This window comes from Chryseobacterium proteolyticum, from assembly GCF_046591535.1.
Classification (GTDB): Bacteria; Bacteroidota; Bacteroidia; order Flavobacteriales; family Weeksellaceae; genus Chryseobacterium; species Chryseobacterium proteolyticum.
On record NZ_JBJLWK010000004.1, the window covers coordinates 230,687 to 409,676 of the forward strand.

Consider the following 178,990-nt stretch of genomic DNA (forward strand, 5'->3'; position numbering starts at 1 on the left):
GCAATACCATGCTGATGGATTTTACACAAAGTCTGAAGAAGAGGATAAAAAATCTTTACCAGCGAACAAAAAATGAAAAACTTGTAATTGACGATGTCCTCTTAAATGGAGCCCTGAGAGATGCAGCAGGCAAACTTACAGAAGAATATCTGCAACAGGTTGAACAATTTTTAAATGATGCGATTATCAATAATTTTGATGATTTTCAATACAGGATTAAATCCTTACGAACCGAACTTGAAACCTATAAAGTGGTAGAAGAACCTGCGAGGGCAATAGGTTTTCATCACAATGATGAAGAGGAGGGAGGAAAAGACAAAGGCTAATTACTCATCACCGATGAACAGCATCTGGGAACTTGAAACCTTTTACCGGAGAAGGGATGTTATTATTATTGGATCAGGGTTTACCGGGCTTTGGACAGCTATTTCCATTAAAGAAAAATATCCTGACCTATCTGTTTTAATTATTGAAAGAAATCCGATTCCGCTGGGCGCTTCAACAAGAAATGCCGGCTTTGCCTGCTTTGGGAGCCTGACGGAAATTATTGCCGATCAGGGAAAAATGGGATGGGACAAGACCTTGGAATTGATTAAGATGAGGTTTGAAGGGCTTCTGAAAATTCAGAAGTATTTTAAGAATTCAGAAATTGATTTTGATTTGAGTGGGGGCTTTGAAATCCTGAATAATGAATCTCCCTTAGAAAAGATGCAAGAAGTGAATGAAAAAATGAAGCTCATAACAGGAATTTCAGCCACTTATTCTTTACAACAAGATAAAATCAAAGCATTTGGGTTGGGAAAATCGGACTTTCTGATTGAAAATCCATGTGAAGGAAGTCTCCATTCAGGAAAGCTCTTACAAAAGCTTCTTGAGAAATGTCAGGACCTGAAAGTTGAATTCCTTTTTGGAACACCGGTTACGGATGTAATTGAGGAAAACACCGGAATGGAAGTCAGGTTGTCTGAAGATTTGTCTGTTCATGCAGAACAGGTTATTCACTGTACCAATGCTTTTAGCTCCCAATTTTTAGAAAATGAAGAAATCATTCCTGCCAGAGGTCAGATTTTAGTTACGGAACCCGTTCAAAATTTAAAATTAAAAGGAACTTTCCATTACGATGAGGGATTTTATTATTTCAGAAATGTAGGAAACAGGGTGCTGTTGGGAGGCGGGAGAAACCAGGATTTTAAGACTGAAGAAACCCGTGATTTTCAGACTACTGAATTTTTACAGAATCATCTGGAAAATTTTTTGAAAGAGGTAATTCTGCCTGATCATGATTTTAAAATTGGCCTTCGATGGTCGGGGATCATGGCAATGGGTTCAGAAAAAACTCCCATTGTAAAACAGGTGTCGGAAAGACAGTTTTGTGCTGTAAGACTCTCCGGGATGGGCGTTGCACTGGCCCCAAAAATTGGAGAGATCATTGCGGATAAGATCAATTAAAGATGTTATGAGATATAGATATACGAATCTTTTTGCTGTATTAACAGTTCCTCTTATTTTTTTGTCAGTTTTCTTTGCAGGAGCGGGTCATGGAAATTATGCGCTGATCACAGTTATTTTTCCACTTTGCTTTTTAGGAATTGTATTACCGGATAATATATCCATGTATTTTCTGGTATTTGGCATACTTCAATTTGCCATCTATGGAAATATTATTGATAGGTTTGGAGGTAAGAAGAGTTTGCCATTTATATTAGCAGCACATTTTTTATTTATAATTATTGGCTTTATAGCTACAAATAATAGCTTATTCTGATTAATATCTATTTCCATTGGGTCAAAAAATATTATTGATCTTGTTCAACATTAACTCAGGAAAAAATGATTGCTAATAGCTATGCTCATTGCTCAAAATTTTATCCTTATTTTTGCAAAAAATAAAATTTCGTGATTAACAACGACCATATAAAAGATGTTCAGTCCAGAATTGAAGATCTCCATAAATATCTTCAGATTGAAAAGAAGAAAATAGAAATTTCTAATGACGACGAAAAAACGGCTGCTCCTGAATTTTGGGATCATCCGAAAGAGGCGGAGGCGTTCTTAAAGCAGCTTCGTTCTAAAAAAAGATGGGTGGAAGATTACCAGGAAATTGCTACTCAGTTTGAGGATCTGCAGGTTCTAATGGAATTTGCCAAAGAAGATCCTGATTCTGAAAAAGAGCTGGATGAGACATTTCCAAAACTGGTAGAAAAAATAGAAGACCTTGAATTCAAAAATATGCTTTCCAACGAAGGGGATGAGCTTTCAGCCGTCATACAGATCACGGCAGGGGCAGGAGGTACTGAAAGTTGTGACTGGGCGGCAATGCTGATGAGAATGTACACGATGTGGGCGGAAAAGCAGGGATATAAAATTCGGGAGCTGAATTATCAGGAAGGAGACGTTGCCGGCGTAAAAACAGTGACATTGGAAATGGATGGAGAATACGCTTTCGGCTACCTTAAAGGAGAGAATGGTGTTCACAGGCTCGTAAGAATTTCACCTTTTGACAGTAATGCCAAAAGACACACAAGCTTTGTTTCCGTGTATGTTTATCCATTGGTAGATGATACTATTGAAATTAATATAAACCCTGCGGACATTTCATTTGAAACCATGCGAAGTTCAGGAGCCGGAGGGCAGAACGTTAACAAGGTGGAAACAGCGGTGCGTCTCCGTCACGCGCCAACCGGGATCATTATCGAAAACTCGGAATCAAGATCGCAGCTGCAGAATAAGGAAAAGGCAATGCAATTGCTTCGTTCCAGATTATATGAAATGGAGCTTGAAGAAAGAATGAAAGCCCGAAACGAGATTGAATCCAATAAGATGAAAATCGAGTGGGGAAGTCAGATAAGGAACTATGTGATGCATCCTTACAAACTGGTAAAAGATGTACGTTCTGGTTATGAGACTTCAGATGTGGATTCGGTAATGAACGGAAATCTTACGCCATTCCTGAAAGCTTTTCTCATGGCCGATGGAACCGCGGTTTCTGACGATGATTTAGACCTGTAAAAATTATTCTGGTTTTTTAGTTAAAATCTTATAATTAATTTCTTAATCAGACTTTTTAGACTTATTTTTGTTACTTATCAATATGTATGGAAGATTTCAATAGCTGGAAAGATTTATTAAACCCGGAGTTTTATATTAAAATGGGAGGGTTTTGGCTGATTCTGTTTATTATTTTTGCTGAAACTGGTCTTTTTGTAGGATTTTTTTTTACCAGGAGACTCTTTATTGTTTGTTTCGGGAATTTATGCTGTTGAAATTATCAAAGAGACATTTGGCTCTACAGGGAGCGATCTTCTTGATACTACCATCCTTGCCACTGCTGTAGCATTTGCTGCTGTTGTAGGTAATGAAGTGGGATATTACTTTGGGGTAAAGGCAGGTCCTGCTCTTTATAAAAAACAAGATACCTTTTTGTTTAAGAAAAAATACCTGTACCAGGCTCATGATTTTTTTGAAAAGCATGGAGCTTTAGCCGTTATCATGGCAAGATTTTTACCTGTAGTAAGAACGTTTACTCCTATTGTTGCGGGAATTGTGAAAATGGACAAAAAAGAGTTCCTCAGAGACAATATCATCGGAGCAGTACTATGGTCGTTCATCCTGATCTTTGCAGGTCACTATCTGGATAAATTATTCCAGGAACAATTTGGTATCAATCTTAAAGAAAAGCTCGAACTGATCATTATTGTGATCGTTCTGATCACTACGCTTCCGATCATTATTAAGTTTCTTTTTGGTAAGAAAGTGGATCACAGTAAATACGAAGATAATTCACCTGAATAAAGTGATTTGAATTGTAAAATATAATAACCTGCTTTTTGCAGGTTATTTTTTTATCCATTCCAGGATATTAGGGTAGATGATACTGTCTCTTTTTCGTTTGCTGAAAAATCTTGGGGCATGTCCTGTATTTTTCATGAAAACCAGTTTACGGGTAATGTTCCGGCTTGCTAAAGCCGAATCCAGCGCGAGCCCCTGGCTTTTATTAACCAGAAAATCCTGATTTCCCTGAAAGATCAGCGTAGGGACATTTGTAATATTGGCAATCGGGCTTGCTATTTTAAATTCCTCAGATAGGTTGTGACGGTTAAATCTGGTTCCTACCACCTTTTGTAAGGTAGGTGAGGTATATTTCGAGTAAAATGAGTGTAAAAATTCCGGAGAATAAAAATCAGTAGGACCGCTTAAAGAAATAATCTTTTTGATCTGATCCGGATGCTGGTAACCATAAAGTAAAGCCAAATGTCCACCCGCACTTTCTCCCAGGATAATATAGTTATCAGGTTGGAGTTCCGCTTTTTCCGCTAAAGAATTAAACTTTTCAATTACCGAGCTGATATCCTCCAACTGCTCCCTGTAAGTAATTTTTTTAGATTTTGAAACGAGCCTGTAATTGATATTGATGCTGGGAATATTATTTTTAAAAAGCATTTTTTGGATCTGGATCATATGTTCTTTTCTGCCATACTTCCAGGCCCCTCCATGTACAATAAGAACAACAGGGGATTCTTTAGCATACCCGGACGGAAGGAAAACATCCATCTTCTGTCTTTTATGCTCACCGTATTTTAAATTGTAAATTTTCTGCTGATTGTTATTCCCCACCCAAACTCTGAATCTTGAATTACATGAATTTAATAAAAAGCCGATACATCCTAAAATAAAAAAATGATATCTGAGTATGAGCTTTTTCATAAATCAAATGTAAGAAAAATATGATGATTCTGGGTTAAGGCAGGGCTGTTTTCAAGATCCGGTGCTATCATGTTTATTGGATGTTTCTAAATTTTCAGCGTACTTGTATAATGAATTGTTGTATCGGGGTAAATGCCGGGATAAAGCTTTTAACGCTAAGGATAATGCCTCTTTACTCTCTCCGGCTGAGTACAATGAAAGTGCAAGAAAAGAATCCACTGCATCATCAAGCTCATCAGACTCATTTATTTTTTCTTCTCTGAGGATCCGAATGCTCTCATCGATTTTTCCATTGTTTCTCAGTGTACTTGCAAGCTGAATTCTGGCCCTTCTTCTGCGTAAACCCGATAAGCCATGGTGTAAGGCTGAACGATACAATGGTTCAGCTTCTTTTTCATTTCCTGTTGAATCAAAAGCACAAGCCATTTCAAAATCAGCAATTGCTTTTTTATCGGTTAGATGCTGAACATGATCTTTGATCCGCCTGATAAAATCTTCATTGCTTATTTTCCCTAATTGCTGCCAGATGGATTGCAGTTGTTTTTCCCAGATTTCAGTTTCGTCCATATTGTTAAGGATTTTATACCCTGGCAAATATGAGAAGAATTGTGAGGTTTATTATTAAGTTCAATAAAAAAAATGGATGATATGATCACAAGGCTTCTTCTGATTTATGAATTTTTTCTTTGTTAAATTGATTTTAAAAGAAAATGAGATATAGAATTAAATAGTTATTTTTGTTGTTAAATAATAAATTACATATGGCTTCCGGTTTTTTTGCAATTTTAGATGATCTCGCTGCTCTTATGGATGATGTGGCTGTAACCAGTAAGATAGCAACTCAGAAAACTGCAGGGATTTTGGGAGATGACCTGGCGGTAAATGCCGAAAAGGCTACAGGTTTCATTTCATCACGGGAGATACCTGTGTTATGGGCAATTACCAAAGGTTCTTTTATTAATAAGCTAATTATTCTGCCGATCGCCTTTTTGCTACACTGGCTGTATAAGCCTGCAATAGAAATCATTCTTATTTTAGGAGGTTTTTACCTTGCATTCGAGGGAGTTGAAAAAATCATTGAGTTTTTATTTCATCGGGATAAAAAAGGACATGAAGTCATAGAAGAAAGCACAAAAAATGAAGATGATGAAAATTCAGAAAAATCGAAAATTAAATCAGCAATTACCACAGATTTTATTCTTTCAATCGAAATTGTAATTATCGCTCTTGGAACCGTTCTTGAAGAACAACATCCTCTACTGACACAAATCATTACGGTAAGTTTGGTTTCTTTCCTGGCAACCATAGGAGTGTATGGTATTGTGGCTTTAATTGTAAGGATGGATGATGCCGGCTTTAAGCTGATCAGAAAGAGTAATGATAAAGGCTTTTTCTCCAAACTGGGGCATTTACTGGTGAAAGCATTACCTATTATTATTAAAATGCTGGCAATCGTGGGAACAATAGCCCTCATTTTGGTTTCCGGAGGAATTTTTGTTCATAATATAGCGTATCTTCATCATTTTCTCCCTGACTGGCCATCAGTACTTAAAGAGTTTACGTTTGGAATGATAGGTGGCTTACTTGCCGTGGCACTTTTTACATTAGGCAAAAAAATATATACTCTGGCAACCCGTAAATAGATGTATGCAGGTTCTCTTTTAAAAATAGACAGCAAGACGATTGACTTATCATTCTTGTTTACGCTGTATTATGTTTACGGCTCATGAGGAATCTGTCCATTGATATATTGAAAATTGTCCTTGCATTTTTTGTTGTCTTCCTGCACATGCATTTATTTCAGGATACCCGTCCTGTACTTGGTTTCGTACTTGTTAACGGGGTTTTCAGAATGGCGGTGCCCACATTTTTAATCATTACGGGATATTATTTTTATTACGTAGACAATACACAAAAGCTTAAAAAGTGGCTGATAAGGACATTTTTGCTTTACCTGATCTGGTCGCTGGTTTATATTCCCTTCTGGAAAAAAGAAGATATATTCATAAACATTCTATTTGGATATCATCACTTATGGTATTTGATAGGAACTTTTTTTTTCAGCGATTATTTTATTTTTAATCAGGAAGAAACCGGTAAGGTTTATGCTAGCGCTTATTGTTTTATTATTCAGTATAGGCTACGCATTACAGACGATAGGAAATCTCCATTATTTTGGGGGGCAAAAAGATAAATTAATCAATCTTTATCCGTCTTACAGGAACTTTCTCCTGGTATGCTTTCCTTTTTTAACAATAGGATATCTGATCAATAAGCTTAACCTTGATATGAGATACAGGCCTTCACTGATCACAGTTATTGCTTTGACCGGGCTTGTGATTTCAGAGTCTTTTTTTCAATTTTATCATGATCAGTTCTACAGAAAATATTGACCTGTTGTTTTCTTTATTATTAGCCTGTCCGCTGGTATTTATCTACTGCAAAAATGTGTCTGTAATGATAGATACTAAAATTCTTGCCAGCTTGTCCACTGCAATCTATGTGATACATCCTCTGATTATGAAATGGACACTTGGTTTATATTATCCGTTCGAAATGTTGATTTTCGTGATAACATTACTGACTGCCAGTTTTATTCTTGTATTGGCTAACCGCAAACTGAAATATCTTTTGTAATGGCTTAAAAAGTTTGATCATCTATGGTCTTAGGTGAGAAAATATAAATTCCGGAACATTAAAACAGAACGCCAATAAAAAAAGAGACCTTGCAGGCCTCTTTTTATATTTTAGTTGAAAAGATCTTTTACTTTATCAAAGAATGTCTTCTCCTTCCCGGATGGTTCTGCAACCATTTCTCCGCTGGACATCTGTTTTTCAAAGAAATCTTTCTGATCTTTCGTTAATTTTTGTGGAGTCCATACATTAATGTGTATAAACATATCTCCTTTTCCATAACTGTCAATGCTAGGAAGGCCTTTTCCGGCCAGTCTCAGGATTTTTCCTGATTGCGTACCGGGATCTACAGTGATTTTTACCTTTCCACCTACCGTAGGAACTTCTTTTTTGGTTCCCAATGCAGCTTCTGCAAATGAAATATATAACTCCTGGTGAAGATTGTCTCCTTCTCTTTTGATTGTTTTATCTACTTCTTCCTCTACGATAACAAGCAGATCTCCCGGAACTCCTCCGAAAGGAGCGTCGTTACCTTTTCCTCTTACATTAAGCTGGATTCCGTCTCTTGCTCCTGCAGGAATATTAATGGTAATTTCCTCCTCATCTTTTATAAGTCCCTGTGCATTTGCACCTGCCGGGATTTTATCGGCAACTTTTCCGATACCCTGACAAGTTCCGCACGTAGCCTGTGTCTGCATTTGTCCGAACATGGTGTTCATTACTTTCACCTGAACTCCGGAACCATTACAGGTAGGACACGTTTTAGAAGTGGCACCTTCTGCCATCTTCATTTTTTTTTACTTTAAGAGTCTTTTGGGTACCGTTTACCATTTCCTCAAGATTCAGCTTGATGCGGATTCTTAAATTAGAACCTTTTACCTGCTGACGTCCACCGCCACCGAATCCACCGCCGCCAAAATGACCACCGAAAATATCTCCAAACTGGCTGAAAATATCCTCCATATTCATTCCGCCGCCAAATCCACCGCCGAATCCGCCGTTTCCACCTACACCTGCATGACCGAACTGATCGTATCTTGCACGTTTCTGATCGTCGCTCAATACTTCATAAGCTTCGGCAGCTTCTTTAAATTTTTCTTCAGCCTCTTTATCTCCCGGATTTTTATCAGGGTGATATTTGATGGCCATTTTACGGTATGATTTTTTTATTTCTTCGGTTGAAGCAGATTTGCTTATCTCAAGAACCTCGTAATAATCTCTTTTTGACATGACAATTGTATAATTGATTTCAGATAAATGACAAAAGATGTGTAGAGCATATAAGGGATGTTATCACCGTATATTGCTCACCATTTATCACTTATTAATATTAGTTTCCTGTTACTACTTTAGCAAAACGGATTACCTTATCTCCTAAAGTATATCCCGTTTCGATTACATCTACGATTTTACCTTTTAAATCATCAGATGGAGCAGGAATCTGAGTAATTGCCTCGTGAAGGTCCACATTAAAAGAATCTCCGGCTTTTACTTCCATTGATTTCAACCCCTTCTCTGTAAGTTTATTTTTGAATTTCTGATAGATAAGTTCTACACCCTGCAGATCCGCCGGATTTCCGTTTTTAGCGATTTCTTTTAACGCTCTTTCAAAATCATCCAGTACTCCAAGCATAGAAACCATCATGTCCTGATTAGCATATTGGAAGAACTCCATCTTTTCTTTGGAAGTTCTCTTTTTATAATTTTCGAACTCAGCATAAAGACGAATATAACGGTCTTTCTCTTCTGCCAAAAGTTCTTCCGCAGTCGGAGTATTTGTCACATTTTGTTCAGAAGCATTTTCGCTCTGAATGTTGTCTTCTTGTTGCTTATTGATGTTTTCTTCGTTGATATCCTGATTTTCCATATTCAATAACTATTTTAAAGAGTTGTTTGTCAAAGATTCTGCCAAATAGCAAATATGGACATTAAGGCAGAAAAATTATTCTCCGGAAAATGTTTGATACAACAAATAAAGATTCAGGACAATGATAATGGCTGAGATAACCCAGACACAGATTTTCATGAAAGGCTTATTGACGAAATCGCCCATTTTGGCTTTGTCATTAGTAAACATTACGAGTGGAACTACAGCAAAGCTGAGTTGCATGGATAAGATAACCTGGCTTAAAACCAGAAGATCTGTTGTCCCTTTTTCTCCGTACAGAATCGCAACAATTAAAGCGGGAATAACCGCGATAAGTCTGGTTATCAATCTTCTTAACCAGGGCTTTAATCTGATATTCAGAAAACCTTCCATTACAATTTGTCCGGCCAGTGTCCCTGTTAATGTAGAATTCTGACCTGAGGCAAGCAAAGCGATCGCAAATGCTATACTTGCCATAGAAGCACCCAGGATTGGGGTCAGCATTTTATAAGCGTCATGGATATCTGCAACATGTTTATTTCCTGTGATATGGAAGGTAGCTGCCGCCAGTATTAAAATTGCTCCGTTGATGAAAAAAGCAAGCATTAAGGAGATCGTACTATCTAAAGTGGCAAATTTTATAGCTTCTTTTTTACCTGCGTTATCCCTTGTATAATCCCTCGTCTGTACAATACTGCTGTGTAAATAAAGATTGTGGGGCATTACCGTAGCTCCCAGGATTCCTATAGCAATATAAAGCATAGCAGGATTCTGAATAATTTCTTTTTGCGGAACAAGACCTCCCAGTATTTCATTAACGGCCGGTTTTGAAATAACGATTTCATAAATGAAACATGCGAGAATAATAAAAATAAGTCCTCCTACAATACTTTCGATCCATCTGAATCCTTTAGCCTGGAGCAAAAGGATAAGTAAGACATCTATTGTGGTTATTACGATTCCCCAGGTAAGGGGGATATGAAAAAGCAGGTTGAGTGCGATCGCAGATCCTATAACTTCTGCGAGATCACAGGCGGCAATGGCAATCTCACAAAGGATCCACAAGATAAAATTGGTAGTCGGGCTAAAGTGATCCCTGCATGCTTGTGCAAGGTCTCTCTCTGTAGCTACTCCCAGCTTTACAGATAAATGCTGTAAAACCATTGCGAAAATGTTGGAAATAAGTATAACGGAAAGCAGGGTATAGCCAAATTGAGCTCCTCCCGCGATATCGGTAGCCCAATTTCCGGGGTCCATGTATCCCACTGCAATCATTAAACCGGGACCTGCAAACGCAAGGTATTTCCTCCAGAAAGAACCGTTTTTAGGTACTTTAATGGATGAGTATACTTCTGGTAATGAGTGGAGTGTTTTATCTTTTCGCCAAGCGCCTTTTGTAAAATTCATAAATGTTAGAAATGACTAACAAATTTAATTAAATAAATGTAAATAGAAAATATATAATAAAAAAATCCCGAAAAAACTTTCGGGATCTTATACGTAGTATTTATTTTAAAAGATTATTTCGCAAATCTTATAGCCATTTTTCTGTCTTTGGCTCTTTCAGCGTCAGAAGCTTTTGCGTCTACCGTTGCAAATTTACTTCCATAACCTTCTGCACCTAATACCTGACCACCTAGATTTTGTTTGCCTAACCATTCTTTGATAAAGTTAGCTCTTGCAGTAGAAAGTTTTACATTAGAAGCTTCATTACCTGTTTTGTCAGTATATCCTCCTATTTTAATTTTAGCATCAGGATAAGCTTTTAAAATAGCTGCAAGGTTTTCCAATTGTCCCTGAGAACCTGCTTCCAGTTCTGTAGCGCTTCCTAATTTAAAATTCACATGATCGAAATCGTACCAAGTGTCTTTTAATGCATTATCATCTGCTGCATTTTTGTAGCCGTCAGATTTTAAGAATGCAATCATTCTGTCTTCCATTCCGCCTTTGTACCCTTTAAGCGCTGTACCGTTCAAGTCGATATTTTCGTCAACTTTCGTGGTTGTAGCGGCAGGTGCTGTTGCTGTATCAGACGGAGATACTGCCGTAGCCGTATCAGAGTGTGCTCCTGTAGAATCCGCGCCCATTGTAGTGGTAGTGGTTTCTTTTTTCTCACACTGCTTCCATAAGAAGTATCCTGCAGCAATCAATAGCAGAAGAGGTAATAACCATTTCCAGATAGAACCACCTCCGTCATTTCTGTCCGGGTTGGTACCTGTTGGAGTTGTACTTCTTGTTACTTCAATTTTTGGTTCCTCCTGTACCGGCGTTTTTATAGCGTCGTTATCATTATCAAATTTATATCCTTTAGCCCAGTCACCAATATTTAATGATGCTAAAGAAAGTCCGGCAGGCAGTAAAGTAGAAACAATTCCTTTTTGATCATTCAGTAGCCCTGAAATTCCTGATGCATCCAGATTATTGTCTGCAGCATACTTTCCTATAGTACCTACTGTAGCTCCTGTTACCATATTCAGCAAAGAGCTGGAAGAATTATTACTAATTCCGGCAAAGCTGGCGATGGAATTTACCAAGCCACTCAGTTTATCTCCAAAAATGGACGTCAATAAACCTGAAATCATAGAATTATTAGAAGAGCCTCCTAATAAATTACTTAAAATTCCATTAGATGAAGCACTGGTGATTGCATCTAAAACTCCCGGATTATTAGCATTATTAGCTAATCCACCAACAACGGCAGGCAATAAACCTCCAATTGCTTTTGAAATACCAGACTCACTTTCTCCAAGCTGTGAAGCCGCCTGAGAAACTAAAGCGGGACCCAATTGTCCTTTAATTAAATCAATAACGTTTAAAGACATAATAAATATTTTTTAGATTAATGTTGACATAAAATTAAACAAAAATCTGTCCAAATGTCATATTTTTTAAATATTTATTTGATTTTCAACGTTTTTTTTTGCAAATGATTAAAATTATTAATACGCTTTAGCGAATAGTACGCGTCTCTTAGAAGGCTTTCCGGAGATTAATGAAACACCTTCTTCTATATCATCATCCAAAGGGATACATCTGATGGTCGCTTTCGTTTCTTCCTTGATTTGTTCTTCTTCTTCAGCGGTACCATCCCAATGTGCATAGATGAATCCTCCTTTTTCTTCCAGAACTTTTTTAAATTCTTCGTAAGAATCCACTTTAGTCATATTTTCTTCTCTGAAATTAAGAGCTTTGGTGTAAAGATCTTTCTGGATGGTTTTTAATAATTGATCGATATGGGAATCCAATCCTTCAATAGAAACCGTTTCTTTGGTCAGGTTATCCCTTCTTGCAATTTCAACCGATTTATTTTCCAGATCTTTTGGCCCGATTGCAATTCTCACAGGAACACCTTTTAATTCATATTCCGCAAATTTCCAGCCCGGCTTGTTTTGGGTGTCATTATCAAATTTTACCGAAATACCTTTAGCTCTAAGTTTTGTCTGAATGTCTAAAGCAACCTCACTGATTTGGTTCAGTTGTTCTTCTCCTTTGAAGATCGGAACAATAACCACTTGTATTGGAGCCAAGGTTGGAGGCAATACCAATCCGAAATCGTCAGAGTGTGTCATGATCAACGCTCCCATTAATCGGGTAGAAGTTCCCCATGATGTAGCCCATGCGTGTTCTATTTTTCCTTCTTTATTGGTGAATTTCACATCAAAAGCTTTTGCGAAATTCTGACCCAAAAAGTGAGAAGTACCAGCCTGAAGAGCTTTTCCATCCTGCATTAATGCCTCAATACAATAGGTTTCATCCGCTCCCGCAAACCTTTCGGAAGGGGTCTTTAATCCCTGGACTACAGGCATTGCCATAAAGTTCTCTGCAAAATCTGCATACACTTTATTCATCTTTTCTGCTTCTTCTATGGCCTCATCTTTGGTTGCGTGAGCCGTGTGACCTTCCTGCCATAAGAATTCAGAGGTTCTCAGGAATAGACGGGTTCTCATTTCCCAACGAACAACATTCGCCCACTGATTGATCAATATCGGTAGATCTCTGTATGATTGGATCCAGCTTTTATAAGTATTCCAGATAATAGCTTCCGAGGTAGGACGAACGATAAGTTCTTCCTCCAGCTTGGCATCAGGGTCTACTATCAGCTTGTGAGGATTATCCGGATCGGTTTTTAATCTGTAATGGGTAACAACGGCGCATTCTTTTGCAAAACCTTCTGCATTTTTCTCCTCAGCTTCGAACAGACTTTTGGGCACAAAAAGCGGGAAATAAGCATTAACGTGACCTGTTTCTTTGAATTTTCTATCCATTTCATCACGCATTTGTTCCCAGATCGCATATCCGTATGGTTTTATAACCATGCTTCCACGTACTCCGGAGTTTTCTGCCAGATCTGCTTTTACAACTAACTCGTTATACCACTTGCTGTAATCTTCGCTCCTTGAGGTTAATTTTGCCATTGTTTTTTTAAATTTTTTTTAACTTTTTAACATTATTGTTATCTAAAAATAAAAATCTATTTTTGATAGATTTTTTTACCGATGTTTGGTACATTTTTGGTACACATTGCAAATATAATTTAAATTAAAAATCTTTACGTTATCATGAAAAAAAATATACATAAAAATTTATTTGGTATGCTAAAATCCAAAGGTATTTTAGCCATATCAAGTGGATTGTTATTAATGTCTTGTGGTGCACAGATGGGAGGGTACAGCGAGACCGACGGGGTCTATTATGATCCCAATAAAGATACGCTGCCAGAAGGAGTGATCATTAATGGCGGAAACAGGGTTGGAGAATACTATGATTACTATCAGGATGCAAACAATACCAATCTTATTCAGAATGCGGAAACCAACTCCAAAGATCAGGATAACAAATACAGCACATGGGGAGGCGATTCATGGAATAATACCGCAACAGATTCTGATTGGGGCGCTTTTGCCGGATCTCAGACCAACTATTACGACAACTCATGGGGTTCACCATGGGGCTGGGGTGGATGGTATGGAGGCTATAGCCCATATTGGGGCTGGAACAGAGGCTGGGGCTTCGGAATGTCCTTCGGCTGGGGCTGGGGCGGCTCATGGGGCTGGGGTGGTTACCCTTACTGGGGCTGGAACTATGGAGGATTTTATGATCCTTTCTGGGGCTGGGGCGGCGGCTACTATGGAAACCCATATTGGGGCTGGGGTGGCGGTTACTGGGGTAATGGATATTACAACAGACCGGCTTACAGGAGAAGTGGTGCTGACGGAAGACTTGGATATGGTTTAAGCGGATATAACGGAAGTAACGGATCAGTATACAGAAACAACATCAATAACTCTGCATTCAGAAACAATTCTGCAGGTTCAGGATTCAGAAACAATACGAATGGTTCAGGGTTCAGAAATAACAATGGTGGTTTCAGAAACGGAACAATGACTAATGGTAACAATTCCGGATTCAGAGGCAACAATAACAGTGGTTTCAGAAATAATAATTCAGGATATCGTAATCCTAATATGAATACTCAGCCAAGACCTAATTACGACAGCCAGCCAAGATACAGAAACGATAGTGGTTTCAGATCAAATGACAACGGTGGCTTCAGATCCGGAGGATTCAACTCTGGTGGCGGAGGTGGTTTCCGTGGCGGTTCAGGTGGAGGCGGCGGTGGATTTAGATCCGGCGGCGGAGGCGGCTTCAGATCAGGAGGCAGATAATTTTTAAACATAATAACTAACTATTCAAATAATAATGTTAAAAAAATCTTTAGTAGTACTAGGTATCTCTGCTGCTTACTTTGTGCAGGCACAGGATATTTCTACAATCAGGAATTCGATTGATGTTTATTCTAACACTCCGATGATAGGTTCTTCAAAATTTAATGCGATGGCCGGCTCTAACGGGGCACTTGGAGGTGATGCTACTTCATTGATGACAAACCCTGCCGGATTAGGTGTTGCTATTGCGGGAGATGTATCGGCAACGTTGTTTTTAAGCAATACTAAAAATACCAGCTCTCTGGCTGGATCTTCAACAGATTATAAATTAAATAAATTTACGCTTGGAAATGTTGGTGGTGTTGCAACGATCCAGCTGATGACAGAATCACCATGGAAGTTCATTAATATCGGTGCCAATCTATCAACGCAGTCTCTTGAGAATTATGTTGAGAGCCCGGGGAATTCCAATGTAGTGATCTCCAAAAATTTGTTAGATTCTAATGGAAATCCTGTGGTAGGTAACCTGTCTTACCTTGGGCATGCTTATAACAGATATGGTAATCAGACCAAATTTAACCTGGGTGTAGGTGCGAACTATAACAATTCACTTTATCTGGGAGCAAGCATTAATATGCATTACGCTGAAATCGATCAGTATGACAGTGCTTTATTCGGGCTTAATCTGGATGGATCGGTGAATACTTTTGATAAACAGTATACCCCGTTTTCGGAAAAATCAAATGGTTTTTCAGCAACAGTAGGGGTTATCGGAAAATTAAGCAATCAGTTCAGATTGGGAGCATCTATTGAAACACCGACCTGGTGGAATATCGACAGGGTCTTCCGCGAATATTATGACGGAAGTAACGGGATCAATTATGACAACTATGTGGAAGACAGAAATTTCAGGTCCCCAATGAAGGCTACTGTAAGTGGTGCATTTGTTCCCAATAAGAATTTTGCCATTAACGTAGACTATACTTTAGGACTTACCAAACCTAAATATGAAGTACAAGGTGCTGCGGAAAGAGAATTGAATTCTTTCTTCAGTGACAATTATAAAAACCTATCGGAAGTAAGGGTAGGTGCGGAATACAGAATTAAGGCATTTAGAATAAGAGGTGGGTATTCTTATACGTCAAGTCCTTTTGATGCTTTTACGATCAGTTCTTATTCCAATGCAGGAGTTGCAGGGGATAATAGCTATAGTAATTTGATTTTAGGAGAAAGAAATACGATAGGAGCAGGTATCGGATATGATTTTGGAAACTTCTATGTGGATGCAGCGTATCAGAATGTCAGCTCAAAATATAATAACCCATTCCTGAGAGGGAGTGCTGACCTGGGAACAGGATATTATTCAGGTGATTTTGATGTAAATACACCAACATCCGTTGTTTCCAGTGTGAAAAGCAACAGAGATAACTTCTTTCTTACAGTCGGCTGGAAATTCTAATTTCCGGATTGTGTAGCAAGTGATTAAATTGAGGCTCCGAATTTTTAATTCGGAGCTTTTAATTTATATGCATTGGAGTAAGATCTGATTAATCAGGATTCTGGATCAGATTGGGCTGGATCTGAATCTGCTGTTCAGGGATATATTCAATAATTCTGTTGCTGGTATAAGGAACCGTATAAAAGGGATTATTTCCGTTTAAATGGGTTCCCGGATAATTACGGTCGAGACTTAATTTATTTCTGAAGACATCATATTTTCTATGTGCTTCAAAAGCCATTTCAAGTCTTCTCTCCTGAAGAACCAAGTCTAAAATAGTTTGTCCTGATGGAACTGAAGAATATGCTGGAATTCCCGCTCTTGTTCTGATCGTGTTTACGTCAGCCAGTGCTGAGGCTGAATTTCCCTTTTTAGCATAGCCTTCGGCCCGGTTCAGATACATTTCAGCCAATCTCAGAATAACCGGTGACCATAATTGAGGAACTCCTTCCTGTAATGAACATTTTAAAACATAAAATTTCGGATACCCGTTTCTTTTGTCCATATCATTGTCCAGATTTACATAAACTTTTACGTTATTAGAATTAATAAAGTAATAATTCGTTTTGGTAGGCAAAATTTCTGATTGCACCTGATAGTTAATATTATTCATTGTGAAATAGGTATTCCCTCCCTGCTGGAATGTTTTCTGAAAAGTGTAATTATAAGTTATTCCTCCGGAAGCATTTGTACCTTGTTGTACCCAATAAGCAACAGGAACAGATGGGGTTGCATATTTCGGAGAAATGAACTTCAATCGTGCATCCTGCGGATTTTGATTGATCAGATCCAGATAAGAAGAAGACGCGTACATCTCACCCCAGCCTACATTTTGAATATTGGCATACATGGATCCTATAGTGTACCAGCCATCACTGTAATCACCATCTTTATTGTATTTGAATGCAAAAATGGTCTCTTTGTTGGTTTCAGGAGTTTTCGTGGCATAAGAAGGAAGTTCGGAATTAGACAATAGCATATACTTTCCGGAATTAATCACCTTATCAGCATATTCAATAGCTTTATCATTATTTTCCATATACAGATACACTCTGGATAGCAGTGCTTGAGCAGCTTCTTTAGATGCGTAGGTGTTGTTTTTATCGAGAGTCATCAATTGTTCCGCTTTTCTCAGATCGTTGACTACCTGATCGTAAATTTGACCTACCGTGGCCCTGCCCGGTAATTCGTTTACATCATCCGATGTTTTTAATGGTACTCCCAGATTGCCGGTTCCCTGATTGTAAGGTTTTCCAAATACATTTACCAAAGAAAAATAAACGTAGGCCCTTAGGAAATAATTTTCCCCGATCAGCTGATCGGTATTGGTATCTTTTCCTTCGGCAAATTTGGAAATAACTTTATTGCATCCAATGATAGCCTTATATCCTGCATTCCATATCGTATTGGAGCGGCCATTATTTTTAATACTTCTGTAGTTATAATAATAAAAGAACTGATCGGTGGTCGTACCGCTGATATCAATATTATCTCCGCCATATTCACCCACTCTGTAAAGATTGTTGAAAAATCCTCCTCCGGTTGCATCTCCTTTCAAAAGAGCATAGTTTCCGAGAGTAATGGTCTGTAGCCCTGTTGGATCTGTTAATATGGTATCAGACTCTTTTGAATCATACGGAGACCTGTCTATATTACAGGCTACCGATGTTAGTGCGATAAGTGCTAAAAATATCTTTTTCATGTTTTATAAGTTTTAAAAGGTGAAGGTGAAACCAAGAGAAAATCTTCTTGGGATAGGATAAATTGCGCCCGCTGTTCCGGAATAGGTAGTTTGGTTATCTGCAGGTCCGGCTTCCGGATCTACTCCGGAAAATTTAGTAATGGTAAAGAGATTTTCCCCCATGATATAAATACTTGCCGAAGAGACTTTAAGTTTTTCCGCTAAAGAATCTGGAAAATTGTATCCTAACCTCAGGGATCTTAATTTCATATAGCTTGCATCTTCCAGGTACCTTGAAGAAGGCTTGTTGGTAAGTGTATTATTGTTGAAAATTGCTACAGGATGTGTGGCTATATCTCCAGGTTTTTCCCATCTGTTCCAGCTATCCTTCAGGACCATTTGGTTGTAGTAAGGATAAGCGCCATCAGAATCAAACAGTTCCCGGTAGGAGTTGTAAATCTGTCCTCCCTGCGAAAAATAAATATTGGCATTAAGGTAAAACCTTTTTACGGTAAGATTGGTACTGAAAGATCCATAATAATCGGGTGTAGCAGCGCCTACAATCTGCAGTGTGGCCTGATTGTAATTAGATGTAACACTTTTGGTTCCATCAGCGTTAATCACTTCCCATTGCCCGGCACCATTATCAGGATTTACCCCCATCCATTTTCGCATATAGAATGAAGTAACATCGTTTCCGGCAATAGCGACCTGATTATTGGATAGAAGCTGGATGCTGTTGTTTCTTGTTGAAAGAACCCTGTTGTTGTAGGTACTGATATTGAAACCAATATCCCAGTTCACATTTTCAGATTTAATGACAGCATAATTAACATTGAATTCCCATCCTTTATTTCTTACGTCTCCTACATTCAGGTATTGTCTGTCGACTCCTGTTAATGACGGAAGGGTAACGAGCATCAGAAGATCTTTGGTTTTATTATTAAAATAATCCACGTTCAGGGTCAGACGGTTATCGAATGCCCGGATATCCGTACCAATATTGTTCTGATAAATCGACTCCCAGGTTAGATTAGGATTGCCTAGCTGGTACCATGTTGCTCCTATCTGAGCATTGTACATCTGAGTCAGCGCATACAGGTCCTGCCATCCGTAATTAGGACTTGGGGTATTTCCTACAAGTCCCCTGCTGGCTCTTAATTTCCATTCGTTGATTGGTTTTACTCCGAAAAATTTTTCTTTGTGAATATTCCATCCTAAACTGTATGAATAAAATAATCCATTTCTCTGGCTGGCACCAAATGCAGAAGAAGATTCACTTCTTAAAGAACCCTGAATGAAATATTTTTTATCGTATACATATTCTGCGTTGAAAAGAAATGCATTGTATGCTCTGTCATACTTTGTGCCTGAGGGCTTCCTTCCTGTCGTTGCTCCGTTATCGAAGACGTCTGTTCCCGGAACAATTCCGTATACACCGGCTCTGGAAACCTTATATATTCTGTCGTTATACTCATAGGCTGCTAAAGCATTTACGTTATGAACTCCAAAATCTTTGTCGAATCTCAACATCTGGTTAAAGAATTTGCTTACATCTTTGGAATAGGATTCTGTTAATTCACCTTTGTTACTATCCCCCGCAATGGATCTCGGATCGGTATAATACATATCGTCATAATTTCTGTAGGTGACATTATTGGTAGTAACAAACTTTAAATAATCTGTAAATTTAATTTCAGCATCAAAATTCCCGATCAGATCCAGCTGATTGCTTTTACCATAGTTCCATTGCAAATCGTAAAGGTAATTGGAGTAATCTCTTCCATACCATGTTCCACTATATGAATTAGGGTTTATGAGACTTCCATCCGGGGCTTTTGGATTATCCCAAGGCATATTGAGGTACATCTGATACAGCGAACCCTGACGGTCTTTTCCGCTGGTATATGATAGACTCACTTTGGGTTTTAATATCAGCCAGGGCTTTACGGTATGTTCATGATTGATCCTGAATGACAATCTGTTATAGTCGTATCCTCTTACAGTTCCGGTTTCGTCATAATAGTTTCCGGAAATGTACGTCCTTGAATTTTGAGAGCCTCCTCTGAAATCAATGGTGTAGTTTTGAACTACTCCCGTCTGTGTGCCGTTTTTCAGCCAGTTATATCCAGGATTTCTGAGTTCGGAAGGGATTGAAGGGGCATTTTTTAATGAAGTGAAATAATCATATAATTGGGTACCATCCATCAATTTGAAGCGCCCGTTATTGAATGTATTAAACGAATTGTTTACAGAAACATTCATCGTGCTTTTTCCTGCTGTTCCGGATTTTGTGAAGACCTGTACAATTCCGTTTGCTCCCTTGGAACCATACAAGGCTGTTGATGTCGCATCTTTCAAAATGTTGATGCTTTCGATTTGATTGGGATCCAGATTGGGAGTTCCGTTCATCATTACACCGTCTACGACCCATAATGCCTGGCTTGGACCGTTGATGGTAGCGGTACCCCTGATTTTTACGGTTGCTGAAGATCCCGGACCGCCTCCTCCCTGCATAATTTGTGCTCCTGCGGCTTTTCCTTGTAAGAGACTTGATACATCAGAGGTATTGGCATCTTTTAGTTTTTTGTCAGAAATAATTGAGACAGCTGCTGTAAGACTCGATCTTTTTTGAGTTTTGTATCCTACAATTACAACATCTTCAATGCTTTTTTCCCTCAGGGTGTCTTTTTTTTTTATTCGTTTGGGCGGATAAAATACCGCATAATAAAAAACAGGACACAGCTGTTGTCAAACGTTTAGTTCGTTTATTCATACGTAAGTGATTTAGTGGCGGGGCTAAAGTACAAAAAAAATTACATCAATATTAATTTGATGTAAAAATTATGAATAATTAAAAGAATTAGCTAATTGTTTGATTGTGCGATGTATTATGCACTTTAATTGTTTGTTTTCCGTAATTTTCTCTATAAAAGGAATTATTTTGCTAATTATAAGTTTCCTCTAGTCAGGGATTTATGAATTAAATTGTAGTGATTTTTAAATACAACTAATGCCGGATTTACATAGGGCTGTTCCTAATGACCGGAAATCACCGAATGTGAATGAAACTGGTGCATAATCAGGGCAAGTGATATACCAAGGATTACTAAACCTATTTTCGTCCAGTCAATATTATGGTTTTTATTACTTTCAAAAATAATTACTGATGAAATATGCAGGAAAATTCCTCCGACAATTGCCAGAAAATAAGGCTGTAACTCCGGATTGAAATAATTTCCCAATAACATTCCCATAGGAGAGGCGAGCGCAAATAATGCAATGATCATATAGGTAGGATACGGTGATCTTTTCTCTCCCTCCTTTCTGTTGAATAAAAAGGCTCCCAAAATAAATGAAATAGGAATGTTATGAAAAACGATACCAAGTAGATAGGGTGATAATACTTCTTTTTCATTTCCTAAAGGAATACCTTCTATAAATGCATGGACAAACAATCCGGCCATTAAAGCAACGGGAAGTATATTATGATCATTATGATGATGAAAGTGACCATGCTCAAACCCTTTGGTTAAAGCTTCCAGAATCATTTGTAATAAGACACCCAGAATTACAAAAATACCTATAATATTACTTTTTTCTGAAGTGTAAACCTGTGGGAAAACCTCGTTCAAACAGATGGTAATAAGAAACCCTGCACTCAGAATCAAAAGATTTTTAGCCAGTTTTTCTTTTTTACCAAAATGCTTTCCAAGAAATACTCCTGCGATTACACTTAAAATCAGTAAAAGGACTATGATCATGATTTTTTCTTAAATAAATTGATACAGCGTGGTGACGTTTCTTTATTAAAGCTATTCAATTGATAATCACCCCAGATTTTCAATCGTTCAAAGCCACATTCTGAAGCGTAGGAATTGATTTCTTCCAGTGTATGTAGCTTTACCTTCTCAAAAAAATGATAAGGCTTTCCTTTAGATTCAAACCGGATGTCTTTGATAATATGTCTTCCTTCAATTTTTTTGCAGATTTTAAAATCGATATCACCGCGGTTGATGACTGATTCCGGAACAATTTTACTTCTTACGTACTCTTCGTTCAGATAATCAAGAACAAAATAGCCTCCAGGCTTTAAAACAGAGTAAACAGATTGGAAAACTTTTTTATCATCGCTTTCCTGGTCAAAATATCCGAAACTCGTAAAAAGATTAAAAACGGCATCCACAGGATCTGCATCGATAGGGTTTCGTATGTCATGGACATCGAAAATAAGGGTTTGGTTTTCAAACTGCTTATCAAACTCAATACTTTGTCTTGATAAATCAAGCCCCAAGACATCATATCCCAATTTATTAAGGAATACGGAATGTCTTCCTTTTCCGCAGGCAAGGTCAATAATTTTAGAAGAAGGCGGCAGCTGAAGACTTTGAGTAAGCTTTGTAATAAAGTTTTCAGCTTCCGTATAGTCCCTGTTGCTATAAAGTAAATGATAATAAGGGGTATCAAACCAAGATTCAAACCATTCCATAATGCAAAAATAACTAAATTTGTGCGGTAAAAGGAAAAGTATTTTAAGATTGAAAGATTGAAAAATTCAATTAATCAAAATATTGGAAGGCTAATCTTTTAATTTTTAAATTATTAAATCTTTTAATAACTATTTATGGACATAGAAAATATAAAAATTCAGATAAAAACTTTCTTCGGATTGGAGCAGATCTTAGCTGAAGAGATTAAAAAATTAGGAGGACGAAATGTTGAAGTTAAAAACCGCGCGGTAAACTGTGAAGGAGATTTAGGTTTTCTTTATAAAATCAATTACTCGGCAAGAACGGCATTGAAGATCCTGGTACCGGTTTTTGAATTCAAGGCTTTTAATCAGCATCAGTTTTATGACAAGCTTTTTAAGCTGGAATGGGAACAGTTTATGGATGTGGATCAATCATTTGCAATTGATGCTACCGTAAATTCAGAGACCTTTAAGCATTCACAATTTGTTACATTAAAAATGAAAGATGCTATTGTGGATTACTTTCAGGAAAAATTCAAAAAGCGCCCTAATGTGGAGCCTAAAAGTCCTGATATCAAGTTTCATTTGCATATCGACAGGGAGTTAGTAACAATTTCTCTTGATTCTTCAGGTGATCCTTTATTCAAAAGAGGATACAGAAAAGAACAGGGTGAGGCACCTATTAATGAGGTATTGGCAAGTGGAATGCTTCAGCTTGCCGGATGGGACGGAAAAGGAAATTTTCTGGATCCGATGTGTGGCTCAGGAACTCTTCTGATCGAAGCAGCAATGATTGCTATGGATCTTCCTGCACAGATTTTCAGGAAAAGATTTGCATTCCAAAACTGGAACAATTATGATAATGATCTTTTTACTAAGATCAAGGAATTCAGAATCAATAGAGTGAAAGAATTTCAGGGTAAAATTGTAGGGTACGATATAGACGGAAGAATGCTTAACGCTGCCCGTACCAATATCGAGTCGGCTGAAATGGAAGATGTAATTGAAGTTAAGAGGCAAAACTTTTTTGAGTCTAAAAAAGAACTTTTCCCTTTATTAATGGTTTTCAATCCACCATATGATGAAAGAATCTCTATTAATGATGATGAGTTTTACAAGAAAATCGGAGATACTTTTAAAACCCATTACCCGAATACTTTAGCCTGGCTGATTTCTTCAGACCTTGAAGCGGTAAAGAAAATAGGACTTCGTCCTTCCAGAAAGATTAAGCTCTTCAACGGAAAACTGGAGACAAGATTTTTACAATACGAAATGTACGAGGGAACTAAAAAGGTACATAAACTGGAAAATCAATAAAATGAGATAAAGCCTTCCTTATTGGAAGGCTTTTTATTTATTTCGTAAAATAATCTTCTTCGATAAGATTCCCGTTTTCATAAACATTCATTTTTATGATCTTATTTTTTTCTTTTACAAATTCAAACACAAGATCCTTTTCTTTTGTAAAGAATCTGTTTTCTGTTTCCGGATAAAGTAAAAGCGTTTTACCTCCAACAGTCAGATTCAGGATGGAATTTTTGGGTTCAACGCTAATAATTCCGTTTTTCCTGCTATTGTAATTACCTTGATAGGTTTTCACAATTTGATCCTTTAACGGTATTTCCTTTCTTTCATTTTGGTATGGTGCCGGGCCGTGGTCATAACTTAAAACCCTGGACATTTTCCATTTTCCGTTCTCTAAAATCCAAAGATCAGTGAACTTGGCCAAACCATCCCTGAATTCTTTTTTACCCGTTTCATTGATGTAGAAATAATGATCACCGGAAATAATTAAACCGTACAGCTTATCATCTTTTTTCATTGGGAAAACCCTGACAGTCTTATCAATTGCTTCTCTCCTTAAATGGAAATCCTTATTTCCGCAAAGGTTTTTCTGGAATGTGATTTTTAATGCTTCGTCCCCTTTTGTTATTCCTCCCTTATCGTGATAGAATTCAACATCAGCAGGAATAAAACGCATCATTTCAATCACATTGCATTTGTTGTAGGCTACCCAGAACAAGCTATCACTTTTTACCCCTTCCTTCATTAAAGTTTCAGTATTTTGACCGGGAATTGTCGTCAAGGTAAATATTAAAATAAATAATGTTAGGATATATTTTCTCATTATAGTAGGCTTCTATGTTGTAAGACAAATATGATAAATTTTCCTCTTATATTATCAACTTTAAAACGTTTTAATGTAGTTTGATTTTATATTGATAGCTGTTTTATATTTTCATTGATAAAATAATAGGTGATTTTGATAATTTATTATTAATTAATTGTTAAGGTTTATTTTAGATTCGTAATAAACAGTTAAATACTTTTATTATGAAAAAAATTAGCTTACTATCCCTACTTATTCTGTTGATAGGTGTTTTCAGCGTTATATCATGTAATTCCGATCCTTTGGATGATTCAGTAACGCCACAGGATAATTCCTTATCAGCAAAGAGTAGTTTAACCTCTAAAGTGGCTGCTTTTGGTAAGAATCCACTTTCTGTAATGTATGTTGAGGTCAACAACAATGATATCAGGGAAGTTGGTAAATATAAACTGGCAGACGGAAGACAACTTTTTGATGTGGCAATTATTTTTGCCGCCAACATCAATTATAATACGACAACCCAAAAGGCTTATTTGTATTTTAATCCTCAGGTAACCAACGTGCTCAGCAATAAAAATACCTATATAAAACCTTTGCAGGATAAGGGTATTAAAGTAATGTTATCCATTCTGGGAAATCATCAGGGAGCAGGATTTGCTAACTTTCCCAGCCAGGCTGCTGCACAGGCTTTTGCCCAGGAACTGGCTAATGCTGTAAATACGTACGGATTAGACGGAATTGATTTTGATGATGAATATGCAAATTATGGTGCCAATGGAACAGGGCAGGCTAATCAGTCTTCATTTGTATACCTTGTAACGGCGCTTAGAGACTTACTTCCTGATAAAATTATTTCTTTTTACAATATCGGACCTTCTGCAAGCAACCTTTCCTATAATGGGGTCACTGTTGGGTCAAAGGTAGATTATGCATGGAACCCTTATTACAGTACATACTCAGCACCTAATATCCCAGGCCTTGATAGCGCTCATAAAGGGGCTGCGGCTGTCAACGTAAACTCTTCAACTTCCAGCTATACAAGTACTTCTACGGTTTCAAGTTTTGCACAGAGAACCAAAGATGACGGATATGGCGTATTTTTATATTATGACCTTGAAGCTACCAATATCGCCTCTTATTTTACCAATGCTACAAGTATATTGTATGGGCAAAATACAGTGTATGGAGACGGGACAACAACACCTACGACAGGAATTACTTCGGGGGCCACTTATCAATTGGTTTCTGCGACCAATGGAACAAGCATGCTGGATGTTTTGAATGCAGGTACTACAGATGGAACAAAAGTTCAGCTATGGGCATCCAATGGCAATACGGCACAAAAATGGAAAATTACTGACGTGGGAGGAGGGTATTATAAGCTCCAACCTTTGAATGCACCCACAAAATCTTTAGATGTATCCAATTCCGGGACAACAAACGGAACCCAGGTGCAAATCTATACTGATAATGGAACCAACGCACAGAAATGGAAAATAACATCTGTAGGAAATGATTATTATACTTTGTCACCTGCTCACGCATCAGGCTTTAATCTGGATGTGAATAATGGTTCTTCAGCTAACGGAACAAAAATTCAGATCTGGACGGCAAATACAGGAAATGCACAAAAATGGAAGTTGGTAAAATTATAATCCGGTAATTTACATGTAAAAGGACAGATTTCAACATGGAGTCTGTCCTTTTTATTTTTATCTGATCATGGATGGAGCGTAGCCATATTGCTTTTTGAATGCATAGGAGAAGTGGGATAAATCCTCAAAGCCTACTTCCATAAATATATCTGATGGTTTCTTATGTTTTTCAGCAAGGTGGTAATGAGCTAATTCAAGTCTTTTACGGGTAAGCCACCGCTGAGGTGTGGTTTGAAATGTTTTCCGGAAATCCCGGTTGAAAGTGGACAAACTTCTTCCTGTAAGGTAACCAAATCGTTCCAAAGGCATATTGAACATATAATTTTTCTCCATAAAATCAACGAGATTGATTTTTCCGGGTTCCTCAAAATCAGCTAAAACAGTGTCAATTTCCGGGTTAATTTCCCGTAGAATACTGATTGATTCCATGATTTTCAGTGATGCGATATGTTCCGGGAAAGTTTGGGTCATCTCAAAATAGGGTATTAATGAGGCAAGGCAACTTTGTAATAAAGGATGATTGCTGAAACTGAAGATTTCAGGTTCTTTCCGGATTACAGAATCCTGGATGTCCATATTTGAATAAAACTGCTTTAAACGGTCTGTCGTCAGATGCATTACTACTGCTTTATGGGGGCGGCCGTCTTTAGGATAATTAATAATTGTTGCCAATTGGTTCCTCGGAATAAGAAAAATGTCTCCCGATGTAAAATGATAAGAGCGATCGGCCTGGATGATCTTCGTTTCCCCGGAAATAAACCACACCAGCATATGATATTCAAAAACAGTTTCAGTTTTAAATAATTTATCTTCATAGGAAGAAAGCTTAATATCCGGTGTGATGTATTTGATGTGAAAATCCATTGCTTCTAGTTTTCAATAACAAAATTATTCATTTTCAAGGTATATTTATCCTATATTGAATGGAATTCCAATCATTTCTTCGCTAAGTTTCCAAAGATGCTCAGCATTTTGTTTATCCAGAGAATAAGATTGTACTCCTCGTATAGTGGCAGGGTCATCAAACCGGTGTTCAATTTGTCCGTGATCTATCTCCGCAATATCGCAGTTTTCACAATATACTCCTCCGATGTCATGGAGAAGAGGGCTTGTGGCGCACCATACTGTTGTTGCTGCTCCCTGGGGAATGGTCTTTAATCTGGCTTCCACTTCAGGTTTTATGTTTCCATTCTCGTCATGGGTGCCCATTTGCTTGAACAGGTCAATGGGTTCTTCTCTTCCTAAATCAGTTCCGTATACAGAACCCGGATGGACGGAATAAGCCCTTACATTAAATGCCTTTCCTCTTGCGTCAAGCTCTACAGCGAAAAGATTGCATGCTGTTTTTGACTGACCATATCCGAGTAGGGTTTGATATTCCCGATGCTCAAAATTAGGATCTTCAAAATTAAATGGTGCCATCTGGTGCCCATAAGATGAAACACTGATTACTCTGGCTCCGTTAGCTTTTTTTAGGGTAGGCCATAATCTGGCGGTAAGGTGGAATTGTCCCAGGTAATTGGTGGCGAGTTGTGATTCTATTCCGCGGCTATCTCTACGCAGCGGAACCCACATAATTCCGGCATTATTGATCAGGAGATCCAATTTTTTTCCTGAAGCAATAAATTTTTCTGCAAAAGCATCAATGGATTGAGGATCCATAAGGTCCAGTAATTCAAATTCAATGTTTTGAACTCCTGACAGGTTTTTCCTTGCTTTTTCAATATCCCTGGCAGGAACGATGACTTGCGCACCTGCCGAAACCAGAGTTTTCGTAGTCTCAAGGCCGATTCCTGCATATCCACCGGTAATAATAACCGTTTTTCCAGTAAGATCAATTCCTTTAATAACATCCCAGCTTGTTGATTGTGCATTGAAACCGGAATGGATCGGACTTTGTACATTTTTGTCTTGTATCATGTTTTTATTTTTAATTGATATGACAAAGGTATAGCGTACAGGAATCTGGTAATTTGTTTAAAATGTCAATTTACTTTGTTTAAAATTTCATGCACACTCATCGAAAAATTGCTGTAATGACCTCTTCTTTTGTGATAAAGATCTGTTCTCCATATTGGTGTTAATTTAGGTGAATACCTGTTAAACTGTTTGCGAATTCTTTTATGAATGGTTAATTTTGACAAATTTTCAATTTGAAACCTACTATTTCCATCGTTATCGCTATTTTCAACCGGAAAGATGAGCTTTTCGAGCTGCTGAACTCTCTGACTCAACAAACAGACAGGGAGTTTGAAATTATTATTGTGGATGATGGTTCTATGATTGATCTTAAACCCACGATTAAAAATTTTGATGACATCCTTTCGATCAGGTATTTCAGGAAAGATAATTCAGGACCTGGTTTGTCAAGAAATTACGGAGCTCAGCGAGCTGAAAATGATTGGCTTGTTTTTGTGGATAGTGATGTGATTGTGGAGAATGATTATATAGAAAATATTAAGAAAGATATTCTGGAAATTCCCTGTGATGCATTTGGAGGTGCAGATAAGGCTCATAAAGGATTTAATCTGATGCAAAAGGCGATTTCCTATTCTATGACTTCCGTGTTTACTACCGGAGGGATTCGTGGCAGTAAGAAATCCGTTTCTAAATTTCAGCCTCGTAGCTTTAATATGGGAGTGAAAAAAGAGGTTTTCGATAAAGTTGGAGGATTTTCTGAAATGAGAATCGGGGAGGATCCGGATCTGTCTATGACATTGTGGGAAAACGGCTTTACTACGGCTTTCTTCGATAATATTGCAGTGTATCATAAGCGCAGGGTAGATTTTGGGAAATTTTCCAAACAGGTATTTCAGTTTGGCTGTGCAAGGCCTATTCTGAATCAGCGGCATCCGAATTATGTGAAGATTTCCTTCGCTTTTCCCAGCCTTTTCTTATTAGGATATATTCTTGGTTTTATAGAGTACTTTGTAATGGGAAGAGGGATTATTCTTGCTTTTTATGGATTGTATACTTTTCTGGTTTTCTTTCACGCTTTATGGGTTACCAAGAATATTAGCATTGCCGGTATGGCTGTGATTTCTACGTATGTTCAGATGTTTTCTTATGGATACGGATTTCTGAAATCATGGATTTTACTCAATGTGTTCAGGATGAAGCCCGAAGATGCGTTTCCAAAACATTATCATAAAAAATAAATGCTGTTGAAATTCAACAGCACTTATTACAATGATTGATTAGTATATGGATGTGTTTTCATGGTGGAGAACGCCTGTTTTTACCATGCATTCTTTCATTTTTTGATAGGTTCTTTCAATGTCGTGATCAAGACCTATTGAGAATCTGATCAATCCGTCAGATATTCCCATTGCAATTCTTTCCTCTTCAGGGATTTCAGATGATGTTGAGCTGCCTGAGCAAGAGAATAATGTTTTATAAAAACCGAGACTTACAGCAAGATATCCTAAATTTTCCTGTTGCATCAGTTCCATCAGCTCATTGGCTTTTTCTGTTGTACCTGCATCTAAAGTCATCAAGCCTCCGAATCCGTACTCTTCATGCATCATACTTTTCATGAGTTCATGATTTTTATGAGAGGGCAATCCAGGATAAGAAACTTTTAATCCATCCTGCTCGAATTTTTCAGCAAGATATTGTGCGTTATAGCTATGCTGCTTCATCCGGATGTGAAGTGTTCTCAGATTTTTTAGAATACTGGCCGAACGGAAACTGTCCATTGTTGGTCCCAATAGCATACAAGCTCCGTTATTTACGTTTTTGGTATCGTTGATAAACTCCTGTGATCCGCAATAAACGCCTCCCACAGTATCACTGCTTCCGTTGATGAATTTTGTTAAACTATGAATTACAATATCAGCTCCCAATAAAGTCGGAGAAATTGAAAGAGGGGAGAATGTATTGTCAACGATCAGCTTAAGATTGTGTTTTTTACATATTTGAGAAAGTTTTCTAAGATCTGCAACTTCCAGAAGTGGGTTGCTTACACTTTCACAATAAATAACTTTGGTGTTGGGCTGTATCGACTTTTCGATCCATTCAATATTATTGATATCCAGAAAAGTGGTTTCGATATTAAAAGGAGGAAGGAAGTTTTTCAGAAATGCATAGGTTCCTCCATAAATTGTTCTGCTGGAAATAATATGGTCACCACTTTTACAAACCTGTAAAAGTACGGATGTAATTGCTCCCATTCCTGATGCGGTAACATTGGCGGCTTCCGTGTTTTCCAATTTGGCTAAAGCCTGAGCCAGATAAAGGTTCATTGGAGATGAATGTCTGGAGTATAGATAGCAACCTTCTGCATTTCCTTCGAATGTATCGAACATTGTTTTAGCTGAAAGAAAAGTGTAGGTTGAACTGTCAGAAATTGAAGGATTTACTCCGCCAAATTCTCCAAAGTATTGTAAGTCCTGTATTTCGTTTGCTGCGTTGAAATCTTCCATTGTTTTTGTTTTTAAATTTGAGTTATTTTAAGTTTTATTACAATGATTTTGATAAATATTAGAGTATAAATCTATAAAATTGGATTATTGTAGAAAATATGTTTATTATATTTGTGTGAAATAACTTTTTTCCAAAAAAAAAATCTATGGTCTTTGATGAAACAGATAAGAAACTGCTGTTGTTTTTGCAGGAAGATTCGAAACAAACCACTAAAGAGCTGTCTTATAAGCTTGGTTTATCGGTTACAGCGATATATGAACGAGTACGCAAGCTTGAAAATACAGGGGTCATTTCAAAATATGTAGCGATATTGGATAAGCATAAGATCCAGAAGGATTTTATGGTTTTATGCCACGTTAAACTTACCCAGCATAAAAAGGAATATGTTCTTCAGTTTGAGAAGGAAGTGATGAATCTGCATGAGGTTACAGAATGTTTTCATGTAAGCGGCGATTATGACTATATTCTTAAAATCTGCGTACAGGACATAGCTGATTACAGAAATTTCATGTTAACAAAACTGACAACTTTACAACACATCGCAAGCACTCACAGTTCTTTTATGATCTCTGAGGTGAAGAATACTACGGCTATTATTCTTTAAAAAGATTTGCTAAACAAGGACACCATTCTTTGATGCGATTGGTTCCGGAAGATCTTCTTCTCCCATGATCTGAAGGACATCAATTTCTATTGTTCTGCAGATGGATAACATAGGAATATCAAACATGAGTCCTCCAAAAGGGTTTTCGGAATAATCTCCTACAAGTTCCATTACGATGTAGATCCATCCCACTATTACGCAGAATGGGATGCTTGTCCATATTCCCCAGTCACCCAACTTTGCGAACTCATTCACAAGGCCAAGAGGGAGCAGCATAATAAAGATAACATTGAAAACGAATGCTGTACTTGCAAATTGTCGTGGTGATGGGAATTTTTTAATTCTTTCAGCCTGTCCCTGAAAATCATAAAACTGATTGAGACAGCTTTGTAACTGCATCTGATTGAAATCTGAAATGGTATGGTCGTTTTTCAGTTCGTTGATTTCTTTTGCCTGTTTTGAAATTAGAAAGGTTGCAAAGTTTTTGTAATCCGCTTGGAGGGCAAATTCCTCAGCAGAAAGATATTTATGTAAAAAAATAGGTGTTCTCCCATAATCAGGAAATCCTGCTTTCATCAATCTGTGACGTCTGATATTGATGGCGCCGAAATGTTTTTTAAGACTGATGTGTTCCCATTCGGTGGGAGCAAGGAGCTGTTCGCGGAAAGTATATAACCATGCTATGTGGCGGTAGGCAATTGTTTTTCTTCTTTCCTCGAGATTGGTATGATCAGCATCTTCGGTTTCAAAAGCATAAAGCATTGCCGCAAAAGAACGGCTTGAGTTGACAATAGCACCCCAGATTTTTCTGGCTTCCCATAATCTGTCGTAAGCCTGGTTATTCTTAAATCCTACGTAAAAAGCTTCTGCCGTTCCAATTAATGCCAGCGGTACCCACGGAATGATCATCCATTGCCAGTTGAAGAAATAATAAATTGCTGCTACAAGGGTACACCATGCGGTAAGCCATATTAAATGAGAACCTGCAAGATTAAATATTTGTTTATAGTTGAAATATTTTGTTGTGATCATAGAAGGAGATGTGTTTTTATAAAGATTTTGTTTAGCAAAATAAATACCATAAAAAAAGGTTATGGACTTTATTCTGCACCGATCATAAGCTTCTTTTGTAGTTTTTTAATTTTAATCATCTGTATTCAAGTATATAATGGAAACAAATACTTTTTTAAAATTAGTAAAAAAAGAGCATAAAAAAACCTCTAAATAATTAGAGGTTGTGTTTTATAGATAAAATTTAATATTGTAACATTTCTTCTATTTTCTTCGTGAGCTTTTCGGCATTAGGAAGCATTTCTTTTTCCAGGATCAGATTGATAGGCACTGCCGGGGTATTCAGAGAGCCCATTGTTTCTACCGGTGCATCAAGATATTTAAAACAATTTTTGGAAATTCTGTGCGCAAAAGCTTCAGCAAATGAATTATTAATTTGTTCTTCTGTAAGAACAATACATTTTCCATGGGCTTTTACCCTTTCAAAAACAAGTTCTTCATCAAGAGGGATTAATGTCCTCAGGTCAATCACTTCAATTCTACCGTTGAAATTTTTCGCCGCTTCTTTCGCCCAGTAAACTCCCATACCATAGGTTACCACCAATAGCGTTCTTCCTTTGGATGTTTCACCCTTATCGGCTTCAATAATAACTTTTCCTTTACCAAAAGGAAGTACATAGTCTTCTGCTGGTTCAATTGTTTTAGCATCTTCGGTTCCCGGCACTTTACTCCAGTATAGACCTTTGTGCTCGAGCATGATGACCGGATTCGGATCATAATAAGCTGCTTTTAATAAACCTTTGAAATCCGCTGCATTACTCGGGTACGCAATTTTAATCCCTTTAATATTGGCTAAAATACTTTCAACACTACCGCTGTGGTAAGGTCCGCCACCGCCGTAAGCCCCAATCGGAACACGGATGATATTACTAACCGGAAATTTTCCGTTGCTTAAATAATTTGATTTTGAAATCTCAGTGATAAGCTGGTTGATACCCGGATAAATATAATCTGCAAACTGAACTTCTACAATCGGCTTAAGGCCTACAGCACTCATCCCCGCAGTAGATCCAATAATATAAGCTTCCTGGATTGCCGTATTGAATACTCTTTTGCTTCCGAACTTTTTACCTAATGTAACCGTTTCACGGAAAACACCACCGATTCTCTCTCCTACGTCCTGACCGTAAAGCAATGCTTCAGGATGTTTCCACATCAGTTCCTGAATTGCATGAATGGCAGCGTCTACCATTACGATTTTTTCTCCACCTGCCGGTTCACGGGTTCCTACTTCTTCGGTAATTGGAGTAGGAGCAAAGATATGCTGCATTACGGTTTCCGGTTTCGGGTCTTCTGCTTTTTGAGCTCTGTCAAAAGCTTCTTCAACTTCAAGCCTTGCCTTCTTCGTGATCTGTTTCAGTAATTCTTCATCGACTCCTGTTTCCAGTAATTGTTTTCTCAGGATCTCTCCCGGATCTTTAGCTCTGTGCTTTTCAAGATCTTCATCATCCCTGTAGAACTCTCTTCGCACGCCTGATGTATGGTGTCCGATAAGTACCGTTTTTGCACAAACCACTAATGGTTTTCTTTCGGTCCTTACAAAGTCTACAGCTTTTTTCATCACTTCGAAACTTTCCGCAAAGTCAGTTCCGTCTACTCTCATTCTGCTGAGACCTGTAAATCCTGCAACGAAATCATAAGCATCGCAAGTCCGTGCTTCTTCCTTGGTTACAGAAATTCCCCATTCATTATCCTGAACAAGGAAGATGATCGGAAGCTGATGTAAGGCAGCAAACTGTAATGCTTCGCTTACTTCACCTTCAGTGACCGAATTATCACCCAGGCTGCACACAACAACCGGGTTGTTTTCAAAATTCTGTAAATTAAAATCCTGAATATATTTTATTCCCTGTGCTACACCTGTAGTCGGGATGGTTTGCATTCCTGTCGCTGAGCTCTGGTGAATGATCTTTGGCATTTTTTCATCCCTGCTGGACGGATGGGAGTAGTAAGATCTTCCTCCTGAAAAAGGGTCTTCTGCTTTTGCCAATAGCTGCAACATCAATTGATATGGCTCAAATCCTATCCCCAAAAGAATACTTTCATCCCTGTAATAGGGAGAAACCCAGTCTTCTTTTTTTAACTGATATGCGGTAGCCAGCTGGATTGCTTCATGACCTCTTGAAGTACTATGAACATATTTACAAACATTTCTGTTTTCTTCGTAGATGTCTGCCATGGCTTTGGCAAGCATCATATGGGTATAAGCTTTAAGTAAAATATCCTGAGAAACTTTCTCGTGAAGTGTATTTTCCATAGGAAGCAAATATACATAAAAAAACAAAATACGAACAACTGTTAGTATTTTGTGACCATCTATTTTTCTTTTTAATTTTTCTGCCCTGGGTATTACCTATATTAACTAAGGCGCTATCTTATTTTATGGATTATTTATATCGGCAGAATTGACGTTTATGGATAAAAACTCATTCAGATCAAAAAAAATTGGAGTAACTTTACATTCTCTTTTTTAATTAAAAAGCTAGAAAATACATGTATTTAGTTTTTGACACAGAAACAACAGGGTTACCAAAGAATTTCAATGCTCCACTTTCAGATTCCGATAACTGGCCAAGAATGGTGCAGATTGCATGGCAGTTACATGATGATGATGGAACGCTGATTGAAAATCAGGATTATATTATAAAGCCTGAGGGATACGATATTCCCTTTAATGCAGCCCGTATTCACGGAATTACGACGAAGATTGCCAATGAAGAAGGTAGAGACCTTGAAGAGATTCTTAAAGAGTTTTCTACAGTCTTAGAAAAAGTAAGGGTTGTTTCCGGACACAATGTGGAGTTTGATTACAATATTGTAGGAGCTGAGCTTTTCAGAAAAAATATAAAGGACATTCTTCAGGAAAAACCTAAAGCAGACACGATGATTCTGGGAACGAATTTTTGTGAGCTTGGGGGTGGAAGAGGTGGTAGATTTAAGCCTCCGAAACTTGAAGAACTCTATGAAAAATTATACGGGAATAAGTTTGATGAAGCCCACAATGCAGCTGCCGACGTAAATGCTACTGCTCAGGTTTTCTTTGAAATGATGAGAATAGGAGTGATTCCTTCTGATGTGTTGAAGATTTCGGAAGATCAGCTTGCTTATTTTAAAACTTTACACCCGGATCCTATCAAGCCGTTTGATATCGTAATCAGAAGGCAGGTTGCGGATTTCCATAACAAGAAAAAACAATCTGATTTTGGAAGTATTGAAGAAATTGATCTTGGCAAGTATTTCCATTTTGATAATCACAGTGTATTTTCAACATTATCGGCTACATCAAGTATTTCTGACCTGATCAATAAGGCCACGGAGGATAATTTTCCTGCTGTAGGAATGGTCGACCTGGGAAATATGATGGGGGCATTTAAATTTGTTTCCGCCGTAGAAGCTACCAATTCAGACAGATCGAAAAAACATAAGGAATATCTTGCAAAGAAACAGGAGGCTGAAGAGCAGGGATTGGATTTTAATGAAGAAGAGCCTGTCTCTGACCCGTTGATACCGGTTGTAGGATGTGAATTTTATATCTCCGATCGTTATGAACAGAAACAATTTACAAAAGATGATCCGGACAGACGGACACAGGTGGTTCTGCTAGCTAAGGATTTTAACGGATATAAGAACCTGGCAAAACTTTCAAGTATTGGTTTCCTTAAAGGATTTTACTTTGGGGTTCCAAGGATAAGCAGGGAATTGATTGCAGAGTATAAGGAAGGACTGATTGCTCTTACTTCAGGGATTCTGGGAGATATTCCAAGCGCGATCCTGAACACGGGTGAGCAGAAAGGGGAAGAATTGTTTAAGTGGTGGAAAGATACCTTTGAAGATGATTTCTACGTTCAGCTTCAGAATCACAAACTTCCAGAGGAAGAGCATTTGAATGAAGTATTGTTGTATCTGGCAGATAAATATAATGTTAAAATATTAGCTCAGAACGAAACTTTTTATACCAATAAAGATGATGCTAACATTCAGGATATCGTAAGCTGTATCAAAGATGGTGAAAAGCTTTCAACACCTGTAGGAAAAGGATTTGGTAAGAGAAGAGGTCTTGCGACGGGTGAATATTATATCAAAAATTCCGATGAGGTAAAAGAAGCGTTTCTGGCTTATCCTGATGCTTTTGAGGCTTACGAAGAATTTTTCGCCAAATTCAGTCCGTATACATTAAAAAGGGATGTATTGCTTCCTAAATTTGATATTCCGGAAGAATTTATCCATGCAGAAGATGAAGTAGATGGAGGAAAAAGAGGGGAGATGGCTTATCTTACCCACCTTACTTATGAAGGGGCAAAAAGAAGGTATGTGGATACAGGTATTACGGATGAAATTAAAGAACGTCTTGATTTCGAACTTGAAGTAATTGCCAATACCGGTTATCCGGGATACTTCCTTATTGTACAGGATTTTTGTAATGAAGCCCGTAAAATGGGAGTTTGGGTAGGACCCGGTAGGGGTTCGGCTGCCGGTTCGGCAGTTGCTTATTGTATTGGAATTACTAACGTAGACCCTATCAAATATGATCTCCTGTTTGAGCGATTCCTGAATCCTGAAAGGGTATCCATGCCCGATATTGACATTGACTTTGATGACGAAGGAAGAGATAGGGTGATCAAATGGGTAATCGAAAAATACGGACAAAGCCAGGTGGCTCAGATTATCACCTATTCGGTGCTGGGTGGAAAATCTGCGATTAAGGATGCCGGAAGGGTATTGGATGTTCCGATCCCTGATACGAATAATATAGCCAAGCTTATTCCCTCCACACCAGGAATGAATATTGCCAAAGCTCTGGCGAAATATGATAAATTGAAACCGGAAGAGCAGATGCTTGTTGATGAAATGAGATATGTTCTTCAAAGTCCTGATGATGCCCGTCACAATGTACTTGCGAGTGCGAAAAAGATGGAGGGTTGTATCAGGAATACAGGTATTCACGCCTGCGGGGTGATTATCACTCCGGAAGATGTAAGTAACCTGGTTCCTATAACAATTGCGGCCAAAGATGCTGATATTTTGGTGTCTCAGTTCGATAACTCGGTAGCGGAAAGTGCCGGTCTTTTGAAGATGGACTTCCTTGGGCTGAGAACTCTAACCATTATTAAGGATGCATTGAAGCTTGTAAAGGCTCGTTATAATGTAGATATTGATCCGGATCTTATTCCGCTTGATGATGCTAAGACCTATCAACTATTTAAGGAAGGAAGAACGGTAGGGATTTTCCAATATGAAAGTCCCGGAATGCAAAAGTATATGAGGGAGCTTAAGCCGACGGTTTTTGCCGACCTTATTGCCATGAATGCCTTGTATCGTCCGGGACCAATCAAATACATTCCAAACTTCATTAACAGAAAGCACGGAATAGAAGAGATTGTGTATGACTTACCGGAAACAGAAGAATATTTAAAGGAAACATACGGGATCACCGTTTACCAGGAGCAGGTAATGCTTTTGTCCCAGAAGCTGGCTAATTTTACAAAAGGTGAAGCGGATACTTTGAGAAAAGCGATGGGTAAGAAACAGATCGACGTTCTTAATAAAATGTATCCTAAGTTCATTGAAGGGGGTAGAAAAAATAACCTGAACGAAGAAAGGCTGGAGAAAATCTGGAATGACTGGAAAGCCTTTGCGGAATATGCCTTCAACAAATCTCACTCAACATGCTATGCATTTATTGCTTATCAGACTGCTTATCTGAAAGCCAATTATCCGGCAGAGTATATGGCGAGTGTTATGAGTAATAACATTAACAATACAGACTCCATTACCATGTTCATGGAGGATTGTAAAAGTATGGGAGTTGATGTATTAGGTCCTGACGTTAATGAATCTCAATATAAATTCTCAGTAAACGAAAAAGGACAGATCCGCTTCGGGTTGGGAGCGATCAAAGGAATCGGGGAGGGACCTAGTGAGGCCATAACGCGTGAAAGAGAAAACGGAAGATTCAAGAATATTTATGATTTCTTTGAAAGGATTTTACCTTCACAGATGAACAAGAGAGTGGCTGAAAGTTTGGTTTTGGCCGGTGCATTTGACGAATTGGACACGTTTCACAGGGGACAGTATTTTGACATTGATGCCGCGGGCAAAACAAACCTGGAGCGTTTGATAAGATATGGACAGAGCTTTCAGGAAGGAAAGAATGAAATGGAAAATTCCCTTTTCGCGGATTTTGCGGAAGAGGTTCAGATTGAACAGCCTAAATTAGCACCTTGTCCGGAATGGCCGAATATGCACAAGCTGAACAAAGAAAAAGAAATCATTGGCTTCTATCTTTCCGCACATCCCTTGGATGAATTTAAATATCAGTTCCAGTTTATACAGGGAAGCCTTTCAAAGAAATCTGTTCTGGAAAAAGATGAACATAATAAAGCGGTTGTAGATGAAGCTCCTATTCTTGAAGCAGATTCTCAGGAAGAAACCGTTGACTTAACGGAGATTGTTTCTGATGAGATTTTGGGAGGAGAAGAAATTATTGAAGAGGTAGTTAAAAAGGCAGAACCAAAAGGTAATTTTTTATTCCTGAACCTTGATGAGGTGGATGCATACAAGGAACAAGCCTTCGCTAATAAGCAGGAAGAGCTATTTGAGGAAAAGAAAAAAGACTGGAAAACCTTACAAAAGGAAAGAGAAAATGGAGGTGGCGGAAAAGAATATACTGTGGCCGGTCTGATTACTGAATACAGGGTTCAGGATGGTTTCAGGAGTGGTGAAAAAGTAGCTTTCGTTACCCTTGAGGATTATTCAGGATCATATTCATTCAGATTAGGGGATAGAGATTATATGAAGCTAAAGGAAAAGCTGGAAGTCCAGCGTTTCGTTATTTTTAAAATAAAATTCGCCCAGGTGAAGGACGGACGTGTTTTTGTTAATGTAAATGACGTGATCGAACTTCAGGAAGCATTTGAAAGATTTGCGAAAAGCATCTCTCTGGTCATGGATGTTATGGATTTTAGACCTGAGGATCTGGAATTTTTCAGAAATGTGCTGGATAGGAACCGCGGAGATCAGAAGTTTAAATTTTATATTAAGGATATTGAAGATGATTCACAGATTGAAGTACAGTCCATGAAACATTCCGTTGATCTGAATGGGGACCTCATTAAAGAGATTCAGTTGCTCAATAAATATGAATTTTATTTAAATTAAAAGATAATTGGATTAAAAAAAAAGCGGTTTTTGACCGCTTTTTTTGTGGTATTTAATTTAATATTCAAAAATAGTTTAAAAAAAGTTAATATTTTTTTCTGTGGTATCTCAAGTGGATTTTAACAATGAGTGGTTTCAAAATTAATTTTGTAATTAGTTGATTATTAGTAGTTTAATTTAATTCAATATTTGTTGAGTTTTTAAATAAAATTAAATGATTGTTTGGTTTTGTTTAATAAAATTGGTTAAAAGGCATCTTATTTAATAACGATTTTAAGTTTTTATTGAATTTAATTGAAATATTATTTACATTTACCGTCCAATTTAAATTTTCTACCATATATGAAAAAACTTCTACTCACGTGTATGATGGCTCTTGGTATAGGGGCATCTGCACAGATTTTAGTTACTGAGGGGTTCGAAGGCTCAAGTTTGCCTTCAGGATGGGCCAGTACAACGACCGGATCAGGAACGAGTTCCACACCAGGAGGGTATGGGACAAGTGCGGGTACGGCCTGTGTCGGGAGCAAAGCGGTCTATAAGAATATTTATGGATCTACCTACACAGGTTGGAATTTGACCTATTCTTCCACAACTTCTAATGCAACTGCGCTTACGTATTCTTTCAAATACCTTGCGAAAGGGTATAGTACTTCAGGTGCCGTTAGCGGAAGTGTAGCTGCGGATTACTCTGTAGATGGAGGGACGACATGGGTTGATATCCTAGCGCCTGTGGTTCTTGATAGTCCTAATGGAACCCCGATTCCATGTACGACCGTTTCAGGAACAATTCCTGCGGGAACAATTCCAACAGGGGCAAGCTTTAAGTTCAGACTGAAAAGCACAAGTACATCTACCGGAGACTTCTATATGGGGTTTGATGATGTTCAGCTAGCTCAGACCTTAACAAATGCGCCTTCATGTACTCAGATTTCAGCTCCTGCCGATGCAGCAACAGGAATCTCGGTAACACCAACTATTACCTGGGCTTCTGCTGCCTTTGCAACAGGGTATACATTAAATATCGGAACAACAGCAGGGGGAACTGATGTTGTAAATGGTCTTGATGTAGGTGCAGTAACCAGCTATACCATTCCAAATACTTCAGCGCTGAATTATTCAACGTTGTATTATGTAACAATAATTCCGAAGAATAACATTGGATCGGCATCCGGATGTACAAGTACTTCTTTCACAACACGCGCAGTAGTTTGTCCGACTGTATCTGCACCATCTGCAGGGGCTATCGGACAGCCATTAACTCCTACCATTACATGGGGTGCGGTAAATTCTGCTACAGGATATAAACTTACTGTAGGAACTACACCAGGTGGAACAGATATCCTGAATAATCTGGATTTAGGAAATGTGACTACATATACATTTACTACTCCATTAACATTAAGCAGTACTTATTATTACACTGTAAATTCCTACAGCCCAACCAGTACGTCGTCATCTTGTACAGAAAGAAGTTTCTCTACGATTTGTGGACCAACCAACATTCCTTACTCTCAGAATTTCGAAAGTGTATCGACTCCTGCATTGCCAGCTTGTACTTCTATTGAAAATGCAGGGAATGGTAATAACTGGACAACCTATTCTTCTGCGGGAGGAGGGTTCAATACTAAGGTTCTTAACTACACTTACAATAGTTCAAATGCGGCTAACGCATGGTTTTATACACAAGGTATTAACCTTACAGGGGGAGTATCTTACAGAATAAAATACATCTATGGAAATGCAAGTGGTACTACATATCCTGAAAAACTGAAAGTAGCTTATGGTACTGCTGAATCCAGTGCTTCAATGACTAACGTATTAGCAGATTACCCTAATGTAACCAATGGTACTACACCAATTTCTGCAACTGTAGATTTTGTTCCTGCAGCTTCCGGAGTGTATTATTTTGGATTTAATGCATACTCAGATGCTGATATGAACAGATTGTACGTAGATAATATCGTTATTGATGCTACACCGACTTGTGCTGAGCCTTCTGCATTGGTAGTATCGAATGTAGCGGCTACTACGGCAACGATTTCATGGACTGCTCCTGCTACTGTACCTGCCGGTGGTTATGAGTATTATTATTCTACTTCTAACACGGCTCCAACTGCTACTACTCAAGCATCGGGAACGAGTACTACGGTTACAGCTGATTTAAATAATCTTACTGCAGCTACCGTATATTATGTTTGGGTACGTTCAGTATGTAGTTCTTCAGATAAAAGTGCATGGTCTCAATTGGCAACATTTACAACTGCTTGTATTACATCACAAACATTGACTGAAAACTTTGATTCAACAGCGGAAGGAAGTCTTCCTCCATGCTGGACAAGTATAGGTTCTACCGTTAGTTATGCGAAAGTAATGGCTTATACGAGTGCAAATACTGGTGCTATAATCAGTGGGGCTAATGCATTGTACCTTTATACAAGTGGCTCAAGTACAGGAATGTTAGCGACTCCTGAAATTGCGAATCTACAGTCTAATAACTACATCCTTAAATTTAAGGCAAGAGCAAATTATACTGCCGGAGGAGTTGTTCAGATCGGTTATTTAACAGATCCTGCTAATACTTCAACTTTTGTAGTATTGGGAACGTATACTTCTACAAGTGTAACGGTTGCTGATGATTACCAACTTAGTATTACGGGAGTGCCGGCTGGTGTTAACAAGCTTGTATTTAAACATACAGGAACTCCTGCCAATAGTGTTCTTATAGATGATATCAGCTATATGCTGGATCCGAGTCTGGGAACTTCAGAAGTAGCTAATGCTAAGAATACGATTAAAGTTTATCCTAATCCATTTGCAGATGTGCTGAACATTTCTGATGTTTCTAAAGTGAAATCTGTTTCTGTTTCTGATGTGGCAGGAAGATTAGTAAAAACAATTGCGAACCCTACTTCGGTTCTTCAGTTAGGAGAATTGAATTCAGGAATGTATCTGATTACACTTGAATTGAAAGATGGTTCTAAACAAACGATTAAAGCGATCAAAAAATAGAATTCGATTTAATTTATAAATAATGATGGCAGCTAAGATATTAGCTGCCATTTTTTTATTTTATTCATTATATTATTAGTAAATTAGTATATTAAACACTAAAACTGTTATTTTATGGCAAAATTTTTACTCTCATGTTTCTTGATTGTAAGCATGGCACTAAACGCCCAGATTGATTTGGGCGCTGGAAGCACTGACGTTGGTACAGCTCCGATCAGTAGCTATTACGGATATTCCTATGTTCAGCAGATTTACCCTAAGCAGGAAATCAATGCAAATGCAGCAGGAAACATTACGGGACTTAAGTTCTACCTGGATCCTTCGATGTCTTTGGCAAATTCATCCGACTGGGTGGTATATCTCGGGCATACCTCAAAATCAGGATTTACTTCAGATACAGACTGGATACCGGTTTCTCAGTTGACTCAGGTATATGCAGGAACAATTACCAATGCTAACGGAGTGGTGGAAATTACTTTTACAACACCATTTCCTTATAACAATACGGATAATCTAGTCGTAGCTGCAGAAGAAAATTCGCCGGGATATGATAATAATGATGAGGCAATGTATGTTTATTCCGGTGCCGCAAATTCTACTTTGTTTTATAAAAATGACAGTAACAATCCTGATCCGGCTTCACCTCCGGCAGGAGATTTGGCAGATTATAAATCGGTAATTACATTTCTGGGATTAACAGCAAATCCAATTGCTGCCTGTCCTGTCATAACATATCCTTCAAATAATTCAACCTTCATCCCATTATCACCTACCATCAACTGGAATAATACATCGGGAGCGACAAGTTACAAGGTTTCTATAGGAACAACTCCGGGAGGAACTGATGTGGTGAATCAACAATCTGTAGCGACCAATAGCTTTACTCCAGCTGCACCTTTAAGTGCTAATACCAATTATTATCTACGGGTAGTTTCAGTATCAGCGGCCGGTGAATCTTCAGGATGTACAGAAATTACATTTAAGACTTCTCCGCCAGCTCCATCGAATGACGATTGTGCGGGAGCGATTACTTTAACAGTAAATCCGGATCTTAATTGTGGTGCTGTAACCGCAGGATATACTTTGGGAGCAACAGATTCAGGCTTAATTCCTGATCCATGTTATGGCGATCCTGATGATGATGTATGGTTTAAATTTGTTGCTACTGCTACAACGCATAAAATATCACTCCTGAATGTGGTTTCTGTAGGAACTACCAATGATGATGATACCTATTTCCAGGTGTTTAGCGGTGCCTGTGGTACATTGTCGAGCATTCTATGTTCCGATGATACATCATCAGTTTTAACCGGACTTACTGTTGGAGATACCTATTATGTGAGGGTTTACAGTTATTTCGATACAGGATCCAATCAAAGTTTTGATATCTGCGTAGGTACAATGCCACCGCCACCAGCCAATGATGATTGTTCCGGAGCGTTGACGGCGTCAGCCTTCCCTTATACTTATGTACAATCTGACGGAGGTGGTGCAACAAATAATGGCGGATTTGTTACTGTATGTTCCGATAGTATGAATGATGGTACCTGGTTTACATTTACCGGTGATGGTGCAACATTTGATATTACTGTTACAATGCCGGCAGGTAGTGATTTTGATCCTCAGATCGGTGTTTACAGTGGAACATGTGGAAGTCTTGCATGTGTGGATACGGTAGATAATAATGGCTCCGGAGGAACAGAAACTCTATCAATACCTACTCAGCCTGGTACTACATATTATGTAAATGTGGGTAATTATAGTGGATTCACGGATAACATGGAAGGAACTTTCACGATTAATATAGCAAAAAATAATCTTGGAACCTCTGAAGTAGCAGGAAATAAGAAAGGAATCAGTGTTTATCCGAATCCTTTCTCAGATATTTTGAATATTTCTGACATTGCTAATGTAAAATCCGTTACTGTTACTGATATTTCCGGAAGATGGATAAAAACAATTGATAATCCTGGTCCGGTTATTCATCTGGCTGATATTCAATCAGGTCTATATCTGGTCACATTAACAATGAAAGACGGATCTAAACAAACGATCAAAGCAATTAAAAAATAGAATCAGATTTTATATATAAATATTGATGACAGCTAAATTTTAGCTGTCATTTTTCTTCGATGCTTGCTGTATTATTGGTAAATTAGTGGTCTAATACCAAACATTATATTTATGAAAAAAATTTTACTTTCATGCTTATTGTTTTTAAGCATGGTGTTGAATGCTCAAATCAATTTGGGCTCGGGAAGTACTGATGTAGGACCAGCTCCGATCAGTACATACTATGGATATTCCTATGTGCAGCAGATTTTCTCAAAACAGGAAATTAATGCTGACGCGGCAGGGAATATAACAGGGCTTACATTTTATAGTAATCCGTCGATGTCAATGGTTAACTCTTCAGATTGGGTGGTCTATTTAGGGCTTACCACAAAATCCAGTTTCAACACCGAATCCGATTGGATCCCTGTTTCCGGACTGACTCAGGTGTATGCCGGAACAGTTACTAATGTGAATGGAGTTATCAACATCACTTTTGCGACACCTTTTCATTATAATAATACAGATAACCTTGTGGTTGCTGTTGATGAAAATTCAGCTGATTATGATGATAATGGGGACGAGATCATGCATGTGTATCCTTCAGCACCAAATTCTACTCTTTATTTCAGAAATGATGGGACCAATCCGAATCCTGTTTATCCTCCTGTAGGACATCAGGCTTCCTTTAAATCGGCCATTACAATCAACGGATTAACACCAAAACCTGTTCCCGTTTGTCCGTCAATAACTTATCCGACAAATAACGCCGTGTTTATTCCATTGTTACCTACCATTCTCTGGAGCCCGGTTGCAGGAGCTACAGGATATAAAGTTTCCATAGGTACAACTCCTGGTGGAACACAAATCATCAATCAACAATCTGTAAGTGCTGCTAGTTTTGCTGTTCCTACCTTATTAAGCGTAAATACTACTTATTATTTACGGGTGGTTTCTGTATCAGCGGCCGGTGAATCTTCAGGATGCGCTGAAGTGAAATTTAAAACAGCCCCTCCGGTTCCTCTGAATGATAACTGTATAGGAGCGGTAACTTTAACGGTGAATCCTGATCTCAATTGTGGAACAGTAACATCAGGTTATACACTAGGAGCTACGGCTTCAGGAATTGCTGCTACTCCTTGCTATGGTAATCCTGATGATGATGTGTGGTTTAAATTTGTAGCGACAGGAACAAGCCAGAAAATCTCTCTCCTGAATGTAACTTCTATCGGTACAGAAGATGATGATGATATTTACTTCCAGGTATTTAGCGGATCTTGTGGTACTTTATCCAGCATTCTTTGTTCGGATCCTACGTCAGGTGTTGTTTCCGGGCTAACTATAGGACAAACTTATTACATCAGAGTTTACAGTTACTATGGAACAGGAAGCAATCAAAGCTTTGACATCTGTGTCGGAAGTATTCCACCGGCACCGGCTAATGACGAATGTTTAGGAGCTCTGCTAGCATCTTCTTTCCCTTATACTTATGTGCAGACTGACGGAGGTGGTGCAACAAATAACGGAGGATTTATCAACGCTTGTGAAAGTGGCATGAATGATGGAACATGGTTTACATTTGTTGGTGACGGAGAAACAGTTAATATTACCGTGAGTATGCCTTCAGGAAGTGATTTCGATCCTCAGATTGGTGTTTTCAGTGGAACATGCGGCAGTTTAGTATGTGTGGATACTGTAGATAATATGGCAGATGGAGAGACTGAAACATTGTCTGTTCCAACTATATCCGGAACTGTTTATTATGTGAATGTAGGATATTATAGCGAGTATACAGATGAGCTCGAAGGAGCGTTTACGATCAATATCAATAAAGAGAGTTCAGATAGACATGCTTCAGGTATTTCAACTCCTGCTTTAATTAAAAAAGCCAGTGGAATTTATCCGAATCCGTTTACTGATGTTCTGAACATTGCAGATATTGATAACGTTAAATCTATTTCTGTATCAGATGTTTCAGGAAGATTGGTTAAAATGATCGTTAGCCCAGATACGGTAATTCATTTGGAGGATCTGAAATCAGGATTGTATCTGGTTACTCTTGAAATGAAGGACGGCTCTAAAAAGACGACCAAAGTAATTAAGAAATAAGTAATTTATATTCAACAAAAAAGGTGGCATCAGCCACCTTTTTTATTTATTAGGAACAGGTTGTATATCACCTGTACTCATATGTTCAAAAACAGTAGGGAAGAACATAGCTAGTATAAAATAAATAATAATCATTAATGCAACTAAAGCAAAAAGAATAATAACTAAACTATTGGGCTTGTTTTTCTTTTTTGGTTCCATGATTTTGTGGTATTGGGTTAATAGATTAATTTGATAAATGATATTAAGCTAATTTCTTGCCACACTGTTTGCAATACCTCGCATCATCATCAATATCTTCATTTCCGCAACGTTCGCAGATCTTTTCCAGGTTTTGTCTTTTATTCCTCATCTCTGCCGTTACAATACCGGTGGGTACAGCAATAATAGAGTAGCCGGCAAGCATCAGTATAACTGCAAAAAATTTTCCCATAGGTGTAATGGGTGAAACATCTCCGTAACCTACTGTAGTTACTGTAACCACAGCCCAGTAAATAGATTGGGGAATGGTTTCAAAACCGGTTCTTCCTCCTTCCACCATAAACATCAAAGAACCTACAATCACCGAAAAAATGATAAGGAACAACAGGAAAATATAGATCTTTCTTGAACTGTTTTTCAATGCCCGTACAATGAGATATCCGTCATTCATAAAATCCAGTAAATTGAAAATTCTAAACACCCTTAGCATTCTCAACATTCTGAATATCAGGAAATATTTGGTTACCGGAAAGAAAAAACTGAGGTAGAAAGGAACCAGGGCAAGAAAATCTATAATTCCAAAGAAGCTGAAGATATAATTTTTCTTATTTTTTACGACCATAATACGCAGCAGGTATTCTGCGGAAAAAAATAAAGAAATAATCCATTCAAAAACAATAAATGTAAGATGGAATCTTTGATCCAGCTTCGGAACACTTTCCATCATAATGATAAGTGTGCTGACAAGGATTAATGCCAACAATATAATATCGAAAAGCTTTCCCAATCTGGTATCGGAACGGTAAATAACACGATAAAGAAATCTTTTCCATAATGTATCCTCCGGGACAAGATTGTGTTCTTTTTCCATACTTTGAGTTTTTTCTAATTTAAGAAATTATCCCTATTTTCGTAGCAAACATACATAATAAATGACAATAAGAGAAGTAATTTCGGAAATAGAAAAACGTATTCCCTTACAACAGGCAGAAGACTTTGATAATGTAGGGTTGTTGTGCGGGGTTCCGGAACGGGAGGTGAGTGGTATTTTAGTATGTCACGATGCTTTAGAGAATGTTGTAGAAGAAGCTATTCAAAAGAAATTAAATCTGATCGTATGTTTTCATCCGATTATTTTTTCAGGGTTAAAATCTCTTACCGGGAAAAACTATGTTGAAAGGGCTGTTTTAAAAGCCATCGAGAATAAGGTTGCAATCTATGCAATTCATACTGCGTTTGATAATGATTTTTTTGGGGTTAATGCAGGAATATGCAACCAGTTGGGATTAAAAGAAGTGAAAATCCTTCAGCCGAAGAAAGATAATCTGAAACAACTTACCGTATTTGTTCCTAAAGATCATTCTGAAAAAGTAAAAGAATCTCTTTTCTCTGCCGGTGCAGGAAATATTGGTTTCTATGATGAGTGCAGTTTCAGTATTAATGGCAATGGAACTTTCAGACCAATTGAGGGCTCGAATCCATTTTCAGGAAAGCAGAATATCAGGGAAAATGCAGATGAAAATATGATTTCTGTAATTTTTGAAGGCTATAAACAAAATCAGATTATTTCTGCTATGAAATCTTCACATCCATATGAGGAAGTAGCCTACCAGATCTATAGTCTGGACAATGAAAACCAGTATTCAGGATTGGGAATGTATGGAGAGTTTGAAGAAGCAATGAATGAAGAGGACTTTTTACGTTTTGTTAAGGAGAAATTTAATCTTGAAATGATCAGATATTCAGGGCTTACTAATAAAAAGATTAAAAGAGTTGGCGTTTTAGGAGGCTCAGGAGCGAGTGGAATAAAATCCGCATTATCTAAAAAATGTGATGCCTACCTGACCGGAGACGTTAAATATCACGATTTTTTTTTTAGCAGAATCTAAAATGCTGATTTGTGATATAGGACATTATGAATCAGAACAATGGGTTGTAAAACAATTATTTGAAATTTTGTCACAAAAATTTAGTACATTTGCAATCTCAAAATCCAACGAAAAAACAAACCCAGTAAATTATTTCCTTTAGATATGGCAAAAACCAACGATATTTCAGTTGAAGAGAAATTAAGAGCTTTATACGATTTACAAATCATAGATTCAAGATTGGATGAAATCCGAAATACAAGAGGAGAATTGCCAATTGAGGTTGAAGATCTTGAAATCGAGATAGAAGGGCTTGAAAAAAGAGCTGAAAAATTTCATGCAGAAATTAAGGATCAGGAAGATCAGATCAAAACAAAGCATGAAGTAATTAACCATGCGAAAACTCTAATTGAGAAATACAAATCTCAACAAGATAACGTAAGAAACAATAAAGAGTTTGAAGCTTTAGGTAAGGAGATTGAATTCCAAGATCTTGAAATCCAGCTTGCGGAAAAAAGAATTAAAGAATTTGGGATCAAAATCACTCATAAAAATGAGACTCTGGAAGAACTGAATTCAAAAATTAACGATCTTAAAAACCACCTTAAATTCAAAAAAGAAGAATTAGAAGGTTTAGTTTCTGAAACTCAGAAAGAGGAAGATTATTTAATTGAGCAGTCTAAAGAATTTGCAGGTAAGATTGATGAAAGATTACTAGCTTCTTACAACAGAATCAGAACGAACTCTATCAACGGATTAGCTGTGGTAGGTTTAGAAAGAGGTGCTCCGAAAGGATCTTTCTTTACAATTCCTCCACAAAAACAGATGGAAATCGCTCAGAGAAAGAAAATCATTATCGATGAACATTCAGGAAAAATCCTTGTTGATGATGAATTGGTAATGGAAGAAAACGAAAAAATGAAATCTGTGATTAAATTTTAATCATCGTTTACTTTGATATAAAAGCTGTTTCAGAAATGAAACAGCTTTTTTTATTCTATTTAATCGAAGAATGCGCTTGCTATAGATAAAATATTATTCTGTAACAACAGCATCCCGGTCACCATCTTCTTTTTTTCCTTCGATGATCATTTCTTCAGCCTCAGCCTTTTCTTCGGCGTCAGCAACTTCTATTCTTTCTTCCTGACCCGTATTATGATGATCGATAAAGAATTCGCAATATACCGGTAGGTGGTCCGAGCCAAAATTGTCTAGGGTCTTAAGTTCTTTAATAAAGATGTCTTCACTATGAAACATTAAATCGATAGGGAATCTCAGTAATTGGTATTTGGCGTGGAAGGTTGGAACAAAGGCACGTCCGATTCTCGGATCAATAAGGTGGCTTGTTTTTCTGAACAGTATAGAAGACCTTGACCAGGCAACATTATTAAAATCACCAACGACAAGTACAGGTTCACTGATATCTTTAACACGTTTTGCAATGCTCAGGAGATCGCCGTCCCGCTCCTTTGATGTCGCTTCTTCCGTTGGGCTGGGAGGCGGTGGATGAACCCCGAAAAAAACAAAAGAGAAGCCGTCTTCTGTCTCTAAATGGATTTCAATGCTTGGAATATCTTCAGCTACAAAATAATGTGTAGTGGAATTTTTGATCTGAATTTTAGAATAAAAATGCATCCCATAAGTATTTTCCAAGGTTACCTTATGATGATAGGGGTAGTCTTTTTCTAAAGCTCTTAATGCATTTTCCCAAACTCCATTGCTTTCCATGGTAAGGAACATTTCCGGCTTGTTTCGGTTGATAAGACCGATAAACTTGTCATATTCCGTATTGAACTGATAGACATTGGCAGAAATGAAATGTAATTTTTGAGAGGACCGCTTGCCCCTCTGATGTTTCCTTACTCTGTAGAGAGGAGTATACTTTACAAGAATTACCCCATGATGTACAAATAAGATAAAAAGAGTGCCCTGGAAATACCAGAAATATTCGGCTGATCTAAAGAAAAATCCTAAGAGGAAGGTAAGCACAATAAAGTACGTGATTTGAATTTTTCCAAACTCAGGAACCCGAAATATCCAATGCTGGTTTTGAATTTTAGGTAATAATGTCAATAGAACCAGCAGGCCGGTTAAGATCAAATAAGCACTCCACATGTTATAAAAATAGATGGCTAAAAATAATCCTTTTTTACAAGAATTCAAATGAAATCATCTTTTTTAGTGTGAAATAAATGAAGTTTGAGTCAGATTTTTCTTACTTTTATTCTGTTATATTTTGAATCAATACTATGAATAAAATTTTCGCAGTTGTATGCTTTTTAAGTACATTCTGCTTTGGACAGCAACTCCAGAACCCGGACATTGAGAAACCTATCAGGGATTTGTTCGCAGGTATGAAGAATGCAGATTCGGAACTGGTAAAGTCGGCATTTACTGAAACGGCTATTCTACAGACTATTACAAAAGAAGGAGTAGTGAAAACAGATGATATACCTGGTTTTATATCTGCTGTTTCCAAAGCCGCTAAAGGCGATCTGGATGAAAGGATTACTATAGCATCTGTACTTGTAGACGGCAATATGGCGAGCGTTTTCACTCCTTATCAGTTTTATTACCAGGGAAAGTTTTCACATTGCGGAGCGAACAGCTTTCAGCTGGTTAAGCAGAATAACAGCTGGAAAATTCAGTACATCATTGATACAAGAAGAAAGGAAAATTGCGAGAATAAGAGATAATATACAATGAAAATTCACCATATTGCCATTATAGGCTCCAATTATCAAGTTTCTAAAAAGTTTTACACAGAGATTTTAGGTTTGAATGTGATCCGTGAAGTATACCGTGAAGAAAGGCAATCTTATAAGCTGGACCTTGCTATCGGAGATCATTATGTGATAGAACTTTTTTCATTCCCTGATCCTCCTGCAAGACCTTCCCGTCCCGAAGCGTGCGGATTAAGGCATCTTGCATTTTCCGTTGAAAATGTTGGCGCAAAGCGACAGGAACTTATGGAAAAGGGACTGGAATGTGAGGAGATAAGGATCGACGAATTTACCGGTAAAGAGTTTTTCTTTACACAAGATCCGGATCAGCTTCCTTTGGAGTTTTATGAAATGTAAATGGCCTAATGTGCGTATCCCGTAAAAAAGCTGATTGCCATAATGGCTAAAACAATTGAGGATATGATGACGTAGATGTAATCTTTTTCTTTCAGGTATCCTATTAATGCAAAAACAATTCGCATTAAAGGAGTGAAAATAAGAACCAAGATTCCCAGTTGAATGATGGCCATTCCTTCACCTTTGCAGAGAGATTCCCAAAACTGGCCCCATACTTTTTCCGACGAAGAACCGGTCTCCAGTAAGGAATAGTTTTTGGGCATTTTAAAACCTTCCAGAAACAGCTTTACAAAGCCAATAATGGATATAGCTACGGACAAAATCACTCCAAGTCTCAGGAGATTTCCTACGGAGCGGTTCAAATCAACGTCTGTGAAATTTTTTCTCATCGGAAACTTTGATTTATACCGTTATACATCATATAGATTGAAAGGATTGTAATTACAATAGCAAAAAATACCTTCAGTTTTTTAGTTTTTGAAACCATCAATGTTTTAGACCCAATGAAGCTTCCTACCACAACCCCTACCAAAACAGGAGCTACAATTACCGGGATAATTTCTCCTCTTTGAAAATAGATGAGGGAACTTGCGACAGCCGTAACACCGATCATAAAATTACTCGTGGTTGTAGAAACTTTAAAAGGCAACTTCATCATATTATCCATTGCCAATACTTTCAATGCACCTGAACCGATTCCTAAAAGACCGGACATTGCTCCCGCAAACATCATCATAAAGAATCCAGGAATGGTGTTTCGCGCAGAATATTTTTTAATGACTCCTTTATCCGGAAAGGTTCCGTACAATTTAAGTTTATCTTCTAAACTTCCCTTGATCAGGGGTTCCTGGTGGTCGGGTTTTCCTTTAAGATTTAAAATTACGGTAAGGAGAAGAATACTGGCAAAAATAATCCCGATGGTATTGGGGTTCAGAATTCCGGAAACAAGAGCTCCGGCAATAGCACCTGCTGTAGTTGCTATTTCCAGAAACATTCCGATTCTCATATTGGTAAATCCTTCTTTAACAAAAGCTACGGCGGCACCGGAAGATGTACCCACCACAGATATTAAGGAAGCTCCGATTGCGTAATGCATAGGGACGCCAAAACCCAGCGTCAATAAAGGGATAATGATAACTCCTCCTCCTAAACCTGTAAGTGAGCCCAATAGGCCTGCTGAGATTGCTCCAAGGAAGAGAATAATGATTTCTGACATGAATACAAATATAAAACTATTGCAGTTTTCTGCCAAACTTTCAAAAAGATAAATTTGACGTATTTTTGTATGACTAAAAAAATGAAAATGAAATTATTCTACGTGATCCTAGGTGCCACTCCTCCAGGCAGGAATATCGAACAGCACGATGTGTTTTTTGGAATTGCAGAAAGTTTAAAGGATCTGGTTCCGGATATGAAAGACTTCTGGAAAGAGGCTGATGGTAAAATCCACCTGGACTGCCATCAGGAGGTAAGATTTGCAGATGGATATGAAGTGAAAATTGTTGAGAAAACAGATCAGGTTTCTGAAAACCAACTATTCTTTATTAATTTAGGAGGCTATAAGAGGGGATATTTTGAAGAATTCCATGAGCAACATCTGATGGTTGGAACATCCATGGGCGAAATCATAAAGAGAGTTAAGGAAACGGAATTTTACAAAACAATGGGATTCGAAGGAGCTGTAAGCCATGTTGACGATAAGCACGGTGTGGATATCGATGATATTTTTAACGTTAATGATATCCTTCCTCAAAAAATGAAAGAGAAATACACTATTGTTTTAGAAAAATCTGATGCGGAAAATCAGGAAAACCCAATAGGTCTAGGATATCTTAAAATAGATAAAGTATAAACTTCCCATAATCACTTACGCCGGCTTTTAAGCCGGCGTAACACGTTAAGTACGGAAAGGATCGGAGATGCGAAAATTTAGGTAATCGGCTATAAAATTTTTATCTTTGCAAAGTCTTGGATCAATGATCAGGTGTTGTATTGTAATGTTGAAAAACGTTTGATATTTGCCTATGATCCGGATGGTCTCAATTGAAAATATATCTAATAAAAATATAGAATGAAAATAGGAATTTTAGGAGGTGGTCAGCTGGGAAGAATGCTGATACAGAGCGCATTGAAATATGATGATGAATTTTATACGCTGGATCCTGCCTCTGATGCTCCCTGCAGTACTATTTCAAATTTTACACAGGGAAATTTCAATGACTATGAAACAGTCCTTAACTTTGGAAAAAATAAAGATGTTGTAACAATAGAGATCGAGCATGTAAATGCCGATGCCCTGGCAGAAATTGAAAACCAGGGGATCAAAGTTGTTCCGAATTCTGCAATCATTAAAACCATTCAGCAGAAGATTCTTCAGAAGGAATTCTATAAGGCTCATGATATCCCGAGCCCTGAATTTCAGGCTGTCTGGAATAGTGATGAAAAAATTACAATGACACTTCCTTTTGTACAAAAGATGAATACAGGCGGATATGATGGAAAAGGTGTTCAGGTAATTAAAAATGAAGAAGATCTTCAAAATTTATGGAAGGAGCCTTCTGTGATCGAAAAGCTTGTTGATATCGATAAAGAATTGTCTGTGATTGTTGCAAGAAATGAAAAAGGGGAGACCAAGACTTTTCCCGTTACAGAAATGGTGGCTGATCCTAAGTTAAATTTATTAGATTTTAATATTTGTCCGGTTTTTTTACACGAAGACACCCAAAAGCAAATTGATGTAATTACGGAAAAGTTTCTGAACGCAATAAACTCTCCCGGGCTTTTTGCCATAGAACTGTTTTTGGATAAGGCTGGAAAAGTATGGGTAAATGAGACTGCGCCGAGACTTCATAACTCAGGGCACCAAAGCCAGGAAGGAAACGCGAATTCACAATTTGAGCAAATGTACCGTGTCGTTAAGAACCTTCCATTAGCGGATACGGAAAGTTTAGGTTATAGTGGAATGCTTAACCTTGTAGGAGCAGAAGGATATTCAGGAAAAGTAATTTATGAAGGAATGGAAGAAGTCCTGAAATTGCCTAAAACTTATGTTCACTTATATGGAAAAACCGAAACTAAACCGGGAAGGAAAATGGGGCACATTAATGTGCTGGCTGACTCCAAAGAAGAATTGATGGAAAAGCTCATCAAAGTAAAGACTATGGTAAGAGTAATAGCTTAAAATATTGAGAGAAAGACTGCTGAAAAGCAGTCTTTCTTATTTTTTTATCTCATTTTATCATTGAGTTCATTATGAAGATTTTCTATTTTATCCTTGAGCTCATTACCCAGTTTTGAAGGATAGTCCTTTATTTTCTTCAGATCAAAGGCTAAGATGACAGAAGCTACTCCTACGAAAATAAATGATAAACCGGTAAGGACTACAAGGGACATTCCTGAAAATATAGGATTAGCCAAAAGCATAAACGACAGGATAATTCCGAGGATACTGAATATGGCAAGATTACCCCATCTTAGTACATGGGCGTCTTTCAAATCAAATGAGATACCCAGTAATTGGAAAGAACGGAACATCACTGTAAATCCTACAATAAAGGGTAGAATGGTCATTGAAATCTGAGGATAAGAAACCAGATAGACTCCCATAATAAAGGAAAGTAGTCCCGTTACCAGATATAAGCCCCATCCATTTAATACTTTCGCGTTATTGATCGAGAAAAAGATATCGAAGATCCCCGAGACGATAAAAGAGACACTAAAAAGAAGAGATAATGTCAGATAGGTTTCAAGGGGAGATGAAAATACATATACTCCACATCCAATAAAAAGGATTCCTAGTATAAGCGGGATATACCAGTGCTTTACAGAGTTTCTGAATGATTTTAATAGATTTGGCATAATTAAAAGTATTTTGTTGCCTACTTTGAAATACGGTGTTCGGCGAGTCCGTTTTTATATTTCCATTTTAAATAATTGAATTCTGTTTTAAGGTCTAATTTACTGAAAACAAACAACTAATAAATAGTTGAATTGATTGAATTTATTCTATTGATAGTGGTTGTTACTTGAAAATTTTCTGGATAACATTTCCGATTTCGATGAAATCCCTGTGATTTCCGAATGATCTTTTTTCAGGACTGTTTTTGTCATATTCTGAAAAAGGATAGATCAGAAGATAATTGTTTTCTTTTAGATTTTTGTTGAGAAGTTCCGGCATGAGCCTCATTTGAGGAATATAGGATACCATTCCTCTTTTAGCCATAAACACAATAAGGGCTTCATCCTCTTTTAGTCCCGCAGCTGTTTTTTCACCGTCATGCCAGGTATTCATAATGATAAATTCAGCTTCTATATTGGCTTTTTTGATGATCCTTTGTAAAAGATCAATAATACTTTCAGGAGCATAAAATATCATGGTTGCTCCTGAATTCCGGGCAATGTTCCATACCCTTAAAAGAGCATGAAAAAAGCCGGCTTCTTTATCTGAATTTTCAGGAATCATCACTGCATATTTTTTTATTGTAGAAATAGGCTGGGCAGCATGGTATACCAGTACGTTCACGTGATCATTCTGAAGGTAGCCATTATAAAGATTGTAAACGAAGGAAGGAGAAAAACCTTTTTCATCTTCAAGACCGATAATAAGATCCGTTATTTCCTGCTCTTTGATCACATTATTGACGCCGTTTACAACATCATTATCATATCTTTTCAGAGGTTGTAATTTGACATCGGCCGATGCTGCAGCATCTGTAGCCTGGTGGAGTAATTTTTCGGCATTTTTTACAGAAGACTCATTTTTATCTTCATTGATTACGTTCAAGGCAAAAAAGTCTTCAGTATTGGAATGTGCTTTAATCAGAATACCTAGATTGACCATTCGCTCTACAGTTTCCTGATGATTGATGGCTAATAGCAGGCTTTCCTCCTCATGGCTGTTTCCGGATACCGTATCTTCATTATCCGTTTCTGCGATTTTCTGTGCACTGGCCATAGATATAAATGAAGAAATGGTACATGAAATAAGGATAAGTAATATACTTCCGTTCAATACATGTTCATTCAGTAATCTTACAGGTTCTCCTGTTTCCGTTTCGGAAACAATGATGTTGTATCCTACCATTACTGTAGCTAATGTAGCAGCTGCAGAAGCTGAACTTAAACCAAAGATCAGTTTACCTTCTTCTTTTGTAAACCTGAATGTCTTTTGGGTGATCACGGCTGAAATATATTTACCACCGATTGATGCGACCAACATGATCGCTGCAACTTTAAGGGTTTCAAAACTTTTGAAGAATACGGTAAAATCGATCAGCATTCCCACACTGATCAAGAAGAAAGGGATAAATATCGCATTCCCTACAAATTCCACCCTGTTCATGAGGGAAGATGTATGAGGAATCAGTCTGTTTAATGCAAGCCCGGCAAAGAATGCCCCGATGATGGCTTCAATGCCGGCTAATTCTGCCAATAGTGCCGCCAGATAAATCATCACCAATACAAAAATGTACTGGGATATTTTATCATTTACTTTTTTGAAAAACCATCGTCCAATAATAGGGAATAACAATAGAACGATCAGGCTAAAAAGTATAACAGATACGGATAACTTTACCCAGAAAGAAGTTCCCACGTCTCCCTGGACCATACCTACAACCACAGCAAGTACCAATAATGTGGCAATATCGGTGATCATTGTTCCGCCTACGGTAATATTTACAGCCCGGTTTTTTGCAATTCCAAGTTTACTGATTAAAGGATAAGTGATAAGGGTTTGAGACGAGAACAAACTGGCGAATAAGACGGAAGTCAGTACCGAAAATCCCAATAAATAATACGCTCCGACAAATCCGAGTATAAAAGGAAAAATAAATGCATAAGCTCCATATCCGAGACTCTTCCATTTGTTTTTCTTAAAATCACCCATATCAATTTCCAGTCCTGCGAGAAACATGATATAAAGAAGTCCTGTAGTTCCCGTAACTACAATACTGCTATCCCTCGCCAACAGATTGAATCCATTGGGTCCGATTACTGCACCTGCGATAATAAGGCCTAACAGATGGGGAACTTTAATTTTATTCAGAAGTAATGGAGCTGCCAGAATAATGACCAGGACCAATAAAAATTTTAATACAGGATCTTCAATAGGGAAGCTCAGGTTGTGTATGCTCAGTAAAATCATAAATGTGTTTTATTTGGACGAACGCGTTAATTCTACAGAAAATTTTGCAGTACAATTATTATCTGTTATTACAGTTCTTGTTCCTCTTATCTTAGTGTCGGAAATATCATTGAGAAGAATATTCATTTCTACTTTCTTTTTGGCAGCAGAATCTGTTTTGAAATTCAGTTTGATCTCATTGTTTTCAAACTTTCCGGAATACAACCTGATAAGATTGTTATTGTTGATGATTTTAGTCACCAATTGAGTGGAATCACTGTCGAATTCCCAGGTATCTGTTCGCTGATCTCCAACAACATAATCATTACAATTGGATTCCGTGCAGATCACTTTGCCGCTCCAATCTCCGGAAATTTCTTCCGGCCATGTCATTACTTTGGCAGAGTCCTTTCGGGTAAAGATGCTGTCACGCATTTTAATTAAGGCTTGATATTCAGATTCTTTGTGGGCAAATAGCTTTTCTTTTTCCAAAAGCTGCTGCTCTCTTTCCAGCAGGTCTTTTTCCTTTTGGCGATTATCACAACTTAGAAGAAGCAATGGGACAATAAATAAAATCAGCAGAGTGTTTTTTAGCATATCATAGAAATTGATCTAAACAAGATAGGGAAAAAAAATAAAAAAAGAGATGTGAAAGTGGATAAATAGAGATATATTCTGTTGGATGAATAATGAAAATAGGAAGCAATCATAATATGAAAGTTCCTTAATGTACCGATAAGCAGCGGGTTGAGATAGGTGTCCCGTGTTTATTGAATTCTTTGTTTTTTAAACATGGCTGGGTTGTAGTTAATTATGAACACTCCCAGAATAATTAATATTGCGGCCACAATAAATTTAACAGAAATACTTTCATCAAGGATCAGCCAGCTTAAAAAGATAGAAATAATGGTATTGATATAGGCCAGGATAGAAACCTGAACCGGTGAAACCTTTGTCAAAGCATAATGATAGGCAAAGAAGGCTGCAACAGAGCCGAAGATGGAAAGGTAAAACATGGCTGAAATACTTTTGAAACTCCAGTTTTCGAAGTTATAATCTTCAGAAAATAAGAAGGCAAAAATAATCTGGATAATTCCTGCAAAGGCAAACTGATATAAAAGATTCAACGATATATTTCCGCTTTGAATATTTAGTTTTTTTGTGAAAATGGTACCTGATGCCCAGCCTGCAATCGCGATAAGAAGAAAAACAATTCCCATGGCATAATCTGGATTGGCCAGATCTTTTATACCGTCCCAAAAGATAAAAACAATACCACCGAAAGACATCAGAATTCCTACCACAGCCCTGAGGCTGAATTTTTGTATTCCCACAGCCACACTGCCCAGAAAAACCAAAATAGGAGAGCAGGCGCTTATCAGAGAGGTCACACTGCTTGTTACCGTTTCTTCAGCAACAGTGGTCATTCCATTGGCAATGATCAGCATAAGTGACGAAAAAACAATCTGGTATTTCAGGTTTTTCCATCCGATCCATCGTAATTCTTTTCTGTATAAAAGGACAAGGAGCATAATTAATGCTGCAAGAGATTGTCTTATTCCCGCGACAAACCAGGCTGGAATCGTTTGTACTGCCACCCGAATCGATAAAAAAGTCGTTCCCCAGACAATAGCTACAGTAAGAACAGCAAGTGTAAGTTTATAATCTTTCAAAATGTTAGTGAAATGGTATACAAATATATCTTATTTAAGTATAATTATAAAATGTGATTTTGCATGTTGTTTGTAATCAGTTGATATATTCAGGGTTAGAATTTTTTCAGATCAGATTATCCAGGGATTTATACATAGTGTAATTTTAGAAAACAGATTTTAATTTTTATCTTTGAAAATCTAATAAAATTGAAGATGGTAGGAATTATCATGGGAAGTCAAAGTGACTTACCAATTATGGAACAAGCTGCAGGCTTTTTGAAAACTCTCGAAATCCCTTACGAGCTTACTGTGGTATCTGCTCACAGAACGCCCGAAAGAATGTTTGATTATGCCAAAACAGCAAAAGAAAGAGGTTTGAAAGTTATCATTGCAGGGGCCGGGGGAGCTGCCCATCTACCAGGAATGGTGGCTAGCTGTACTACTTTACCTGTAATCGGAGTTCCTATTTTATCCAGTAATTCTATTGACGGATGGGATTCTGTACTATCCATCCTTCAGATGCCGGGCGGAATCCCTGTAGCAACAGTAGCATTGAACGGAGCTTTAAATGCGGGAATCCTTGCGGCTAAAATTTTAGGAAGCGGAAATGAACAGGTGGCGGAAAAACTACAGAAATATCAGGATTCTTTAAAAGATAAAGTACTAGGAACTGTTGACGATATTAAAGCTCAGCACCCCAACCAGTACGATAAATAAAAATACGCGTTATAAAAAGCCTCACTTTATTACAAGTGAGGCTTTTATTTACTTTTTGATCAGCTTAAACGATTCTGTTTTACTCTTCGTTGTAATCTGTAGTATATAATTTCCTTTTGTCAGTGAGCTTATATTAATCATGTCTGTATTCAGAGCATCCTGTTGTACCAATCTTCCGCTGGTATCCAGGATTTTATAACTTTTGAGTTCGTGAGCATGCCTGATGTGCAGGTTATCTTCTGCCGGGTTAGGATATATTGATAAGTTTTGGCTGTTGGTGTGGATTTCTGAAGTTGACAACAAACAGTTTCCTACTGTATCTCCTGTTATATTCCAGCCCTTACCAATAAGAATATTTCTTTTAGAAGCAGCATTGGAAGCATATTGTAAAGGCGTTACTGAAACAAGAGGAATATTATCAGGAGTAACAGGATTATCTGCCCATCCGGACAGGGTTTTGCTGTAATTATCGCAATTTAATCCTGAACCTGTAAGCATATTGGTAGCATCGGTTAATGAGCTGAGGTTCCAGTTCCCTAAAGACCGGTTAAAGTTTGTGGCGCTTGTTAACATAAATCCCATATGAGTAACCTGGGAAGTTGCCCAGTTAAGAGGTTGATTGAAAACAGTACAGCCGTGAAACATATGAGCCATATTGGTTACAGAGGAAGTATTCCATCCGCCAATGTCTTGATTGAAAACAGGAATAAAATGGAACATAAAAGACATATCTTTTACTTTAGAAGTATCCCAGCTGTCTAAACGCTGATTAAAATTCAGGCAAAGAGCAAACATCCAGCCCATATCTTCCACATTCGAAGTGTTCCAATTATTTAAGGGTTGATTAAATACCTTTCTTCCGGAAAACATATTATTCAGATTTTTAGCTGATGACATATTCCAGGTACTCAAATAAGGGGAATTAAACTGATCTATTGCCTGCACATAATCTCCCATCCTTGCAAACATAAATTTAAAATCCTTTATAGTTGAGGTATTCCAGTTTTGCATTGAACTTGCCCCTAAAAAATCATGGGCATTATAAAACATGAATGAAGCATCCGTTACATTAGTGAGGTTTGGACTGTCGGTAGCCGTGAGCTGAAGCAATCTGCAGTGCGCAAATGCAGTATTCATAGAGGTCCATTGAATATTTCCCCAATTTTCTATTTCAGTTATTTTATCAGAATTTCCGAATATATCCCACATGAGAATATATGAGTCTGCTACATAAATGATCTGGCATTCTCCAAATCGTATCTGTTTAAATATGCCATTTCCGTTGCTTACTTTTACTCGATAAGAAGCGCTTGCCGTATCAGGATTTAATGAAGTTCCAAAGTCAATCAATACCTGCTTCGTAGAGGTAACATTATTCATAACCCCGTTATGCTGAGGATAGTTTACTTCTTCCCAGCTTATTGTGTAATTCTCACCGATTCCCGGAAACCATATCTGATTAGTGGACGCGGCATAAGGAGCATTTACATCAATAAGAGGCATTGTGTCGGGCCTGTTGGGTTGCCAGATCGTAACAAATTCATTTTGTGCTTTTATCATTTGCCCTAAGAGTAAGAATAAACCTAGGAGGATAATTTTTTTATACATACGGATGGATTATGATATTATTTCTTAATAAATTTAAGTGAACGTGCCATGTCTTTCGAAATGATCTGAAGGATATAGTTTCCTTTGATTAATGAGTTAACGTCTATTTTTTGATTATTTATCATACCCTGAAGTATTATTCTTCCTGCCATATCCATTATTCTATAATTACCGGAATCTTTCATATTTCTGATGTAGATAAAGTCCGTTGCGGGATTTGGATAGATACTGATCTCGTTGAGAGGTAACGCATCTGATGTGGATAAAACAGACTGGCATTCTCCGTTGTAAGTATCTCCGCTGATCGTCCATCCTTTATTATTGATAAGATTATTTCTGGCATTGACAGCAAGCGGGTTGGAGTAAACCAAAGGTGAAGTATTTGCAAGGTTGATATTATTAGGGGTTGTGGGCTTCAGGTTCCAGCCGTAAAGGGTATTATCGTAGCTTTGACAATTCAGTCCTGAGTTTTGTAGCATGTTTATGGCTGAGGTAAGAGAGCTGATGTTCCATTGTCCAAGATTTTGATTAAAATGAGTGGCTCCATTGAACATATTGTTCATGTTGGTGACAAGTCCTACATTCCAGTTTCCTATATTCTGATTAAAATTCTTTGCATCTTTAAACATATTGTGCATCCAGACTGCTTTGCTTACATCCCAGTTTCCAATATCCTGATTGAAGCTGGTAGCCCCATTGAACATATCGTTGATATAGACTACATTGCTTATGTTCCAGTTTCCGATGTTTTGATTAAAACTGGAAGCTCCAGCAAACATGCCCTCCATAATGGTGGCACTCGAAGTATCCCAATTGCTGATATCCTGATTGAAATCTTGTGCCTGGTTGAACATACGGTCCATTTCAACTACTTTTGAGGTATTCCAGTTACCAATAGGCTGGTTGAATTTTTTAGCACCGGAAAACATAAATTCGCAATCGATAGTATTGGAAAGATCCCAATTTCCGATCGGTTGATTAAACTCCTTAGCACCACTGAACATGGCGGTCATGTGGTTTACCTTAGAGGTGTTCCAGTTCGCCAGAGATTGGTTGAATACCAAAGCAGAGCTGAATGTTATTCCCATCATGGTAACGTTTGAAGTGTCCCAGTTTCCAACAGGCTGATTGAAAAGAAAACAACCTGCAAATGTACTTAGCAAAGTGGTTACATGGGAGGTGTTCCAATTATTGAAAGAGGGATTTCCTATCAAACTATAATTACCTAAGAACATATTGGACATATCTGTAACGGCTGAGAGGTCTGGAGTGTCTGTGGCAGTTACATCGAAGTCTCTGCAACCCTGAAATGCCTGTCCCATAGAAGACCAGTGGATGTTTCCCCATTGTTCCAATCTTACTATTTTATGCACATCACCTATCAGGCCATCACCATTAAACATATCCCAGTTGGAAAACCGGATCCTATGAAAATTACCAGTGCCATTTGTTATTTTTAAACGATAAGTTGCGTCTGCTGGATTAGGGTTTAAAGGGGTTCCAAAGTCGATCAGTAACTGGTAAGTAGAGTTGAGATTGGTTAATGTGGCATGGTGTGCCGGGAAACCAATTTCTTCCCAGTATACCTGAAAATCGGTTCCTACAGCAGGAAGCCAGATCTGTGTATCTGTAGAAGCTACGGATATCCCGGTATACTGTGTTGCATAACGGGGAAGGCTTGGTTTCCAGACGGTGATAAATTCATTTTGAGCTTTTCCTGACTGAAAGAAAAGAATAAAGAGAAAGAATAGGATTGTTTTTTTTAGCATGAGAATTAGTTTTTGATGAATTTTAAAGATTGGACCTTATCTTTTGTAATTATTTGTAAAATGTAATTTCCTTTAATTAAAGAACTGATATTGATTTTTTCATCGTTTAAGAGGTCCTGAAGTATTATTCTTCCACTCATATCAAAAATTTTATAAGTATTAAAACCTTTTACATTCTTAATATAAATGTAATCCGCTGCCGGATTTGGATAAATACGGATTTCATTTTGAGAAAGAACTTCGGATGTTGATAAACTTACACATTCAGTATTGTAGTAATCACCAGTTATGGTCCATCCTTTTGTATTGATAAGATTATTTCTTGCATTGAGTGCGGGCTGAGATGAGTAAGCCATTGGAGAAACATCTCCGATTATCAGATTGTTGGGAGTTGCCGGATTATTTGCCCAACCCATGAGAGTGTTATTATATTTTTCACAGCTTAGTCCGGAACCGGTAAGCATCCCTGAAGCGAGCACTAAAGAATTCAGATTCCAGTTTCCAAGACTATGATTAAAGTTCGTTGTTTTGCCAAGTATTGCCCTCATATCTGTTACCTTTGAGGTGTCCCAGGAAGAAAGATCCTGGTTAAAGGCATAGCATTCGTGTAGCATATGGATCATAGTAGTTACCTTTGAAGTATTCCAGTTTCCGATAGGCTGATTGAAAAAATCAAGATAATGAAACAGCCAGTTCATATTGGTTACGTTGGCCGTATTCCAGCTTCCGACAGGTTGGTTAAAATTTGTGGCTCCGGCAAACATGTGGCTCATATTGGTAATACCCGAGGTATTCCAGGTGTCAAATGCCGGTGTTCCTGTGAGTGAGGTACAATTGTAAAATAAACCATAAGTACTTGTTATTTGAGACAGGTCAGGTGCATCTGTTGCAGTAACATTCATATGGATACATTCGCTGAATGCCCACTCCATATTTTCCCAGATAATATTTCCCCATTGTGAAACTTCCAGAATTTTTTCTTTGTCACCATTATATTCTAAAAATACGGGCCATAGTGTGGTAGATACATAAACACCCTCAGGAAACCGGATTGCCTGAAAGGTACCATTACCATTACTAATTTTCACTTTATAGGTTGCGTTAGCAGGAGTGGGGTTTTGAGGATCGCCAAAGTCTATTAAAAATTGTTTTAAAGCCGTAACGTTTTGTAAAATTCCATTGTGCTGAGGATACCCTATTTCTTCCCAATAAACGTTGAATTGGTTGCCTTTGCCGGGAAACCATATTTGATTGGACGTTGAAAGTGAAACTCCTGCTATATTGGTACTGGTATTACCAGGTTTCCATATGGTAATGAATTCATTTTGTGCCTTTCCGGATTGAAAGAAAAAGCTGAAGAGAAGGAATAGGATTAGTTTTTTTATCATATAGATCGTTATTTTTTGATGAGTTTTAAAGATTGGATCTTATCCGCGGAAGTAATTTGTAATAGATAATTTCCCTTTATTAAAGAACTTACATCGATTTTTTCATTATTTAAAAGTCCCTGAAGGATCATTCTGCCTGCCATGTCAGTTATCCTGTAACTTCCGGAACCTTTTATATTTTTGATATAAATAAAGTCGCTGGCAGGATTGGGATAAATGGAAAGATTATTGAGAGGTATTTCAGAAATTCCTAATCTGCACTCTCCCTGAGTATCACCATTAAATACCCAACCTTTATTGATAAGTACATTTCTTTCTGGTACTACATCCGAAGAATACATTAATGGTGCAGTAGAAATCAGGTTGATGTTATTCGCCGTATTTGGGTTATTGGCCCATCCTGCGATGGTTCTGCTGTAATTTTCGCATTTTAATCCGGAATTCGTCAGCATCTGGTCTCCAATAGTCAGGGAAGCCAGGTTCCAGTTTTCTAAAGATTGGTCAAAGCTTGTTGCATCACGAAAAGTGAAAAGCATTGTTCCCACTAACCCTGTATTCCAGCTTCCTACAGGTTGATTGAAGGCAGAGGCACCTGTAAATAGCATCTCCATGGTAGTTCCTTTGGCCGTGTTCCAGTTGTCTAGTGGTTGATTAAAAGAAGTACAGTTGTGGAACATGTGGCTGAAATTAGTAACATTGGACGTGTCCCAATTACCGATAGGCTGGTTAAAATCAGGGATAAAATGAAATAAATACGCCATATTGGTGACCTTTGAAGTATTCCAGTTATTCAATGGCTGATTGAATGTGTAACAATTTTCAAATGTATGGGCCATTGTAGTTACGTTCGAAGTGTTCCAGTTGTTTATATTTTGATTAAATGATCTTCTGTGGAAAAACATATAGCTGATGTCTTGTGCCGAAGACATATCCCATGAACCGATGTTGAGATTGAACAGATCAACTGCTGCAGTAGCCGAAGTAGGAGAAGTGTGGCCAAACATGTATGTAAATTTTTTTATTTGGGATGTATTCCATGCCGTCATAGACGGGTGTCCTGTAAAAGCTGAATTTCCATAAAACATGAATGAAGCATCTGTTACACCTGAAAGCTTAGGTGTGTCTGTAGCGGTAACCTGAAGCGCCCTGCAATTACTAAAGGCATTCTCCATAGAAATCCAGTTGATATTTCCCCATTGGGAAACTTCGGTAATTTTATCAATGCTGCCTACGTTGTGCCAGAGAATAGCCATGTAAGCAGTAGGGACATTTAGGATTTCAGGATCACCAAACCGGATCTGCTTAAAAACTCCGTTTCCATTGCTTACTTTTACCCGATAAGCAGCATCAGTGGTATTAGGATTTAATGATGTTCCAAAATCGATAAAGACCTGTTGTGTAGAAGTCACATTGTTCATTACTCCATTGTGCTGGGGAAAACCTATCTCTTCCCAGGTTATCGTATAATTTTCTCCGATTCCCGGGAACCATATCTGGTTATTGCCTGCCGGATAAGGAACAATAACATCCATCTGTGGAATGATTGCTGGAGTATTAGGTTTCCAGATGGTGATAAATTCATTTTGGGCGTTCAGGATGTGAAAAAAATTAATAAATAAAATAAGGGGTAAAAATTTTTTATACATATCAAGATTTTGTGAAATAAAGATAATGAAAATAATAAAATCACAAAATTTTTGAATAGTTTATTGCAGTATTTGATTTATTTTAATTTTTTATTACCTATAAAAGCTAAAATAATAAATAATTTGAATTTTTGAAGATTAAAGGCTTTTATTCCGGAAGCCTGTTTTCCAGGTGTTTTTTGGACTGTTCCTAGCCCCGATAGAAGCGGTTACCCCGGAGCAGGGAATGGTAAGGTTGGGTGCGAGGAGTATGAGCGGATAGCGGGAAGTAGCTCTATAAAAAAACTCTCCTAATGTGGAGAGTTTTATGTTTTTTCAGGGATGAAATTTAATACCAATTTTGTTGGGAAGTATTGTTCATCCGTACTTCAAATTGTTCGGCAGCACCGATTGTATTTCCATTTAAATAGATCCAATCGGTACCGTTCTTTTGATATACCTGAAGGAAATATGTTTTTCCTGCGGAGGTTTTGTCCTTGAAGGCAACGGTATCTCCATTTTCTATGCTTGTAGAAGTGTTTCCGTTTTTCTTTTTCACAAGGACCAGTTCCAGGTTTTTAAGGGATTTGCCAAATTTCGGGAAATAGTAATAAGCTCCTCCGTTCAGATACTCCCAATACCAGAAATTATTAATACGCTCGCTGATCTCTACCCGTACCGGACCTTCTTTGAGATCGAAATAATTGTCCCCAGCCCCAAGGTTAACAAGATTGAACCATGTATTCTGATCAGGAGCAGAAGCGGATACGGTAAGCCAATCATCTGGTTTTGAAAGGTTGCTGGTAATATATTTTCCGGTAGCTACGGATCTTAAAGATACCTTATCATATATTCTGAATTTCATACTCTTTTTGGGAGATGTTTCATCCGTACTGATGGCTCCTTCTACAGGATAATGATCCGAATAATCTGTCCAGTAATAAGTGTCCTGGGTGAGATTGGTATACGTCATAAGGGTATTGCTTACGGGATCAAAAGCTATATTGTGCCAGGATAGAGGTGTAAGGTGTTCGTTGGAAACGAAGATATAATCCAGATATTCCGGCTGATTCTTAGGATAAGGATAATGGTAAGATGGCATGGTGTTCGTCTGGGTATCCCATGTCTGTGAAAGACCTTTGTAGACAGGTGCAGATACATTTAACGTTTGCAGCATGACAGGGTATTCCTGGCTGTTCTTAATAATATTAAAATCTCCGCCATACACAAGCATTTCATCAGCAGGAATTTGAAGCGCATCCACATAAGATTTGATCATTTCCAGCTGGCTTTTTCTGATGCTGACTTCATTTCCCTGGCAGCCGGGTTGTGTAGATTGAAGATGGGTAGAAATACAATGAATCCGTTTTCCGTTTTTAATAATACGTGCGTACACAAAGCCCTTTAAAGAAAGGGCATCGAAATCACATCCTTTGGGAAAGATATATTGATTCATTATTTCAATCGGGTACTTACTGGCAATCATCACTCCACCGTTTTCCAGTCCGCCCGAGACTACTTCTCTCCAGTCTCCGGAAGTGCTATTCCAGCCTTGTTTGGTTTGTCCAAGAATAGGTGTCTGGTAAGGGAATTTTGAAGAAAGTTTTTCTCGAAGTATTGTTGAAGCTGTATTGTCAAAGCATTCCTGCAGGAGTAATACATCATAATTTTTGATAAAGTCTGCCGTCCCGATTTTTTCTGCCCTTTGATTTTGCGACCATTGTGTGGTAGAGGCTACAGCGATATCCCGTAATAAGAATGTGTTGTAAGTGAGTACTTTGAGATCATTATCTCCTAAACGTGAAAATCTATCCTTTTTATTTACCTGATTGGCAATAGAGTCATTTTCTTCAAAAGAGGCTTGTTCACCGCATGAAATAAATGAAAGAAAGCATAATAATGCGAGAAGATAGAATCTCCAGTCGAAATTTTTCATATGTATTTTTTATTTGATGGGCTAAAATACTCTATGAAGAAAAAGTAAATGTTATCTAAGTATTATATGTATATTAAGTTTGTCATAAAATAAAATTGAGAAAATATATCTGCAATTACTTCACAAGATAAAAATAAAAAGTCCCATTATTCAAATAATGGGACCGTATATTGCGTATGATTATATCTTAATATCTGTAGTATTCCGGTTTGAACGGACCTTTTACATCTACACCGATATATTCAGCTTGTTCAGGAGAAAGAGTTTCCAGCTCAACGCTTAATTTTTTAAGGTGAAGGGCAGCTACTTTTTCATCTAAGTGTTTTGGTAGTGTATACACCTCGTTTTTGTATGCTGCAGCATTATTCCATAATTCGATCTGAGCTAAAGTCTGATTAGAGAAAGAATTGGACATTACAAAACTAGGGTGTCCAGTAGCACATCCAAGGTTTACCAGTCTTCCTTCCGCAAGGATGATAATTTCTTTTCCTCCTTCTAAGGTATAAATATCTACTTGTGGCTTAACTTCTGATTTTGTATGACCATAGTTTTTGTTTAACCATGCCATATCAATTTCATTATCGAAGTGACCGATGTTACAAACGATCGCCTTATCTTTCATTTTAAGGAAGTGCTCTGCTCTCACGATATTGAAGTTACCGGTAGTCGTAATGATGATATCTGCATTATCTACAACTGTATCTAATCTTTTTACTTCATAACCATCCATTGCAGCCTGTAAAGCACAGATAGGATCAATTTCAGTAACCGTTACGATAGAACCTGCCCCTCTGAAAGAAGCTGCCGTACCTTTACCTACATCTCCATAACCACAAACTACCACTCTTTTACCTGCTAACATTACGTCTGTAGCTCTTCTTACAGCATCTACTGCAGATTCCTTACAACCGTATTTGTTGTCAAATTTAGACTTGGTAACAGAATCATTCACATTGATAGCCGGCATTACTAAAGTACCGTTCTTCATTCTTTCGTATAATCTGTGTACTCCGGTAGTGGTTTCTTCAGAAAGTCCTTTGATATCTTTTGTTAATTCAGGGTATTTATCAAAAACCATGTTCGTTAAATCTCCACCGTCATCAAGGATCATGTTTAATGGCTTTCTTTCTTCACCGAAGAATAAAGTCTGCTCAATACACCAGTCGAATTCCTCTTCATTTAATCCTTTCCAAGCATAAACAGGAATTCCTGCAGCAGCAATAGCAGCAGCAGCGTGATCTTGTGTAGAGAAAATATTACAAGAAGACCATGTAACTTCAGCACCTAAAGCTACTAAGGTTTCGATAAGCACAGCAGTCTGGATCGTCATGTGTAGACATCCTGCAATTCTTGCTCCTTTTAGAGGTTGAGATGGTCCGTATTCTTCACGGATAGACATCAGGCCAGGCATTTCTGCCTCAGCAAGAGTAATTTCTTTTCTTCCCCATTCTGCAAGAGAAATGTCCTTAACTTTATAAGGAACGTATTGTGTTGTAGTACTCATATGTTAATGAATAAGTTTAAATTCAATTGATAATGAAATGCAAAATTACAATTAATAATTAAGATATAAAAACGATGGATCAAGTTCAATTGATGAGATTATACATGAATTAATATTATTTTTATTTACTCTAAATAAGCTATTTTTGCATCAATAAAATCGTTGTAAGATGAATGATAACCATGCTCAGGATAATGCTCAAAAAAAAGACAAAGCTACTCACTCCCAAAGTAAAAGAGTTAATAAATAGATCTAAAAGTGTGATTTTAGCCACCGTAGATGCCGAAGGAAATTCCCATTCCAGCTATGCTCCTTTTGTAGAGATAGAAAATACATTTTACATTTTGGTATCTTTTATGGCAAAACATACAAAAAATCTTGCAGAGGGAAGGAGTACTTCTGTAATGCTTATAGAAGATGAGATGGCTACCAAGCAGATGTATGCCCGTGAACGGTTAACCTTTGAAGCCAAAACATCACCAATAGAAAGAGATTCTGAAAGCTGGAATAATGCGGTAAGTCAATTAAAAGAATCTCATGGAAAAGTAGTCGATCTTATTTCCGAAATGAAAGATTTTATTCTTATTGCTTTACATCCACTTAAAGGTTCCTATGTGAATGGTTTTGGAAGTGCTTACTTTGTTGATGAGAACCTGGAAATCCTTGAGCATAGAAATGATGTTAACCATCAATCAAAATAAATTGGAAGGTAGGAGAGGAAGAGTGTTTTTTACGATTGCCTTTTTCATTAAAGGATTTCTTTTTAGTAAAACCCGACTTCATCTTCTACAATTATATGATCATTACATTTCTTTTTATTACTTTTATCCAATAAAAAACAATGCCCCTTTACCGAGATTTTTCAGATGAAACCGCTACAATTCTTATTTGGAAATATGATGAGAGCGAAGAATTACATATTAATGATCTTTTAGAACCTGAAAATGCGGAAAAAGTAAAAGATTACCATCCCAAGAAATTACTGGAAGTCTTAATGGTTCGTAAACTTTTAAAAGGATTAAAGCCGGATTCTAAAATACTCTATAAAGAAAGAGAACCTTTTCTTTCCCCAAAAGATGCGGAAATTTCAATCACCCATTCATTTCCTTTTGCAGCTATTGCCATTTCAAAAAGAAAAATCGGAATTGATATTGAAAAATTCAATCCTAAGATCATGAGGGTTATTGATAAGTTTACCTATGAAAATGAAAGAAGATTTATTCCTGAAGATCTCGCCCATACTTATTATACCATTATCTGGAGCGTAAAAGAAAGCATGTATAAGATCCATCATTCCAAATACTGGTCCTTGAAGAAAAACTATGAAGTGAAGCCTTTTCAGCTAAAAAATCTTCATAAAATAAGCTGCCGGGTGTATGACGATCAGTTTTCAGATGAGTTCAAAGCAAGGGTAGAATTTTTTGATGACTACTGCTTTACGATTGTGGAGGAGTAGCCGCTTCGGATTCGTTCTTGTATTTCTCGATCACTTTTCTTTGCTCTTTAGCAACATCATAAATAAGCTCAAGCACATCATGGATGTTTTTCAGTTCTGTAAGATGAGATATCTTATTGGGATCGTTAACTTCTGAAGCTTCATTTTCTTCAAGCTCTGTTTTCCTTTTCAGCATGAGGTCGTCAATAGAAGAATCCTCCGGTTCCAGACGGCTTTCCATTTTAAGGGATTCATTGATTTTTTCACCATTAAGAAGGGCATAGGTCTGCTGTAACTCCGATTCTATTTTCCGGCTCCAGCTGTCAGCATCTATTTCAGGATATTTCTCGTCATTTTTAGCATATTGCGAAAGCGAAGCTGTATAAGCCGTAACAAGATGGGAAGTTGCTACAAACTGGTGAACAACTTCCAGCTTCTTCTGCTGATTTTTGGGTTCTGAGATCATCCTCTGGAAATTGTCGGAAAGATTGGCCAGGGAAATAATCGCATTTTTACGTTTTACCTTATAGTCCTCAAGGTCAAAATTATCTTCAAGGAATTTGGAAATAACACTCTGAAAATAGATGAGGTTACTTTCTGCAGATTTTTTCATCAGATCCAGATTCTGGGTATGCTCCCAGACAGGAAGGACAATATAGGAAACAAGGAACGCAATAATACCTGCAATCATCGTATCCACAATTCTGTCTTTGAAAATAACGTCAACCTTTCCGGGGCTTAAAAAATTAAAGCTCATAAAGACATAGATCGTCATAAATAATACAGCCCAGAAATATTTACCTTTTAGTAAACTGAAGCAAAGGATCATGCTGATCAGAAGTGTGGCAAATAATATAGCATTGATGTGAACAAAGTGGAGTATGATATAGGCTATTGTAGCTCCTACAATAGTGCCGTACAAACGAAGTCCGTTTCTTTGTTTTGTTATGGAATAAGCAGGTTTTAATATAGCGGTAATCGTAATTAATATCCAGTAAGTATGGCCGATTCCTAAAAACTGAAAAAGAGAAAACAGATACCCGATCAGTAAAGCGGTCGTAATGCGAATGGCATGACGAAACTGAGAGGAAGATAGGGATATGTTGTTTCTAAGGACTTTGAAATTCAGCTTTTCTTCATTAGGCATAAACTTTCTTAGGTCTAATCCTGTTGAAAGACTTTTTGCAAGTTTTACATCTTGTGAAAAAACTTTATAGATTTCGTTGATTTCCTTTGTAATCTCGCTGATACGCATCAGGATCTGACGCAGGATCATAAAGTTTTCTAATGTTTCGGGTGTGATCTGCCTGTTCCTTAGTTCAAAATACAGGGTATTCAGTTTCTTAAGTTCCATTTCCAGATCAAAAATAGGTTTTGCACGGGTACCCAACTGTAAGGAAATTCCAATGTTTGTTATTTCTTCTGAAAGCAGGTTGAGGTAATCATGGATATTAACCAATATCATGCTGTCCTTGAAACTTTCCTGCAACTTCTGATAATCACTTTCAGAAGTCATCAGTTTCTCATGAAGGTCCATTGAGTTCAGGAACATCAGCATCAATAATCTGCTGGTCGTCGTAGATTCATTAACAATGGTTCTTGTCTTAAAAACGGTTTCCCGGGTTTCCTCCTGAAGGTTCTTGATTCCTATCTGCTTGGCAATAACCTGGGTGGTCAGTTTATCGAAATCAGGATTCTTTTGATAATAATTTGCTTTTATTTTTAAAAATTCTGCCAACTGGAGATAATTTTCGCCGATCATCTGGCTTGCCAGCTTATAAGGCTGAATAGTCGTAACAATAAGGAAGATCAATAAAAACCATATACAGCCTGACGCAAAGATCAGCAGACTTTTAAAAATATTGTCTCCGGTCAGATGTCCGTCGATAAATATCGCTAATACCACCAGAGATAAAGAACCAACGGCAGCCAGCCTTTGCCCGTATACCCCAATAAGTGAAAAAAACATGGCAAATACGATGATCTCGAGGATCACCAGTACTTTAATATGCATCACCAGGCTGGCAATAAGTGCTACAAACACAAAACAGGCAATGGCAAAAGTAAGGGCATTCCTTCTTCTGATAAACGGTCCCGGCTGGTCAGTAAGGGCTACGAAGCTGGTTCCCAGAGGGAAAAGGAAATATTCTTTTAAAATTCCAAAGTGGGCGAGAACCAAACAAGGTAATACAGTGGCTAATGTAATCCTGATTGCAGAATATACATACTGACTGGTTACAAATTTTTTTTAGTTCCGCCGAATAGTTCATATTACAAAAATAATTATTGACAAACAAAAAAGCCTCATAAATATGAGACTTTTCTAAACTTAAATGTTATATTTTTTTAATTATCAACATTAGAAGTTTCATCTCCGATATTCCAGGTCAAACCGAAACGAAGCGTGTTATCTAAAGCTGTATTAATTTTAGACATATTGATCAGATAAGAAATATCAAGTCCGAAAGAACGGTACTTCAAACCAATACCTGCTGTTGCGAACTCTCTGGCTCCCTGTTCAGGGCTTTCGCGGAAATAACCAGTTCTTACTGCAAAAGCATTATCGTATGAATATTCCAATGCACCACTATACATGATACTGTTCTTGTTTTTGAAAGACTTTCCGATTCCCGCAATAGGTCCCACATTTGGTACCGCATACATAGGCTGTCTGGTATTAGGATCCATTCCTACGAATTCTGATCCCGGAACCAAGATTTTAGAACCTTCTACGCTGATCCCGATTTTATTAAGGTCGTCCAGATACATATCATAACCAACCCCTAATCTTGCCATGGTAGGTAGATAAGATCTTGATTCTTCATTTCCTGTGTAATCCAGTTTCGGACCCAGGTTTTGAATAGCAAAACCGGCATTCACTTTACCATCATATCCTCCGATACTTGAAAATCTTGGAGAGGTATAGTATCCTGAAACGTCTACCGCAAATGAATTGGCAGGTTTTAATGTAGTATCTGTGTTGAACCCTCCGGCTAAATCTGAACGGATGAATCTACCCGTTACAGCCATTGAGTATGAATCTGAAAGCTTTAATCCATAAGCAACATCAATAGAGAATTCATTTGGTTTTGATGTTCCCATTGAAGCTACTTCGCTACCTACTAACTGAGTCAAGTCTACCTGTCCCATGTTGAAGTAATAAATACTTGCTGAGATCGTAGATCTTTCATCCTGACCTAAGAATTTATGGAATGCACCATATAATAGAAATACGTCATTGGTTAATTTTCCCATATAAGGGGTGTAGTTAAGGCCTACGGAAGAACTCGTTCTGCTAAAAGGATATTTCGCTGCATTCCAGAATTGTGAAAATGCATCCGGAGAGGTAACGACACCCTGATCACCCATACCTCCAGATCTTGCATCTGGTGCAATTCTTAGAAATGGAGCTCCGGTCAATACAGGTCTTACCTGCCCCAGATCTTGCGAATAGCCTAAAAAACTAGCACTTAAACCAATTCCTAAAAGCAGTTTAGTAGTTAAATTCATATGTTGTCTTTTATATATTATCAGTTTTTTATTAATATTATTATTATCCTTATTTTATTTTACTTCAAAAGTACCATTTTTTCTACAGCTGTGGCACTTCCTTTGCATTTTTCTTGGTTTTGACTTTTTGCAAATATCTTAAAAATATATGTTCCCTTCCCAACAGTTGCCCCAAAATCGTCTCTTCCATCCCATTCAATTGCCTGACGTGGCGTTCTAAAGCCCTGTAGGAACGGTTCTGCAACTACAGCCTGTGATAAAGTTCTTACCAATTTTCCTGTTATTGTATAGATTTGAACATTTACATTCAGAATATCATCACAATTATGCTCAAACTGAACATACGTTTTATTGGTAAACGGATTCGGCCAGTTAAGAGGTCTGTTGATTACCAGATGCTGATCCGCTTCATCCTTAACTTCAAAGTTTAACGTTGCAGATGTAGAATTATTGTTTATATCCCAAACTTTAAATGATAATTGATGCTGACCTACCGATAAATTCCTGAAAGGGTAGGTTACATTTCCTTTCTGATAATCTGCAAGACTCGGACTCAGACATCCATTTCCTTCTCCCGAAGAATAAAAATCGTTTAAAACAATAGTATTGATGATCTGGCCGTCCAAATATACAGTAATATCATGGCCAATACCGGATCCTGTTGAATTTATACCTGTATCATCTGTAATACAGGCAAGCAACATCGGATTCTGGTCTGTAATACCTCCATCCGCAAAGTTTGTATTGTTCATGTACAGCTTTACCTTAGGGGGCTGGCTGTCATTAATTCCGTTCGGGTTAATATCTCCAACCTGTACCGCCTGATTATTGAATACGTCCGTAGCTTTATTGTCAGCATATCCGAGGATTCTTCCTTCACCTACGGCATAATTAATATCTTTCGGTACATAAAATTCTACAGTGAATACCCCATTCACAGCAGTACCTGAGGCCTTCACAATAGCACTTCCTTCTTCAGTATATTCAAGGATAGGGGTGAGGTTTCCGTCGTTATTCAATGTTTTTTTATTAAGCCTCTTATCGAAGATATTGATAACCACTCTTCCGTTAAAAGAGGTATTAATACTTCCGTTTGTATTGTTGATATGTCCTTTTACTTTTACAAAGTCCAGACCTCTGATCAGTCCCGGTACCGGAGTTTCTATAGCATCGATTACCAATAACCTTTTTGGTCTGCTTAATTTCATAGCAGGATCACCCAGAAGGTTTACTTTCAAGTGGTCTGCTTGCGGACCTTTTTGTCTTTTAGCATTTAAATGGGCAACACCAAGGGTTTCAAAATCATCATTCACAAGTTTGAAAATATCTTTTGTATAAAGGTCTGTAAAATCACGACCATAATCCACACCAATAGCACGGCTTGAGGTGATCATTGTTGCCGGCCCTCCCTGTTTCATTTTTAGAAAACGTTCTCCGGCAGAAAAGGTTTCCGGTTCATCCCAGAGCGTAAATTCACAAGTAATCGTAGACACGAATGGAAATCTGCTGTACACATTAGAAAAGTTATTGGCATTATTGATCTCATCAAGGGTTAGCACTCTTTCCTGAGCCCATCCGCTGATTCCTCCATGCCCGAAATAAAACAGGTACATACTGTTTCCGATATCATTGGAGATTGCCTGGTTTACCTGTGGGTATCTTTGTCCACCTGCTGTACTCTGAGCCTGAAAAGCATCCAGATAGAGTTTTCTTACATTATATTCTTTAAGATTTGTAGATCCCGGCTGCTCGAAAACAGTTGCTAATGTAGTGTTCATTACATCATGGAAAGGACCTCCGCCATCATCATCATCATCTACCACGAAATCAAGTTTCATACGCCATTCCCCAAAAGGAGTCGACTGCCCCGGTAAAGAATTGTAATATGCAAGGGTTTTATCCATCATTACCGCTGCTTCAGTAGCATTTGCCGCAGGAAGTCTTCCTACCGGCACATCAGGTAAGTTATTCGGGATCGAAGCAGAAGTTTGTGGTTTTGTCATTACGATATAATCATCGGTAACAAATGAAGTAATGAAATCTGAAGACTGTTCACTTTCATAGCTGGATACCACATTGGAATTGTTAGGAACCCTGTTTTTATAATCGTAAGAGGTATCACCCAGAATAAATACATATTTTAAACTTCCCAGTGGTGTATTTAATTTGGTTATAAAATCACGGATAGCAGTAAGATCTTTACTTCCGCTTCCAAATTCATTATAGATTTTATTAACATCTACAATCTGTACATTATAATTATTTTTAGTCTGATGGTAGTTGGCAAGCCTTTGAGCCTGGGACATCATTTCAGGGACTGTAATAATCAGATAATCTACATTTTGTAATCCCGAGAGGTTCTGGTTGGCAATTCTCTCTACGAATTGAGGTGAATAAGCGGCATCAGCCTTAAATGCAACAAACTCGTTATTGAAATTTAAATCAGAAGTAATATATCCGAAATTAAAATTACCACTTCCTGTTGCTTTGTTGACTCTTCTGTTGGCATTGGTGATATCCGTGACATCCCAGATCTGTTCCAATCCCGCCGTATTGCTTACGCTGAATCCATAACTGGTGTTGGATCCGCTTACAAGGGAAAAATCCCTGAAATTCATCTGTGACCCGTTATATCTAAGGTCCTCTTTGTATTGAACTTCGGCGTAATCAAAATAAAACAAACCATTAGGATTTGTTGCGATGTTCGGTTTATAGTTGATCGTAAGCTGATTGCCACTTAAATTGGTAACATCTCCAAAATAAACATATGGGACATAATCAGGGTCCGTTGAACCGGATGAAAAAGGCTGAGCATTTTGATTATTAATATCAAAAGTTATACTGTTTCCCTGAGACTTATACCCAATTACCCGTGTTCTGTATTTTACGGGATCGCCGCCCAGGATTGGAGTGGTGAGGTTAAAAGTAACCGATTTGTCGGTGGTAAACGGAGCTTCCTCTGTCCAAACCCTTCCGACTTTCATGATGTTTTTCTGATCATTATTGATCACCTGGTAATTATCAAATCGTGTAATTAGTGGGGAAGCCGGCAGGTTGGCATCTATAGGCTGAACTCTTTTTCCCGCACCTTTATCAAAATTGATGTAGTAATAGGAAAAATCTTCATAAATATTCTTTACGTTTTCACTGCGGTCAATTCTTTCTTCTGCTCTTTTGAATCCTTTACCATTGGAACTATTATACAGATTGTATCCATTAGGTCCCTGAGCATAGAATAGGGCATAATCATTATCGTTCCATATTCCATCATCTTCACCCACTACCTGTATGGCGTTTTCCTGAAGAGCACTGTATTTTACATCCTGGTTATATTCCGGTAACATGATTCCTCCGTTCCCATATATCCTGAAATTTCTTGGATTTACAGATGAAGGATTGATCCCGTTATCCTTTAAAAACTGAGTGGTAATTTTAAAAATACCGGACTTGTCTACTTTAATTTTATAAAAAGCGCCGCTAGCCAAAGGGTTGTTGGTCGTTCCCACCTTAGCTGCATTCATCATCTGATTAGAGCCGTTTCCTTCTGAAATTTCAAATGATGAAAGTCTTTGTATTCTTCCTTTTACATTTTTAAACAGGCCAACATGTACGCTGGCGTATTGTTCCCCTTCTGAGTAATAATAAGAAACATTAGAAACATCATAATCAGGTAATGCGTTTTTGCTTAACTCAAATAGCTCCCGGTTTGAAACTGCTTCCCAAACTAAATTGGAAATTTTTAATTGCTTTTCACCTATTTTTTGTGTGGTTATTATAAAAATGTTATTTTGGCCATATGAAAATCCCTTATTTTTAAAATTGGGAAGATTGATTTTTGTGTCTCCAAAATCTTGAATTTTTGATCCATCCCACTCGATGGTGATTCTTTGAGCATAAATCGTTGATACAGAAGTTAATAGAAGTAAAAACGTAATTATTTGTTTCATGTTTGTTTTTGAAATTACTAAATTACAAAATAAATGAAAATTTTATAATTAAATTGCGATACAATAAAATTAATTTGTTAACGTTTTTCAAAAAAATCAAATGATTACTTGATTTATTGAATAATTTATTTTTTCTTTGTACTTTGAAAATATTTATATCGACTATGAAAAAACTAAAGTTGTTTTCATTAATAGCATTAAGTTCTACACTTGCATTAACCAGTTGTGGTGGATCGGGTACCAACAAAGGTGGAGGTACTAAAAAAATTTATCAGTAAGACGGGTTGGAAACCAAACGAAAAACAAGGTTGGTTTTTTGCAGGAAAGCAACAAAAACAGAAAGGTTGGCCGGGGATGGTATATGTAGAAGGTGGAACTTTTACAATGGGATTAGTGAAAGATGATGTCATGCACGATTGGAATAATTCGCCTCGCAGAATGCAGGTAAGTTCTTTCTTTATCGGTGAAACAGAGATTACTAACTACGAATACCGCGAATACCTTACATGGTTGAAGTATGTGTTCCCACCTAGTGATCCAAGTTTTAAGGAAATCTATAATGGTGCCTTACCAGATACCTTATTATGGGATAACAAACTATCTAGAAATGATTACAACGAGACGTATTTCCGTTCTCCGGAGTTTGATTACTATCCGGTAGTAGGTGTTTCCTGGACTCAGGCAAACAGATATTGCGAATGGTTAACAGACAGAGCTAATGAAAAAGCTTTAATGTCTGCAGGGATCATCGCTAAAGATTTGTATATCAACGAATCCAATAATCAAGGAGGAACTGCATTTAACATGGATAAATTCAAAGCGAATGATCCTGAAATGCAAGGATATATTAACGAACAAAGAATGCAGCAAAAAACGGGTTTGAAAACAACCAACCAAAGATTGCTTGCTGCTAACAGAGCTCCAAACTCTGCAATGGTTCAGAAATTCAGACTTCCTACAGAAGTTGAATGGGAATATGCAGCGCTTGGTATGGCTAAAAACAGAGAATATAATCAATATCTTGGAAAGAAGCCTGAAATTGAGAGATTAAGAGGTACCAAAGGAAGAGACAGAGGAATGTTCCTTGAAAACTTCAAAATGGGTAGAGGAGATTACTCAGGTATCGCAGGTTGGAAGAATGACGGTTCTGCAAGAACTTCAGATGTTAGACAATATCCGTCTAACGATCTTGGAATCTATGGAATGTATGGAAACGTGTCTGAATGGACAGCGGATGTTTACAGACCTATTATTGATGAAGATTTCAGTGACTTCAATTACTATAGAGGAAATATGCCTCAGGCTGTTGTAAAGAATGGAGACGGAACTTACAAAATGGTAGATGAAGGAAGCATTAAATATGATACTTTAGCTGACGGAAGATTAGTTTACAGAAACTTACCTGGACAGTTTGAAAGACAAACAATTGCTGATTACAGAAATTACAGAGACGGTGACAGACAATCTTCTTTAGAGTACTATAAAGCCGGAGATTCTGCAACAGCATATGATATGTACAACTCTCCTAAACAAAGATTCATTGTAGATGGAAGCGGTAAAGTAATACTGCAAAAAGACACCAGAGACAGAACATCTGCTATGTCTAACGACATCAGAGTAGTAAAAGGTGGTTCTTGGCAGGATACTGCATACTGGCTGGATCCGGGACAAAGAAGATATAAAGATCAAAACAGAGCTTATGGCTGGATTGGATTCCGTGTCGCTCAAGATGCCAGAGTTGCTGACAAGAATAGAACTAGAAGATAATATTTATCAAAAAATAATTGAAAAAAACCTTCCTAAATACAGGAAGGTTTTTTTATTTTTGAACTATGAATATAGAACAGTTTTATCCTTTGTTTCTGCAAGCTAATAAAGTTACTATTGACAGCAGAAAAATAGAAAATAATGATATTTTCTTTGCCTTTTCAGGAGATAATTTTAACGCAGCTACTTTGGCAGAAAAGGCTGTTTCCGAAGGCGCTTTGGCAGTAATTGTGGAGGATAAAGAATATGAAAATACAAATGGAAATATCTTCTATGTTCCTTCTACACTGGATTTTTTACAGGCTCTTGCCATACATCACAGAAATAAGCTGAATATTCCATTCATAGGGCTTACTGGGAGTAATGGAAAGACAACTACAAAAGAACTGATCCATGCTGTTCTTTCTGAAAAATATAACGTACAGTGTACCTACGGTAATCTGAATAACCACATTGGAGTTCCTCTTACCATTTTATCCATCAGACCTGAACATGAAATGGCGGTAATAGAAATGGGAGCAAATCACCAGAAAGAAATAGAGCTGTTATGTTCGCTATCGAAACCTGATTTCGGATACATTACCAATTTCGGGAAAGCACACCTGGAGGGATTTGGTGGATTTGAAGGGGTGATCAAAGGAAAATCCGAATTGTATGACTATCTGAAAACATTCCATAAGACTATTATTGTTAACGAGAATGATGAGATACAGCGCGATAAAACAGAAAATTATGATCCTAAAATCACATTCGGAAAACCTGATTCAGATTATTATTTTGAAGCCTTTTCAGAAAATCATTGTGTAGGTTTATCTTATCAGGGGACCAGAGCATTATCTAAGCTTACAGGGAACTATAATTTTACAAACCTTTGTGCAGCAGTTAGTCTGGGGCTTCATTTTGGAATAGAAATGAGCAAAATACAACATGCTATTGAAAGCTATACGCCGACCAATATGCGTTCCCAGATCGTAAAAAAAGAGGGGAGGACACTTGTTCTGGATACTTACAATGCTAATCCAAGCTCAATGATGGCCTCTTTAAATAACTTTGTAACTTTTGAAGGAACCAAGTCCATTATTATTGGTGATATGCTTGAGCTGGGAAATGAAAGTGAACTGGAGCATCAGATCATTTTAAAACAGGCATTAGACTTGGGTTTTGATCAAATTATCACTGTTGGCAGAAATTTTAAACAAATAAATCAAACAACACTATCTTTTGAAAATACCCAGGAATTAATAGAATACCTTAAACTGAATAAAATTCAATCAGAGAATATTCTATTAAAAGCTTCACGGGGTATATCACTGGAAAAAGCGCTGGATTTTATTTAGGCTGGCCGTCCCTGAATTCAGTGACGATCAGGTGAATGTTTTTAAAAGTATTTGGGAAAACTTCATTTTCTATTTGAGTGTTGTTTTTCCATGCTACCTCCGTAATACCTTCTTCAATCTGAGGTTTAGAAGTGTCTTCACCATTAAAGTTCATTTCGAACCAATGGGTACATTTCAGAATTTTTTCACCGTTTCTTTCTACGTAGATATGGTAAGTGGTATTGATGAATTTTACTAATTCAACATCCTTAAGTCCTGTTTCTTCCTCGATTTCTCTTACAGCAGATTCCTCACGGGATTCTCCTTTTTCCATTTTTCCTTTGGGAAGATCCCATTTGCCCAGTCTTTTGATGAAGAGCATTTCACCTTTGCTGTTATTCACAAGCCCGCCTGCTGCCTCAATAATTCTGAAGAGACTCTGAAATTCTTTCCAAATAGTATCAATATCGTCTCCGAATACATTCAATTCTTTTACAGATGTATTTTCAAGAAGATCCAATGCGATTTCAAAAGTTGTGAAGTTCTCATACCTTACATTTTTTTCCAGGTTTTCAGACTGTTTAGACAGCAATAATTTTTTTTCGTTCACAAAAACTTTATACATTTGTAAGAATTTAAATACAAAAATAAAAAATGAATTTAGAAGGACGAAAAATTATTGTCAATAAATCATCTAAAGAGTTGGCGGAACTATTAAAAACACCAGACAACTATAAAGAATTTATGCCGGACGGACTTCAAAAGTTTGAAAGCAGAGAAGATGGATTTAAATTTGGACTGCAGGGGATGCCGGAAATTGCTTTAAAAATAGATGAAGTTACAGACCAAAAAGCTGTTTTGAAATCGGCAAGTTCAAGTCTGGATTTTTCATTAACAGCAACTTTAAACCCTGTCAATGACAGCCAAACGGAAGTACAAATGCTTTTTGAGGGCAAGTTTAATCCATTTATAAAAATGATGGTAGAGAAGCCTCTTCAGAATTTTATCAATACCTTAACGGATAAGATAGAAGCTTACAAGTAATATATAAACCTTCAGAAATGGAGGTTTTTTTATGCAATGATACCGGAGCTGTGATCTTTAAAGCTACCCGTAGCAGAGGATAATACATTCACTTGCTGGTTGAGTCGTAAGATCCCCATAAACGCAAATATCAATGCTTCTTTATAATCTATAAGCTGTTTTTCAGGAATAACAATTTCTGCTTTTGTTTTTGCCTTTATCTTTTCAATCAGATAAGAATTATGGGTTCCGCCACCGGTAAAAAGAATGTTTTTCAAGGCATTCTCATTGATAACTTGAGAAATTTGTTCGGCAATATGCTCAGTGAAGGTTGCCAGGAGATCAAGGGTTTCAATATTTTTAAAACTGTTAAAGATATTTTCATTACACCATTCAATACCTAAGGACTTAGGGTATGGTTGTCTATAGAAATGGATTGAGCTTAGTTTGTCCAGTAAAGCTTTGTTAACAGTTCCTTTTTGGGCAAGTTCACCATTTTTATCAAAGCGTTTACCTGACTGTTCCGCTAATTTATTCAGAACAATATTTACCGGAACGATATCAAATGCTATTCTTCTATGATGAGACTGAAATGAGATATTTGAAAATCCTCCCAGGTTAAGACATGCGTCATATGTTGAGAACAATAGTTCGTCACCAATCGGGACCAGGGGAGCTCCATTTCCACCCATCAAAACGTCCTGTGTCCTGAAATCATAAATAACAGGTAATCCCGTTTCAAGCTTTATGGCTCTTCCATCTCCGATTTGTAGGGTGAACTTTTTCTGAGGCTGATGAAAAACGGTGTGCCCGTGAGAGGCGATAAGGTCAATGTTTTTTAATTGATGAGTTTCTATAAACTGATGAACCTGTTTTCCCAGATAGAAGCCGTATTCAGCATTGAACTCCAGGAGTTCTTCAGCGGATAGATGAATAGAATTCCTCAGTTGCTCTTCCCAGGTCTCAGGGTAGGGAATTGTTTCGGCAATTACAATCTGAAAACTCCACTGCTCCTGCTTTTCAAACCGGACAAAGCAAATATCCAGTCCATCTAAACTGGTACCCGACATTAAACCTATCGCTCGGAAAATCATAGAAATTATTTTTTGGATTCGGACAGTTGTTTAGAGCTGAAATCTCCGGAACTGTTAAAGAAAGTATATTCAGAGAAGTCATCCTTGGCGGTCATTCCGTTGGCGCCTACAAGCGTAGAGCCATCTTCCATCGTTACATATACGGTATCTTTGGTGTAAATACGGTTTTTCCTCTGATCCCAGTAGATGCTTTGCATGGCAAATCTTTGTCCTTCGTTGGTGGTAATTCTCACATTACCTTTTGCTTCATAGAATTTTTTATATTCGAAGATCCGCGCGTATTTGGCAGTAATTTTTCCCGGTACCTTGGGCTTTTTCTTATCAAAAAATTCAATATTGATTCCTTTTCGGGCAACTACATACGGGCTATCTATGAGCTCGTACTTTTCAATAATAGGAGCTAACGCCTTTAGTGTGACGAATCCGGAATCTCTCTGGATGATACGGGCATTATTAATGATCTGTGAAGGGAAATTTTTGCTTTGATTGCCGTTTCGTTTGGTAAGATCCTCTTCACAGGATGTCAATATAAAAAATATAGCACAACTAAAAAGGCATGCTATATTTTTTTTTATATGATAAGTTTTTAAACTTCATTTTAGTTATATAAACTCTTTCTGAACCATTTGTCAGCAAAATTAAATCCTACCCTCAGGTTGATGAAATTCTGGTTGATCAGGTTGTCTTTTAAAGTTCCGCGCTTACCAAGCTCTATACCCAGTTCCAATCCACTCATTCTCGTTATACTACTGGTTTTGAACGGAAGCATTACCCCTGCTGAAATACCAAATTTGTTAATGCTGTTATTACCGATCTTCAAACCTCCTCTTTCATAGAAGGCACCATAACGGTATACTACTCTTGAGAAATAGTTTCTGAAGTTATTGTAGTTAGGTAAATACCAACCACCGGCAGATATTCTGTAGGTATCCTGGAAATCAAATGTTTTTCCAAAATAAGAAATGGTTTCTCCTTTTTTATAATCAATCTGGCCCGAAACGAACCATTGGTTTTCACTTCCATATCCAACCCCTAAAGAGGCTTGTACGGGTAAAAGATTTTTAGAGCTTGTGCTTTTCTGTTCTATAATCTGCTCCTCTTTTTTCACGTCGGCAGCATAGAAATAAGTACTGTTTGTATAATCGGTAGTCATATTACTTGTGTTTCCAAAAGTAGTAGTGGCACCAATGGTTAGTTTTTTATCAGTACGGGTATTCAAATGCTGGTAGCTTGTCCCTAAAGTAAAATTAAAGTTTCGAACATTATTTTTGGTCTCGTATCCATTGATCAATTGACTATCAGCAGTAGTGATCTCGTTAAGATCATACAGATTACCGAAATAATAATTCGCTCTTAAACCTAAAGCAAATTCATTGCTTACTTTATAAGACGCAGCTATCTGTGCTGTATTTAATGTTCCTGTTCCTTTAAACCGGTTGGCAAAAACAGTTCCATCAGTGGTCGTGCTGGTATTAACAATATCATAGCTTTTTGAGCTGTAAGGCTGATAAGATAATCCCATTTTCACCTTTGAGGAGATAGGAAATGCTAATGAAATATTGGATAAATACGTAGAATGTTTGGTAGACTTCGTATTGTTATAATTCGTTTTAAAATAGTTGTTTTCGTTCGTCGCTTCAAGCTTAATACTGGTCAGTTCGAAATTCGTATTGTTTGCAGGATTGGCAAAATTGAAATTACTCGTGAAATCACTTATAAAAGCCGTTGAAATGCCACCCATAGAAGCTGTTTCAATCGTATTATCATATTTTACATCCCCGATTCCGTAAGTTGCATATGGTGAATTACTTAAACTCTGCGCATTAAGGAAATAGCCAACAGAAATGAATGATAGTACAAAGATTTTTTTCATTCTTTATTTTTAAAATAATGCGCAAATATCTTAAATATTAATGAATTGTAAAAATTTCATGAGGTTAAAGTTTGTTAAGGGGAATTATCTTTAAATCAAAAGCTGATTTTTTGTTATAAAAATAAATTTAGCCGAAGTGAGCTTCTTTTTTTTCTAAGGATGGAATTGTCAGGATTCCTGCAACTATACATCTTTCACAATAATAGTTGATTACATTAATGAAAAGAAGAGCTGTGCTGTAAATAGACGTTGCTTAATCTGATTTTTGTAATTGTAAAAGGCAGTTTTCCACAAAGAAAACTGCCTTCCAACTTTTATGTATTGTCAATTATTAATTGAGCTTATAATACTTCCAGAACCGATCTGCTATGGCTGAATGCCTGGAAACTGAACTTTCCGTGATATTTTCCTATTCCGGAAGTTCCTACGCCTCCGAAAGGCAGAAAATGAGAGCCTACATGGATGATGGCGCTGTTGATTTCAGCATCACCACTTGTGGTACGGTTTAAAACATCATTGGCAAATTCTTCACTTTCAGAAAAAACATATAAAGCCAGAGGCTTGGGGCGATTGTTGATTTCTTCCAAAGCGACATCAATGTCAGTATAGGTCATGATGGGCAATATAGGACCGAAAATTTCCTGCTGCATCACCTGATCATCCCAGGTCACCTGATCCATTAAGGTTGCTTCGAAATGACGGGTTTCAGAATCATATGCTCCTCCGTAAATTACTTTTTCTGGTGCAGCGTCCAGATAACCTGCAAGATGTTTGATCTGGTTGGTATTAACGATTTTTCCTATTTTTCCTAAAGATCCTTCAGGATAAGTCGTTTTAAGGTAAGCTATAAATTTATTTATAAAGCTGTCTTTTACAGATTCATGAATGTAAATATAATCAGGGGCGACACAGGTCTGCCCACAATTGATCCATTTTCCATAGGAAATTCTGGACACAGCTTTATCGAGGTCAGCATCTTTGTGTACTATTGTTGGTGATTTGCCTCCCAACTCCAGAGTAAGCGGAATCAGCTGTTCTGCGGCGGCTTTCATGACAATCTTACCTACATTGGGGCTTCCCGTAAAGAATATATAATCGAAAGGAAGACTTAATAGCAATGTATTTTCCTCTATAGCTCCCTGGAATACTTTAACATAGGACTCATCAAAAGATTCATCTATAATTTTCTCGATTACCTTTGCCACATGAGGAGTGTTTTCAGAAGGTTTGATAATTGCTGTATTTCCGGCAATCAATGCACCGATCAAAGGGCTGAAAGTGAGCTGGACAGGATAATTGAAAGGCCCTATAATATAATTTACACCATAAGGTTGATATGTTATTTTGCTCACAATTTTTGCTCCTGAAGGATGAGGTTTGGATTCTACCGGAGTGGGTTTTGCCCATTCATCAATGTTTTCCAGTAAATAATCCAGTTCACTGGATACGATCTGAATTTCTACATATTCTGCCTCTTTTCTGCTTTTTCCCAGGTCAATGTCCAAAGCTTCACATAATGCATCCGTGTGGTTAAGAAATACTTCACGAAATTTTCTTAGCTGCTCCTTTCTGAATTCAATATTTTTGGTCTTATTGGTTTTAAAAAATGCCTTTTGCTTTTCAAAAACCTCCTTAATTTTTTGTTCTGATTCTGGTGTCATAGTACTATTTTATAATGATCTATTAATCTTGGTGAAAGTTTTATCTAAATTATTCATTTTAAACTGATATCAGATAAAGGCTCCACGATTAATTTAAGACTCAGCCGTTGTTACACTTAAATTAACTTCAATATTTCCTCTGGTTGCATTAGAATAAGGACAAACCTGATGTGCTTTTTCAATTAAAGAGCGGGCCTCTTCCATAGATACTCCTGGAATATTAGCATGTAAATCAACCGCGAGACCAAAGCCTCCATTTTCAATCTGTCCAAGACTTACTTTTGCTGTAACGGTAGTTTCTCCTGTTTTTATCCTATTTTGTTTGATGACCAGGTTGAGGGCACTGTCAAAGCATGCCGAATATCCCGCAGCAAATAACATCTCCGGATTAGCGTAATCATCATTTGTACCACCAAGACCCTTTGGCATTCTTACTTCAAGATCCAATACTTCGTTTTCGCTTTTTACATGTCCGTTTCTTCCTCCTGTGGCTGTAGCGCCAATACTATACAATACTTTCATAATGTGAGTTTATTTTTTGTTTTTTGATACAGCAAATGTATTGCTAAAAATTAAATTGCACACAATTTAATTAATGAATTACGTAAATAAGATTATTGACAGAGACTATAATTACGAACTCTTAAGCGGATTGTTCTGTTTTTGAAAATTATTTTAATCAATAGATCATCTTAAATTTCCTTGAATTGAAAGAAGATTTTTTATCTTTGAGGCATGAATTGGGAGAACATTGCCGGACAAGACAATCTGAAAAAACTTCTTAAAGATAGCATTGCAGAAAACAGAGTAAGCCACGCCCAGCTTTTCATTGGAAAGGAAGGATATGGTACATTTCCTCTGGCTTTAGCTTATGCAAAAGAAATCCTGCAGGGCGAAAATGAGCATGCCGCTTCAAAAGTGGAACACCTAAATCATTTGGACCTGCACTTTAGTTTTCCGGTATATACGGATAACAAGAACTCTTTAAGCAAAAATAAGTTTGAGGATTTTCGCGAAATGATACTGGCTTCTCCCTACGCAAGCTATGATGACTGGACTGCTTTTCTGGATTCTGAAAACAAACAGCTTTTTATTTCAGCTGATGAAATAGATGATCAGAACCAGAAATTTTCTCTTAAGAGTTTTGAAGGCGGAACCAAAATTCTCATTGTATGGAGAGCAGATAAAATGAATGTAGCGGCATCCAATAAATTTTTGAAATTCCTGGAAGAGCCACCTGCTAAAACCATTATCCTGCTTACTGCAGAAAATTCAAACGATATTTTACCCACCATACTTTCCAGGACACAGATTGTAGAAGTTCCCAGACTTAACGATACGGATATTGCAACCTATCTTCGGAACAACTTTTCAGTATCTGATGAGCAGTCCAGGGAAATTGTTCATGAAGCTCAGGGAAATCTGAATGACGCTGTAAAACTTTTAAAATCGGGGAATAAAAATGAAGAGTTCGAACGACTTTTCATCCAATGGGTTCGGGATGCATTCCAGGTGAAAAAGAGACCGGAATTTCTTAAAAATATCATCCTTTGGGCAAGAGAGATAGCCGGGTGGAATCGTGAGAAGCAGAAAAACTTTCTGAATTATTGTTCTGAAATATTCAGATTGGCTTTACTGCAAAACTATCAATCTGAGGATCTGGTGTATAAAAAGATCAATGCCAATGGTTTTAACTGGGTTGGATTTTCGAAATTTATCAGTGGTGCCAATATTGAAAATATTCTTGAAGAGGTAAGTACTGCCGATCTGCATTTAACAAGAAACGGGAATCCTAAAATTATCTGGACAGATCTCGGAATAAAGCTATCCAGATATATTCATAAAACAACATAAAATTTTAAAATAAGATATATGAGTCCGGTATAATCCGGACTTTTTTGTTTGAAAAAAGGAATGGTAAAGTGTTTCTTAGATACTTTTATTATAGAATAAAATGAAACAAATAATTATGATAAAAGAAGGAAGGCAGATTTCAATTTTAAATAATTCCAATTATTTACATCATTTTTTGAAGATTCTTTCTTCGGCCAATGCTGTATTTCTGACAATTTTTACCTGAAAAAATTAAATCAAATATTTAAATAGTTAATTAATTATGAATTTATTTATAATAATTAGTATTTTTATTTAATCAAAATGTATTAGTTTACAGTAAGTTATATTAAGTAAAATTAAAAATACATTAAAAAAATCAATCAATCGTTTGATTCTTTACAAAACTTGTGTAAATTTGCAGCCTGAAAAATTAGCAGTGACATGATTTCAAAAGAAGAAAATATATTATTTGCTGCAGAAAAGCTTTTTGCTGAAAAAGGTTTTGACGGGACTTCTACAAGGGAAATCTCAAAGGCAGCGAATGTAAATATTTCTATGATCTCTTATTATTTTGGCTCAAAAGAAAAACTTTACGAGAAATTGGTAGAATACAGAATGAATGAAGGCCAGTTTTTTTCAAAAGATATTCTGGAGAGAACAGATATTAATGAATGGGAAAAAATAGAAAAGATAGTGGACGAGTTTTCAGGAAAGGTAAAAAATAACAAATGCTTTTACCGGATTATGCAGCGTGAGCAGCTCCATGCGGAGAACCCACAAATTGTAGAATTCCTGAAGCAAACAAAAATGGGCTTTCTTTCCATGTACTCACAGATATTAAAGAGTGGTTTGGAAAAAGGCATTTTTACCAAAAACCCCCTTATTTATTTGTTACATACTACAGTTAGCGGGACGTTATTTTACGCTTCCAATGCTAAAGAAATGTATAAAGAATTCCTGAATAACACGGAGGACGAAGAAGCTTTCGATGAAAAATACTACACAGAACTTAATAAACATATAAAATATTTACTAAAAGACCTTTTGGGTTATGAAGAAAATAAATAATTCCGTTATTGCACTTTCACTATTTATAGGAATTGCTAACATAAATGCTCAGGAGAAAAAACAACTCAGCCTTGATGAAGCTGTGAGGTTAGGTATCCAAAACAGCAAGAATCTAAAGATCGATGCCGCTAAAATAGAAGAAGCGACAGCCGACCTTTTAGAAGCAAAAAATAAACAGCTGCCGGATTTTAAGCTTTCGGGGCAGTACATGCGTTTAACGAATGCTAAAGTAGATGTAAAATTTCTGAACGAATCCGGATCAGGTGGTGGAGTAGCCTCACCGAAGTCTGTATTTTTAGGTCAGGCTAATTTATCTATGCCTATTTATGCTGGAGGAAGAATAAAATATGGAATTGAGTCTGCAAAATATCTTGTGGAGGCATCCAAACTAAGCACGGAAAATGATAAAACTGCCATCGCTTACAATGTTGCCCAGGCTTATAATAATTTGTTTAAGGCCAACCAATCGATCAAGGTTTTAGAAGAAAACCTTACAGCTTCCAATCAAAGAGATGAGACTTTTCTTAAAATGGAAAATAATGGATTGATCGCAAGAAATGACCGTTTAAAAGCAAATCTTCAAACCTCAGATATTGAATTGCAGCTATTGGAAGCCAAAAATAACTACAATATTGCAAACATCAATATGGACCTGTTACTAGGAATTCCTGAAACAACAATTATTGAAGTGGATCCCAATTATATAGATGAAGCTGAGGATGCTAAGCCTGTGGATTACTATCTGAATGAGGCTCAGCAAAATCGTAAAGATCTACAAGCCTTAAGCCAGCAAAGAAGAGCTGCAGAGTTGGGAAGTAGAGCTGCAAAAGCTGAAAACTTACCTACCATTGCATTAACGGGAGGGTATATTGCAGCAGATGCACCCAACTTTTTAACGGTTTACAATGCCGTAAACGTAGGCATAGGGATACAGTATAATCTGGCTAATATCTGGAAGAAGAATTCATCTTTGAGACAATCCAAGGCGAGAGAAAAACAACTGGAAGCAAGCAATGAACTTTTAAATGACAATATAAAGCTTGATGTAAACAGAGAATATCAAAATACAAACTATTCTAAGCAAAGAATTGCTGTATTTGAAAAATCTGCGATTCAGGCTAATGAAAACTATAGAATTACTAAAAATAAGTTCGATAATGGTTTAGCCACCATGACCGAACTCCTGGATGCAGATGCTGCTCAGATCTCAGCCAATGTAGGAGTGATCAATGCAAAAGCAGATGCCGCATTAGCTTACAGAAAACTATTACAAACTACAGGAACTTTAACAATTAAATAAAAGAATAATACCACAATGGAAAATAATAAAACAGAACAAGCAGAGAACTTAGAACCAAAAAAGAAGAAAAGTTTAGTTTTCCCTATCATTTTAGCGGTTGTGTTAATCGGAGGTGGAATTTATGGATATAGAACTTATTCTTACGGACAGGTGCATGAAGAAACGGATGACGCCCAGATTGCATCCAATATGAGTCCTGTAATTTCTAAAGTATCAGGATATGTAAAAGAGATAAAAGTAAAAGATAACCAGTTTGTAAAAAAAGGAGATACTCTGGTTATTTTAGATAGCAGAGACCAGAAAATGGCATTAGAGCAAGCTGAAGCAGCATTGGCAACAGCAAAAAGTAATATTTCAACTGCTCAGGCTACTACAACAGCTACTTCTAAAAACATCGGAAGCTCTGAAGCTGCGGTAGCAACAGCAAATGCCCAGATCGAAGCTGCAAAAGTAAATGTCTGGAAAACTTCTTCTGACCTGAAAAGATATGCTAATCTTGTAAAAGATCATTCTATTACAGAACAACAATATGAGCAGGCGCTTGCTGCAAAACAATCCGCAGATAAGCAGTTGCAGGTTTTAGTGGAGCAGAGAAATCAGATCGCTCAGCAGACAGGTATTGCTTCTTCTCAGACTGCAGCCAGTTCTCAACAGATAAGTGTAGCCAATTCAGTGGCACAACAAAGACAGGTAGATGTGGAAAATGCAAGATTAAACTTGTCTTACACAATTATTCTGGCTTCTGAAGACGGATATGTAGGAAAAGTTCCGATTCAGGTTGGACAATACCTTCAGGCAGGTGCACAGTTATTCAGTGTAGTGAAAAATGACCAGAAATGGGTGGTTGCGAACTTTAAAGAAACTCAGGTTGACAAAATGGTTGAGGGACAAAAAGTAAAAATAGAAATTGATGCTTTCCCTGATCAGGAATTTGAAGGGGTTGTAAGCTCTTTCTCACCTGCAACCGGTGCTACATTTTCTATCCTGCCTCCGGATAATGCAAGTGGTAACTTCGTAAAAGTGGTACAAAGACTTCCTGTAAAAATTGATTTTGTAAAACTGGATCCGAATATCGCTAAAAAACTGAGAACAGGAATGAATGTGAAAGCTGAAGTTTCGCTAAAATAAATATGTAAAATGTATTGATGTAGAATGTTTTTATGATTTAGATAAATTACGCAAACATAATAACGGGTTTGTTTTCAATTGAGAAATCTTTAATCTTTAAATTTCTCAATCCTTAAATCAATCATTTCACATTCATACAATTGTACATCACACAAAATTAACTATGCAAGATTCATTAGTAGAATATGGAGCCCGGAGAGTGATCATTACGATCACAGCTATTCTTTGTGCTCTGCTTGAAATTGTGGATTCCACGATTGTAAACGTTGCCCTCAATGAAATGAAAGGTAACCTGGGATCTACACTTTCTGAAGTGGGTTGGGTAATTACGGCTTATGCTATAGGTAACGTAATTATCGTACCAATGACGAGCTGGCTGTCACAGCAGTTCGGACGTCGGAATTATTTTGCAGCCTCTATTATCATCTTTACCATATTTTCATTTTTATGTGGAAATGCAACCAATATCTGGGAACTCGTATTCTTCAGATTATGCCAGGGTATTGGTGGAGGCGCATTATTGGTAACCTCACAGACCATTATCACAGAATCATATCCTGTTGAAAAAAGAAGTATGGCTCAGGCGATTTATGGTTTAGGGGTAATCATTGGTCCAACTTTGGGACCACCGTTAGGAGGATATATTGTAGATAACTTTAGCTGGCCTTATATTTTCTATATCAATATTCCAATTGGTATTGCAGCAACTCTGATGACTTTACAATTTGTAAAAAGTCCCAAATATGCCGAGAAGAGAAAAGCTTCTGATGTCGACTGGCTTGGAATTGCCCTGTTAGCCGTTACTGTGGGTTCTTTACAGTTTATCCTGGAAAGAGGTCATGAAGAAGACTGGTTTGCAAGCGGAATGATCGTTACCTTTACCGTAACCGCCGTATTAGGATTTATATTGTTTCTATGGAGGGAGCTTACCTTTAAATTTCCTATTGTTGAATTAAGGGTTCTGAAGAACAGTAATTTAAGGATCGGAACGGCGATGTCTTTTGTATTAGGATTTGGGCTGTATGGGTCTACATTTATTGTCCCTTTATACACTCAAAGTATCTTAGGCTGGACTGCCCTGCAATCGGGTGCATTGATGATCCCTGCAGCATTAACTACTGCCTTCATGATGCCTATCATCGGGAGATTGCTTTCTAAAGGAGCAAAGCAGCAGATTCTGGTTTCCTTAGGATTATTCATTTTCTTTGTTTACAGTTTCTGGGGATATAAGATCCTTACACCAGACACCAGTAAAGAAGCCTTTTTCTGGATGTTGATTGTAAGAGGGGCCGGATTAGGACTTTTGTTCATACCGATTACTTCCTTGTCGCTAAGTACATTGAAAGGTCAGGAAATTGGGCAGGGTGCAGCTTTTACGGGGATGATGAGACAGTTGGGTGGTTCTTTTGGTATTGCTGCCATTACAACCTTTATTGCCAATGCAAGTCAGAAGTACAGGGTGAATCTTATTACCCATCTCGATAGTGATAGTTTTGAGGTTCAGCAGCGTTTAGCAACACTGAAAGCAAGTTTTATCTCCAAAGGAATGACTCCTGATGCTGCATTGAATGCGGCCTATAAAATGCTTGATCTTTCAGTAACAAAACAGGCAACGGTACTGTCTTATATGGATGTTTTCCTTTATTTAGGGGTAGCCTTCCTGATTTGTATACCATTTATCCTCTTCGTGAAAGAGCGAAAAAGTAAAGAAAAAATAGATTTGAGTGAAGCCATGCACTAAATTTAAATTAAAAATACCTCCGGAATCCGGAGGTATTTTTTTATGCTGAAAAGTTTAAAGATCAGCAATCCATTCAGCTCCGCTGATGTCAATCAGCTTTACGCGATGGATCATATTTCTTTTGTCTGAGATATCTTCAATATTGAATTTGAGATCTGCCTTGGCTCCAAGCGGAATGATCAGACTGTGTTTCCCTGGCTTTACCCTGGCTACATAATGATTCTGAATATTTTCCGATTGCAGTTCCGAAAGTTCTTTCTGGGTCAATGCTTTTAAAATTATCCCGTCTTTATCTAAAATATGAATACCGATCAGAAATGAACCGTAGACGTCAGCACCCTCGGTTCTGTATACCTCAAAATGAATGGTATTACGGTTAAGGGAAAGATTTGAAATCTCAACTTTGGGTTGAACTGATTTATTATGCAAAGTTCCCCAGACTCCTCCATGAAAATATTGATTGGTAAAGAGGGTAAGTCCCATAATAAAAACAGAACCTGTAAGCACAAAATATCTGGGATTCCGGATAGGGAGATGACCTGAGGCGAGCCATGGGAACCATTTTTTAGAAGTGAAACTGATCTTCTTCTTTAAAAAGTAGTCATCCAGGGAAAAAGGACCACTGCCTGTAAGAAATAATGTGAACCCTCCCGCAATTCCCAGAACACCGATTTGCCATTCGTCCAGACATGTTGTTCCCAGCCAGCCTGATCCCAGAAGAATTCCTAAAGCCAGTCCAAAAATTCCAATGCTCATGAGACGGGTAAACAATCCAAAAATGACCGCTAGTCCTACAATCGCTTCTATGATGGTAAAAACTACCATAGAGGTGTGCAATGCATCGGGATGAGTAACAAGGTATTCTATAGCTGGTTTGATCCCCAAAGCATTGGGCAGGAAATGATTGAATTTTTCGCCGATATATCCTTTTACTTCGGGATCCAGTTTATTTTCCAGAACCAGACGCCGCCAAAAAGCTGAAAAGTAAGTCCATCCGATGACCATACGGATAGATAATGTATATAAACCAGCATGATCTTTAAGCTGGCAAGTTGTATTTTTCATTGAATGTATATTTTACTGAATAATTAAAATTAAAAATGACCGGAGGTAATCTCCTGTGCTATATCCAATTTTAATTGTTGAAATAAAATATACCTCGGTGGGCTATTTCCTGAAGTTGTTCCGGAATAGGTATTGAAAATTAGTTTACCCTCTTTTAAAGGACGTAAGCAGATATGCAAATAGAAGAAAAAGCCTTTTACCGATTTGGATTGTATTGATGAAATAAGTGTTTTCTGTGATGAGTTCGTAATCAAACTATCACAGCTGAAAGTGGGATTTGAAGTAACTCTTACCTTATTTAAAGGGCTAATATATTGGATATCGAAAATACCTAACAGGTCCCTTTTTACAGAACAGGGAGATAATGAAAACATCAAAACAAGAATGATAATGATTGTTTTGTAGGTTCTCGTATGTATTTTGTAGTCCTGCATGATTTGCAAAACTAAGTTTTTATAATGGAATGAAAGAATTTAGTGCAGATGCTCAACCATAAATTTTAAAAACTCATCCTGCTGGTCTACAAATAAATAGTGAGAGCAGTTGTCAATAAGATCGAAGTTCTCTTTTCCTACTATTGTTTGAAGATCATTGATCTGTTTTTCAGAAAATATAGCATCATTCTTTCCATAGACCGCAAAGATAGGGACATCCTTCTTTTTTATATTTTTTAAAACACTGATATTATTAAGATTATTCCTGCTTTCATTTTTATAGAATTTCATAGGTGAATCAGGGTTTCTGTAATTCTGTTTATAAAAATCACCTGCTTCGTATTCATTTCTGAGCTGCCGGCTTTTGGGTGTTGGATTGGGCATGGAAAAGAAATTCATATCACCCGCAATATTATAGCAGCTTTTTCTGTACTCTGCGGAGTTTTTCGGTAAACCTTCAATGTCTGTAATCTGCTTTAATTTTGATGGATCATTCTTAAATTTTTCCCTGGCTTCTTTCAGAATATGATCATAGGTTTCCTGTTGCGAAAACAAAGCACCTGCAAGCGTTAATGAGCTTACTTTTTGAGGATATTGATTCGTAAATAAAGTCGCTATGATCCCTCCAAAACTATGTCCCAGAATATTTGCTTTATTCAGACCATACAGTTTGTAAATATTGAGCAAATCATCAAAACTTTCTTTAAAAGTCATTGTTGCCTGGTCATCTTTCGATCGTCCTTCACCACGTCTGTCGTAAACAATTACATAAAACCCTTTATTAGCCAATGCCTCAGCTGTAGTTCCTTCAAATAATGTAGCATTTCCGCTGGGTCCGCCATGAATAAAAATAACGGGTGGATTTTCCTTGTTTCCGTAATCCCTGGAGTAAATTGTCTGTGCATTCAATGAGCATACAAATAAGAGGAAAAGAAGTGAAATAATCTGTTTCATAGAAGTCGGATATAAATATAAGAAGATGGGTAAAGATAAAATAATTAATAATAAAGAAGTATTACATTGTTCTGTCATTTAATTTATGATAAAAAATTCTGTAATTCGTCAAAATAGCTACAACGATACTCAATATGGCTACTTTTAATTTTTAATTTCTAAAGACCTTTGTATCATAAAATCAGAACAATGCAAAAAACAATTTTTATCACAGGAGCTTCATCTGGATTAGGGAAAGCAACAGCTCAGCTATTTCAAAGCCAGGGATGGAATGTCATTGCGACCATGAGAAACCCCGAAAATGAAACTGAACTCACAGCATTAGAAAATGTTTCCGTTATCGGACTGGACGTTACCAATAAAGAACAGCTGGAATCAACGATTGCAAAGGTTCTTTCCGAAACGGAGATTCATGTGGTTGTGAATAATGCCGGATATGGTTTGGTAGGCCCTTTAGAAGCCTTTACAGATGAACAGATTAAAAAACAGATTGAAACCAATCTCATGGGAGTAATCCGGATTACAAAGACTTTTACTCCTTACTTCAGAGAAAGAAAAGAAGGGGTATTGATTAATATCACATCCAGTTTCGGTTTAATGGGTTTTCCTACATGCTCTATTTATAGTGCGACAAAATTTGCAGTAGACGGTTTCTCAGAAAGTATGGGTTACGAGCTGGCTCAATTCGGGGTTCAGGTTAAAGTAGTGGCTCCTGGAGGAATACAAACGGATTTTGCTGGCCGTTCATTAGATGGAGCCCAGCATAGCGCGTATCGCCAATTGACAGAAAAAGTACAGGAAGGCTACAGTCCGGATCAGGTATCCAATTACTCAAAACCGGAAGATATTGCCCACGTTATTTATGAAGCGGCAACTGATGGTAAAGATCAGCTGAGGTATGTTGCCGGCAAAGATGCTAATGCCCTTTACAATGACCGGAATTCCATCGGAGTGGAAAATCATGTTCAGAAAATAAAATCCGGCTTTTTGTTTGGGGAAGAGAAGAAATTAGAGGTTAGAACTTAGATGTTAGATATTAGATGTTAGATGTTAGATGTTAGATGTTGCGGGCTTTACTAATGAATTGCAATTAAATAAGTTAGAGTAAATAGCTGTAATGTTAAATATTCAAAATCTTTATTTTCACAACCTATAATTTACTACCTTCAACTATCAACTATCAACTATCAACTATCAACTATCAACTATCAACTATCAACTATCAACTATCAATTCATCAATTCATCAATTCATCAAATTTCACATTCCTACTGACTAACAGTTGTCACAAACCCACCTTATCTTTGTACTATGAAAACGAATCAGTCACCCGTTCATTTCCGATCTCTGTCAGCTTTACATGAAGCGATGGGACTTTCTGCACCCAAACATCCTCTTATCACAATCATCAATTATGATGAAACGTGCTTCGATCCGAAAACCTTTGAACAGGGGACAAAATCGGATTTTTATAAAATCTCATTTAAAACCAATTTCAACGGTAAAATCCGTTATGGCCAGGGATATTATGACTTTGAGGAAGGAGGCCTTTCTTTTGTATCTCCGGGGCAGGTTCTTATTATGGAACAGGAGGAAAGGAATTATAGTGGCATGTCCCTGCATATTCATCCGGATTTTATAAGACCATATTCTTTAATGAAAAAAATTAAAAATTACGGTTTCTTTTCTTACGCAACTTCGGAAGCATTGTATCTTTCCGAAAATGAAAAGAAAGCAATTCTCGATGTTTTTGAAAGCATTAAGAATGAATTAAATGAAAGGATAGATCAGTTTAGCCAGGATGTTATTATTTCGCAGATTGAGTTGCTGCTTACCTACAGCAATCGCTTTTATAATCGTCAGTTCATTACACGGAAGGCGGTAAATAATGACCTTCTTTCAAGGATGGAGGCTTTACTTGATGATTATTTTGATCGGGAAAAAGGCATAAAAGGACTGCCAACAGTAGAATATATTGCATCACAGCTGAATCTTACACCAAGATACCTGAGTGATATGCTCAGACACCATACAGGGCAGAACGCACAGCAACATATTCACGAAAAGCTTATTGAAAAGGCTAAAGAATATTTGTCCGAAGCTCAATTGTCAGTTTCCGAAACAGCTTATCAATTGGGGTTCGAACATCCGCAGTCATTCAGTAAACTGTTCAAAAATAAGACAAGACAGACACCTAATCAATACAGACAATCCCTTCAAAAATCAGAATAATGGATCAGAATAATTTAGATAAGATCATAGAAAGGGCTCTTGACATCAGAGAGAAATACCACCGTCTTGAAAAGCAGCAGAACGGTAGTGAATGGACCCTGGAACAGGATGCACTTGCCTACCTTACCGATGCCGGCATTGTCGGACGGGATATTATGTCACATGAGAAAACATGGATTAAAAAAGATGCCTCTGCAGAATTGGAACATAAACTAGCGGAAAATATCTGGTGGTTGATTATCTTAGCAGATCGGACAGGTATTGATATCAAAAATGCTTTAGAGAAGTTTTTAACCAAAACAGAAAATATATTTAAATGAGTTATTGTTCAGCCATAGAAAAGATGCAGCCTGAAAGCAGAAAGGCATTACACCAAAAATATCATGACTATCATTATGGATTCCCTATTCATGATGATAATGAATTATTTGGACGCTTGGTAATGGAAATTAATCAGGCAGGATTAAGCTGGGAAACCATTCTGAAAAAAGAAGAAAGTTTCAGAAATGCCTATGATCAGTTTAATATTCAGAAAGTAGCCGCATATAGTGAAAAAGATCGTGAAAGGTTATTAAATGATAGCGGCATCATTAGAAATAAACTTAAGGTGAACGCTGCCATTGAAAATGCCAAAACAATCATTGAGCTGCAAAAAGAATTCGGATCATTGAAAAATGGCTGGAACATCATCATCCCAAAACTTTACAGGAATGGATGAAGCTCTTTAAAAAAAACATTTAAATTCACAGGTGGAGAAATCGTTAATGAATTCCTTATGAGTATTGGTTATCTGGGGGGCGCTCATACAGAAAACTGCTCTGTATACAAAACCATTCTGAAACATAATCCCATGTGGCAAAAAGGTTAAATCAGGAAGCCTGTAAAATCAATATTTTATTTTCGGATAATAACAGAAAACTCTACGAATACCCCTCTTTAGTATAGGCAGAAACTTCGTGTCAATTTAGTCTATCCGAATTTACAATTTCCTTATGCTCCGTTCCCCATTGCTCAAGTTCTTTAATGATAGGCTTTAGCTTATAACCTATTGCTGTAAGTTCATACTCAACACGGGGCGGAACTTCCGCAAAAACGGTTCTTGTAATGATCTTATTTTCTTCCAGCTTCCTGAGTTGTAAGGTAAGCATACGTTCTGTAATATTGGGTAAAAGTTTCCTTAATTCCCCAAATCTCAGTTTCCCGTTAATCAGCCAGCTGCATATAGCCAGTGACCATTGTCCACCGATAATGTTGGAAGCATAAACCTCAGAACATTCATCGGATAACAGTTTTTTATTCTCAAAATTTGTTGATGTTTCCTTTATTTTGCTCATTACTTACTTTTTTTATAGTACCATACATTAGGTTGCTAATGTACGAAATGTAAGTGGATAGGATTATTTTTGTAACTATAAATTGCATTAAAATGAAAACATTGGTAATTGTTACCCATCCTGTAATGAAAGATTCGATGATCAATAAAAGATGGGTGGAAGAGCTCTCTCAGTATCCTGAAAAATATTCCGTTCATGATCTGTATAAGGAATATCCTGATGGTATAATTGATGTTAAGAGAGAACAGGAATTGATTGAAAGTTATGATAAAATAGTTTTTCAGTTTCCCTTTTATTGGTTCAGCAGTCCGCCGCTATTAAAAAAGTGGTTTGATGAAGTTTTAGCTTATGGATGGGCATACGGAAGCAAAAGCGGATTTAAAGTAGGAGGGAAGAAGATTGCTTTGGCTATTACAGCCGGGGTGGAAGAAAAAGATTATTCTGCTTCCGGTAAATATAAATATACAATGAAAGAATTGACCAGACCTTTTGAACTCACTTTTGAATATATAAAAGCAGATTATAAAGATCTTTTTACCTATTACAACTTGGAAATTAATACTTCACAGGAATGGATAGAGAAAAGTGTCCCGGAATATCTGAAGTTTATTGATAAATTATAATAAAAAAGCTGGATCATTTAAATGATTGATGATCCGGCTTTTTCCAACTAGGTTTAAATTTTATTATTTTTTAGAATTTCTTTTATCGTAATTCCATTGTAAAAATCATAGACAAACGGATTCATAAGTATTTTATTTTATAGATATTAGAAATTCTTTAACCCACCGTCTTCGTATCTTCTTCCTTCAGTATTTTTTTCTCCTTCATCGATATCATCATTCTTTCCTTTTTGTATTTTTTCCAGTCGAATCCATTGAGGAAATCCAGTGCGGCTGAAAAACCCGCATTGAAAAGTTGTTCCTTTTCTTCCCTTTTCATAAAGAAATTAAGCCAGCTGCTGGTTCCACAATCTACGGTTTGTATGCTATACAAACGATAAAAAGTATGTTTGGTAAGGAATGATTTATCATTAAAGCCTTTCAGGGTTTCAATGATATTTCCTGCATATGAAAAAGGGGTTTTTAAGATCTGTTCGCTGGTTTTCCCCTTATCGTCATTCCCTTCGGACTTACTCGTAAGCTGTACACCAAACAGAGGCATTCTCGGATAGAATACAACATTGGCATGAAAAAGATCAATAGGGAAATTGGAAATGCTTCCCCCATCTATGAAAACACCCACAGGATAGATATCTTGCGGTTTTGTATTCATCCAGAACCTCCATGCGTATTTTATAGAATCATCATCTTTATTAATCCTCTTTTGAAAAGGTTCAAAAAAGAACGGAACAGACATGGAAGCACGCACAAATTCAGCCGGACTGCTGTGTTTGAGTTCTTCTTCTGACCAGTATAAATTGGCCATCGTAGGCAGTTCCACCTTTATTTTAGCGTTAATATCTGTTGTAACGACAACGTATTCTGATCTTAACTGATAGAAGGGGTTATTTTTATAATGATCATTGCTGACGGCACTGTCATAAAATATTTTATACTGCGTTTCGTCTATATGTTCCAGATTAGCATTTTTTATTTCTTCTATACTTCTTAGTGCTATGGTGTAGTATTCCTGATTATTGCCGTAACGGTAGTTAAGATTGAGTGCACCCTCCCTGGCAGAAAATTTCTGATTAAGGTCAGCGACCGTTTTCACACCGAAACTATCCAGGGCATCTTTCATGGTATTTAAAAATGTGTTTCCGGGATTAATACCGCTGTTTTGTTTACGGAAATCATTATAAAACTTTTTCAGGCAGAAAAATATCAGAATCAAAGGAATAATGGGAATAAGGAAAATAAGCTTTGCCCTCCATACTGTTTCAGAGGATACCGCAAATGGGGTAATCACAAGGATGAGTAAAATAATAATGGCAATAATCGTATTTATCTTCAGGAAGTTTTTGTTATTAAGCATTGCATGGATAGTGGTCCTTACGTAAGGTTTACCATCCATAAAATCTGCAAAATTCCAGTTGAATAAAATTTCTTTGATTACTTCACTTTTAGCTTCTTCTTTTGTTTTATAAGCCGCAATTAACATTGTATTGATAGCCCCGGCACTTGTACCTGCCACTTTCAGAAAACGGACACCGAATATTTCAAGACCATAGAGATAACCTACCAGTGCACTTCCCCAAACACCACCGCCTTCCTGTACAAATTCGACATACTGACGGCCTTCAGCATCCAGTAGATCCGAGAACTCTTTGGTGGAAATATTTTCATGCAGAGCCATAAGTTTGTCCTTAGACTCTTTTGAAAGAACATTATCACCGAGAATTTTATTAAGAAGATCCGGTTTCATGGTGGTTTGGTGTTTTTAGATTTAAAATAAAAAACTGCAGCTTTTGTATAGTCGCTTTAAAGCTCAGTGGTTTTATTGGAGATAAAAATACCAAAAGATATCCAAATTTCACCCCATTTTCAGAGTTAAATACTCAATAAGCATCTGTGCTAAACTGAGTGACCTGTGGGATTAAAAAAAAACTTAGCTCTTAAAAAAAAATTGCAAATTTTATAATCTGTACTAGGTAAGCAAATCTAATCTTTCTCTTAAAAGATTCTATATTTTGACGGTCAATCAATCACCACTGTTTTCTCCTCGCATAAATAAAAGTAACAATGACAATTAAAGCCATTAATCCCAAAGTGAAATAATAACCATGCTTATGATGCAGTTCCGGCATATTATCAAAGTTCATTCCGTAGACTCCCGCTATAAAAGTAATCGGTAAGAAGTAAACAGAATAAATTGCCAATACCTTCATCACCTGGTTGGCTTTTTGATCCGATAGTGCCAGGAACATAGAAATAAGGTTGGTGATCTGGATATTCAGGTGATCAAAATCGGCAACAACGTCTTTGTGCTTATCCTTCAGGTCTACAAATTCCGAATCCCGGAGATTTAAAAGCTTAAATTTATCAACAGCGTCTGTAGAAATAATAAGGACCCTTGAATTTAAACCTGATTTTCTTTTTAATTTATAAAGCCTTCGGATCTGGGTCGTATGATTGGTATTCTTTAAGAAAATTTCATTTTCTATATTATCCATGGTTTCCAGTAAGCTGATTGACTCATCATCAAAGCTTTTCATGATCAATAGGGCGATCATCAGGGCGATATTTTCCGGTGATGAATCTGTGGTGCTGGAAGAAAGTTGTTTTTTTGTTTCGGTGATGCTTCTGGTTTTCATCCTGTGAACTGTAATGATCGTATTTTCCAGAAGAAAAATTCCAATCTTGGTGCTGATATCACTTATCGTATTCAGATTTTTCCTTTCCAGTTCTGTACTTTCCCGCAACAGGAAGAACTTTACGTTCCCATCCTCTTCATATTTCGGAAGGTGATTAGGATCAAGGGTGTCTTCCAGAAGGAGATTATTAATCTCATATCTTTCATGAAGAAACTGTAAATCTTCTGGGGTTGGAGCTTCTACATCCACCCATTCGCAGTGGGAATCTCTGTATATCGTATCGATTGGCATAAAGTAAAAATACTAATATTTTGAAATACTATGGATCAAATAAGTTTATCTTTGCCAAAATTAAAAAACTATATGATTAAAAGTACAATAAAGGGAATCGGATTTTATGTTCCGGATAATGTTGTAACGAATGATGATTTAGCTAAATTAATGACTACGAATGATGAATGGATCACGGAGAGGACAGGCATCAAAGAAAGAAGACACAGGAAAAACAGGAACGATTCACAGGAGACGACAGCCTACCTGGCATTCAAAGCGTCTGAAAAAGCCCTTGAAAAAGCAGGATTAACCGCTAAGGATATCGATTATATTGTTTTTGCCACGCTTTCTCCCGATTATTATTTTCCAGGATGTGGGGTATTGCTTCAGGATATGCTGGGATGCGATACCATCGGAGCATTGGATGTAAGGAATCAATGTTCAGGATTTGTTTACGCGATGAGTGTAGCTAATGCTTTTATTAAAACCGGAGCCTATAAAAATATTTTAGTCGTAGGCGCTGAGGTACATTCCTTTGGTTTGGATTTTTCTGATGAGGGAAGAGGAGTTTCCGTAATTTTCGGGGATGGGGCAGGAGCTGTTATTCTTTCTGCAACTGAAGACGAAAATGCGGGAGATATTTTATCCTTTAATATGCATTCTGAAGGTAAATATGCAGACGAATTATGTACCCAGTTTCCGGGTTCAAAATACGGCTGGAGTGATCGCATGAGAAAGGAGCCTGAAAATGTTACCAATAAAGAAGTATATCCTATTATGAATGGAAACTTCGTCTTCAAACATGCGGTAACAAGATTTCCTGAAACGATGGTGGAAGCATTAAATAAAGCAGGAAAAACAGTTGAAGATCTCGATATGTTTATTCCCCATCAGGCGAATCTGAGAATTGCCCAATTTGTACAGCAGAAGTTCGGATTACCGGATGAAAAAATCTACAACAATATCCAGAAATATGGGAATACAACGGCAGCTTCTATTCCGATTGCTTTAAGCGAAGCGATTGAAGAAGGTAAAATCAAAAGAGGAGACCTGGTGCTTCTTTCCGCTTTCGGAAGTGGATTTACCTGGGGAAGTGTATTGTTTGAATATTAATATCTTGATCGGATATAAATAAATAAGAACCGCAGTTACACTGCGGTTCTTATTTATATATAGAAGTTGTTTAAAGGCTCTTCAATAATTTTTCAGTATCTGAAGCGTCTTCACCGCTACTCTTAGCCAGTGCTACAGACTTTTCAGCCCAGATTTTAGCATTCTTTTTATCCCCAACCTTATTGTAAAGGTTCGCTAAGGTATCTGTATTTGCATAGCTTTCACTTTTCTTTACCGATTCCTGAGCCCAAAGGATTGCTTTTTCAAGAGATGATTTTGTGGTTACATTTTCAAAAAAGTTCCATGCAATAGAATTCAGTTCTTCAGAAGAGGCAGCCGAATAATCTTTATATAAATCTAAAGTTAATGCCTCATAAGTAGCAATGTCCTTATTTTTTAATGCTCTGCTGGATTTTGCTCTTTTAAAGATTTTTTCAGATTCTTCTTTGCTTAGAAACTTCTGGGTTTCGGCTAAAAAGTAACTGTCATTCCATGTTTTGGTGTCGGCATTATAAGACTTTTTAACGATGGTATTCATCTTAATATTCTTATCAACCATATCGTATTTTTCACCAGGAAGGACCTTCACAATGTCCGCTTTTTTATCTTTAAAAATTTTGTACAAAGGACTTTCTGTACTTTGAATTCCGGCAAGTAATATCTGAACATCTTCCTGATTCAGACTGACTTTTCCCTGGAAATAACGATCCAGGACTTTACCCGCAAATTCCGAGTCATTATAAATGGTAAGTCCGGCAAGATTCTTTAAGAATTCAGGATCTTTTTCTCCGTTTTCGAATTTTTGCTTTAATGCAGTCAGTCTTTTATTCGGGTCTTCCGCATCTTTAGCAAACTGAACGAAATCATTTTCTTCTACGTATCCTAACGTTCTGTGTACTTCTTCACCGTTTGCATTAATGAACAAGTAGGTAGGGAAAGCTTTTACATTATATTTTTTGGCAAGGTCAATTCCTTCCCCTTTTTCCATGTCAATTTTGGCATTGATAAAATGAGAATTATAGTAATCTCCCACATTTTTCAATGGGAAAATGTTTTTTGCCATCAGTTTGCATGGTCCACACCATGATGCATAGGCATCGATAAAGATCAGCTTGTTTTCTTTTTTTGCTTTAGCAACAACGCTTGCGAAGCTGGTATCCTCAAATTTGATACCTTGTGCAAAAGCAAATACACCCACGAAGATTGAAGAGAGTATCGTTAACTTTTTCATAAATACTTTTTTATTGATTGCAAATGTAATAAATATGTCAATGCATAAGTCGTACTACAGTGAAAATTGTTACGATATTATCTATTTTAATGATAAATTTTTAATACCAGTTGATTGGGGCTCTTCTTCTATGTAAAAATAAATCCGCAGAATTTCTGCGGATTATTTTATTATTTTGTTTTTGTAGAATCTGTTTTTGCTTTTAAACTGTCCGATGGGCTGGTTTGAGCCGTGTCAGAGTTGGCAACTGCAGAATCTCCCATTGTATTTCTCATGGCATTTTTATCATGCTCATCTTTAAATTCTTCCCGCTTTTCTTTATTCTGGGCGCAGCTGCTCATAATAAATAACCCTAAAACTGTTCCGATCCATAATTTTTTCATAGTAATTTCTTTTAATGTTTGTTGATCAAATATAGAAAAATATTAGTATTAATAGTATATAAGCTAATATTCATTATAAAAATACGAGATAATGTAATTTTTCAGTTATTTTTGAGACCGATTGTATATCAAAGCATTATAAAGAAAAAGACATGGAACTGCAATTGATGAAACCTAAGAATCCCACGCTGGCTAATTTTCTGGAAGGTTATTATTTCCTGAATAAAAGCCGGTATTCAGAGGATATAGAGTATCTCACTTTTCCTAATAACTACAGTATTGTATCAATATCCCGGAATGTAGAGTTGCAGTTTGAAAATAATGAGATACGGGTCATTGAAAAAAATAACGGCGGATTTTCATCAGACTTGATATGCCATTATAAAAGGCCTATAAAAGTATTAATACAAGGCTGCTTAAATGAAATAACCTTTTACTTTAAGCCATTGGGATTAAATGCTTTTTTAGAACGGCCATTGAAAGAATATAACAAGGACTTTTCCAAAATGTTTTTCCCTTATGATGATTTTGAAGCCTCAATGATTCCGATTTTAGAAGAACAGGATCCTGAAAAAAGAGTAGAAATGATTGAAGATTTTTGGATGTCCAGGTATATAGGTTTCAATCATGCATTCCTTAATGAATTGGTGGGTGATGTACTGATGGACCTGGATAAGTCTATAGAAGCTCATGCCTGCGAATATAAAACAACAAGGCAGACGATTAATAAGCTTTTCGATCTTTATTTATGTAAAAGTCCGTCCGATTTCAGGAAAATTCAACGGTTCAGAGAAACTCTCCTGGAGCATGTCGGGAAGAAAACTCTTACCGAACTAAGCTATGATCACTTGTTTTATGATCAATCCCACCTGATAAAAGATTTTAAAGCGCTCACAGGTTTTACCCCAAGAAAATTTTTTGACAAGGTATATTCCGAAGGAAAAGTAAAATGGTTGTTTCTTTAGCCAGGTTTACAATTTTACAATTTTTCATAGAGAGGAATTTGTACTTTTGAAAGCAATACCACTAATCACGAAAACTAAAATTATTATTGCAGTGTTTCCTGTTTAAGGTTCAGGGGCTGTTCAATATGTACACCAAAATCAAAATCTGTACTCCATAAAAAAATCCGTAGCGTTTCAGCTGCGGATTTTCCATATTTAGGTTAAAAATTTATTATCGGGTTGCGGGAGCTTTTACCGTATCCATTTTCATTTTGATACTATCAGGAGGTAATGTCTTTGTTTTGACTGTATCAGTAGTAGAAGGGGCTGTTTTCACAGTTTTATCTACTGCTGTAGAATCTGTAGTTCCTGATGACATTTGGGCCTCCTTGGTTCCGCAACTCACTGCAAATATCCCTAAACCCAGGGTTAGCAATATCAACTTTTTCATAATATTCTGTTTTGGTGTATAACAGACAGTTCAATAATTGTTCCTAACGGGGTGGTCGTATTATTAAAAAACAATAAAAAAATGAAAATTATGTTAATTAAAACTTTATTGCGTTTATTTGAATAATAAAATTTAAGAATTGTATTTAAAATATTTATAATGATGAAATTTTATGTGACTTTATAAGGATGAACAAGAAATATATAAAACATAAAAAACCGCCCTTGTAAGGGCGGTTACTATTTTATTCATGATGCTCATACATTTTATTGTATAAATTAATAAACTTTTCTTTGACCGCTTTTCTCTTGAGTTTAAGAGTAGGCGTTAAAAGACCTCCTTCAATACTCCATACTTCAGGAGTCAATTCAATCTTTTTAATTTTTTCCCAGTTTCCGAGATGTTCATTAATGCCATCAATTTCTTTTTCTATTCTTTCTTTTAATTCAGGGCTTTTTGCAATTTCCTGAGGAGTAGAGCCTACATTCAGATTATTTCTCATAGCCCAGCTTTTGGCAAATTCAAAGTCTGGCTGAATAAGTGCACATGGCATTTTCTCGCCGTCACCGACTACCATAATCTGTTCTATGAATTTAGAAGCTTTTGCCAGGTTTTCTATAATCTGTGGTGCAATATATTTACCTCCGGATGTTTTGAACATTTCTTTCTTACGATCGGTGATTTGTAGAAAGCCGTCAGCATCAATATTTCCAATATCTCCGGTTTTAAAATATCCGTCTTCAGTAAAAACTTCTTTTGTCATTTCTTCATTTTTAAAATAACCTTTAAAAACAGAAGGACCTTTTACTGTTATTTCACCGTCTTCCTGGATTTTTACATGTAAATTATCCAATGGAAGTCCTACGGTTCCGATTTTCATCTTATCAAAACTATTTACGGAGATCACGGGCGATGTTTCCGTTAATCCATATCCTTCCAGAATAGGAATCCCGGCATTCTGAAACATCAGGTTTAATCTTGTGGAAAGTGCTGCAGAACCTGAAACCAAAGTGATGATGTCACCTCCCAGACCTTCTCTCCATTTTGAAAATACAAGTTTATCAGCAATAAGTTCCAAAAGACCGGAAGGCTTTGAAACTTCTTTCTTTTTTGAGATCAGGTTCAGGGCCCAGAAAAAGATTTTTGATTTTAATCCTCCTGCTGAAGATCCGGTGTTGTAAATCTTATCATATACTTTTTCTACCAATCGCGGAACAACACTCATATAATGAGGTTTTACCTCCTTTACATTTTCTCCCATTTTATCAATGCTTTCAGCGAAATAAACGGAGAACCCATTGTATTGGAACAGGTAGAAAAGCATTCTTTCAAAAATATGACAGATCGGCAAAAAGCTTAACACTCTTGTTTCTTTATAGTCAAGGCTTCTTTTCTTGGGAATCCTTGGAACAGAACCCAGAACATTGGAAACGATATTATGGTGGGTAAGCATTACTCCTTTAGGCCTTCCTGTAGTTCCTGAAGTATAAATAATGGTGGCCAGGTCTTCAGAATTAATGGCATTCGAAAGATCTTCCACTTCAATTTGTGTAGAATCATCTTCACCCAGATCCAAAATTTCACGCCAGTTTGGAGCACCACTGATCATATCAAATGTGAAAACCCCTTGTAAAGAAGGAATGTTATGTTTCACCTTCATTACTTTAGCAAGCAATTCTTTATCAGAAACAAAGCAATATTGTATTTCGGCATTATTAAAGATGAATTCGTAATCTTCATGGGATATGCTTGGATATACAGGGACTGAAACAACACCGATCTGGGAGAGTCCCAAATCCATCACCGCCCATTCCGTACGGGTATTGGTGGTAATGAGTGCAATCTTATCTCCGGGTTTTATTCCAAGCTTTAAAAGTCCCCTGGATATTTTGTTTCCCTGATTGATAAATTCCTGTGTAGATGTTTTTTTCCATTCACCCTGATACTTTGTAACGAACATGTCCGTTTTAGGAAATTTCTCCAAAGCATAGTGAGGTATATCGAATAATCTTTTGATCGTCATAATTTTTTATGTAATTTTTAAGGAAATCTAAATATAAGCATTTTTGTGAAAATAGCATAAACCTCACTGGAATTTTCCAATAGTAATTATTTTTTCAGATTTGCTTAAAAAGTGTAAATTTACGACCATCTAATTATTAATTTTTATGGACTTTAATTTATCCGAAGAACAGCTGATGATACAGCAGGCAGCAAGAGATTTTGCACAAAACGAACTATTACCAGGGGTTATTGAAAGAGATCGCGATCAGAAATTCCCGACTGAGCAGGTAAAGAAGATGGGTGAAATGGGGCTTTTAGGGATGATGGTAGATCCGAAGTACGGTGGAGCAGGAATGGATAGTGTTTCTTACGTTTTGGCAATGGAGGAGATCGCAAAAGTAGATGCATCTGCAGCGGTTGTAATGTCTGTAAACAATTCATTAGTTTGTGCAGGTTTGGAAAAATTTGCTTCTGAGGAACAAAAACAAAAATATCTTACCCCTTTGGCAAGTGGACAGGTAATTGGTGCATTTGCTTTATCTGAGCCTGAAGCAGGATCTGATGCGACATCACAAAAGACCACTGCAGAGGATAAGGGAGATTATTACCTTTTGAACGGAATCAAGAACTGGATTACCAACGGAGGTACGGCTACTTATTACATCGTTATTGCACAAACTGACCCTGAGAAAAAGCATAAGGGAATCAATGCGTTTATCGTGGAAAGAGGATGGGAAGGTTTTGAAATTGGACCGAAAGAAGATAAATTGGGAATCAGAGGAAGTGATACACACTCTTTGATCTTTAATAACGTAAAAGTACCAAAAGAGAACAGAATCGGAGAAGATGGATTTGGATTCAATTTTGCTATGGCTGTACTAAATGGAGGAAGAATCGGGATTGCTTCTCAGGCTTTGGGAATTGCTTCCGGAGCTTATGAGCTGGCTTTGAAATATGCTAAAACGAGAAAAGCGTTTAAAACTGAAATTATCAACCACCAGGCTATTGCCTTCAAATTAGCAGACATGGCTACGCAAATTACAGCTGCCAGAATGCTTTGCTTTAAGGCTGCAACTGAAAAAGATGCAGGAAAAGATATCTCTGAAAGTGGAGCGATGGCAAAGTTATATGCTTCCCAGGTAGCAATGGATACTTCTATTGAAGCAGTACAGATCCATGGTGGCTATGGATATGTGAAAGAATATCACGTGGAAAGATTTATGCGTGATGCTAAGATCACCCAGATCTATGAAGGAACTTCTGAAATCCAGAAAATTGTGATTTCAAGAAGTATTTCAAAATAAAAAAACAAACAAACACAACTATTTATGAAAAAAACTTGGTGGATTACTCTCGGAGTCATTGTACTTCTTTTAGGAGTATTTGTATGGTATAAATACTTCTTCGTTTTCGGAGAAGGAGTAAAATCAGGTTATCTGAATTACGCGATTAAGAAAGGATATGTTTTTAAGACGTATGAAGGTAAATTGATTCAGGAAGGCTTCGGCCGGGGAAAAACAGGAAGTATAACAAGCTACGAGTTTGAGTTTTCTGTAAACGATCCTGAAGTTTTTAAACAACTTGAAACCAACAGTGGTAAAAGCTTTGATCTTCATTATAAAGAATATAAAGGAGCCTTACCATGGAGAGGAAATACCAGGTATGTTGTAGATAAAGTAGTGAATATGAAATAATGAAAGGCTCTCGATCGAGAGCCTTTCATATACACGCACCACAAAATATTAAGATATAATATTGTTTCTTTTATATGATCTTCTTTATCTATGTATTGAATAAAGTAAGATTTTATTTAATAATCACCTGACCGGACTTTGGAAATTGGTCTATACTGCCAGGTGTTCGTTTTTTAATTCTGTATCATAAAGTTAGTAAAGAATATTTTCTTTATGACCTTCCGGGCATTAAAAAAAAAATTAAAAATAAAACACCCCCAGGTCTGAAGGTGATTTTGTACTTAATGAGAAGGGCTTTTGGGAATATTTTTGTTTTTTCTTTTGTAAAAATAATATCCGATCCCTCCGATAAGGAATACAGGCCAGAAAGGCAGGAAAAATAAAAAAATACCTGTGATAACATCCCATCCTGAAGAGATGGCAGCGATCGAGCGATTACCAAAAGTTTCAGGTTCTTTATCTTCCGCATACCATGATGTTGTTCCGTACAAAGTAATTTCCAGGTCACACATAGTATTTTCCAGATAATTCTGCCCAGAAACTTCTGTTTCTTTTTTTTTCAACAGAGCCGATACTACTGAGATCAGCCATAAGATATTCAAATTTCTGGATGGGAACCTTTACTCGCAGATAAGCCGTTTTCTTATCATCATTACCCGAAGAAATACTTTCACTTCTTATAAAACCATCATATTTTCTTATTTGCTCGCTTACAAGGTCTTTGGCTGTTTCGGCGTTTTCAACTTTTAATTCCAGGGTACCCGTTTTTATCATTTTGTTTTTAGAAATATTTGCTTCTTCATTTGCCTTGTTGTTTTTATCTTTATAAACAACCCGGGTTTCTCTAATGATCTTTGGAGAAGGAACATTGATCACCATTTTTTCAGCTTTTTTTTCCGTAGAATCTTTCTTTTCTTTTTTTGATTCAAGCCGGGTGGAAGTAATCTGCTGCGAAAGGGAGTCCACACTTTTTGAGGTCGCTTCAATAGTTTCTTTGAGGTTGCTTTGAGCTTGATCAAATTCTTTGATTTTTACATTTGCAGAATCAAATACAGCATCTGCAGTGTTGGCCATCTTATTGATGCCTTCTGATGCGGCAACAACAGAACTGTCAACAGATTGTACAGCTTCTTTCAGCTGAGATTGCGTTGCTTCACTTTTTTTACATGCTATAAAGGAGGTGGATAAAGCAATAAGTAAGATATACTTTTTCATACGATTAATTTTTTTGATGAGGTAAAATTAGCTGGGTGATCAAAGCTTCGCTTGTAAAAAGACTGTATTCTTTCGGTAAAATCTTAAGTGCTATGTAATGAGGCGTTTGTATTGTTTGTAAAACTATTTTACAAATGGAGAATGCTTTTGTTTTATAGATTTTGTACAAAAAAACCGCTCAGCAGATACTGAACGGTTTTAAATTATTGGGTAACAATTTTTTATTGTTGACTGAACTCACTGATGAAATGGAGTTTGACATTCGGGAATTTCTCCTGAGTCATATGGATGGTAAACGAAGAATCTGCTAAAAATACAAGCTGGTTATACTTATCTCTTGCCAGGAATCTCTGTTTCAGCCTTGCAAATTCTTTAAATTCCTCAGATTTCTCATCTGCTTCCACCCAACATGCTTTGTGCATAGAAAGAGGTTCGTACGTACATTTTGCTCCGTATTCATGCTCAAGACGGTATTGAATAACTTCATATTGAAGCGCACCTACCGTTCCGATTATTTTTCGGTTGTTCATTTCAAGGGTAAATAACTGAGCAACCCCCTCGTCCATTAGCTGATCGATACCTTTAGCCAATTGCTTAGCTTTAAGTGGGTCGTTATTATTGATATAACGGAAATGTTCAGGAGAGAAACTAGGAATTCCTTTAAAGCTCAATTTTTCTCCACCGGTTAATGTATCACCAATCCTGAAACTTCCCGTATCGTGTAATCCTACAATATCACCAGGGAAACTTTCATCTACTACTTCTTTTTTATCTGCAAAGAAAGCATTCGGAGATGAGAATTTCATTTTTTTACCTTCTCTTACTAATAAGTAATTTTCATTTCTTTTAAAAGTTCCGGATACAATTTTAACGAATGCCAGGCGGTCTCTGTGTTTAGGATCCATATTAGCATGGATTTTGAAAACGAATCCTGTAAAATTATTTTCCTCAGGTTTTACAATTCGGGTATCGCTTTCTTTAGGTTGTGGCATCGGTGCAATTTCTATAAAAGCATCCAATAATTCACGTACCCCAAAGTTGTTCAAAGCAGATCCAAAGAAAACCGGCTGTAAATCACCTTTCATATAATCTTCACGACTGAATTCCGGGTAAACGGATTGCACGAGCTCCAGCTCATCACGTAAAGTTTTAGCCGCTTTTTCCCCGATCAGTTCATCGATGGCAGGATCGTTGATATCATCAAATTTAACCGTCTCACCAACTTTTTGCTTTTTTTCCTCCAGAAATAACTGGATATTGTTTTCCCAGATATTATAAATACCCTGGAAGTCACTACCCATTCCAATTGGCAGGGAAAGAGGGACTACACTAAGACCCAGTTTTTGTTCAACTTCATCTAACAAGTCAAAAGCATCCTTACCTTCACGGTCCAGTTTATTAATGAAAACCAGCATCGGGATGTTTCTCATTCTACAAACCTGAACCAGTTTTTCTGTTTGTTCCTCAACTCCTTTTGCCACGTCTATCACGACGATTACGGAATCAACTGCAGTTAATGTTCTATACGTGTCTTCGGCAAAATCCTTGTGCCCGGGAGTATCCAGAATGTTTATTTTGTGCCCTTTGTATTCAAAAGCCAATACGGAAGTGGCAACAGAGATCCCTCTCTGTCTTTCAATTTCCATAAAGTCGGAGGTAGCTCCTTTTTTTATCTTGTTGGATTTTACTGCACCAGCTTCCTGAATAGCTCCCCCGAAAAGAAGTAACTTTTCCGTCAAGGTTGTTTTTCCGGCATCAGGGTGAGAAATAATCCCAAATGTTTTTCTTTTTTGTATTTCTTTGATTAAGTCTGACATAGTGTATTTTGAAGTTGCAAAAATCGTGATTTTTTATGACGCTGTCAAATAAATTACAAAACAAAAAGAAAACTCTCCGGTATATTCGGAATCAAAGGATAACCGGAATGTAGGAACCGAATCACTTTCCGGAATTTAAACAGCCCTAAGAATTTTCTTTTTTTGTTGTTTAAGGCCTTCAAAAAAATTACCTTTGTTCCTTAATTATTACAAAGGAAAAACATGAAAAACAGCAGATATCCAAACTATACTTTTACATGGATCGGTGGCGTTGTTTTATTAGGAGGATTATTTGTGGGAACCTTGTTCGTTACTTTTCTGAACTTCTTTTGGATGCTGATTTTTAAAGAAAACCTACAGCTCAAAGATTGGTTTTTTATGTTATCCAATGCAGCAGGATTTTTAACGGCAATTGCTTTTTTTGATTTTTTCATTGTTAGGCCTACCACAAAACAAAAGCTGAATTTCAATTTTTCTCCTACCAATTTCTATACCTATCTTCTGATTTTTCCAATGATGATAGGGATGATGTTTATTTCTGAGTTTATAACCTCTCAGATTCCTGTAACCGGGCCTTTTTTCGGGAAATATTATGAGTTTTTCAGTGAGTTGATGAATCAGCTGACAGATGATCCTGTCGTTATGATCATAACGGCTGTGATTATGGCTCCGATCTTTGAAGAAATTATTTTTAGAGGAATTATTCAGAAAGGACTTATCAATAAAGGAGTAAAACCCTGGAAAGCGATCTTGTATGCTTCCATTATTTTTGGACTGGTGCATGGGAATCCATGGCAGTTTGTGGGAGCAGTTCTGCTGGGCTGCGTTTTAGGGATTGTTTATGAAAGAACAAAGTCGCTTTTATTGCCGATGTTGCTGCATGGCTTTAATAACTTATGTTCATCATTATTGATTACGTATACAAAAAATGAAAGTTTTTCAGAAGCATTTAAAATTTCTGAATGGATATTGCTGGTAGTGGGGATTATACTTTTTTCTCTGTTTTACTATCTCTTTATGAAAAAGTACAAGGTACATTACGCTGAAATTTAATTAAAAAAATGAAAAGGATATGGAATTATTAGTTGCAACGCACAATCAACATAAAAAGGAAGAAATTCAACAAATATTAGGAGGAGGTTATACCGTCAAAAGTCTTACGGATTACGACATCCACGAGGAGATTGTAGAGGATGGAGACTCTTTTAATGCCAACGCCCTTATCAAGGCAAAATATTGTTTTGAAAAGACAGGGATTCCAAGTCTTGGAGATGACAGCGGATTGGTTGTGGAATCTTTGGACGGTCGTCCGGGGATTTTTTCGGCACGTTATGCAGGAGATCATGATTTTGCAAAAAATATAGAAAAAGTTTTAGGCGAAATGGAAGGCGTTGAAAACAGAAAAGCTTATTTTATTACAGTCTTATGTTATTATGATGAAAACGGAGCTCAATATTTTGAAGGGAGGGCTTACGGAAATCTGTTGACAGAGAATAAAGGACATAAAGGATTTGGATATGATCCGATTTTTGTTCCGGAAGGGCATGAAAGAACATTTGCTGAAATGAATCCTGAAGACAAAAATAAGATCAGCCACCGGAAACAGGCTTTGGATTTGTTTCTGGATCACCTTAAAGTTGCCGGTGAATATCAATAATAGTTTTAGAAACAGGCATATCCAAAATTTCTGTCGTACATTTGCTATAATAAACTATTGATTTGAGTACTTATTTAACGATATTAGGCTTTAATTCAGCAATTCCTACGATTAATACCTCTCCCACGGCACAGTTGCTTGAAATGGAAGAAAGACATTTCCTGATCGATTGTGGAGAAGGTACACAGGTTCAGTTGAGAAAAGCCAAAGCAAGGTTTTCAAAGATTAATCATATTTTTATTTCCCATCTTCATGGGGATCATTGTTTCGGGTTACCGGGACTTATTGCTTCTTTCCGTTTGCTGGGCAGGGAAACTCCTTTACACGTGTATGGTCCTAAGGGGATTAAAAAAATGCTGGAAACCATTTTTACCATTACGGAAACCCATCGTGGATTTGAAGTTATTTATCACGAGCTGGACAAGGATTATTCCGAAAAGATCTATGAGGACAATAGAGTAGAGGTGTTTACAATTCCTTTGGATCACAGGATTTACTGTAACGGTTATCTTTTTAAGGAAAAGCCGAAGGACAGACATATCAATATGAAGGAGATAGCCAAGTACAATGAAATTGAAGTATGTGATTATCATAATATAAAAGCAGGGAAGGACTTTGTGCTTAGTGACGGATATGTTCTGAAAAACGAAATCCTAACAGTGGATCCTATGCCATCGGTTTCGTATGCTTTTTGTAGTGATACAAGATATCTGGAATCTGTGATTCCTATTATAAAGAATGTTACTGTTTTGTATCATGAATCAACCTTTTTACATGATTTAAAGGAAATGGCGGATTATACCGGACATGCAACGGCTTTGGAAGCAGCTACGATAGCACAGAAAGCGGAGGTAGGTAAACTTATTCTTGGGCATTTTTCCAACAGATATGGAGATCTGACCGTATTTACCGATGAGGCAAGAACTGTTTTTCCTAATACATTCCTGCCGAAAGCATTGGAAAGTGTGAAAATTTAGATGAAGTTATGAATTTTGAAGAGTTAAGAGATTTTTTGAATGAAAAATCGGATCAGTATAATAACTATGATTTTATTGAAGATGATCCGATCCAGATTCCCCATCGTTTTTCCTTAAAGCAGGATATTGAGATTGCAGGTTTCCTGGCCGCAACCATATCGTGGGGAAACAGAAAATCTATTATCCGTTCTGCAGAAAAAATGCTGGATATCATGGGGAACTCTCCATACGATTTTGTTATGAATTTTTCAGAAAAAGATCTGGATTCGATTCGGGACAAAAGTATCCACAGAACTTTTAACGGAGAAGACTTTACTTATTTTATACAGCAATTTAATAAGGTTTACAGAGAAAATGAAAGCCTGGAAAATCTTTTCCTGATCAAAGATTCCGAATTTAATTTTTTGCATGCTATTGAAAGGTTCAGGACTTCTTTCTTAGAAACATCTAAACACAGAAGCCATAAGCATGTGAGCTCACCTTACAAAAATTCATCTTCCAAAAGAATCATTATGTTCTTACGGTGGATGGTTAGAAAAGATAAACGAAGTGTAGACTTTGGTATCTGGGAAAATATAGACCCGAAATACCTGTCGATTCCGCTGGATGTTCATACCGGGAACATTTCGAGAAAGCTTAGTCTGATTACAAGAACTCAGAACGACTGGAAAACAGTAGAAGAGCTCGATCAGGTAATCAGGCAGTTTGATGATAAGGATCCTGCAAAATATGATTTTGCATTATTTGGATTAGGAGTTAGTAAAGAATTTTTATAAAGAGGAAATAATGAAATCAAACACTGAAAAAACAGAAGTTCTTGAAAGGATTGCTAATGGAATTACGTGGTGGATTGGTTCTATTCCATCCCTTATAGCCCATACCTTATTTTTTATTATTTCATTTCTGCTGCCTTTACTTCATATTGTAGAATTTGATAAAATGCTTCTTATCCTTACTACCGTAGTTTCATTGGAAGCCATTTACCTGGCAATATTCATTCAGATGTCTGTTAACAGGAGCCACGAAAAGATCGAAGATATCCAGGAAGATATTGAGGATATTCAGGAAGACATTGAAGAGATCAGTGAAGATATAGAGGAAATCAGCGAAGATATCGAAGAGATCAGTGAGGATATCGAAGAAATTAACGAAGATATTGAAGATATTCAGGAAGATATTGAGGAGATCAATGAGGATGAAGACGATGAAGATCATAATGAACGGGCAAAAAAAGTGATATTGAAAAGCAGTGTGAATTCCAACAAGAACGAGATAAAAGCTTTAAAAGATCAGATATTAAGGCTTCAGAATGAAATTGATGATCTAAAAAAAGATGGTTCAATATAGATACAATATACTTCTTGAGTGTGTGAAACTCTTTTTTTTATAAGTCTTATTTTTATTTAAATTTTAATTTTTCTGATTTTGAGCGAAATATTAAATATTTTATTTCCAAATACGGATACTGTTATTGTTTAATTTCAGTGAATTATTTTTTTAGTATTTATTTTATCTAATTACTGCTTTTGATTCGTAAAATATTAACATCATATGTTTATTTTTGCTATTTTTGAACAAACAATACCAAAATGTTAAATTATAGACTAAAAAACTACTTTTTCTTTTTAATATTGCTATTAGCCCCGCTCTTTTCGTTTTCCCAAAATGTAGGGAAATTGCCTCAAAGAAAGCCACAAAAGGAAAAAAGTACGGCAGCAAGTCTGAAGGCTGGAGCATTTATTGATGTAAATGTTGCCTCGTATGCTCCATCTGCTTTTACGCCCACACAGCTTGTTACAGACATCCTGATTAACGGAGGTACAAACTGCTCAACTCCGAATGTGACGAATGTTACAGTAAGCCCGAATCATGATGTTGCAAATAATGACAGATTTTGGGGGTATTTTCACAGAGCTACTACCAATTTTCCTTTCAAAGACGGAATTGTACTTACTACGGGTTATGCAAGACAGGCCGGGAATTCTCTGGTAAGCGGAAGCTTATCCGGAAGTATTTCTATGCAAGGTGATGCTGACCTCGCAGCAGCTACAGGAACTAACCTGAGTAACCAACGGGATGCAGTTGCATTGGAATTTGATTTCGTACCCAACTCCAATCAGGTAAAATTTAATTATTTATTTGCTTCTGAAGAATATACAGGAGGTTATCCGTGTAATTATTCTGATGCGTTTGCATTATTGATAAAACCTGTAGCAGGTGGACCTTACGTGAATGTCGCTGTACTTCCGGGAACAGCAGGTGCAGTAAGTGTAACGAATATACGTCCTGCAAACCAGGATAATGGGTCTCCATTAACTTGCGGAGCTCTTAACGACTCTTATTTTGCGGGTTATAATACTTCAAATATAGAAACAAACTATAACGGAAGAACCATTCCTTTAACAGCCATTGCCGATGTAACGCCTGGTGTTGCTTATCATTTTAAAATGGTTTTATCAGACTACAATGACCAAAGTTTAGATTCAGCTGTTTTTTTAGAAGGTGGATCCTTTGATATCGGAATTAAAATTGTTGATGGAAATGGTACGGTTTTACCGGGCACGGTAAACATGTGTGATAATACTCCACAGATATTAAAAGCACAGGTAGTTACAGTACCGGGAATGACCTTTCAGTGGTTTAAAGATGGCGTTCCGATTCCGGGAGCTACCAACATTCAGTATGTGGCGACACAGCCTGGCGTTTATGAGGTGAAAGTTTCGGTACCTGGAAATCAGTGTCCGGGATCAGCAACTATTACGATTGTTGGAGGAACAACTCCTACAGCACATGATGCAGTGCTTAAGATTTGTACGACGCCAAATGCTTTAAACTTTGATTTAAATACAGCAATGCCATTGATCAGTACTACTGCGGGAGCTGTGTTTCACTTTTATGTAAATCAGGCAGACGCAGTTGCCCAAAATAATAATTTCATAAACAACCTAGCCAGCTACGACGGGACTGACGGACAAATTTTGTATGTAGTAGTTTCTAATGGTGCATTTTGTAGCAAAATGGTAAAGTTGACATTGAGAAAAGAAGCGACTCCTGTAACACAGCTGATTTCTTCAAAAATGAAAATCTGTTCCGGTGAATCTGTTCTTTTAACAGCTTCTGGTGGTGCCACATACCAATGGAGTGACGTTTCAACAAACGGACCTACAAGAACAGTAAGTCCAACTCAGACGACTACGTATACCGTATATGCGATTGGTGTGCAGGGTTGTAAATCATTACAACCGGCTACGGTAACAGTAGAAGTGGTTCCGGCTATTACCTCTAATCTTACCGGAGGAATGATCTGTACCGGAGATCAGATTACGTTAGATGCCGGAGCTGGTCCTAACTATACTTATACCTGGAATACAGGAGCAACAACACAAACGATTACTGTAGCAACAAACGGTACGTACACCGTTACTATTGACAATGGTGTTTGTTCTAAGGTATTTACAACACAGGTAATTAAAGCAGTGATACCAACTGTCATTAAAGTGGATTATAACTCCAGTGGTACGATGGTTATTACCGCAAGTAATCCGAGTAACGGAATTTTAGAATATTCTATTGATAATGGATTAACATGGCAGCCTTCCAATATATTCAATAATGTTCCAAAAAATAAGCTGATATCGATCAGGGTTCGTGTGAAGAATACCAGTTGTGTAGGGTTTCTTGAATACTTTACATTTATGATGAAAAATGTAATTACTCCTAACGGAGATAATGTAAACGATATCATCGATTTTAGAGGAATCAATGAGTATAAAGATTTTACTGCAAGTATCTTTGATCGCTACGGGCGAGAAGTCTATAAAGCCGAAAAAGTAAGGCCTTATTGGGATGGATATTTCCAGGGCAAGCGTTTACCTACTGCATCATATTGGTATCAGGTGACTTTTGAAGATCCTGCCAGTAAGGAAAAAGCAGTGAAAACCGGCTGGATCCTCCTGAAGAATTTTGAATAAAATATTAATCATATTTGCAAAAAGACTAACGATTCGTTAGTCTTTTTGTGTTTTATTAAATTATAAAGAGTATTTTAAGATAAATATGTTTACATTATTAACAATACAATTTGAATAGATTTGAGTTTCAATTAAAAAAAATAGTATTTTTGTTTAAAACAATATAAAATGTTAAATAGGAGGATGAGAAGTTTATTTCTGGCTTTATTTTTAGTTCTTGCAGGTAATATAGTGTTCTCCCAGAACAGGGGTCAAAACATTAAACTAAAACAACCTACAGCTGAAAGTATGAAAGCCGGAGCATTTATTGATGTAAATGCAGCCGGATATCCAGAATCTAACTATAACATTACTCAGTTGGTAAAAGATGTTCTTATCGCAGGAGGTTCTACGTGTACCACAGCCAATGTAAGTAATGTAAATGTATCTCCTAATCTACCAACAACAGATCAGAACAGAAGCTGGGGTTATTTTAATAAGGCAGGGACCAACTTTCCATTTTCAAAAGGTATTGTCCTTGTAACGGGATTTGCCAGAAAAGCAGGAAATAACTTTCAAAGTGTCTTAAGCGATCCACTTCCTTCAGGAGGTGACGTTGACTTAGCAACAGCCCTGAATGTTAATAATGCCAATTTAAGGGATGCTACTTATATCGAATTTGACTTTGTACCTAGTTCTACTGAAGTTTCTTTTCGATACTTATTTGCTTCTAAAGAATATTCACCATCAGGAACTTTTACGTGTAGTATCGCAGATGGCTTTGCCTTATTATTGAAAAAAGTCGGTGATCCTACTTATACTAATTTAGCAGTTTTACCCAATGGTGCAGGTCCTGTAAGTGTAACCAATATTATTCCTTCAGGCTTGGCTTGTGGTCCTAAAAATGCACAATATTTTGCAGGAATGAATAATCCTCAGGTTGAAACCAACTTTGACGGACGCACGGTTCCTTTAACAGCAAAGGCAACGGTAATTCCAGGTGAAACCTATCATTTTAAAATGGTTTTAGCGGATTATCAGGACGTAAATTTTGATTCTGCCGTTTTTTTGGAAGCAGGATCCTTCGATATCGGAGTTCAGATTTTAGGTCCCGGAGGAGTAGCGCTTCCTCCATCTATTAATATGTGTGACAATACTCCTCAGGTACTTACTGCATCGATTCAGAATGCTACGGCTTCCTATCAGTGGTTCTTGAATAATAATCCTATTGCTGGAGCTACCAACGCGACTTATACAGCGACCCAACCAGGAGTTTATACGCTTCAGGTGCTTCTTGCAGGAAATACATGTCCCGGAACGGCTACTGTAACGATCGTAGGCGGAACTTCACCTACGGTACAAAATGCAACGTTGACAGCCTGCTATGCTCCAGGAAATGCAATATTTAATTTACCGGCTGCTCAAACATCGATCAGTACAACTCCAGGAGCTACATTTGCTTATTATGCCAATTTAGCGGATGCCAATGCCGGAAATGGAAATACGATAGCAACACCGGCGACATATTCAAGTCCTGGAGGACAGACGGTCTATGTTCTGGTTAAAAACGGATTTTGTTCAAAAGTAGCTCAGCTCCAGTTGATCAAAGCCCCTCAAATGACCGGGACAATAGCTCCTCCTACAGCGCTTACATGTGCTAATTCACAAATAACATTAAATGCATCGACTTCTGTATATCCTGCAGGATCTACATTTAACTGGACTACCACAGGTGGAAATATTGTTTCCGGAGGAAACACTTTAACTCCTGTAGTGAATGCGGCCGGAACTTACACATTGACTATTTCCAATACCTACCAGCCCGGAAATGTAGTGTGTACAGCAACTGCAACCGTTACTGTAGTAGGGGATAGTGCTCCTCCAACTACGACTGTATCGGCAACTAAAGTATTAATCTGTGCAGGGGAGACTGTAACATTAACTGCTTCCGGTGGGGCTACGTACAATTGGACGGGATTACCGGGGACGGGAAATACGCAAACCGTAACACCAGCCACTACCACCACTTATACGGTAACTGCTGTTGGAGCAAATGGATGTGTTTCTCAAAATCCTGCAAGTATAACAATTGAGGTTTCCCAACCTATTACAGTGCAAAATGCTACTTTGCTTAAATGTTATCAACCAGGTAATTTAACATATGATCTTACTTCTGCTCAGCCACAAATTACAACGGTAGGAACGGCAACCTTTGCTTACTATGCCAATTTAGCGGACGCTAATGCAGGAAACGCTAATACGATTGCAGTACCAACAGCTTATCCGACGCCAGGGAATGTAACGGTTTATGTTCTGGTGAAGAATGGCGGATGTAGTTATGTAGTCAATCTGCAGCTATTAAAAACTGCCGAAACAACATTAACGATTGCAACTCCACCAACTATTACATGTACCACGACACAGATTACATTGGACGCATCGGCATCAGTCGTGCCGGCAGGTTCTTCCATATTATGGACTACAACAGGGGGCAATATTGTTTCAGGGGCCAATACATTAACACCGGTTGTTAATGCAGGGGGAACGTATACATTAACAGTACAGAATACAACACAGCCTGGAAATGTAAACTGTAGCTACACAGCCAATGTTACGGTGGTGGAAAATAAAACACCACCAACGGCAACCTTAACTTCTTCCCACGCTCAAATTTGTGTAGGAGAGTCGGTGACTTTAACAGCCGGCGGAGGAGTAAGCTATAACTGGACGGGTCTAACCGGAAACGGGAGTACACAAACGGTTTCTCCGACAGTCACTACAACTTATACTGTATATGCTGTAGGAGCTAATGGATGTATTTCAACAAACCCTGCAACGGTTACCGTGATCGTAGGGCCACCGGTTGCATCAGTGACTGCCTCAAAATCAAAAATATGTGCCGGAGAATCTGTTACATTAACAGCTTCCGGAGGGATTACTTATAATTGGGTCGGATTGACCGGAAACGGAAATACCCAAGTGGTTTCTCCAACGGTTACAACAACTTACTCAGTATATGCGCTGGGAGGGAACGGATGTACATCACTGGTTCCTGCCACGATTACAATTGAAGTGGTGCCAGCTATTACCTCTACCTTACAGGATGTATATGTTTGTGCCGGTGATACAGGAATCCTGGATGCCGGAAGTGGCCCGAATTACACTTATATATGGAGTAACGGAGCAACGACTCAAACAATTTCAACAAATATTACAGGAACCTATACGGTTACCATAAGTAATGGAACCTGTTCGAAAGCGTTTACCGCTCAGCTATTAAATCCTAATCTGCCACAGTTCACCAATATTGTTTATGAAAACCATGTGCTGACTTTAAGTGCAACCAATCCTACCGGAGGAACATTGGAATATTCTATTGACGGAGGGCTTACCTGGCAGAATTCCAATATATTTAATAATGTACTAAATAACACAAATTATAATCTGATGGTAAGGGTAAAGGATGCCAAATGTAGTACCTCATTAAGCTACTTCACCTTTGTGATTAGTAATGCTATCACTCCTAACTCAGATGGAAAGAATGACACAATCGACTTTTCAGGAATAAGCGGATATAATAATTTTGCGGCTTCTATTTTCAACAGATATGGACAGGAACTCTTTAAAGCTACTAAGTTAGAACCTGCCTGGAATGGAACAGTAAAAGGATTAGCCCTGCCAACTGCTACTTATTGGTACAGAGTACAGTGGGAGAATCCTGCGAGTAAAAAATTAGAATTACGAACAGGATGGATATTGTTGAAAAACAGGAATTAATTTTTAAAAATATACTCTTAAATGTAAGCCTTTCATAATTGAAAGGCTTTGTTTTTTTAACATAATAATGTTAAATATGTATGTGGTATGTTTAAAAATAATTTAAATTTGTTGAAACAAAAATATTATGAAGAGATATCTCCTGTTGTTTTCTTTTTTTTTTAGTTTCGCTGAATATTTATCATTCACAAAGTATTAATCCCAGAAAAGTTCCTAAGCCAAGACCTAATTTAGCTGCCAAAGCAGGGGCGTTTATCGATGTAAATGCACCGGGATATAATGAGTCTGCTTACAACATTACTCAGCTTGTAAAAGACGTGCTTATTTCATCAGGAACAAACTCATGTGTTACTCCCAATGTGTCAAATGTCCAGGTAAATCCTTCTTTACCGGCAAGTGATGTCAATAGGGCGTGGGGTTACTTTCATAAGGGTACCACAAACTTTCCCTTTAAAGATGGAATTGTACTTGTGACCGGAAAGGCGAACAGGACCGGAAACAGCTATATAGATGTATTGAGTCCTTTAAGTGACCTTGTCGGTACAGGAAGCGACCCGGATCTGGTAGCTGCTACCAATCCGTCAGTGAATCTAAATGATGCTGTTGTATTGGAGTTTGATTTCGTTCCTACTTCTTCGCAGGTGAAATTTAATTATTTATTTGCTTCCGAAGAATATACAACATCCTTTCCATGCAGTTATTCCGATGCATTTGCGCTGTTGCTTAAACCTGTAGCGGGTACAGCACCTTACGTCAATATGGCGGTATTACCCAGTGGTGCAGGACCTGTAAGTGTAACCAATATTCACCCGGATACTCAGTTTGATGGGAGCCCTTTGAGTTGTGGAGCAATTAATCCAACATTCTTCGGAGGATATAATACAACTAATATTGAGACTAATTTTAACGGTAGAACCGTTCCTCTTACGGCTACCGCAACGGTAATTCCGGGACAGGCCTATCATTTCAAAATGGTTCTTGCTGATGCGATCGATACAAGTTATGATTCAGCGGTATTTTTAGAAGGTGGATCTTTTAATATAGGAGTGGAATTATTGGATCCGGATGGAGGCACATTGCCATCAGATATCAATGTTTGTGATAATGTTCCTCAGGTACTGACAGCTTCAGTGAGTGATCCTAATATGGCGTATCAATGGTATTACAACGGTGCCATTGTACCGGGAGCAACAACCAATACCATTACAGCAGTACAGCCGGGAACCTATACTATTGAAGTTACTTTTCCGGGAAATCCATGTCCGGGGAAAGCATCTATACAGATTCATGGGGGGACAACTCCTAATGCCAATGATGCTACGCTATTGTTATGCTCTACGCCGGATGTCACAACATTTGATTTGACTACAGCAATGCCTTCAATAAGTACAACACCTAATGCGGTATTCCATTTTTATGAAAATCAGGCAGATGCTTTAGCGCAAAATGATAATTATATTACCACTCCGCTTAATTATAATGGTAATGATGGACAGATTTTATATGTTGTGGTGTCTAATGGAGGGTTCTGTAGTCGGCTGATTAAATTAACTTTATCAAAAGAGGTTACCCCTACCGCACATGTTGTTTCCACAAAACTGAAAATATGTCCGGGAGATTCGGTAGACCTTACGGCTACTGGCGGAGTTACTTACCAATGGAGTAATTTCCCGGGAACCGGTAATACACAAACCGTAACTTTATTCAATACTACAACGTTTACAGTATATGCTATCGGAGCAAAAGGATGTAAATCATTGCAGCCTGCTACAATCACAGTAGAAGTAGTTCCGGAAATAACCTCTCCTTTGAAAGATGTTGAAATGTGTATCGGAGACAGAATTACACTGGATGCGGGAGCCGGACCTAATTATACTTATTTATGGAGTACGGGTGAAACGACGCAAACGATTTCTGTAGACCAATTGGGTATTTATTCTGTTACTATAGATAATGGGTACTGTACAAAAGTATTCACGGTGAAAGTGATGGGAGCTACGCTGCCTTTTATCACCGGATTAAATTATGGCAATAATACATTAACAATCACAGCGGTAAATCCATCGCTTAATAATATTCCGGGAGTACTTGAGTATTCTATTGATAACGGAATTTCATGGCAGGCCTCTAACGTGTTTACGGGGTTATTGGATAATACAACATATAATCTTCAGGTAAGGATACAGGGAACACATTGTGTGGGAACACTTGACTTCTTTACTTTAAAGATTTCCAATATTATTACTCCTAACGAAGATGGAATCAATGATGTTCTTGACCTGTCGTCTCTAAAGAACTTTAATAACTTTACCGGATCTATTTATGACAGATATGGTGTGGAAATGTTCAGGTTCTCTAAAGAAAATCCGATCTGGGATGGAACCGTAGGAGGAAAGAGATTATCTACCGCTACGTACTGGTATAAATTTAACTTTGAATATCCTAAATCAAAAGCCCAGATGAACTGGTCCGGTTGGATATTACTTAAAAACAGAGAATAAATTATTTATTTATAGATTGTAAATTGAAAAGCCTTTCAGATATCTGAAAGGCTTTTCCTATTTCTTTATTTCTTAGTTTTATTATGCGTTTTCTTTCCACTGTTTTGTAAAAGAAATAAAATCGTTAACGCTGAGTTCTTCAGCTCTCTTATCTAAAAATTCATGCGTTTTTAATGCTTCAGGAATATTCAGTATTTTAAGAGAGTTGGATAATTTCTTTCTCCTCTGGTTGAATCCTGCCTTTACAATTTGCTTAAACAGGACTTCATTGCCAGCTAAACCTTCTTTGGGATTTCTGGTTAACCTGATAACTCCTGATTTTACCTTTGGTGGCGGGTTGAAAACATTTTCATGAACAGTAAACATATAGGATACATCATAGTACGCCTGAATAAGAACAGATAAAATGCCATAGTCTTTTGTTCTCGGAACGGCAGCTGTTCTTTCTGCAACTTCCTTCTGGAACATTCCTACCATTTCAGGAATAAGCTCATAATGATCTATGATCTTAAAAAGGATCTGCGAAGATATATTATAGGGGAAATTGCCAATAATAGCAAGCTGTTCATTATTGATAAAAGCAAAATCCTGCTTTAAAAAATCTCCTACGAAATTTTTATCTGTAATTTTTGAATAATGATTTTTCAAATATTCGATGGACTCGTTATCAATTTCAGCAAGATAAATATATTGGTCTTTTTCCAATAGATATTTTGTAAGGACTCCCATTCCCGGACCAACCTCCATGATATTATTGTAGTTTTCAAAGCTTAAGCCTTCTACAATTTTTCTCGCTATGTTTTCATCTGTCAGGAAGTGTTGACCAAGATGTTTTTTTTGCTTTTACACTCAAAGTTTTTTTATGATTTTGTTAACAATGATTTTCTTTTTTTTCGTCCCAAATTTCGGAAGATTTTTTCTATTTTAGCCAAAAAATTTAATATTAATGGCGAAATCTGTAGATGAATTTAATAAGAAGAGACTTAGGTCCAGCAATATTACAGTGGTAATTAGTATTGCCTTAGTGTTATTTTTGTTAGGATTAATGGGATTGATTTTAATTAATGCCCAGAAATATTCTGACTATATCAAGGAGCAGTTGGTTGTAAACGCATACTTTGATGAAAACTATGACGCTAAAGATTCTGTTAAAATTGCGAAACTGGAAGAAGAAACTTTTAAAAAAGTACAGACTTTAGCCCCCGTAAAAAGGGCAACCTATATTTCAAGAGAGATGGCTGCTAAGGAAGCAAAAGCCAGTATGGGAATTGATAGTGATGCACTTTTTGAAGAAAATATCTTCCCTTCATCTATCGAAGTTGCCTTAAAACCAGAGTATGTGGATCCGGCAAAAATTGATGCGGCTATTAAAACGCTGAAATCCGTTCCCGGTATTGTAGATGTAAAGAATAACAGTACCCTGATGGTAGATGTTTATAATAATCTGAACAGAATCTTGAAATGGATCTTAGGCTTTTCTATACTATTCCTTATTTTAGCGGTTGTCTTGATTAACAATTCAATCCGTCTGAAAATATTCTCCAAAAGATTTATTATTAAAACCATGCAGCTTGTAGGGGCAAAGAGAAGATTTATCCTGAAACCATTTATTGTTGAGGCTTTGATTTTGGGTTGTATAGGCTCTGTTATCGGACTTCTGGCGCTATTTGGAGTATGGTATTATTTCACGAGTCAGATCGGGTCTGCATTTGTTCAGAATAATCAGCAATATTTCTGGCTTGTTATACTGGTATTCGGAGTAGGAATTTTTATTACTGTTTTAAGTACCATTGTTGCTACCTGGAGATTCTTGAGAACAAACGTTGACGATTTATATTACTCTTAAAAAGATGAGCAAAAAAACAAATAAATTTTCTGCAGCTGAGTTTGGTACGGATACCAAAGCTCCACAGGAAAACACTTTTTATTTCGGACAACAAAACTTTAAATGGATGCTGATTGGATTAGCATTCATTGTAGTAGGTTTTCTCCTGATGATGGGTGCCGATGCTAATACTGTCGATGGAAAATATGATCCGAACTCATGGAACGACGGTATCTTCTCTATTCGCAGAATCCGGATAGCTCCATTATTTGTAGTTATCGGTTTCGTTATAGAAGTATATGCGATTTTAAAAAGAAAATAATTTTTTATTTAAGATTAAGAAGTTTTAGAAATTCGGAGTTTTCCGGATTTCAGGCTTTTTAATCTTTTAATTTTATACATATGGATTTATTCAAAGCAATTATTATTGCCATTATAGAAGGTCTTACTGAGTATCTTCCAATTTCTTCTACGGCCCACATGGGTTTCACGGCTAGCTTAATGGGATTGCCGGAAGATGAATTTTTAAAAATGTTTCAGGTATCTATTCAGTTTGGTGCTATTTTATCAGTGGTGGTTGCTTATTGGAAAAAGTTCTTTGATTTTAATAATATTAAATTCTATTATAAGCTTGCCTTTGCGGTAATACCGGCTTTGGCTTTGGGATATCTTTTTGATGATAAGATTGAAGCTGTTCTTGGAAATCAGATCGCTATTTCGTCTGTTTTGGTTTTAGGTGGAATCGTTTTATTATTTGCAGATACCTGGTTTAAAAACCCGACAATTGATGATGAAAAGGGAATCACTATCAAGAAAGCCGTGACCATAGGTTTTTGGCAGTGTCTTGCAATGATGCCGGGAACAAGCAGAAGTGCTGCTTCTATTATCGGAGGAATGACACAGGGATTAACGCGAAAGGCGGCCGCAGAATTTTCATTTTTCCTTGCTGTTCCTACGATGCTAGCAGTTACTGTGTACTCAGTTTTTGTAAAAACTTGGGGAAAAGAAACTCCTAATCCTCAGAAAGGATATGAAATGATTTTGTCATCACAAGATCATCTTACTATTTTTATCATTGGAAATATCGTGGCATTTATTGTGGCTTTGATTGCTATTAAAGCTTTTATCGGAGTTCTTAATAAATATGGTTTCAAACCTTGGGGATGGTATCGTATTTTTGTAGGAATAGCTTTATTGATTTATTTCTATTTCTTTAAATAAATTATTCTCTTATCTATTTATTACCAATTTATGACTGCCGAAAATATACTTGAAGGCCATATATTTTTACTTGATAAACCTTTGGATTGGACCTCTTTCCAGGCCGTTAATAAAATGAAATATAAACTCAAAAGTGAGTTTAAACTTCCTAAAAAATTTAAGATTGGGCATGCCGGAACTTTAGATCCTAGAGCAACAGGTTTACTCATTGTCTGTACCGGGAAATTCACTAAAAAAAATTCCTGAAATACAGGATGCCCCTAAAGAATATTGGACTGAAATAAAGATAGGGGTTCAGACGGAATCTTATGATACTGAAAAACCTGAAATTCTTCATCAGGATATTTCAAACGTTTCCGAGGAGCGGGTAAGAGCAGTTTTACAGAAATTTGTTGGAGAAATAGACCAGAAACCTCCGGTTTTTTCTGCTATAAAAATTGATGGGAAAAGAGCTTATAATCTTGCGAGAGCAGGTGAAGAAGTAGAGATGAAGTCAAGAAAAACTACTATTTTTTATCTTAATAATATTCAGATTGATTTTCCTTTTGTGAGTTTTACGGTAGGATGTTCAAAGGGGACCTATATCCGGAGTCTTGCACATGATATTGGGCAGGAGCTTGGTGTTGGTGCATATTTAACGCAACTGAGACGTACGAAGATCGGGGAATATAAGATAGAAGACAGTACAGAAAAGTTTTTAGAAAATGATTTTAAATTTGAAAGTATATGAAAAAAACTCTCCTTTTGTTCATAAGTTTATTTTCGATAACTCTATCATACGCTCAAAATGTTAAGAACAAAAAGCCGAAAATGGATTTTTATGTTAACCCCACTCTTAACTTAGGATATAATCTTGGAAATAGTATTCAGGATGACAGAAATAAGGATTCAGCCTATTATCAACAATACATAGCTCCTTATCTCCCTAATAAAATTACTTTTGGAATGACAGTTATCGGAGGGTATAATTTTCTTCCTAACTTTGCCTTAGGATCAGGGATAAAATATAGCTTTACGGATAAGAATTTTCATTTGCTTTATTGGGTTATCCAACCTAAATTCATAATTGGTCCTGGAGATGAACCTTTTTTTATTGATATTAATTATGGAAAGCAGATCAACCACTCTGTTGTTTCAAATGCTGAATTCTGGGGAATGAAGTTGGGGAAACAGGTGTCTTATTCGAAAAGATTAAGCCAGGAAGGAGGACTTGTTCTTGAAAATCATAACTTTGGAAAATCAAATGCTTTTTTTATCGGTTTGAGTTATGGGATAACATTTTTTAGTAATAAAAACTACACGGGTTACGGAGACGATTAATGGAAAAGACACGGATTAATAAATATTTATCAGAAGTTGGTTTCTGCTCAAGAAGAGCGGCAGATAAATTACTGGAAGAAGGGAGAATAAAGATCAACGGGCAGATTCCTGAATTGGGAACGAAAATTTCCGACGAAGATGTTGTGGAAGTAGACGGTAAACCGATCCGGGAAACAGAAGAAAAACCTGTTTATATTGCTTTTAATAAACCAATTGGTATTGTTTGTACCACAGATACAAAAAGAGAAAAAAAACAATATTGTAGATTATATCAATCATCCTAAAAGAATTTTTCCGATTGGTAGGTTGGACAAACCTAGTGAAGGCCTAATACTTCTAACCAGTGACGGGGATATTGTCAACAAAATTTTAAGGGCCAGGAACAATCACGAAAAGGAATATCTTGTAAGAGTCGATAAGCCGATTAATCCGAGATTTTTGGAGAAAATGAGAAATGGAGTTCCCATCCTGGATACCGTCACTAAAAAATGTGAGGTAGAAAAAGTAGATGATATGACGTTCAGAATTGTTCTTACCCAAGGCCTCAACAGGCAGATTCGCAGAATGTGTGAATATTTGGGCTACGAAGTGAAAAAACTTAAAAGGATGCGTATCATGAATATCAAGCTGGATTTACCTGTAGGAAAATGGAGAGATCTTACCGATGAGGAGCTGTCCGCTTTGAACAAGTTGCTCGAAGACTCCAGTAAAACGGTAGATTAAATTGATAAGAAAGTAAGATTCAATCATTTCAGATATAATTTCATCCTTGTCTCATATTCTGGCTTTAATTTCAGAAACTTCCATATTTTTTTGTCTTCGGGATTGCTCACACGGTAATAAATAATCTTATCTGCAGAGTATCTGAAATAAGGATGGTTCTTTAACCATTCTTCCGGCGCGTCCACAAGTGTATATTTTGTGATGCCGGAAGAGTCAAGCTTACAAATTGAAATTAATTTCTGCACAAGATCTGTATCTATATTGTAAGTTTCCAGGATTTGCTGTTTGGTAACGAATCCGCCCAGTTTTTTTCTGAAACCAATAATTGATCCTGCACTTTTTTCATCAAGTCCGAATTCCAGAAGCTGTTTAAAAGTAATTTGATTTAAATCAGTAGATGCGAAATCTGTTTTTTGCTGAATGATTGGATTCTTTTTTTCATCATTTTGCTGATCTTTGATTTTAATATAGGGTTTTAATTCTTCAAACTTTTCCTGAGAAATGACGAAACATTTCTGAATATCCTGATAGGTATTAAAACGTCCCTTTAAATTTCTATCTCTGTAATTAACTATAGTTAATGCCTGCTTTTCGGAAAAACCAAGAGATTGCCATCCTGCTGTGTTTAAAGTATTAGGATCAAAAAAACGGAGATAAATACGAGGCTTTTGCTCAGTACTCTTAGAAATGTTTTTTAAATTTTCAGGTGTTTTTTCCGGTAAAAGCAGATGTGGTGCTAATAATCGATAGTTTTCATCATTGATTATAAAGCAGGCTTTTAATTTTTCTTTACTTACAAAACTACCTCCCAGATAAGCTTTGTATTTCAAAATCGCTTGGGCCTGTCTCGGGCTGAATCCCATATTCTCCCATTCTTTTTCAGAAAGGTGATCCGGATTGAATGTTCCGGAGACGGTAATTGTTTTTTTATCAGGCACTCCCGATCTACCATTTTTTATAACCTTATGGTCATTTGGGAGCATAATGTATGGACTGATCTCTGAAAATTTCTCCTTGGAAATAGCGTAGCATTTTTGTAATTGTTCTTTAGATGTAAATTCTCCACCAACAATTTTCTTATAGTTTAGTATCGTTAGTACCTGTTTTGAAGAAAATCCAAGGCTTTGCCACTGTTTTTCGTTAAGGTCATTAGGATTAAATTCGGTTAAATACAATGAAGCGTTTTCCTCCGACACAAACTTTATTTCGGGGAAATTTTCTTTTTCTTTACTGGTATACTCCTGGAAGATGAATAATATGAGCAGTAGTATACCTAAAAATGCAATCTTTTGATAGTAGCTTCTTTTCATCAAGCTAAACTTATTGATAAACCTCAACTTTTAAAAGAATAATGTTCAGAATTTGATATAATGATATATAAAGGGTTGTTTTTTGATGGTAACCCTTTTTAAAATGAAGCTGATCTTTTGATTAATTGAATTTTTTCAAGCCTACTCATCGGAATAATCGAGATAATATGATATATGATGGCATAAAAAATCCCCAAAAATGTTTTTGGGGATATATTTAACTAATAACAGATTATTGTATTACTGACGAACAAGATTATATTCTGTTCCTGCTGTTTCTTTTGTCCATGCGCCTCCGCTATGCATTTGAATTGTTTTATCATTGACAATTGAGAAGGTTGTTACACGGTCTGCAATATTTGAATACTTTAAAATTACCTTATTGGTGTCTTTGTAATACTTCCAAGTCCCTGTACTTGACATAGGAGTTGTACTACCAGGAAAAGTTTCAGACAAAGCGAAAGTATTATCATCTTTGAAAGTGATTTCAACATTCTGTTTTGAGTTTCCTGAAGGGATATTTCCTTTATAAACTCCTGGTACAAAAGTAGAAGTTTTAATTACCGAAGTATTTTCCTTTTGATTTTTCATTGTACTGCAAGAAGTAAATCCGATGAATGATGCGCAAGCTGCTGCGAGAAATAAATTTTTCATAATATGTTTTTTAAATTTGGTTTCTTACTAACTAAAATAATGCCAAAAAATAAAATAAATAAGTGAAAAAGTCATTGAGTTTTCATTGCTGATCTTATTTTGCCAAGGTGTGAAAAGGTGCAGAAAATTGATCATCACAGGATTAGCAGATGTTTATGTAAAATCTGATATTTGGAAAAAAAATGTTAGGGTATTTTTATCCGTTTCTGTTATTCAGAGTCTTTTTCTACTAAAGATTCTTTTAATTTCAGTAATTCAGCTTTTACGAATTCCAGACGGTCGATAATAGTAATGGTCTCGGATATTTTACTGTTTGTTGCCAAAGCGATCTTTGCTCCATCCAGCGTGTAACCTTTTTCTTTCACCAGATGGTAAATGATCTGCAGGTTTTTAATATCCTCAGGGGTGAAGTACCGGTTACCTTTCTTGTTTTTTTTTAGGTTTGATAATAGGGAATTCCTGCTCCCAATAACGTATTAATGAAGTGTTTACATCAAATGCTTTAGCAACTTCTCCTATTGAATAATACAGCTTATCGGGTAAATTTATCTTCATTTTATGAATCCTAATTTTCAAAGATAATTTTTTTTGAATTTTTTTACAAATTTACCATCCAAAATATATTCTTAAAACTCTTTTCTTTTCTTGAAATACTATAATCTTCCAGTGCTATTTAAGATTAAATGAAAGTCTTTTTTTAATTTTGAAGTAAATTAATAGATTTGAATTCTATATCTGTACTTCATATTGATCTTTTTCAGTCCGGGAAAAATACTTCGGATTTTTATTTCAATACAATGAAAGATCATTTGGTCAGCAGCCATAAACATATTGAGAAGCCCCATCGGCATGATTTTTACGTAACGGTGCTTTTTACAAAAGGGACAGGAATTCATGAAGTCGATTTTCACAGGTATGATGTCTCAGAGGGAAGCATGTTTTTTCTATCACCGGGTCAGGTTCACAGCTGGGAACTTTCGGAAGACACGGACGGGTATATTTTTTTCTTATCTCAGGAATTTTATGATATGCATTATATCAATCAGCATCTGAGAAACTTCCCTTTTTTTAGTTCGGTGAATTTTTCAAGAAAGCTTCAGCTTGAAAAAAAATACCTGAACCCAATGGTTGGTTTGTTTGATGAGATTCAGAATGAGTATTATTCTCATAACCTTATGAAGGAGGGGCTGATACTTTCAGTGATTACAAAAATGTATATCACCTCATCAAGGTTGTTTTCTAAAGAATACAATACTTTTAATTCCCCGGTTAGTATTTCATATTTAAAGCACTATCAGGATTTTGAGACTTTACTCGAAGAACATTTTACAAAAGAAAAATCGATTTCATTTTATGCTTCTTTGCTGGATATTTCTCCTAAACACCTGAACAGGATTACGCAGACTATGGTTCAGAAAACGGCTACTGAAGTTATTACTGAAAGGGTAGTGCTGGAAGCAAAACGGATGCTGATGTATTTAAGCGAAAGTCTTGTTGAGATTGCCTTCAGATTAGGATATGAAGAATATTCTTATTTTGTGAGGGTATTCCGGAAAACTTCCGGAATAACACCGACTCAGTTTATTCAAAAGTATAAATCATAAACTTTTTGGCTACAACAAAAGTTTGAAAGGTCCCTCAAAAGTTGTTTCAAAAGTATCCACAATTTTGCCTTTTTCATCAAGTACAGCAATCACGATGTTCTGTTTGGAAAATCGGATGTCTTTTTCAGGAAATGTAATATTAATGTTACCTTTTAAGATCTGATCTCCCTTTAATACAATTTTATCTGAACCAAAAAAAGTGATCTCGCCATTTTTAGGACTTATTACTTTTATTGTTAAAACCTTTTTCTCATTGGTTTTGTTTAAAAAAGTATAAATAAATGTATTCGTTATTTTTCCATTTTTTGTAAAGAAAGTGGATCCGGCAGGTTTAATAAATTTGGCCTCCATAGATCCACGGTCATACATTAGAAAACCAAGAAAACCGATTAATAATGCCAGAAAAACCGTAGTGACTTTCATTCTGGAGGTAAAAATAAACCTGGATTGGTTTTCAATTTCAGCTTCAGTTGCGTAGCGAACCAATCCTTTTGGAAGGCCTATTTTTTCCATTACTTCGTCACAGGCATCAATGCACGCCGTGCAATTAATACATTCAAGCTGTTGGCCGTTTCTGATGTCTATTCCTGTAGGGCAAACCACGACACATTGCTGGCAATCGATACAATCTCCTTTTCCTTCTGATTTTCGGTCTTCACCGTTTTTCCATTTGGAACGGTTTTCACCTCTTTTAAAATCATAATATACATTGATGGTTTGTTTATCAATAAGAACTCCCTGTAAGCGTCCGTAGGGGCATACCAATGTACATACCTGCTCACGGAGCCATGCGAAAGTAAAATAAAAAACAGCTGTGAAAGAAAGCATAACAATGAATTTCAATGAATGTTCTGCCGGTCCTTCACTCATGATTTTAAAAACCTCTCTGTATCCTACAATATACATGAACATGAAATGACTGATAATTAACGAAACCAAAAGGAATACCGACCATTTCAGACTCCTCTTTCTTATTTTTTCACTATTCCATTCCTGTCGGTCCAGCTTCATTTGCTTATTACGGTCACCTTCGATCCAATATTCTATTTTTCTGAAAACCATCTCCATAAAAAGAGTTTGCGGACAAAGCCAGCCACAGAATATTCGTCCGAAAACTACTGTAAAAAGCATAACAAATATGACAGAAGTAACAGCGCCCAGAGCCAGAATAAAAAAATCCTGGAGATAAAATGGTTGCCCCACAATGAAAAATTTTCTGTCGATAACATTAATCAGAAGAAAAGGGTTATGATTAATGGTTACGAAAGGCAGAATAAAAAACAAAGCAAGCAGGATATAGCTGGTGTAATTTCTGTAATTGGTATATTTCCCCTTGGGTTTGCGGGGGAACACCCATTTTCTTTTTCCTGTATCATCCATTGTTCCCACAGAATTTCTGAAAGCTTCATTCTCTATTGCTATAACCTTTTCGGGTTTGGTGTCTGTATTCATTCTTTTATTTTAAATAACCAATTGAATAATCCCTCATTTTGTTGTTTTTTTTATTAAAAAACATCTATTGAGTTTCTTACCGCAAAGCTCTTAATTAAGGGAATACATTACTAATAGTATACACGTATTGGATAGGACAAATGGGACATTTATCAATTTTTTATTATTGTATCAAAATGAGAAAATAATTCTTGAATTTTATTTTTTCATGTTGTACATTGTGAGCCTAAAATGAAATAAGAAATGAAGAATCTTTTTAAAATGACTTGGGTTGGTTTGGTTTTAGTATTACTAAATTGTCAATCAGTAAATTATACCCGTATGTTTTATCATGATGTAATGCCAGAGAAGATTTCAGACCGGTTCGGTTTTACTGAGGGGCCCTCCTCAGATAAAGAAGGGAATGTTTATTTTACAGATCAACCCAATGATAAAATTTATTATTGGGATTGGAAAACAAATGAAATCCGGGAATTTTTAAGCAAAACAGGACGCGCCAATGGAACCCATTTTGATCAAGACGATAATCTGATTACCTGTTCTGATGATCAGGGCGAGATCTGGAAGATCTCTAAAGATAAAAAGATTCAGATTTTATTAAAAGGTTTCGAAGGAAAAAGGCTTAATGGTCCGAATGATGTATGGGGAGATTCTTCAGGTGGAATGTACTTTACTGATCCTTTGTATAAGAGAGATTACTGGATTGATTTTAAACAGGAAATTCCTCATAAAAGTCTTTATTACAGAAATAAAGAAGGTAAAGTAAAAAAAAATCGATACTTTTACCCAGCCCAATGGCATTGCCGGAAGTGAGAAATACAGAAAACTCTATGTTTCTGATATTGATGCAGGAAAAACTTATGTATACGACATATTGGATGCAGGAGAACTTTCTGAGAAGAGACTGTTCTGTGAAATGGGTTCTGACGGAATGACGTTAGATAAGCACGGGAATGTTTATTTAACAGGTAATGGGGTTACGGTGTTTAATCGCGATGGTAAGAAAATCTATCATATTCCCATAGAAGAGGAATGGACCTCTAACGTAACATTCGGGGGAAAGCATAATGATATTCTTTTTATTACTGCTTCAAAGTCAGTATATACTTTACCAACAAGGGTAAAAGGGACAAGATAATCGATTCCATTTATTGTTGTTAAATCTTTTATCAGTGATTTAGTTACTTGAAAATTACGTGTAATATTCGGGTAATCAGTGAGGTGGGTTTTGATTTCATTGATGTTATTTCATGTGTATTTGAATTTATTTCTTTTTAAATCTTATTTTATATAAAATTTTTAATCTATTTACTTCTATCGTAAAATAATTTAAGTTAATTGTGAAAATGTTAATAATGAGTGTTGTTTATTATTAATATTATGGTTTTTGTGTTTAATTTTTTGCTTTTTTTGTAAAGTGTTTTAGGCTCTGGAAAATATCGTTTATTTTATTTAAGATGTTTGCGTGAGTTAGAACATATACCAACCTTAACACAAACAGTTTAAATTATTATAGATATGAAATTCTACTTATTGATCGCATTGGCGATGGTTCCTTTTATGGGGTCATCACAATGGAAGAGAACAGAACTACGTTCACAAAGCGTAAAAAAAGTACAGGAAAAACTGGAGTTTTCAGGCTTGTATACATTAGATATAAACGCTTTAAAACAAACCCTTAAAAATACATCTTCTAAAACTTCTGAGGGAAAAGGTGTTGTTATTTCAATTCCTGATATCAATGGGAAAACAGAAAGGTTCCAGGTATGGGAATATTCCAATATGGCTCCTGAATTACAGGAGAAATATCCGGACATAAAATCTTATATGGGAAGGGGAATAGAAGACCCGTCTGCTTATTTAAGATTTAGTCTTTCACCGGTAGGTTTTTCATCTATGATTACAAGATCCGGTAATTCTGAATTTATTGAACCTTATTCACAGGACGGAACAGTATATGCTGTATTCGATTCAAAAGCAAGAAAGAATCAGGAGGCAGAACCTTTCATTTGTGGTACTGCTGAAAATCTGGCAACGAAGTCCCTATCTAGTAAAAATGGTGCACAAAATAAAAAAGCCGCAGGTTTCAATACTTTCAGGCTGGCTATGTCATGTACCGGGGAGTATGCCCAGTATCATTTAACAGCAGCCGGAACACCGGCAAATGCTACGGAAGCGCAGAAAAAAGCGGTAGTACTGGCAGCTATGAATACGACATTAACCCGTCTTAATCAGTTATTTGAAAAAGATCTGTCATTACATTTTAATTTAATTGCCAATAATGATGTGCTTATTTTTTTAGAACCTACTGCAGATCCTTATACCAACGGAGGACCTGGTGAAGCTCAAACCCAGATTTCAGCGCGTATTGCAGCTCAGGATTACGATATGGGTCATTTGCTGGATAAAAAGAATGGTAACGGCCAGGCAGGAGATATCGGAGTAATCTGTGATGATAATGCTAAAGCAGGTGGATGGACAGCTCATAATTTTCCTGAAGGAGATAAATTCGATATAGACTATGTTGCTCATGAAATGGGCCATCAGATGGGGGCGAACCATACATTTACGCTTTATAATGCAAGCTACACGGATGCTTCTTTAGTAGAGCCGGGAAGTGGATCTACGATTATGGCTTATACAGGTATTATGGGTGGTAATAGTGATGTGCAGTTTAACTCATTTGATTATTTTCATGCTTTTAATCTTAAAGAGATCAAAGATGTGATCAATGGCGTGGCATGCGGTGTTAATGTACCGTTTGCTAATCCTGCACCAGCAGTAAATGCCGGAGCTGATTATACAATTCCTAAATCTACACCTTTCGCATTGAAAGCAACCACGACAGATGCCAATAGTGCTGGTTATACTTATACGTGGGAGCAGATGGATTCCGGTTCGGCACAAACAGGAACGGTGAACTCTCTTACCTATGCTGCCAAACCTTCCGGTCCTACTTTCCGGTCCTTACCTCCGGTAAGTACACCTATAAGATACTTCCCTGATTTTAATAAAGTATTGGCAGGAGTATATGCGACCCGTTGGGAGTCTTTATCCAGTGTGGCAAGGACACTTAATTTTACAGTTACGGCAAGAAATAATCATCCTACTGCTCCGCAGACGAGCAAAGATGAAACGGTAATAACGGTTGATGCAGCATCGGGACCTTTCAAAATTACAGCTCCAGTATTTGGACAGTCATTAAGTTCCGGAAATTCAGCAACTATAACCTGGGATGTAGCCAATACCACTCAGGCTCCGATTAATACAGCAAATGTTACGATTAAATTATCTACCGACGGAGGGCAAACATTTACCGTGCTGGCAGCAAATACACCTAATGACGGTAGCGAACAGATTACAATTCCTGCCGGATCAACTTCGGCAAACGCATACATTCTGGTTGAAGCCATAGGAAATGTTTATTATGCGGTAAGTCCAAGTTTTGTTATTGATTATAATGTGACCGGAGAAACATGTGCAACGTATACTTATAATGGACCAGCTGTTGGCATTACGGATGGACCTGGAGGGAACAAGATTTCTTCACCTAAAGTTATTGTTCCTTTAATGGTAAATAATACCGGAGTCATTACTAAAATTAAAGTAACACCAACTATAGCACACCCTTATGTAAGTGATTTGGCTGTTGGTATAGAAAGTCCGCAAGGATCTTCTGCTCTCATATGGAATAGAAAATGTGGAAATGCGGCATATTCAGGTATTACAGCTTCGTTCACAGATACAGGTAATGCAGTAGCTTGTGCTTCTCCGATTCAGGGAGAAACGAAATCTGATGAATCATTAGGAATCTTTAAAGGGCATAAGGCTCAGGGAGAATGGAAGTTGTTTGCATCGGACAATTATGCAGGTGATGTGGGAACAATTAATTCTTGGTCGCTTGAAGTTTGTACCCGCGAAACACAAAATTTAGGGACAAAGGATGCTTCCGCTGTATCAGGAAATGATATCAAAATTTACCCTAATCCGAGTAATGGGAATTTCTTTGTTAAATCCAGGAATTTATCAGGAGAAATAAAAGTTACTCTATTTGATTCAAGTGGCAGGCTGATCTCTTCGGATTCCTATCAAGGTAATGGAGATTTTACAAAAGAATTTAACATGAATATCCCAAAAGGAGTTTATATTATTAATATTAATTCTTCCAAAGGAATGTATAGTCAAAAACTGATCATCAAATAAGTTTTTTAATATTATTATAAAATGAAAGCGGCTATTAAATAATGGCCGCTTTCTTTTTTATCTTAAAATTGATGTCGTTTAATACGCTATCTCCATTTTGACTTTTTTTTCCTTTAAGCTTTTCATTGGATAATTTCTTTAACAATGAATTTACTTTCTTCCTGGAAACGGCAACATATGATGTTGTGTCTTTCACTTCAATCAGCCCGATATCCTCCTTTTGCAATTCCCCTTTTTTAATGAGATAACCCACAATATCTACTTTATTAACTTTGTCTTTCTTACCTGCACTGATATAAATTGTTTGAAAAGGTGTCTTTTCAGGAACTTTATCATATCCTGAAACACTTTCTACAGGCGTATTATTTTTGATAAAAGGAAAATTTTCTTCCTCTGTCATGATAAGGTAAACAAAACCTTTAGCATTCATCCTTGCGGTACGTCCGTTTCTGTGAATGAAAGCATCTTCTTTGGGAGGTAGTTGATAATGAACAATAGACTCTACTTCAGGTATATCAAGTCCCCGGGCGGCAAGGTCGGTTGTGATTAGGATTCTTGCAGAGTCATTTCTGAATTTCAGTAAAGCCCGTTCTCTTTCGTCCTGTTCCATACCCCCGTGGAATGTTTCCCTGTCAATTCCCATTTGATGAAGAAGCTCGGAAATACGGTCTACTGCGTCACGGTGATTACAGAAAATCAGCGTTCTTTTATTCCCGATTTTACAAACAAGATTGAAAAGTGTATCCAGCTTTTCTTCCGGAATTGTCATTACTTTTCTCAATTGTAAATCAGGTTTTATATCGTTTTCTTTAAGGAAACTGATTACTTTTTCATCTTTCAGCCCGGTAAATGAAGGGATTTCATCCATGGCAGTTGCAGAAGTTAAAATTCTTTGGGATAACCCTTTTAAAGAATTAGAAATAAATTCCATATCATCATGAAAGCCTAGCTCTAATGCTTTATCAAACTCATCAAGAACCAATGTCTTAATTGTCTTAGGATCAAAATTATTGTTTCTCAGATGGTAAACAACTCTTCCCGGTGTTCCAATCAATACGGCAGGAGCTTCAATTAAATTATTAACCTCAATCTTTTTATCATGGCCACCATAGCAAACGGAAACCTTAAAATCCGTTCCCATTGACTTGAACACCTGTTCAATTTGTAGAGCCAATTCTCTGGCCGGAACTAATATCAATGCCTGGACTCCTTGAACGTCTTTTTTCAGATTTCTTAAAACCGGAAATAAAAAAGCAAGCGTCTTCCCTGATCCGGTAGGAGAGAGCAATACAATATCCGTATTGTTTTCAGAAGCTTTATAAGTAGATTTCTGCATCTGATTCATATCCTGAATTTGCAGTTTTTGATAAATTGATTGTAGTTCCATTGGGCAAAGATAGTGAAAATAGGTGGCTAGGAATTTAGAGTCTTAAGCTGTAAGTTGTTATTTGTTATAAAGATTGTTGGTGAAGATGTATTTTAATCTTTTAATGATTTTAATTTTGACAATCAGGCATTTAGGTGTGACGTCTCTGCGGATTAAAATATTGTTTATATTAAATAATATTCGTATATTTGCACCCACTTTTTGTGGTCAAGGTTTGAAGAGGTAAATTATTAAAAATTAATTACTTCCGTATTTTTTAAATCCACATTTATTCAAACCGTTAAAAAAGAAGGAATACAAATTTTATTAGAAAATGTCAAAAGAGACAAATTCAGCAGAGGTTTTATTAAACCAAAACGTAGCACCAGAACAATTTGATTGGGATTCATTCGAATCAGGTCTTGATGCAGATGCGAGAAAAGAAAAAAGTGATTTAGAAGAAATCTACAACGGATCTTTAAACAGCTTAAACGATAACGACGTTTTAGTTGGTAGAGTTGTAAGATTAACTGATAAAGAAGCTATCGTAGACATCAACTTCAAATCAGAAGGTGTTATTTCTCTTAACGAATTCCGTTACAACCAAGGATTACAAGTAGGTGATGAGGTAGAAGTAATGGTTGACAGAAGAGAAGACAAAACTGGACAATTACAATTATCTCACAGAAAAGCAAGAACGCTTAAAGCTTGGGATAGAGTAAACGAACTTCACGAAACTGGAGAAATCGTTAACGGTTTTGTGAAATCTAGAACTAAAGGAGGTATGATCGTTGACGTACACGGAATCGAAGCATTCTTACCAGGTTCTCAAATTGATGTTAAGCCAATTAAAGATTACGATCAGTTCGTAGGTAAAACTATGGAGTTCAAAGTTGTGAAAATCAACCCTGAATTCAAAAACGTAGTAGTATCTCACAAAGCATTGATCGAAGCAGATATCGAAGGTCAGAAAAAAGAAATCATCGCTCAGCTTGAAAAAGGACAAGTTCTTGAAGGAACTGTTAAGAACATTACTTCTTACGGTGTATTCATTGACTTAGGAGGTGTAGATGGATTGATCCACATTACAGACCTTTCTTGGTCTAGAGTGAACCACCCATCTGAAATCTTAGAAGATGGACAAACTGTAAAAGTTGTTATCCTTGATTTCGATGATGAGAAAACAAGAATCCAGTTAGGTATGAAGCAATTAGAAGCTCATCCTTGGGATGCTCTTTCTGCTGACCTGAAAGTTGGAGATAAAGTAAAAGGGAAAGTAGTAGTTCTTGCTGACTATGGTGCATTCGTAGAAATCGCTCCAGGTGTAGAAGGATTGATCCACGTTTCTGAAATGTCTTGGTCTACTCACTTGAGATCTGCTGGTGATTTTGTAAAAGTAGGTGATGAAGTTGAAGCTGAAGTACTTACTTTAGATAGAGAAGACAGAAAAATCTCTCTAGGTATGAAACAATTATCTAAAGATCCTTGGGAAAATATCGAAGCTAAATATCCTGTTGGATCTCAGCATGTCGGAACTGTAAGAAACTTCACAAACTTTGGTGTATTCGTAGAGTTGGAAGAAGGTATCGACGGTTTAATCTACATTTCTGATCTTTCTTGGACTAAGAAAATCAAGCATCCATCTGAATTCTGCGCTGTAGGAGACAAATTAGATGTTATCGTATTGGAATTAGATATCCAGGCAAGAAGATTATCTTTAGGTCACAAGCAATTGACTGAAAACCCTTGGGATAAATTCGAAACTAAATATGCTGAAGGAACTATCCATGCTGGTAAAGCTGTAGAAGTACACGATAAAGGTGCTTCTGTACAATTCGAAGATGCTGAGGTTGAAGCGTTCTGCCCTTCAAGATTATTAGAGAAAGAAGATGGATCTAAAATCAAAAAAGGTGAAGATGCTGAGTTCAAAGTAATCGAATTCAACAAGGAGTTTAAGAGAGTAGTAGTATCTCACACAGGTATCTTCAGAGATGAGGAAAAGAAAAATGTAAAAGAATCTAACAACAGATCTAATACTTCTTCTTCATCTTCTTCAAACGAAGAAAGATCTACATTGGGAGATATTGATGCATTAGCAGAATTAAAAAGAAAAATGGAAGAAGGTAAATAATCCTTAACCATTTAGGAATATGAAGCCACTCTTACGAGTGGCTTTTTTTATTTCTTATTATGATATTTTTATTAAAAATATCATGCTGTTTTCTAGAATTCAATTGTAAGAAGTGAATTATGTAAATGTTTAAAATTGAGTTGAATGAAGGGAAATTAATTATGATTTTAGTTGTGTATAATAAAATCAAATAAAATGATTTTTGATTATTAAATATTTGTAAATTAGCGGCTTTATTAATGTATATTAAAAATATAACCCGATCCATTTTGTTTGCTGTATCCGCAGAATTTGATCTTTGTTCGTTTTCTTAATATTAATTATATAAGGATGGTTAAGTAAATTATGTTTCACAAAGTAAGATGAGGAAATATAAAGTCTAATAAATTTCAATATTAAAAATTGTTCAGTATAAATGAAAAGAATAAAACTACCTCTTATGGTTGCTGCTTTCGCAGTTATTCCATCTTTACAATTATTTTCACAGGAAAATACTCAGATTATCAAAGACTATATTTCTCAGAATAAGATCAGAGAATATAAAAAGTCCGATCTCACTAATTTTGTTATTGATAATACGGATGCATCGAAGTCATTAAATGGTGATGTTATAAAATTTCAACAGACTTATAATGGAATTCCTGTATACAGTTCCGGAGGAACTGCGTTAATTAAAGATCGTAAGATCGTTTATTATACAGATAATTTTGTAAAGAACTATACAAGATCTACTCCCGTTTCTGCACAAATCAATAAAACAGCAGCTCTTCAGAAAATAGCAAATGAACTTGGAAACACTGAGATTGCTGATTTTTCAATTCTTGGATTTTTTGAAAAAAGCTTAAATAATACAAAATCAGCTAAACAAAGGCTGGTGTATGCAAATACGTCTACTGGAGATTTGCGTTTAGCCTATGAGTTTATTATGATGGAGCCAAAGTCTTCCAATTACTGGAATATTCTGGTAGATGCCAATGATGGAAAAATCATAGAAAAGAATAACTTAACATTATCTTGTAATTTTAAACCGGACTCTTATGTTTCAGATGGATTAGCTATAGAGAATAATAATACATTTGTTGGTCCTGAGAAAGGCTATCAGCAAAGTTTGGTTTTGTTGGCTGATCCTGCAAGCTACAATATATTTTCAACGCCACTGGAAGCGCCTACATTTGGATCAAGATCTGTAGTTTCTAATCCATGGATGTTGACTTCCTCACCAGAAGGATGGCATTCGGATGGTACAACCCATTATACCAATACAAGAGGAAATAATGTGTATGCTTACGAAGATACAGCCAATACAAATAACCCTGGATTTTCACCTGATGGTGGAGCTTCAAGAAATTTTAATTTTCCTTTTAGTATCAATGGAACTCCTGCAGCGAATCAAAGTGCAGCAATTACCAATCTGTTCTACATCAGTAATAGGGTTCATGATGTATTTTATAAATTTGGATTTACAGAATCTGCGAGAAATTTCCAGCAAAATAATTTTGGACTTGGCGGATTAGACGATGATTCAGTTTATGCAGAAGCGCAAGATGGCGGAGGTACTAATAACGCGAACTTTTCCAGTCCTCCGGATAATTACAATGGGAGAATGCAGATGTATTTATGGTCGACTAGAAATAGGCTTTTCTTCTATAATACACCTAGTACAGCGGTAGCCCGCCAACCCGCTGCTGGTGTTGCTGAATTCGGGAATGCACTAAACCCTACTGGAGTTACTGGAAATGTACAATTATCATCCGTATTAGATGGATGTACTGCATTACCAGCAGGTTCACTTACAGGGAAGATTGGTTTGGTTGAGCGTGGAACCTGTGCTTTCGTGATCAAAACAAAGAATTTACAGAATGCAGGAGCTACTGCTGCCATTATCTATAATAATGCCGCAAATGGATCAACCATTGGCAATATGTCAGGGACTGATGCAACAGTTACTATTCCATCTGTATTAATTAGTAATGCAGAGGGAGAATATATTAAAACCCAGCTTTCAGCTGCTACAACGGTAAATGTTACTTTGAAGAATGATCCTGCAACCAGCGTTACACCAGATGGGAGCTTTGATAATGGAATCGTAACACACGAATACGGTCATGGAATTTCTAACAGATTAACGGGAACTGGATATGGATGTCTGAATGCTTCATCTGATAAAGAACAAATGGGTGAAGGATGGTCGGATTTCTTTGCCTTAATGCTTACCAATAAAATAGGAGATAATGCTTCTGTTCCTAGAGGAATGGCAACATATGCTGCAGGACAGCTTCCGGATGGGGATGGAATCCGCCCTGCAAAATATTCTCCTGACTTCACGATCAACGATTATACCTATGGAGATACCAATGGAATGGAATATACGAATCAAAGTGGAAATATAGTTCCTGATGTGCATTCAATCGGATTTGTATGGGCTACGATGTTATGGGATCTGCATTGGCAGTATGTAGCAAAATATGGTTATTCTGCCGATGTTACTGCTAATACAACAAATGGTAGTTCAAGAATATTACAACTTGTTACCGATGCATTAAAACTTCAGGTTTGTAATCCAACATTTATTGATGGAAGAAATGCGATATTAGCTGCAGAACAGGCAACTACCGGAGGAGTAGATAAATGTATGATATGGAGAACTTTTGCAAAAAGAGGTTTAGGAGTGAATGCAAGTGCGGGAGTTAAAACAAATATCAATGATCAGATTCAGGATTTCACAATTCCCGATGAATGTCCGTTATTGGCTACTGATGAAGTGAAATCTGTAAAAAATACCTCAATTTCTATCTATCCTAATCCTTCTAAAAATGAATTTTTCATCAATTTCCCAAGCAATACAATGGGTAAAGTAAGTGTGGAAATTTATGATATGTCTGGAAAGCTTGTTTCTTCTGAAGATAAAATTTCTCCGGATGCTAAAAAAGCTATTTCTACAGATCGTTTGATCAACGGAACTTACATGGTAAAAGTAAAAGGCCTTGGCTTTGAAGCTGCATCTAAAGTAATCGTTAAAAAATAAGCTGTTTTTTATTCAGTTTCAATCACCCCAGGTTTTCCCTGGGGTGATTTTATTTATCTATAAGCTATTTACCTCCTGGTGAATTAAATTATTATATTGTACCTTTGCAGGCTGTTAAAAAGATTATGAAGAAGAAAAATTTATTGAAAGGCGTATTGCTAGTGGGTATTGGTGCAAGTGTTTATGGAATGTTGGCTACATTTGTTAAAATGTCTTATTATGATGGGTATACCACATCCGAAGTAACCACTGCTCAATTTGTATTAGGATTAGTAGGACTTCTGATCCTGAACTTTATTCAGACTTTAACATCAAAAACAAAATTATCATCACCAAGCCGAAAAGAAGTTAGGATGCTGATGCTGGCAGGTACTTCACTGGGTTGTACAAGTTTATTTTACTATATCGCAGTTCAATATATCAATGTTTCAATAGCGATTGTTTTGTTAATGCAGTCTGTATGGTTTAGTGTGGTTGTAGAAAGTTTCTTAACCAGAAAATTTCCCAACGTGAGGAAAGTGGTCGCTACAATTATTGTACTAGTAGGAACTGTATTGGCTACGAATCTTATTAATGTGGATATAGAATTAGACTGGCATGGTGTTTTTTGGGGATTAATGGCAGCGGCTTCCTATACTCTGACGATGTTCACCTCTAATACACTGGCTACACATTTACCCGTCCTACGTAAAAGTATGGTAATGCTTTCAGGAGGATCTATTGTTATTCTGGCATTCCTTTTCTTTGCTCAGATCGGGCCCCTCTATTTTGATGGTCTTAAATCAATTTATTTGAATTTTACCGACAATACCCAACATATTCATTCTTTTGATTATTCTATATTCTGGACCTATGGTTTTGTTCTTGCTGTTTTTGGAACTATCATTCCACCCATTTTATTTAATTTGGGATTTCCAAATACAGGATTGGGCTTGGGAAGCATTATTTCATCACTGGAACTTCCGGTTTCTGTGACAATGGCTTTTGTTTTGTTAGGTGAAAAAGTAATTTTAGTTCAATGGGCAGGGATTGCATTAATCCTTTTTGCTATTGTACTTATGAATTTACCGGCAAAAAAAGAATTGAAAGTTGCTGAACAACTGTCCTGAAAAGATAATTAAGTTGAAAATAATAAGTAAAACCGTTTCTTTTGGAACGGTTTTTTTAATTTTAATCTATAAATAAGAATTCATGAAATATTTAAAAAAAGGCATTATGATTTTAATGCTATCTATGATACCATTTTTATCGTTTTCCCAGATAAAACCGTTAGATGCCATGCTTACGAACTATCAATATCCTTTTGAAGTTCATTTTATTGCTTTGAATACTCAGAATCAGCATCTGAAAATGGCCTATATGGATGTAAAGCCTAAAGAACCCAATGGAAAAGTAATCATGCTTCTTCATGGGAAAAACTTTAACGGAGCGTATTGGGAACAAACGGCGAAAGATCTTTCAGCTAAAGGTTTCAGGGTTATTATACCCGATCAGATAGGATTTGGTAAATCTTCCAAGCCTCAGTGTCATCAATTTTCTTTTTCGCAATTAGCAGACAATACAAAAAAAAATACTGGATGAATTAAAGATTGATAAAGCAATTGTTCTGGGGCACTCTATGGGAGGGATGCTGGCAACCCGTTTTACATTACTTTACCCCGAGAGGGTTCAAAAGCTTGTCCTTGAAAACCCGATTGGCCTGGAAGATTATAAGACCTTTGCTTCATACCAGACTATTGATCAGGCATATCAGTCGGAGCTTAAAAATACAGCTGAAACCTATAAAAATTATCAGCTAAAATTCTATTATGATAATCAATGGAAGAAAGAATATCAACCCTGGCTGGATCTTATTGCTGGTTGGACTTTACATAAAGAATATCCGCTTGTGGCATGGGATGCTGCTCTCACATCCGATATGATTTATAATCAACCGGTTTGTTATGAATTTAAGAATATTAAAACTCCAACCTTACTTATAATCGGAACAAGGGACAGGACTGCAATAGGAAAGGATAGGGCACCTAAAGAGCTTCAATCCAGGATGGGACAATATCAGGAACTGGGAAAAAAGACACAACAGCAGATACCTGGTTCCAGACTAACGGAAATCGATAATGTAGGGCATCTTCCCCATATTGAAGTTTATCCCCGATTTTTTGAAGCCTTATATGAGTTTATAAGATAAAACATGAATTCTTGAAATTAGCCTGTTCATAACGGAAATAAAAACAGAGGTGGATTTAGAATTTTGACTTTAAAAACATTTCTTGCCATATGTATAGTTTTTCATGAAATAAATTGTATAAAATTGTATTACCAATACACGGATTTATGGAAAATTATACCAATACAATAGAAATAATAACTACACCTGAAAAGGCATATGAAGCTTTGACCCGGAAAATTCCTTTATGGTGGTCAGAAATGTTTAACGGATCTTCCCGGGAACCCGATGATGTATTTACTATACAATTTGGTGACAATATTCACAAGACATTTCGGGTAAAGGAAGCTGTGCCTGAATCAAGAATTGTATGGTATGTTGTGGATTCTTTGATCGGTCTTCCAGAGCTGAAAAATCAAACAGAATGGATTGGAACGACTATCGTTTGGGAAATTGAAAAAAATGAGAATGGAATTCTGCTGAAACTTACGCATAGGGGTTTGTATCCTGATGTCGAATGTTATCATATATGTTCCAATGGCTGGGTGCAATTTATCAATAGTTTGAAGCTATTTCTTGAAACAGGAACGGGAAGTCCGTTTACAGGATAGCATCAGAGTTATATGAAACATCTTATATACAAAAAAGAAGCTGCTTACATTGAGTAAACAGCTTCTTTTGTATGTATTGTTGTCTGAATTATTTCTTTTTGTAAGCAGCGTCTTTAATTCTTGCTTTCTTACCTCTAAGATCTCTGAAGTAGTAAATTCTGGATCTTCTAACTTTACCTCTTCTGTCAACTTCAATCTTCTGAAGAGCTGGCATGTTGATAGGGAATACTCTTTCTACACCTACATCACCACTCATTTTTCTGATAGTGAAAGTTTTTGTAGAACCTGTACCTCTTAATTGGATAACTGTCCCTTTGAAGAACTGAGTTCTTGTTTTTTGTCCTTCTTTAATTTCGTAATACACAGTAATTGTATCACCTGCTTTGAATTCCGGGAATTCTTTTTTTGCAATGTACTTCTCTTGTACGTACTTTAATAAATCCATTATTAATGATAATATAATGTTAAGGCTAAGCAACTTACACGTTTTTCGTCAGAGGTTGAATAACAGGTTGCAAATGTACAAAATTAGTTTTGAATAATCCAAATAAATTTAAATGTAATTGAACAGAGATTTTTGATGCATTGAAATCCCAAAACTTAACATATCCTTCACCTTATGATGAAACTGTGTTTACATGGGAATTTTACTTTTGCACGAAGTAAAAATTAACCATTACTCTTCTTATTTTACTGATAAACAGTAAATTATTGAATAGTGCCAATTTAAAAATTATTAGCTATGAAAAATTATTTCTTCCTTTTATGTTTTATTGTCGTCCAGATGACCTTTGGGCAGGCTTTATTTCCTTATTTACAAAATCCGACTCCAAATTCAATGATCGTTAACTGGAAAACTGCTTCTAATAATGAGACTACTGTTCTCTACGGGAATTCTCCGACGAACCTGAATGTTACGGTAACAGGAACCACCAATATATTTTCGGATACGGGATATAATAATAACTACTATTATCACACGGCCAAAATCAATAATCTGCAGCCGAATACAAAGTATTATTATAAAATAAAAACAGGAAACAGCGAGTCGGCAGTTTACAACTTCAGGACACTTCCCATGCCGGGACAGCCTACTACGCCAGACGGTAAAATACGTTTTTTGATTATGGGAGATAATCAAATCAAAGCGGAACCCAGATATGATACACTTACCTTAAATGCATTTAAAAAATTAAAGCAAAAATTTGGAGCAAACTCAGATCCTTCGGATAATGTTGCCCTTACTTTTATGGTGGGAGATCAGGTAGATGTCGGGACGCTTGATCATTACGAAAATGTCCACTTTAAAAAGAATATTAAATTATCACCATATCTTCCGATCCAGACGACTGTGGGCAATCACGAAACCTATGGAACATTGGGAATGAATTCTTATTATGCTCATTTTTATATCGATGAAATTAAATATAAAAATATCAGCTCCGGGAATGAAAATTACTATGCGCAACAAGCGGGGAACGTCTTGTTTATCAGCTTAAGCTCTGAACATACGGGAACGGCTCAGCAGACCTGGTTACAGCAAATTCTTACAGCTGCGAATAACGATCCTACTGTAGATTGGATTATTTCCTTAAGCCACAGGCCATATCAGGCAGAGCAATATGTAGGGGATATCTCAACATGGGTAAGAAATAATGCAGTTCCTCTTCTAACGTCATCGAGTAAATATCTGATGCACGTAGGTGCGCACCATCACCTGTATCACAGAGGGCAATTAAAAAATAGCCCTACCTACCAGATTATATCCGGAGGAACAGCGTGGGATCAGTACTGGGGAATGTCTACAGAACAGGATTTTGATGATGTTCAGAAAACACTTACCGACTGGACATACCAAATCGTAGAGGTAGATGTTAACAATGGTAAGGTAGATGTGGAATGTTATTCGATTGGAGGGATCTATACTAAAAAATACAATGAGCTCGTTGATTCTTTCCATAGGTATAAAAACCAGCCAAAACCTGTTAAGCCTACGATCACCAATACTTTTTCAGGTCCTGTGACTTTACCTTTAACTTTGAATGGAAGCAGTTTTACGTCACCCAACAATGAGCTTTTAAACACAACACAATTCCTCATTAGTAAAGCAGCAGATTTTTCGGTGATAGAAAAAGAATTCTATCGTGATTATGAAAACTGGTTCGGTAAGGACGGAGCTCCTGATAAGGCTAAAAACCTGAATGCCGGTGTAGATATTACGAAAGTAAGCTTTCCTGCCAATTCTATTTCCAATGGTGTGTATTACGTAAAAACAAGATACAGGGACAGAAATCTGGAATGGAGTGACTGGAGTGATGTAAAGCAGTTTGAAATAACGGGAAGCGTAGTTTCAAATCCTACATTTACGCTGGATAAAACAGAATATTTACAAAATACCCCCGTAACTGCAACCTATACAGGTGGTCCAGGTAATCAGACAGATTGGGTAGGTGTTTATAGAAAAGGGCAGGTTCCGGGAACATCAACTTCGCAGGCCTATATTTATACCAACGGACAAACAGCAGGAACGGCCACTTTTACCAATGGTTTTGCAGCTAAAGGACAGTATTTTGCCGGATTTTTTGCCAATGACGGATATACAGAGATTACACCGAGAAAAAATTTCTATGTAGGCCCTAAAGTTGTTCTTCAGGCCACTTCAGATACTTATCCGGTAGGAGGAACTGTGAAAATAAATTTCAGTAACGGACCCAATCTTGTAAAAGACTGGATCGGGATTTATAAGATGGGGCAAACTCCGGGAACCAATACTTCTGCGATGTATAAATATGTAACAACCGCTGCCGGAAATCTTGAGTTTACCGGACTCCCTAAAGGGTATTATTTTGCGCAATATTTTCTGGAAGATGGTTATACGGCAATCGGTGAGAAAGTGTTTTTTAAAGTAGGAGATATTGTTACCGAATTATGGATTAACAAACCTGTTTATACGTTGGGCGAAAATATTACAGCTTCATGGACGGATTCTCCGGGGATTATCAAAGACTGGTTGGGTATTTATCCACAAAATATTCAGACGCCGGACGATAATTTTGTTTCATATACTTATTTTGACGGGATAACTCAGGGTACAAAAACATTGAATGGAGCTGCCTTACCTACGACTCCCGGAAATTATTATATGGTAATGTTTACCAACGATTCTTATACTGAAGTTTCAAACAGAATGCAATTCCAGGTAACTTCTTCAACATTAGGAACTGCTGAAACCTCAAAAAGTACGGAGAAAAATGTAGTGTTGTATCCTAACCCGACCAAGCCAGGTGAACCTACATTTATCAAGAGCGATTATCCAATTGATAAGATTGAGTTATTATCTGCTACGGGAGATCTGTTGTATGAATCTAAAAATGTACACAATCAGCGGTTTTCTTTGGTCAACGAAAATCTGCCTAAAGGTGTATACTTTGTAAAAGTTCATACAAGAAAGTTATTTACTTTAAAACTGATTATTCAGTAACACTTTTTTGATCAGTACAGAGAGGGAACATTTGTTCCCTCTTTTTTTATTAAAGATTACCTAATGAAGATAAATAGTTTACTTTAATCCGTGGATTTTAATGCCCATGCAATTAAAGGAGCCTGCATTAAAAGTCTTGCGAATCTCTGATTATCGGTGTTCAGGCCGAAAGAATCCCTTCTGTTTTTATATTGGGCAATATTTCCGGGAAGAACCGCTGCAAAAAAGCCTGCAACAACTTTTCCCATTGTTTTTCGATACTTTTTAGGAGTCACGATCGTTGCTGTTCCCAGGAGTATTTCTACGATTCCGGAATATACCACCGTATCATCTTTTTTTAAAGGAACCCATTCGGGAACCTGAGCCTGAAATTCTTTCCTTGCAAATGTAAGGTGACTGATTCCTGCAGTAATCAGAAATGCACCAAGTCCTATTCTTGATATGTCTTTCGTTTCCATAATAATGTGATTGGTTGTATGTACTCAGAATTTTATAATTCTTTTATACATGAACTCCAAAATTCAGACCATTAGGATTTGGTCTGTATATTGTCGTAGTAATTGGAATTGTTGGTTTTATGAGCCTGGTCATAAAATAGTTTTTACCGGTCCGGTTAACTTTATGAATCTTAGTTTACCAGTGAATAAAGCTAAAATGTGAGTTCCTTATATGTTCAATTTTAAAAGATGAAATTATGAAACCTAAAGAAATTCCGGGAGTTCCCCAACAAAAGAGTGGAGGATTTCATGATACTGAAAGTAAAAAACAATTTGACGATCCTGAATTGAACAAGCAAAAGTTTTCTGTTTTGAAAAAAAGATTTTTTTCAGTGAATCAGTGGAGGGAGTACAGTGGCGCTTTCACAGCCGATTTTAAATTGTATGATTCAAAAGGAAAACCTCTTGACCGATCTCCTGAAATTGATGATTACATCCGTATTGATATACCTGGTCCCGGAGAAAAAGAAGCAAAAGGATACGATTGGGTACAGATAGTCAATATTTCCTCTCATCATACAGGGTCATTAGAACGTATTAGTATAACCTGCAGACCATCCAAAATTCCGGGAAACTCCGAAAACAACCGTATAGCACACTTTTACAGCAGTAAAGCTACGTCAACTTTTATGATCTCAAATAATGGCAAAGAAATAATGGCAGCAATTTACGGAAGGAATGAATCACCCAATTTTAATGCTTCTTTTATTGATAAGATCAGAAATATCATGGTAGGCATAGGAGGAATGATGGGAATTTCTAAAATTCAATGGAAGGCCCTTTCTGATGGTTTGCTGGATTTTTAGCAATTATCTAAAATGGTGTTTCACTTTTATCTATTTAAATAAAAATCCTGTGTGCCTTGATTTAAAAGAAAATTATTAAATTTAGCCAACAGAAAAATCTAATATTTCATGATAGATAAAAGAGTAAAAAATGCAAAGGAAGCTATAGAAGGAATTCAGGATGGGATGACATTAATGCTGGGGGGATTCGGCCTTTGCGGTATTCCTGAAAACTCCATTAATGCTTTGGTAGAAAGTGATGTGAAAGATCTGACGTGCATTTCCAATAACGCTGGGGTTGATGATTTTGGATTGGGATTATTGTTGCATAAAAGACAGATTAAAAAAAATGATCTCTTCTTATGTAGGGGAGAATGCAGAATTCGAAAGACAGATGCTTTCCGGGGAACTGGATGTTGAGCTTACTCCACAAGGGACCCTTGCTGAAAAATGCAGAGCTGCACAAGCCGGAATTCCTGCGTTTTATACACCTGCAGGATATGGGACTGAAATAGCGGCAGGTAAAGAAGTAAAGGAATTTAACGGTAAGCCTCACATTCTTGAACATGCCTATAATGCAGATTACTCTATTGTCAAAGCGTGGAAAGGAGATCATGCAGGAAATCTGATTTTCAAAGGATCTGCAAGAAATTTTAATCATCCAATGGCCGGGGCTGCAAAAATTACAATAGCAGAAGTAGAAGAACTGGTAGAACCGGGAGAATTAGATCCCAATGAAGTCCATATTCCAGGAATTATGATTCAGAGAATATTCCAGGGTGATAAATTCGAAAAGAGAATTGAGCAAAGAACAGTAAGGAAAAAAGATTAAGTCTTTGTTTGAAAGACAGTATTCATATAAATAAAGCGCCGGAAATATTTTCCGCGCTTTATTTATGATTCTTCTTATGATTCTTCGGGAATTACCATTTTCCTTTCTCCGATCTGTTGTCTCCACATGGCATAGTATAATCCTTTTTCGGCAATCAGATTATCATGGGATCCCATTTCTATGACTTGGCCTCGTTCAAGCACATAAATACGGTCGGCATGCATAATGGTGCTTAGACGATGGGCAATCAATACTGTGATTTGTTCTTTTTCCTCCGATATGCTTTTGATGGTGGAAGTTATTTCTTCTTCCGTAATACTGTCCAAAGCTGAAGTGGCTTCGTCAAAAATTAACAGGTGAGGTCTTCGTAATAAAGCCCTTGCAATCGCAATTCTTTGCTTTTCCCCGCCACTTAATTTCAATCCACCTTCTCCAATTACGGTTTCTATGCCTTTTTCAGCTCTTTCCAGTAAAGCAGTACAGCTTGATTTTTGTAAAGCTATTTGAAGTTCTACCTCAGTAGCCTTTGGATTTACGAAAAGAAGGTTTTCTTTAATGGTTCCTGCAAAAAGCTGGGTGTCCTGAGTTACAAAGCCAATTTGATTCCTCAATTCATCAAAATCAAATTCTTTCCCATTGATATTATTATAAAAAATATTTCCTTCCTGAGGACGATAGAGCCCAACCAAAAGTTTTACCAGGGTACTTTTTCCGGAACCACTGGGACCAACAAAAGCAATTGTTTCTCCGTTTTTTACGGTAAAAGATATATTGTTTAACGCTTTATACTGAGCTGATTGATGTTTGAAAGAAACATGTTTGAACTCCAATTCTTCAATAGCACCGATCTGTTTAGGATGAAGGGGTTTTTCCTCGACTGTTTTTTTCATTAAACGGTCAAAATTAAGAAGGGAAGCTTCAGCCTCTCGATAAGAAATAATGATATTTCCGATCTCCTGCATAGGTCCGAAGATAAAGAAGCCATAAAACATCAGCGATAAATATTGTCCCGGAGTTACAATATTTTTAAAAATTAAAAGTAATAAAGTCAGGGTGATCAGCTGTTGAAGAAAATTAACCATTGTTCCCTGGATAAAACTTAAAGAACGGATGCTTTTGACTTTTCTAAGTTCAAGCCCCAGAATTTTATAGGTATTATTGTTTAAGCGGATGACTTCCTGATTGGTTAATCCCAGACTTTTTACAATTTCTATATTTCTAAGGCTTTCTGTAGTACTTCCTGCCAGAGCTGTGGTTTCCGAAACAATATTTTTCTGGATACTCTTTATTCTCTTGCTTAATAAATTCGTGATGAATGCAATCAGAAATATTCCACAAATATATACCGGCATGATTGACCAATGTAAACGGATAGCATACACAGCAACGAAAATGATACTAACCAGAATTCCGAAGAAAATATTAATAAAATTACTGATGAACTTTACAGTATCTTCTCTTACTTTCGTTAAAATAGAAAGGGTTTCACCACTTCTCTGGTCTTCAAATTCCTGATATGGCAATGCCATAGAATGCTTTAAACCGTCCGTGAAAATTTTTGCCCCGAACTTTTGGGTGATAACACTTACTGCATAATCCTGAAAAGCTTTGGCGATCCTGCTCACCATGGCTGTTCCGATAAGGAGGGATAAGAAATAGAATACACCATGATAAATGCCGTCTCCGTATAAATATTGGTTCAGGTTTCTTGGTAAAAGCTTTTCTTTATCAAAAAAATTAGGATGGGTAACCAGTTTATCGAGAATATTACCCGTTATTGCCGGAGCAAATAAAGAGAATACCTGATTAATGGTTGCTAATAACAATGAAAGAATAATCAACCACTGGTAAGGTTTAAGGTATTTTAAAAGTATTTTCATTCTGTTAAATAATGTTGCAAAATTAGAGATATTATTTCGACTTATTATGTTAATAATTTTCAATAACAAAGCCCTTTTGTATTCTATTGAAAATAATTAAATTGCAGTCTAAGTTTTTACTATGCTCACAAAAGAACAAATTGCTAAAAGAATCTCAAAAGAATTAAAAGATCGTTATTATGTAAATCTGGGAATAGGGATTCCCACTTTGGTTGCCAACTACGTTCCTGATGGCATTTCAGTAGAATTTCAGAGTGAAAATGGAGTTTTGGGAATGGGACCTTTCCCTTTTGAAGGAGAAGAAGATGCTGATATCATCAATGCAGGAAAGCAGACCATTACGATACTACCAGGAGGTTCATTTTTTGATTCCGCTTTTAGTTTTGGGATGATCCGTGGACAGAAAGTAGATCTTACGATCCTTGGCGCAATGGAAGTTTCTGAAAATGGAGATATTGCCAACTGGAAGATTCCTGGAAAAATGGTAAAAGGAATGGGCGGAGCAATGGATTTGGTAGCTTCTGCTGAAAATATCATTGTTGCGATGATGCATGTAAATAAAGCAGGAGAAAGTAAAATCCTGAAAAAATGTACACTTCCTTTAACAGGAGTAAATTGTGTGAAAAGAGTGGTTACGGAACTCGCTGTTTTAGATGTAACACCAGCTGGTTTTAAGCTTGTTGAAAGAGCACCGGGAGTGTCCGTAGAGCATATTGTACAATCTACAGAAGCAGATCTGATCATTGAAGGAGAAATTCCCGAAATGCAATTTTAATAAAAAAAACAAAAGAAAGGCTGTCATCATTAACAGCCTTTTTTATCATCGGTTAATTAAGTTTCATTAGTTTTTCAGGAAGAGCAGGAAGCTTTGTTTGTGGATTTATTTCATCGTTGTTCCAGAAACTTATTACGCAGCTTATATTTTGATCTCGTATATTTTCTGCGATATAGTAGATTGTTAAAGACTTTCCGCCGGACATTTTTGTAAGAACAGAAGTTAGGCCCGTAAAGTCATACACTATTTTTTTTTGCTTTTGTAGGTACATCCAGAAAATTAATATCAATCATTTCTTCGGATGTAATTTTTCCCCCTCCTTTAGATTTTGTTACATTCAATTGGTTTTCAACAGCTTCTTTTGCATCCTGTAATGTTCTGTGAACAGACCAGTTCATCTCACCAGCATATGGGCATTGAACTGTATTGAGGAAGGTCCAGTAACAATTACTGCCAAGTTCTATTTTTCTTCCGGCAAAATTAATTGAACTGATATTCATAGAAACAAAATTCTCCTCCGGAATTCTATTCTCAATAATTGCATTAACGAGCTTTTCTTCAGTATCTTGATCTGTTTTTCCGTTTTTTATAAACCATACTACAGTGATTGTCTTATTCGGATTTTCAACGAAATAATAATTATTTGTTTGAAAGCTGTTTCCTGAAATTTTTTGTTGTTTGGTTAGAAAGAAGTTTTTACTATTGATTTTCTCATCTCTTCTTTTTAGTTCAGAATCTGAAATTTTATGTTTTTTTAAAACCTTTGAAAGCCCTTTTTCATCAAAAGAATTATTGAAAACCTCACTTGTAACACTATATCCATCTATATTGTACCAGATTTTGCCATTATTATTCAACGCGGAAAGTCTTGTGAGGATATTATTTTCCTGAGAAAAGCACATTGAACAGAAGAAAATGGTTAAGATTTTAAAGATCTTCATGTCCTTATTTATTAATGGTAAATGTATATGTGGGAACATTATCTTTGGATCCCTTTTTCCAATTTTCTGCAAGTTGAGGATCATTTAATTCCACACCATCTACTGGTGATATATCGAACTTTGAAAACCATTTTTGAGGATTAGTACCGTCTTTTTTGAAATAAGTCTGCCTCACAATAATACTGTCATGAGGTTTTACCGTAAAAGAATTAGAGACTTCCTGTGCTCCAAAACTTTGCGACATTTTGATAACACTAGAGGTAAAGCTAACGGGCTTATCTGAAGTGTTTTTCACAATAAAGGCTGTCATAGGACTTCCGGACATGGGTAAACAAGCTGCGAACAGACTGAAAACAAGAAAAGCATACATTAATTTTTTCATGGTTGTTTATTTTTGTGTTTGTTGATTTACTTCGCTGATTGTATTTTATATACGGAATTGAAGTTATGAAAAAATTGTTATGTTTACAGAATTCCTGACTATTATATCTTAAAAAAGAAGAATTACATGATTTGCAATACAATTTAATACGAAAGGCTGCTCAAATTCTGAAACAGCCTTTTTATTTTGTATCTAGATGTTATAAATTGAGTTTTTTCAACTATTCATAATTGATTATTTACCGTCCTGAGCTCCAAAAACTTTTTGTAAAATACTGGTAGTTCTCATGGCTGGAGTATTTCTGATCCCGTTTTCTTTATCTGCAACCATTTTGAAAACGCCATTAATTGTTTCTGTAGTCACATATTCATTCAAATCAGTAGTTACAGATTGCCCTGTAAAAGTATTGTACTTTGAAATAAGGCTTTTCCAAAGGGTGTCAGCTCCCACTTTTCCCAATGAAGCCTGTACTTTTGGCTGGAACGCTGTAAAGAGCTGGTTCTGGGTTTTAGTTTGCAGATAATTAGTCGCCGCATGATTTGAGCCCAATAAAATATTTTTGGCATCAGTAATTGTCATTGATGTAATGGCATTGGTGAAAATAGGAGCAGCTTCTGTTACGGCATCTTCAGCAGCTCTGTTTAATAATTTCACTCCCTCATCAGCGAGTTTTCCCATTCCCAAAGAACGCAAGGTCGTGTCTACCTTTCTTAGTTTTTCGGGCATTAAAATTTTTACGGCTTCATTTTTGAAAAAACCATCAGTTAAAGCAAGCTTCTTCACACCATCATTCACTCCCATACTTAAGGCTTCCTTTAATCCGGACGAAATTTGGGTAGAAGTAAGATTATTCAGATTAACTGAAGAGGCTCTGTTGGGTGATGGAGTTGTGATTACAGTTGTTCCTGTAGAAGTGTTCTTTATTTTTCCTGTATTGTTAAGGTCAACCCCTGTTTTTTCCTTAACTGTAGATTTTATGATATCTAAAAGTTGTGCTTGTGCTGAAAATGAAAACACCAGACTTACCGCTAAAAAAATTGTTTTTCTCATTGTATATTTTTGCAAAATTAGATCTTTTATATCATAATAGGTTAAATAATTCACTGACTTTTTTCAGAAATTAATTATATTCGCTTAAATCTAAATTACACAAAATAATGCGTTTATTATTGGTCTTTTCCCTTATGATTTCCAATCTGTTTTTTTCGCAAACTAAACCAAGTTTAATTCCTTACCCACAAAGTTTAACGATTCAGGAAGGTAAATTTGTGATCCCCAAAACATTGATACTGAATGATAAACTTCCAAAAGAGGAAACGGAATATTTCAAAAAGCATCTTGGTGCTCGCGTTACATTTCAATCCTCAGGAAGTACGGAAAAAGTTCATATAATGCATATGCTGATTCCACAACCCAAAATGCCGATTGACCCGCAGGGTGATAAAGAAAGATATTCTATTGATATTTCTCCCAAAAGGATTTTTATAAGTTCTTACACTAAACAAGGTTATTTTCTTGCTATTCAAACCTTGATCCAGTTGTTTGATGAGTATCAGGAAAAAGGAGAGATTCCCGCTATGGAAATTAAAGATAATCCAAAATTTGCATGGAGAGGAATGCATCTGGATGTTTGCCGTCATTTCTTTACGGTAGATGAAGTAAAGCAGTATATTGATTATCTGGCCATGTATAAGCTAAATACCTTTCACTGGCATTTAACCGATGATCAGGGATGGAGAATTGAAATCAAGAAATATCCGAAGCTGACTGAAATTGGCTCCAGGAGAAAAGAATCTATGATTGGAGCCTATGTAGATAATACCTTTGACGGAAAACCATATGGCCCTTATTTTTATACTCAGGAACAGATTAAGGATGTGGTTAAGTATGCAGAACAGCGTCATATTACAATTGTACCTGAAATTGAAATGCCCGGACATGCTTTAGCAGCACTTTCGGCCTATCCTGAGTTGGCGTGTACGAAAGGACCTTTTGAACCTGCCACAAAGTGGGGCGTCTTTGATGATGTTTTTTGTCCTAAAAAAGAAACATTTACATTTTTAGAAAATGTCCTGGATGAGGTGATAAAGTTATTTCCTTCTCAGTATATCCATATTGGTGGGGATGAATGTCCTAAGACACGATGGAAAGAGTGCCCGCATTGTCAGGAGCTGATCAAAAAGAACAATCTGAAAGATGAGCATGGATTACAAAGCTATTTTATCCAGACTATAGAAAAATATGTAAATAGCAAAGGGCGGAAAATAATCGGATGGGATGAGATTCTGGAAGGAGGTCTGGCGCCAAACGCTGCCGTAATGAGCTGGACAGGTGTCAATGGAGGTATTGAAGCTGCAAAATCAAAACATTTTGCTGTAATGACTCCCGGAGCTTTCTGTTATTTTGACCATTATCAGGGGGATCCCCAGTCCGAACCTAATGCTTTTGGAGGATTTACTCCTTTAGATAAAGTATATTCTTACGATCCGGTTCCTTCAGAGCTTACTGCTGAGGAAGCTAAATACATTTTAGGTGTTCAGGCTAACTTATGGACCGAATATATATTGGATTTTAAGCATGTCCAGTATATGATTTTTCCAAGAATAATGGCACTTTCAGAAGTAGCATGGGGAACTTCTGATCCTAAGAATTATAAAGAATTTGAAAACAGGGTTATCCGGCAGTTTAAGGTTTTAGATAAAATGAAGATCAACTATGCGAAAAGCATTTATAATATTTCAGGAAAAGTAACACCTTCTGCCAAAGGTGTTGCATATGAATTATCAACTTCTCAAAATTCCCAGGGAATAAAATATACAACCGATGGTACAGATCCAACAGTAAATTCACCATCTTATAAGGAGCCTATCCCTGTTTCAAGAGCCATGACCATAAAGTCTGCCTATTTCGAAGATGGACAGATAAAAAGTGCGGTTTCTTCCCAATCATTTATTCCTTCCAAAACAACGGGAAAGAAGATCACTCTGGAACAACAGCCCAGCGAAAATTATTCTTTTGGCGGAGCGTTTACTTTGGTGGACGGAATTTTGGGTAATCAAAAACAGCTGGGAAAAACATGGTTAGGCTTTCAGGGAAAAGATGTTGTAGCAGTTATTGACTTACGAGTAAAAACTCAGTTTTCAGAAGTTTATTTTAATACCCTTGAAAATAAAGGAAGCTGGATTCATTTAGCCAAAGGAGCACAGATCTTTATTTCTGATGATAATGTAAATTTTAAAATGATCAAAGAAATTGGAAAAGATGAAATTCAGAATGTAAAAGGAAAAGTAAAACTCAATGTTGGTAATCAGAACGCGGCATATATTAAAGTTAAAATTGAAAATGCAGGAATTATTCCTGCCGGAAATCCGGGAGCTGATTCTAAAGCCTGGCTTTTTGTAGATGAGATTGGGATGAATTAATCAATATCAGAAAGCATTAGGAGACCAGGGAGTAAGATCTATTGAAATTATATCATATTGGATTATAATAGTGAATGGATTACTTACTTTCGTTTCTGTATCGACTTTTTCTCAGTTTCCAGAAATTGATACACCGGAAAGGCATCTCCCTGATTCGTCAAAGCAATAATACAGGTATTGTCGCTCAGGTCTCTCCAGATAATACTTCTGAATCCATTGATTCCACCGGTATGCATAGCGGTATCGTCAGAAATGTACCATCCGAATGCATAATCACTCGTTTTTCCATTTTTTAAAACGGGCAGTTCATACATAATTTTTGTGTTTTCCTTATTCAGTAACTGATGCTTTCTTAAAGCCTGGTCGAATTTATATAGATCCCATGTCGTAGAATAGATTCCGCCATCCCCCAATGTTAAAAGAAAATAATCATCCGGTTTTTTATCTATATCATACGCTTTGGCAATATCGGAAGGCGGTACCGTTTGAGCATCAAAAACAAATGAATGCTGCATATTCAAAGGAGCAAAAATTCTATTTTGAATAAAATCTTTATATGACTCTCCGGATACAGCCTCTATAATTTGCCCAAGTATGATATATCCACTATTACAATATTCGAATTGACTGCCGGAAGGAAATGTTAATCCGGGTTGCTTTTTTAGAAAGGCCAGGACATCTTCATTGGTGATCCTGTTATCTGAGATCAAAACATTCTCATAATCCTTTAATCCTGAAGTGTGGTTAAGCAATTGTCTGATACTGATATTTTGTGCATATTCCGGAAGGTCCATTAGATATTGGCTTGCTTTATCATCAAACGACAACTTGTGCTCCTGCTGTAAAAGCATAATCGTTGTTGCAGTAAAAGGTTTGGTTACAGACGCAATACAGAACGGCGTATCCTTGGTCATAAGTTTTTTGTCTTCAAAATTTTTATATCCCAATGCTGTATCACATATTATTTTTCCTTTTTCAACTATGAGAACGGTACCATTAAATTTTCCTTTCTTGTAAAAATTTATAAGAATATCTTTTTCTGATTTTTTGTTGCAGGAAAATAAAATGAATAAAACACAACTTAAAATAACTGAAATTCTGATCATGGTTGAAAAAGTTTAACATACAATAAGTCAGTAATGTAAATGAAAAGTTACAGGGGTGAATTTTCCATCTTGCTGATATGAATTCCGAAATATTCCGATCAATAATATGAAGATTGTTTTTATGACTTTTTGTAATGAGGATTGCTAAACGCGATGAGATAGGATCTGTTGTTTTTTTACTTTTGTACCAGCAGGAAAATTGCTAATTTGTAAGCCTAATAAACCTGATATGCAAAGCAGACGAAACTTTATCAAAAAGACAGCAGTTGCTTCTTTGGCTCTTGCCGTAAATCCGCTAGATCTAATGGCCAGTCCATTACCTGAAAGTCATAAAACCATAAGCAAACCGATCGTCCTGTCAACCTGGAATTTTGGTTTAAAGGCCAATGAGGAAGCATGGACGATTCTTGGCAAAAACGGAAGAGCGCTAGATGCTGTTGAAAAAGGAGTACGTTTGGTGGAGTTGGATCCCACGGAAAGAAGCGTGGGATATGGCGGACGCCCGGATAGAGATGGAAGAGTAACACTTGATGCCTGTATCATGGATGAAAACTACAACATCGGATCGGTTGCCTGTATTGAAAATATTAAAAATCCAATTTCTGTAGCCAGAGCCGTGATGGAAAAGACTCCACACGTTATGCTGGTAGGAGATGGTGCTTTTCAGTTTGCCCTGTCTCAGGGATTTAAAAAGGAAAACCTATTAACGCCCGAATCTGAAAAAGAATGGAAGGAATGGCTTAAAAACAGCAAGTACCAACCTATCGTAAATATTGAAAACCATGATACCATCGGAATGATTGCATTGGACGCTCAGGGAAATCTTTCCGGAGCTTGTACTACCAGCGGTATGGCCTTTAAAATGCACGGAAGGGTAGGAGATTCTCCCATTATCGGAGCCGGATTATTCGTAGATAACGAAGTGGGTGCCGCTACAGCAACGGGACATGGTGAAGAAGTAATAAGAACTGTTGGAACTCACCTGGTTGTGGAACTGATGAGACAAGGAAGAAATCCACAGCAAGCCTGCAAAGAAGCGGTTGAAAGAATTGTAAAGATTGCACAGAGAAGAAATAAAAATCTGAAAGATATTCAGGTAGGTTTTATTGCATTAAATAAAAACGGGGAATATGGATCTTATTGCATACAGGACGGGTTTAATTTTGCGGTACATGACCAAAAAGGAAACAGGCTGGAAACTCCTGAGTTTGCCTTGAAATAATAATCAGAAATCAGAAATTATTTTTACTAATTCCTAAAAAAAATTAAAAATGTCAAAGATAGAAATAGCATGTTTTAATCCTCATTCTGCCATCGTTGCTTTTGAAAATGGGGCAGACAGAATAGAATTATGTGATGGTTTAAGTGAAGGAGGAACTACACCAGATTTTGAAACGACTAAAAAACTAAGAGAAAAGATAAACATTCCTGTTTTTGTCATGATCCGTCCCCGTGGAGGAAATTTCACTTATACAAATGAAGAATTTGAACAGATGAAAAGTGAGCTTACCCAGCTTAAATCTCATAATGTCGACGGCTTTGTTTTCGGAATTTTAGATGAGAATGATGAGGTTAATATGGAACAAAATAAAACCCTGGTTGAAATAGCATATCCGTTACCTTGCACTTTTCACCGTGCCTTTGACAGGGCAAAAGGTTTAGAAAGCTCATTGGAAAAAGTGATCAGCTGTGGTTTTAAAACGATTCTTACTTCCGGACAGAAACCTAATGTTTCCGAGGGTAAAGAAAATCTGAAAAAATTGGTAGAGCTTTCAAATGGGAGAATAGAAATTCTTGTGGGTGGCGGACTAAGATCAACCAATATCCAGGATATCCGTGAATTTACAAACGCAGCCTATTTTCATTCTTCAGCTATTACGGATGGCGGACAGTTTGCCGATGCAGATGAGGTAATTGCTTTGAAGAATAAATAACAGAATCTGATACTGCCAACCACGGTTCCTGATAATGATCATTAAATTTTTAATATAAAGATTTAAAAACAATTAACAATCTGCCATTTAACCAGGCCTGCCCATTCATTCTGATGAACTCCTTATAAAAGACGGAATTCTTAGAATTGTAAATAAACTCATCAATGAATAAAACCATACTTTTTACCTTTTTTCTTATTCACAATTTTCTTAGTGCACAATTTTCCGAGCGCAGTTTATCATCCGAAAAATGGCAGTTTAAAAACTCAAAAGAAACTCAGTGGCTTTCTGCAAAAGTACCGGGAACCGTGCATCAGGATTTGATGGATAATAAATTGATCCCCGATCCATTTAAAGATGAAAATGAGAAAAAAGTCCAATGGGTAGAAAATGAAAACTGGGATTATCAGGCCCATTTTAAAATTTCATCACACGAGCTGAAAAACCAAAATATAGATCTTGTTTTTGAAGGCCTGGATACCTTTTCTGAAATTTACCTTAATGGAAAACTTCTTCAGAAGACGGATAACATGTTTAGAAAATGGAGTATTCCTGTTAAAAATTATCTGAAACCGGGCGACAATATTCTAAAGATTTCATTCAGGTCTGCTGTAGAAGAAGGTAAAAAGCTGGCTCAAAAAGTTCCTTTCACGATACCTGAAAGCCCTAGAAGCTTTATAAGAAAGGCACAGTATCAATTTGGTTGGGACTGGGGTCCGAGATTGGTTACGGCAGGAATATGGAAAGAGGTAAAACTGGACTTCTGGAATGATGCTAAGATTAAAAGCATAAAGGATTTACAAAATGTATCGGGGGAACCTAAAGGTAATTTTAGCTTTGAAGTTGATATCGAAGTACAGACACCAGGTAATTATGCCTTAAAAATCAATAATTCCCAAAAGACCTTTTCTCTTGGAAAAGGTGAAAATAAAATAAGATTTCCCTATCAAATCGATGGATTGAAAATCTGGCAGCCAAATGGTTGGGGAGATGCCAATCTTTATGATTTTAAAATTAATCTTTTAAAAGGAGGAAAAGAGATTCATGCAAAAAGACTGAGAACAGGATTCAGAACTATAGAACTGGTTCAGGAAAAGGATGAAAAAGGGAAGTCTTTCTATTTTAAGGTCAATAATCAACCGTTATACATTAAAGGCACAAACTGGATTCCGGCAGATAGCTTTTCACCAAGGATTACGAAAGAAAAATATCAGAAACTGATAAAAGATTGCAAAGAGGCAAATATCAACATGATCCGCGTTTGGGGTGGTGGGATTTATGAAGATGATGAGTTTTATAAGGCATGTGATGAGAATGGAATTCTCGTGTGGCAGGATTTTATGTTTGCGGGAAGTTTTTATCCCTCTGATGAAGATTTTCTGAACAATGTAAAAGAGGAGGTAAAAGATCAGGTAACCCGTTTGCAGAATCATCCTTCCATAGCTTTATGGTGTGGAAACAATGAAGTAGACGAAGCTATTGTCAACTGGGGATACCAGAAACAATTTAAATATTCGAAAGAAGATTCTTTGCAGGTTTGGAAAGATTACAGGAAGGTATTTCATGAATTAATTCCCAATACATTAAAAGAAAAGCTGGCCTCTGATAAGAATATGTATTGGCCAAGCTCGCCATCGATCGGCTGGGGCCATAAGGAAAGCCTTACAGAAGGTGACTCTCATTACTGGGGCGTGTGGTGGGGTGAACAGCCCTTTGAAGTGTATAATGAAAAAGTAGGGCGTTTCATGTCTGAATATGGATTTCAGGGAATGCCAAGTCTTGAGACCACTAAAACTATGTTTTCCGGAACTCCTCAACTCAATCTGAATAATGGTACTATAAAAGCACATGAAAAGCATGCAAGAGGTTGGGAAATTATCAATACATATATGGAACGGGATTATCCTGTACCTGCTGATTTTATAAAATACAATTACATCTCACAACTGCTGCAGGCACGTGGAATGCAAATCGCTATTGAAGCACATCGAAGAGCAAAACCTTATAATATGGGAACGTTATATTGGCAGCTTAACGATTGTTGGCCTGTGGTTTCGTGGTCTTCTATCGATTATTCAGGAAATTGGAAAGCTTTGCACTACCAGGTCAAAAGGAGTTTTGAGCAGCAGGTTATTCTGGCAGAAGAAAAGGACAATAAACTGAATTTATTTGCTGTTAACGATCTTATACAGGACTTGAACGATATAAGTGTAACCATAGAAGTAACCACATTTAAAGGGGAGATTATTAACAGGATTCATTCCGGGAACAGGAATTTAAAAGATATTATATCCTTTGATCCGATAGAAATTGAAAAGATACTTGGCCGGTTTTCTAGGAACGAAGTATTTCTAAATGTGGTTTTAAATGATAAAAGTAACAAAGAAGTAGCACAAAATACTTATTTCCTTGTAAAGCCTAAGGATCTGAAGCTCACAAAACCGGCGGTACATATCAAAAAAATATCTTCTTCAGAGATCGAAATATCTACGGATGTTTTAACTAAAAATATTTATCTGATGGGAGATACTCATTTCAGTGATAACTTCTTTGATTTGCTTCCCAAAAAACCAAGACGTATTAAACTTTCAAAGCCATTGGATAAAATAGAAGTGATGAGTTTATGGGACGTTATTAATCCCTGATTATAGTAAAATCCAGAGAAAAAGATAGTCCATGCATAGTTTTCGGTTAAAAATCGATTCAATTTCTATGTCCGGCTGAAAAATCAATCTTACATTTGCAACATATTTAGACACAATTATGGTGAATTTTGTTTTGATAGCGGTATGTATTTTGGCTGGAATGGTATTCAGATCAACCAAGTCAATTCATCCGGATGCCCATAAAGGAATTAATACCTGGATTCTTTACCTGGCCCTGCCTGCTGTTTCATTTAAATATTTACCTAAAGTTCACTGGACACTGGAAATGCTTTTTCCTATTGTGGCGACATTCCTTATTGCGGTATTCAGTTTTGTGTTTATGTCGGTTTATAGCAAGAAAAAAGGTTATTCAAGACGTTCACAAAGTACAATGGAGCTTATTAGCGGATACAGCAATACTTCCTTTATCGGTTTTCCCTTAATAAGTGCTTTTTATGGAGAAAGCCTTTTGAGCATTGCTATTATTTGTGATCAGACTATGTTTTTCAGTCTTTCTACCTTGGGAATTATTGCCGCAGTAAAAGGAGGTAGCAGGTCGGGGAAGGTAAGTGCGGTATTCATTTTGAAAAGACTGATCACATTTCCTCCGTTAATTGGATGTATCAGTGCGCTGATCCTCTCTCAGTTTATTGATTTCACAACTGCTGAGCCCTTCTTTGATAAATTAGCTGCGACAGTAAGTCCATTAGCTTTGTTTTCCGTGGGGTTACAGTTGAAATTTAATGGCTGGAAAAAACTCATTCCCCAAATGTCTGTATCTATGCTGTATAAGTTGATTCTGGCACCGGCGATTGTTTTGGGACTGGCTTTGCTTTCAGGCATTAAAGGAGATATTGCTAGAATTACCATCTTCGAAGCTGCAATGCCTACTCTTGTAACTTCAAGTATTATTGCCGAACAGTTCAGGCTGAATACCAAACTCACGAATTTAACCATTGGATTCAGTATTATCGTCGGATTCTTAACAACCGCTATCTGGTATAGAATAATTGAGATATTTTTTAATTAAAAGTAAGTTTTGACGAAAAAAACCGCAGTAATAAAGAAATTGAAGATAACTATTCCTGTACGCAGTTTTACAGGATCCAGCTTTTTTGTAAAATGAGCTCCAAAATAACCTCCTGAAATTGTGGCAACCATCATGGTGCAGGTTTCCGGCCAGTAAACCTTCCCTGCAAAAATAAAAAGTACAACAGCCACCGCATTGGCAATTCCTGTAAACAGGGTTTTATTGGCATTGATTACTTTAATATCCGAAAAACCAAATAACGCCCAAACGGCCATCATCATTATTCCTACGGCTCCGCCAAAGTAACCGCCATATATTCCTAAAAGAAACTGAGCACCCAGTACTAATCCCGCTCCTATATGCATTTTCTTTCTCAACCAGTTACCGGCCTGCCTCCCAAATGCAAAAGCCATGGAACCTAACAGAAGCAACCATGGAACCACCAGATTGAATCCACTGGATGGTGTATATAGCAATAACAGACCTCCGGCACAACCTCCCAGCAGAGTCAGTATAATCATCGCTACGATTGAAATAGCAGGGAAAGGTTTAATATATTCTCTGAATTTCCATGCACTGGCTAAGCTTCCCGGAAACAGGGCAACGGTACTTGAAGCATTGGCCTGTATCGGGGGAACACCGGCATATATAAGTGCAGGAAATGTAATAAATGATCCACCGCCAGCTGCTGCATTAATCGCTCCGGCCAGGAGTCCAATAAAAAAAAAGCAGGATATAATTTTCCATGAATCAAAATTGAATAACAAATATAGGTTACAAAATGGGGAACAACTCATAAAAAATTGCAGTTCTGTGAAGAATGATTTAATTTTACATTTTAATCATTTCTCTTGCGATACGCCCAAATTGTTTTACCATTAAATTTAAAAGGTTCTTTTACTTACAAAGTGCCAGAAGAGCTAATGCCGTTACTACAAACCGGAATGAGGGTTTTAGTTCCGTTTCGTGGAAAAAAAATCTACACAGGAATTGTTTTTGAAATTCATGATACAGAACCGGAAGGGTTTATTCCAAGGGAAATCATCAGTATTCTGGACGAATCTCCTATTTTGCCCCAGGAGCAGATCGGTTTCTGGAACTGGCTTTCTGCCTATTACCTTTGTAATTTGGGTGAAATCTATCGTTTTGCATTTCCTTCCTCATTAAAGCTTGAAAGTGAAACATATCTGAAATTAAAGCCGAACGTAACAGTTGATTTTGAAAATCTGGATGTTAATGAAATGTATCTCATTCAGGCACTTGAAGTCCGCCAACTTATCAATCTTACAGATCTTGAAGCTTTTATTCCTAAAAAAGATATTATAAAAACAATCAATTCGTTGATTGATCTGCAATACATTGAAATTGATGAAAAGATTGGCGAAAAATACAAAGCGAAAGAAGTTGCTTACGTCAGGATCAACGAAGAACTTTTAAACAATGAAAGTCTTACTGTAATTCTCGGAAAACTGAACAAAGCACCTAAGCAAAAGGATCTTTTTCTTCTCATTTTATCACATCAGACTGAGAATCCGGATACTTTTATTAAAAAGTCAGATCTTTTTGAAGATGGAGTGTTTGGGCATTCCCATTTAAAGCCTCTGGTAGATAAAAACTTCATCGAAGAATATTATCTGCAAAAAGATAGGCTGGAAAGTTATGATGGGGAAATAGAAGAAATAGAAGCGCTTTCCGAGGCTCAGAAAGAAGCAAAAGAGGCAGTTGATGAAGCTTTTGAAGAAAGAAGAAATGTACTGCTTCATGGGGTGACTTCATCGGGAAAAACCCATATTTATTTAGAGAAGATAGAGGAGTGTGTTCAGCAGGGCAAAAATGTTTTGTTTTTGCTTCCTGAAATTTCTCTTACCAAACAAATTACGCAGAGGCTTGAAAAAAAAATACGGTCGGAAATTGGGCTTCTATCACCAGAAGCTAACGGATTTTGAAAAAGTAGAGGTCTGGAGAAGAATCAAAAATAATGATATCCAAATCCTTATAGGAACAAGAAATGCACTGTTTCTGCCTTACCAGAATCTTGGGCTGGTCATTGTAGATGAAGAGCATGATTCTGCTTATAAAGCAAGGGAGGTTTCCCCTTATTTTAATGCAAAAGATTCTGCCCTGGTATTTGGTAATTTTTATGATGCCCGTGTGATCTTAGGTTCTGCCACTCCTTCCGTGGAAAGCTATTATCTAGCCCGTAAGGAGAAGATGAAATATGTTTTCCTTAATGAAAGATTCGGAAATGTTCAGTTGCCGGAATTTGAACTTATAAATTTTAAAGAAGCTCAGGATTCTAAAAAAGTTTCAGGAAATTTCTCGTTACAACTGATCGATGAAATAAAAAAAAGTACTGGAAGAGCGGAATCAGGCTATTATACTTCATAACCGCCGTGGTTATGCCAATGTTCTGGAATGTGAATCCTGTGGATATGTTAATTATTGTTCCAATTGTGATGTGGTAATGACATATCATAAGGCTGCGAATGAAATGAAATGCCATTATTGCGGACAACGGGCTTCCAGACCTAAAGTATGCCCGAAATGCCATTCAGAGAATCTGAATGAAAGAGGAGTTGGTGTTGAACAGATCCATGAAGAAGTTTCCAAATTATTTCCTGAAAACGAGGTAGATCGTATGGATGTCGATTCCATGCGGAAAAAATTTGCCTATGAAAAACTTTATGAAAAGATTGAAGACAGGGAAACTGATATTGTAGTGGGCACACAGATGATTTCAAAAGGATTGGATTTCGATCATATTGAACTGGTCGCTATTCCTAAAGCGGATTCTTTATTATATGTACAGGACTTCAGAGCTGAAGAAAGGGCCTTCCAGCTGATTACCCAGGTTGCGGGAAGGGCAGGACGGGTGTCTGGAAAAGGAAAAATCTATATTCAAACATTTAATCCTGAGCATTCAGTCTTTCAGCTGATCAAAATGAATAAGGTTTCCAAGATCTACTACTATTTTTTAAAAGAGCGCCAGAAATTCCATTATCCGCCTTTCACAAAGCTTATTATGATTGAGCTGAAACACAGGAGAGAAGATAAAGTAAACAGGGCTTCGCAGTTTCTGGGTTCTGTTCTAAGAAAATACCTTCCGGAAGAATGTGTTTTAGGTCCGGAAAGGTCTCAGATTGCAAGGATTAATAATCTGTATCAGTTCCAGATATTACTGAAACTTCCCCGTGGAAAAAACTATGAAAAATACAAAGAGCAGGTTTTGCTAAGTTTAAAAGATTTTGATGAAATAACTGCTTATCAGAGCATCAAAAAAGACGTTTTCGTGGATTTTTAACAATTTTTAACAAATTTTATAGCCTTTTATCAGACTATAATGGTCTGATTTCTAACAATATTTTCTACTTTTGGTCGTTGATTAATTGTTTGGTGCCTTTATTGGATGATTATTATGAATCGTTTTTTTATGGTTTCCAGACATAAAAACAAAACTAAGATAGATGGTAAATTTCAGAAAATATATTTCAAGCGTAGCGGTACTGGCTTCTGGGTTTTTCCTTGCTCAATCTACCGTTTCTACCGTTCTTTACTCTCAGGCTTATGACAATCAGAAAACGAATTTAAACTTACCTTCTCCTATAACTTCTGTTGTGGAGAAAACAATTCTGTCGGCTAAAGAACTCGTAGATATTAATGTAAACACTCTGGTTTCCGATCCTGTGCTGAAAAATGCATCATGGGGATTTGTAGTGTACGACCCGAAAACAAAGAAAGTAATTTCTTCATACAATGAAAACACACCTTTGGTTCCTGCTTCTACAACAAAACTTTTGACCACAGAAACAGCTTTGAATCTGTTGGGAGAGAACTATCGTTGGATGACTCAGCTGGAATACTCGGGAAGCATAGATGAAAACGGTGTTTTAAATGGTAATCTTTATGTCGTAGGAAGCGGGGATCCATCGCTTGGAACAAACAAAGGCGGAGCGTTATCCTATAGAGAGATTGTTTCAGATTTTCTTAGTGGAATCTCTCACGAAGGAATCAAAAGGGTAAATGGTGATATTATCATCCAGACAGCACTTTTCAAAGGTAATATTTCAAGACTTCCGGAAAATGTTGTTTGGTTGGAAAATAACAACTATTATTTACCGGTTGGAACCACCCGTGAGATTAATCCGGCTAATGAAAAACTGATTGTAAAGAAATCAGGTAATTTCTCTACTGAGAAAAAGTATTTTTATGTATCTCCTTATGCCAATCAGATGGTATATGCAGATAAATATGAAGGAGATGGTGTTCTTACCACTAAGCTACCTGATGCCCCGGCATATCTTGCCAATACTTTAAGAGCGACCATGGTGAAAAGTGGAATTGCAGTTAGTGGAAAAGTTACTCCAAAAATGACAGATCCTATGCCGGAGAGCAGAAAGCTGATTTCAGCATACAAATCTCCGACTTTGAGCGATATTATTTATTACACCAACCAGCATAGTGATAATTCTTTAGCAGAAGCACTTTTAAAAACAGTAGGATTCCAGAAACTGGGAGATCAGACTTCAGAATCGGGAAGAATTGTTGTAACAACCCATTTGAAAGAAAATGCCTTTGATATTAATGGTTTAAACTATATGGACGGAAGTGGGCTTTCAAGAAGCAATACCGTTACTCCTATTTCACAGGCGAAGTTTTTAACTTCATTAATGGATGAAAAGTATTATAAAGCTTACCTGACTTCACTTCCTGTAGGAGGACAATCGGGAACATTAAAGAGAATGTTTATCGGAACAGGAAACGGACAGATATTTGCTAAGACAGGAACTTTAAATAAAGTAAAAACTCTGGCAGGGTATATGAAGACCAATTCCGGGAAGACCCTTGTGTTCTCGCTGATGGTTAACAACTATGCAGGATCTGTGGATATGGTGAAGAAAAGAATGGAAAGGCTGCTGGAACCGGCATTAGACCTTTAAAAATATTTATTTAATATCATAAGAACCTTTTAATCAATGATTAGAAGGTTTTTTTTTATCTTTGGTCATTATTATAAAAATAAAAATGAAAAAACTTTATCTTGTAGTTTTATGCATTATTTCATTTGGATCATTGCATAGTCAGAATCAAAATATTGAAATGAAGGGATTAATAGCAAAAGAGATGAAAGCTTTTGCCCAAAAGATGACGGCACCCAACATCAATCCCCATACATTAAACTATGATCTGCAGTACCAGAGGATGGATGTTAACCTGGACCCTGCAGTTTACAATATCTCCGGTTCGGTAACATCACATTTTAAGCCTAATCAGAGTATGAGCAGTATCTATTTTGATTTGGCCAATACCTTAACGGTTTCACAAGTGAAATACCATGGAAATAATTTGACCTTTCAGCAATTATCCACGAAAGAGGTAAAAATTGACTTCCCTTCCTCCCTTCCTGCGAATGTGCTTGATTCATTAACAATACAGTATGCAGGCCCACCGGATACAGCAAATAGTGCGTTTTCCACCGGTTCCCAAAACGGGGAGCTTATTCTCTCAACCCTTAGTGAACCTTATGGCGCGCAGGATTGGTTTCCGACAAAACAAAGTTTAAATGATAAAATTGACCGTTTTGATTTTAAAATTACAACACCAAATCAGTATAACGTAGCTGCCAATGGAAAGCTGATGTCTGAGACAGCACTTCCGAATAATAAAAAGCTGACATTCTGGAGAACAATGTACCCAACCAGTGCATATTTAGTAGCCCTTGCTATCACTAATTTTGTTAAGCTTAATGATACTATGGGAAATCCACCTTTCCCTTTTGTAAATTATGTATATCCTACAACTGTAAATAATACGGCAGTAATGTCCAATATAGAATGGACTAAACAGATCATGAACACTTTTGAAACTTATTTCGGTCTTTATCCTTTCCGTAATGAGAAGTATGGACATATGGAGTTTCAGTACGGAGGTGTGTGTATGGAGCATCAGACGATGTCTTCAATGAGTTCCTGGGGTAAAAGTGTAATAGCTCATGAGCTGGCTCACCAATGGTTTGGGGATAAAGTAACCTGTGGTTCGTGGAATGATATCTGGCTGAATGAAGGATTTGCCACATTCGGGGAGCATCTTGCCAATGAAAAGTTACTGATGACCCAATCTGAATTTATGAATTACTTATCAGGTCAGAAAGATTATATTACCAGTTCGCCAGGAGGAAGTACTTATGTTGCTGATGCGAACCTAGGGAATCAGGGGGCTATTTTCAGTGGCAGATTATCTTACGCGAAAGGAGGCTATATTCTGAGAATGCTTAAATGGATCTTAGGAGACGCTGCTTTTTATCAGGCAATTCAGGAATATCATTCCAGACCCAACTTAGCGTACAGCTACGCTAAAACAGCAGATCTTACGGCTTCTTTACTGCAATCTACCGGTAAGGATTTTTCGGGATTTTTCAGTGATTGGGTGTATGGTGAAGGGTATCCTACCTATGATATCAGATGGAGGGAGTCTTCTAATCAAACCATTACGATTAAAGTTAGCCAGACTCAAAGTAATTCTTCCGTAAGCTTTTATGAAATGCCTGTTCCGATAAAGGTAAACGGAACAGCAGGACAGGTCGCTTATCTTACTTTAAACAATACCTCAAATAATCAATATTTTGTAGAACCGGTACCGTTCCCGATTGCCAATGTTCAGTTCAATTATGAATACCAGATTTTGGAAAGAAATTCTACTGTAGCAAAAGATAATAGCCTGAGCGTTGAAAATATTGAGAAAGATCAGTTTGCACTATATCCAAATCCGGCTAAAAATGAACTTTATCTCAAAGGAATGGAAAAATCAGCAGAATTTGTCATCTATTCCATAGACGGTAAGTTGGTAAGATCCGGAAAATATCAACCCGGAAAGTCTATCCATATTGCTGAGCTTATTCCCGGAGTATATATCTTTAAAATCGATGATAGAAATGTGAAATTTGTGAAAGAGTAATTTTTTATATCAGCATTATCAAGAAACCGGTTTATTCTAAAATACTTGGAATAAACCGGTTTTTTATGTGGAATCAGATCATAAACTTTTTTAAGCGACGAGTTTTGTCGCAATTCAAGGCTAACTTTGTACAAATGAAAAAGATGAAGTCAAAAATTTTCGATAAGTCTTTTTGTTGTGAGATAAAAAAGATTACTTTTGCGGCAATTATAAAAAATGAATTTAACAATTAAACACAAGGCATGAAAAAACTCTACTTCAGTGTACTTTCTATGTGCATTATTTCCGGGTTATCAGCCCAGGAAGTGGTTTGGCAAAAAGATATCAAATCCTCAACCCAGGATTTCCTAAGCCAGGTAACCACAACAATCGATCAGCAGTATTTGATTACAGGAAGTGTCATACAGGCAGTAAATCAAAAGAAGGATGCTGGAAGCAGTACCCAGCAAAATAATGGTTACGACTTTCATTTGGTGAAACTGAACCAGCAAGGAGATCAGGTTTGGGAAAAATATTTCTCAGGAAACAATCATGATTATTTGTCTTCTACCGTAGCTACCCAGG

General features: G+C 36.9%; 135 protein-coding genes and 13 pseudogenes (1 of these 148 only partly in view). 80 read left to right on the plus strand and 68 right to left on the minus strand.

The genetic code is table 11. From position 1 onward, the window contains the following. The 5 genes and pseudogenes from ACJ5H0_RS16855 to ACJ5H0_RS16875 all read left to right on the plus strand — a co-directional run. Positions 1 to 326, plus strand: the 3' portion of a protein-coding gene (locus ACJ5H0_RS16855; RefSeq protein WP_411250743.1) for an AAA family ATPase. The gene continues 1,039 nt to the left of window position 1, outside the view; the window shows 326 of its 1,365 coding nt (coding positions 1,040–1,365); its start codon lies beyond the left edge, outside the window; the stop codon is at positions 324 to 326. Next, positions 295 to 1,449, plus strand: coding sequence for an NAD(P)/FAD-dependent oxidoreductase (locus ACJ5H0_RS16860; RefSeq protein ID WP_411250745.1), 1,155 nt, complete (start codon positions 295 to 297; stop codon positions 1,447 to 1,449). The genes ACJ5H0_RS16855 and ACJ5H0_RS16860 overlap by 32 nt, the downstream gene beginning before the upstream one ends. A 7-nt stretch (positions 1,450 to 1,456) precedes the next feature. Then, on the plus strand, positions 1,457 to 1,765 hold the full coding sequence (locus ACJ5H0_RS16865; protein ID WP_172277097.1) for a hypothetical protein: 309 nt from the start codon (positions 1,457 to 1,459) through the stop codon (positions 1,763 to 1,765). 131 nt (positions 1,766 to 1,896) lie between these two features. Continuing rightward, on the plus strand, positions 1,897 to 3,009 hold the full coding sequence (gene prfB / locus ACJ5H0_RS16870; protein WP_172277100.1) for a peptide chain release factor 2: 1,113 nt from the start codon (positions 1,897 to 1,899) through the stop codon (positions 3,007 to 3,009). Positions 3,010 to 3,095: 86 nt separating this feature from the next. After that, a pseudogene (locus ACJ5H0_RS16875) lies at positions 3,096 to 3,792 on the plus strand (DedA family protein). Between the two features lie 42 nt (positions 3,793 to 3,834). On the opposite strand, the gene ACJ5H0_RS16880 reads toward ACJ5H0_RS16875, so the two are convergent. Together ACJ5H0_RS16880 and ACJ5H0_RS16885 are read right to left on the minus strand one after the other, a co-directional pair. Further along, the gene (locus ACJ5H0_RS16880) at positions 3,835 to 4,704 is read right to left on the minus strand and encodes an alpha/beta fold hydrolase (RefSeq protein ID WP_411250748.1); all 870 of its coding nucleotides are present in this window, start codon (positions 4,702 to 4,704) and stop codon (positions 3,835 to 3,837) included. A gap of 51 nt (positions 4,705 to 4,755) precedes the next feature. After that, positions 4,756 to 5,271 (minus strand): tetratricopeptide repeat protein, encoded by a 516-nt coding sequence (locus ACJ5H0_RS16885; RefSeq protein ID WP_411250750.1) that lies wholly within the window; start codon positions 5,269 to 5,271, stop codon positions 4,756 to 4,758. A 194-nt stretch (positions 5,272 to 5,465) separates the two neighbouring features. On the opposite strand from ACJ5H0_RS16885, the gene ACJ5H0_RS16890 reads away from it, so the two are divergent. The 3 genes from ACJ5H0_RS16890 to ACJ5H0_RS16900 all read left to right on the plus strand — a co-directional run bounded on the left by ACJ5H0_RS16890 (position 5,466) and on the right by ACJ5H0_RS16900 (position 7,097). Next, complete coding sequence (locus ACJ5H0_RS16890; protein WP_172277112.1) at positions 5,466 to 6,347, plus strand: DUF808 domain-containing protein; 882 nt, start codon at positions 5,466 to 5,468, stop codon at positions 6,345 to 6,347. Positions 6,348 to 6,430: 83 nt separating this feature from the next. Next, the gene (locus ACJ5H0_RS16895) at positions 6,431 to 6,898 is read left to right on the plus strand and encodes an acyltransferase family protein (protein ID WP_411250753.1); all 468 of its coding nucleotides are present in this window, start codon (positions 6,431 to 6,433) and stop codon (positions 6,896 to 6,898) included. Then, on the plus strand, positions 6,810 to 7,097 hold the full coding sequence (locus ACJ5H0_RS16900; protein ID WP_411250991.1) for a hypothetical protein: 288 nt from the start codon (positions 6,810 to 6,812) through the stop codon (positions 7,095 to 7,097). Before ACJ5H0_RS16895 ends, ACJ5H0_RS16900 begins: the two co-directional genes overlap by 89 nt. Positions 7,098 to 7,451: 354 nt before the next feature. On the opposite strand, the pseudogene dnaJ reads toward ACJ5H0_RS16900, so the two are convergent. The 5 genes and pseudogenes from dnaJ to proS form a co-directional block, all read right to left on the minus strand. Continuing rightward, positions 7,452 to 8,568: pseudogene (gene dnaJ / locus ACJ5H0_RS16905) on the minus strand (molecular chaperone DnaJ). 100 nt (positions 8,569 to 8,668) lie between these two features. Then, positions 8,669 to 9,205, minus strand: coding sequence for a nucleotide exchange factor GrpE (locus tag ACJ5H0_RS16910; RefSeq protein ID WP_411250757.1), 537 nt, complete (start codon positions 9,203 to 9,205; stop codon positions 8,669 to 8,671). A 75-nt stretch (positions 9,206 to 9,280) separates the two neighbouring features. Next, positions 9,281 to 10,612: an Nramp family divalent metal transporter gene (locus ACJ5H0_RS16915; RefSeq protein ID WP_172277124.1), complete on the minus strand. Its 1,332-nt coding sequence runs from the start codon at positions 10,610 to 10,612 to the stop codon at positions 9,281 to 9,283. Between the two features lie 113 nt (positions 10,613 to 10,725). Continuing rightward, positions 10,726 to 12,027, minus strand: a complete 1,302-nt coding sequence (locus ACJ5H0_RS16920; protein ID WP_172277127.1) for an OmpA family protein — start codon at positions 12,025 to 12,027, stop codon at positions 10,726 to 10,728. 117 nt (positions 12,028 to 12,144) lie between these two features. Beyond that, positions 12,145 to 13,620 carry a proline--tRNA ligase gene (proS, locus tag ACJ5H0_RS16925; RefSeq protein WP_411250760.1) on the minus strand — a complete coding sequence of 492 codons (1,476 nt, stop codon included), beginning with the start codon at positions 13,618 to 13,620 and terminating at the stop codon, positions 12,145 to 12,147. Between the two features lie 177 nt (positions 13,621 to 13,797). Here proS and ACJ5H0_RS16930 point away from each other — a divergent pair, with 177 nt between their 5' ends. Next, positions 13,798 to 14,871 carry a prolyl-tRNA synthetase gene (locus ACJ5H0_RS16930; RefSeq protein ID WP_273647336.1) on the plus strand — a complete coding sequence of 358 codons (1,074 nt, stop codon included), beginning with the start codon at positions 13,798 to 13,800 and terminating at the stop codon, positions 14,869 to 14,871. Positions 14,872 to 14,905: 34 nt separating this feature from the next. Further along, a complete protein-coding gene (locus ACJ5H0_RS16935; RefSeq protein WP_172277136.1) occupies positions 14,906 to 16,330 on the plus strand; it encodes an OmpP1/FadL family transporter in 1,425 nt (474 codons plus the stop codon). 88 nt (positions 16,331 to 16,418) lie between these two features. Here the strand turns inward: ACJ5H0_RS16935 and ACJ5H0_RS16940 are convergent, their stop codons facing one another. The 4 genes from ACJ5H0_RS16940 to ACJ5H0_RS16955 form a co-directional block, all read right to left on the minus strand. After that, a complete protein-coding gene (locus ACJ5H0_RS16940) occupies positions 16,419 to 18,071 on the minus strand; it encodes a RagB/SusD family nutrient uptake outer membrane protein (RefSeq protein WP_411250764.1) in 1,653 nt (550 codons plus the stop codon). 12 nt (positions 18,072 to 18,083) lie between these two features. Further along, positions 18,084 to 20,795 carry a SusC/RagA family TonB-linked outer membrane protein gene (locus ACJ5H0_RS16945; protein WP_411250980.1) on the minus strand — a complete coding sequence of 904 codons (2,712 nt, stop codon included), beginning with the start codon at positions 20,793 to 20,795 and terminating at the stop codon, positions 18,084 to 18,086. 293 nt (positions 20,796 to 21,088) lie between these two features. Continuing rightward, positions 21,089 to 21,814 carry a ZIP family metal transporter gene (locus ACJ5H0_RS16950; protein ID WP_411250766.1) on the minus strand — a complete coding sequence of 242 codons (726 nt, stop codon included), beginning with the start codon at positions 21,812 to 21,814 and terminating at the stop codon, positions 21,089 to 21,091. After that, a complete protein-coding gene (locus tag ACJ5H0_RS16955; protein WP_411250769.1) occupies positions 21,811 to 22,539 on the minus strand; it encodes a class I SAM-dependent methyltransferase in 729 nt (242 codons plus the stop codon). The genes ACJ5H0_RS16950 and ACJ5H0_RS16955 overlap by 4 nt, the downstream gene beginning before the upstream one ends. Before the next feature lie 135 nt (positions 22,540 to 22,674). Here ACJ5H0_RS16955 and ACJ5H0_RS16960 point away from each other — a divergent pair, with 135 nt between their 5' ends. Beyond that, complete coding sequence (locus ACJ5H0_RS16960) at positions 22,675 to 23,838, plus strand: THUMP domain-containing class I SAM-dependent RNA methyltransferase (protein ID WP_172277148.1); 1,164 nt, start codon at positions 22,675 to 22,677, stop codon at positions 23,836 to 23,838. A gap of 37 nt (positions 23,839 to 23,875) precedes the next feature. On the opposite strand, the gene ACJ5H0_RS16965 is transcribed toward ACJ5H0_RS16960, so the two are convergent. Further along, a complete protein-coding gene (locus tag ACJ5H0_RS16965) occupies positions 23,876 to 24,649 on the minus strand; it encodes a nuclear transport factor 2 family protein (protein WP_411250772.1) in 774 nt (257 codons plus the stop codon). A 206-nt stretch (positions 24,650 to 24,855) separates the two neighbouring features. Here ACJ5H0_RS16965 and ACJ5H0_RS16970 point away from each other — a divergent pair, with 206 nt between their 5' ends. Further along, a complete protein-coding gene (locus ACJ5H0_RS16970; RefSeq protein ID WP_411250777.1) occupies positions 24,856 to 26,286 on the plus strand; it encodes an endo-beta-N-acetylglucosaminidase H in 1,431 nt (476 codons plus the stop codon). Positions 26,287 to 26,343: 57 nt separating this feature from the next. On the opposite strand, the gene ACJ5H0_RS16975 is transcribed toward ACJ5H0_RS16970, so the two are convergent. Both ACJ5H0_RS16975 and ACJ5H0_RS16980 read right to left on the minus strand, forming a co-directional pair. Continuing rightward, a complete protein-coding gene (locus tag ACJ5H0_RS16975) occupies positions 26,344 to 27,150 on the minus strand; it encodes a helix-turn-helix domain-containing protein (RefSeq protein WP_172277157.1) in 807 nt (268 codons plus the stop codon). Positions 27,151 to 27,195: 45 nt separating this feature from the next. Continuing rightward, positions 27,196 to 28,206 carry an SDR family NAD(P)-dependent oxidoreductase gene (locus ACJ5H0_RS16980; protein WP_411250780.1) on the minus strand — a complete coding sequence of 337 codons (1,011 nt, stop codon included), beginning with the start codon at positions 28,204 to 28,206 and terminating at the stop codon, positions 27,196 to 27,198. Between the two features lie 233 nt (positions 28,207 to 28,439). Here ACJ5H0_RS16980 and ACJ5H0_RS16985 point away from each other — a divergent pair, with 233 nt between their 5' ends. Beyond that, positions 28,440 to 29,444, plus strand: coding sequence for a glycosyltransferase family 2 protein (locus ACJ5H0_RS16985; protein WP_172277163.1), 1,005 nt, complete (start codon positions 28,440 to 28,442; stop codon positions 29,442 to 29,444). 39 nt (positions 29,445 to 29,483) lie between these two features. On the opposite strand, the gene ACJ5H0_RS16990 is transcribed toward ACJ5H0_RS16985, so the two are convergent. Continuing rightward, positions 29,484 to 30,710: an aminotransferase class I/II-fold pyridoxal phosphate-dependent enzyme gene (locus ACJ5H0_RS16990; protein ID WP_172277166.1), complete on the minus strand. Its 1,227-nt coding sequence runs from the start codon at positions 30,708 to 30,710 to the stop codon at positions 29,484 to 29,486. A 146-nt stretch (positions 30,711 to 30,856) separates the two neighbouring features. Here ACJ5H0_RS16990 and ACJ5H0_RS16995 point away from each other — a divergent pair, with 146 nt between their 5' ends. Further along, positions 30,857 to 31,315 carry an Lrp/AsnC family transcriptional regulator gene (locus ACJ5H0_RS16995; protein WP_172277169.1) on the plus strand — a complete coding sequence of 153 codons (459 nt, stop codon included), beginning with the start codon at positions 30,857 to 30,859 and terminating at the stop codon, positions 31,313 to 31,315. Positions 31,316 to 31,324: 9 nt separating this feature from the next. Here the strand turns inward: ACJ5H0_RS16995 and ACJ5H0_RS17000 are convergent, their stop codons facing one another. After that, positions 31,325 to 32,347: a bestrophin family protein gene (locus ACJ5H0_RS17000; RefSeq protein ID WP_172277172.1), complete on the minus strand. Its 1,023-nt coding sequence runs from the start codon at positions 32,345 to 32,347 to the stop codon at positions 31,325 to 31,327. A gap of 223 nt (positions 32,348 to 32,570) precedes the next feature. Further along, positions 32,571 to 34,643 carry an alpha-ketoacid dehydrogenase subunit alpha/beta gene (locus tag ACJ5H0_RS17005; protein ID WP_411250784.1) on the minus strand — a complete coding sequence of 691 codons (2,073 nt, stop codon included), beginning with the start codon at positions 34,641 to 34,643 and terminating at the stop codon, positions 32,571 to 32,573. Positions 34,644 to 34,879: 236 nt separating this feature from the next. Here ACJ5H0_RS17005 and dnaE point away from each other — a divergent pair, with 236 nt between their 5' ends. From dnaE to ACJ5H0_RS17025, 4 genes are all read left to right on the plus strand, one after another. Further along, positions 34,880 to 39,544 carry a DNA polymerase III subunit alpha gene (gene dnaE / locus ACJ5H0_RS17010; protein ID WP_345989793.1) on the plus strand — a complete coding sequence of 1,555 codons (4,665 nt, stop codon included), beginning with the start codon at positions 34,880 to 34,882 and terminating at the stop codon, positions 39,542 to 39,544. Positions 39,545 to 39,886: 342 nt separating this feature from the next. After that, positions 39,887 to 42,556: a T9SS type A sorting domain-containing protein gene (locus ACJ5H0_RS17015; RefSeq protein WP_411250787.1), complete on the plus strand. Its 2,670-nt coding sequence runs from the start codon at positions 39,887 to 39,889 to the stop codon at positions 42,554 to 42,556. A 114-nt stretch (positions 42,557 to 42,670) separates the two neighbouring features. Then, entirely contained in the window at positions 42,671 to 44,629 is a 1,959-nt protein-coding gene (locus ACJ5H0_RS17020; RefSeq protein ID WP_411250790.1) for a T9SS type A sorting domain-containing protein, read from the plus strand. A gap of 111 nt (positions 44,630 to 44,740) precedes the next feature. After that, on the plus strand, positions 44,741 to 46,717 hold the full coding sequence (locus ACJ5H0_RS17025; protein ID WP_411250792.1) for a T9SS type A sorting domain-containing protein: 1,977 nt from the start codon (positions 44,741 to 44,743) through the stop codon (positions 46,715 to 46,717). A 42-nt stretch (positions 46,718 to 46,759) separates the two neighbouring features. Here the strand turns inward: ACJ5H0_RS17025 and ACJ5H0_RS17030 are convergent, their stop codons facing one another. Beyond that, positions 46,760 to 46,918, minus strand: coding sequence for a hypothetical protein (locus ACJ5H0_RS17030; RefSeq protein WP_172277190.1), 159 nt, complete (start codon positions 46,916 to 46,918; stop codon positions 46,760 to 46,762). A gap of 43 nt (positions 46,919 to 46,961) precedes the next feature. Beyond that, positions 46,962 to 47,789, minus strand: a complete 828-nt coding sequence (locus tag ACJ5H0_RS17035; protein WP_172277193.1) for an ion transporter — start codon at positions 47,787 to 47,789, stop codon at positions 46,962 to 46,964. Between the two features lie 61 nt (positions 47,790 to 47,850). On the opposite strand from ACJ5H0_RS17035, the pseudogene ACJ5H0_RS17040 reads away from it, so the two are divergent. Both ACJ5H0_RS17040 and ACJ5H0_RS17045 read left to right on the plus strand, forming a co-directional pair. After that, positions 47,851 to 48,949: pseudogene (locus ACJ5H0_RS17040) on the plus strand (Nif3-like dinuclear metal center hexameric protein). 2 nt (positions 48,950 to 48,951) lie between these two features. Then, positions 48,952 to 49,728, plus strand: coding sequence for a zinc ribbon domain-containing protein (locus tag ACJ5H0_RS17045; RefSeq protein WP_172277199.1), 777 nt, complete (start codon positions 48,952 to 48,954; stop codon positions 49,726 to 49,728). 93 nt (positions 49,729 to 49,821) lie between these two features. Here ACJ5H0_RS17045 and ACJ5H0_RS17050 read toward each other — a convergent pair whose 3' ends face one another. Beyond that, the gene (locus tag ACJ5H0_RS17050) at positions 49,822 to 50,949 is read right to left on the minus strand and encodes an endonuclease/exonuclease/phosphatase family protein (RefSeq protein WP_411250796.1); all 1,128 of its coding nucleotides are present in this window, start codon (positions 50,947 to 50,949) and stop codon (positions 49,822 to 49,824) included. A gap of 86 nt (positions 50,950 to 51,035) precedes the next feature. Between ACJ5H0_RS17050 and ACJ5H0_RS17055 the strand changes: the two genes are divergently transcribed. Continuing rightward, positions 51,036 to 51,482, plus strand: coding sequence for a nuclear transport factor 2 family protein (locus ACJ5H0_RS17055; RefSeq protein ID WP_411250798.1), 447 nt, complete (start codon positions 51,036 to 51,038; stop codon positions 51,480 to 51,482). Between the two features lie 6 nt (positions 51,483 to 51,488). Further along, a complete protein-coding gene (gloA2, locus tag ACJ5H0_RS17060; RefSeq protein WP_172277208.1) occupies positions 51,489 to 51,866 on the plus strand; it encodes an SMU1112c/YaeR family gloxylase I-like metalloprotein in 378 nt (125 codons plus the stop codon). Positions 51,867 to 51,871: 5 nt separating this feature from the next. On the opposite strand, the gene ACJ5H0_RS17065 is transcribed toward gloA2, so the two are convergent. Beyond that, on the minus strand, positions 51,872 to 52,255 hold the full coding sequence (locus ACJ5H0_RS17065; protein ID WP_172277211.1) for a DUF1634 domain-containing protein: 384 nt from the start codon (positions 52,253 to 52,255) through the stop codon (positions 51,872 to 51,874). Next, entirely contained in the window at positions 52,252 to 53,082 is an 831-nt protein-coding gene (locus ACJ5H0_RS17070) for a sulfite exporter TauE/SafE family protein (protein ID WP_172277214.1), read from the minus strand. The genes ACJ5H0_RS17065 and ACJ5H0_RS17070 overlap by 4 nt, the downstream gene beginning before the upstream one ends. Before the next feature lie 87 nt (positions 53,083 to 53,169). On the opposite strand from ACJ5H0_RS17070, the gene ACJ5H0_RS17075 reads away from it, so the two are divergent. Together ACJ5H0_RS17075 and ACJ5H0_RS17080 are read left to right on the plus strand one after the other, a co-directional pair. Then, the gene (locus ACJ5H0_RS17075) at positions 53,170 to 53,718 is read left to right on the plus strand and encodes a DUF1543 domain-containing protein (protein ID WP_172277217.1); all 549 of its coding nucleotides are present in this window, start codon (positions 53,170 to 53,172) and stop codon (positions 53,716 to 53,718) included. 219 nt (positions 53,719 to 53,937) lie between these two features. Beyond that, complete coding sequence (locus ACJ5H0_RS17080) at positions 53,938 to 55,047, plus strand: 5-(carboxyamino)imidazole ribonucleotide synthase (RefSeq protein ID WP_411250802.1); 1,110 nt, start codon at positions 53,938 to 53,940, stop codon at positions 55,045 to 55,047. Between the two features lie 44 nt (positions 55,048 to 55,091). Here ACJ5H0_RS17080 and ACJ5H0_RS17085 read toward each other — a convergent pair whose 3' ends face one another. From ACJ5H0_RS17085 to ACJ5H0_RS17100, 4 genes are all read right to left on the minus strand, one after another. Continuing rightward, the gene (locus ACJ5H0_RS17085) at positions 55,092 to 55,724 is read right to left on the minus strand and encodes an HdeD family acid-resistance protein (RefSeq protein ID WP_273647354.1); all 633 of its coding nucleotides are present in this window, start codon (positions 55,722 to 55,724) and stop codon (positions 55,092 to 55,094) included. A 163-nt stretch (positions 55,725 to 55,887) separates the two neighbouring features. Next, the gene (locus ACJ5H0_RS17090; protein ID WP_411250805.1) at positions 55,888 to 58,011 is read right to left on the minus strand and encodes a cation:proton antiporter; all 2,124 of its coding nucleotides are present in this window, start codon (positions 58,009 to 58,011) and stop codon (positions 55,888 to 55,890) included. A gap of 9 nt (positions 58,012 to 58,020) precedes the next feature. Continuing rightward, positions 58,021 to 58,587 (minus strand): hypothetical protein, encoded by a 567-nt coding sequence (locus ACJ5H0_RS17095; RefSeq protein WP_411250807.1) that lies wholly within the window; start codon positions 58,585 to 58,587, stop codon positions 58,021 to 58,023. A 170-nt stretch (positions 58,588 to 58,757) separates the two neighbouring features. Continuing rightward, complete coding sequence (locus ACJ5H0_RS17100; RefSeq protein ID WP_345989773.1) at positions 58,758 to 59,663, minus strand: DMT family transporter; 906 nt, start codon at positions 59,661 to 59,663, stop codon at positions 58,758 to 58,760. Positions 59,664 to 59,858: 195 nt separating this feature from the next. On the opposite strand from ACJ5H0_RS17100, the gene purE reads away from it, so the two are divergent. Further along, positions 59,859 to 60,362 (plus strand): 5-(carboxyamino)imidazole ribonucleotide mutase, encoded by a 504-nt coding sequence (purE, locus tag ACJ5H0_RS17105; protein ID WP_273647357.1) that lies wholly within the window; start codon positions 59,859 to 59,861, stop codon positions 60,360 to 60,362. A gap of 48 nt (positions 60,363 to 60,410) precedes the next feature. Here the strand turns inward: purE and ACJ5H0_RS17110 are convergent, their stop codons facing one another. The 6 genes from ACJ5H0_RS17110 to ahcY all read right to left on the minus strand — a co-directional run bounded on the left by ACJ5H0_RS17110 (position 60,411) and on the right by ahcY (position 70,192). After that, the gene (locus tag ACJ5H0_RS17110; RefSeq protein ID WP_411250810.1) at positions 60,411 to 61,970 is read right to left on the minus strand and encodes a BspA family leucine-rich repeat surface protein; all 1,560 of its coding nucleotides are present in this window, start codon (positions 61,968 to 61,970) and stop codon (positions 60,411 to 60,413) included. A gap of 17 nt (positions 61,971 to 61,987) precedes the next feature. Further along, entirely contained in the window at positions 61,988 to 63,739 is a 1,752-nt protein-coding gene (locus ACJ5H0_RS17115) for a BspA family leucine-rich repeat surface protein (protein WP_411250813.1), read from the minus strand. A 5-nt stretch (positions 63,740 to 63,744) separates the two neighbouring features. Further along, complete coding sequence (locus tag ACJ5H0_RS17120; protein ID WP_411250815.1) at positions 63,745 to 65,127, minus strand: BspA family leucine-rich repeat surface protein; 1,383 nt, start codon at positions 65,125 to 65,127, stop codon at positions 63,745 to 63,747. An 8-nt stretch (positions 65,128 to 65,135) separates the two neighbouring features. Further along, on the minus strand, positions 65,136 to 66,773 hold the full coding sequence (locus ACJ5H0_RS17125) for a BspA family leucine-rich repeat surface protein (RefSeq protein WP_411250818.1): 1,638 nt from the start codon (positions 66,771 to 66,773) through the stop codon (positions 65,136 to 65,138). A 328-nt stretch (positions 66,774 to 67,101) separates the two neighbouring features. Beyond that, positions 67,102 to 68,688 carry a sphingomyelin phosphodiesterase gene (sph, locus tag ACJ5H0_RS17130; RefSeq protein ID WP_411250820.1) on the minus strand — a complete coding sequence of 529 codons (1,587 nt, stop codon included), beginning with the start codon at positions 68,686 to 68,688 and terminating at the stop codon, positions 67,102 to 67,104. Positions 68,689 to 68,875: 187 nt separating this feature from the next. Continuing rightward, positions 68,876 to 70,192, minus strand: a complete 1,317-nt coding sequence (ahcY, locus tag ACJ5H0_RS17135; RefSeq protein ID WP_172277249.1) for an adenosylhomocysteinase — start codon at positions 70,190 to 70,192, stop codon at positions 68,876 to 68,878. 260 nt (positions 70,193 to 70,452) lie between these two features. Here ahcY and ACJ5H0_RS17140 point away from each other — a divergent pair, with 260 nt between their 5' ends. Together ACJ5H0_RS17140 and ACJ5H0_RS17145 are read left to right on the plus strand one after the other, a co-directional pair. Then, positions 70,453 to 70,893, plus strand: coding sequence for a HugZ family pyridoxamine 5'-phosphate oxidase (locus ACJ5H0_RS17140; protein ID WP_411250823.1), 441 nt, complete (start codon positions 70,453 to 70,455; stop codon positions 70,891 to 70,893). Positions 70,894 to 71,033: 140 nt separating this feature from the next. Further along, positions 71,034 to 71,648, plus strand: a complete 615-nt coding sequence (locus ACJ5H0_RS17145; protein ID WP_411250826.1) for a 4'-phosphopantetheinyl transferase superfamily protein — start codon at positions 71,034 to 71,036, stop codon at positions 71,646 to 71,648. Here ACJ5H0_RS17145 and ACJ5H0_RS17150 read toward each other — a convergent pair. The 3 genes from ACJ5H0_RS17150 to porU form a co-directional block, all read right to left on the minus strand. After that, the gene (locus ACJ5H0_RS17150; protein ID WP_411250829.1) at positions 71,629 to 73,806 is read right to left on the minus strand and encodes an FUSC family protein; all 2,178 of its coding nucleotides are present in this window, start codon (positions 73,804 to 73,806) and stop codon (positions 71,629 to 71,631) included. The two genes, ACJ5H0_RS17145 and ACJ5H0_RS17150, sit on opposite strands and share 20 nt — an antisense overlap. A 167-nt stretch (positions 73,807 to 73,973) precedes the next feature. Then, the gene (gene porV / locus ACJ5H0_RS17155) at positions 73,974 to 75,137 is read right to left on the minus strand and encodes a type IX secretion system outer membrane channel protein PorV (protein WP_411250832.1); all 1,164 of its coding nucleotides are present in this window, start codon (positions 75,135 to 75,137) and stop codon (positions 73,974 to 73,976) included. 59 nt (positions 75,138 to 75,196) lie between these two features. Then, on the minus strand, positions 75,197 to 79,084 hold the full coding sequence (gene porU, locus ACJ5H0_RS17160; protein ID WP_172277264.1) for a type IX secretion system sortase PorU: 3,888 nt from the start codon (positions 79,082 to 79,084) through the stop codon (positions 75,197 to 75,199). A gap of 164 nt (positions 79,085 to 79,248) precedes the next feature. Here porU and gldJ point away from each other — a divergent pair. Together gldJ and ACJ5H0_RS17170 are read left to right on the plus strand one after the other, a co-directional pair. Next, positions 79,249 to 80,851, plus strand: a pseudogene (gldJ, locus tag ACJ5H0_RS17165) (gliding motility lipoprotein GldJ). 65 nt (positions 80,852 to 80,916) lie between these two features. Beyond that, positions 80,917 to 82,188, plus strand: a complete 1,272-nt coding sequence (locus ACJ5H0_RS17170; RefSeq protein ID WP_411250835.1) for a UDP-N-acetylmuramoyl-tripeptide--D-alanyl-D-alanine ligase — start codon at positions 80,917 to 80,919, stop codon at positions 82,186 to 82,188. Here ACJ5H0_RS17170 and ACJ5H0_RS17175 read toward each other — a convergent pair. After that, positions 82,181 to 82,792 carry an NUDIX hydrolase gene (locus ACJ5H0_RS17175; protein ID WP_411250838.1) on the minus strand — a complete coding sequence of 204 codons (612 nt, stop codon included), beginning with the start codon at positions 82,790 to 82,792 and terminating at the stop codon, positions 82,181 to 82,183. The genes ACJ5H0_RS17170 and ACJ5H0_RS17175 overlap by 8 nt on opposite strands. 29 nt (positions 82,793 to 82,821) lie before the next feature. Here ACJ5H0_RS17175 and ACJ5H0_RS17180 point away from each other — a divergent pair, with 29 nt between their 5' ends. Further along, positions 82,822 to 83,211, plus strand: a complete 390-nt coding sequence (locus ACJ5H0_RS17180; RefSeq protein WP_172277284.1) for an SRPBCC family protein — start codon at positions 82,822 to 82,824, stop codon at positions 83,209 to 83,211. Positions 83,212 to 83,240: 29 nt separating this feature from the next. Here ACJ5H0_RS17180 and ACJ5H0_RS17185 read toward each other — a convergent pair whose 3' ends face one another. The 5 genes from ACJ5H0_RS17185 to ACJ5H0_RS17205 form a co-directional block, all read right to left on the minus strand. Further along, positions 83,241 to 84,284: an anhydro-N-acetylmuramic acid kinase gene (locus ACJ5H0_RS17185; protein WP_411250841.1), complete on the minus strand. Its 1,044-nt coding sequence runs from the start codon at positions 84,282 to 84,284 to the stop codon at positions 83,241 to 83,243. 5 nt (positions 84,285 to 84,289) lie between these two features. Continuing rightward, positions 84,290 to 84,811, minus strand: a complete 522-nt coding sequence (locus ACJ5H0_RS17190) for an LPS export ABC transporter periplasmic protein LptC (RefSeq protein WP_411250843.1) — start codon at positions 84,809 to 84,811, stop codon at positions 84,290 to 84,292. A gap of 71 nt (positions 84,812 to 84,882) precedes the next feature. After that, the gene (locus tag ACJ5H0_RS17195; RefSeq protein WP_172277293.1) at positions 84,883 to 86,157 is read right to left on the minus strand and encodes a hypothetical protein; all 1,275 of its coding nucleotides are present in this window, start codon (positions 86,155 to 86,157) and stop codon (positions 84,883 to 84,885) included. 341 nt (positions 86,158 to 86,498) lie between these two features. Next, positions 86,499 to 87,818 carry an NAD(P)-dependent benzaldehyde dehydrogenase MdlD gene (gene mdlD, locus ACJ5H0_RS17200; RefSeq protein ID WP_411250846.1) on the minus strand — a complete coding sequence of 440 codons (1,320 nt, stop codon included), beginning with the start codon at positions 87,816 to 87,818 and terminating at the stop codon, positions 86,499 to 86,501. Positions 87,819 to 87,911: 93 nt separating this feature from the next. Next, positions 87,912 to 88,340: an organic hydroperoxide resistance protein gene (locus ACJ5H0_RS17205; RefSeq protein ID WP_273647370.1), complete on the minus strand. Its 429-nt coding sequence runs from the start codon at positions 88,338 to 88,340 to the stop codon at positions 87,912 to 87,914. A gap of 213 nt (positions 88,341 to 88,553) precedes the next feature. Between ACJ5H0_RS17205 and ACJ5H0_RS17210 the strand changes: the two genes are divergently transcribed. The 5 genes from ACJ5H0_RS17210 to ACJ5H0_RS17230 all read left to right on the plus strand — a co-directional run bounded on the left by ACJ5H0_RS17210 (position 88,554) and on the right by ACJ5H0_RS17230 (position 94,891). Beyond that, entirely contained in the window at positions 88,554 to 89,672 is a 1,119-nt protein-coding gene (locus ACJ5H0_RS17210) for a DNA polymerase III subunit (RefSeq protein ID WP_411250849.1), read from the plus strand. A 423-nt stretch (positions 89,673 to 90,095) separates the two neighbouring features. Then, entirely contained in the window at positions 90,096 to 90,722 is a 627-nt protein-coding gene (locus ACJ5H0_RS17215) for a TetR/AcrR family transcriptional regulator (protein WP_172277305.1), read from the plus strand. Next, complete coding sequence (locus ACJ5H0_RS17220) at positions 90,706 to 92,022, plus strand: TolC family protein (protein WP_172277308.1); 1,317 nt, start codon at positions 90,706 to 90,708, stop codon at positions 92,020 to 92,022. Before ACJ5H0_RS17215 ends, ACJ5H0_RS17220 begins: the two co-directional genes overlap by 17 nt. Before the next feature lie 15 nt (positions 92,023 to 92,037). Then, entirely contained in the window at positions 92,038 to 93,150 is a 1,113-nt protein-coding gene (locus tag ACJ5H0_RS17225; protein WP_273647372.1) for an HlyD family secretion protein, read from the plus strand. A 163-nt stretch (positions 93,151 to 93,313) separates the two neighbouring features. After that, positions 93,314 to 94,891: a DHA2 family efflux MFS transporter permease subunit gene (locus ACJ5H0_RS17230; protein ID WP_172277314.1), complete on the plus strand. Its 1,578-nt coding sequence runs from the start codon at positions 93,314 to 93,316 to the stop codon at positions 94,889 to 94,891. Between the two features lie 54 nt (positions 94,892 to 94,945). Here the strand turns inward: ACJ5H0_RS17230 and ACJ5H0_RS17235 are convergent, their stop codons facing one another. From ACJ5H0_RS17235 to ACJ5H0_RS17245, 3 genes are read right to left on the minus strand one after another with little or no spacing between them, the layout of a single operon-like run. Continuing rightward, positions 94,946 to 95,956: a TQO small subunit DoxD gene (locus tag ACJ5H0_RS17235; RefSeq protein ID WP_411250854.1), complete on the minus strand. Its 1,011-nt coding sequence runs from the start codon at positions 95,954 to 95,956 to the stop codon at positions 94,946 to 94,948. A 29-nt stretch (positions 95,957 to 95,985) separates the two neighbouring features. Further along, positions 95,986 to 96,390, minus strand: a complete 405-nt coding sequence (locus tag ACJ5H0_RS17240; protein ID WP_411250857.1) for a hypothetical protein — start codon at positions 96,388 to 96,390, stop codon at positions 95,986 to 95,988. Between the two features lie 39 nt (positions 96,391 to 96,429). Continuing rightward, entirely contained in the window at positions 96,430 to 97,344 is a 915-nt protein-coding gene (locus ACJ5H0_RS17245; protein WP_411250860.1) for an alpha/beta hydrolase, read from the minus strand. A gap of 189 nt (positions 97,345 to 97,533) precedes the next feature. Between ACJ5H0_RS17245 and ACJ5H0_RS17250 the strand changes: the two genes are divergently transcribed. The 4 genes and pseudogenes from ACJ5H0_RS17250 to ACJ5H0_RS17265 all read left to right on the plus strand — a co-directional run bounded on the left by ACJ5H0_RS17250 (position 97,534) and on the right by ACJ5H0_RS17265 (position 100,444). Then, entirely contained in the window at positions 97,534 to 98,370 is an 837-nt protein-coding gene (locus tag ACJ5H0_RS17250) for an SDR family oxidoreductase (RefSeq protein WP_411250863.1), read from the plus strand. A 285-nt stretch (positions 98,371 to 98,655) separates the two neighbouring features. Further along, a complete protein-coding gene (locus ACJ5H0_RS17255; RefSeq protein ID WP_172277329.1) occupies positions 98,656 to 99,576 on the plus strand; it encodes a helix-turn-helix domain-containing protein in 921 nt (306 codons plus the stop codon). Further along, positions 99,576 to 99,896, plus strand: a complete 321-nt coding sequence (locus tag ACJ5H0_RS17260; RefSeq protein WP_411250866.1) for a nucleoside triphosphate pyrophosphohydrolase family protein — start codon at positions 99,576 to 99,578, stop codon at positions 99,894 to 99,896. Before ACJ5H0_RS17255 ends, ACJ5H0_RS17260 begins: the two co-directional genes overlap by 1 nt. Then, positions 99,893 to 100,444 (plus strand): annotated as a pseudogene (locus tag ACJ5H0_RS17265) (DNA-3-methyladenine glycosylase I). The gene ACJ5H0_RS17260 and the pseudogene ACJ5H0_RS17265 overlap by 4 nt, the downstream one beginning before the upstream one ends. A gap of 91 nt (positions 100,445 to 100,535) precedes the next feature. Here ACJ5H0_RS17265 and ACJ5H0_RS17270 read toward each other — a convergent pair. Further along, on the minus strand, positions 100,536 to 100,910 hold the full coding sequence (locus ACJ5H0_RS17270; protein WP_172277338.1) for a winged helix-turn-helix transcriptional regulator: 375 nt from the start codon (positions 100,908 to 100,910) through the stop codon (positions 100,536 to 100,538). A gap of 92 nt (positions 100,911 to 101,002) precedes the next feature. Here ACJ5H0_RS17270 and ACJ5H0_RS17275 point away from each other — a divergent pair, with 92 nt between their 5' ends. Beyond that, positions 101,003 to 101,533: an NAD(P)H-dependent oxidoreductase gene (locus tag ACJ5H0_RS17275; RefSeq protein ID WP_411250869.1), complete on the plus strand. Its 531-nt coding sequence runs from the start codon at positions 101,003 to 101,005 to the stop codon at positions 101,531 to 101,533. A 157-nt stretch (positions 101,534 to 101,690) separates the two neighbouring features. On the opposite strand, the gene ACJ5H0_RS17280 is transcribed toward ACJ5H0_RS17275, so the two are convergent. Together ACJ5H0_RS17280 and ACJ5H0_RS17285 are read right to left on the minus strand one after the other, a co-directional pair. After that, the gene (locus ACJ5H0_RS17280) at positions 101,691 to 103,277 is read right to left on the minus strand and encodes a patatin-like phospholipase family protein (RefSeq protein ID WP_411250872.1); all 1,587 of its coding nucleotides are present in this window, start codon (positions 103,275 to 103,277) and stop codon (positions 101,691 to 101,693) included. A gap of 280 nt (positions 103,278 to 103,557) precedes the next feature. After that, the gene (locus ACJ5H0_RS17285) at positions 103,558 to 104,457 is read right to left on the minus strand and encodes a magnesium transporter CorA family protein (protein WP_345989729.1); all 900 of its coding nucleotides are present in this window, start codon (positions 104,455 to 104,457) and stop codon (positions 103,558 to 103,560) included. A 72-nt stretch (positions 104,458 to 104,529) separates the two neighbouring features. On the opposite strand from ACJ5H0_RS17285, the gene ACJ5H0_RS17290 reads away from it, so the two are divergent. Beyond that, on the plus strand, positions 104,530 to 105,552 hold the full coding sequence (locus ACJ5H0_RS17290) for a 3-oxoacyl-ACP synthase III family protein (protein ID WP_411250875.1): 1,023 nt from the start codon (positions 104,530 to 104,532) through the stop codon (positions 105,550 to 105,552). Positions 105,553 to 105,622: 70 nt separating this feature from the next. Here ACJ5H0_RS17290 and ACJ5H0_RS17295 read toward each other — a convergent pair whose 3' ends face one another. Both ACJ5H0_RS17295 and ACJ5H0_RS17300 read right to left on the minus strand, forming a co-directional pair. Further along, positions 105,623 to 106,783 (minus strand): thioredoxin family protein, encoded by a 1,161-nt coding sequence (locus ACJ5H0_RS17295; protein WP_411250878.1) that lies wholly within the window; start codon positions 106,781 to 106,783, stop codon positions 105,623 to 105,625. Between the two features lie 170 nt (positions 106,784 to 106,953). Then, the gene (locus ACJ5H0_RS17300) at positions 106,954 to 107,166 is read right to left on the minus strand and encodes a hypothetical protein (RefSeq protein WP_411250881.1); all 213 of its coding nucleotides are present in this window, start codon (positions 107,164 to 107,166) and stop codon (positions 106,954 to 106,956) included. Between the two features lie 152 nt (positions 107,167 to 107,318). On the opposite strand from ACJ5H0_RS17300, the gene ACJ5H0_RS17305 reads away from it, so the two are divergent. Continuing rightward, positions 107,319 to 108,131, plus strand: a complete 813-nt coding sequence (locus tag ACJ5H0_RS17305; RefSeq protein WP_411250884.1) for a helix-turn-helix domain-containing protein — start codon at positions 107,319 to 107,321, stop codon at positions 108,129 to 108,131. A gap of 211 nt (positions 108,132 to 108,342) precedes the next feature. Here the strand turns inward: ACJ5H0_RS17305 and ACJ5H0_RS17310 are convergent, their stop codons facing one another. Both ACJ5H0_RS17310 and ACJ5H0_RS17315 read right to left on the minus strand, forming a co-directional pair. Beyond that, positions 108,343 to 108,561, minus strand: a complete 219-nt coding sequence (locus tag ACJ5H0_RS17310; protein ID WP_172277366.1) for a cytochrome C551 — start codon at positions 108,559 to 108,561, stop codon at positions 108,343 to 108,345. A 244-nt stretch (positions 108,562 to 108,805) separates the two neighbouring features. Further along, positions 108,806 to 110,584, minus strand: coding sequence for an AMP-dependent synthetase/ligase (locus tag ACJ5H0_RS17315; protein ID WP_411250887.1), 1,779 nt, complete (start codon positions 110,582 to 110,584; stop codon positions 108,806 to 108,808). Positions 110,585 to 110,729: 145 nt separating this feature from the next. On the opposite strand from ACJ5H0_RS17315, the gene ACJ5H0_RS17320 reads away from it, so the two are divergent. Continuing rightward, positions 110,730 to 111,869, plus strand: a complete 1,140-nt coding sequence (locus ACJ5H0_RS17320; RefSeq protein ID WP_172277372.1) for an acyl-CoA dehydrogenase — start codon at positions 110,730 to 110,732, stop codon at positions 111,867 to 111,869. Positions 111,870 to 111,893: 24 nt separating this feature from the next. After that, entirely contained in the window at positions 111,894 to 112,259 is a 366-nt protein-coding gene (locus ACJ5H0_RS17325; RefSeq protein WP_172277375.1) for a hypothetical protein, read from the plus strand. 281 nt (positions 112,260 to 112,540) lie between these two features. Here the strand turns inward: ACJ5H0_RS17325 and ACJ5H0_RS17330 are convergent, their stop codons facing one another. The 3 genes from ACJ5H0_RS17330 to ACJ5H0_RS17340 form a co-directional block, all read right to left on the minus strand. Continuing rightward, a complete protein-coding gene (locus ACJ5H0_RS17330) occupies positions 112,541 to 112,771 on the minus strand; it encodes a hypothetical protein (RefSeq protein WP_411250890.1) in 231 nt (76 codons plus the stop codon). Continuing rightward, entirely contained in the window at positions 112,764 to 113,474 is a 711-nt protein-coding gene (locus ACJ5H0_RS17335) for a DUF4349 domain-containing protein (protein ID WP_411250892.1), read from the minus strand. The genes ACJ5H0_RS17330 and ACJ5H0_RS17335 overlap by 8 nt, the downstream gene beginning before the upstream one ends. 221 nt (positions 113,475 to 113,695) lie before the next feature. After that, positions 113,696 to 115,291 carry a peptide chain release factor 3 gene (locus ACJ5H0_RS17340; protein ID WP_172277381.1) on the minus strand — a complete coding sequence of 532 codons (1,596 nt, stop codon included), beginning with the start codon at positions 115,289 to 115,291 and terminating at the stop codon, positions 113,696 to 113,698. Positions 115,292 to 115,513: 222 nt separating this feature from the next. Here ACJ5H0_RS17340 and ACJ5H0_RS17345 point away from each other — a divergent pair, with 222 nt between their 5' ends. From ACJ5H0_RS17345 to ACJ5H0_RS17380, 8 genes are all read left to right on the plus strand, one after another. Continuing rightward, positions 115,514 to 116,344 carry a CPBP family intramembrane glutamic endopeptidase gene (locus ACJ5H0_RS17345; RefSeq protein ID WP_273647387.1) on the plus strand — a complete coding sequence of 277 codons (831 nt, stop codon included), beginning with the start codon at positions 115,514 to 115,516 and terminating at the stop codon, positions 116,342 to 116,344. A gap of 19 nt (positions 116,345 to 116,363) precedes the next feature. Beyond that, on the plus strand, positions 116,364 to 116,948 hold the full coding sequence (gene rdgB, locus ACJ5H0_RS17350) for an RdgB/HAM1 family non-canonical purine NTP pyrophosphatase (protein WP_273647388.1): 585 nt from the start codon (positions 116,364 to 116,366) through the stop codon (positions 116,946 to 116,948). A gap of 62 nt (positions 116,949 to 117,010) precedes the next feature. Then, positions 117,011 to 117,925: a ribonuclease Z gene (locus tag ACJ5H0_RS17355; RefSeq protein ID WP_273647389.1), complete on the plus strand. Its 915-nt coding sequence runs from the start codon at positions 117,011 to 117,013 to the stop codon at positions 117,923 to 117,925. A gap of 8 nt (positions 117,926 to 117,933) precedes the next feature. Next, positions 117,934 to 118,701, plus strand: a complete 768-nt coding sequence (locus tag ACJ5H0_RS17360; protein WP_273647390.1) for a TIGR02757 family protein — start codon at positions 117,934 to 117,936, stop codon at positions 118,699 to 118,701. A gap of 10 nt (positions 118,702 to 118,711) precedes the next feature. After that, positions 118,712 to 119,272, plus strand: coding sequence for a DUF1003 domain-containing protein (locus ACJ5H0_RS17365; RefSeq protein WP_172277396.1), 561 nt, complete (start codon positions 118,712 to 118,714; stop codon positions 119,270 to 119,272). Between the two features lie 329 nt (positions 119,273 to 119,601). Continuing rightward, complete coding sequence (locus ACJ5H0_RS17370) at positions 119,602 to 121,896, plus strand: choice-of-anchor L domain-containing protein (RefSeq protein WP_411250898.1); 2,295 nt, start codon at positions 119,602 to 119,604, stop codon at positions 121,894 to 121,896. Between the two features lie 183 nt (positions 121,897 to 122,079). Further along, a complete protein-coding gene (locus tag ACJ5H0_RS17375) occupies positions 122,080 to 125,652 on the plus strand; it encodes a choice-of-anchor L domain-containing protein (RefSeq protein ID WP_411250901.1) in 3,573 nt (1,190 codons plus the stop codon). Between the two features lie 317 nt (positions 125,653 to 125,969). Then, positions 125,970 to 128,153, plus strand: a complete 2,184-nt coding sequence (locus tag ACJ5H0_RS17380) for a choice-of-anchor L domain-containing protein (RefSeq protein ID WP_411250903.1) — start codon at positions 125,970 to 125,972, stop codon at positions 128,151 to 128,153. 81 nt (positions 128,154 to 128,234) lie between these two features. On the opposite strand, the pseudogene rsmA reads toward ACJ5H0_RS17380, so the two are convergent. Beyond that, a pseudogene (gene rsmA / locus ACJ5H0_RS17385) lies at positions 128,235 to 128,996 on the minus strand (16S rRNA (adenine(1518)-N(6)/adenine(1519)-N(6))-dimethyltransferase RsmA); the annotation flags it as partial. 103 nt (positions 128,997 to 129,099) lie between these two features. Here rsmA and ACJ5H0_RS17390 point away from each other — a divergent pair. The 6 genes and pseudogenes from ACJ5H0_RS17390 (at position 129,100) to rluF (ending at position 133,242) form a co-directional block, all read left to right on the plus strand. After that, on the plus strand, positions 129,100 to 129,999 hold the full coding sequence (locus tag ACJ5H0_RS17390; protein ID WP_172277411.1) for a cell division protein FtsX: 900 nt from the start codon (positions 129,100 to 129,102) through the stop codon (positions 129,997 to 129,999). Positions 130,000 to 130,003: 4 nt separating this feature from the next. Further along, complete coding sequence (locus ACJ5H0_RS17395) at positions 130,004 to 130,300, plus strand: DUF3098 domain-containing protein (RefSeq protein ID WP_034686639.1); 297 nt, start codon at positions 130,004 to 130,006, stop codon at positions 130,298 to 130,300. Between the two features lie 80 nt (positions 130,301 to 130,380). After that, complete coding sequence (locus ACJ5H0_RS17400) at positions 130,381 to 131,199, plus strand: undecaprenyl-diphosphate phosphatase (protein WP_411250907.1); 819 nt, start codon at positions 130,381 to 130,383, stop codon at positions 131,197 to 131,199. A gap of 30 nt (positions 131,200 to 131,229) precedes the next feature. Next, a pseudogene (gene truB, locus ACJ5H0_RS17405) lies at positions 131,230 to 131,929 on the plus strand (tRNA pseudouridine(55) synthase TruB). A gap of 80 nt (positions 131,930 to 132,009) precedes the next feature. After that, complete coding sequence (locus tag ACJ5H0_RS17410) at positions 132,010 to 132,519, plus strand: hypothetical protein (RefSeq protein ID WP_172277420.1); 510 nt, start codon at positions 132,010 to 132,012, stop codon at positions 132,517 to 132,519. Next, positions 132,519 to 133,242, plus strand: a pseudogene (gene rluF / locus ACJ5H0_RS17415) (23S rRNA pseudouridine(2604) synthase RluF). The gene ACJ5H0_RS17410 and the pseudogene rluF overlap by 1 nt, the downstream one beginning before the upstream one ends. A gap of 23 nt (positions 133,243 to 133,265) precedes the next feature. Here the strand turns inward: rluF and ACJ5H0_RS17420 are convergent. The 3 genes and pseudogenes from ACJ5H0_RS17420 to ACJ5H0_RS17430 all read right to left on the minus strand — a co-directional run bounded on the left by ACJ5H0_RS17420 (position 133,266) and on the right by ACJ5H0_RS17430 (position 135,761). Beyond that, the gene (locus tag ACJ5H0_RS17420) at positions 133,266 to 134,552 is read right to left on the minus strand and encodes a hypothetical protein (RefSeq protein ID WP_411250911.1); all 1,287 of its coding nucleotides are present in this window, start codon (positions 134,550 to 134,552) and stop codon (positions 133,266 to 133,268) included. A 240-nt stretch (positions 134,553 to 134,792) separates the two neighbouring features. Further along, the gene (locus tag ACJ5H0_RS17425) at positions 134,793 to 135,206 is read right to left on the minus strand and encodes a copper resistance protein NlpE N-terminal domain-containing protein (protein WP_411250914.1); all 414 of its coding nucleotides are present in this window, start codon (positions 135,204 to 135,206) and stop codon (positions 134,793 to 134,795) included. A 209-nt stretch (positions 135,207 to 135,415) separates the two neighbouring features. Further along, a pseudogene (locus tag ACJ5H0_RS17430) lies at positions 135,416 to 135,761 on the minus strand (MerR family transcriptional regulator). 167 nt (positions 135,762 to 135,928) lie between these two features. On the opposite strand from ACJ5H0_RS17430, the gene ACJ5H0_RS17435 reads away from it, so the two are divergent. Further along, positions 135,929 to 136,810, plus strand: a complete 882-nt coding sequence (locus ACJ5H0_RS17435; protein ID WP_273647400.1) for an AraC family transcriptional regulator — start codon at positions 135,929 to 135,931, stop codon at positions 136,808 to 136,810. A gap of 9 nt (positions 136,811 to 136,819) precedes the next feature. Here ACJ5H0_RS17435 and ccoG read toward each other — a convergent pair whose 3' ends face one another. Further along, positions 136,820 to 138,262: a cytochrome c oxidase accessory protein CcoG gene (ccoG, locus tag ACJ5H0_RS17440; RefSeq protein WP_345989689.1), complete on the minus strand. Its 1,443-nt coding sequence runs from the start codon at positions 138,260 to 138,262 to the stop codon at positions 136,820 to 136,822. A 243-nt stretch (positions 138,263 to 138,505) separates the two neighbouring features. Here ccoG and ACJ5H0_RS17445 point away from each other — a divergent pair, with 243 nt between their 5' ends. The 3 genes from ACJ5H0_RS17445 (at position 138,506) to ACJ5H0_RS17455 (ending at position 142,465) form a co-directional block, all read left to right on the plus strand. Beyond that, a complete protein-coding gene (locus ACJ5H0_RS17445; RefSeq protein ID WP_411250917.1) occupies positions 138,506 to 139,075 on the plus strand; it encodes an SMP-30/gluconolactonase/LRE family protein in 570 nt (189 codons plus the stop codon). After that, entirely contained in the window at positions 139,062 to 139,400 is a 339-nt protein-coding gene (locus tag ACJ5H0_RS17450; protein WP_411250985.1) for an SMP-30/gluconolactonase/LRE family protein, read from the plus strand. Before ACJ5H0_RS17445 ends, ACJ5H0_RS17450 begins: the two co-directional genes overlap by 14 nt. Before the next feature lie 380 nt (positions 139,401 to 139,780). Continuing rightward, positions 139,781 to 142,465 (plus strand): reprolysin-like metallopeptidase, encoded by a 2,685-nt coding sequence (locus ACJ5H0_RS17455; RefSeq protein WP_411250920.1) that lies wholly within the window; start codon positions 139,781 to 139,783, stop codon positions 142,463 to 142,465. Positions 142,466 to 142,499: 34 nt separating this feature from the next. On the opposite strand, the gene ACJ5H0_RS17460 is transcribed toward ACJ5H0_RS17455, so the two are convergent. Continuing rightward, a complete protein-coding gene (locus tag ACJ5H0_RS17460; RefSeq protein ID WP_411250923.1) occupies positions 142,500 to 143,852 on the minus strand; it encodes a DEAD/DEAH box helicase in 1,353 nt (450 codons plus the stop codon). Positions 143,853 to 144,165: 313 nt separating this feature from the next. On the opposite strand from ACJ5H0_RS17460, the gene rpsA reads away from it, so the two are divergent. The 5 genes and pseudogenes from rpsA (at position 144,166) to ACJ5H0_RS17485 (ending at position 151,765) form a co-directional block, all read left to right on the plus strand. Further along, positions 144,166 to 145,962 (plus strand): 30S ribosomal protein S1, encoded by a 1,797-nt coding sequence (gene rpsA / locus ACJ5H0_RS17465; RefSeq protein WP_172277450.1) that lies wholly within the window; start codon positions 144,166 to 144,168, stop codon positions 145,960 to 145,962. 415 nt (positions 145,963 to 146,377) lie between these two features. Continuing rightward, positions 146,378 to 148,987 (plus strand): T9SS-dependent M36 family metallopeptidase, encoded by a 2,610-nt coding sequence (locus tag ACJ5H0_RS17470; RefSeq protein WP_411250926.1) that lies wholly within the window; start codon positions 146,378 to 146,380, stop codon positions 148,985 to 148,987. Between the two features lie 125 nt (positions 148,988 to 149,112). Then, complete coding sequence (locus ACJ5H0_RS17475; RefSeq protein WP_411250929.1) at positions 149,113 to 150,096, plus strand: EamA family transporter; 984 nt, start codon at positions 149,113 to 149,115, stop codon at positions 150,094 to 150,096. Between the two features lie 82 nt (positions 150,097 to 150,178). Beyond that, positions 150,179 to 151,175, plus strand: a pseudogene (locus ACJ5H0_RS17480) (alpha/beta fold hydrolase). A gap of 146 nt (positions 151,176 to 151,321) precedes the next feature. Next, positions 151,322 to 151,765, plus strand: coding sequence for an SRPBCC family protein (locus ACJ5H0_RS17485; RefSeq protein WP_411250932.1), 444 nt, complete (start codon positions 151,322 to 151,324; stop codon positions 151,763 to 151,765). An 88-nt stretch (positions 151,766 to 151,853) separates the two neighbouring features. On the opposite strand, the gene rplS is transcribed toward ACJ5H0_RS17485, so the two are convergent. Continuing rightward, positions 151,854 to 152,210, minus strand: a complete 357-nt coding sequence (rplS, locus tag ACJ5H0_RS17490) for a 50S ribosomal protein L19 (RefSeq protein ID WP_172277465.1) — start codon at positions 152,208 to 152,210, stop codon at positions 151,854 to 151,856. 297 nt (positions 152,211 to 152,507) lie between these two features. Here rplS and ACJ5H0_RS17495 point away from each other — a divergent pair, with 297 nt between their 5' ends. Continuing rightward, positions 152,508 to 155,246: a fibronectin type III domain-containing protein gene (locus tag ACJ5H0_RS17495; protein ID WP_411250935.1), complete on the plus strand. Its 2,739-nt coding sequence runs from the start codon at positions 152,508 to 152,510 to the stop codon at positions 155,244 to 155,246. Positions 155,247 to 155,329: 83 nt separating this feature from the next. Here the strand turns inward: ACJ5H0_RS17495 and ACJ5H0_RS17500 are convergent, their stop codons facing one another. Continuing rightward, entirely contained in the window at positions 155,330 to 155,704 is a 375-nt protein-coding gene (locus ACJ5H0_RS17500; RefSeq protein ID WP_273647409.1) for a DoxX family protein, read from the minus strand. A 236-nt stretch (positions 155,705 to 155,940) separates the two neighbouring features. Here ACJ5H0_RS17500 and ACJ5H0_RS17505 point away from each other — a divergent pair, with 236 nt between their 5' ends. Both ACJ5H0_RS17505 and ACJ5H0_RS17510 read left to right on the plus strand, forming a co-directional pair. Then, a complete protein-coding gene (locus ACJ5H0_RS17505) occupies positions 155,941 to 156,549 on the plus strand; it encodes a hypothetical protein (protein ID WP_411250938.1) in 609 nt (202 codons plus the stop codon). Between the two features lie 108 nt (positions 156,550 to 156,657). Continuing rightward, positions 156,658 to 157,360, plus strand: a pseudogene (locus ACJ5H0_RS17510) (CoA transferase subunit A). A gap of 74 nt (positions 157,361 to 157,434) precedes the next feature. On the opposite strand, the gene ACJ5H0_RS17515 reads toward ACJ5H0_RS17510, so the two are convergent. Then, positions 157,435 to 159,240, minus strand: coding sequence for an ABC transporter ATP-binding protein (locus tag ACJ5H0_RS17515; protein ID WP_172277480.1), 1,806 nt, complete (start codon positions 159,238 to 159,240; stop codon positions 157,435 to 157,437). A gap of 121 nt (positions 159,241 to 159,361) precedes the next feature. Here ACJ5H0_RS17515 and ACJ5H0_RS17520 point away from each other — a divergent pair, with 121 nt between their 5' ends. Further along, a complete protein-coding gene (locus ACJ5H0_RS17520; protein WP_099766518.1) occupies positions 159,362 to 160,015 on the plus strand; it encodes a CoA transferase subunit B in 654 nt (217 codons plus the stop codon). A gap of 236 nt (positions 160,016 to 160,251) precedes the next feature. Here ACJ5H0_RS17520 and ACJ5H0_RS17525 read toward each other — a convergent pair whose 3' ends face one another. The 3 genes from ACJ5H0_RS17525 to ACJ5H0_RS17535 all read right to left on the minus strand — a co-directional run bounded on the left by ACJ5H0_RS17525 (position 160,252) and on the right by ACJ5H0_RS17535 (position 162,388). Further along, positions 160,252 to 160,956: a hypothetical protein gene (locus tag ACJ5H0_RS17525; protein WP_411250940.1), complete on the minus strand. Its 705-nt coding sequence runs from the start codon at positions 160,954 to 160,956 to the stop codon at positions 160,252 to 160,254. 4 nt (positions 160,957 to 160,960) lie between these two features. Continuing rightward, positions 160,961 to 161,338 carry a hypothetical protein gene (locus ACJ5H0_RS17530; protein WP_273647415.1) on the minus strand — a complete coding sequence of 126 codons (378 nt, stop codon included), beginning with the start codon at positions 161,336 to 161,338 and terminating at the stop codon, positions 160,961 to 160,963. A gap of 234 nt (positions 161,339 to 161,572) precedes the next feature. Continuing rightward, on the minus strand, positions 161,573 to 162,388 hold the full coding sequence (locus tag ACJ5H0_RS17535; protein ID WP_411250943.1) for a DUF4197 domain-containing protein: 816 nt from the start codon (positions 162,386 to 162,388) through the stop codon (positions 161,573 to 161,575). A 107-nt stretch (positions 162,389 to 162,495) separates the two neighbouring features. Here ACJ5H0_RS17535 and ACJ5H0_RS17540 point away from each other — a divergent pair, with 107 nt between their 5' ends. Next, positions 162,496 to 164,760 (plus strand): beta-N-acetylhexosaminidase, encoded by a 2,265-nt coding sequence (locus ACJ5H0_RS17540; protein WP_411250946.1) that lies wholly within the window; start codon positions 162,496 to 162,498, stop codon positions 164,758 to 164,760. A gap of 83 nt (positions 164,761 to 164,843) precedes the next feature. Here ACJ5H0_RS17540 and ACJ5H0_RS17545 read toward each other — a convergent pair whose 3' ends face one another. After that, a complete protein-coding gene (locus ACJ5H0_RS17545) occupies positions 164,844 to 165,866 on the minus strand; it encodes a serine hydrolase domain-containing protein (RefSeq protein WP_411250949.1) in 1,023 nt (340 codons plus the stop codon). Between the two features lie 229 nt (positions 165,867 to 166,095). On the opposite strand from ACJ5H0_RS17545, the gene ACJ5H0_RS17550 reads away from it, so the two are divergent. From ACJ5H0_RS17550 to ACJ5H0_RS17565, 4 genes are all read left to right on the plus strand, one after another. After that, complete coding sequence (locus ACJ5H0_RS17550; RefSeq protein ID WP_411250953.1) at positions 166,096 to 167,088, plus strand: isoaspartyl peptidase/L-asparaginase family protein; 993 nt, start codon at positions 166,096 to 166,098, stop codon at positions 167,086 to 167,088. Positions 167,089 to 167,137: 49 nt separating this feature from the next. Beyond that, the gene (locus tag ACJ5H0_RS17555; protein ID WP_411250956.1) at positions 167,138 to 167,800 is read left to right on the plus strand and encodes a copper homeostasis protein CutC; all 663 of its coding nucleotides are present in this window, start codon (positions 167,138 to 167,140) and stop codon (positions 167,798 to 167,800) included. Between the two features lie 164 nt (positions 167,801 to 167,964). Continuing rightward, a complete protein-coding gene (locus ACJ5H0_RS17560; protein WP_411250959.1) occupies positions 167,965 to 170,445 on the plus strand; it encodes a beta-mannosidase in 2,481 nt (826 codons plus the stop codon). Positions 170,446 to 170,563: 118 nt separating this feature from the next. Next, positions 170,564 to 171,475, plus strand: coding sequence for an AEC family transporter (locus tag ACJ5H0_RS17565; protein ID WP_411250962.1), 912 nt, complete (start codon positions 170,564 to 170,566; stop codon positions 171,473 to 171,475). On the opposite strand, the gene ACJ5H0_RS17570 is transcribed toward ACJ5H0_RS17565, so the two are convergent. Next, positions 171,472 to 172,242, minus strand: a complete 771-nt coding sequence (locus ACJ5H0_RS17570; protein ID WP_411250964.1) for a sulfite exporter TauE/SafE family protein — start codon at positions 172,240 to 172,242, stop codon at positions 171,472 to 171,474. The two genes, ACJ5H0_RS17565 and ACJ5H0_RS17570, sit on opposite strands and share 4 nt — an antisense overlap. Before the next feature lie 84 nt (positions 172,243 to 172,326). Between ACJ5H0_RS17570 and priA the strand changes: the two are divergent. The 4 genes and pseudogenes from priA to ACJ5H0_RS17590 all read left to right on the plus strand — a co-directional run. Further along, a pseudogene (priA, locus tag ACJ5H0_RS17575) lies at positions 172,327 to 174,776 on the plus strand (replication restart helicase PriA). Between the two features lie 163 nt (positions 174,777 to 174,939). Beyond that, the gene (dacB, locus tag ACJ5H0_RS17580; protein WP_273647425.1) at positions 174,940 to 176,412 is read left to right on the plus strand and encodes a D-alanyl-D-alanine carboxypeptidase/D-alanyl-D-alanine endopeptidase; all 1,473 of its coding nucleotides are present in this window, start codon (positions 174,940 to 174,942) and stop codon (positions 176,410 to 176,412) included. Positions 176,413 to 176,497: 85 nt separating this feature from the next. Beyond that, a complete protein-coding gene (locus tag ACJ5H0_RS17585; protein WP_411250967.1) occupies positions 176,498 to 178,426 on the plus strand; it encodes a M1 family aminopeptidase in 1,929 nt (642 codons plus the stop codon). 242 nt (positions 178,427 to 178,668) lie between these two features. Next, positions 178,669 to 178,990 (plus strand): annotated as a pseudogene (locus ACJ5H0_RS17590) (T9SS type A sorting domain-containing protein); the annotation flags it as partial.

Coding starts and splice junctions, on each gene's coding strand:
- ACJ5H0_RS17240 (WP_411250857.1), bottom strand. CDS start 96,390: ATGCAGGACTACAAAATACATACGAGAACCTACAAAACAATCATTATC.
- ACJ5H0_RS16940 (WP_411250764.1), bottom strand. CDS start 18,071: ATGAAAAAGATATTTTTAGCACTTATCGCACTAACATCGGTAGCCTGT.
- ACJ5H0_RS17145 (WP_411250826.1), top strand. CDS start 71,034: ATGCCCCTTTACCGAGATTTTTCAGATGAAACCGCTACAATTCTTATT.
- ACJ5H0_RS17335 (WP_411250892.1), bottom strand. CDS start 113,474: ATGAAAAAGTATATCTTACTTATTGCTTTATCCACCTCCTTTATAGCA.
- ACJ5H0_RS17020 (WP_411250790.1), top strand. CDS start 42,671: ATGGCAAAATTTTTACTCTCATGTTTCTTGATTGTAAGCATGGCACTA.
- ACJ5H0_RS17315 (WP_411250887.1), bottom strand. CDS start 110,584: ATGACGATCAAAAGATTATTCGATATACCTCACTATGCTTTGGAGAAA.
- porU (WP_172277264.1), bottom strand. CDS start 79,084: ATGAAACAAATAATTACGTTTTTACTTCTATTAACTTCTGTATCAACG.
- ACJ5H0_RS16995 (WP_172277169.1), top strand. CDS start 30,857: ATGGTCTTTGATGAAACAGATAAGAAACTGCTGTTGTTTTTGCAGGAA.
- ACJ5H0_RS17535 (WP_411250943.1), bottom strand. CDS start 162,388: ATGAGAAAAACAATTTTTTTAGCGGTAAGTCTGGTGTTTTCATTTTCA.
- ACJ5H0_RS17360 (WP_273647390.1), top strand. CDS start 117,934: ATGAATTTTGAAGAGTTAAGAGATTTTTTGAATGAAAAATCGGATCAG.
- ACJ5H0_RS17445 (WP_411250917.1), top strand. CDS start 138,506: ATGAAGAATCTTTTTAAAATGACTTGGGTTGGTTTGGTTTTAGTATTA.
- ACJ5H0_RS17340 (WP_172277381.1), bottom strand. CDS start 115,291: ATGTCAGACTTAATCAAAGAAATACAAAAAAGAAAAACATTTGGGATT.
- ACJ5H0_RS16895 (WP_411250753.1), top strand. CDS start 6,431: ATGAGGAATCTGTCCATTGATATATTGAAAATTGTCCTTGCATTTTTT.
- ahcY (WP_172277249.1), bottom strand. CDS start 70,192: ATGAGTACTACAACACAATACGTTCCTTATAAAGTTAAGGACATTTCT.
- ACJ5H0_RS17555 (WP_411250956.1), top strand. CDS start 167,138: ATGTCAAAGATAGAAATAGCATGTTTTAATCCTCATTCTGCCATCGTT.
- ACJ5H0_RS17075 (WP_172277217.1), top strand. CDS start 53,170: ATGAAATTATTCTACGTGATCCTAGGTGCCACTCCTCCAGGCAGGAAT.
- ACJ5H0_RS17070 (WP_172277214.1), bottom strand. CDS start 53,082: ATGTCAGAAATCATTATTCTCTTCCTTGGAGCAATCTCAGCAGGCCTA.
- ACJ5H0_RS17410 (WP_172277420.1), top strand. CDS start 132,010: ATGGATTTTTATGTTAACCCCACTCTTAACTTAGGATATAATCTTGGA.
- ACJ5H0_RS16975 (WP_172277157.1), bottom strand. CDS start 27,150: ATGGATTTTCACATCAAATACATCACACCGGATATTAAGCTTTCTTCC.
- ACJ5H0_RS16935 (WP_172277136.1), top strand. CDS start 14,906: ATGTTAAAAAAATCTTTAGTAGTACTAGGTATCTCTGCTGCTTACTTT.
- ACJ5H0_RS17500 (WP_273647409.1), bottom strand. CDS start 155,704: ATGGAAACGAAAGACATATCAAGAATAGGACTTGGTGCATTTCTGATT.
- ACJ5H0_RS17025 (WP_411250792.1), top strand. CDS start 44,741: ATGAAAAAAATTTTACTTTCATGCTTATTGTTTTTAAGCATGGTGTTG.
- ACJ5H0_RS17345 (WP_273647387.1), top strand. CDS start 115,514: ATGAAAAACAGCAGATATCCAAACTATACTTTTACATGGATCGGTGGC.
- ACJ5H0_RS17095 (WP_411250807.1), bottom strand. CDS start 58,587: ATGCTAAAAAACACTCTGCTGATTTTATTTATTGTCCCATTGCTTCTT.
- ACJ5H0_RS16885 (WP_411250750.1), bottom strand. CDS start 5,271: ATGGACGAAACTGAAATCTGGGAAAAACAACTGCAATCCATCTGGCAG.
- ACJ5H0_RS17030 (WP_172277190.1), bottom strand. CDS start 46,918: ATGGAACCAAAAAAGAAAAACAAGCCCAATAGTTTAGTTATTATTCTT.
- ACJ5H0_RS17110 (WP_411250810.1), bottom strand. CDS start 61,970: ATGTATAAAAAAATTATCCTCCTAGGTTTATTCTTACTCTTAGGGCAA.
- ACJ5H0_RS17525 (WP_411250940.1), bottom strand. CDS start 160,956: ATGAAGATCTTTAAAATCTTAACCATTTTCTTCTGTTCAATGTGCTTT.
- ACJ5H0_RS17000 (WP_172277172.1), bottom strand. CDS start 32,347: ATGATCACAACAAAATATTTCAACTATAAACAAATATTTAATCTTGCA.
- ACJ5H0_RS17270 (WP_172277338.1), bottom strand. CDS start 100,910: ATGAGCAAAATAAAGGAAACATCAACAAATTTTGAGAATAAAAAACTG.
- ACJ5H0_RS17330 (WP_411250890.1), bottom strand. CDS start 112,771: ATGTGTGACCTGGAAATTACTTTGTACGGAACAACATCATGGTATGCG.
- ACJ5H0_RS17425 (WP_411250914.1), bottom strand. CDS start 135,206: ATGAAAAATTTATTTCTCGCAGCAGCTTGCGCATCATTCATCGGATTT.
- ACJ5H0_RS16980 (WP_411250780.1), bottom strand. CDS start 28,206: ATGATACAAGACAAAAATGTACAAAGTCCGATCCATTCCGGTTTCAAT.
- ACJ5H0_RS17375 (WP_411250901.1), top strand. CDS start 122,080: ATGAGAAGTTTATTTCTGGCTTTATTTTTAGTTCTTGCAGGTAATATA.
- ACJ5H0_RS17115 (WP_411250813.1), bottom strand. CDS start 63,739: ATGCTAAAAAAAACAATCCTATTCTTTCTCTTTATTCTTTTCTTTCAG.
- ACJ5H0_RS17420 (WP_411250911.1), bottom strand. CDS start 134,552: ATGAAAAGAAGCTACTATCAAAAGATTGCATTTTTAGGTATACTACTG.
- ACJ5H0_RS17550 (WP_411250953.1), top strand. CDS start 166,096: ATGCAAAGCAGACGAAACTTTATCAAAAAGACAGCAGTTGCTTCTTTG.
- ACJ5H0_RS17320 (WP_172277372.1), top strand. CDS start 110,730: ATGGACTTTAATTTATCCGAAGAACAGCTGATGATACAGCAGGCAGCA.
- ACJ5H0_RS17195 (WP_172277293.1), bottom strand. CDS start 86,157: ATGAAAAAAATCTTTGTACTATCATTCATTTCTGTTGGCTATTTCCTT.
- ACJ5H0_RS16900 (WP_411250991.1), top strand. CDS start 6,810: ATGCTAGCGCTTATTGTTTTATTATTCAGTATAGGCTACGCATTACAG.
- ACJ5H0_RS17255 (WP_172277329.1), top strand. CDS start 98,656: ATGAAAACGAATCAGTCACCCGTTCATTTCCGATCTCTGTCAGCTTTA.
- ACJ5H0_RS16965 (WP_411250772.1), bottom strand. CDS start 24,649: ATGAGAAAATATATCCTAACATTATTTATTTTAATATTTACCTTGACG.
- ACJ5H0_RS17230 (WP_172277314.1), top strand. CDS start 93,314: ATGCAAGATTCATTAGTAGAATATGGAGCCCGGAGAGTGATCATTACG.
- ACJ5H0_RS17275 (WP_411250869.1), top strand. CDS start 101,003: ATGAAAACATTGGTAATTGTTACCCATCCTGTAATGAAAGATTCGATG.
- ACJ5H0_RS17250 (WP_411250863.1), top strand. CDS start 97,534: ATGCAAAAAACAATTTTTATCACAGGAGCTTCATCTGGATTAGGGAAA.
- ACJ5H0_RS16920 (WP_172277127.1), bottom strand. CDS start 12,027: ATGTCTTTAAACGTTATTGATTTAATTAAAGGACAATTGGGTCCCGCT.
- ACJ5H0_RS17260 (WP_411250866.1), top strand. CDS start 99,576: ATGGATCAGAATAATTTAGATAAGATCATAGAAAGGGCTCTTGACATC.
- ACJ5H0_RS17235 (WP_411250854.1), bottom strand. CDS start 95,956: ATGAAAAATACAACTTGCCAGCTTAAAGATCATGCTGGTTTATATACA.
- porV (WP_411250832.1), bottom strand. CDS start 75,137: ATGAATTTAACTACTAAACTGCTTTTAGGAATTGGTTTAAGTGCTAGT.
- ACJ5H0_RS17205 (WP_273647370.1), bottom strand. CDS start 88,340: ATGAAAGTATTGTATAGTATTGGCGCTACAGCCACAGGAGGAAGAAAC.
- proS (WP_411250760.1), bottom strand. CDS start 13,620: ATGGCAAAATTAACCTCAAGGAGCGAAGATTACAGCAAGTGGTATAAC.
- ACJ5H0_RS17515 (WP_172277480.1), bottom strand. CDS start 159,240: ATGAAAATACTTTTAAAATACCTTAAACCTTACCAGTGGTTGATTATT.
- ACJ5H0_RS17290 (WP_411250875.1), top strand. CDS start 104,530: ATGATTAAAAGTACAATAAAGGGAATCGGATTTTATGTTCCGGATAAT.
- ACJ5H0_RS17485 (WP_411250932.1), top strand. CDS start 151,322: ATGGAAAATTATACCAATACAATAGAAATAATAACTACACCTGAAAAG.
- ACJ5H0_RS17475 (WP_411250929.1), top strand. CDS start 149,113: ATGAAGAAGAAAAATTTATTGAAAGGCGTATTGCTAGTGGGTATTGGT.
- ACJ5H0_RS17175 (WP_411250838.1), bottom strand. CDS start 82,792: ATGTATAAAGTTTTTGTGAACGAAAAAAAATTATTGCTGTCTAAACAG.
- ACJ5H0_RS17005 (WP_411250784.1), bottom strand. CDS start 34,643: ATGGAAAATACACTTCACGAGAAAGTTTCTCAGGATATTTTACTTAAA.
- ACJ5H0_RS17505 (WP_411250938.1), top strand. CDS start 155,941: ATGAAACCTAAAGAAATTCCGGGAGTTCCCCAACAAAAGAGTGGAGGA.
- ACJ5H0_RS17400 (WP_411250907.1), top strand. CDS start 130,381: ATGGATTTATTCAAAGCAATTATTATTGCCATTATAGAAGGTCTTACT.
- ACJ5H0_RS17365 (WP_172277396.1), top strand. CDS start 118,712: ATGAAATCAAACACTGAAAAAACAGAAGTTCTTGAAAGGATTGCTAAT.
- ACJ5H0_RS17185 (WP_411250841.1), bottom strand. CDS start 84,284: ATGATTTTCCGAGCGATAGGTTTAATGTCGGGTACCAGTTTAGATGGA.
- ACJ5H0_RS17045 (WP_172277199.1), top strand. CDS start 48,952: ATGGCAAAAACCAACGATATTTCAGTTGAAGAGAAATTAAGAGCTTTA.
- ACJ5H0_RS17015 (WP_411250787.1), top strand. CDS start 39,887: ATGAAAAAACTTCTACTCACGTGTATGATGGCTCTTGGTATAGGGGCA.
- ACJ5H0_RS17225 (WP_273647372.1), top strand. CDS start 92,038: ATGGAAAATAATAAAACAGAACAAGCAGAGAACTTAGAACCAAAAAAG.
- ACJ5H0_RS17090 (WP_411250805.1), bottom strand. CDS start 58,011: ATGATTTTACTGAGCATACACAACCTGAGCTTCCCTATTGAAGATCCT.
- ACJ5H0_RS16955 (WP_411250769.1), bottom strand. CDS start 22,539: ATGGAATGGTTTGAATCTTGGTTTGATACCCCTTATTATCATTTACTT.
- ACJ5H0_RS16950 (WP_411250766.1), bottom strand. CDS start 21,814: ATGATCATAGTCCTTTTACTGATTTTAAGTGTAATCGCAGGAGTATTT.
- dnaE (WP_345989793.1), top strand. CDS start 34,880: ATGTATTTAGTTTTTGACACAGAAACAACAGGGTTACCAAAGAATTTC.
- ACJ5H0_RS17495 (WP_411250935.1), top strand. CDS start 152,508: ATGAAAAATTATTTCTTCCTTTTATGTTTTATTGTCGTCCAGATGACC.
- ACJ5H0_RS17390 (WP_172277411.1), top strand. CDS start 129,100: ATGGCGAAATCTGTAGATGAATTTAATAAGAAGAGACTTAGGTCCAGC.
- ACJ5H0_RS17085 (WP_273647354.1), bottom strand. CDS start 55,724: ATGCCAAATCTATTAAAATCATTCAGAAACTCTGTAAAGCACTGGTAT.
- ACJ5H0_RS17560 (WP_411250959.1), top strand. CDS start 167,965: ATGAATAAAACCATACTTTTTACCTTTTTTCTTATTCACAATTTTCTT.
- purE (WP_273647357.1), top strand. CDS start 59,859: ATGGTAGGAATTATCATGGGAAGTCAAAGTGACTTACCAATTATGGAA.
- ACJ5H0_RS17565 (WP_411250962.1), top strand. CDS start 170,564: ATGGTGAATTTTGTTTTGATAGCGGTATGTATTTTGGCTGGAATGGTA.
- ACJ5H0_RS17460 (WP_411250923.1), bottom strand. CDS start 143,852: ATGGAACTACAATCAATTTATCAAAAACTGCAAATTCAGGATATGAAT.
- ACJ5H0_RS16880 (WP_411250748.1), bottom strand. CDS start 4,704: ATGAAAAAGCTCATACTCAGATATCATTTTTTTATTTTAGGATGTATC.
- ACJ5H0_RS16865 (WP_172277097.1), top strand. CDS start 1,457: ATGAGATATAGATATACGAATCTTTTTGCTGTATTAACAGTTCCTCTT.
- ACJ5H0_RS16990 (WP_172277166.1), bottom strand. CDS start 30,710: ATGGAAGATTTCAACGCAGCAAACGAAATACAGGACTTACAATACTTT.
- ACJ5H0_RS17300 (WP_411250881.1), bottom strand. CDS start 107,166: ATGAAAAAATTATGGATCGGAACAGTTTTAGGGTTATTTATTATGAGC.
- ACJ5H0_RS16960 (WP_172277148.1), top strand. CDS start 22,675: ATGGACATAGAAAATATAAAAATTCAGATAAAAACTTTCTTCGGATTG.
- ccoG (WP_345989689.1), bottom strand. CDS start 138,262: ATGAATACAGACACCAAACCCGAAAAGGTTATAGCAATAGAGAATGAA.
- ACJ5H0_RS16910 (WP_411250757.1), bottom strand. CDS start 9,205: ATGGAAAATCAGGATATCAACGAAGAAAACATCAATAAGCAACAAGAA.
- ACJ5H0_RS17395 (WP_034686639.1), top strand. CDS start 130,004: ATGAGCAAAAAAACAAATAAATTTTCTGCAGCTGAGTTTGGTACGGAT.
- ACJ5H0_RS17035 (WP_172277193.1), bottom strand. CDS start 47,789: ATGGAAAAAGAACACAATCTTGTCCCGGAGGATACATTATGGAAAAGA.
- ACJ5H0_RS17210 (WP_411250849.1), top strand. CDS start 88,554: ATGAATTGGGAGAACATTGCCGGACAAGACAATCTGAAAAAACTTCTT.
- ACJ5H0_RS16860 (WP_411250745.1), top strand. CDS start 295: ATGAAGAGGAGGGAGGAAAAGACAAAGGCTAATTACTCATCACCGATG.
- ACJ5H0_RS17180 (WP_172277284.1), top strand. CDS start 82,822: ATGAATTTAGAAGGACGAAAAATTATTGTCAATAAATCATCTAAAGAG.
- ACJ5H0_RS17120 (WP_411250815.1), bottom strand. CDS start 65,127: ATGATAAAAAAACTAATCCTATTCCTTCTCTTCAGCTTTTTCTTTCAA.
- ACJ5H0_RS17540 (WP_411250946.1), top strand. CDS start 162,496: ATGCGTTTATTATTGGTCTTTTCCCTTATGATTTCCAATCTGTTTTTT.
- ACJ5H0_RS17530 (WP_273647415.1), bottom strand. CDS start 161,338: ATGAAAAAATTAATGTATGCTTTTCTTGTTTTCAGTCTGTTCGCAGCT.
- ACJ5H0_RS17310 (WP_172277366.1), bottom strand. CDS start 108,561: ATGAAAAAGTTGATATTGCTAACCCTGGGTTTAGGGATATTTGCAGTG.
- sph (WP_411250820.1), bottom strand. CDS start 68,688: ATGAAAAATTTCGACTGGAGATTCTATCTTCTCGCATTATTATGCTTT.
- rdgB (WP_273647388.1), top strand. CDS start 116,364: ATGGAATTATTAGTTGCAACGCACAATCAACATAAAAAGGAAGAAATT.
- ACJ5H0_RS17285 (WP_345989729.1), bottom strand. CDS start 104,457: ATGCCAATCGATACGATATACAGAGATTCCCACTGCGAATGGGTGGAT.
- ACJ5H0_RS17080 (WP_411250802.1), top strand. CDS start 53,938: ATGAAAATAGGAATTTTAGGAGGTGGTCAGCTGGGAAGAATGCTGATA.
- ACJ5H0_RS16890 (WP_172277112.1), top strand. CDS start 5,466: ATGGCTTCCGGTTTTTTTGCAATTTTAGATGATCTCGCTGCTCTTATG.
- ACJ5H0_RS17220 (WP_172277308.1), top strand. CDS start 90,706: ATGAAGAAAATAAATAATTCCGTTATTGCACTTTCACTATTTATAGGA.
- ACJ5H0_RS17170 (WP_411250835.1), top strand. CDS start 80,917: ATGAATATAGAACAGTTTTATCCTTTGTTTCTGCAAGCTAATAAAGTT.
- ACJ5H0_RS17305 (WP_411250884.1), top strand. CDS start 107,319: ATGGAACTGCAATTGATGAAACCTAAGAATCCCACGCTGGCTAATTTT.
- ACJ5H0_RS17325 (WP_172277375.1), top strand. CDS start 111,894: ATGAAAAAAACTTGGTGGATTACTCTCGGAGTCATTGTACTTCTTTTA.
- ACJ5H0_RS17470 (WP_411250926.1), top strand. CDS start 146,378: ATGAAAAGAATAAAACTACCTCTTATGGTTGCTGCTTTCGCAGTTATT.
- mdlD (WP_411250846.1), bottom strand. CDS start 87,818: ATGACACCAGAATCAGAACAAAAAATTAAGGAGGTTTTTGAAAAGCAA.
- ACJ5H0_RS17520 (WP_099766518.1), top strand. CDS start 159,362: ATGCTCACAAAAGAACAAATTGCTAAAAGAATCTCAAAAGAATTAAAA.
- ACJ5H0_RS16970 (WP_411250777.1), top strand. CDS start 24,856: ATGAAAAAAATTAGCTTACTATCCCTACTTATTCTGTTGATAGGTGTT.
- rplS (WP_172277465.1), bottom strand. CDS start 152,210: ATGGATTTATTAAAGTACGTACAAGAGAAGTACATTGCAAAAAAAGAA.
- ACJ5H0_RS17055 (WP_411250798.1), top strand. CDS start 51,036: ATGAATAAAATTTTCGCAGTTGTATGCTTTTTAAGTACATTCTGCTTT.
- ACJ5H0_RS17455 (WP_411250920.1), top strand. CDS start 139,781: ATGAAATTCTACTTATTGATCGCATTGGCGATGGTTCCTTTTATGGGG.
- dacB (WP_273647425.1), top strand. CDS start 174,940: ATGGTAAATTTCAGAAAATATATTTCAAGCGTAGCGGTACTGGCTTCT.
- ACJ5H0_RS16915 (WP_172277124.1), bottom strand. CDS start 10,612: ATGAATTTTACAAAAGGCGCTTGGCGAAAAGATAAAACACTCCACTCA.
- ACJ5H0_RS16930 (WP_273647336.1), top strand. CDS start 13,798: ATGCTAAAATCCAAAGGTATTTTAGCCATATCAAGTGGATTGTTATTA.
- ACJ5H0_RS17280 (WP_411250872.1), bottom strand. CDS start 103,277: ATGAAACCGGATCTTCTTAATAAAATTCTCGGTGATAATGTTCTTTCA.
- ACJ5H0_RS17215 (WP_172277305.1), top strand. CDS start 90,096: ATGATTTCAAAAGAAGAAAATATATTATTTGCTGCAGAAAAGCTTTTT.
- ACJ5H0_RS17125 (WP_411250818.1), bottom strand. CDS start 66,773: ATGTATAAAAAATTTTTACCCCTTATTTTATTTATTAATTTTTTTCAC.
- ACJ5H0_RS17295 (WP_411250878.1), bottom strand. CDS start 106,783: ATGAAAAAGTTAACGATACTCTCTTCAATCTTCGTGGGTGTATTTGCT.
- gloA2 (WP_172277208.1), top strand. CDS start 51,489: ATGAAAATTCACCATATTGCCATTATAGGCTCCAATTATCAAGTTTCT.
- ACJ5H0_RS17585 (WP_411250967.1), top strand. CDS start 176,498: ATGAAAAAACTTTATCTTGTAGTTTTATGCATTATTTCATTTGGATCA.
- ACJ5H0_RS17545 (WP_411250949.1), bottom strand. CDS start 165,866: ATGATCAGAATTTCAGTTATTTTAAGTTGTGTTTTATTCATTTTATTT.
- ACJ5H0_RS17245 (WP_411250860.1), bottom strand. CDS start 97,344: ATGAAACAGATTATTTCACTTCTTTTCCTCTTATTTGTATGCTCATTG.
- rpsA (WP_172277450.1), top strand. CDS start 144,166: ATGTCAAAAGAGACAAATTCAGCAGAGGTTTTATTAAACCAAAACGTA.
- ACJ5H0_RS17065 (WP_172277211.1), bottom strand. CDS start 52,255: ATGAGAAAAAATTTCACAGACGTTGATTTGAACCGCTCCGTAGGAAAT.